Here is a 230,686-nt window from a genome sequence, read left to right as displayed (position 1 = left end):
AAGCTGTGATGCGAGCCATCGCGTTTTATTGCCGCTCAACATCCAGAATCATTGAGCGCATTTTTTTATTTAAGCGAGTTAAGTAATATTTCGGAAGTGAAATTGGCTTTTCTACTGTTGTTGGTTGCACATGCTGCATTTGGCCAGGCTTCCGTTGTTGGGCAATGGAAGACGGTTGACGACAGTTCCGGAGAAGTGAAAGCGATTGTAGAGTTGTTTCAGTCCAAGGGTACCGTTAGCGGTAAGATCGTGCGAATATTCGACAAAGAACATCCCGATCCGACGTGCGAGGCCTGCGACGAAGACGACGACCGATACCGGAAAAAGATCGTAGGCATGGAGATAATCAGGGGCTTGGTGCCTGATGGTGAGGGATATGGAAGTGGCGAGATACTCGACCCCGAGAACGGACGGGTTTATCGGTGCAAAGTGTGGATTGAAGAGGGGAATCTGATTGTCCGCGGATACTGGGGGCCTTTCTATCGGACCCAGATATGGAGGAAGTCGTCGTAAATTACAACGGTTCTATCGCCAAATTCCGAAAATTAAAGGCATTTTAAAGGTTACTAAGGCATCAAAGGATGGTATACAGGTCCGGAGCGGTTAACGAAAAAGAGATATTTGAACGCATCTGCAAGGGTGACGAAAAGGCTCTTGAGTACTTATACCAGAAGTATTACCGGATGATGACCAAGCTGGTCGTCACCAATAGCGGAACTGAAGAAGAGGCCCGCGACATATACCAGGAAGCACTCATCGTGTTTTGGCAAAAGGCAACGTCTGGCAACCTGGTACTTACCTCCAAAATGAGCACCTATATCTACAGCATTTGTCAAAATCTGTGGAGAAAGGAACTAGACCGAAAGAAGAGGCTCTCTAATGAGGAAAAGGATGCAGCGGTATCGCTGGATACCGAATCCGAAGAGCGTGAACGGATTCTTGCACGTTGCATTGAGCAATTAGGTGAAACCTGCAAGAAGGTTTTGATGTATTATTACTTTGAAGAGATGTCGATGCAGGATATCGCAGAAAAACTGGGATTTGCCAACACAGACACTGCCAAGACCAAGAAGTATAAATGCAAAAAGAAACTGGACGAATTGGTGAAGGCTCAGTATTCTGAGCAGGACTTCTTAGATTAGAGACAGAGGATATTATTAGTTATGGCTTCAGAAAGAGAATTGGAATTGCTTGACGACTACCTGAGAAACAAGTTGAGTGCTCAGGATAAGTCAGCTTTTGAAGAGCTGTTGAAAAATGAACCTGGGCTGCAGAAGGAACTACGTGTGCAACAACAAGTTGTAAACAGTTTACGGAACGCCCGTGCAGCCGAGCTGAAGCGAATGCTGAACAACGTACCTATTACTGCCGCTCCGGCCGAGACTACAGGATCTTCAATGATCGCCAAGGTCGCTGCATGGATGGTGGTTGCAGGCTTAGTAGGCGGTGGTCTTTATGTCTACTTCCAGTCCGAGGATGAACCTGCGCAGAATATCAGCGCTGACTCGCCTGCGTTGAGTCCTGCTGCTGTTCCATCTGACAAGCCAGGTACGTCCGAAGACAATAAGATACAACCTCCTGTGTCGCAGTCAGATGTAACTAACGAATCTGAGGAAACTGCAAAACTCGAGGCAGAAAAAGGAGCTAATGGTCAGTCGGCAAAGGCCACAGATTCCGTTGCTCCTGCAGCACGGAATGTGTTTGAACCTACAGAAGAGTCGAGGCCAAACGCCAGCGAATCGTCTGCAGCCTCTGATTCGAACAAAGGCGTTGCCGGAGTTGTGTCCACCCCTTCGATTGCAATTGAGGCTGGCATAAACGGCAATAATGGAAAATACAACTTCCACTACCAGTTCAAGGACAACAAGCTGTATCTGTATGGCGTGTTCGAGAAAAACCTTTATGAACTGATGGAATTCTTCAGCAACAATAAGAGAACCTTGTTCCTTTACTACAAGGACAAATACTATCTCCTCGATGAAGACGATAGCAAGATCAAGCGCCTGTCGCCAATTTCTGATCCTGCCCTCGTGAAGAAACTGAAGGACTACAGATCCTCCCGATAGAAAGGGTCCAAACCGGAGATCGACATATCTTCCATGAAAAGAACGCAAGAGGCTGTCCCAAGGGCAGCCTCTTAATTTTTTTCTCCTAAATTTGCCGGAATATGGAACATTCAAGGGGGCCCAAGAAACTCGGCGGATATCCCGCGGTAGCGGTGGTGATCAGCATCACGCTGTCGCTTGTCGTTATGGGTGTGTTAGGCGTCCTTCTGCTTTACTCAGGAGCGCTTGAACAACGAATCCGAAAGGACGTTCGCATACAGGTTTATCTGAAATCCAACCTGACGGAAACGCAGCGACTCCAAATTGAAAACAAACTACTGTCACAGGATTACGTCAGTAAGGATCCCGGCTCAGTAACCTTTGTGTCCAAAGAAGATGCTGCGAAGAAGCTTATTCAGGAGACTGGCGAAGACTTTGAAAAGCTTCTTGGTGACAATCCATTGAAAGAGGCTTACCTGGTAACAATTAGCCCCGACTTCCACACAGTCGCGAAGATTGGCAAGATCAAGGAAGAGATCCAGGCCATGAATGGGGTATTCCAGGTGTATTACGTGGAAGATGTGATTGAAGACATCAACACCAACGTTACAACGATAAGCATCATTCTGCTGGCGATGATTTTTATCCTTCTTATCACGGTTGTGTTGCTCATTAACAGCACCCTCAGGCTGGCAATGTTTTCACAACGTGCACTTATCAGAAGCATGCAACTGGTAGGTGCCAAGAACTGGTTCATACTTCGACCGTTCCTGGCACGTGCTTGCGGATATGGTGTCCTCGCGGGACTAGCAGCCGGAGGATTGTTATACGGTCTATCACAATACGCGCAGCGGGAATTTCACGATCTTTCATTACTTCATAACCAGGAACATTTCCTTAGGCTTCTCGCGGCTTTATTGATCATAGGAACGGTAGTGGCTGTGATCAGCACGCTCTTTTCCGTTCGCCGTTACCTGCGTATGTCTCTGGAACAACTCTACTGAACCACATGGAAAGCAAACTCCCTTTTGGAAAGAAGAATTATCAGCTTATGATCATCGGTATTCTTACGCTGGTCGTTGGATTTATCATCATGTCCCTTGAATCAAACCAACATGGCTTTGGATTTCTGGGATTAACCCTTGGTCCCATTGTTGTGATGGCGGGCTTCGTGATTGAGATCTTTGCAATTCTTCACAAGCCTACCCGCTAGCACTCAGCATGACCATCATTCAAGCTATTATTCTGGCCATCATTGAAGGCTTAACGGAGTTCCTACCGGTTTCCTCCACAGGACACATGATCATCGGCTCTTCTGCAATGGGGATCGCCTCCGATCCCTTCACGAAACTCTTTACTGTGGCCATTCAGTTTGGAGCGATTCTATCTGTAATAGTTTTGTACTGGAGGCGCTTCATTCCTGAAGGATCCATCGCTGATACTTTTAAGTTTTATTTGAAGCTTCTTGTTGCCTTTGCTCCCGCTGCTATAATTGGTCTGCTGTTCAATGACTATATCGATGCTTTACTGGAGCGGGTAGATGTGGTAGGTTACATGCTAATTGCAGGTGGCATTATTTTCCTATTCATAGATGCCTGGTTTAAGAAGAACGAGTCCTCGGGATCACAGGAGATAACATACATGCACGGACTGAAAATCGGATTGTTCCAGGTAGTATCACTCATTCCAGGAGTATCAAGATCGGCAGCTACAATTATAGGTGGTCTTGCTCAGGGGCTGAACAAACGAACGGCTGCTGAATTCTCTTTTTTCCTCGCTGTACCCACCATGTTTGCAGCAACAGGCTACAAGCTTTTGAAATTCTATCTCAATGAAGGCACTGTAAGTTCCAACGAAGCAATGCTGCTCGGTGTAGGAAATGTCGTAGCCTTCATTGTTGCCTGGCTGGCAATCAGGTCATTTATCACTTTCCTCACGCGTCATGGATTTCGGGTATTTGGCATTTACCGGATTGTTGTCGGTGCCATAATACTCATTTTGTACTATCTGGGCGCAGGCCTGACCATCGTGTGATGGCCGGGACCGATGCCCCGGAAGGCAGAATACTGCTGATCAACAAACCGCTGACATGGACATCGTTCGACGTTGTCAATAAAATCCGTTTCAGGCTCAAGACCAAGAAGGTTGGGCACGCTGGAACGCTGGATCCGTTGGCTACAGGTCTGCTCATTGTATGCGTCGGTAAAATGACGAAGCGTATTGAAGAGTTCATGGGTCTTGAAAAAGAGTATACAGGTAGCTTTACTCTTGGACAGGTTACTGCCTCATACGATCTGGAAACCCCGGTTGAAGAGAGCAAAGACATTTCCCAACTCAACGAAGGCGATATACGCGAAGCAACGAAACCGTTTATTGGACGCATTCAGCAGCTCCCCCCTGCCCATTCGGCCATAAAGGTTGGCGGTAAACGCGCTTACGAATTTGCCAGGAAAGGGAAACCGGTTGAGCTAACGCCACGTGAAGTGGAGATCAGTACATTCGAGATCACGGATATTCAACCGCCCAAAGTGTTCTTTCGCATTGTGTGTTCGAAAGGCACGTACATTCGGAGCATAGCACGGGACTATGGCGAATCGCTTGGCGTCGGTGCGCATCTAAGCTCCCTATGCCGGACAAGGATAGGGCCCTATACCCTTGAACGGGCGGTCGATATAAACGATATTGCCGTTGACCCACGCGACACGGCGAGTTAACTTTGCCACAGAGTATCGTTCATGAAGATCTATCACAGCATTGAAGATTTTGTGCGTTTGGATTGTGCAGTCGTAACGAGCGGCACCTTCGATGGCGTACATGTTGGGCATCAGAAGATCCTTCAGCGTCTCCACGAGATCGCTATGAAGACTAATGGTGAGACGGTTGTTATTACCTTTTGGCCTCACCCCAGACTAGTGCTGAATCCACTGGATACGCATCTCAAATTGCTCAGCACTTTTGAAGAGAAGGCAGAGCGTCTGCGGACATACGGAGTACAACACCTGCTTCGCATACCTTTTACAAAGGAATTTTCACAACTGTCATCCGGAGATTTCATTCGAAATGTCCTCGTCGATACTATCGGTACCTCGAAGCTGGTCATAGGTTATGACCACCATTTTGGAAAGAATCGGGAGGGCAGTTTTGATCAGCTTAAGGAGAATGGCCCTCAATATGGTTTTGAGGTGGAAGAGATTCCCCGGCAGGATGTGGATCACGTCGGTGTTTCGTCAACGAAAATACGGGAGGCGCTGGAAGCCGGCGACGTACAAATAGCCACACAGTTGCTCGGCAGGCCGTATAGCCTGACCGGGCGGGTTGTAATGGGTGATCGTATAGGCCGTACGTTGGGATATCCTACAGCGAATCTGGAGATAGACAGTGCGAACAAATTAATACCGGCTGATGGCATCTATGCCGTTAGCGTATTGCATCTTCACAGGACGTTCAAAGGCATGCTTTACATTGGCAATCGCCCAACCATCAATGGCCTGAAGAGAAATATTGAAGTCCATTTGTTTGACTTTGACGGCGATCTGTATGGTGAAACGCTCACGGTATTCCTGCATCAGAAGACGCGGGGCGACATACATTTTGGTTCTTTAGAAGAACTCAGACATCAGCTTGACCTTGACAAGGCGGAAACACTTGCGGCCCTTGAATCCATCCAGCAATGGAAATGAGTTCTTCCAAACTATGGACCCCGGCACAAGAAGTAGTTGAAGGCGCAAATATCACCGCCTTTTGTACATGGTTAGGTAAGCACTCTGGTCGCACGTTTTCCTCCTATCATGAGCTTTGGCAATGGTCGATTGATCACTCTGAAGTATTCTGGAGCCTGCTGATGAAGTTTTTTAACGTGACTTACGACGGAGTTGCTGAACCCGTCACCAACGGCATGGCTATGCCTGACACGCGCTGGTTTGAAGGTGTTTCACTAAGCTATGCTGAACACATATTCCGAAACGAGACTTCAGATACGGCCGCTATCATTGCCACCGACGAGTCAGGTGAGTCCAGGGAAATAAGCTGGCAACAATTGCGCAAGGATGTCGCTTCTTTTCAGGAGCATCTGCGAAGGAGTGGCGTTACTACCGGCGATCGCATTGTGGCATTCCTGCCTAATATACCCGAAGCCACAATTTCGTTCCTGGCAGCAAACGGCCTGGGTTGCGTTTGGTCGAGTTGCTCTCCTGACTTTGGTGTCGCCGCCGTCGTGGAACGCTTCGGGCAAATCAAACCCAAAATCCTGATCGCCTGTACTGAGTATAACTATGGCGGCAAAACATTCAACACAACTGATGTAGTAGAGGAATTGTGTGCATCATTGCCCTCGGTTGAACAGGTTATACTTGTGAGTGCCGGGGACAATCACACACCGCCAGGTCAGAGCCCGATCACAAAACACCTATGGCCGGAAACAGTTGGAATCGATGGAGCTGTGCTGGAATGCAGACGAGTTTCATTTAATCATCCCATCTGGGTCCTTTATTCATCGGGGACTACTGGAAAACCAAAGGCTATCGTGCATGGAACGGGTGGCATTCTTCTGGAACACCTGAAGTATGGAGCTTTTCACAATGACTTCAAACGCGGAGAACGCTGCTTCTGGTTTACCACCACGGGCTGGATGATGTGGAACTATATTCATGGTAGCCTGCTTTCAGGGTGTACATTGGTCCTGTATGATGGAAGCCCCGGTCACCCGGATCTCTCCGCGCTCTGGCAACTTGCTGACCGGGAACGCATCGCTCATTTTGGCGTCAGCGCAGCCTTCATCATGTCGTGCCTTCGCAGGCATGCCGAGCCCAATCGCCAGTTTAATTTTGCATCGTTGCGTTCAATCGGATCTACAGGAAGTACGTTGCCCGCGGAGGGATTTAATTGGATATACGACCACGTTAAGAAGGGAGTATGGCTCTCATCCATGAGCGGGGGGACAGATGTCTGCAGCGCATTTGTGGGTGGCAATCCAACGCTTCCTGTATATGCGGGCGAAATCCAGTGCCGGGCCCTTGGATGCAGCCTGTTTGCTTACGATGACAACGGTAAGGCTGTAAATGAAAGTGTTGGCGAAATGGTCATTACCAGACCTATGCCCTCAATGCCCATTTTCTTTTGGAATGACCCGGACGGGAAGCGCTATCATGAGAGTTACTTCGAGACATTTCCAGGTGTGTGGCGCCATGGCGATTGGATCCGCATTACAGAACACGATGGAATCGTTATATATGGGAGGTCTGACGCAACCCTAAATCGTGGTGGGGTCCGTATTGGAACGAGTGAAATTTACAGTGCCGTTGATTTGATTCCGGAAGTCCGAGATAGTTTGATTGTGTGTATCGAAAAGGAAGGCGGTCAATTCTGGATGCCGCTGTTCGTTGTTATGCAGCCTGGTATGGAACTGACGGATCAGATCAAGAAACGTATTAACCAATCTTTGAAAGAAAACTTTAGCCCGCGCCACGTCCCCGATGAGATCGTTGAAGTTCCGGATATTCCATTTACTATTAGTGGCAAGAAGACTGAAACGCCGGTGAAAAAGATATTGATGGGTGCAAATCCTTCAAAGGCTCTCAACCGCGATGTTCTGAGGAATCCACAGTCCCTGGACTTCTTCATCGCACTGGCAGCCGGAATGTAATTTATCATGCTCCCATCGCACATCCCGAAAAAAAATCGCCATTAAAACGGCGGGTTGGCCCCAGTCACTATAACTTCGCGGCTTATGAAGACATCGACTATCAATTTTACAGTAGAACTGGATCAAAACAACGTTCCCGAGAAAATCGTATGGGATGCTACCGAAAAACCCGCCGAGGGACAATCGGAAACCAAGGCGATCAGCATTTCCCTCTGGGACCATATCCAGAAGAATACGCTGCGCATTGATCTGTGGGCCAAGGATATGCCCGTTGAGGAGATGAAGCGCTTCTATATCGACTGCGTGGGTGGTCTCGCCCAAAGTGTCCTCACAGCGACAGGAGACGAATACATGTCGCAGGAGATGAACAATCTCTGTCAGAAGCTAGTGGATCATCTGCGCAAGGCCTGATCTGGCCTTTGTTAATACCTTTTGGCCAGGTATAAAGTGCCTTTTCGTATCAGCTCAAACGATTGTTTTTCGTTTATTTTTTTGTATTTTGATCAATACCGGTGCACCTATTATCACCGGTGCGAGCAACTACTAACTAAATAATCTATGAGCAATTTTTACAGATTGAGCCTCCTCCTATGGACGTGGGCTTTATCGACGCTGGCAATTGCGCAAACCACTGTCTCCGGAAAAGTCACTGACGCCAGTTCGGGCGAATCGCTGGCTGGCGTGAATATCATTGTTAAAGGTACAGTACTGGGTACCATATCAGACACTGAAGGTCAGTTCAACCTAAAGGCTAAGGATTCTCCTCCCCTCACCCTGGTTTTCTCCTATATCGGCTATGCCACCCAGGAGATATCGGTCACCGATGCTAATACCACATCACTGGACGTTAAACTGGCAGAGCAAACCGTCCTGGGCCAGGAGGTAGTCATTTCTGCTTCGCGCGTGGAAGAGGGTATCTTGAAATCACCTGTTACCATTGAGCAGGTGGATCTGCTGGCTATCCGACAATCGTCAAGTCCGGATTTCTACGACGCCCTGCAAAACATCAAAGGAGTTTCAAGCAACTCCGGAAGTCTCAATATGACATCGGTCAATACACGAGGTTTCGCAACGATCGCCAACGTACGTTTCGTACAGTGGGTGGATGGCATGGATACACAGGCGCCATTGCTAAACTTTCCAACGGGGAGTATCATGGGCCTCGGCGAACTCGATGCAGAGAGTATGGAACTTATCCCTGGAGCAGCGTCGGCATTATACGGACCGAATGCATTCAACGGAATTCTGATCATGCAAAGCAAAAGCCCCTTCGATTATCAGGGATTGAGCGGGCAGGTCAAAGTGGGGCTGACGACATCCGATGCCGGCGGGTCGCATCCGTTTGGCCAGTATGCCATCCGTTATGCCAAGGCGTTTAATAACAAGTTCGCCTTCAAAGTCAACTTCTCATACATGAAAGCAACGGATTGGCTAGGTAACGACTATCGAACAGAGCGCAACCATCCTGAGTCAACCGAAGATCTCAGTGCCAATCAGGATTTCGATGGTCTGAACCTTTACGGTGATGAATTGCGTATCGCCACACCATTGCCAAGTGTGGGAGTTGTTACGCGAACCGGTTTCAGGGAAGAAGACTTACTGGATAACCGCGATGCCAAAACTATTAAAGGTGACGTCGCCCTTCACTACCGGATAACCGATAAAATTGAAGTACTGTATAATTACCGATACGGCGGCGGCAGTTCAATTTACCAGGGTACTGAAAAGTATGTTCTACGCGATTTCAGCCAGCAGTTTCATAAAGTTGAGTTCAAAGGGGACAACTTCTTTCTACGCGGTTACATTTCGGGAACAGACGCAGGTGATTCGTACAACCTGACGGCTCTCGGGATTTACGCCAATGAAGCGTTTACTCCCTCTACAACGTGGGTACCTGACTACATTAAAGCAATGCAGGGATACAAAGAAGATGCTTCGTATACAGGGGACGTCATTGCAGGAAATCCTGCATCTGCGCGCGCGTATGCTGATCGGGACATTCCTCTGGCAGGTACAAAGCAGTTCACGGATACAGTTAACGCTGTGCGCCGTCGGTTCTTCCAAAGAACTCCACCAGGCGCTTCATTCTTTGATAACTCAAAGTTGAAGCATGTAGAATTTAATTACAATTTCATGCACCTGATCACGTGGATGGATCTCCAGGTTGGTGGCAACTATCGTCAGTATGATCTATTCTCAGATGGCACGATCTTCAACGAAGATCCTGACAATGGCACCGATTTTCATCGAATCAGGATCAATGAATTTGGCGTGTACACTCAAGCATCCAAGACTATCGCTGAAGCGTTAAAACTTACTGCATCCATCCGATACGACAAGAATGAAAACTTCAACGGCCAGGTAACGCCACGCGTTTCGGCTGTTTATACTTTCAACGACAATCACAACATACGGGCCTCGTTTCAAACGGGGTTCAGAAACCCTGACACACAAGCTCAATTCATTTACTTCCCCTCTTCAAGTGGAACGTTATTAGGCAGCACGAAAGCCAATGCTGAGCGCTACGGCATTCACAACGGCGGGGCCTATACGCAGGATTCTTACAACAATTACCTTGGTTCCGGCGGGCGGTTGGTTGGTTCGGAGGGCACTCCCACCGGAGGTAATCCTTCATTGCTGCAAATCTCGAATTTTGACTATGTACAACCTGAAAAACTTTGGGCCGTGGAAGCAGGCTACAAAGGCGTGGTGGCGACCAAACTGCTGGTGGACCTGAATGCATACTATACAAATTACCGTGACTTTATTGGTGGCACCATCGTGGCGAGCAAAAAGGAGGCAACTCACCAGGGCAAAACACTTCCAGCAGGGACGTTGTTCTCTCCTTATACCAATTCAACAGAGGATGTAAAATCATACGGTGTCGGCCTGGGCATAACCTATAACCTGCCACGTAATTTTGTTTTAAACGGCAGCTGGAACTATGCAGACTTTGAAGCAAACGAAGGCCCTGAGTTCCGTGCAAATTTCAACACGCCAAAGAACAAATTTTCAGTCGGTGTCGGCAACCGGAAGCTGGTGAAGAATCTGGGCTTTAATGTTAACTATCGCTGGCAGGACCACTTTGAATGGCAGTCGTCGTACGGGATATGGCAGGTACCTGAATATGGTGTAGTCGACGCCCAGGTCAGCTACAAGATTGCGCCGATCAAGACGATCCTTAAAGTGGGAGGCACCAATATTGGCGGGGGTGATTATCGCACTAACCTCGGAGCGCCCTTCGTTGGTCAACTATACTACATATCGCTTACATTCGATGAATTCCTAAACTGATCACTGCCATGAAAAAACATACACTGTTATTCATCCTCCCGTTCATGGCATTTGCATGTAGCCAGGACGTTATAGAACTTGACGAACCGGTGGCCCCGGACGACGACAACTGCATATCGGTTGTTCAAGGGTCGGCCGACTTTAGCAAATTCATCGCCATCGGCAGTTCCTATACTGCCGGCTTTCAGGCCGGGGCTTTATTCAATGATGGACAGAACAATTCTCTTCCGGCAATTCTGAACAAACAATTTGAATGTGCCGGAGCTCCCAATCAGTTCAACCAACCCAGTATCAACACCGCGAATGGGTTTAATATTTTTGTGACTCCCAATCCTGTCGGCAATGTTGTGCTGGGAAGAATGTTGCTGCAAGGAGCAACACCGCGTCCCACGCCGCAGGTGTCTGGTCCCGAGGCTATTCCCAATCCCGCAGTTAATCCTTCATTCATCTATACTGGAAGTAAAACGGCGCTCAACAATTTTGGTATTCAGGCAATCGTGTTGGGGCACGCCCTCATTCCTGAAACCGGCAACTGGGCGGGTGCAGGTACCGATCCGCGCTTCAGTCCTTTTTACGGACGCCTGGCTTACCCTGGCACCGGAACTTCTACACTACTTACTGATGCGATAGCGGCCCATGGGTCATTCTTTCTCTTCTGGCTGGGTATGGACGATTTCCTGTTAAACGCGGCATTTGGAGGAGATCCAACGAAGGCACCCCTAACTACAGCAGGCGCCTTCGACGTGCAGTACAAGATGGCCGTTAATGGCCTTCTTGCTTCCAATGCAAACCTGAAAGGAGTTGTTGTGAACTATCCGAACATCTTTAAGATGCCACACTTTACATTGGTTGCCTGGAACGCTGTACCTCTTGACGCCGCGACTGCGACAGCTCTTACCAGTTCGCTGGCCAACAATTACAACGCATTTCTGGACGGAGTTGCTGCTAAGGGGCTTATTACAAGTGAAGAGGCAACCAAACGCAAGATTTCCTATGCGTCAGGTCAGAATGCTGTTCTCATCACTGATGAAACACTTACGGATTTGTCTCCCTACATGGCCGGTCCCGCCGCAGCCTTACTTCCTTATGCCCGGGCCCGCCAGACAACAAGTTCAGATATTCTGCCTTTTACTGCGGGCTCAGTAATAGGAACTGCAATTGGTGGCGATGCAACAAAAGTGTACGGCGTTTCTGTTCCGCTGCCTGATCAATACGCGCTCATTCCAACGGAGATAATGGCCATTGAATCGGCAAGAACTGCCTTTAACGCAACCGTCAAAGCAGTAGCTGATGCCAATTCAACAAGAGTTGCTTACGCAGATGTAGACCAGGCACTTGAAGCATTAATAGCGGCCAAACTCATGGTGTTTAACAATGTATCCATTACTCCTAACATTAATCCACCCACCGGAATTTATTCTGAAGACGGCATTCATCCCAATAGTCGCGGGTACGCTTTCCTGTCGACTGCTATCATCTCTGCTATCAACACGCGATTCGGCTCAACTCTTAAATTGACAGACCTCAGCAAATATCAGGCAACCGGATTGCCGATACCATAACGGAACAAGTTGTCACCCGGCCGCAGATTCATGAAAGTATCTGTGGTCGGGGCAATAATTTACGTGGATTTGGTTAAGGTTTCTTAACAGGGTACCCAGCGTCTACCCATCCATCATAGCCATCTTTTAGTTCATGCACGTGCTTAAAGCCTGAGCTCTTCATCAGGTCGATGGTTTTGCTGCTTCTTCCTCCGCCTTTGCAATAGACGAAATACGTTTTGTTCTTATCCAGCTCTGCGAGTTTGGTGGAGAAGTCGGCCGCCCGGAAGTTCAGTGGTTTTGCCCCTGGTATCATTCCTAGATTTACTTCTTCGGGAGTACGAACGTCGAGAATGATTGCGTTCGGTTCGCTTTTGGACCGATCACGAAATTCCTTTGCCTCGAGGGTGACGGGGCCATCAGGATTTGTTGGTTGCTGCGCACAGGCAACGCCCGCAATAATCATCGTAACCAACGTCAAAAGTTTTAAATGTGATTTCATACTCTATAATTCAACTGTATGTAAACGACTCATATCAAATCTAGATATAACCTGCCGCTTTATAGGCCAGCATCCCCACCCATTCCTTGAAAAGTTTTTGCCAGATAGAGAATGCATCCAGCTGAGGAATGAGCAGACTATTCGGATAGAAGCTACGCGGATTCGAATAAAAATCTGTCGAGAAGGGTTCTATATCCAGTCCGGCCTTGCGATAGCATGCCAGCGAGCGGCGCATATGGAATGCTGACGTTACCAGCAGACATTGACTGGACGAAAAATGCATCGAATCCAGCATTGGCTTTACCGCCACTGCCGATTCATATGTGTTCCTGGTTTCATTCTCGAGCATAATCACACTGTCAGGAACACCCATCAAAATCATGGACTTCTTAAACTTGTCTGCTTCCGGTTCTTCTCCCCCAACCAGCCGACCGGTGCCACCGCTAATCAATATGTTCTCAACCTTTCCCAACTTATAAAGTTGCACGGTATGAATCACACGATCGGCCCCGCGCGCAAAGTATACACGGTCTTCGGGATAGCGGTCAGGAAGGGTACTCCCCGTTAGAACTATTGCCAGTTTATGAGATCTCAACTGATCGTATGGAATGGTTTTGATCTCCCACGCGCTCATGGCCTCATTTGCCAGAAAATGATTTGAAAACAACAGCAGTAATACGAGTGCCACCCAGAGGAGCCGCTGTTTCAATACTGGTTTCCGAATGAACGCGGACATGACAACACATACAATGACCCACGTAAAGGGCATCGCCAGAAAGTCGACTGTCTTGGAGAGAACGAAAAACATTTACCTTTTATTCAAAGGGTTAGAAATTCTTCCAGTGGCTTCAATAACCCGGCGCAGCGCATCGAAATACAATGTAAGTGCGAGGAAAAATGACATAGACCATATCACGGCGGTGTTGAAGAAGAAGGTATCAATATTTCTACTAAGAAAGTGCTTTGCCGGCATATAGAACTGAGCATTGAAGTCAACGGCATGATCAGGTTCCGGCTCTTTATAAACAGGATAAATCTTTTGCACAAGTCTGCCTTCACTCTCAACAATGCGATGCGTCTCTGAAGTGTTCTTCACCAGATCTGTTATTGCATCATTGTGATAACTTTCCTTGAACAAATTGAAGCTTGCCTGCTGTTCAGGTGTTGCTGTTCTTTCAGAAATGATCCGTTCTTTTTCTTCGTCGGCACGATTGTATCTAATGATGTACATTTTCTTTAGCTTCTCCAGAAAAGCATTCACCGCATCGAATGTAGCAGAGTCAAATTCATTGATTGAAAGCCGTTCGACTGCCGGCAGAGTTTGGCCAGTATAATCCAGCTGAGCTTGCGTTTCCTTCTTGATGAGAGCCAGATCAGACTCTACCCTGCTACGCACATCAGGCATCTTCGACTTATAGTTGTTCAGGCAATATTGAAGTCGTGTTTCAAGTTCAGGTATGTAGTAAACTTTTCTGTAATCAGCATTCGCCATTACTTTATCGTAAAGGTAAAATTGCTTCTCATACAAATTGTCCTTGAATTGTGCTACCATGGCGGCCTCAAAGGCCCAGCGTGATGCCATCAGGTCGCCTACTACCGGGACAGTAGCGGTGTTTCCTATCGCTGGATTCAGTTTATCAAACTTCACGACAACACCGCTTAGGATCAGCTGAGGAATCAAGAGAAGAGGTATGAGAATATAAATAGTAACTGCTGAATCGAACCCTGAAGAGATATTTAGTCCGAGCATGTTGGCAAAGCACGCTGTGCTGAATAGAATAAACCAGTGCTCGAAGAACATTCCCTTGATTTCGAGGACATAGTTTCCAACGAGTACAAAAGTGAGCGTCTGGATTGCAGACAGGATAAATAGTATTGAAATCTTTGAAACGATGTAACTGCTTCTGCTAAGGTGCAGAAACGCCTCGCGCTTTAGGATTTTACGATCGCGTATAATCTCTTCAGCGCTAACCGTGAGTCCCATGAATAAGGCCACAATAACACTCATAAAGAGATAGGCAGGAAGGTTCAGATTCTTGCTGAATACGTAGCCCGAAAGGATCGTATCGTCGGCGTTATAGTACCGCACGATGAATGCCAGAATGAATGCGAGCAGAGGAGCCTCCAGCAGGTTGATGACCATATACTGCCGGTTATGAAGCTTTGCCTGAATGTCGCGCATCGAGAACAAATGCGCCTGCTTAAACCTCGTCGGAATACTTAATGTTGAATGCGGAACGTCGTTCGCCGGTTGATTGTTAAATGGCCGGAAATTTTTCCGAAACAATTTATTCCACTGCTCGGAAGATATCTTTCGTTCGCTGGTGAAATTACCATACTCGTTTATGACCTTCGTCTCAATGATGTTAAAAATCTGCTCTGGATTTACATTTCCGCATTCATGACATTCGCCCTCGTCACTGTTCAGTAAATTAATGCTGCGCTTAAAGTACACTATCGAATCGACGGGATTGCCGTAATAAATCTGGTACCCTCCATAATCGAGGATGAGTAACTTGTCGAACATCTTAAAGATGTCAGACGAGGGCTGGTGTATCACGGCAAAAACCAGTTTCCCTTTCAGGGCGAGTTCCTTAAGTAAGTCTATAATATTTTCGGAATCGCGGGACGACAAGCCGCTGGTAGGCTCATCGCAGAACAAAACAGCCGGCTCACGAAGAAGTTCCAGACCAATATTAAGTCGTTTACGCTGACCACCGCTGATTGTCTTCTTTAGTGGGGATCCGACCTTTAAGTCTTTGATCTCTACTAAACCCAGGTCTTCGAGAACTTTTTCTACCAGGAAGTCTACCTCGTGTTCATTCTTCTTGCTGAAACAGAGTTTGGCTGCGTAGTAGAGATTTTGATAAACAGTGAGGTCTTCAATGAGCAAATCGTCCTGCGGGACGAAGCCTATTACACCTTCAACTTTTGCAGGTTCTTTATGAATGTCAATCCCGTTGATAAGCACCTGGCCTTCTGAAGGCCGCTCAGATCCGTTCAGGACATGTAGTAGTGTTGACTTACCTGCGCCGGAACCTCCCATGAGTGCAATAAGCTTGCCCGCCTCCTCATTCAGAGACACCTCACGAAGTCCAAGCTTTCCATTCCTAAAACGAAAGCTTAGGTTTTTGCCTTCGAAAGAGAGACGGGGAAAGCGACCGAAGTTTTTAAACTTTGCCAGTACGTCGCCATAATAAACAGGCTCATCTTTCTCCCACCTTAACAAGCTGCCTACGGCGAAGACGGCGATTTTCCCGGACTTTACAGGCACGCCATTCAAATATATGTCGGAACTACCGACGTATTTCAGAAAGAAGAACTCAGCCTGCTTAACGTATAAGACGGCAATAAGGCCATCCAGCCCGGTACGCTTAATGTGAGGTGAGTGCCTGCCTGCTTCCGGACCAGAGTCATCAATGATCAGGATCTTTTCATTATTAAGATCATCAACGGTGTGGCCGAGTGTAAACGCCATGATCGCTTCAATCTCATCCACGTTGATCTTGAATGCCGAACCGATAGTGAGAACGAGCTCGCGTTCCCGATCGGAGATTGATCCATCAGCCTGAACGATGTTGACTAATTCTACAATGATGACGACTTTCTGCTTTTGCGTCAAATCAGCATTAATAGTATCACACAACTCTTCCAGTCGTTTCTTGTGGGCGTGCAGCTCATGCGTTGGCGGTCCCTCTTTGTCAGCGGCGTATTCGTCAAATACTCTTAAATAGGTATCAACCGACTTCTCGCTCAGGTGTTCGTCCAGAAATCTGCGAATCTGATCGCGTTCCTGATGAGTAACTTCGCCTTCACCGGCAACAACTGCAAACAACCGAAGAATGGCTTTGAGAAGAGGTTCGCTCATGACGTGAGAAGAGTCTGAAGATTAAAGATAAAACAAAATCACATTTCAAAAAGAAAGGGACCGGTTGGTACCAGTCCCTTCTTGTATCTATATCATTTACAAACTTGCAATCAGTCGGTAATGTTCTTGCGAACACGCTCAACAATGTTTGTTATTTCGACCAGGTTCTTATCGGACAGGACGAGGTTTGCTTTGTTGTTCTTGATTTGCTCTTCGATGTTGAGGGCAGCGTACTGGGCTTCCAGCGCTTTCATGTCGGCCACCAGGCCAGGAACTACTTCCGCCTGTTCAGGAATGGATGCAAGCATTTTGTTTACTTCGCCGACAGACTTTCTCTGATCGAGAACAATGCGAATCAGCGGAGTGAGAATAGTGTTCTTTGCATCATCAGGCAAAAGGTCTTTTGGATATGATTTCACCACTCCCGTTGCAATATAAAGGCCTTCAACGAAGCTGCCGGTAATTACCAGTGCTGACAGTTTGTTTCTGTTGTCGTCGTTGAGGAAAGACTGAGTCTTTTTGATAGTTCTGTCGAGAAGGTGTGTTAATGAGTCCTTGTTCGAGATGTTTGCCTCAAATTGTTTGAGGACCTCCACGTCGAATGATCCAATAACGCCGAGTCCATCTGCCAGAGTCTTAGCGGATTGCAGGTAGTCAATGGCTTCCTGTGTTTTGTCGTAGGAGCTCAAATATCCGATGTCTGCCGAATATACGCCGAGATTAAGGGCCGCTTTATCAGTACGGGAAGAGTACTGATCTGCTTTGGAGCGAGGATTAATAAGACTTTCATTAAATTCGGCACCGGTTGTCTGCAACAGGTAGGGAATTTCAGAAGGAGGAGGAATGATGTAGGCCAATTCCTCAATATGACTTCCCAGGCTATCGGCCTGCTCGAACTCGGCGGAGTTCTTGTCCTTGTCTGAAGAAGACGACCCGCAGGACGCCAATCCAAACGCGCCGAGGACGCTCAAAGAAAAATACGTAAGGTGCCGGAATTTCATGTTATGGTTAGGTTTATAGAGTTCCAATTTTAATACATTTTTTATAGCTTTAAAACCGGCCCTTGTAATTTTAGGCGATTTTTTGCCCGGACAAGTTACTTTTTGGTTGGATTTTCAAGTACACCACTCAAAGAAAAGTTATGCAGCGACTTGTGGAAAAAACACTGTTGATTGACGACAGTGATATTGATCTTTTCATCCAACGGAGGTTCCTTGAGGTCTACAATTTTTCAGTCGACCTATACCTGTATAAGTCTGCAGAGGAGGCACTGAAATGGCTTGAAACACTTGCGTCTGAGGAGGTTCCGGATATCATCTTCCTGGATCTGAATATGCCTGAGTATGATGGATTCACCTTCCTGCGTCAGTTTAAGGAACTTCCGGCCCATGTGCAGTCAAAAGCCAGGATCGTTGTGCTCACCAGTTCAAACAGCTCAAAAGATCGTGAGCAGGCTTTCACGTTTAGTAATGTCATTCAGTTCATTACCAAACCCCTTAAACAAACCGATATCGACGATCTCAAAAAGATAATCTGAAGTTAACAGAGCAAGAGCTCGTCCGTACCTCAAAGCTTGCACATTTCATTTGCCAGGCGACATTTTATTTTCCAAACTTCAATTGGTAGCCAGAAACGCCAATTTGGTTCCGCGGCCGTGCCATAATTGTCGCTTCACGATTGTCAATTGTTAATTGTCACCCTATTTTTACGCCCTTATTCGCAAATATGGCAGACTATAGTAAGGAAGAGATCAAGCGTATTGAAGGAAAATGGCGGACTATCTGGGACCAGCGAGGCGATTACAGAGTGAGCAATGACTCGCCTAAGCCGAAGTATTATGTTCTCGATATGTTCCCCTACCCTTCCGGTGCCGGCCTTCACGTCGGCCACCCTCTTGGATATATAGCCTCAGACATAGTATCGCGTTACAAGCGATTGAAGGGTTTTAATGTGCTGCATCCGATGGGATTCGATGCATTCGGATTGCCAGCAGAGCAATACGCCATTCAAACCGGACAACATCCCCGCGTTACAACAGAAAAGAATATCAGTACTTATAGGAGTCAGCTAAGCAATCTTGGCTTCTCTTATGACTGGAGCCGTAAAGTTGACACCTCAGATCCCAGCTATTACAAGTGGACTCAATGGATCTTTATGCAACTGTTCAACAGTTGGTATAATCGCGCAGGAGTCTCTGATCTGAATCATGGAAAGGCAGAACCAATCGCGACACTGATTGCTCATTTCGAGAAGCATGGAAACCAGGGAATTCAGGCATATTGTGATGAACCGGCAGTTGTCTTTAGTGCGAAAGAATGGCAGAGCTTTACCGCTGTTCAGCGCGAAGACATTCTCCAGCGGTACCGAATCGCCTACCTGGCAGAAACGATGGTTAACTGGTGTGCTGCATTGGGTACGGTATTGTCTAATGATGAAGTAAAAGATGGAGTAAGTGAACGCGGAGGTTATCCCGTTGAACGTCTGAAAATGCTTCAATGGAATATGAGGATCAGCGCTTATGCAGAAAGATTGCTCAGCGGCCTTGATACCATCGACTGGCCCGAGCCCGTTCGCGAGATGCAAAAGAACTGGATCGGCAAAAGTGTCGGATGTGAGCTCGACTTCCCGTTGCTTACCGAAAACGCAAGTGACGACCAATTGGCCGTCCGGGTATTCACGACTCGTATTGACACTATCTACGGCGTTACTTTCATGGTTATTGCTCCCGAGCACGAGCTCGTAGAAAAGATCACGACTAAAGACCAGCGGGCTGCTGTTACCTCATACGTTGAAATTGCTAAAAACAGAAGCGAACGTGAACGAATGAGTGAAGTGAAACGCATCTCGGGTGTGTTCACTGGGGCGTATGTGAAGAATCCATTCAACGGTGAGAAAGTACCCGTTTGGGTGGCCGACTATGTTTTGGCCGGATATGGGACTGGTGCCGTCATGGCAGTTCCTTGCAGCGACACACGCGACTATGCTTTTGCCAAACACTTTGACCTTCCTGTCATTCCTGTGTTAGAGGGTCCGCATGCTGATATCACGAAAGAGAACTTTGAGCCGAAGTCGGGCAAGATGATCAATTCCGATTTCCTGAATGGACTTCTCTGGAACGACGCCATTGAGAAGGCGGCAGAACGAGTTGAGACTATGAAAATTGGCGTTCGGCGCGTTAACTATCGGATGCGCGACGCGATTTTCGGAAGGCAACGTTATTGGGGAGAACCGTTTCCCGTCTACTTCAAGGATGGCATTCCTACATTAGTAAACGAAAGCGATCTGCCTGTCACACTTCCTGAGATTGACGCTTACAAACCAACAGAGACAGGCGAACCTCCATTGGGTCGTGCAAAGGATTGGAACTACAATGGGTATACTTACGAACTTACGACGATGCCAGGTTGGGCCGGCTCCAGCTGGTACTGGTTCCGCTACATGGACCCGCAAAACGATAAGGAGTTCTGTGGCAAGAGTGCTCAGAAATACTGGCGCGATGTTGACCTTTACATCGGCGGATCAGAGCATGCAACGGGACATCTACTGTATTCCCGGTTCTGGTGTAAGGCTCTTAAAGATCTTGGATACGTCGATGCTGAAGAACCGTTCTTAAAGCTCATCAACCAGGGCCACATTCAGGGAGTTAGCAAGCTTGCATACCGTATTAATGGTACCAATACGTTCGTCTCCTACAACCTGAGAAAGGAATATGAGGTTACTCCTATTCACGTAGATATTTCCATTGTGAATGGTGATGTTCTTGATATCGAACGCTTCAAGGCATGGCGCGATGACCTGCGTGACAGTGAGTTCAAGCTGGAAGCGGGTCAGTATATCTGTGGATCAGAAGTCGAAAAAATGTCGAAGCGCTATTACAACGTTGTTAATCCAGACGACATTGTTAGCAGTTATGGCGCTGACACACTCCGCATGTACGAAATGTTCCTCGGTCCGCTGGAGATATCCAAACCATGGAACACGCACGGAATAGACGGCGTATATAAATTCCTTCGCCGCTTCTGGAATCTCTTCCATGATGCTCAGGGGGTGTTTCGCGTATCGGAAGAGATGGCCACTCAGCAGGAACTGAAGGTATTGCATAAGACCCTGAAAAAAGTGGCCCACGATATCGAACAATTCTCATTCAATACTTCCGTGAGCGAGTTCATGATTTGTTCTAATGAACTGAATAGTATGAAGTGCAACAAGCGGGTGATACTTGAGCCACTTGTAATTGCTCTCGCTCCTTTTGCTCCTCACCTGGGCGAGGAATTGTGGCAGTTGCTGGGGCATACCACTCCCCTCCTCGATGCAACGTTCCCTATATACGATGAGTCGTACCTTAAGGAGAATGCGTTCGAGTATCCTATATCGATCAACGGCAAGGTCAGAGCCAAGATGAATTTTGCCCTTGATATGCCCCGGGAGGATATTGAGAAGGTTGTACTCGCTTCAGAAGCCGTTCAGAAATGGACCGAGGGAAAAGCTCCAAAGAAGATTATTGTCGTTCCGGGCCGTATTGTTAACGTAGTTATTTAGATGAACTGACAGTACTTTCTTGTCCTTAAGCCTGAGGATAACATAACTCAGGGTGACGGAGTTTGATTTGAAGGCGGTGCATTCGTTAACATTTAGTACCTTGTACCCTCCAAAGAGAGCCGCATGCCGTATTCCAGGATCGTTGGCCTTGGCCATTACGTACCCGAAAGGATCGTAACCAATCAATATCTTTCTACAGTCATGGATACCAACGATGACTGGATAGTTGAGCGGACAGGAATACGCGAGCGCCGTTGGATCGACCCTGCGACTGATACTGTTGCAAACATGGCTGCAAAGGCATCGCGCATGGCACTTGAACGTGCCGGCCTCCAGCCGTCTGATATTGACTTCATAATATTTGCGACCATTACTCCGGACTACTTCTTTCCCGGGTCGGGCGTACTGTTGCAACGTGAGCTGGGGCTTGATGGACGAATAGCGGCGCTGGACATCAGAAATGCTTGTTCCGGATTCATTTATGCACTGTCCGTAGCGGATCAATTTATCAAAACGGGCATGTACAAAAACATTCTGGTTGTCGGTGGTGAAATTCAATCCACTGCGCTTGATGTGACGACCAGAGGAAGGAACACTGCAGTGATATTTGGTGACGGTGCCGGAGCGGCAATCGTTCAGGCATCGGGCCGTCAGGGAGTTCTTTCAACGCATCTGCATTCAGATGGCAACTTTGCCGAAGAGTTATATATACGAGATCCCGGAAGCAGTCGTTCAGCCGCAGAACGACAGCCGGATCAGATCCTGGATACCAGCACTTACAAAGTTGTAATGAATGGTAATCAGGTGTTCAAGCATGCTGTTGTTCGTTTTACGGAGGTAATAACGGAAGCACTGCAGGCCAACTCGCTATCAAAAGAAGATATCAACCTGCTTGTCCCGCACCAGGCCAATCTCCGGATTAGTCAGTACATCCAGGAAAAACTCTCACTTTCGAACGATCAGGTATATAATAATATCATGCGTTACGGCAACACCACAGCTGCTTCCATTCCCATTGCTTTAAGCGAAGCCTGGGCCGAAGGCAGGATCAGAGAAAACGATCTGGTATGTCTTGCAGCGTTTGGCAGCGGGTTTACGTGGGCGTCTGCATTAATCCGATGGTGATTAGAACGCATCACCAGATATTTGCCGGCTGATTTGAAAGCGAAACCAGAGCATAATGAAAACCAGCGCCTACAATCCAAGCCCCCTGGAGGTTGACTTTGCAACTGCCTTGACTGAGCTGCAAAAGGAGATTGAAAAGCATCTGAAAGATAATCGCATTGTGCACGTTGAAAGCCACGTGAAGCGCGATAATCCTATGGTGAAGTTCAGTCTCATAGATAAAGATGGTGATCCACACGAAGTGGTTCTACGAATCATACAAATACCCGACAAGTTTTAATTATCGAACACCAGCTTCAGTTGTCAATTGGGAGTAACCGATTTGATGACTAATCCACAAGCGGGCATAGCGCAATCGTTTTTTTAGTTACCTTTCATGATCTCTCTAGCACAAAACATCCATGTCGATACTTATCATATTCATCAGTATCGCGTTGCTGATCCTTCTCATTAGTAAGTTTAAGATCAACGCGTTCCTTGCATTCCTCATTGTCTCCGTTTTTGCAGGCCTCCTGCTCGGAATTGATGTATCAAAGATCTCGGGTTCAGTCCAGAAGGGACTCGGAGATATGCTCGGTTCCCTCGTGGTTGTTGTTGCCTGTGGCGCCATGCTTGGCAAACTCACGGCAGACAGTGGAGCTGCGCAGCAAATAGCCACCGGGTTAATGCGGATGTTTGGCGAACGAAATATGCAATGGGCCATGATGATAACAGGCTTCGTCATCGGCATACCACTATTTTACAATGTAGGGTTTGTGCTCGTAATACCACTTATCTTTTCTGTGGCTTACAGATTCGGACTTCCTCCCGTGTATACAGGGGTGCCGTTGCTTGCCTCGCTTTCTGTAACACACGGATTCCTTCCGCCACACCCCGCACCGACCGCACTGGTGGCTCAATTTCATGCGGATCTCGGGACGACTCTCATCTACGGAATCATAATTGCCATACCAACAGTGATTCTCGCAGGACCGCTTTTCGCCTCGACGTTAAAAAACCTAAAGTCAACATCAGCTGGTATTATTACTGTAAAGATGATCGACGAAAACAAATTGCCTGGCCTGGGCATAAGTATTCTCTCCGCGATGCTGCCGGTTATTTTGATTACAATGACCACTGTGTTCGACAATCTTGTTTCGGATGCAGGAGCAGTAAGACCTCTCATCGTGTTCTGCGCAGATCCTGCAATTGCAATGGTTCTCTCCCTGGCAGTTGCAACTTACACTCTCGGACTCAGAATGGGTACCTCGATGAAAGCGGTTATGGATATCTACGGAGAAGCAATCAAAGATGTCGCGGGACTACTTCTGATCATGGGAGGTGCGGGTATGCTCAAGCAGGTTTTGACAGACAGCGGTGTAAGTACAGAAATTGGAAACATGCTTAACAATCTTGACATCCATCCGTTGTTGCTTGCCTGGTTCATAGCGTGTGTCATCCGGGTTTGTGTCGGCTCAGCAACAGTTGCTGGTCTCACCGCTGCAGGCATAGTGGCACCACTATTAAGCCGGCCAGATGTAAATCCTAACCTGATGGTATTGTCAGTGGGTGCCGGTAGTCTTATGTTTTCTCATGTGAACGATGGCGGCTTCTGGCTCTTCAAAGAATACTTCAACCTGAGTATCCGCCAAACTATTCGTTCCTGGTCGCTGATGGAATCGATCGTGTCAGTGGCAGGTATTATCGGTGTGATGGTGTTGTCATATATTATCTGAGCATCGGCTTCATTTTGTATATTGCCATCCTTCAACAAACAGGACAATTATGTCACTTACGCCAGACGAACGCTTTGCATCACTGAATTTAACATTGCCACCGGCTCCTACTCCATTGGGTGTGTACAAGCCATTCCTCATCGTTGGCAACTTTGCCTACGTCTCGGGACACGGTACTGTGAAGGAAGATAAAAGTCTGATCATTGGGAGAATTGGAAAGGACCTTGATATCGAAGAAGGAAAGCTTGCTGCGCGCCAGGTAGGACTTGCGATCCTTGCAACCCTCAAACAAAATCTGGGAAGTCTGAATAAAATCAAACGCGTTATCAAAGTTCTTGGCATGGTGAACTGCGTTCCTGAATTTGAACGTCATCCTTACGTGATCAACGGATGCAGTGAATTGTTTGCATCGGTATGGGGACAGGACAACGGTGTGGGTGTGCGCAGCGCAGTGGGAATGGGATCATTGCCTGATAATATTCCCGTTGAAATCGAGGTCATGTTCGAACTCGCTTAGCAAATGGCATATTGACTGCCTGTCATGAAAGATTTAAACTGGTATCAGATTAAAAACATCGAGGCCGTAGATTCGCCGGCATTGGCAATTTATCCGGACCGCGTAAGAAGCAACATCAATGAACTGCTCAGCAGCATTGACGATGTAAGTCGGTTACGCCCTCATATCAAGACGCACAAGTCGACAGAAGTTTGCAGAATGATGCTTGAAGCAGGCATACGCAAATTCAAGTGTGCCACCATTGCTGAGGCTGAGGTTCTGGCCAATGAGGGTGCTCCTGACGTGTTGCTGGCTTATCAGCCAGTCGGTCCTAAAGGTCAACGCCTTTTGCAGTTGATACAAAAGTTTCCCCATACACAGTTCGCCTGCCTTATCGATAACCTTAAAACGGCAACAGCACTAGCTGCACTTTTCGAATCAGCCAAAGCGACCCTGAATGTGTTTGTTGACTTGAATGTCGGAATGAACAGAACAGGTGTTTCGCCAACTGAAGCATTCGGGTTGATTAAAGCTGTCTCCGACTTAAAAGGCATTAATATCATTGGCCTGCATGCTTATGATGGTCATATCCGTGACACTAATATGGCTGTACGCACAGCCAAATGTGATGAAGCTTTTGCACCAGTACTATTATTGCAACGCGAAGCGTCCACATACAGTCAACGTGAACTAATTCTCGTAGCAGGTGGTACTCCGACATTCTCCGTGCACAGAATCCGGAAAGACAGAGAATGCAGCCCGGGTACTTTTACTTACTGGGACAAAGGTTACTCGGACATACTACAGGAACAGAAGTATCAGTTTGCAGCCCTCGTGATCACCAGAGTGGTATCTCTTCCAAAACCTGGTGTTATCTGTGTAGATCTGGGACACAAAGCTATTGCTTCAGAAAATCCGATTGACAAACGGGTTTCGTTCCTGAACGCTGGCAGTCTTACTCCCGTAGGTCATAGTGAAGAGCACATGGTGTTTCAGGTGAACGACAATCACAAGTACCGTGTGGGCGATGTTCTTTATGGTGTACCGTTTCACATATGCCCAACGGTAGCGCTATATCAAAACCCTGCTGTAGTGAACGGCGGTGTTGTCAGTGAATACTGGAATACCCAATCCAGAAGCAGGGCGATTACGATCTAATCAAGCATCATCTATGTTAACAATAGACGCGCATCTCGACCTCAGTATGAACGCCATGGAATGGAATCGCGACCTCACGCGACCTGTTGGCGAAATTCGTGAACGCGAGAAGGGCATGAAAGATAAGCCGGACCGCGGCAATAACGTGGTATGCTTTCCTGAACTTCGAAAAGGCGACATCGGCATAGTGGTCGCCACTCAAATTGCAAGGTACGTGGCGCCGGATAATCCGCTGCCAGGGTGGCATTCACCGCAGCAGGCATGGGCGCAGACGCAGGGACAGCTGGCCTGGTATAAGCAGATGGAGACCGATGGTGAATTGACTCCGATAACTGACCTGGCATCGCTAAATAAACAGGTCCAGCAGTGGACCTCGACCAAGGACCACACCGGAAGTCCTATTGGTTATATTCTTAGTCTTGAAGGTGCTGATTCTATGGTGACCGTTGGACACCTGGAGAAGGCGTACCGTTATGGATTGCGCGCCATCGGACCTGCACATTACGGTCCTGGCCGTTACGCGCAGGGAACAAATGCCACCGGCGGACTTGGCCCTGACGGGCGAGCATTATTGAAAGAGATCGAGCGGCTCAATATGATTTTGGATGCCACCCACCTCTGCGACGACAGCTTCTGGGAGGCCATGAAACACTACAATGGGCATGTTTGGGCAAGCCATCACAACTGCAGGGCATTAGTTGACCACAACCGTCAATTCAGCGACGATCAGCTTAAAGAGCTTATCTCACGGGGTGCAGTCATAGGCGGCGTTATGGACGCCTGGATGCTCGTACCTGGTTGGGAACGCGGCAAATCTACGCCAGCAAGCACCAATTGTACACTGGAAGTACTTATCGATCATATGGACCACATATGTCAGCTTGCCGGCAACGCGGACCATATCGGAATCGGTTCTGACCTGGATGGCGCATTCGGAAAAGAACAAAGTCCATTGGAAATTGAAACCATAGCCGACCTCGGTCGCATCCCTTCTCTATTAAAAAAGCGCGGCTACTCCGATGCTGACGTTGAGAAGGTGATGCATGGCAACTGGCTGCGCTTCCTTCGAAAGGCCTGGGCCTAGTGCCACTTCAAAACAGAATTTCAGCCAGTCACGTTTAATTTAGTGTGCGTCATCGTCGGCGAGTGACCTGAAAATCCCGTAAGCTGCCTCGGGATTAACCGGTCGAAATGCGTACTTTTCAGGAAGTTAACACACGTGACGAAGGCATCATACTGAAGAAATTGCGCTGAACATGAAGAAGAAGATCATAGGCCTGGGATTGGTTGCGGGGTCAGTTGTTGCCCTTTCTTTCAGCTCGCCAGCTGAACGCTATTTCGAGATCGCTAAGAACCTCGACATCTTTGCCACCCTTTTCAAAGAAGTTAATGCTTTGTATGTCGATGAGGTGAATCCGAACAAGTTAGTTCGTACCGGCATCGATGCCATGCTCACATCACTCGATCCTTATACCAACTATATCCCTGAAGATGAAGTAGAAGACTTCAGAACCACCAACACTGGTCAGTACGGCGGCATCGGCGCCATTACACGAGAGATCGGCAAGCGCACGGTCGTGACGATGATCATGGAAGGCTATGGCGCTCAAAAAGGCGGACTTAAGATCGGTGACGAGGTGATCAAGATCGACGATGTTGAGCTTTCCAAGTTGTCGCGGGAGGAATCCGGTCAACTGATGAAGGGTCAGGTAGGAACACCTGTTAGCCTTACCGTTAAGCGCATCGGTGTGGATAAACCGATCAGACTGGAATTCAGACGAGAAAAGATAAAACTCAATAACGTGCCCTATTCGGGTATGGTCAACAACGACATTGCTTACATTCAGCTTTCCGACTTTACTCCTGATGCTGCGAAAGAAGTTAAGAGCGCGCTGGTCGCCTTAAAAGAGCAGGGTGCAAAGGGTGTAATATTAGACCTCAGAGGCAATCCGGGCGGCTTGTTGATCGAGGCCGTTAACATTACCAACTTATTTCTTCCCAAAGGGCAACTCGTCGTAAGCACCAAAGGCAAGATCCCCGAAAACAATCTCAGCTATGAAACATTGAACGCACCCGTCGACACAGAACTTCCGGTTGCCGTGTTGATCAACAGAGGGAGCGCGTCTGCATCAGAGATTGTAGCAGGAACACTTCAGGATTATGACCGCGGTATCATTGTCGGTGAGAAATCATATGGAAAGGGACTGGTACAGGTTAGCCGACCCCTCTCCTACAACTCACAGCTCAAGGTTACTACAGCTAAATATTATACACCAACAGGTCGTTGCATTCAGGTCCTCGACTACTCTCATCGCCGCGACGATGGAAGCGTAGGTTCAATTCCTGACTCGCTTAAACGCGAATTCAAGACTACTCACGGGCGAACCGTTCAGGACGGTGGCGGCATAGAACCCGACGTTAAGTCGGAAGCGCGCGAGGCACATCTGCTTACACAGGTGTTGTTTGAAAAGGGTTTTCTTTTTGATTACGCCAATCAATACGCCCACACTCATTCCCAGCCTGCCGATGCACGCTCCTTTACGCTGACCAACGAAGAGTATCAACAATTCGTGAACTGGATGCGTGATAAGAATTATAACTACAAGTCGTATCTGGAACTTGAACTGCAACAGTTTACTGAAGAAGCTAAAAAAGAGAAGTATTACGACGATCTGAAAAATCAACTTGGTCAGATCCAGACGCGCATTGCAGAAAACAAGAAGAATGAGCTGGCCCTGTATAAGGAGGAGATCAAGATGTTATTGGAAGAAGAGATCGTGTCGCATTATTCTCTTGAAAAAGGAAGTGTTGAGGCCGGCTTTAAGTACGACAACGAGGTCAAAACAGCCTCCGCGCTTCTCCACGACGTTACGCAATACAAAAAGATACTTAACCTGCAATAATTATGGCTCTGGGGATTGCCCGGACGCTGAAAATCGTATTCCTGTTGATCGTCCTGGCAATTGCCATTTCGTTTCACTCCTGCATGTCTTTTCGCATGAGCCCACGCGAAGTTGACAACTATTTCAAAGTAGAAAATGTTGAGGCGAAACAAGACGAGTACACATCAGATCATCACCAAATACATTATGTAAGCGCCGGCGATACAACAGGGCCACTGGTGCTTTTCATACATGGGTCTCCTGGCTCATTGAGCGCATTCATCAGGTATCTGGCGGACACCAGCCTTCTTTCGAAGGGACTGCTTATCACAACAGACAGACCCGGGTTTGGCTATTCAAATTTCGGTCACGGCGTCGCGTCTCTCGAGGAGCAAGCAGCAATACTTAAGCCGCTACTAATTAAACATAAACACAACAGGCCGGTGGTTCTCATTGGACATTCACTGGGAGGACCATTAATAGCCCGTATGGCGATGGACTATCCTGATCTAATCGATGGCCTGATTATAGTTGCAGGATCGATAGACCCCGAACTAGAACCAAATGAAGTGTGGTTCCGGGCGCCATTGGCAACACCATTCTTAAGCTGGCTGCTTCCCAGGTCGCTTCGGGCATCGAACGAGGAAATCTATCATCTCAAACCGGAGCTTGAAAAGATGCTACCACTCTGGAGCACCATTCATTGTCCCGTAATTGTGATACAGGGAAAGAAGGATTCGCTTGTTCCCGCAGAGAACGCCGAGTTTGCAAGGAAGCATCTCGTAAATGCACCGGTTGAATTCGTGTTTAAGGACGATATGGATCATTTCGTTCCCTGGAGCAATCCGGAACTTATACATGATGCGATAGTTCGTATGCTAACCCATACCCTACCCGCAGGACACACTGCAAACCTTATAAAGAACTAAGCTCTTCGTATGCCGACAGCCGTAAAATCATTTTGCATATAACTCCTTACCTGCAGCTTCGTATTTATCGCCACTTTTCCAAACTGGTGCCTTATCTGCATTGGCCAGCGCTTGCACACTGAAAAGCATCGCCCTGTAAAATCTGGCGAGATATTGCATATCGAGCGTCTGTACTTCATCAGCAGGCTGGTGATAGTATTTCATAAGCTCCTGATCGAAAGCCTTTACTCCGGGCGACACGTTGACAGACGGCACTCCCTTACGCGCAAAATTCACGTTATCGGAACGATCAAACAAACCTTGTTCAGGAGCTGGATCTCCTTTTAATTCAAGGCCTGCCGACGTACATGCCTTGCGCAATAACACATCTGCAGTCGTTCTGTTGAAGTCGATAATGGTAGCAATTGATTTGTCATTATAACCGGCGCCATCACAATTCAAATCAAATACCGTCTGCTTCAATGGAATCACCGGATGCTCTGCATACCAATAGCTACCCAAAAGCCCCACCTCTTCCGCGGTGAGAGCGACAAGAAGTATTGATCTTTTTACCGGATTCAGAGTGAAATATCTGGCAGTTTCCAACAACAGGGTAGTTCCTATTGCATTGTCACGTGCCCCGTTAAAAATTGAGTCCTGACCAGCATGCTTGTCTACGCCGACGTGGTCGTAGTGAGCAGAAACTGCTATATATTCATTGCGCAAAACAGGATCTGAACCGGGAATCACGCCAATCACGTTCTTGCCGTTTATGGCGGCAGGCAACTCTCTGTTAACGGTCAAAGTTCCAGTTCCTTCTATTGCCTGTTGCAGTAGTCGAACCGGTTCCGATTCTAAATTCTGCATAAGCAGGTGGGGAATCTCCTCCTCTTTCTCCAAAATGATTCGCTTCCCGCCAAAACGACTCTGCAGACCGGCCCAGGGCACACCCTGACTTGGCATTATTTCAATCACTGCTACTCCTCCACGCTCGGCAATTGCTTTGCGCTTAACCGGTGCTAAAGCAAACAGTCCTTCTGCCAACCCTGTTGATCTCTGACCGCCGAACAGACAAACAACAATCTTTCCTTTAACATCGATCTTGTCGAGCTCTTGTGCCGTGCCGTAGCCAGCGTATACAACAGGTTTGGAAAGCATGGTTGAGTGGCCCTCAAGCACAATACCTGTTAATTTTCCGCCTGTTCCATTTACACTGAGATCAAACTCTATCTTCGACGGAGGCGAAAGTCGTTTCAAAGATACAGGATGAAAATACGTGCTACCTCCTGCCGGCTGAACTCCGGCAGCCATGAACTGGGTCATTATATAATTTGCAGCAATATCAAGTTCAGGACTGCCAGTATCCCTGCCTCGCATTTCATCAGCTGCCAGGAACGTGATGTGCGACGCAATATCACGTTCGGTTACAAAGTCCGTAATAGTTTTTGATGATTTCTTCTGAGCAATAACTGGCAGCGTGAAGCATGCAGCGACAATTAGAATCAGGTAGCGCATTTTGAAAATTGAATGTAATCAAGGTACGTTCTGCCACAAATAAAAACAAAGGCGAACCAACGGTCCGCCTTTATTAACTTTTCTGTTTATGTGCGGCTTAGCGCAGGAACAATAGTTCTCTGTACTTCACCAACGGCCAGTCTTCGTTGTTAACCAGAAGCTCCAGTTTGTCAACCGAATCGCGAATGGTTTCGAAGTACTTCTCTTTGATATCGTCAGAGTATCCGACTGCACGCTTGTGAGTATCGGTGATCTTGTTAAGACGCTTGCGTTCTTCGATCATAGCCCGAACGTTAGTCTTGATATTATCGATGTGACCAGAGATTTCTTTGATCGTTTGAATCACCGTGCTGTTATCGATACCCAGGCCTTTCAAACCATTGGCATTGTTGATAAGCTTGGTCTGATAGTCAATCGCCGTAGGCACGATATGATTCATAGCAAGGTCGCCTATCACACGCGCTTCAATTTGTACGCGTTTGATGTATGATTCCAACCTGATCTCTACACGCGCTTCAGTTTCTTTGTGGTTCATTACCTCATGCTTTTCAAAAAGCTTGAGGGCTTTAGGCGCGAGATATGCATCAAGAGCGCGGACCATGTTTTTCTCATTGCCCAATTTGCGCTTTGCAGCTTCATTAACCCATTCTTCTGAATAGCCGTCACCTTCGAACCGAACATCCTTCGATTCCTTGATATAGCGGCGCAACACAGTAACGATCGCCATCCGCTTTTCTTCACCTTTGTCAATTTCCTTTGAAACTGCTTCAAAGAAATCTGTCAATTGCTCAGCAACGATTGTGTTGAGAGCTGTCATCGCTGTACCACAGTTGTCTGAACCACCAACAGCACGGAATTCAAATTTATTTCCTGTAAATGCGAAAGGAGAAGTACGGTTACGATCTGTTGCATCCACGATGATCTCAGGTATCTGATCAATACCGAGCTTCATGTACATGTTGTCACCTTTCTCAATCTTCACGTTACCACCCTTCTTCTCGAGCTCGTCCAGAACAGCTGACATTTGTGAGCCGATGAAAACTGACATGATCGCCGGAGGTGCTTCGTTCGCGCCAAGGCGGAAGTCGTTACCTGGCGTGGCGATGCTCGCACGGAGAAGGTCAGCATATTCATGCACAGCCTTAATGGTAGTGATGAAGAACGTGAGGAACATCAGGTTGTCACGAGCGCTGCTTGTCGGAGCATAAAGGTTTACGCCCGTATCGGTGATCAGTGACCAGTTGTTGTGCTTGCCTGAACCGTTAAGGCCTGAGAATGGCTTCTCATGAAAGAGAATTCTGAGGTTGTGGCGATCGGCAACGCGAGCCATAACGTCCATCATGAGCTGGTTGTGATCGTTTGCCACGTTCACCTCTTCGAACAATGGAGCTACTTCAAACTGGCTCGGTGCAACCTCGTTGTGACGAGTGCGTACCGGTATGCCCAACTTCCATGCTTCGATTTCGAAATCTTTCATGAAGTCGTAAACGCGGGGAGGAATTGATCCGAAATAGTGATCTTCCATCTGCTGTCCACGCGCAGGCGCATGACCGAATACAGTACGTCCCGCCATGACAAGATCCGGGCGAGCATCGAAAAGTGCTTTATCAACAACAAAGTATTCCTGTTCTGCACCCAGTGAAGCCACAACATGCTGAATGTCCTTATCGAATAACTGGCAAACTTTAGTTGCTGCCAGATCAACAGCTTTCAATGCCTTAAGCAGAGGTGCTTTTACGTCGAGTGTTTCACCAGTGTAAGAAACAAATATGGTAGGAATGCAAAGCGTCTTACCATAGAGGAACATTGGCGATGTAGGGTCCCATGCAGTATAACCGCGAGCTTCAAAAGTGCTGCGGATACCACCACTGGGAAATGAAGATGCGTCTGGTTCCTGCTGAACAAGCTCGCTTCCTTTGAATTTTTCAATTCCGGAAATGGCGTCAAAGAATGAGTCGTGTTTTTCAGCCGTACCGCCGGTCATTGGCTGAAACCAGTGTGTAAAATGCGATGCGCCCTTGGACATAGCCCAGGACTTTGCTGCTGCTGCAACGGCATCGGCGGTGGTTTCATCTATCTTCTCGTGATTCTTAATAGAAGCACTGACTTTTTTGAAGACAGCTGGAGAAAGCGTTGCCCGCATCTGTTCAACGCCGAATACGTTTTCCCCATAAAATTTGGAAACATTGGGGCTTGGCAATTCAACATGAACACGCTGCCGCTCGCTTAACTTTTTGAGAGCATCAAATCTTAAATGCGCCATAAGGTGGTTGTAATTTGAGGTATTTAGTCTCCAAAACTATCGGAAATTTCGAAACCCCATCGGTATTAGAGCGACAAATTCAAATTTTTATAAGTTTAAACCTCTTTCTACCCAAAAACCAACCTTGCACACGGTTCCGACTGAAAGATTATCGATGTCATCCAATAAAAAAGGGCCGCACCCGATCAGGATACGACCCATTTTCTATGCACTTTGATAACTAGCTGGATTTCTTAACAGATCCGCCGCTACTTGAGTTGGTGATCGATTTGGATGGATTGCCACGATATCTGATGCTGCCACCACTGCTTGCATTGGCATTCAGGGCTTCCTTGACATTTACTTTAACGGATCCCGCACTTGAGGCCTCCACGGTAACATTTTCGACCTCGAGATCATAGGCATCAATTTCGCCGGCACTGCTGGCGTCGGCCTTAAGGGAACGGGCCTTTCCTTTAATTTCAATTTCGCCTGCACTGGAAGCGCTGATTTCCATCTCGCCGGCGTCCACCTCAACCTCAATGGTACCGGCACTCGATGATCCGATTTCCAATGAGGAGGTTTTGATGACACCTTGAGAATATATGTTCCCCGCCGAGCTGGCGGATAATCTATCAAGCTCCGTGTAGGTAACAAAAACCTTGACCTCCACGCGGCCGTGGTAGTTGCCGTCTCGCATGTGAACTTTAAGATAGCTTCCCGAGACCTCGGTGATCACGTTTTGTATAGACGTCCCGTAAACTTCAACTTTTGCGCTTTCCTTATCACCCTTTATCAAATAGACATCGACACCTTCGGCCACCTTCACACCTGTGAAATGACCTACGCTTCGTGTCTGAGATTCCTGGGCGACAAGCGGAACTGAAACCAGGAGAGCGATAACTATTGAAAGAATTTTACTCATTGTTGTACCTACTTTTGTGCTTTAAAGACCAGGCGCCTTAATAAGGGTTGCATGGATTTTGTCGCCGTTCAAAATTTTTGTCGATGTACCAAAACATCGTATTTTACGAGAAATTTCAAAGTTCGATTCGCAAAATTTGCATTCAATCAAAAGTGGAATATGATATTTGACAAGAAAGCGGAACTTAACGTGCTCATCAACCTTGCAGCCAGTGATAGCAATGTCGCAGCCAGGGAATCCAAACTTATCCACACCATAGGCACAGCGAGCGGCCTTTCCAAAGAGGAAATCGATGGACTTTTAAAAAGCCCCAAGCCAATTGGCGACATTGGAACACTCACGCCTGACGAAAAGTTTGAACACCTTTATAACCTTATTCAACTTATGAAGATGGATGGTCAGGTTTTTCGCAGTGAGATTGTTTTTTGTGAACATATCGCTGACAAGCTTGGCTTCAAGAAGGCTGTTGTTGCAGAGGTGTCTCAGCACGTGTACAGCGATCCCACCATCACTGCCGACAGAGATATGGTGAAGGAAAAGGCAATGAAATTCCTGAAATCAAAGTAATAGCTTTACCTCCTATACTTGATAAGACAGAGGCTGCCCAACCGGCAGCCTCCTTTTTTTTTGTCGCCATTAAATACTTAACCAAAGTTCACTATTACTGCTGATCACCACTATAGGCAATCTTTCCGTCCACTACCACTACCGATACCGTTGTGCTCAGGATCTTGTCCTCAGGTATGGTCATCAGGTCCTGTGAGAATATGGTAAGGTCCGCCCTCTTGCCTACCTGAAGTGATCCCTTTAGTCTTTCCTCAAACGCACCAAAGGCGGCATCCAGGGTATAGGATTTCAGCGCCTGTTCTCTTGTCATTTTCTCATTTGGCTCGTAGCCGCCGTCTGGCTGCCCCTGGAGGGTCTTCCTTGTCACAGAAGCATAGAAGCAAGGTATTGGATTCACTGGCTCGACAGGGGCGTCGGTGCCATTAACTATTCGCGCGCCGGACTTGAGCAAAGTCTGCCACATATAGGCCCCTTCAACGATCCTTTTCTCCCCGAGACGGTCAATGGCCCAGGGTCGATCCGATGACATATGTATTGCCTGCATGGCGGGTATAACACCCAGGCTGGCAAATCTTGGCAAATCGGCTGGATCAATATGCTGAGCATGTTCAATTCTGAAGCGATGAGTTGCCAGAGGTACTTTAGCTTCTTTAAGAGCGAGTTCATATCGATCGAGCACCTCGCGGTTTGCACGGTCCCCTATGGCGTGCGAGCAAACCTGGAAACCATATTTAAGCGCCTCCCGTGAAGTCTTCAATACCGTATCCATGGGCAGAGTTGCCATTCCATACCATTCGGCTCTGTCGCTATATGGCTGAAGTAACCACGCACCCCGCGAGCCCAGCGCACCATCACAATGCAGCTTCACGGAGCGTACCGTTAGCCATCCCGTTGTGTCAATCTCGGGTCCCTTTTTAAACCACTCGTAAACCAGGTCACGATCACCGCCTGTGATCATCACATAAAGGCCGAGAGCCAGCTTACCGTCAGTCTTAAACTTGTGGTAAAGATCAATCGCTTCGCGTGATGCACCTGCATCATGAAAACTGGTGATTCCATTCCGAAGACAAGCCCGCATAGCAAGGCGGAGCGCCTCTTCATCTCTTTCCGCGGTATTTTCGGGAATGTGATCTGCTATCAGAGACTGGGCCCTTTCATTGAAGAGGCCTGTTGGGTTTCCCCTTTCGTCACGAATAACCTCCCCTCCCTCAGCGGCTTCCTGTCTAAGTTTCTCGCGCGAAAGCTGATTGACACCTGCCATTTCCATCGCCTTGGCGTTAGCAAATCCTGCGTGCCCACTGGCGTGGCGCAGGAATACAGGATTGTTTGGCGACACTGCACTTAAAGCATCATGAACGGGAAAGCCTTTGATTTGTCGTTCCGGCTTCACTGTCCATTTATCCTGATGCCATCCTCTGCCTGTTATCCATTCCCCTGGCTTTGCCTTTTCGGCAGCGTCCTTTACCATCGATACAATTTCGTCGAAGCTTTTCGCCTTCATCAGGTCGAGCTCAAGTTCATTGTATCCAATGCCCATAAGGTGCCCGTGGCCCTCAATGAAACCGGGCGTTGCTGTGCGACCGTTGAGTTCCAGGATCTGCGTCTCTTCAGTGATAAAAGGCTGAACATCGGCGGTAGTACCGACAGCGACTATGGTTCCTTTTCTGATTGCAATAGCTTCGGCCGTGGGTTTTTCAGGGTCAACCGTATAGATGGTTCCTCCCCGAATGACCAGATCGGCAGGAAGCTCCTTCTTGCCGCAGGAGAACACAGCAATGACGACGACCAGGAGTATAATTCTGTTCATAGCTTAAGTTTATCACTTAATGTTAAACAGAATTTTCCGAGCAATAGCGCTACACTAAAAATTTTGGATCAGCGGGAAGCGTAGTCTGATCTGACTGCGTTGATGTAAGCACGTCCCTGATCTGCTTCGGCCTTGTTAACGCGCTCGGAGTAAATCACCTTGTCGTCGGCCATGTCGAATATTCCAGCACCATAAGGTTTTACAACGCCAAAACCGTTGTCAAACACAAACATTGCAAGCTGTTCAGCCGCTGGAGATGAGATGTCTCTGCTGAAGGCGAAATCTTTTGAGTACTGACCCATTTGCGCAAGCAGAGTGTTGCAAATGTCAGTTTGGTTTCCAAGCGTGTGGATAACAGTATCGCGTGTTGCAAGTGCTCCTCCCAACCAGAGCATTGGAATTTTGAACTGTGCTGGAGTGAGGCCATCCTCATTGACCGAGGACGCACTGCCCTGATCAGAGGTTATGATGATCAGGGTGTTTTCCCACCACAGCGTCTTCTTTGCCTGCTGAACAAACTTTCCTAATTCCTGGTCAGTATAGTGTACGGCGCTGAGCATTCCGGATTGTTCGCTGTTTTTGAACGAATCGGGTACGGGAGTATCCTGAGGCGAACGAGTGCTATTCGTCATCATCACTCTAAAGAAGGGCTGACGGTCATGGAAAATCTCGTCTGAAAACTTATCAAAGACAAACTCGTCCGGCACGCCCCATTTCCCTGACCTCCGCTCTGCGACAAAATTGTTTGCATGTGTTACGCTGTCAAAGCCTGCTGCGAACAGATACGCACGAAGGTTATTATAATTCGGCCAGCCACCGTGTGTAAAGCCTGTGGTATAACCTTGTGATTTGAATACTTTATTGAGGTATGGTAAACCCTGGGCACGCCTTGTGTCCGACATGGTGGACATCCGGGACTGAGATGGGTATCCGTTTAATATTGCAGCGAGTCCTTTGTCAGTCTGGTTACTGTTCGAATAGAACTGATCAAAAAGCACTCCTTCAGAGGCAAGTTCATTGAAATTTGGAGTCGCATCCTTGCGTCCGCCTAAGACGCCGACCAGGTCCGCAGGCAAGCGGTCCAAGAGTATGATAACAATATTGGGTCTCTTATGATTGATCAGCTTTGCCGTGCTGTCCGGCTGCGCAAAGATTGTCTCTGTCAATACATTCCGGTGGTCTGCCGCCGTTGGAGCAGCTTCCTGTTTCCGCCACCAAAGTGAATTGGCAAAATTCCAGCTCACATTTATGCCTGCATGATTGGCGAAGGCGTTAACTGAATGAGAATATCCGAAACTTGGATTCATAGTTACAACCCCAAGGCTACCGCGCATTGGCACAATAAGCAATACTGTCAGTGTCAGGATCACGGGCATCGTGGCTAATGACGTAGCCCTAAGAGAATAGAACCGCGGCCAAAAGAATCGATAACTGGTAAATAATGCTCCTCCAACGAGCAGCAAAAAGATCGCGATCAAAACAATCACTTCCTGAGGTGATCGGTTAATCAGCTGCATATCGATCTCGGTCAGCGCACGCACATCCAACCTATACTGCCAAATGGGATAAACAGCGAGATCATAAACAGTGACCAGTGATGCGCCAACGAGCGCCACCAGATGAAAGATGATCCACACCGGCCATAATTGAATACCAGTGTTGAAATACAATAGCGCCAGCAGCATTCCGGTGAAGGCAGTGAGATACGCCGCTGCCGAAAAGTCCATCGCCATACCATGATTAAACACAGACAGGATCTCTGAGAAGCTCAATGCGGAACGCGCTTCTACAAAATAGAAAAGGAAAATACCCCTTGCTACGACAAAAAAAATCGTCCAGAACAGGAACACAAAAAATAAGAGGGCTGAACGCTGCTTCATACTACTCTAGGCATCACAGCTCGAAAATTATCAAATGGGCGCGTGGAATTCGGACGAAACGTGGCACAAACATTACACTAGTCGATTTGATACCAATTTACCTGTCTGAGTGACGTTTTCAGTGGACCAACACCAGGCTCCAGACGGTATCTTTGCGTCTCGCTATGATTCAGAGAGTAGCTTTGCGTTAACTAATTCAATCAATCAGGCATATGAAAAAACTCGGCATTATATTTTGCCTCCTGGTTTCCGGCTGGAGTTGTCTCGCACAGGACTTTGGCTTGTCGTTCTCATACTTCATTCCAAAGAACGGCTATTTCTCGACGCCCGTGAGTCCCTTCTCGATCAGAGGGCTCGGCTTCGACATCACAAGGTTCCTTGCACTGGAGACCGGCGCATCCTTGTATCGTATGTCCGGACTAAACATGAAGGACCTTCCGTTCGAATCGAAAGAGGCATTGGTGGGACCCAACTTTACCATTTTTGTTCCAGTGGAACTGGTTATCCAGATGAAAGCGGATCAGTTGGAATTTGATATTAAAGGTGGAGTGTTCGGGTTCTACGGATTCAGTCAGAAGATCAATTATGGAAACTTCGACAGGGCATTAAGATCATATGAAAGCTGGGCGGTGGTTAACAGCGATCTTTCGTTTAAGAATAAACCGGGTTGGGGTTATCATGGCGGAGCTGAACTGACGGTTTACGTCACCGACCAGTTCGGCATTTCGCTCGAGGGAAATTATCTTGTTGGTAGTTCCGCATTTCCTTTAAAGGGAAATTACATCGGAGGAAACGACGCGCTGGAAACGAAGAACATTGATTACGCCGATGCAAAAATTGACTTCACAGGACTCGAAGTTTCAATAGGTGTTATCATGACCACAGGTAACGGAAGGCCTAAACGCCGTCGTTAGAACCCTGCTGCTGACGAGTCAAACGCAGGTTAAAGACTGAGACAACCCGACCCTACTCTTGCCTGTGATAACTCGCCGGGAGCACAGTTCGTTCTGTTACGTTTTTGTTGTGCTTCCTATATAACAGTCGCGAATCCTCGATGAAAGTCTTGTACGCCGTAGCTGACGCAGCATCTTTAATGAACGAGGGTCCGGAAAGGTCCGCGGGAATGACAGGAATTACATAGTAGTCCTTTTGCGAGTCAACAGTTCTATAAACCCATTGCAGATAATACTCCGCGTTTTGAATGCGGGTTGAAGAGCTATCGTCAGTGTGCTGTATCTTCTCCAGTTCAATATACGCCATTGCACCACCATCCGTATAGCGCTTCCGTTGGCCTGACACGAAATTACCAAGTGAGTAGGCAACAAACTGATTCTTGTCTTTGCGCCACTCCATTGGCTGGATTACGTGAGGGTGTGCGCCTATCACCATAGTAACTCCATTTCGGAAACAGAACTCGGTTAGATCAAGCTGACGCTTTTCGGGCAGTGATTGATACTCGGTTCCCCAGTGCGTAAATACAATAATGGCATCGGGCTTGAGAGCCTTTGCAATCTCGATGTCACGACGCATGACGGCAGTATCAAGGTGATTCACCACGCTGCCCTTCGGCACTGCTATGCCATTGGTTCCGTAAGTGTAGTTCAAGAGTGCCAGGTAGAAACCGTTTTTCCGGATCATCAAGGGAGTTTGGTTTACGCGGGAAATAGAATCGACGAATGTACCAGTGTGCGGCATTCCCAGGCTGTCGAGTCTCATAATTGTGCGCTCCAGGCCCTTTTTTCCACGGTCCACACAATGATTATTTGCAGTAACCAATGCATCAAATCCACTGGTCTTCAGCTGGACTGCCAGCGCATCCGGAGAACTAAACTGCGGATAGCCCTGAAATGGAGGACCAGCGAGTGTAACTTCAAGGTTCGCTATTGCCAGGTCGGGCGCTTCGATTACAGGAGTTACGAACTTAAAGCACGAGCTGTAATTATATTGATTGGATTTGGCTTCATATGCCGATGCTATTTGCGAGTCGTGCCCCATCACATCGCCGCCAAACAAAATTGAAATGCGTGTCGTATCCTGAGCGTGGGAAGAAAGGAAGCCAAGCGCAAGTGTGGCGACCTGTAATTGTCGAAGAAGACGCGGTGACATTATTTTTATTAAACTGTGGGTCAGGTGACGTTTAGCTTCCAATTGCAATGACTTTTTCATCTGCGATAACATAAACCTTATCTTCCTTGACGGGCTTGATGCGAGCCAACCCCGTGAAGGCACCGAAAGCCGGAAGAAGACCTGCCTGCTGTCCGAAATAAAAACAGGGCAACGTGATAGATTGCCTCCCGGCACCCCTCATCGTTACTCCCGGGTGTAAATGACCTGCCAGGCTATACTGCATCTGCTGCTTTTGTATCTGGCTTTCCAATGTTTCAGGCTCCAGCGGATGATGTGTTAGCAAAAAAGGTGCAATACATAGTTGGTCATGGACCACGATGCCTTTACGACGATACTGCTGGTCGCTCATGATGTCGTGGTTTCCCATGACAAGTTCGAAAGAAGTTGAACGGAAGTGCTTAATCAATTCGCCGAACGTTTCCCACTCAGGGTTATAATGACTGTGAAACAAGTCGCCCAGGCAGATAAAACGTTCAGGCCGGGTAGCATTCACCAGATCGAGGATCAATTCCATGTTCCGGTCATTTGCCCGGGTAGGCACTGGAATGCCTGCGCGGCGGAAATGATTCACCTTTCCCAGGTGCAGGTCGGCCACAAAGAGTATCTTTTTGGAAGGCCAGAACACGGCCTTCTGGGGAAATAGTTGCAACCGCTCGCCCGCAATGATTGTCTCCATCACGCGGCAAACTAACTAAATGCAGAACTACCTGACAACACTTTTATAATAGATTGACAATCAGGATAATGTATTTGAATTTCAGCTCCTTACAAAAAAAATGTTAACAATTCGATAACATTGTGCAATAGAAATCAGGCTAGATTGCGGGCCGAATTTATGTCTTTATGTTCGATCTGGACTTCGGCCATTCGGCCCTCCTTGTAATATGTCTCCTCGCTGCCTGTGGTTTTGAGTTTGTAAATGGATTCCATGACACGGCTAACGCTGTGGCTACTGTAATCTATACCAACTCTCTTAAACCCTGGGTGGCAGTAGTGTGGTCTGGCTTCTGGAACTTTCTGGGAGTACTCTTCGGCGGCGTTGCCGTAGCCGTTGGAATTATCAACCTGTTGCCAGTGGAAACGTTGGTGGATCAAAACACCGCCCATAGTCTATCTATGGTAATTTCACTGCTTATAACAGCCATATTCTGGAATCTGTTGACCTGGTATCTGGGGATACCATGCTCCAGTTCACATACTCTTATTGGGTCCATTCTGGGCGTCGGCCTGGCTTATTCTCTCCTTCCAAATGTGACAGGCGAAGCCGTTAACTGGTCGAAGGCTCAGGACATCGGCATGTCACTCCTGGTTTCTCCGCTTTTCGGATTCTCGATGACCATCATTTTAATGTATCTGATCCGATCCCTGACCAAAAAGACGGAATACGGAGATAGTCTTTTCAAAGAACCCAAGAAAGATAAAGAGCCTCCTTTCTGGATACGGGCAACCCTTGTAGTTACCTGTACACTGGTAAGCTTCTTTCATGGATCCAACGATGGACAGAAGGGCGTTGGATTGATTATGCTCATTCTTATTGGAATTGTACCTGCATACTTTGCTTTGAACGAGAACTACCTGCCAACGGCAATGCCGGACTCACTGGCAAGAATCGAACGGGTGATCAATTCGATGGATTCAACAGTGTTATCGCAACCGGATCGTGAGCGCTTCGGTGAAGCACGTGCGATAAATATGCGCCTGCAGAAGCAATTCTCCACGCTGGCCAGCGTAACCGACATCCCAAAGGAAGACCGTTTTCTTGTCAGGAAAGATATCATGATCCTCGACCGAAATCTGAAGAGTATAGCGGGCAAGCAGGAGATAAAGATCAGCGATGCCGAGCGTTCCGTCCTGAAAGACGGGCTGGGAAGAATCAGAGAGATTACAGACTACTCGCCACGCTGGGTGATCATACTGATCTCTGTATCGCTCGGTCTGGGTACGATGATTGGATGGAAACGAATTGTAAAAACGGTTGGCGAAAAGATTGGAAAAGAACACCTGACGTATGCGCAGGGCGCCAGCGCTGAGATCGTTGCAGCGAGCACAATAGGATTGTCATCACACTTTGGTTTACCGGTGAGTACAACTCACGTCCTTAGTTCAGGCATCGCGGGAAGTATGGTGGCAAACCGTGGAGTGAAAAATCTTCAGCCAGAGACGGTAAGAAATATCCTTATCGCCTGGTTCCTTACTCTTCCTGTAGTGATGATCATGGCCGGAACGCTCTTCCTTCTGTTCAGATCTATCTTTTGATTTTAGTTCGGCAGACAGTTAACAGCAAAGCTTGTCAGTGGCTGGCAGGGAAACCGTGGAACAACACCCCGGTATCTGAACCCGGTACTAACGGCTGATTTCACGATTAGTGAGTGCGCGCTCTAACGCGTCAATTGGGGTTGGCTGGCGCAGGTCCGAATCTTGAGGACAATGCGAATAAATCGCTCAATACTTTCTGGTGTAGATTGTCACGTCTTTCAGCATCTGTTTTGAAAATGCGAATGAAAGAGCCTTGTCAGTGAACGACTTTGCAGGTTCAACAACAAAAAACGACGCAGCTGCGGGTACCTTGAGTCCCCATGAACCCGATGAAGTCATGTCTCCGGGCGTGATAAGAACAATGTGGCCGATGTTAGATGAATTATTGTACACGGCCACAACGGCCTTACGCGAATTAGCAAGCTCTGCGGCGCGATCGAGAACCTGCTGATCGTATGACTGACCGATCGATGACCAGCTGTTAGAAGTTTTGAGGTAGTCGGCAATTTCACCGGTCGTCATATAACGACCCTCTTTCTTGCTATAGAAGTCATCAACCTTGTAAACAACCTTGAGGGATTCGCCAACGTATCTGCTACACGTGGTCTTATCTCCTGTCGTAGTGCATTGAAGAAATTTATCCAGGTTTGACTTTAGCTCCTGCTTCCAGTTGGGATTAACGCTCTGCCCATACGCAGACATCGTAGCCAGCGTCATCACAACAACGTATATCGATCTCATCATTCTTAACTTTAAGCGACGCAAATTATACAGTTTGCGGTGCGTCCTATGAGCGATAGTGCAGCCGATCGTAGGCGTGTAAGTTTCCCCGTAGTTTTCGATGCGAAAAATGGGCCTGTCTCAAGCGGTCATGTCAAAACAACGACGATAAGAAGGTTTTCAGCGCAAATGAGGCAAGTGTTTCCCGCTCGGGAATTGTGTTACTTCACTAAAAAGTCAGGATTCAGCAGGTTTTCTTTATTGTATAGCAATTCAGTGTTCCCATCACTGCTATAGACCTTCATTCCAACCTCGTTAACAATTATGTGAGCGGCAGCTGTATCCCACTCCATTGTCGGGCCAAATCGCGGATATACATCTGCTTTTCCCTCGGCAAGGAGCATGAACTTCAGGCTGCTACCTGCTGAAACGAGCTCGGCCTTGTTGAGCTTATTAATAAAATCTTCAGTGGCAGAACTCATGTGCGACCTGGACGCGACGACCTTCAGGCCGGCCGTTGTCAAGTCAACCGGTGGCCGTTTAGATAGCGGTACGCTTTTACCATCACGCCTAAGCGTCGCTCCGGCACCAGCCGACGCCAGATACACATCGCCTGTAACCGGAACTGCAACAACACCCAATACTGGTCGTCCCTTATGTATCAGAGCAATGTTAACAGTAAACTCATCATTGCGCTTGATAAACTCTTTTGTCCCGTCGAGTGGGTCTACCATCCAAAAATACTCCCATGCTTTTCGTTCGCTGAAAGGTATGTCCCTGCCCTCCTCTGAAAGCACGGGATATCCAGAAGTATTCAGTTCTGCAATAATTGCTTCATGCGCCAATTTGTCCGCTCGTGTAAGTGGCGATTGGTCGCCTTTCAATTCTACCTGGAAATTGTCATCGTAGTAGACAGTGAGAATTTCACGACAAGCCTTTTCAGCTGCCCGCACGGCTATTTCAACAAGTAATGATGCATTCATAACGCTTTTAGCAATTCGTGGCGATGCTGTTCCCGGAAGTTAAGTAATGTTGTTCGAATCAAACGATCATCCCCGCTGCCACAGTTTCATTTGTCGCCTCATCAACCAATATAATGCTTCCGGTAATACGATTCTTTCGATAGCTGTCTATACTCAACGGTTGGGCTGTCCGTATCCGAACCCGTGCAATTTCATTCATCGTCAACCGATCCACCTGCTCGACACGTTGCAGTGTATTAATATCAAGTTTGTATTGGATTTCCTTCAAGACGCCACGTACTTCCTTTGTTGTGTGCCGTACGTGGAACTTCGAGCCGAGTTGCGTCTCACGCTGATTCATCCAGCAAAGCATAACGTCAATGTCCTGAACAGGCTGGGGATGGTTGTTAGGCTTCGAAATAACATCGCCCCGACTAATGTCGATTTCATCTTCCAGGGTAATCGTAACTGACATGGGTGCGAACGCCTCATCAATCACCTCATTCCCCAGTGTTATTGACTTAATGCGCGATGTAAATCCGGATGGCTGTATCAGAACATCGTCACCTTTACGAAATATTCCTCCAGCAACCCGACCCGCATACCCACGGAAATCATGATATTCCTTCGACTGTGGTCTGATCACATATTGCACGGGGAACCTGCTGTCAATGTGATTATGATCGCTTTCAATGTGAACACTTTCAAGCATGTGCAGAAGTGTCGCGCCCTGATACCAGCTCATTGCCTCCGAACGGTTTACTACGTTATCGCCGGCAAGAGCGCTTATAGGTACGAATTGAATATCTGACACCTCAAGCTTGGAAGAAAATGCCTTGTAAGCTTCAACAATTTGCTCGAACACTTCCTCCTTATAATCGACAAGATCCATCTTGTTCACACATACAATCACGTGTGGAATTTTTAACAAAGATGCTATATAAGAATGCCGATAGGTTTGCTCAACCAGGCCCTTACGCGCATCGATCAGAATCAGTGCGAGGTTAGCGGTAGAAGCTCCTGTAACCATATTCCGTGTGTACTGAATATGACCAGGAGTATCAGCTATGATAAATTTTCGCTTTGGCGTTGCAAAGTAGCGGTACGCCACATCGATAGTGATTCCCTGCTCCCGTTCGGACTTCAGGCCGTCCGTAAGCATCGACAGATCGACATAGTCGTAGCCTTTTTTTGCACTTGATGCTTCAACCGCCTCAAGCTGATCTTCAAATATTGATTTGCTATCGAACAGCAGTCGGCCAATCAATGTACTCTTTCCATCATCAACACTTCCTGCCGTCGTAAATCTCAATAACTGGTTCATAAATGCTCCTGTTAAAAGTAACCGCTCTTTTTCCTGTCTTCCATCGCAGTCTCCGAGCGCTTGTCGTCAGCTCTTGTGCCTCTTTCCGTTTTGCGCGATGCTGCAACCTCTTCAATGATCTTCTCAATTGTATCTGCTTCCGACTCGACTGCACCTGTGATCGGCATGTCGCCGCAGGTACGAAAACGCACGGTCATCATCTTCGGCGTTTCGTTTTCCTTCAGCTTAAGCCATGGAGATGTCGACAGAATTGCTCCATCGCGAACAATAACTTCACGCTTGTGCGAATAGTAAAGTTTCGGAATTGGAATACGCTCAGCATGTATGTATTGCCATACGTCCATTTCTGTCCAGTTGGAGATCGGAAACACTCTGAAGTGCTCACCAATATGCTTGCGTCCGTTGAAAAGGTTCCAAAGCTCTGGTCTCTGGTTTTTTGGATCCCATTGTCCAAATTCATCGCGATGCGAGAAGAAGCGTTCTTTAGCACGTGCTTTCTCCTCATCGCGTCTTGCCCCGCCCATAGCCGCATCAAACTTGTGTTGCTCGATAGTATCCAGAAGAGTTACAGTCTGGAGTGCGTTTCGGCTGGCATTAAAGCCTGTCTCCTCCCGAACTCTTCCCATGTCAATGCTTTCCTGCACCGAACCCACGATGAGTTTTACATCAAGTTCATTCACAAGCCAGTCACGGTATTCCATAGTCTCAGGGAAGTTATGACCGGTATCGATATGCACCAACGGGAAGGGTATGCGTGCGGGCGCAAATGCCTTGCGTGACAAATAGGCCAGTACAATTGAATCTTTGCCCCCTGAAAACAACAACGCAGGGCGCTCAAATTGAGCAACCACTTCGCGAATAACAAAGATCGCCTCCGCTTCAAGCTCTCTTAAATGACTGAGATAGTACTGACTCATAGTTTCTTTCTTTATAACTCCTGACCTTCTGCGCTGTATTCTAACTGATTTTTATATGGTTGATCAGATCTTAATGTGATCTCCATTCATTTGTCATTTCCGTATGTGAGTCGCGGCACAATAAAATCCAAAAGGCTCTTTACGGATTCATCTACCGAACTCTTTCCTGTCTCGATCACCAGATCCGGTTGTTTTGGTTTTTCATAGGGCGAATCTATTCCTGTAAAATTCTTCACCTCTCCTGCCCTGGCCTTCTTATAAAGACCCTTCACATCCCGCTGTTCGCACAACTCCAGAGGAGCATCTACGAATACCTCTATGTAGTGATCTCCTCCTATGATCTGGCGCACCTGATCACGGTCCGATTGAAATGGTGAAATGAATGCTGACAGAACGATTACTCCTGCATCGATCATCAGTTTGGCAACTTCGCCAATGCGTCGGATATTTTCGATGCGTCCCTCGTCGGTAAACGTAAGGTCCTTGTTAAGCCCAGAACGGATGTTGTCACCATCCAAAAGATAAGTTTTAAAACCGCGCTCATGAAGCTGAGCCTCGAGCTGCACAGCCAAAGTCGACTTACCTGACCCTGAGAGACCGGTAAACCATATAAGCATGGCATGCTGGTTCTGCAAGGCCTCGCGTGAAGCTCTGCTTACTTTTGTTTTTATGGGATAAATGTGTTCCACTTCAAATGATCTTATAGAACCATGATATAAAACCTATGCAAACTACAATATAAATGAGCGTCAGCAGGGAGCCTACACGTATAAAATCACGAAAGGTATAACCACCTGGCCCATATACCATCAGGTTCGTCTGATAGCCAATTGGAGTCATGAAATCCCCGGATGCTGCAAATGCAATTGCCGCAAAAAAAGGAGTATACGACAAATTCATTTGCTCCGCCATTGACATGGCAATCGGAAAAACGATCGACACGGTAGCGGTATTCGTTATCAGTGCTGTGAGGAAAGTGGTTGCGACGAATAATGCCGTTAGGACACCAATAGGCCCCATCGCTTTTCCTGTGTAAATCAATCCCCTTGCTAATAGATCTGCTGTACCTGATTTCTCAAGAGCGACGCCTATTGCCAGGGAACAGACAAGCACCAGCAGAAGACTAAGATCAAGTTCACGCCGAATTTCATTTACATTCAACACACTTGTTAACACCAGCACCACCAGTATCCCGAGACACACAGAAAAGAGCGGAAGAACCTCAGTGATCCCCAGAACCAAAGCGACAAAACAGGCCACTCCCAGCAGGCTTTGCCAACGCGACTTGGGAGGTGTCAACTTTTGAGGTTTGGTGACAAAGAACAAATCCCTTTCGTGATCGGCGTTGTGTTGATTTTCTTTTGATAGTAATAATAGAAAGTCACCCCCCGCCAAAATCATTTCCCCCACCTTACCCGGCAGCTGTTTACCGTTTCGATGGATAGCGATGATGGACGCGTTATAAGTTTTACGGAAATCAGAATCTTTAATACGTATGCCAATCAGATTTGAATTGGCAGGTATAACTGCTTCAACAAAATGAAAGTGTCCCTCCACTTCCAAATTGTCCTGACTGGGGATGCGCAGTCCATTGTCGGCCTGAATCAGATTATAAATGGAATCGGTGCGACCAGAGAAGAAAAGCAGGTCGCCTGCCTCGAGAACTTCTTCCGGAGAGACTGGGGAAATAATTCTCTCGTCACGGATGATCTCGACGAGAAATACGTCTTCAAGTTTACGAAGGCCGGCATCTTTTATCGACTTCCCGATGAGTCTTGAGCTCTGGAAGACCTCGATCTCGACAATGTACTCCTTCAGGTTCTCCTTCAGTGCCTCCAGCGTATTCGGATTGGATGGCAGGATGTGATAGGCATAAAAGTAAATGTACACCCATCCTACTATCGTGACAATCACGCCCAGGTACAGAAAGTCCTCGAGTCCAAGTAATGGCAGATGATATGAATCGATTAATCCGTTCAGGACGAGGTTTGTTGAAGTGCCGATTACCGTAATCATGCCGGCCAAAACGGTAGCAAACGATAAGGGGATTAGAAATTTTGATGCCGGATTTCCGGTCTTCTGGGCCCAGTCGCGGACGTAGGGAATCATGAAAGCGACAATAGGCGTGTTATTGAGGAACGGAGAAATTGCGGTCACCGTCGCCATCATACGCACCAGGAAAGCTTTTGGCTTAAGGTTGCGATTAAAAATTCGCGCGAACATGGCAGATCCATAGATCAGCCTGATACCGGCCGTAACCAAGACAAGCAGGAAGATAATTATGATCTGCTGGTTAGAAAGCCCCTTCAACAGGTCAACTGGGGTTATTACACCCGGGAGCAAAAGCGCAACGGTGCAGATAAAGAAAGTAAACGCCGGATTAAACGTCTCTTTATAAAGCGCAAAGATGAGGAAACTAACGACTGCTAGTGTGTAAACCTGTACTAAACTTATTCCCACTAACCCTGTAGAATTTGGGCAAAAATAATGATATCTGCCAAATTCGCCAGAGGTCAGTTACAGCAACTTTTCCATGAATCCCCTGGCAGCCAGAACCAGGTCGGCCGCCTCGCGCATAACGCCCTTCCCGCCTTTGTAACGAGAGACCAGGTCGGCTTCCTCTTTAATGTATGGTAATGTGTCATCAGGGCACACACTCAGGCCACATTTCCTGAAGATGCTAAGATCATTGATATCGTCACCGAGGTACAGAATCTCTTTCATCTTGATTCCATAATGCTTGGCCAGCTTTTCCACGACTGAAAGCTTGTCCAATATGCCCTGGTGACAGAAATCGATACCAAGTTCTGCGCAACGTTTGGAAACGGCAGCCGACTCCCTACCCGATATTATTCCGGTGATAATCCCGAACCTTTTAAGGTGAGAAATGATCAAGCCATCGCGAACATGAAAATTTTTCAGCTCACGACCGGCTTCGTCATAAATGATCTGACCGTCGGTCAGAACCCCATCTACATCCATAAAGATTGCCTTTATGGAGCCGGCCTTTTTTATCTGGTCTTTTGAATAATTCTCAAGAATGGATTTCACGATCAATACATTTAAGTTCAGGAAGACAAAATTCCGAAGACAGTTTCTGTGAATTGTAGCAAGATAAACCAATAACACTTAATAGCAGAACATCAGATGGCGCAGCAGCTAATAGATTCGCGCCGCTTCATTAGATTTACAGTTATAGATTCATCTGAACTGGTTATGCGGATTGCCAAACTGCTTGCCTCACTCTTCCTTACGATCATCTTAGTTTTTATTCTGGATAACAGATGGGTTATTATGGGAAATCCGGTGCCACCCTTAGGACGGTTTCTAAGTCCCTTCCAGGGGTTCTGGTACAATCTGGAGTCGGATGATGATGCAACAGGCCCCACTCTTGTCTCATTTAACGCAGTCAAGGATAGCATTACGGTCGTGTACGATACGCTGGGTGTGCCGCACATCTTTGCCTCAAATGACATGGACCTCTACTTTGCCCAGGGCTATGTTACAGCGCGTGACAGACTATGGCAAATGGAATTCCTTACTCATGCGGCCTCGGGAAGAGTATCAGAGATAACCGGCGCAGGTCCAAACGGATCAATACTGGATTACGATCGGGGACAGCGAAGACTGGGCATTGTATATGGTGCAAAGCGGGGCCTTGAAGCCATGAAACAAAATCAGGATGAGATGATTATGGTCGAAAAATATACTGAAGGCGTAAATGCATATATCTCATCCCTCTCGTATGAGTCACTGCCTTTCGAATTCAAGCTCCTTAATTATCGTCCCGAACACTGGACCAGTTTAAAATGTGCGCTTCTTATCAAAAGCATGGCCCAATCGCTCTGCATGGGTGACAAGGACATGGAAATGACAAACTTCCTAAAATTGTACGGCATTGATACCCTGAATATGCTCTATCCTGATCGGGAGAACGTCAGCGATCCGATAGTCGATCGGAAAGGTCAATGGAAAGCAAGCGTTACCATTACTGATAGTATAGCCCAGGCGTTACCAGCAGAATTGATCAGCCTCAATCGTCTTCCCAATGCGGACCCCGGTATTGGCTCTAATAACTGGGCTCTTTCCGGAGCAAAAACTGCCAGCGGTGCGCCGTTGCTTTGTGGCGATCCTCATCTGAACCTGAACATGCCCGCGATATGGTACGCCATCCAGCTGCATGCACCCGGTATCAATGTGATCGGCGCCTCACTTCCCGGTGCTCCTGGCGTTGTAATAGGCAGCAATGACAGCGTCGCCTGGAGCGTAACGAATTCACAGCGGGATTTGGTAGACTGGTACTCTATAAAATTTGAAAACGACAAACGAGATCGTTACATGGTTGATGGCAAGTGGGTTGCTTCCGTCAAATCTGTCGAACACTTGGCCGTTCGCGATCAGCAACCTGTGATTGACACAATTGTATTTACTGAATGGGGACCTGTAACATATGACGAAACATATCATGCTGACGACAACCGAAGTCAGTATGCATTCCGTTGGATTGCTCATGAGCCATCGCATGAACTGGGCGGACTATACAAGTTAAACCGGGCAAAAAATATCACTCAGCTTGATGAGGCCCTTCAAACTTACTCCAACCCTGCTATGAATTTTGCAATTGCTACAACACATGGTGACATTGGCATGCGCGTCGCTGGTCGGTTCCCGGTCAGAAGGACCAATGAAGGTCGATTTGTTCTGGACGGCACCATTAGTTCATCAGGATGGCAGCGCTTCATTCCAGGTACTGATCAGATCAATTCCACTAATCCTGCCCGTGGTTTTGAAAGTTCGGCTAACCAGTATCCTGTTGACGAAACCTATCCATACTACATTACGGCGACCAGTTTCGAAGCCTACAGGAACCGTCGTATCAATCAACAACTGGCTGAAATTACAAAGGCAACGCCTGGTGACATGATGGCTCTGCAGATGGATCATTTCAGCATTATGGCTGATGAAAATCTTCCTTGGATGTTATCTCAGCTTGACCCTGGCTCCCTTTCTCCGGAATACGCGCGTATAGCAAAGACGTTGGCCGGCTGGAACCGGATGAATGCACCTGGCGAGACTACTCCGATATATTTTGCTCTGTGGATCAATAACATCTTATCTCTGACCTGGGATGAAATTTCAACGGCTGATGTTTTACTTGAGCGACCAACAACGTTCACTACTCTGCACTTACTTCGAACTCAACCGGAACTGGCATTTTTTGATGTACTGAAAACTCCGGCAAGGGAGCATGGTCAGGACATCATCCGACAGGCGTTCATGCTGGCGATAGATGCTGTCAGCGCATGGACAAAGGATCATCCGGGCGTTGAGGTCTCCTGGAGCAATTTCAAGGACACACATGTTAACCACCTGTTGCGAATTGGTCCGCTCAGTGAATCCGTAGCCGGCGGAGGTAGTGCCGATGCCATAAACGCGTTGTCGCGAAGTCATGGCCCTTCATGGAGAATGGTCGTGAGCATGGAACAGTCAGGCGTGCGAATGTGGGCCACGTATCCAGGGGGTCAGTCGGGCAATCCAGGAAGCACCTACTATAACAATCTGATTCATTCGTGGGAACTCGGACATCACCGCGAACTTCAGTTGATGAAGTCTCCTCAAGATGGACGAAAGAGCAGCAGATATAATCTTATTATCAACGAGGAATGACCACCCTTTATATGCCACAACCATTTCAGTGCGCAGCAATGCTTCCACAGTTACACGTGTATCCCCTAACAACATGAGATTCATTGCACAGTTCATCGCCATCGTTATACCATCTCATTTGCTCGGTCTGTTTATGCCTTGGTACGGCTGTGCGGTTGTTGCCTTTCTCGCCGGCTACTTTTTAACATCACGTCAAAACTTTCTCGCCGGTTTCATGGCCATAGCTGTCTTGTGGACATTTAATGCACTGCTTGCTGACCTTTCCTCTTCATCAACGCTCACGTTGCGGGTTGCTCAATTGTTTGGCGCCAGCAGTACTGTTGTTGTTTACTTATGTACTGCAATAGTGGGCGGTCTTGTCGGTGGGTTCGCTGCTATGTCCGGTGCAATGCTCAAGGATAATTAATCGCGCTCCTGGTAAGCGCCCTGCAAATAATAATCTCTTTATTGCCCCTTTCGAATTCTTATCGTTCGTTAAGTTCGTGATTCACGATGAGGCGAAGGCCTTCAAGCGTTAGTCGTGGATCAACAACATCAAAGGAAGATTTCAACGATGGTATGGCATAGCATAGGCCGCCAGTTGCAACTGCGTTTGCATCTGGGTCAAGCTCTAACCTGAACTTTTTCAACATGTGCATTACCATTCCTTCGTACCCGATCAAAACACCGGACTGTATCGCGTGCGTCGTACCTTTGCCAAGAACCGACGACGGCATTTCAAGGGGAACATCAAATAGCTTTGCTGTATGCTGAGACAGTGATTTTATGGCTGTACGCAGGCCCGGTGCAATTGAAACACCAACAATCTCTCCCCTATTGCTCACACCAGTGAATGTCAATGCAGTTCCAAAATCAGCGACCACACAACTTCTCTTAAACATGGTGTACGCGCCCATAGCGTTGCATACGAGGTCGCTTCCAATCTCGTAGGGCTTCAATATGACCAATGGGAGCTTCTTATAAATATCGGGCCCCAGTACGATAGGCTTCAGATTTAAAAGCCCGGAACTGGCCTCCTCCAATCGCTGTGTCAATTCGGGAACAACGCTGCTGATTCCCACCACCTTTATTTCTTCTTTTCTTATGCCGGATTCCAGGAACTGGTTGGCAAGGCGCATGCTGAAATACATCGCAGGCAACTCTGTGATCGTCGGAATCCGCCATACGTGACGCCACTCGGCTTCTGCGTATAGGCCAATAGTAATATCTGAATTGCCGACATCCAGCGCAAGCATCATGATGATCCGGGATTAATGGGAAGACTTTTTGGAAAGATATCCTGAAAATGCAAAGGCGATGTCTATTTCGCAAACATTAATTAAGAATCAGTATTTCTACCAGGACCAAAAGTCAACAGCATCGTCCGAACGAAGTTAAGATCCTTCAATCAGGCTTTTGCGTCGGCGCTACTGTTTCCAAAATTTTCCCGAGCCCAGAATTCTCGAATCTCCGTTCACCTGGTAATAATAAAAACCCGCCGGAGTTTGAGCTGTGTCCCACCTGAAGTTATGCTGTCCGGGAGAAACCGATCCAAGATCCCTTTGAGTCACACTTTTGCCCAGTGCATCATAAACTTTAACGGACACTGCTGCATGCTGATCAAGGTTATATTGTATGTCAACGAATTCTTTGAACGGATTTGGAAACGCACTGACAACATCATTCGTTGTCTCCGGGACTGCCGTTATCAACCCGGGCAGGTTGCTATCCATCCACGCCAATCGCTGTTCGATCCAGCTTCTCAGATAAGTAACTTCCTCGGCAAATGATTTGCCTACATAGAGGTTTGGCCAAACGTACTTTCCCAGCACTTTCCATGCAGTGAAATTTCTCGCCTGAGCTTCATTGAGAAGCACGTTCATAGAATCTACCTTAGACAAAATCCGGTTGTTGCTGAACTTGTCCGCTCTCAACTCCGCCCAACGCGCGGCCACCCTTGAGCCAAAACTTTCGTCCCGGAAAAGTCTCTTCCACCAGAATGGAACAAGCCAGTTGTCCGTGGGGCAAACGCTGTTAAAATCAAGAGCCCAACCCTCAGCATCTCCGCCGCTGCAGTAGTCAGCATTTCCAAATGCCAGGTTGAAATCCCAGATTGGACCCATATGAAGTTTCCCGCCGTCCGAATCACGCTTCTTATACATAAACGCGCTGAGTCTGTATCCGTCAACGTTACGCGTCAGCTCCTGTATTATCAGATAGTCTATAAAAGAATCTATATCCGCATATTGAGTATATCCACTGATCGGATCGCTGAAATTTTCTGCTGACAATGCGGCCTCGAATGAATTAACATAAGAATGTATGTATGCTGATTGCTGTGGAACAATGTCTGACGCATCTGGATATTCGTATTGAAAGTAAATCGTTTGCTGGTTAGCAAGCGGGGGCTTATATTCCGACGTCCAACCTTCGCCGGTTCCTCCGGTGGTTTTATCTATTTTAATAATGTAACCGCCGGTGAGATTGTTGCCCGTTACCTCATCCGGATCGAGTTTGTTGATATCCAATCTGTTCTTATCGCGCTTAATCTTTTCGATCAGCACATACACGCCCTGGTAAACATCATTTACGACCACTTCGCAGTACCGCGTCCGTGGCGTATAGCCAGTTAGTTGCCTTCCGAGATTATAAGCCAATGCATCACGCATGAGGCTCTTGTCGTTGTAGGGAGCAAAAAGCACCCAGTCTTCCTCTTCCGGCAAACCCAACAGGGAAGCAGACAGACCTTTTCCTGTGTCGTCACGCAGTTCTATACCATACTGTTTCTTTGGAAACATCTGTGAAGATGACCCGCGAATCTCGATACCGATCTTACCACTAAAATCATTAAATGGGTCTGTAACAGAGTTTCTTTCGGTGCCATTGTCGATGATACCCATGCTGGCTCCGATCTTGGGGTCATCAACAATCGTCCCTCCATTAGTGTTGATTACAACGACAGGCAGGTTAGATGAAGTAAAGGATACCTTCTGGTCTTGCGCGGACACACTGAAGGCCGTTGCACACAGTAAAAGAAAAATGAAACGCATAACAGAAGCTTAACCAGTGAATATCGTGCAAACGATTCAAATTAAAAAACACCGGTTGGCCTATGCGAGCGTCACGAGAAGGTCATGGACTTTTTGCATTCCGACGCTGGCCTTCTCTTCGAATTTATGAATGGGTGATACACTTCTCAGGTCTGGAATCCTTGGATCAACTATGATGCGGGGACTATCATAAGGAACATAATCGATCAATCCCGCCGCCGGGTAAACAGCCATGCTGGTGCCTACAACCAGGAAAATGTCGGCTTCCCGGGCCTGTCGGGCAGCGACTTCCATTAAAGGAACCATTTCACCAAACCATACAATATTGGGACGGAGTTGAAATCCCTGTTCACAAAGATCTCCCATCTTTAGCTCCCATCCTTCGATTGGATATACTAGTCGCTCATCGCGCGTGCTTCTGGATTCGAAAAGACTGCCGTGCAGATGAATGACATTGGATGACCCCGCACGTTCGTGAAGATTGTCGACGTTCTGAGTAACGATAACAACCTCGAACATTTTTTCAAGCTCATGCAGGATTTCATGCCCCCGATTCGGGCGAACTTCAAGTGCGCGCTTACGACGTTGATTGTAAAAGTCGAGTACCAGTGCCGGATTCTTATGCCACCCCTCGGGTGTGGCAACTTCCATTACATCGTATCCCTCCCACAAGCCATCCGCATCTCTGAAAGTGGGGATACCACTTTCAGCGCTGATACCGGCCCCGGAAAGAACGACGAGTTTTTTCATGTTTTAATATCACGTCGTACGTAACGACGATCAACTCTTCTTTTTTGTCGCCACTTTAGTCGCAGCTTTCTTTGCAACCTTCTTGGCTGCAGTCTTAGTCGCTTTCTTCGCAACCTTAGCTGGCTTTGCTGCTGCTTTCTTAGCTGCTGTCTTTTTTGCCGTTTTCGCCGGTGCTTCCGCGGCAACTGCCTGGCTATCCGATGCGGCAGCTTTTCTACGCCCGAAGCGCCCTACCTTTTCAGGAGTGTTTGCTGCAAGTTCGACGCACTCCTCCAGAGTAAGCGAAGCAGGCTCTTTCCCCTTTGGTATCTTCACATTCTTCTTGCCGGCCTTTATGTAGGGACCGAAGCGACCATTCAGAACCTGAATATCTGCATTCTCCGGAAATGCTTTTATGAGCTTGTTCGCGTCTGCTATACGTTTGTTTTGAATCAACTCAATGGCCTTCTCCAACGGAATTTCGTATGGATCCTGATCCTTTGGTATCGAAACAAATTTCTTGTCATGCAATACGTAAGGACCGAACCTGCCAATGTTAACCACTACCGGTTTTTCCTCGAAAGCACCCAGATCGCGCGGCATTTTGAAAAGTTCCATCGCGTCCTCAAGGCTGATGCTCTCAATAAACTGACCGGGCCTCAGGCTGGCAAACTTTGGCTTCTCTCCTCCGTTGTCATCGGGGTTTTCTCCGATTTGAACATAGGCACCGAAGCGACCAAGTTTGGCGTATACATTCTTACCCGTCTTTGCGTCAACACCAAGTTCGCGGCTTTTACCAACCGATGAACGTTCAACCTTTTCTGTCTTTGAAACTTTCTTGTGGAAGGGACCATAGAAATTATGGATCATCTTCTTCCAGTTAAGCTTCCCTTCAGCAATCTCATCAAACTCCTGTTCAATCTCCGATGTGAATGAATAGTCAGTAACGTCAGGAAAGTGTTCCAGGAGAAAGTCATTAACAATCATCGCTGTATTGGTCGGGAACAGTTTGTTCTTTTCAGCACCTGTTATTTCCGTTTCCTCGACGCGATCGATATTCCCATTTTTCAGAGTAAGAACTACATATTTACGCTCAACGCCTTCGCGAATTTCTTTCACGACATAGTCGCGCTTCTGAATTGTAGTGATCGTTGGCGCATAAGTTGACGGCCGGCCAATACCCAGTTCTTCCAGCTTCTTTACAAGGCTCGCCTCGGTATATCTTGGTGGATGACGTGAGAAAATCTGTTTCGCGAGCATTTGCTCCAGTTGCAACGCCTGGCCTATGCTCAAAGGCGGCAGCACCTTGCTATCGTTCTCCTCTTCATCATCGTCGTCGGATTCCATGTACACTTTGAGGAATCCGTCAAACTTGATCACTTCTCCGGTTGCAACTAATGTGCGATCAGAGGTCGAGATGCTGACGGTCGCTGTTGTCTTTTCCAATTCGGCATCAGCCATCTGTGAAGCTATTGCACGCTTCCAGATCAGGTCGTAGAGTCTGATTGCATTTCGATCCATACCGGGATCAGTCACAGAAAAATCCGTCGGCCTAATTGCTTCGTGAGCCTCCTGTGCTGATGACGACTTTGTTTTAAACTGTCGTGGCTGAACATATGCTTTGCCGTAAGCTCCTTCTATTTGTCTCATTGCATCGCCACGTGCTTCGTCTGAAAGATTGACAGAGTCGGTACGCATATAGCTGATCTTACCGGCTTCGTAAAGCTTTTGGGCCACCATCATTGTCTGGATCACAGAGAATCCAAGTTTTCTGGCTGCCTCCTGTTGCAATGTTGATGTTGTGAACGGAGGCGCAGGCGTACGCTTCGATGGTTTTGTCTGGAGATCTGTTATTGAAAACTTTGCGTTCCTGCAAGATTCAAGGAACGACATTGCCTCCTCTTCTGTTTCGAATCGCTGAGACAATTCGGCAGAAAACAATCGACCGGTTCCTCCATCAAACGATGCAGTTATGCGGAATGCCGACTTTGCCTTGAATTCGCCTATCTCACGCTCGCGCTCAACAACCAGGCGAACAGCTACTGACTGCACGCGACCGGCCGACAATCCAGTTTTAATTTTCTTCCAAAGTATTGGAGACAACTCATATCCAACCAACCGATCAAGCACGCGACGTGCTTGTTGAGCGTTGACAAGGTCGATATCTATACCTCGTGGATTCTGAAGCGCATTGAGGATTGCTTTCTTTGTGATCTCCGTAAATACAATGCGGCGTGTTTTGGCATCATTAAGATCAAGCGCTTCCTTTAAATGCCATGAAATCGCTTCTCCCTCGCGGTCCTCATCGGACGCCAGGTAAACCATCTCCGCATCCTCAGAAAGTTTTTTAAGTTTTGTTATGATTTCCTTTTTCTCAGGACTGATTTCGTACGTTGGTTCGAAATCATTTTCAATGTCGATCGCCCCACTTCCCTTCGGAAGATCGCGTATATGACCCATACTGGAAGTCACCTTAAAATCCTTCCCAAGGTATCCTTCAATCGTTTTCGCTTTGGCCGGTGACTCAACTATTACGAGGTTTTTTGACATGCTGCTCTTATTCGTTCAAGGGGTTCAAATATCACCAAATTTTTAAAAACTCAAATTTGACTGCGGTCCGAAGGACGTTAAAGTGCTACCGAGCACGTCGGTTGTTCGCCGATTTACTTGTCTGCATGACCACGCAAACATATTTTCGCGCAGTGAATCTGATTTTCTTTGCGGGCGCGTATAATTGACCTGTTTAAGCATCAAAAAGATAGAATTACTCACAAATTCCCTCATATGCCACGATATCTGTACCTGCTTCGGCATGCAGAAAGCGCCGAAAAACATTTCGGTCAACAAGACAAAGAAAGAGAATTAACACAACGCGGTGTTCGCGAAGCAACACTTATCGGTGCTCATTTATATAAGGAAAACATTTCTTTCGGTGCCATTTTCTCCAGTTCTGCTGAACGTGCGCGCACAACAGCTGGCATTGTGGCTGATGCAATGAAATTCGACCCAGATAACATCGTAATAGAAGATGCCCTCTACGATGCGTCAACAAGAACATTCTTTGACTACATCACTCAGATTGACAATGACTTTCAGCATGTGTTGTGTGTCGGACACAATCCTGTAATTACTTATCTGGCCGAATCGCTGACAAAAGAGGTAATTGGAGACATCCCCCCTGGCGGTATCGTAATTATTAAGTTTGCCCTGGATCAGTGGAAAATGATCCAACCCGGCGGCGGTGAGCTGGAAGGTTATGTCCGTCCGGAAATGTTAATGGCCTGAAGGTGCTAACGACAGATTAGAAAACTACAGAAACACAGACGTTAAAAACATTTGTTAATCCTATTTTTCTATACTCTCCGATTTTTCCTCAAGCTTCAGTGGATAGTCAAACAATCCATACTCTTTAATGGCTTCTTCGACTTTGTGAGGAACAAACTTCTCCCAACCAGGCTCTCCTTTCTTGATCATGGCAAGCACATTGTCTGAGATGATATGCAGGTTGCGCACGTTGGCTCCATGAATCTCCTCAAGCTTATTGTTGTCCATTAGAAAGCGAAACAGGTGCTTCAGGTTGTTTGGCAGCTGTTCTTCAAAATCCTTAAGCGTAAAGATCTCGTCAGAGTCCTTCTTAAGCGCTGGATATATATACAGCTTTGTATTAGAACCGAAGAGTGAAGCAAAACACTCGAGGATGCCACCACGGATGTTCTCATACGTTTTTTCTTCGAACACTTTCTGTAACGCGTATACCCCCATCGTTATACCTATCTTTTTCCCTTTCGTGATCTTTGAAAGGTACTCGACCAGGCGATAGTATTCGAAATAGTTTGAGATCAAAACGTTCTGTCCAAGGCTGCAAAGGATATCAGCACGGTGCAGGAAATCGCGTTCATCAATCCTTCCATCGGGGCTGAGATCATTTAAGGTAAGTTCAGAAACCAACACGATCTTGCTCCTGTCAACATCAGACTCGTGCTTGAAATGCCGTCGCGAAGCAAGCAGCATGTCGACATTGACGTGGGTCGGCGGACGAAATCTGCCGCGGAGTACGAGTACGTTCTTTTTGTACAACTCGTCGGAAGGCTGCATCACGTTACCATCAGGTCCAAACATTGCAGCCTTGGTAAGCCCATTCTTGACGAGCTTGAGAGCCATAACGCGATTATCGACGTGCTTAAAGTCCGGCCCTGTTATCCTGAACATGTCGATCTCAACGCGACGCTGTGTAAGCCCATCGATCAAAGACATCAGCATTTCTTCAGGATCGGAAAGAAACATACATGAATACAGCATGTTCACTCCAACAATTCCAAGCGCATACTGTTGTTGCAGCGGGTCCGTATCCAGCATTTTAACGTGAACAATGCAGTCATTGGGTTCGGATTGCGGCCTTAATTGAAAGCGCAAACCAATCCACCCATGGCCCTGATTGGTCCGTTCGTAGTTGAGTACTTCAACGGTATCGGCGAACGCAAAGAAGCGCGTGGTCTCAATCCGATGAGGAAGACGTTCGGCCAACAGAACATACTCATGGTCAAGCATGCGTATAAGCCGCTCCTCACAAACATATCTATCCCCTACGCCATAAATCGCGTCGCTGAACTTCATGTCGTATGCCGACATTGTTTTAGCTACCGTACCACTTGCACCGCCAACTTTAAAAAAATTGGCGGCAACTTCCTGCCCAGCACCGATCTCGGCAAAAGAACCATAGATTGCTTTGCTTAGGTTGATTCTCAGTGCTTTTTCCTGGGTGGTAAGCTTTCTGAATTCTTCCATAGAAACTGAATGTGCCCTAATTTACTTTTAATCGTCAATCGTTGAAAGCAAACAATACTGATTTCTGGTAACGATTCATACATGGGTTATAACGGCCCATATATTGCCAGGAGCGAAAGAGGCTTTTCAATCGTTAGCAAGCATCAAATTGCTTGTTTTCAGTGACCAATTTATGCGAGGGGGGTTGGTCAAATTATGACGCTCTGAAATACGCAAAACCGCGTGTGCCCTCCTTAACTAAGATTAAGCAAATTCGCGGCCAATGGTATAACGAGAAATCTATGCTAAAAATTTCAGACGAGCTTCTTCTTTAATTTCCTCCCATTCATCAGGCGGAGGTGGTGTGCCGCGATCAAACTCTTCCAGCAACCAGGTGACGAGTTCCTTTTTCATTCCAAATTGTTCAACCGCTTCTTCACAGAAGGCAACCTCGTGGTCATCGATTACGTCATCCGCGTACACCATCAGAATGAGGTCGTAAAGAAGGTTCATTTTATCATTATGATTATCAGGAACCCTCAAGTCGAATTTTTCATCCTTTTCGATCAGCTCGCGCACCTGACGATCTTTCAATCCGTATCGCTTTCCAATCTTGTAAAGTAGTGCTTCCTCTTTTGGGTGCATGGATCCATCAACCTTGGCCAGTGCCAATAGGTTTTTGATGTGTGCCTTTTTGTAAGACAGGTATTGATGTTCAAAGAAACCGATCATGGGAATTGCTTTGTTATCACAAACTTAGACACTTACGTGCAAAACATGCACACAGTCGATGATCATTTCTTCATTTCTTCCTCACGAAGTGGCCGTCGGAGTATCTTACCGACGTTTGACTTCGGCAACTCTTTCCTGAATTCAAGATGCCTTGGCACTTTGTACTTTGTGAGGTTCTCGCGGCAGAAGTTCATTACATCAGATTCTGTCAGACTTTGATCTCGCTTCACGACAAAGACTTTGATGGCCTCGCCGGACTTTTCATCCGGAACACCAATAGCAGCCACTTCAAGGACCTTGGGATGAGATGAAACTACGTTCTCGATCTCGTTAGGAAACACGTTAAATCCAGAGACCTTTATCATGTCCTTGATCCGATCGATAATCTTGAAGAATCCGTCGGCATCCATAAATCCAATGTCGCCGGTACGAAACCATCCTCCCTCGAAGAACACATTCTTGTTATCGCTTCGCCAATATCCCGACATCACCTGAGGCCCCCGCACGCAGATCTCGCCGTTTTCACCCTGAGCGAGCTGATTTCCCTTCTCATCGAATATTCCAAGCTCAGTTGCCGGAAGAGGCAACCCAATCGTACCGATCTTGTGTTTTCCATTGAGGGGATTACAACAGATAGCCGGCGAAGTTTCGCTCAAACCGTAACCTTCGACCAAAGCCTTTCCAGTTACCTGTTCCCATCTTTTTGCCACAGCATCCTGAACTGCCATCCCTCCACCAACTGCTCCCTGGAGCGGCGCGAAATCCACTTCTTTAAAATGAGGATTGTTCATTAATCCGTTGAACAGTGTATTCACCGCCGTTATGATTGTCACTTTGTGACTCTTGAGTTCCTTCACCAATCCTGGTATGTCGCGCGCGTTCGTAATCAGAAGATTGCGCACACCTGTAGTAAACATGAGCATACCGTTTACGGTAAGGGCGAAGATGTGGTATAACGGAAGCGCCGTCAGGACAATGTTATCATTTGATGCTGTCAAATATGGCTTAAACCACTGCACAACGATAGCGTTATGCGCAACAAGATTTCCATGCGAAAGCTGGGCTCCTTTTGCAATTCCGGTTGTACCTCCTGTATATTGAAGAATAGCAATGTCAGTGAGATCGAGAGCAACAGGTTTGAATGTTGAATTCGCGCCTTTGCGCATTGCATCCTTAAAGCGTACGGCATTGGGAAGATCATAAGCGGGAACCATCTTCTTTATGCGTTTCACCACAAAATTTACCATTGCCCCTTTCAGCGTGCCCAGCATATCGCCAAGCTCTGTGACAATCACATGTTTAATCGAGGCCAGGTAAGGCACCTTCTCCAAATTGTGAGCAAAATTGGCAACTATAACCAGCGCTGAAATCTCAGCATCGCGGAATTGGTGATCCATTTCCCTCGCTGTATAGAGGGGATTTGTATTCACTACGGTAAGTCCCGCCCGAAGTGCACCGATAAATACTACTGGAAACTGAAGCAGGTTGGGCATTTGAATGGCGATACGCTCACCCTTTTTCAGGCCAAGGTCGTTCTGGAGATACGCCGCAAAGTCATTTGCTAACTTATCAAGCTCCTTGTACGACAATGTCACTCCCATATTCTCGAAGGCTGCACGTTCACTAAATTTCTCGCAGCTCTTATTAATCAGGTCCACCAGTGAAGTGTATTCATACAACTTCGGTTCCTTCTCTACACCTTCAGGATATTGCTTATACCAGGGAAAATCTTTCATGTCTGACATGCTGTTGGGATGTCTCTAAAGCAGCATTTTCAAAGCAAACGATTGTTGGCCAGCAAACCAAGAAAAAGATGACTAGTCCCGAGTAATTAGTCCTGAGTCATGAGTATGGGTCAGGGGGCACGTTCGTCCTGAGACGAAATTGTTTGTTCCTGTGATCGCTCACAACGAAAGCACTCAGGACTAAGGAGTTAATACTCAGGACTAAAAATAAAATACCCCGTCACGCGAGCACATGACGGGGAGCTCTGAATAACTCATTAACCTAAACTGAGCTAGCTGTAGGGGAAGGATTCGAACCTCCACGGAGCGGTTAGGCTGAGCCCGATCCAGGTCAACAGTGGTGATTTGTTGCCCTGGATCGGGAACTGGCTTTATCCCGTTTTCTCCACCCTCGAGACCGGAGGGCTTGTCTGCCTGTCCCGCCGAGGCGGGAACTATTTCAACACCCTACAATGAAGTAGTATTTAGTAGTTAGTATTTAGTCCTGAGTTGGTCGAGAGTATCATGAGTACTTAAAGACTCTAGACAACTCAGGACTAAGGACTCAATACTAAGGACTAGCTGTAGAGGGAGGGTTCGAACCTCCACGGAGCGGTTAGTGTTTGACCGAAGTCAACATTTATCCCGTTCTCTCCACCCCCGAGACCGGAGGGCTTGTCTGCCAAGTTTCAACACCCTACAATTTTTGTTTTTTGTCTCCAGCGGCGCGTCTCGCCTGCCTTCGTTGTGATTTCTTTAACAAAGTAACGCACAAACCCCGTATCAGAGCAATAAATGATTCGAATATTTGTATATTTTTCAAAAATGTTTCATAATTTTGAATATTGCTCAAAACGAAAAAACTGTCATGGCCGAAAATTATAAAGTTGATAATGTGGACCTCAAGATCCTGGAGATCCTGATGCAGGATGCCAAGAAGCCTTATACCGAGGTCGCCAAGAAAGCTTTCGTCTCTGGAGGTACCGTCCACGTCAGAATGAACAAACTTGAGGAGGCCGGCATCGTTGAAAAGACTACCCTCAAAGTAAACTATGCTAAACTGGGCTACGATATCACGGCCTTCATAGGAATATTCCTTCAGAAAAGCGCGCTTTACGATCAGGTAATGGCCAAGCTTAAAGCGATCCCTGAGATAACCAATATCCACTACACCACGGGAAACTACAGTATGTTCACAAAGATCCACTGTAAAGACACCAATCACCTGAAGCAGGTGCTTCATGATAAGATTCAGCAGGTAGAAGGTATCGAAAGGACCGAAACAATGATATCCTTAGAGGAGAGCCTGGACCGAAGTCTTAACCTCACCTAACGATTTCGGGCCCCACAGTCGTTCCTTATAAAGACATTATGAAGACTTCATATAGACGTAATACGGATCTTTCTGGCTTATCCGGTTAATATCCAACTATAGTCCAGTTAGTCTCCCTCTATTCCGCCATCCCCAAGGGCCTTGCTGTCCTGGGCCAATTTTTCCGGCGACCTGAACCGAAATCTAGATTACCTATTCGTCATCGTGTGAACCCGCTCGTCGGCGGGTTAATGCTGTTGATCGGAGGGTATCTCGTTTCCGCAACGACTCTTTTATTCCCTTAGTGAACTCAAAACTGCCTTTTTTGTTATACTTTTGTAGGTTGTTTGGAAACAGTCTAAATAGACAAGGATGAGCAAAGACAATCAGGTTCTTGAAGAGTTGACCTCAAAGGAATATGAGCACGGCTGGACTATAAATATAGAGACCGATGCCGCGCCAAAAGGTCTCAATGAGGACATCATTCGGTTCATTTCACAGAAGAAAAATGAGCCCGAGTGGCTGTTGGAATGGAGGCTTAAAGCCTACCGGCAGTGGACAAAGATGACGGAGCCCACGTGGGCCAATATCAGCTATCCTAAGATCAACTATCAGGACCTAATTTATTATGCTGCGCCCAAGCAAAAAGTGAAGCCTACTTCGCTTCAGGACGTAGATCCCGAATTAATCAAAACCTTTGAAAAGCTCGGGATATCTCTGACTGAACAAAAGCGACTCACTGGCGTTGCCGTTGATGCAGTCATTGACAGCGTTTCGGTTGCTACTACTTATAAAGAAACCCTGGCTCAGCTTGGTATCATTTTCTGCTCCTTTAGCGAAGCAGTGCAGGAACATCCCGAGCTTGTTAAGAAATACATGGGATCTGTTGTCCCTGTTGCTGACAACTACTTCTCTGCGCTTAATTCAGCGGTATTCACTGACGGATCTTTTTGCTACATCCCCAAGGGCGTTCGTTGCCCGATGGAATTGTCGACATACTTCCGAATAAACGCCGCCAACACCGGCCAGTTTGAGCGCACGCTTATCGTTGCTGACGAAGGATCTTATGTGAGTTATCTTGAGGGATGTACAGCACCAATGCGCGATGAAAATCAGCTGCACGCTGCGGTCGTTGAGATCTATGCCATGAAAGATGCTCAGGTGAAATATTCTACTGTGCAGAACTGGTACCCTGGAGACAAACAAGGAAAGGGTGGCATTTACAACTTTGTAACCAAGCGTGGACTTTGTTTCGGTGAGCGTTCAAAGATTTCCTGGACCCAGGTTGAAACAGGCTCGGCCATCACATGGAAATATCCTTCGTGCATATTGAAAGGTGATGAGTCAATGGGCGAATTTTATTCTGTAGCAGTCACCAATAACTATCAGCAGGCCGACACGGGATCCAAGATGATTCACATCGGTAAGAATACAAAGTCACGCATTGTGTCAAAGGGTATCTCTGCAGGTCACTCGCAGAACAGCTACCGCGGACAGGTACATATCATGAAACGCGCAGAAGGTGCTCGTAACTTTTCTCAGTGCGATTCTCTGCTCATGGGTGACAAGTGTGGCGCGCACACATTCCCGTATATCGACGTTGAAAACAAATCTGCACGTATCGAACACGAAGCAACAACATCGAAGATCGGCGAAGACCAGATCTTCTATTGCTTGCAACGCGGTATTGACGAGGAGTCAGCTGTTGCATTGATCGTGAACGGATATGCTAAGGAAGTATTGAACCAGCTTCCTATGGAATTTGCAGTGGAGGCACAAAAGCTGCTTGCTCTAACACTCGAAGGCAGTGTTGGATAAGCGCGGTCTAATTTGAAACATCAGCTATGTTAAGTATAAAGAATTTGCAGGCCAGCATTGGCGACAAACAGATCCTGAACGGAATTAATCTGGAAGTGAAGGCGGGAGAAGTTCACGCGATCATGGGACCCAACGGATCGGGGAAAAGCACCCTGGCATCTGTCCTGGCGGGACGTGAAGATTATGAAGTTACAGGTGGTGACGTAGAATTCAGGGGGAAAAATCTTCTTGATATGGCTCCGGAAGAACGCGCTCGCGAAGGTGTGTTCCTGGCGTTTCAATATCCTGTGGAGATTCCGGGAGTCAGCACTATCAACTTTATGAAGACTGCGCTGAATCAGGTACTCGAAGCCCGTGGTCAGCAGACCCTGGATGCAGTATCATTCCTGAAGCTGATGAAAGAAAAGATGAAGCTCGTGGATATCGATCAGTCGTTGCTGAATCGCTCTCTTAATGAAGGATTTTCAGGAGGTGAGAAGAAGCGCAATGAGATCTTCCAGATGGCGATGCTTGAACCCAGACTGGCAATCCTCGATGAAACAGATTCAGGTCTGGATATCGATGCATTGAAGATCGTGGCAAACGGCGTAAACAAGCTCCGCTCCTCTTCCAATGCTACAATCGTCGTAACTCACTATCAGAGATTACTCGACTATATCGTGCCTGATTTCGTGCACGTGTTGTATAAAGGTAAAATTGTTAAGTCTGGTACTAAAGAGCTCGCTCTCGAACTTGAGGCAAAGGGCTACGACTGGATCAAAGACGAAGTGGCCGTTTAAGGCATGACGGGACAACAACAAACGAAAAACGTGAGCGACAAGAGTGTCATTGATCTGATCGACCAGCAGGTAGGTTTACATCCGCGCATAACAGCTTTGCGCGAGAAGGGCCGCGAGGCTTTTCTTAAGAATGGTCTCCCTCATAATAAGGAAGAAGAATTCAAGCATACGCCGATCACGCGTCTGCTGCAGAAGAATCTTTCCTTAGAGCCTAAGGCTAACAAACTGGCTCCTCTATCAGCTGAAGAATTTCGCATTGAAGGTCTGGATGCCTATAAGGTTGTCTTCGTAAATGGAATTTACGATCCAACGTTGTCGTCACTTCCTGCAAGTAGCGATGTCGTTGTAAAGACACTTGCAGACGCTGTTGATGATGGCGATGCTCTGGCACTCGAACACCTGGGCAAATACGCCGATCCTCAAACCGATGGCTTTGTTGCCTGGAATACAGCGGCATGGACAAATGGTGTTTTCATACATGCGAAGAGGAATGCCATTGTCGACAAGCCTGTGTATCTGGTGTACTGGCATAATGCTGAAAAAGAAGAGGTCGTAAGTGTTGTGAGGAACCTCCTAGTTGTCGAGACCAATGCACAGCTTGAAGTGTTTGAACGATATGGTTCGAGCGGAAAAGCAGGTCATTTCTCCAACCACGTTACTGAGGCGGTCGTACTCGCTAATGGTGGGCTTGATTTGTACACGCTTCAAAATGACAACGGCCAGCGCTATCAATATGCTTTCACCCGTATTCACCAGGAGCCATCAAGCCGCGTGAATACCTACACTTTCACTTTCGACGGAAAGCTTGTCAGGAACACGCTGCAACTTGCCCTCGACGGACAGGGTATTGAATCGCATATGTTTGGATTATATCTGCTTTCCGGAGATACAATCGCCGATAACCATACCGTTGTAGATCATCGCCAGCCGAATTCCTTTAGTAATGAGATTTACAAAGGCATCCTGGACGACAATAGCAAAGGAGTTTTCAACGGAAAGATTTACGTGCGGCCACAAGCCCAGAAGACGAACGCTTTTCAGGCCAATCGCAACATTTTAATGTCGGATAGCGCCACCGTTAACACTAAGCCTCAGCTTGAAATCTGGGCCGACGATGTTAAGTGTTCGCATGGATGTACCACCGGCCAGCTTGACGAGGAAGCCATCTTCTATCTGCAGGCAAGGGGTATAGACAAGGAAACTGCGCGGGCAATGATGCTATTCGCATTTGCTTTGGAAATATTGGACAATATCAAACACGCAGGGCTTCGCCACTACATTGAAGCCATCATTCGTGAAAGACTACACCAGTAGAAAATCATGATACCAAACGCCACACAAAAAGCAATAAGCGTTGACGAAGTAAGGCAGGAATTTCCTGTACTGCACCAAAAGGTGAACGGACGCGATCTGGTATACTTTGACAATGCGGCGACTACGCAGAAGCCGGCAAGTGTAATTAAGGCGTTAGCAGAATATTACGAGGGCTACAATGCCAACATTCATCGCGGCATTCATACCCTGGCCGAAAAGGCAACTCGCGCCTATGAAGATACACGCGAAGCAGCACAACAGTTTATCAACGCGAAGCATGTTGAAGAGATCATCTTCACTCGTGGCGTGACCGAAGGAATTAACCTGGTGGCCTCCTCGTATGGAAGGGCTTTTGTTAAGGCCGGCGATGAAATCATTGTCTCCGAACTGGAACATCATTCAAACATTGTCCCATGGCAATTCGTATGCGAAGAAAAGGGAGCACATCTTCGTGTAATTCCTGTTTCTGACGAAGGGGTTCTTGATATTGAAGCTTACAAAAAGCTTTTGACTCCACGAACAAAAATTGTTTCTGTAAACCACGCATCGAATAGCCTTGGTACCATTAATCCTGTAAAGGAGATCATCAGGCTCGCACACGAAGCCGGGGCTGTCGTGTTGATCGATGGCGCCCAGGCATCAGCCCATCTTGAAATCGATGTTCAGGACCTTGATTGCGATTTCTACGTCGTCTCTTCTCACAAGATGTATGGACCGACCGGCACCGGATTTCTCTACGGCAAGAAGCAATTGCTTGAGGCCATGCCCCCTTATCAGGGCGGTGGAGAAATGATTAAGGAAGTGACGTTTGCAAAAACGACTTATAATGAGTTGCCTTATAAGTTCGAGGCTGGTACTCCCAACATTGGCGATGTAGTGGCATTGCGTAGTGCCATGGAGTTCATCAATAGGCTTGGTAAAGAAAATATGGCAGCGCACGAGCACGAACTTCTCGAATATGCTACGGCACGCATATCCGCGGTGAAAGGCGTGCGCCTGGTGGGCACTGCCCCACGGAAGGTAAGCGTGGTTTCATTCGTGATCGATAAAATACACCCTTTTGATATTGGTCAAATGCTCGACACCCGCGGCATAGCCGTGCGCACTGGTCATCACTGCACGCAACCGCTGATGGACCGCCTGGGTATTGAAGGAACTGTTCGGGCCTCTTTTGCTGTTTACAACACGAAAAAGGAAATCGACTCGCTCGTCGAAGGACTTGAACGGGTTGTCGGTTTTATGAAATAAGGCATGAGTATTAGCGCCATACAAGACGAAATCATTGAAGAGTTTGCTCTGCTGGATGGCGATATGGAAATGACCGTATTCTACATCATGGAGCTCGGCCAAAAGTTGCCAGCTTTTGCTGAAACAGACCGTACCGAAGAAAACGTGGTAAAGGGCTGTCAATCGAAAGTTTGGCTAACCGCAAAGCTGGAAGGCGATAAGATCATGTTCTCTGCCGACAGCAATACGGCTATCACCAAAGGACTGGTGAGTCTCCTTGTCCGCATTTTCAATGGGCGTACACCCGACGAGATTCTGGCCGCAGAATTGTACTTCATGAAGAAGATCGGCATGGAACGTTTCATCGGAACCCAGCGCAGTAACGGCTTTGCTTCCATGATCAAGCAAATGAAACTTTATGCTCTCGCGTTAAAGACTAAACTGGAGGTTAACTTATGAACGACGGCCTGGCTCATAATGAACTGGTCTCCGGACCACAAACCGAGAATGTGACGTCTGCAAACAGCGCAGATGCAACTGCTCCTGACCTCAAGGACAAAGTACTGGCGGCTATCAAGACGGTCTATGACCCCGAAATACCGGTCGACATTTACGAACTGGGTTTGATCTACGAGATCAACATTTATCCGGTTAATAATGTTTATATCCAGATGACATTAACATCCCCCTCCTGCCCCTCTGCAGAAGTGATTCCCGGGGAAGTCCAGCAAAAAATTAAGGCAATCGAAGGCGTAAACGATGTAAAAGTAGACGTCACTTTTGATCCTCCCTATAGCCAGGATATGATGTCGGAAGAGGCAAAACTGGAACTAGGATTCATGTAATTTGTTATTAATAAGCAGACATAACCTGTAACATATGTATCCCGAACAACTCGTAGCCCCAATGCGCACAGATTTGACCAGCGCGGGCTTCAAAGAACTGAAGACGGCAGAGGAAGTTGAAAACTACCTGTCCGCCCAGAAAGGCACTGCCTTGCTGGTGATTAACTCGGTTTGCGGTTGCGCCGCTGGCGCTGCCAGACCAGGCGTAAAATGGGCATTGCAAAATTCACCTAAACGACCTGAGTCGCTGGCAACCGTTTTTGCCGGTGTGGATAAAGAAGCTGTTGCAAGAGCCAGAGAGTTCACGTTGCCCTATCCCCCATCTTCTCCCGCTATTGCTTTGTTTAAAGATGGTGAACTGGTACACTTCGTAGAACGCCATCATATTGAAGGACGAAACGCTCAAATGATCGGTTCTCACCTTGTTGAGGTATTTGACGAATACTGCTAAAAAGTAGTTCACATCGTCATAGAAATGCCGTAGCGTCGAATGCTATGGCATTTTCTTTTTTGCACCTTTCGCTGTGCCGGTTGTTTGTACTGATCCGTCAAATCGTTGCAGGTCGCACCCCGCGCTCCAGAATCAATCTGGTTTCTTCCAGATCAAGCTCGTATTCAATTCGGCGCATGGTTTCATCACTCACTTTCGCCTGCGCACGAAGCTCCAGAATTAAACTGCGTTCCTTGTCCAGCAACTCTTGCTGGATGCGATGAAACTCATCAATCTTCTCATCGTCGAGAGCATTCCGTGTGCCGTCTTTTCTCATCCGCTGTATCCTGATTTCGTATTTTGTCTTGATACGATTCAGTACATCTTCACTCAAAGCAAGCGAATAGTTCTCTTCGATAAATTCGATTATGGACGTTGCCAAGCGCAATCGTGCTTCTTCTTCGTGCCTGTGTTCTCCATCGTCAGGACGTATCTTTAACCATTTGATAAATGGACGAAGTGTAAGGCCCTGCAGTACGAGGGTCGCGAAGATCACACAGATGGTCAGAAAGATGATAAGGTTTCGATTGGGAAACGGCGTTGTGCCGTCAAGCGTCAGTGGCAAAGCGAGTGCCGCAGCAAGCGATACTACTCCTCTCATTCCTGACCAGGCTACAATCGACACCATCCGAATAGATGGCCTTGGCTCCGTAGTACGAATCCTCTTTGAAAGTCGCGGAAGAAAGGTGCCCGGATAAACCCAAATGATTCGTCCGAGGATCACTGCCGCACTTACAATAGCGCCGTACTGTATGAGAGTGCCAACGGATTTGTCCTCGATGGCTTCAACGATCTCCGGCAATTGAAGGCCTATCAATATGAAGATGATTCCGTTCAGCATGAAAATGATAGTATTCCAGGTACCGTTTGCCTGTAACCTGGTTTGCTGACTGAAAACAGTAGAGGAATTCCAACTCATATACAATCCGGCAACGACTACTGCAAGCACGCCACTTATTTCAAGAGCCTCGGCGACCAGGTAAGTAACGAAAGGAGCCAGGAAAGTAAGCGTGGTGTCTGTCGTCGGATTATCGGGGGTAATTTTATGTATCCACTTAAATACAAAACCCGTCACGAATCCCAGTGCTATTCCTCCAACCGCGACCATGACGAACTCGAGGCCCGCATGCCAGATGTGAAATCCTCCCGAAACTACGGCAGCCACTGCATATCGATATGCTATAAGACCTGTAGCATCATTCACCAGGCTCTCTCCTTCCAGAATGGTGATCACGCGCTTTGGCAACCCAAGTCCCTTCGTCGCTGCCGTAGCAGCTACAGCATCCGGTGGAGAAATGATGGCACCGAGTACAAACGCCTCTGCCCAGCCCAGTTCAGGAATAAGCATCTGGGCAACCCAGGCGACGGCGCACGTCGTAAATATCACACAGCCAATTGCCAGTAACGTAATGGGCCTCTTGGCCGCTTTGAAATCAGCCCATGAAGTACTCCACGCCGCAGCGTACAAGATGGGAGGAAGAAATATCAGAAAGACTATTTCCGGATCCAGCGCGATCTTCGGCAGATCAGGTATCAATCCGAAACCAATTCCTGTTAAAACAAGCAGAATCGGATATGGAACTCTGATCCGATCAGTGACTTCGGCCAGCGCGGTCACCAACGCCAGCAATACGATGACAGTAGCAATATGCTGTAAACCCACGCCTCAAAATGAAAACTTTTGTGATCAGAAACTAAACCTGGAGACAAATTCCTCCAGCTCTTCGCGAAGAGAATCACTTTGTCGCACGCCGAGCACCTCGTTGATCTGCTCGTTCCGCTTCACATTGAGTTGGTGAAGTTTAAGGTGTTGATTGATAAAGATGAATTCGAGAGCGGGAATCAGTTGCTTAAGCTCATCGACGATATCAAAAACGCGGATAGTTTTGTCAACGAGGTTATAAGTCCCCCCCTTCACATCGGCCGTAAGAAGTGTATTTAATGCACGCGACAACTGATCAACGTGAATAAACGTTCGCGACTGTTTTCCGTCGCCCTGCACAGTGACCATCTTATTAAAGTTCGCCTCGAAGACAAACTTGTTGATCACCGAATCAAAACGCATGCTCTTGCTATAGCCGTACACATTCCCGCAGCGAAGAATGTATGTATCTATTTTGCCCAGCAAACGACGAACGTGTTCTTCACCACGCATCTTTGAAATCGCATAGAATGTCTGAGGTGCAACCGGGCTGCTTTCGTCAACTTCCTGGTCTGACGAACCATAAACGCCAGTGCTGCTTGTATACACAAAACGGCGAACATTACTTTCCTCGACAGCATAGACCAACTCAGCTGTTCCCCAATGATTAACCTGTTCAAAGGCATGCGAATCCGAACTATCGAAAGGCGTTGTTACTTTAGCACCGAGGTGATAAACGATATCAATGTCCTTTAATACTTTTCTCAGTGATCTGGAGTCGAGCAATTCACCCTTTACAAACTGAATCTTCTTATGGTAGTGAAGTTTAAGACCGAGGAACAGATTATAATTTTGTCGGCTGAGATTATCATAGATGATAACCTTTTCAACAATACTGTTTGAGGTAAGCAAGTTTATCAGCTCCGTACCAATGTAGCCGGCGCCGCCTGTAACGAGGACGTTCATTTACTGATTTAGATTTACTTGTTGATGAGGTCGGTATGCAATCCGCACTCTACTTTGTTCATACCGAACCAACGCGCTTCACGCTCCTGCATATCAGGGTCAAGCCGGCGGGTACAAGGCTCACATCCAATGCTTACATATCCACTGGATTCAAGGGGATGACGTGGCAGATCATATTCCTTTTGGTATTGCCAGATCATTTTTGAGTTCCAGTCGAGCATAGGGTGAAAGCGAACACATCCATACTTTGCAGGTTGTTCTTCTTTCATTGCCGCTCTTGTTGCGCTCTGATCGGCACGAACTCCATTGATCCAGATGTCATGTGACAGCAACATGGCATCAACCGGTCGTGTTTTGTTCAGATAGCAGCAGTGATCGGGATCGGAAGTGAATAGTAACTTTCCCATTGGGTCGCGCTGCATGAACTTGGGAACATCAGACTTCAGGTCAATGATGTTCAACCCGAATTCATCGGCGACCTGATCTTTGAACTTAACCGTCTCCGGAAAATGGTAGCCCGTATTTATAAAATACACCGGAATGGTGTTGTCAATTCTACTTAAGATATGAAGCAGCACAAGGCTGTGCGATTGAAAAGAACTAGTCGTAAATAGGGTTTTTCCCTGAGATTTGTATTGTTCAATTCGATGTTGGATTTCTTCAAAACGCATGCGCCTAGGGGTAAATGGAGTATGGTGGAAGGCATTCTCCCGGGGCTTCTTCTTAATGTATAGCCTCGGACTAAGTACCTATTATTCAATTACTTGTACTGCTTCTAGTTAATTCCTTTACGGTCACAGCACCCTAATGGGCATAAATATCGTAATCTTTAGTCTATTAAACTAGTAGTGATTAAAACAGATACCTTGTCAAGATGGTTTCATGCAGTCAGAAAAAAACCTGGGTTAATCTGAAATAGTTGGGGCCGTTCAGAATCTAATGGGAACAATTGGGGACAGCAACCCAGATTCTAATTCAAACTGAACCTTTTCGCTATATTCCTGTTTATTTTAACTCATGAGGATCAAAGTATCGAGAAGGGAGCACTTTAATTCTGCACACAGGCTACATAATCCCGAGTGGTCGGATGAGGTTAATGAACGGGTTTTTGGCAAGTGTAATAATCCCAATTATCACGGACACAACTATGAACTGATCGTAAGTCTCACCGGAGAGGTGGATCAGTCTACAGGATATCTGTATGATCTTAAAGAATTGAGTGACGTTATTAAGAAGTACGTGTTGATCAGGTTTGATCACAAGAACCTGAATCTTGACACAGAGTATTTCAGAGATTTGAATCCAACGGCGGAGAACATTGCGTTAGTGATCTGGCGCATCCTGCGCCAGCAGATTGACGAGAAGTTCGAACTGAAAATAACCTTGTATGAGACCGAAAGAAATTTCGTTGAATATCCGGCCCATTGAGTCATCGGAAGACGACCTGGCTGATGACCACATGTTCACTTCCATGGAGACTCCACTCCGTGAAGATGCTTTTGCTTTAGACGACGACACCAAGATCGAAAAGATCGAAAAGCATTTCAGGGAGATCATGAACATCCTTGGCCTCGACCTAACAGACGATAGTCTTAATGGAACACCACGCAGAGTGGCGAAGATGTATGTTAAAGAGGTCTTCTCGGGATTGAATCCCAAGAACCGTCCACATGCAAGGCTGTTTGAAAACAAGTACAACTACGACCAGATGCTTGTCGAGAAGGACATCACGTTCTATTCTCACTGCGAGCACCATTTCGTTCCTATATATGGAAAGGCCCATGTGGCATACTTCTCGAATGGCAAAGTGATTGGCCTGTCCAAGATCAACCGCATTGTTCAGTATTTTGCCAAGCGACCGCAGGTTCAGGAGCGCCTCACGGTCCAGATTGGTAAAGAAATGGAAAGAGTGCTTCACACTAAGGACGTCGGTGTCGTACTTGATGCCAACCATATGTGCGTTGCTTCCCGCGGTGTTGGTGACACAAACAGCAAAACTGGCACTGCGTACTTCGCCGGAAAATTCCTGGACGAGAATATCAAGAGGGAGTTCCTCAACTATATTAATAGTAAATAAGGCGGTTCAAACGGTTGTGTGAATTTCATTGACCGTTCATCACACAATTTTGGGGAAAACTGGCTATTTTCGGTGAGTACCTAACCTAAGAGCCAGTCTACTATGTCGTTCGAGAAGCACGCCGCAGAGGCGCGCAATGATCAACAGCGCGCACTCGTAAACATCCTGCACACCTATTATTTTATCATCAATCTGATGAATGACGCCTTCAAGAAATATGACATCACGCGTCAACAGTACAACGTACTCATTATTTTGAAGGACCAGCACCCAAAAGCCGCCTCTGTAAATCTTATTAAGGCACGAATGCTCGATAAGATGTCGGATGTTTCGCGCATTGTCGAAAGGCTGAGGATAAAAGGTCTGGTTGTTCGTCAGAGTGCCTTAAAAGACAAGCGCGCCGTTGATGTAACTATTACGCCAAAGGGCATTGACTTCCTCACGGAAATTGACCCCGAAATATCGCGATTGAGCGACCCCGTAAGTAATCTGACCGCCGAAGAGACGGCGTCGTTAAACTGTATGCTGGACAAAATCAGAACGCGATCCAGAGCTCGTAGCTATGCAGAGCTGGCCGGCGAGCCCAAGTCTCATCCTGCTTTCTAGAGCAATCCATAGTGCAGAAGAAAAAATTACTATTTTAGCGCTGCTAAAATATTCTGAACCATGGTATTTGATTATGACATGCTTGAGGCCTTCTATAAGCAGTTGCCCTCGCGCATTGCTAAGGCCCGTAAAGTTGCAAACAAACCGCTGACATTATCTGAAAAGATCCTTTACGCTCATTTGCACAATGAGCAGCATGTCGGGGTTTTTAACCGGGGCAAGTCGTACGTAAACTTCTCACCCGACCGGGTTGCTATGCAGGATGCCACTGCTCAAATGGCTCTACTGCAATTCATGTCTGCAGGTATTCCGAAGGTTCGTGTGCCTTCTACAGTACACTGCGATCACCTGATCCTGGCAAAGGACGGTGCTCAAAAAGATCTTTCTGATTCCATCACAGCAAGCGGTGAGGTATTCAACTTTCTGGAGTCAGTGTCCAACAAATTTGGTATTGGCTTCTGGAGACCAGGTGCTGGTATCATTCACCAGGTAGTGCTTGAGAACTATGCGTTCCCCGGTGGTATGATGATCGGAACCGACTCTCATACTGTAAACGCCGGCGGCCTGGGCATGCTGGCAATTGGTGTGGGCGGTGCTGACGCCGTTGACGTAATGGCTGGTATGCCTTGGGAATTGAAGTGGCCTAAACTGATCGGTATTAAACTTACCGGTAAGCTCAGCGGATGGTCTTCTTCAAAAGACGTAATTCTTAAGGTTGCGGGTATCCTTACCGTTAAGGGCGGCACCGGGGCAATCGTTGAATATTTCGGACCTGGAGCGCGGACTTTGTCTTGCACAGGTAAAGGCACTATATGTAACATGGGTGCCGAGATCGGCGCGACTACTTCCACATTTGGATACGACGAAAAGATGGCCGAGTACCTTCGCGGTACAGGAAGAAAGTCTATCGCCGATATGGCCGACAAAGTCAAAGAACACTTAACCGGCGACGCGGAAGTTTATGAATCGCCTGAGAAGTACTTTGATGAAGTGTATGAGATTGACTTGTCAACGCTCGAGCCACACGTCAACGGACCTTTCACTCCAGACCGCGCAATACCTATCTCCGAGTTCGCCAGCGAAGTAAAAAAGAACAACTGGCCTCAACGTCTGGAAGTAGGACTTATCGGTTCATGTACTAACTCTTCATATGAAGACATTACCCGTTCTGCATCACTTGCCAAGCAGGCTGTAGACAAGAAACTCCAGGCGAAGGCAGAGTTTACAATTACGCCTGGTTCGGAACAGGTGCGCTATACAGTAGAACGCGACGGGTATCTCGACGTGTTTGAGAAAATGGGCGGCGTTGTATTGGCAAATGCATGCGGTCCCTGCATCGGACAATGGTCTCGTCACACAAACGACCCGAACCGCGCTAACTCGATCATCACATCTTTCAATAGAAACTTTGCCAAGAGAAATGATGGCAATCCGAATACTCACGCGTTCGTAGCGTCGCCTGAGATTACAACAGCGTTTGCCATTGCCGGTGATCTTACGTTCAACCCGTTGACAGACACGTTGACCAATAGCGATGGCGTTGCCGTTAAGCTTGATGAACCCACTGGTTTCGAATTCCCTCCACGTGGCTTCGAAGTTAAGGATGCCGGATACCTTGCCCCTGCAAAGGATGGCAGCAATGTGGTCGTTAAGATTGCTGATAACTCAAATCGCCTTCAGGCCCTGAGTCCATTTACAGCCTGGGATGGCAAGAACCTCATCGGCATGAAACTGCTCATCAAAGCAAAAGGAAAGTGTACTACGGACCACATTTCTATGGCAGGTCCTTGGTTGCGCTTCCGCGGTCACCTCGACAACATCGCGAACAACACATTGACCGGCGCATTGAATTACTTCAACGAAAAGACAGATAGCGTTAAGAACCAGCTCACCGGAGAATACGGTCCTGTTCCCGCTACTCAACGAGCATACAAAGCTGCGGGCGTTCCCACAATTGTCGTTGGCGACCAGAACTATGGCGAGGGTTCTTCCCGCGAGCATGCGGCCATGCAGCCACGACACTTGGGCATTCGTGTCATCCTTGTGAAGTCTTTCGCACGTATTCACGAAACCAACCTGAAGAAGCAGGGCATGCTTGCCATTACCTTCTCAAATGAGGCAGACTACGATAAGATCAAAGAAGATGATTCTATCGATATCACCGACCTCACAAGCTTTGCTCCTGACAAACAGTTGACACTAGTGTTACGTCACAGTGATGGTTCGCAGGACACCATTAAGGTAAATCATACCTACAATGCGGGCCAGATCGAATGGTTTAAGGCAGGATCGGCGTTGAACCTCATGGCGAAGCAGATAGCAGGAGCTAAGGCTGCGCCGGCGAAAACTGTCGCAAAGAAGAGCGCTAAGCCAGCCGGCAAAGTTGCTCCTAAGGCGGCAGCGAAGAAGGCTCCCAAGAAGACAGCGGCGAAAAAGGCCGCTCCTAAGAAGGCGGCTAAGGCTGTAGCTAAGAAAGCGGCAAAGGCGGCGCCTAAAAAGGCTCCGAAGAAGGTCGTTAAGAAGGCAGCCAAAGTAGTGAAGAAGGTAGCGAAGAAGATCGCGCGCCCCGTAAAGAAGGCGGCTAAAAAGGTAGCGCCAAAGAAAGCGGCTAAGAAGAAGAAATAAGATCTACATCAATTCAAAAATAAAGGTCGGCCCGTAAGAGCCGACCTTTTTATTTTGAGCCGGTGAAAGTTCCTGTTCGCTTATCGACCAAGTAACAGCCTGTTATTAGTTCAATTCACGAAGCATCAGGCCGTGGTTTCTTTCTCTTTCAGATAACGATCCAGAACAAAGGTTCCAAATGGAACCAGTGAGGCAACGAATGCCCCGGCGAGAAAGAGGAACGACCAACGATAACGCAGTTGAAGGATCAACAGCATCACAACATAGGCGATGAACAAAATACCATGTATCCAACCTACTACTTTCACAGCCTCCGGAATATTCATGAAATATTTCAACGGCATGGCTATTAGTAACAGGACAAGGAGCGAACATCCTTCGGCCAGGCTTACTTTTCTGAATGTATGCAGCATGTCCAAAATTAATCACTGTACCGGAACTGGCACCTGAATCTTTGAAGCCTTTTTTCCAAGTTTTACCAGGCCTTCCGACTTCTCTTTCTTCCTTCGGCCGTACCAAATATAGAATCCGGAAATTGGCAATGAGGCAACCAGGAGGCTGGCGCAAAAGGCAAGAATTTTTCCGGGAAGCCCAATTACAGCCCCTGTATGAATATCATAGTTCATGCGGATGAGTTTATCCGCCGCATTGTTGTCCGAAAGTTTTCCATAGATATGGTCCACTGATAGCTCTGCAAGAGTATTCTGATCAAAGTATCTGTAATCTGTTTGCCAGTAAGTCTCATCGTCGGGATTGATGGCTACCTCAATGGCAGATGCGGCTGTTTCCGGAATATGTACTTCGAGAATTTTTGCCGTTGGATTTTCAGCTCTCATTCTTGTATACAGAACATCCATAGCCAGTTGTTCCTGGTTATACAATTTGGTAGTATCAGACAGAGGCTCCGTGAACAATAGAGATCTCTCCCCACCTGCTACCTTGTGAAGTCCGTTCGCGAACCATTGAAATCCCCATACCAATCCTGTCAACGCCAAAACCAATGCTATTGCCGAGCTGTAGAATCCAAGTACATTATGAAGGTCATAGTTTCTGCGACGCCAACGGGCGCTCCATTTTATCGTGAAGCGCTGACGGGAAGCGGCTTTATTCTTAGGCCACCAGAGGACAATACCTGATATCAGCATTACCACGAACACTAATGTTGCCGTCGCCACCACTGGTTGACCAATCGTGGGAGGAAGCCACAGGTAGAAGTGCCCGTCCAATATAAATCTGAAGAATGTAGCGTTCTCATCGCTCACCTTAAGCACGTCGCCCGTATACGGGTTGAGATAAACGATGTAATAGTATTCGGGGTCCAAATTGTAGTAGATCACTTGGGCCGCCCGGCCTGGCTTTGCGTAAAGGATCGCATGCATGTGCTTGCCAGGCAGCGTCTCCTCCCCTATGCGCTTCAGGACAGACGGCTGCAGCACAGGACGGTTCTGTGCTTCAACAAATCGATAGTCCTGGATAACATCTGAAATCTCGGCCTGAAAGGCATAAATACAACCCGTGATAGCAATAATGAAGACAATCAATCCGGAAGTTAGTCCAAGCCACAAATGGGCTTTCCCTATCCAGTATTTCACTTTATTCGTCTTTTCTTTCTTCACCACGACGTCTATTTAGACCGATTTTAAATTATAAAAATAATGTCAGATTTCGACTACCCAAATCCCCTGATAAAGTCATTTCATATACCCTTCATAGGGTAGGCCTGGGCGTCTTGCCCAGATAATTGATGGAGGTTACAGTGACCTTATAGCGACGTTACAGTGACCTTATAGTGACATGCCAGGCATGAGGGACCGTTCGTTGTACGCTCTTGTCCCACTGGTGGTACTCTTGCATTATTCCAGGTTTGGGCTGGCTGTAAGCTTGCCAGGCTAGACTTCTGATGGCTGGACGGCCCTATTGAGGCTGCACGATCCCGCGAGCCTCAATCACAAGTCTCGCCTGACAAAACATTTGCTCAACATCATCCAGCTCTTCGTCGTGAAAGGCAATGAACATGTTGCTCAGTGGGCTTTTGTATACCCGTGTACGACCATGCGGAAGAGGAAGAAACGTTTCGCGGTGATGACGGTAACTAATCAACCACTCACAAAAGCGCACCAGCTCATCCTGGCTGAATGCCAGCAACAGATTCTTGTATACGAAGTTGTACTCAAGGCAGCAATCGCATACACCTATGTAGCCGTTGGCGCATTCCGCCAGGATGCTAAGTGGAGAGTCTTGTTTTTGATGCATCGGCATTACTCGGTTGCTTGCAGATTGGTTGTTCCATCCGCCTGATACAGATAGCGGAAGGTGTAGTAACGGGAAGCGGGACGCGAAGCGAGATCAGCAAATTCCGCTGTACCAGTTGAAGGATTGCCGAGGTAATAACTGATGACCTCCACCTTCACATATTTGCTCTCCGCCGTTTTCAGAATGAGTACTTTGCCAGCGTTTGGAAGAATAGCGTGATTAGGAACACTTGCCGTTCCCGTATAAGTGTACCAGCCGCCACTTCCGACTATTGCCTTGGTTGTATTGCTGTCCTGGTTATAGCCTGCGGCAGGTGCCTCCACAATCTCATCAAAGATTCCGTCAACGATCTGGCCAGACGCAACTCCCGGACCGCTTACGCCACCATTGAGAATAATGGTCGTACCTCTGAATCCAATATCCCATTTAGCAGATGCACTATCTGCGTTAGCAACTACAGCGCCACTATTAAAGCTATAAAGTGTGAACTTACTGGTGCTCGTTGCATCGAGATCCTTTACCTCCGATGCGGTGAGCGGCTCGACTTTTGGCTGGGCATCATCTTCGTCGCATGATACAGACAAAAGTGTCAGTGAAACCAGCAAAACCGCGTTCATTCTCATTATCCTTTTCATTTTATTCGTTTGTTATGTTAGGTGAATTATTAATTGTTGCTCATAGTTGATCTCCCTGCGAACGTCAGTCCTATACTTGCCCAAATCAATCGCCCGGGAAGTGAGGATATGTAAGACTTGTTGGTGTAGTCAAACAGGTTATCGCATCCAGCCTGCAGCTTTAGCCATCGGGTAAAAGTTTTACCCGCGGAGATGTTAATGGTGGCATATCCGTCGACGTATTCGCTATCTGCATCCAGGATATTATTATTGTTCGTGTCAGCAATACCATAACGTCCGCGATAAATGATCCTTGCTGTCGCACTCCATCCGGTTTTCTCGTGCTCGTAAAACAGTTTTGCATTGGCCATATGCTTTGATCGATTCAGCAGACCTCCATATTCATCCTCGCTCACGCGACGAGTCATATTTGTACCGGGGTCGCGCGCATAGACAGTACCTTCCTTTAGCTGATCCAGTACTGTTTTGTCTTTGGCATCGAGGTACTGATATCCACCTGATATCGTTATGCCACCTGCGATTGAATAAGCGACGTCGGCCTCCACCCCCTGAGTAAACACCTCGGAGATATTGTAATAACTGTATACCTGTTGACCGTTGTTTTTCAATGCAACAGCCTTCGTGTCTATGAGATCAGAGACATCATTTCGGAAGAAGTTCAGGTTTGCTGTTAGCCTTTCGAGAGGCTTTAGCCTGAAACCAAAATTGTAAGCCCGCGATGATTCTGCTTTGATGTCACCAAAGGTTGAAGGATCCGCAAGAATCGACTGGATCTGATTCTGCTCCTGAAGCAGTTTTACACCGTCTTCAACCATTTTGGAACCAAGCACCGTGTATCCGACGGTGGAGTTGGTGAAGTTGAGGTAGAGTTGCCGGAAATCCGGAGCTTTAAATCCAACGCCATATGAGGCACGAACGGCAAGCCACTTCGCAGCATCGTACTGAAGCGATAACTTAGGACTTAACTGTGAACCGTAAGCCGAATGATCATCAAATCGCAGACCTGCCAGAACATTGAGACGTTTGAGCGGCTGCCACTCATATTGAGTGTATACATAATTCGTCTGATACTTCATTCTATCATCGTACCGTGTTGCCTCAACACTCTCCCAGATCCGGCCAACGCCCAGGCTAAGCACGTTTCTCTCATTGAAGAAGTACTCGGCCTGTATTTCCGGCCGATAGAATGCTTGATCGAAATAAGTGTCGTCGTACAATGCGCCGTCTTGCTGGTAAGTAAGCCGGGAATTGGTTCCGTACTTTGAACCATAGAATCGAAACGTAGTCTTCAGCCGGTCGGTAAACTTGTGCGTAACAACCGGATTTATGTTCCAGTCTGTTACATCCCCTGTACCATCGACCACCAATGGAACTGTAGTCGTGCCGATGTTACTGGCATTCTCCTGTGTTTCATAGAAGTAGCGCCCCGAAATAGTCAGCTGAGTTCGGTCCGATAATTTATAAGAGAGCCGTGATTGAAACGTGCTGTTGGCAAATGGACTTACCGTTTGTCCCACAGTCTCCGGGTCGAAGTCATAACCACCCGTGCGATAGTGATTACCAAATACGTATAGGCCGAACTTCGACTTTGTGAGGTTTAAGCTTGCTCCCAGGTCAAACGTTTCATTCGTGCCATAACGCGTTGTAATATTTCCACTCGTGCCCGACGGGCGATCGGTGATGATATTGATTACTCCTGCAAGAGCCTCAGAGCCGTAAAGGCTCGAGCTGGGTCCTTTCATTACTTCGATTTGCTTAATGTTTCCAACAGCAATGCGGGTGAGATCCAGCGTTCCGGAGGTTCTGCCTATCAGAGGCTCGCCATCGACGATGATAAGTGTATATTCAGGACTGAACCCCTGCAGCTGTACACCGGTGCCATGATCACTGACGATAGCCATGCCCGTTTGCTCAACAAGTACATCGTTAAGACGCAACGATCCCATATTTCGGATCTGAGAGGCCGGTATCACAGTTACAGGAACCGGTAGTTCCGACAGAGCTCTTTCACTGCGTGTAGCCGTCACGATAACAGCATCAAGGTTCTTCGTGGCAATTGAATCCTGGCCCGTAGCATTCTGAATAACCACCAGGCTCGTGGCCAGGATTATCAACCACCCAAATCGCAATTGTATCATATACTTGCTGGCACCAGCGTGTTCACAAGCGTAGTCCATTCTTCGCGCTCCGGTATCCCCGGCTTCCGAAGGCCGAAGAACTGAACGACCATCTCCTGTCTATTGTCAAAGAGTTCGACCGAAGTAACTATGCCATCCGTTGTGGGCTTTGTCACTAACCAGGCCGTAGCGATATCATTCTGTTTGAGGTGCATGTTGAAATCCGGATCAAGAATATTCAACCAGCGCTCAGGACCTGTGTGCCCACGTTCAAGCACCCTAACAGTACGGACTTTGCCCTGATGGATCTGAATGTTGCCGCGGTTCCCTGCGAAAATCATGATAGGAAGTTTTGCTGCTGCTGCCTTTTCAAGTACATGCAGAGGCGCGAGCTGTGCGTCAAGCGGTGTTGTGAATTTTCCCTTCGCTATCTCCATGGCATCGTAGCGCCGGACTTTATGCCTGCGCAACATTCCAAAGTACTCGTGCGTATCCTTCAATGAAGCCCAGTCAGAAAGCAGAGCTTCATCATTTGGCTGATCGTTAAACTCTTCGGCACTGTATAATGTAGTTTTCAGATTTTCACTCTGATCCGAAGCACGGAAGTCAGAGATAATGCGGTTAAACGCTTCCTCGTTGCTGCCCTCCTGCAAGTAGATCTTTGTGATTGCATCTCCGGCTTTGTCGAACACCTGGATGCTCTTGAGAATCCGGTCAGACTTCGTCTCTGTAACCGCAAAGGCAAACGTCCATGCGGCGAAGAACACACGCGTTTCGATAGGTCCTATAACGGTAGCCATCGCGTGAGCTCCGTTTTCAATGATATCGATAGACTGGAAGCTACCTTTATGCTCGAGTATACAAGCATCATTCCTCGTTAGCGACATTACCCTGCCCAACTCTTTGAATCGCTGAAGCAAAGTTGGCCACGGACCATGAAGACGGATAACATCTTCACCTGTCTTCGTTGCCAGGAGTGCGGCCTCGCTTACGCCCATCACTTTTGCGGCATCGCGTATGCGAACACCGGGCCGCTCCTGCTGGAGGGATTCCCACCTTGCGCTGAGGTTTATTGATTTTGTTTCTGCTATCTCCATATGACTATTGATTTATTACGTTGTTGTTGAATTGAATGCATGGTTGAAACGACGGTGCGTCCGCGAGTGGATTGTGCGATGGCACCATGAAAGGGTGTGAGCGGCCGGCGAGGTGATACAAATTCACAGGACATCCGAAGGTTGTCTCGATATTCGATTGTGTAAACACTATCGGTGGTGCTCCCGCGCATACACACCTTCCGCATTTAAGAAAGACCATTTCATCCGCGAACTGAACAGCCTGGTTGAGGTCGTGAATTATTGCCAACACACCAATGTTCCTCGTACAAGCCAATCTGGCCAGTGAAAAAATGATATCCTGCTGAGCGATGTCTAGGCTAGAGGTTGGCTCATCCAGCAGAAGGTAGCGCGGGTATAGAGTCTGCTCCCAAACCTGGGCCAATACACGGGCCAATTGTACTCGCTGTTTCTCACCCCCTGACAACGTATGGTATATGCGCGACCTGAACGCGCTGGTGCCCGTGAGTTCCATAACTTCGCCGACGACAGCAGAGTTCTCGTTCTTCGTTGCGGCATGCGCCTGCCTGCCCAACAGGACAACCTGCTCCGCAGTGAAGGCAAAATGTACCTGGGTGTGCTGCGGCAATACTGCGCGCACAAGAGACATGGCCTTTGGGCTCATTGATGCCGCTTCATTGGCGTTGATCTGTATGCTGCCTTCTGTGGAGCTTATTTCGCCAGCCAACACTTTAATAAGCGTACTTTTTCCAGCGCCGTTTGGTCCTACGACGGCAGTAAATCTTCCCGGCAAAACCTGTACTGACACATCCTGAAGGATCTGCTTTCCCCGTATCATGACCGATATGTTACCTGCGCGCAGCATCAGAATTCTCCTCTGTTTTTTGCACGTAAAAGCAGTACTATGAAAAAGGGAGAGCCAATTAAAGCTGTCACCACTCCGATGGGGAGTTCTGCCGGAGAAACTATAGTCCGCGCTACGACATCGCTTATCACCAGCAGCCACGCCCCTCCCAGCATTGATGCAGGAAGCACCAGTCGGTTATCGGCATAAAAAAGAGTTCGTATTAGATGGGGTATTACCAGTCCCACAAAGCCAATTATTCCTGCGAGTGATACGCTGACACCGACTGCCAGCGCACTGAGAAAAACAATGTGCCTCTTGGTCCTCTCCACGTCGACTCCGGAATGGAATGCTTCCGCTTCGCCAAGCACCAATGCATTGAGAGAACAGCCATAACGGAGAAGAAGAACCGATGCGATCAACAGCAACGGTCCGGCTATTGAAAGTTTCTCAACTGTCGCGCCACCAAGATCACCCAATGTCCAGAACATGAATGTTCGCAATTGATTCTCGTCCGCGTAGAAGATTGCTAATCCAATTACTGCGCCTGCCAGCGCATTTACCGCCACTCCCATCAATACAAGAATGGCAATGTTTGTTTGCTCCAGTTGCTTACTCATACGCAGTACGGCCATAGTGGCCGTAAGCCCTGCGCCAAAAGCTACCAGGGGTAGAAGCAAGTCATGGAATAATCCTGGCTGCATCAAACCCCAACTGGCACCAAACACAACGACCAGTACAATGCCTGTGGCTGCTCCTCCGGAAACCCCTATAATACTTGGCTCCACCAGCGGATTCCTAAACAGGCCCTGGAGTGCTGCTCCACTTATTCCGAGTGCCCCGCCAATCACCAACGTCATCACTATACGCGGGATGCGTATCGAGTTCATAACGATCGCAAAGGTCTGGTCTACTTCGCTCGAGTGGAAGAGTCCCAGCTTTTGCAACAATAGAAGAACGACATCGCCTATTGGAATCTGTACTGCTCCAACTGAGAGAGAAAATAGCGTGGTACCCAACAACACGGCTGATAGTCCCGCTAACACAATACGGGTGTGTCTGTCGGAAATTGATATTGCCCCGACCATCACTAGTTCGTTTTCAATTCAGGATGCAGCAATACGACGAGTTCCTTCACGGTCTCGCCGAAGCGCGGACCGAAGTTTGTGAGACGCAATGCATCAATGGCAATTACCTGGCGCTTTTTGCCGGCTGTAGTTTGCGCAACACCGGGTATCTTCAACACACCATCAAGTCCTCCGATACTTTCATAACCGCTGGACAGCAGAAGTAAATAGTCTGGATTTGATGCGATAAGCGCTTCGGTGTTCAACGGCTTGTAGCCCTGCTCGCCTCCAAACGCATTGGTCGCGCCGATGTACTGGGTAATATCCCCGAATGTATCTTTGCCTGCCGTACTAACAGTTGACGTTCCCCTATTATAAACGCACAATACTTTAGGCGTCGACGAAGTCTTCTTCAACAGGTTGGCTGACTCAGCCAGTTGTGATTCGTTCGTTGTAATGAGTTTCTCTCCTTCTTCTCCCTTGTGCAACGCAGTGGCTATTTGCCTGATAAACTTCTTCGTGTCCTCCCAGTTCTGCTTTCTGTCTACGATAACGAGTTTGATTTGCGTCGCGCGAAGCTGTGAAAGCACAGCGTCATCCACGTATTCTTTCTCAGCGATCACCATTGTTGGCTTCAGGCTAATAATACCTTCTGCGCTAATTCCCGTGCGGTATCCAATGGAAGGAAGTTTCTGAATGCTAGAGGGATACAGACTTGTCCTGTCTGAAGCTATTATCTGATCACAATTGCCGAGAGCGCACACAGTCTCAGTAAGTGCACTGCCTGCAGTTATAATTCGCTCCTGCGCCAGACATTTGGTTACAGTTGTTATATGAACACACGTGAATACAAGAAGGATCCGGAGTAGCATCTCTGTTTAGATTAATTCTAAACAAAAGTATAACGGTACTCCTACATGCGTCAATCGCCTGCACACGTCATTTTACTCTCACTCACTATGGTGAACATCATATCACCATAGAGAGGTAAGTGGCTATACCTCTAACAGGGTATGTGATACCTGTAGATGACTACCCGAATTCGGTTAGCATTGCCAACAGAAGTGAAAGAATTACTTACTGAAGCGAAGATTCAATGAAGAGACGACTCAATGGAAGAATGATGCTCACCACCATCCTCTACTTTGATAGATGCACGCTGGTTGCCGTCTGAGATCGTGGTTGCTTCAACTCCAGCGAATTTAAAAATGATTAATGATGATGTCGTTACAAACCGTCAGGGAGTCTTGATCAACGGAATTACTTTGCCTTTATCAATCCGAAATCGAGCGCGTAGATTACAAACTCGGTGGGCGACTTAATGCTGAGTTTTCGAATGATACTCTTTCGGTGCGTATGAACAGTATGTGGGCTGAGATGCAGCTCATCTGCAACATCCTGAGTTGAATAACCCGACGCGAGCAATGTGAGTATTTCAGTTTCGCGTGCGGTAAGTGAAGAAGTTGGCGCGTCAGGTGGCGAAGCGGAGAAGTGCTTTTCCATGATGATGTCCAGAATCTTGGCGCAATAGAACTTCTCCCCTTTTGCAACAGCATTTATAGCTTGCGTAATCTCTTCGCGGCTACAGTACTTCGTAACATATCCCAGAACCCCAAGCTGTAACACCTGCAGTATCGCCGCCTTGTTGCTGTCGGAAGATATAACCAGTATGTTGGTGTCCGGTGAATAGCTTTTTACTTCAGAAAGATCATCACGACTGATATATCCGTCGAGGTTGTAGTCAACGATCAGCACGTCGGGCGGATTTTCCTTTATTAAGCTTCGAAGCTGATTTGCATTGGCAACAAAGCCAAGTACTTTAACGTCGCCGAGATCCTCCAGAAAGCGCGCCAGACCCGCGGCTGTGAGCGGTTGCTTGTCGGCTATAAGGACTGTTGTGGGGGCTACCTCGAAACTCATTCTTCCCTGCTGGTTGATGATTTGGCCACCGACACAATATCCTGCCTCCTGTCAGAATTTACCACCTTCGTAGGGTAAAGTCTGAGCAACGCTACTCCATTCTCACTTAAAATACTGATTATCAGTCTACTTTCGCGGTCCTTAGCCATACTAGAAAGCACAATGATATCAGTTATTTAGACTTATTCCAAATAATATTCCATCACTTACCGGCTGACTACGGGTCTGCAGAGTGTCAGGGCTGGGCCTGGCTACGCTGTAAGTGGCGGAGGCGGCTACTATTGACCTGGACCATTTAATTCGCGTACAAGCTGCCGGAATTCGTTTAGGATCATCGCCGTGGCTCCCCAGACCATGGCGCCGTCGAGGATGAAATGGGGCGCCATCATTCTATACTGACCCGCTGCTACAATTTCGCTTTCGAGAACAGCATTGTCGGCGGTAAGGTTATCGAGTTCGCCCGATAGCATAGCCGCCACCTCGTAGCTGTCAGGCCTGAAGCCTGGGACATGATCAATGGTGGCAACTATGGGAGTTATGATAAAGTTACTCGGGATGACAAAGAAGCTGCTGAGCTGACCGACCACTTTAGGAAGCGATCTGTCAATACCGATTTCCTCCTCTGCTTCCCGCAACGCAGTTTCAACCGGGCTCTCTCCGAGTTCGGTCTTCCCACCGGGCAGACTCACCTGCCCGCTGTGTGCTCCGATATATTCCTGCCTTCTGATCAGCGGAAAACGGATACTTCCTTTGTCTTCGTATAGCAGGATCAAAACCGCGCCCGGCCGAGGCGGCAGCTTATGGGTAAAATTGGGTATTGACTTGTCAACGGCACGGGCCCGCATCAAATCATGCGCAACTGCCCCTGGTAACGGAGTCGCTAGACGCATACTGAGAAATGATTCAAGTGCAGATAATGTCATAGCTGGCGACACCTTTGACTTTTCTCTGCCTCGCTTACGTCACCCCGTTTAACGGCCTCCTCCAGATGTGAACACGCTTCTTTTCGATTGCCTGCTGCGAAGTAAGCATCGGCCAGGTACTGATCGACACGCTCTACAAATGAGTCCACGGACCTGGACTTTTCAAGGAGGCGAATTGCCTCTCCGGTATTTCCCTTCATCAGGTAATAGAGTCCTTTGTTTCTATAAGCCCATGCATTTTCCGGATCATTCATGATACTGTTGTCTATGTCTGTGCGGGCCTCTTCCAACCGGTTTGTGAGCAATGCCAGATACCCTCTGTTATTTATGAAATAAGGATCCTCCGGCCTGATGGCCAGTGCCCTGTCGATCATTGCGGAAGCAGAATCGTATTGCTTTCTCTCGATGAAAATCATGGCCAGGGTATTGTAGATGTTGGGCTCCCGGTTATCAAGATGCAATGCCCGTGAGAGCATGATCCGTGCGCTGTCGTAGTCCTTCTGATAGTAGTAGATCGTCCCGAGATTGACCATGATCTCAGCGTTGTCAGGTTCGCGCTGCTGCGCGCTTCTGAAGGCGGCACGCGCGTTCTCAAAATCACGAAGGCGAGCCAGGTTCAATCCCCGCATAAAATACGCTACCGCCGTATCCGGCTTAGCAATGATTATTTTGTCTATGTCAGCGAGTGCCTTGTAATATGCTTTCAGTTCGTATGCCGTGTTTGCCCTGTTGAAATAGGCTGCCAGGTAATCTCCTTTGCATTGAATGGCCTGATCGTACTGTTCCATTGCCATGCCGTAATCCTTCTTTGAAAAGTAGAGCGTGCCAAGGTTGTTCCATGCGTCTGCAAAACACGAATCGATCTTAAGAGCTTCTTTCAGATAGTATTCAGCTTTCTCCAACTGCCGGTCTCTCAGCATAGCGTTGCTCTGAGCCAGGAACCGTTGCATCCGGGTCTCCTTACTGTCGCCGCATCCGGCCACGTAAATTCCGGATACACATATTATCAATGGAAAGGCGAGGCGAAAATCAGGGAAGTACTTCATAGACTAATGCGAAGTAACTGCAGCTTATTCAATTCGTCAACTATTGTTGAGCATGGGCGGGGCGAACAGTTGTTTGCCCGCAGAAGTGAGCCGTTAAATCGATTTCATCGAAAACCTTTGTTATAGTGAAAGAGTTCAACCGGCGTCGCGGCTAATCTATGTCCTGCATGTTTATTCAATTTTCCGGGCCAATATTTTGAGATAAGGGAACAATTTGATTTCTTAGCAGCCGCAAATACGAAATGAAAGTAATCAGCAACACTTTTAGCCACCACCATCACCATGGAAACACCGTGAGTGGCAAGGCTATGTTCTGATATAAAAGAATATTCATAAAAAAGGCTTGCCACATGTGGCAGGCCTTTTTTGTTTAACTACAAAACTATGTTACGAATTGCCATTCAAAAATCAGGTCGTCTGCAGGAAGGATCGCTGGAGCTGCTCAAGGAAAGCGGACTCTCCTTTAGTAATGGGAAGGACCAGCTCAAAACTCAGGCGAGAAACTTTCCGGTCGAGATTCTCTTCTTAAGGGATGATGACATTCCACAGTACGTTGAGGATCGCGTTGCCGACGTAGGCATCGTGGGTGAGAACATTTATGTTGAGAAGCAAAAGAACAATGAGATTGTAAAGCGTCTCGACTTCGCGAAGTGCAGACTTTCGATCGCTATACCGCGGGCAGAAACGTATGGTGGCATTAAGTCGCTCGACGGCAAGAACATTGCCACCACTTATCCGAATATTGTAAAAGGCTTCCTGAAGAGGCATGGCATTTCGGCTGGCATCCATGAGATCAGTGGCTCTGTTGAGATTGCGCCGGGCATTGGTCTTGCCGACGCCATTTGCGATATCGTAAGTACGGGAAGCACTCTGCTTAGCAATGGGCTGAAGGAAGTGGAAGTCGTGATGCAATCGGAAGCTGTGATCATTGCAACGCCAGGCCTGGACGGCGAAAAGGCAGACATCCTCGACAAGCTTCTCTTTCGAATAGAGGCAGTGAAGAAGGCAAAGAACAACAAGTACATCCTCATGAACTGTCCTAACGATTCAATCAAGCTTATTACCGACGTAATACCCGGCATGAAGAGCCCAACCATTATTCCTTTGGCAAGGCAAGGATGGAGTTCCCTTCATTCTGTCGTAGACGAAAATGACTTTTGGGAGAAGATCGACCTGTTGCGCTCCTTCGGAGCAGAGGGCATTCTGGTAATTCCTATTGAAAAAATGATCGTGTAGTCGAAAGATGATTGTGTAATCGAACAGACGACCGTGTAACAACACTTAGCATCAAAAACCATGAAGATATTTCTCAATCCCGACAAGAACATCTGGCCAGAGATTTCAGTGCGCCCTCAGCTCGCGCTTGACTTTCTGGAGAGCTCCGTCCGGAATGTAATGAACCGGGTTAAAGCCTCAGGTGATAAGGCCCTTCGCGAACTAACCCTTCAATACGACAAGGCCGATGTTTCAACACTTCGAGTGTCGCAGAATGAGTTCGATGCCGCAGAGCGCGCGCTCCCTCAATCGCTGAAGGATGCCATCACGACAGCCGCTGCTAATATCTCAAAGTTTCATGCGGCACAGACGCGAGAACCAATGTCGACGGAAACAACCAGTGGTGTTTTGTGCTGGAGAAAGGCCGTACCCATAGACACTGTTGGCATATATATTCCAGGAGGTTCAGCTCCCCTGTTTTCAACTGTATTGATGCTGGGTATACCGGCATCACTCGCGGGCTGCCGGGAAGTAATACTCTGCTCTCCGCCGGATGCCAGTGGAAATATCAATGCAGCTATTCTGTTTGCCGCTAGCCTTGTAGGGGTTAAACAGGTCTTCAAGGTTGGCGGTGCGCAGGCGATCGCAGCAATGACGTTTGGGACAGAGTCTGTGCCACGCGTTTATAAGATTTTCGGTCCGGGCAATCAATATGTAACCAAGGCAAAGCAGCTGGCCATGGAAGAAGGAGTAGCTATAGACATGCCTGCCGGTCCGTCAGAAGTGCTGGTTTGGGCAGACTCAACAGCTGATCCAAATTTCGTCGCTGCCGATCTTTTATCTCAGGCCGAACACGGCGAGGACAGCCAGGTGATACTTGTTACGAACGAAGAAGGATTGGTAGCTACGGTCCAGGCGTCGATCGAACGTCAGTTAAAGGCGTTGCCGCGGAAAGCAATAGCAGAAAAGGCTCTTGCGTCCAGCCGTGTAGTTGTGCTGACCGATCAGCAACGTGCCATCGACTTTATAAACGAATACGCGCCCGAGCACCTTATCATTAACACTGATGATGCAGACGACGTTGTTGATAAGATCAGAAACGCAGGCTCTGTGTTCTTAGGCAATTACTCGCCAGAGGCAATAGGTGATTATGCTTCCGGCACTAATCATACGCTGCCAACAAATGGATACGCTAAATCGTACGCCGGCGTATCCCTGGAGAGCTTTTGCAAATTCATCACTTATCAGCGCCTTACCAAAGATGGTCTGAAGAAGCTTGGCCCGGTAGTTGAAACTATGGCGGAAGCTGAACAGCTCATCGGTCACAAGATGGCTGTCCGCGTTCGCCTCGACGCGCTTCAAAATTCATGATCAATATGTCCAATCAGATCTACATACGCCCGCAGGAATATATGCCATCCAATGCTACTTTCGATCTTAATGCGCTTGTAAGAGACAATGTCCGGCGAATGAAACCGTACTCTTCTGCACGGGACGAATTCAGCGGAGAAGCGGAAGTGTTCCTTGACGCCAACGAGAACCCGTACCCCTCTCCTTTTAATCGCTATCCTGATCCTTTGCAGTCAGAAGTAAAGCGATTGTTATCTCCGCTTAAGGGTGTGACACCGGAACAAACCTTCCTGGGCAATGGAAGCGATGAGGCCATTGACCTTTTGATCCGCGCTTTCTGCGAACCCAATCGCGACAGTATCATTATTACCGAGCCGACCTACGGCATGTATTCGGTGTGTGCCAACGTGAACGCTGTACGCACAATATCCCTGACGCTCGACCAGAACTTTGATCTCGACCTGTCGCTATTCCCGGCTTTGAACGATCCTTCGCTGAAGCTTATCTTTCTCTGCAGTCCAAATAATCCATCGGCCAATCTGTTGAACCGTGAACGCATTATACAGCTGCTGGAGCAATTTCAGGGTCTTGTAGTGGTAGATGAGGCTTACATCGACTTCACAACGGCACCGAGCTTCACGACGGAACTGTCGAAGTATCCTAACCTGGTGATCCTGCAAACCTTCTCCAAGGCGTGGGGCCTTGCCGGGCTTCGTCTCGGAATGTGCTTTGCGTCGAAAGAAATAATCGCCGTCCTGAACAAGATCAAATATCCCTACAATGTAAACATCAAAACACAGGAACTTGCAGTTGAAGCGCTATCTAACAAAGATCAAAAAGATCGTTGGGTAAAGGAGATCCTCCAGGAAAGAACCCGCCTGATCGAAGCTTTGCAAGGCCTGACGATTACACAGAAAGTATATCCATCGGATGCAAACTTTGTGTTGGTGAAAGTCACAGACGCTCCCGGCATTTACAAGCGGCTGATGAATATCGGCATCATTGTGCGCGATCGTTCCAACGTGAGGCTATGCGACAACTGCCTTCGCATAACCGTAGGCACTCAGCGCGAGAACGACAAGCTTATAGACGCTTTAAAACAAATCGTATCCTGATTCTAAAGGAGTTCGCGCCACGATTATAAAACAAATCAATATGACTCCAAGCAATTTGAGCCATGACTCTTAAGAACCCGGAACAACCACACCGGCACGTCTGGTGCCGAATCAAAATCAAAGAATCACCAAATCAACAAGTCAACAAATGACCCGTGTATTATTCATCGACCGGGACGGCACCCTGATCAACGAACCGCCGGACGAACAGATCGACAGTCTTGAAAAACTTGAATACTATCCAGGCGTGTTCTACTGGCTTCGCCGCATTGCACTGGAAACTTCATATGAACTGGTGATCGTAACCAATCAGGATGGACTGGGAACGGATCGTTTTCCGGAAGATACCTTCTGGCCTGCTCACAACAAGATGATGCGGGCATTTGAACTCGAAGGAATCCGATTCTCAGAGGTATGCATTGACCGATCGTTTCCTTCCGAAAAGCTTCCTACGCGAAAGCCGGGAACGGGCATGCTTACAAAATATTTCTCCTCCGGGTATGATCTGGCAAACTCCTACGTGATCGGCGATCGTACAACTGATGTTGAGCTCGCCAGAAACCTAGGTGCCAAAGGCATACTGCTTAACGACGATAGCTTTGCTGCAAAGCTTGATCAGTCCGGACTTACGTCAAGCTGCGCACTCATCACCAGAAGCTGGTCAGATATCCACGCCCTTGTAACGGCTACACGACGCAAGGCAAACGTTAAGAGAACAACGAAGGAGACAGATATCGATATCTCAATAAATCTCGATGGGCAGGGCGTTGCCTCCATTTCGACAGGACTTGGATTCTTTGATCACATGCTGGATCAATTGGCCCGACATGGCGGAATCGACATTGAGATTCGTGTAAAAGGTGACCTGCATATCGACGAACATCACACCATTGAAGATACCGCACTAGCACTAGGCGAAGCATTTTCCAAAGCACTTGGTGACAAGCGTGGCATCGAACGGTACGGCTACTGTCTTCCCATGGATGACTGCCTTGCTCAAGTGGCCCTTGACTTTGGCGGCAGGCCCTGGCTTGTTTGGGAAGCTGAGTTTAAGCGCGAAAAGATCGGCGAGATGCCCACAGAAATGTTCTATCACTTCTTCAAATCGTTCTCAGACACGGCGAAGTGCAATCTTAATGTGAAAGCAGATGGTGTAAATGAGCATCACAAGATTGAGGCGATATTTAAAGCGTTTGCCAAATCAATCAAAATGGCTGTACGGAAGGAAGGGAATCAATTACCCTCAACCAAAGGAATTCTGTAGCAGGAAACAAGGTTAATGACGACATGAAGATTGCAGTTATAAAATACAACGCGGGCAACATCCAGTCTCTGTCATTCGCACTGGAACGAATGGGTGTGGATTTTGAGATTACAGATAAGACGGAATCCATTACTGCCGCCGACAAGGTAATCTTTCCTGGCGTAGGCGAAGCAAGTACCACTATGGCTTACCTTCGTGAACACAAGATGGACCAGGTGATCAAAGACCTCAGACAACCTGTGCTTGGGATTTGTCTCGGAATGCAACTGATGTGTGCAAACTCGGAAGAAAACGAAGCGCAATGCCTGGGAATATTCGACGAGACGGTTCGGCGTTTTGTACCGCAGGGCGACATGAAAGTGCCGCACATGGGATGGAACACGATGACGCTCACCAATGGATGGCTGAGCAGGCAGCTGGACCAGGCCTACGCATACTTCGTGCACAGCTTTTATGTTCCGGTTAATCCTTATACTTCGGCGGTGACAGATTATATACAACCATTCAGCGCGGCCATGCATAAGAACAACTTTTATGCTGTCCAGTTTCATCCGGAGAAATCCGCTGAAGCAGGACAAATCGTATTGCAAAACTTTCTAGATGTATGAGAATCATTCCGGCAATTGACATTATTGATGGCAAGTGCGTCAGATTAACGCAAGGCGACTACGCCCAAAAGAAGATTTATAATGAGAATCCGCTCGAGGTTGCGCGATCATTCGAGGCCGCAGGATTAACACATCTGCACCTTGTAGATCTTGACGGTGCAAAGCGGGGTCAGGTAGTCAACTGGCAGGTCATCGAGTCCATTACAACTAATACCTCATTAAACGTGGATTTCGGAGGAGGTATAAAAACCTTCGAGGAAATAGATCGCCTGATCAATCTGGGTGTTAAGCAAGTGAACCTGGGCAGCATTGCTGTCAAGCAACCTGATAAGATAACGGAATGGCTGGAGCATTTCGGAGGCGAAAAGATCATCCTGAGTGCCGATGTGAAAAATGAAATGATATCCATTAATGGATGGCAACAGGATTCGTCTATCAACATAGTTACTTTCCTCCGTGACTACATCCAACGCGGTATCGAACATGTTACCTGTACCGATATCTCTACCGATGGCATGCTGAGCGGTCCCAACGTTGAGTTGTATAAAAAACTACTTCTGAGCTTTCCTCAGTTGCATGTGATCGCGAGTGGCGGGGTAAGTGTGATCGAAGATCTGCATGAACTGCGGGCCATTGGAGTGGATGGCGCGATCGTAGGCAAGGCAATCTATGAGGGAAAGATCAGTTTGGAACAATTGGCAAAAATGTAAGATGCTTACAAAACGCATAATACCCTGTCTCGATATCAAGGATGGACGGACGGTGAAGGGGGTAAATTTTGTTAACATCCGCGACGCGGGAGATCCCGTTGAATTGGGTGCCTCATATGCAGAACAGGGTGCCGATGAACTTGTGTTCCTGGACATCTCAGCTACGAACGAGGAACGCAAAACGTTTGCAACACTCGTCAAAGACATAGCGCGACACATTAACATTCCTTTCACTGTTGGTGGTGGCATAGGGAGTGTTCAGGACGTTGCGCCGCTGCTCGACGCCGGAGCGGATAAGGTCAGCATCAATTCGGCAGCCGTGCGCCGTCCGGAACTTATTGATGAGCTTTCCAGGGCCTTTGGCGCACAATGTATAGTCGTCGCTATTGATGCGCGCAAAATTGATAACGCGTGGACGGTTCATACTCACGGTGGCCGAAAGCCAACTGAAAAAAAACTTTTCACCTGGGCAAAGGAAGCCCAGGAGCGTGGTGCAGGTGAGATATTGTTTACCAGTATGGATCACGATGGAACGAAGAACGGATTTGCAATCGATGCTCTCAGTAAACTGAATCAATTGCTTACCATTCCCGTTATTGCTTCAGGTGGCGCTGGAAATCTTGGACATTTCGTAGACGCATTTGTACTCGGCAAAGCCGACGCAGCCCTTGCTGCCAGTATTTTTCACTTCGGCGAAGTACCGATCCCGAAGTTGAAATCATTCTTGAAAGAAAAACACATTCCTATACGATAGCACCATGCTCAATTCATCAGCGATTAATTTCTCAAAACTAAACGGGCTCGTACCGTGCGTCGTGCAGGATGCGCGAACTCATGTCGTGCTCATGTTGGGTTTCATGAACGAAGAGGCCTACAAGAAGACCGTTGCCGACAAGAAAGTTACTTTTTACAGTCGTAGTAAAAAACGCCTGTGGACTAAAGGTGAGTCGTCGGGCAATTATCTCACCCTTGTTGATGTATTGCTTGACTGCGATCAGGATACATTGCTTGTCAAGGCCATACCGGCCGGGCCTGTCTGCCATACCGGTGCGGCTACCTGTTTTGGTGAAGACAATGCAACGTGGAACCTGGAAACACTCGAGGGTATCATCCAGGACCGCAAGGGAAACCCACAGAAGGGTTCCTACACAAACACCCTGCTTAACGCCGGCATTAATAAAGTCGCTCAAAAGGTAGGCGAAGAGGCTGTCGAGCTCGTTATCGAGGCGAAAGACAATAACAACGACCTGTTTATGGGCGAAGCAGCTGACCTGCTGTATCATTATGTTGTACTGCTCGCAGCAAAGAATGTGAAACTGAAAGACGTGTTTGGCGTATTGCAAAAGCGGCACCAGAAAAAGTCGTAACAACCGACCCGGCATTGGTCGCTAGCTAATGCGGCCTCCCGGTTTCAAGTGATGATGACCGGCCATGAGGTGGTATTTGCGGTGCTTTATTTGCAATATTGTGATACATTTGTGTGGTTAGGTACGATTGTGAATAGAATGACGCATGCAATTTCTGCACAAGCTAGTTAACACTGGAGTTAATTACCCCTCGACTTCTTCCGCTCAGCGGGGCCTGCAGCTGGCCAATGCCATCGCGACCATTTTCTTCCTGTTAAGTCTGATCGTTGCCTTCATGTACTACATCTGGTACGGCTGGTATCCCCTAACCTGGTTAATCCCTCTCACCGGATTCAGTGCTTTCGTTATTATCCTTTTTAACAATCAGGGATGGATTTACGTCAGCCGTGTTTGGCTAAGCATCGGACCTGCTATTCTGGTGACATCGCTTTCCATTTATTCGAAGCGACTGTATTATGACCAGCAGGCAGAGCTTGATTACTTCACCTTCAGAATGGTCATCCTGGCTTCATGCGTTATCCCATGGGTTGTATTCTCGTTGCATGAACGAATTGCCCTGATTTCATCATCTCTGCTGGGGTTGATGATTCTTATGCTGCATGATCCTTTGCACTTTTTATTCGATGTTCCGTATCAGCAGGACAAGCTCAGAGTATTCAACTATTATTTCACTAACGTAGTTGTCTTCATTGCTTTCGGAATTATTACGGCAAGTCTTGGCTTCCTTCGCTATATATCAGACAAGCACGAAGACAGGAACGTTGAACTGATCGAAGATCTGGCTCTCGCTAACCGGATCCTCATGGAGCGTAATTCAGAGATAGAAGCACAGAGTGTAGAGATTCAGGCGCAGAGTGACCTTGTACATGAAAGCCAGAGTCAACTGATTGAAGCGAACCGACTCATTGACGAGCAGCGAAAACAATTGTTTAGCCGTAATCAGTCGCTGGAATCGGAGCTTATAGAGAAGAATGCAAAGCTTACCGATACGAACTCGGAGCTGATCAAGCACAATAATGAGCTGCGACAATTCTCGTACACTGTATCTCACAATCTTCGCGGGCCTGTGGCCAGCTTACTGGGACTTATCAACCTCATCGATACCCGACGCGTGCATGATGCGGACAAGGATATATTCTCGCATCTTATGACTGCCACCAGACAGTTGGATCAGATCATCAAAGACCTTAGCAAGATCATTGATATCCGTCATGATATATTTCGGATCCGACAGCGAATTGATCTGGGGGGCGAGGTACATGATATAGCTCAGGTGCTGAGAAAAGACATTGAAGAGCAGCATGTTGAAATCATTACAAACCTACAGGGCTGCACGCATATCTATTCGGTAAAGCCGATGGTCAGCAGTATATTATACAACCTGATCAGCAATGCCATCCGATACCGATCGAATGAGCGGAACCCGGTGATTCAAATAACGTCGCATGAAAACGACGACTATTACTTCCTGGAGATCGAGGACAACGGACTGGGTATTGATCTCCATCACAACAAGGACCACCTGTTCCGGCTGTACAAGCGATTCCATTTTCATACCGAAGGCAAAGGACTTGGATTGTACCTGGTTAAGCTGCAATGTGAATCATTAAGCGGCGTGATCGATGTGGAGAGCGAAGTGAATCGGTTCACCAGATTCAAAATAAAATTCAGAAAGCCTGCCAACATTGAGCGTCAGATTCTGTACCAGGAGGCGCACGCGGAGATCTTCTATGATGCCAAGATTAATGTAACTGGCGTTGTGTGGCTGCGACCTGTTAGCAGTGAAGAGTATCGGAGTGTATTCAGAAAGTGCCTTGAATTCGTACGCACTTACAATACACCTAACTATCTGTCTGATATGACCAGGCAGGGAAACATCGATCATGACGATCAGCGGTGGATGATGGAAAGCATTATGCCACATGCAATCAAAAATGGCTTGAAGCGTATAGCAACCGTGTTGGGAGATACCAAACAACCGCTGGTACGCGAATACAATTTGCTCCTTAACGAGGAGATCCACGCTATGGGTGCGGAATACCAGTTCTTCGCCACTGGCCATGATGCCTACGAATGGCTCCGGCAGGAAAACGAGAGAGCTGCGATCGTATCCCTTCTCTGATGATTGAGACGCTTAGCAAATTTGACGAACGCGCTTTTCTCGCCATAAACGATATGCACACATCGTGGCTTGATCCTGTCATGATGTGGTGTTCGGGAAATGTGATCTGGTTGCCGCTTTATGCATTCCTTTTGTACCAATTGTTTAAGCTTCCGAAGGCCCGTGCCTTCGTAGCGGTGATTTGTATTGCGATCGGCATTACTTTTTCGGATCAGCTGACCAGTACTTTAATAAAGCCAATAGTTGAACGCCCACGGCCGACATGGAACAGCGAACTCAGTGCGCAAGTGCATACTGTTGATGGATACCGTGGTGGCCACTATGGCTTTCCTTCAAGCCACGCGGCCAATACATTCTGTGTTTCGGTTTTGCTTTCTCTGGTAATCGCAAGGCCATGGACACGGTGGCTGTTCGTCTGGGCAGCATTGGTCAGTTACTCGCGCATCTATCTGGGCGTACATTATCCGGGTGATATCATCACAGGCGCCGCTCTCGGTAGTATGTGCGGTGCAATAACCTTTCTCCTGTATAAGGCAGGCTGCAACGGCATAGAAAAAATGAAGGCAGAGAAAGCCAGCTGATTGTGCATGCGTGACTACTTCCTCTGCCTCCTGAAACCAATGCTCTTACAAGTCAATGGTTTTATGCCGGACGTGTATGCTGCTTAGCCCAGAATTTTCCCGAGCACGCTGCCTATTCCTCCCTGCCCTGCGACGTCGCCAAGATTCATTCCGCTATTGCCGGTGAATCCGCGCAGCATGTCCTGCAAATCGAAGTCACTGTCGTTAGGATCGTTGGTCTTGTTGACGAACTGATTCATTACCTGAGGAATTAATCCCGCAGCAATGGTCTGAGCCGTCTGAGGCGAAACGCCAAACTTAGCAGCAAAGTCGCCGGCAACTTTTGAAATCATCTGAGTGACCATCGGATTGCTGGCCAATGAACTGACGCTGGCTCCATTAAACAAAGATGTTACCTGCTGAACATTGCCCTGAGCAGCGCCACTTTGAAGTCCGCTGAATATTTGCTGCGCCACGCTTTGAATTGCAGCGTTGTTAAACTGATTGGGGACCGCATTGTTGTTAACAATCGCATCACCTGCATTCTGCTGTACAAGTTTCACTAATTGGTCGATCATAAACAGAGGGTTTTATGGTTAACAATTCACTGAAAATGAACAAGCGGCAAGAGGCCCCTGCCGCTGCATTCGATGAACGAATGTAGCACATCAGGGCGACTTTCGATTATCCGCGATCCAATAATCGCTTCACGTATTTCCCGATGATGTCGAACTCGAGATTGACCGTATCGCCGGCCTTCAGTGTGCCAAAAGTCGTGTGCTCGTGAGTGTAGGGTATAATCGCCACGGTGAATTCACCTTCTCCAGAATTGAAGCAGGTAAGACTTACGCCATTAATAGCTATAGATCCTTTTTCAACTGTGACATTGCCCAGGCGGGGATCATACGTGATAACGAAGATCCAGCTCCCGTCGGCGTCCGTTACCGATTTTACGACACCTGTCTGATCGACATGGCCCTGTACGATATGACCATCGAACCGGCCATTGTTCAGCATGCAACGTTCCAGGTTAACATCGTCGCCTACTGACAGTGACCCCAGATTGGACTTCTGTAATGTCTCGTCGATAGCCTCAACTTTGTGAAGCGTGCCTTTGACGTCAATTACTGTAAGACACACGCCATTGTGGGATACGCTTTGATCCACGCGCAGCTCCCCTCCCAGTTTACTATCTATGTGGAAGATTGTATTGGCCGCCTTGTCAATCCGGACGACCTTTCCCATGGTTTCGATGATGCCAGTGAACATAAGTTTATGTGTGTAGCGCAATATTAGCGAATAGCTGTGAACCTGCTGCTTTATTTGATGCGTTCAGTTTATCAATAGCGTCGTATGGTTAAGGTGGCCAACGTTAGCTGTGTTCATATACAGGGTTTCAGCGACTGGATTTTACTCGGCAGTGAAATCGAGCGGGACTGCTCGTCTCAATGGATCATCTGGAAATGAAATGCAGCTGATTTTATCCGTAAAATAAGGTCGCTGAAACCCTGTATATGAACACAGCTAACGTTGGACAGCACCCATAAAAAACTCGCATTCGGAATTCGCCAGTACAAGCGTTTGCGCATTCGGCATCGTTCGAGCGTTATCGTTTCGCACCGAATCTTTGAGACCACGTAGCCGCTTCGTTGCACTCGCGACGGAAAAAGCGCAAGCGCTGGAGTGAACGAACCTCACGGGCGCTTAGTTGCCTCTTGACACACGCTTCTGTTCGCGAATCATTTTTTTTTGTATGTTACCTCATAACCTAAACCACAATGAGAAATATTCTAATTATGCTGGCCACAGTGCTGGCTTGCCATGCTGTATCCGGGCAAGCGACACTTTCTCCGGAAAAGATTGCCAGTTTAAAAGAGGAGGTGCTGCGCGAAGTAGACAAGCAGGCGCCACTCGCACAGCAAATCAATGACATGCTTTTCAGCTTCGCAGAACTTGGCTTCCAGGAGTTTGAGACACAGACCTACCTGACTCAACTGCTTGAGAAGAATGGATTCAAAATTCAAAAAGGCATAGCGAACATACCGACAGCGTGGACGGCAAGTTGGGGAAATGGCAAGCCGGTAATTGCTCTTGGCTCAGACGTAGATTGTATTCCAAAGGCATCACAAAAGCCCGGAGTTGCCTATTGGGATCCGATAGTAGAGGGTGCACCCGGCCATGGTGAGGGACACAATTCGGGCCAGGCGCTCAACATCGTGACCGCGCTCGTTGTGAAAAAGATCCTTGAGCGGGAAAAGTTAAGCGGAACACTTATGCTTTGGCCCGGTATTGCAGAAGAGCAGTTAGGCACCAAGGCTTATTATATACGCGAGGGCTTTTTCAAGAATGTGGACGCCTGCATCTTTACTCACGTGGGAAGCAACTTCTTCGTTTCCTACGGCGACGCCGGCAGCACCGGACTTGTTTCAGTTAAATTCGACTTTGATGGACAGGCCGCCCACGCAGGCGGAGCTCCCTGGCGCGGGCGTAGCGCGCTGGATGCCGTAGAACTGATGAACGTTGGCTGGAACTATAAACGTGAACACCTTCCGCTCACACAACGGTCGCACTATGTGATACCCGATGGTGGTGATCAGCCCAACGTCGTTCCTTCCAAAGCATCAGTCTGGTACTATTTCCGCGAAAGAACTTATACGGATATTAAGAAGCTTTTCGACACAGGACTTAAAATGGCCGAAGGCGCGTCACTAATGACGGATACAAAATTCAGCTATCAGATCCTGGGTTCAGCCTGGCCCGGACACTTCAACAAGCCTATGGCCACGGCGATGTATCAAAACATAAAAAAAGTTGGATTGCCAAAATGGTCCGACGATGATCAGCTACTCGCCAAAGCAGCACAAATCGAACTGAAGGCGACAAAAGTAGAAGGTCTTCCGGTCAAGCTCGATACCATTGGCGTTCCCGACGACGCCAAACCCGAATTAAAAGGATTAATAGGGCAATCCCTGATTCCTCTTCGCGGTGGAAGTGATGACATAGCCGATATTTCATGGAATGTCCCAACAATTGTGTTGTACTACCCATCCAACATTCCCGGTTTGCCTGGGCATCATTGGTCGAATGCGATCTCCATGGCGACACCCATTGCGCATAAGGGTATCGTTGCCGGTGCAAAGGTGGAAGGGCTTACGCTGATCGATCTGTTCACGTCGCCTGATTTAGTAAGCCAGTCGCAGGCCTATTTCAAAGACATACAGACCAAAGACATCCAATACACGCCTCTTATGAGGCCTGAAGACAAGCCAGCAGTATTTCTTAACAAAGGAATAATGGCGCAATTCAAGCCCCAGCTGCAGAAGACATACTACAATCCAGCAAAGTATAAGAGCTATCTTGAGCAACTAGGCATAACATATCCAACGGTAAGGCAGGACCAACGCGATGCTATTAACAAATTAAAGGAATCAAAATAAAGCAGCGTCACGGCCTTTCGCTGATCAACATTTTGGCGATTCGATGAGGGGGTGCCAACGTTAGCTTCGTTTGAAGACAGGGTTTGAGCGACTGGATTTTACTCGGCGGTGGGATCGAGAGGGACTGCTCGTATATGCGAATTATCAATTTAAATTTAGAACCTGATTCTATCCGTAAAATAAGGTCGCCCAAACCCTGTCTTCAAACGCAGCTAACGTTGGACTCTTAATTCGTTATCGCCATGTGATGAACAGCAACAGCGAAAAAGTGTGATGCTACTTCCTTTTGCGTAACAATGCTGTTAATGGATCGTGCGTGCGTTGGTGCTTCTTACACGTCTTAAGACCACGTAGCCGCTTCGTTGCACTCGCGCGGTCGCAAGAGACTGCTCGTATGCGCGAATTATCAATTTAGATTAAGAACCTGAATCTATCCGTAAAATAAGGTCGCCCAAACCCTGTCTACGAACGCAGCTAACGTTGGACTCTTAATTCGTTATCGCCATGTGATGAACAGCAACAGCGAAAAAGTGTGATGCTACTTCCTTTTGCGTAACAATGCTGTTAATGGATCGTGCGTGCGTTGGTGCTTCTTACACGTCTTAAGACCACGTAGCCGCTTCGTTGCACTCGCGAGGGATAGCGCTGGCCTGGTTTAGCAGCACATGCGGTCATAAGCCTGTTGGGCGACCTGCAACAGAAATCGGCTTAGTGGGATGTGGTTCTGTGCTGATTAACCGCAAATTGTAACACTCTAAATGTAGAATGTAACAGTTGTTTGAGAAGGTGCAGCAGGGGAATGATGGGCTTATATCCTTATAGGTGAGAGCTTACGCGCGACACCCTTAGAATTATACAACACAAGCTCCTTAACCATCGCAGGCATCCTGAACATTCGCGATGTCTGCGACATAAATCCCGATCCATAATAAAATTCAATGCGCTGCTTTCTGCCATCAGCGAAAGTGATGTCGCCATACAGCTCATCCGCTTTTAACGTAATCACTTCGTCGTTAGGAAGGCGTGTAGATTCGAATACTTTAAGGCTGTCCTTATTTTGAGATGCAAGCCACAGCTCTCCCCCATTAGAAGTAAACAGGTTTACGAGTGCCTTCGCGTCTCCTGGTGTATAGAAGCCACTCGAGGACGAGGGAACAGCTTTGAATCCATTCTTCCCGTCACCGAGGAGAACGAGGCCAGTAAAGGCATCGTAGCGTCCGGCGAATACTTCATTTCCATAATCATTACCTACGAGTACGAGATCCAGGTTGCCGTCGTTGTTCACGTCCGTAACCTGCATTCCATTCACAGGCGCGACCTGAACTGCAGTTGGCAATTCCTTCAAACGAAACCTGCCGCTGCCAAGGTTTTCAATCAGGCTTGTGCTCATATTGTTTGCCTCAAGTGTGAGGGCGCCCTTTAAGTCATCGGGTGAGAGCAACTGATCGATAGTCGCCAGGCTGTAGTGCTCGTACCGACTGTACTTGTTTCTGAACTTGGGGCTCTGTGAATTCAGTTCATCCCAGAAGTGAATTGGATAGAGATTGCGGACGTCACCAGACATCGATGCCCTCTGGAAGCATGCGAGAACCGGATCAACGCTTCCATTGCCATCAAAATCCTTGGCAAAGATCCTGAGCGGCTGATCATGTCGTACCTGGTAGTTGTTGTTGTTTCCGAGATTGCCAGCGATGTAGTCAATATCTCCGTCGTTATCAAAGTCGCCTCCTGCAAGACTGTTCCACCACCCTGATTCATTTTCAATACCACTGTTTTGTAAACGCCTGAGAGTTCCTTCGCTGTTCTCAAAGAACTGAACGGCCATAAACTCGCCAACAACAACGAGGTCGGGTTTGTTATCATTATTAAAGTCCGTCCAGAGCGCATCGGTAACCATACCGATCCTTTCAAGGCCGGTTGTCAATTCTGCAATAACGTTCGTGAATGAGCCTTTGTCATTTCGCAGCAACATGCTCTTCGGAGGCATTGGATATTGGCCTGGTACCACGCGGCCGCCAACGAATAAATCGAGATCGCCGTCGCCGTCGAAGTCAGCAGCGCGCACGCACGAACCGCTTGAAGCCTCCTTAGGCAGAGCGGCAGCATCGGGTGTGAATGATCCTTTCCCGTTATTCCGATAGAATCTATCCTGGTAGGCTGCCGAGTCGGAGGCTTCCATACTTCCACTCACTACGTAAAGATCCAAATCCCCATCGTTGTCTGCATCGAACAACAGAGTGCCCATGTCCTCCTGCTCCTTGCCTTCAGTATTGATCGCATTAGGCTTCAGAACAAATGATCCGTCGCGTTGCTGAAGATACAACGACGTTTGATGTGATGACGATCCACCAATGACCACATCGTCAAGACCGTCATTGTTTGCATCGCCAACCGAAAGCGAGGGACCGGACTGACTGAACTTATGAGGAATAGTGCGTTGGATGTTGTAATCAATTTTATCTTCCTCGCTGTGAATGAAGGATGGTTTGAATAGCTGCTTCACGGGCTGAAATGAAGCTACGCTTGTGTTACCTGGAATTGCATGGGAAGGTGGAAGTTTTTTGTATGTGATTGTGTTTGTCTGATCTGGCTTTGCATCCGTTACCACCTGATGGCTGCCGTCAGGCCAATCCACAACAACGGAATCAAGCGCCGTTGTTGTTCCCAATCCAAACTGGACAAACGGTTCTACAGATGAGAGGAAGCCGCGGTAGACAGTATATTCAGAATACTGCCGCTTACCCTGCTGCTGATATAAGGTGACCTTAGCTCCAACGGCCTGGGTATTGGTCGGTGTTCCCTGCAGCTTGATGCGAACGTAGTGTGCTTTTACAGTGTCATTCTTATCAGGCGGGAGCAGTGTATTCTCGTAAACAAATGCTTTGTCGTTGATGTTATTAACCACATAGTCGAGATCGCCGTCGTTGTCAAGGTCCGCGAAAACGGCCCCGTTTGAAAATGACGGCGTGCCCAATCCCCACTTTGTTGTAACATCCGAGAACGTGAGGTCGCCGTTGTTTCGAAATGCGTAGCTCGGAATTTTGATCACAGGGATTGAGTCGATCAAGGTACGGTTGCTGGCAACATTTCCGACATCAGCGCGATAGTTGGCAAAGTCCTTGTCGGTTATGTCTTTTGGAAATCCGTTGGTGATCAGAATGTCTTTGTTACCATCATTGTCGAAGTCGGCAGCAAGTGGCGACCAACTCCACTCCGTCTGATAAATACCGGAGAGTTGCCCTATCTCACTAAAGCGAATGCCTTTGTCAGCGCCGTTGTTGATCTGAAGCATGTTCCGTACGTACTGATATTCATAGCCGAACTTTTCGTTGTTGATGTAGGTGAGGTAACTCTTGTTGCCAATAGTTGTCTTCTTCCTGGCGTTCGTTTCGGGAAGCATATCGAGTGTGATAATGTCCGGCAAACCATCGTTGTTGAGGTCTGCCGCGTCGTTACCCATCGAAAACATACTGGAGTGTCCAATCAATTCACGGGTCTGATTGGTGAAAGTGCCATTCCGGTTGTTTATGTATAAGATATCATTCGACAGGTAGTCGTTCGAGACATAGACATCCGGATATCCATCAAGGTTTACGTCGCTGATGGCAAGACCGAGACCGAATCCTTCATGAACGATGCCAGCCTCGATTGTGACATCTGTGAATGAACCGTTGCCATCGTTACGATATAGCTTGTCGTTGTTTTGCGCCGAACCATCAACAATCTTCTCGCGGTAATTTGTTGGTACGTTGGTGAGCCGTTGATTGACGAGAATGTAAAGATCAAGATCGTCGTCGTGGTCGTAATCAAAGAAGGCGGCCATTACGCTGTGACCATTGTAGTCGATCTTGTATTTGGCAGCCTCTTCTTTAAAAGTTGGAACTCCGGAATCGTCGGCACCCTGATTTACGAAAAGCATGTTTCTTCGTAATGACGGGTCGTTGTTGGTGGTGGCGCAAACGTACATGTCCATCCAACCATCGTTGTTGATATCGACTACAGCAACGCCTTCGTTCCATCGCTTTGGCACGTTGACATTTGCCTTATCGGTTACATCATCGAACCGGAAGTTTCCTTTATTCAGATAGAGCCGGTTGGGCACCTGGTTGCCCGTGAAGAACAGGTCTTGCAGGCCGTCGTTATTGAAGTCGGCCACGCCCACACCCCCACCGTTGTAGATGTAATCGTAGGTAAGGATATTAAAGCTGTCGGACTCATCGACAGTATTGGAGAAGTCGATGCCAGTATCGTCTGCGTCATGCAGAACGAAAAGCGTATCGGGTGCTTTTTTTCCGCAGCCTATTGAGAACAATAGCAGCAAGCCAAAACAGCGGGATACAAGCATATGAGTCGAGTGTTTCATTGGGGAATATACGGTGCTATAACGAGTCAAGATGGCAAGATTTCTTTGGAAAAGAATGAGATTGCCAGAGGGTGGATTGAAAATATCCAGGGACCGAAATGAGGCAATGCATTTTACTTCATAAGGATTACTGCGGAGATAACGCTGGTTAGCGTGGTGATTTTCAGGCACGAATACGTATTTTTGGCACGATATTTGATTTTGAACATGTTCTTTTTTGTTAGCGTTGGGTCAATCTCAAAATGATATGTAACCCAGAAATTCAATTTTCAACCCAGATTCCAACAATTTACTGGGGCTTCCCTCATTTCCAGCTCAAATTCGCATAAATCATCCATCACTCGCTAGAGAACGGCCAGAGAACGGCTAGAGGACGGCTACAAAATTTTGCCTGCTTCTATAGGACCATTATTGAGTAACAGCAGGAACTCCTCAAGGGCGCGGCCCGCCTGTCGATTTTAGGACCATGAGAAAAAAATAAGGCCAACTTTCGTTGGCCTTATTCAATATCAGAACTAATGTTCTACGATTTAGTAGCCGGGGTTCTGTGTCAATACACCAGGCTTCAAATCGATTTGACCCTGAGGGAGTGGCAACCACTTGTCTTTGTCATCGAAAGTAGAACCTGTGAATGCGCCAGATGGCACCAGAGGAGTTTCGTATGACAGGTAAGCGTTGATAACCTTTGCTCCATAGTCTGAAGCTGCACCACCATACACGCCGCTCCAGCGCATCAGGTCGTAGAAGCGGTGACCTTCGCCAGACAACTCGAGTTTACGTTCGAAACGAACCTTCTCACGTGTTGCATCGTCTTTCGCCCATGCGTCAGTGTACAAAGCGATTTCATAATTAGCAGCAGTAGCAGTTCCGCTCATGACAAAACCATCAGGATTTGAAGCACGAAGGCGGATCATGTTCACATAATCTCTGGCCTTTGCAGGGCTTCCTACTTCAATTTCAGCTTCTGCAGCCATCAAAAGGATGTCAGCAAAACGGATAATTGTGTAGTTAACCGCAGTGTAACCAGGAGTCCATGAGCTGTTGTCCTGGAGGCTACCCTTGTCAGACTTGTAGTACACATACTTCTTGGTCTGGTAAGGGCCAGCATTCGGCTGGTTACGGATCCAGGCCTTACCTGGGAAATCTTGCCAGTCGAGATAAGGAATACCGCGGCGGCCGATTGTGTAGTCGATACGAGGGTCAAACTTCAGATCCTGGAAAGCAGCATTAGTCGACTCTACCCAAACCAGCTTCCAGCTGGCAGATGATGCAGGGTCAGCTCCTTTGTTATCAGAGTTTGCTTTGTAAACACGTTCCTGCCAAGGTTTACCAGGATCGTTACGGGTCACATAGCCGTCCTTCTTGTAGTCAACAGTTGCATCCCATGCTTTCGTGCTTTCAATACCCATATCGGTAAGGATCGCATTTGCTGCCGTGTTATACGCAGGGGCATAAGTACCAGCTCCATCATCGAGCAAAGGCAGACCGCCTTCGGTTCTGTATGAGTTACCCATTTCCTGTGTTGGCTGGAAGAATGAGCAGCAGTTACCAGGACCATCAGCACCTGTGTTATAAGGCCAGTTCAGGTCGAATTCAGGGTTGGCGTTGTTCACGCTACCAGTATTTGCAGCTGCCTGATAAGCCCAAACTGATTCTGAGTGGTTATCATTCGAAGCCTTAAATACCGAAGAGAATACGGGTACAAGAGCATACTTCTTACCGTTAGAAGTCTGACCGCTGGCAATGATCACATCAAACAGTGCTTTTGCGTCAGCGTATTTCTGCTGATACATGTACACTTTAGCAAGATATGATGCAGCAGCCCATTTGTTCACTCTACCAACCTCAGCCTGTGTTTCAGGCAGGTTGTCATAAGCGAATTTCAGGTCAGCTTCAATCTGTGGCCACAGATCAGTTGTATTTTGAACGTCGCCGGCGCCAGTAGCCAGGTCGATGTTTTCATCGACATAAGGCGTCTTATTGAAGCCGCGTGCAAGCTCAAAATAGCCATGTGCGCGAAGGAATCGTGCCTGAGCTGAGTATGAAGTAATCTGGGCTGGAGTAATATCTGCTCCAGGCGCCAGCAAGAATCGGAGAATCGCATTCGTGCGGGCCACCAGTTCATAGTTGGCATTATACTTATCATTGATAACGCCCTGCGTGCTAAGGTACTCGAAGCGCTGGATCGGGTTGATATCCGAGAAATCTCCAGGGTCTGTACCTTTGTTGTTTTCACCACCCCTGATGCTACCCCATACCCAGTTTGAAGGGCTACCCATACGGTTATCGCGACCGTTAACCTGGGAATAAGCGGCAATCAAGGCACGGTCCATACCCAACGAAGTGTTCAGCAGATTTTGATCCAGTGAACCGGTCGGAGGAACGTCAAGGAAACTGTCGGAGCAGGCATACATCGCTGATGCCATCACCATCGTGCTCCATATAAACTTGTTTCTAAATATCTTTTTCATAGTCTCTTTCGCAATTATCCAGATTAAAACCCAAGGTTAATACCACCGGTGAAGCTGCTGTTCAAAGGTGCGTTACCAAGATCGATACCGTACTGAGTATCTACGTTACCACCTACAGATGGATCCAATCCGCTATAGCCGGTAATAGTCGCCACGTTGTTTGCAGAAACGAACAGACGCAGCTTGGTCATCTTCCACTTGTTCAGCAAAGCTGAAGGAAGGTTGTAACCAAGTGTGATGTTCTGAAGGCGCAGGTAAGAGCCATCTTCAACGTAGAAAGAGCTCGACTGAGTGTTTGTGCTGAAGTTTGAAGCACTTTCAAAGATCGGAATAGATGCTCCGGTATTTTCAGGCGTCCATGAATCCTTCACGCGTTCTGCGATGCCAGCACCCTGGAACGAAGGATAGAAATCTGTAAACCACTTCGATTGGTTGAAGATCTTGTTACCCAATGAAGTATACAGATATGCGTAGAAATCAAAGTTTCCGTAGCGAATGGTGAAGTTGAAACCACCAGTGAACTTAGGAACAGGGCTTCCAATGAAGGTTCTGTCGTCCGAGTTGATTTTTCCATCGCCGTTGATATCCTTGTACTTGAAGCGACCTGCCGCTGCACCAGCCTGGTACTCGGAAGTAGCGTCTCCATCGATGGCGTTGTAAGATTTAACTTCTTCGTTGCTTTCCCACAGGCCTTCAACCTTGTATCCAAAGAAAGAAGAAATTGAGTGACCGAGACCGTTGCGGATCGGGTTGATACCGCGGTAGCCAGGGTTGATGGTTCCGATATATGTCTGTCCAGTTGGCAGACCTGTCAGCTCGTTCTGAAGGAAGCTACCGTTTACGTTAACTTCATAGCTCAACTTAGTGTTGATGTTGCCCTTGGTAGTGATACCGAGGTCGATACCCTGGTTGCGCATTTCAGCAACGTTTACTGAAGGAGCTGCTGCACGGTAACCCACTACAGCTGTGATCGGTACCTGGAGGAGCAGATCGCGTGTATCTTTTCTCCAGAGATCGAAAGTTACGTCCAGTTTGCCATCAAAGAACAAGGCGTCGAAACCTAAGTTAGAAGTAACCGCAGTTTCCCACTTAGCATCGGCGTTACCGATACGTGTTCTGTAGTAACCAACAGTTGCACTGCTGTTCGAACCTTTAACATCGTAAGAAGAAGCACCCATGTCACCACCATAGAGTGTATACTGGTTGTTCGGGTTAACAGGGTTAGAGTTACCCATTGTACCGTAACCACCGCGGATTTTCAAATCCGTGATCCAGCGGACGTTCTGCATGAAAGGTTCAGCAGAAATTCTCCATGCTGCAGACGCTGCAGGGAACACACCGTAACGGTTGTTTTCACCGAAGCGTGAAGATCCGTCACGACGGAGTACACCACCAATGATATACTTTTCCTTGAAGGTATATTTTACCTGACCGAAGAGTGAAGAGAAGTTCACACCAAGACTTTGTGAGCTGTTCGGAGGCGTAGCTGTCACCTGCGTCATGTTCACGAAGTTAGGATCCCATGAGAATGGGTTGTTACCCTGTTGTGAGTAATCCCAGCCCTTGCCGGTATTGAGGGCTTCCTGACCCAACAACACTTCTACGTTGTGATCACCAAACGCTTTCTTGTAAGTTGCTGTGTTAGTGAAAGTCCAGCTGAAGCGATAACCTTGTGCCTGGTTGAATCCGAATGCAGAGTTATTTTCGGAGTTTTCATATTGCCAGCGGGTAAAACCTTTGCTGAAGCCATCGACGTAGTTACCACCGATGCTTGTGCGCAGTGTCAATCCTGGAATCACATCCAATTCCAAATAAACGTTTCCGAAACCGAAAGCGTTGAATTGTTTGTTGTTGTCCAGACCATCGCGGTTAGCCACAGGGTTGCGTGGGTTGTTGAAGCCCTTTGCCGCCGTACCTGCATAGCCACCAAATACATCATAAACAGGAATGATGCTAGGCATACGGAACGCTGCCAGGTAGTCGTTTTCGTCGTCAGAGATACCGGCACCACCGTCTTCACCCTGAAGACCTATGATAGAACGGTAAGTAAACTGCATGTTTTCTCCGATGCGGAGGTTAGGAAGAATGTCGAACTCAGAGTTTGCGCGGAATGCATAGCGCTCGAACTTCTGGTTGATCATGGTACCATCCTGGTTCTGTGCAGACAGACCAATATAGAAACGAGAAGCTTCACCGCCACCGTTGATACCGATAGTAGAACGGCTGAGTGGAGCAGTTGAAGTCAGTTCATCATACCAGTCAGTACCTTGCTTGTTGGCAGCAATTACCTGGTACGCAGCACCTTTTCTTGGGTCAACATTGTACTTAAGCCTTTCAGCTTCAAGATCAACTGTACCAGTTACTCCGGAAGATCCACCTACCATGAGGTAGTCAGGAATTACGGGTGAAAGTCCGCCTCCGAATTGAGGGTGTGCGAACTTGCTAAGAGCCTTTGCATAATCGACAGGACGACCGTCAGCCGCAGCGTTGGCGTCTTCTGTGTTATACTGTGCCTTCCAGGTCCAGTCAGCGAAATCCGTAGGATTCATCATCGATGTTCCTTTGCCAGGAGTGGTGAAACCGAACATACCGTCGTATGTCACTTGAAGCTTCTGACCCTTCTTGCCTTTCTTTGTAGTGTACACAACCACGCCAGATGCAGCACGCGCACCGTAGATGGAAGCAGCGGCAGCGTCCTTCAACACCGTTGTAGTTTCGATGTCATCAGGGTTAATGAAACCTACGTCCTGAGTAGGTACACCATCCACAATGTAAAGAGGGTTGTTAGAACCGGCAGGACCGATAGAGCCAAATCCGCGGATACGGATCTGAGCAGTCGAACCAGGCTGACCGTTTTGGATAACTGTCACACCTGGAACGCGACCTTGCAGAAGTTGCTCTACGTTACCAGTTGGAGTTACCGTGAGGTCCTTTGTCTTTACGATGGAAACGGCACCTGCGATCTCGCGTCGCTTGTCGATACCATAACCTGTAACGACGACTTCATCGAGTGAAGTCAGGTCCACTTCAAGAGCTACATCGATCTTGGTACGGTCGCCCGCCGCGATCTCAGTAGTTTTGTATCCCACGAATGTAATTACAAGCGTGGCGTTTGAAGGCGCGCTAAGAGAATACTTGCCTTCCACATCTGTCACCGTTCCGTTGGTAGTTCCTTTCACCAGAACGTTTACTCCGGGCATTCCTGCCCCCGTCTCATCGCTTACGGTTCCGGTCACCGTCCTGTCCTGGGCGACCGCCACCGAAGCTAGCATTAGCAAGACTGCTAATGTCAAACTCAAGCTTCCGTAGAGTTTTTTCATAAATCATCGTTTGGGTTTAAATATTGGTTATGAAGTTTCTGCGAGCCCGTCAACATGATTCTGCAGTCAAATTGGGGAGCGCATTATTCGAAGGTAGAAAAAAGTTGCATCGCAATCGAAATAGTTATTCTTTTATTTTCACAAACGATTACGCAATCGATTACGTTAACGTTTCCTAATCACCGTTCGCCACATTTTCTAAGCCTCCGCAACCGATGTCGCAACAACTGTTTCCGCGTCAAATACCTCAAAAGGCTCGTTTTCTTAAGCAACCATCCCCTCTCCATATTCCGTTATTAGTCGTATTTTCGGCCCATTTTCCACCCCATAATGAACTACTTCGATACTTACCCGCTCCATATTACCAACTCACTCACTGGGCAAAAGGAACGCTTCACGCCTGTTAACCCCGGCCACGTCGGTATCTATGTATGCGGTCCAACTGTATACAGTGATGTTCACCTTGGCAATGTGCGCACGTTCATGATGTTTGATGTGGCCACCCGTTACCTGCGTTTCCTCGGATATAAAGTCCGTTACGTCAGGAACATCACAGATGTGGGGCACCTGGAGAACGACGCTGATGAAGGCGAAGACAAAATCGCCAAGAAGGCACGCATCGAGCAGCTTGAACCAATGGAGGTAGTGAAGCATTACACGGAAGGATTTCACGAAGTGATGAGGCAGTTCAATATCCTGCCTCCCAGCATTGAGCCTTCGGCAACCGGTCACATCGTAGAACAGATCGAGATAGTTAAGAAACTGCTGGAAAAAGGGCTCGCATACGAGGTGAATGGATCGGTGTACTTCGACGTAACGAAGTATGATACGCTTCATCACTACGGCATACTTAGCGGACGCGTAATCGAAGAACTTTTGGAAAGCGGACGCAAGCTCGACAGCCAGGATGAAAAGAGAAACAGGATCGACTTTGCCGTTTGGAAGAAAGCATCTCCTTATCACATTATGCGCTGGCCCTCACCGTGGGGTGATGGATTTCCCGGATGGCATATCGAGTGCACCGTGATGAGCACCAAATACCTCGGAGAAACATTCGACATCCATGGCGGAGGCCTCGATCTGAAGTTCCCCCATCACGAATGCGAGATCGCTCAGGCAGTTGGCGCGAATGGAAAATCGCCCGTCAATTACTGGATGCATTCGAATATGCTCACGGTGAACGGACAGAAGATGAGTAAGTCGTTAGGTAACTCCTTCCTCCCGCGCGAGCTTTTTGCAGGAACACACAAGCTTCTCGACAAAGGTTATGGCCCCATGACCGTGCGCTTTTTCATGCTTCAGTCGCATTATTCCAGTACACTCGATTTTTCAAATGATGCACTTCAGGCTGCCGAGAAAGGATTTAAGCGTTTGGCGTCAGCACTGGCCAACGTTAAGAAGCTGGCGCATAGCGGTAACGTTACTCCAGACGCGAAGCTGTCCGAGACTCTGAACGGCCAGGTCGATGCATTATTCAATGAGATGAGTGACGACTTCAACACGGCAAAAACGCTAGCGGTGTTATTCGATATGGCGTCGCGCATCAATGACTTTAAGTCGGGCAATACTCCCCTGTCCAGTGTATCTTCTGAAGACTTTGAACGATTCCGGAAGGCCTATGTTGCATTCATGGAAGATGTACTCGGACTCAAGGAGGAGGAAACGCAGAACGATGCTCTGCTGGAGGGTGTTATTAATGTTCTCATTGAACTCAGGAAGAAGGCGCGCCAGGACAAGAACTTTGCTTTGTCGGATAAGATCCGCGATGAACTAAAAGCACGCGGAGTACAGTTAATGGATGGTAAGAATGGTGAAATGACTTACAGCATCGATTAACTCTTCGGATCGGAATAATGACGAATCTGGTACCAGACGCGTTGGCAAAAGTCCGATGAAGTCCGAAGGACTCCGATGAAAGTCCGATGGTAGTCCGATGAAACTCCGATGGGACCCGAATAAAAGTCCGATGGAAGACCGATGACAGTCCGATCCAAGGCCGATGAAGCATTATTTCGGGCGGGGCTTTTTGCGTGTCGCAACAATTAAAGATTCACCGCTTGTAAGATATCGGGGAGGTAAAAAATCCGCTGATGTAATTGACGGATTTTGACACCTTATTGTTGAATTTAGAGCACCAGAGTCAGAGACCGTGCAGCTTATTAAAAAGATCTTTATACTACCCATCCGTATTTACCAGTGGACATTGTCGCCACTGTTGGGCGCCTCCTGCAGACACACTCCCAGTTGTTCACACTATACGATCCAGGCTATTGAAGAATGGGGCGTTGTTAAGGGAATCTGGCTTGGCATGAAACGCATTGCCCGCTGTCATCCCTGGGGTACACATGGCTATGATCCAGTCCCTCGCCGTGATGGTGCACGCAAGTAGACCTGCGTTAAAACCGCTAACATAAATTTCGGTTTCTTCTCAATCGATTTCGGGCTGGATATCGCATAAAATCCTATTTTACAGCCTTGTTACCGATACTATGGCAGACTTCCAAATTAAGAAAACCCCCAAATCTTATGACGTTTGTATTGTAGGTTCAGGAGCAGGCGGTGGAATGGCGGCATATGTGCTGGCTAAGGCTGGTGTGAAAGTCGTTCTACTTGAAGCTGGTCCGCTCTACGATCCCGCTAAGAACGTTACACAGTTAAAATGGCCGTGGGAATCACTTCGCCGCGGCGCTTCATCCCCCTATCGGAATTTCGGAGACTTTGATGCCGCCTACGGCGGATGGGAGATTGAGGGAGAGCCTTATACCCGTAAAGACAATACCGAGTTCGACTGGTTCCGCTCCCGCATGGTGGGTGGACGTACCAATCACTGGGGTAGAATATCATTGCGCTTCGGCCCCAAAGACTTCAAACGAAAAAGCATAGATGGCCTTGGTGAAAACTGGCCAATCAGCTATGATGATGTTGCTCCATTCTACGACAAGGTTGATAAGCTTGTCGGTGTGTTTGGATCGAAGGAGAATCTTCCCAATGATCCCGATAGTATTTTTCTTCCACCACCAAAGCCAAGATTGCATGAGATGTTCATCCAAAAGGCCGGTGGAGAACTGAACATACCCGTAATTCCAGCCAGGCTTTCGATCCTCACGCAAAAGATCAACGACCAGCGCGGGCAGTGTTTCTACTGTCGTCAGTGTAATCGGGGATGTACAGTTCATGCCGACTTTTCATCATCATCGGTCCTCGTGAAACCTGCAATTGAAACGGGCAATGTAGATATCATCCCTGAAGCGATGGTGCGTGAAGTGCTCGTAGATGCTGATGGTAAGGCAACGGGCGTTTCGTTTGTGAATCGCCTTGACTTCCAGGAATACACAGTCAATGCAAAGGTGGTGATGCTTGGAGCGAGCTCCTGTGAATCTGCCCGCATATTGCTGAACTCGAAGTCAACGAGGTATCCCAACGGTGTGGCTAATGGTTCGAACGTCGTGGGCAAGTACCTGCACGATTCAACCGGTGCCTCTATGGGTGGTATCCTCCCCCATCTCGTTGGAAGAAAAAGATACAACGAAGACGGAGTTGGTGGCATGCACGTGTATACACCATGGTGGCTTGACAACAAGAAGCTGGACTTCCCCCGCGGATATCACATCGAATATGGTGGAGGTATGAACATGCCCGGATACGGATTTGGATTCGGCATGCAAAATACAAACGGAAAATACGCCGGTAGTGATGGCAAGACTAAAGAAGCTGGTGGATATGGTGCTTCCCTGAAAGACGATTATCGCTACTTCTACGGGGCAACTGTTGGAATGTCGGGACGAGGTGAAGCCGTTGCCCGCGAAGACAACTATTGCGAGATCGATCCTAACACAGTCGACAAGTTTGGAATTCCCGTACTGCGCTTTCATTACAAGTGGAGCGACTTCGAGATCAAGCAGGCCAAGCACATGAAAGATACCTTCCGCGAGCTCATACACAAGATGGGCGGTGTGGTGACTTCCGGCGACAAGGACGGTCCTCACAATAACTATGGACTTGCAGCTCCCGGCCGCATCATTCACGAAGTAGGCACAACGCGTATGGGTGATAATCCAAAGACGTCGGCATTGAATGGTTACAGCCAGTCACACGAATGCAAGAACCTGTTTGTGGTGGATGGTGGTCCGTTCGTTTCTCAGGCTGACAAAAACCCGACGTGGACGATCCTGGCCCTGTCGATGCGCACGTCGGAATACATTCTGGAGGAGCTGAAGAAGCAGAACCTGTAGACAAGAAATTAAGAATTAAGAATTAAGAGTTAAGAATTAGTTATCGGCGCTTCGCGCCGGTATTAAGTAAGTCGATTTAACAGATTTATAAATCAAACAAATAAACATGGCGTCCCGTCGTAATTTTATGAAGCAGGCCGGAGTGGCAGCTGCGGCTTTCACTATCGTACCACGATTCGTCCTGGGTGGCACTGGTTATCGTGCACCGAGCGACAAACTTTACGTCGCAGGTATTGGTGCTGGAGGAAAAGGGCAAAGCGACATTGCTAATTTTGCCAAGAGTGGGAAAGCAGAAATTGCGTACTTATGCGATGTCGATGATCGCCGCGCTGCTGAGTCTGTGAAGAACTTTCCGAAGGCCAAGTATTTCAAAGACTACCGGCAGATGCTCGAGAAAGAGCAGAAGCATATCGATGCTGTATCTGTTTCAACCCCTGACCACGCGCACGCTATCCAAGCACTGGCAGCGATGCAACTCGGTAAGCACGTATATGTGCAGAAGCCTCTCACTCACGACATCTATGAAGCACGCGTGCTCACGGAAGCAGCAAAGAAATACAAGGTCGTAACACAAATGGGCAACCAGGGATCATCTGGCGACGGCGTTCGTCAGTTGATGGAGTGGTACAAAGCCGGACTTATCGGCGATGTGAGTGAAGTTTATGTTTGGACCAATCGTCCGGTATGGCCCCAGGGTATTCCATGGTCGGAGAACAAGGCAAGTGTGCCGAAGGAACTCGACTGGGACCTGTGGCTCAACACTGCGCCGTATAAGGACTATGTTGAGAAGCTCGTTCCATTTAACTGGCGCGGCTGGTGGGATTATGGTACCGGTGCATTGGGAGATATGGGATGTCACCTCGTAGAACCTCCTTTCCGCGTACTTGGCCTTGGATCGCCACTGGATGTAACAGCAAGTGTGGGTAGCGTATACGTTGACGAGTTCAAGCGGGGATATTTCCCTGACAGCTGCCCTCCTTCTTCGTATTCAATCCTTACGTTTCCTGGTTCGCAGGGCAAACCCAATGTGAAGATGCACTGGATGGACGGCGGCATTCAGCCTCCGCGTCCTGAGGAGCTCGGCCCTAATGAGGTTATGGGAGATGGTGGTAACGGGGTAATCTTCATCGGCTCGAAAGGAAAGATGATGTGCGGAACGTATGGTATCAATCCAAGCCTGTTGCCGACATCACGCAACAAAGAAGTGAGTGTTCCTCAAAGCATCAAGCGCGTACCTGGTGGTGCCGACGGTCACTACGCACAGTGGGTCGAGGCATGTCTCGCCGGCTACGGCAAAATGGAAGTAAGCTCTCCGTTTGAGATAGCCGGTCCGTTGACTGAAGCGTTGCTCATGGGTAACCTTGCCATTCGCAGCTATGATATCCGCCATCCGAAGAAGGACAAGCCAGATCAATTTGACTATCCTGGAAGAAACATCAAGCTTGTTTGGGACAGCAAGAACATGAAGGTGACGAACTTTGATGAGGCGAATCAGTTTGTGAAGCGTGAGTATCGTTCGGGGTGGAAGCTTGCGTAGCCGATAATTGACAATTGATAATTGATAATTGATAATTTTGGAGGCCCCTTTCGGGGCCTTTTTTACTAGTTTTTAAGCAGGTACGCTGTGGTGTAGAGTAAAAAAAAGCTCTGCTCTTCAGCGTACTCTTCGTGTATAGGGATTTTGTATTTTTATAGTGTATAGTATTCTCAAACCCATATCAGCTGATCAGCAACTACTAACCAGATCATGACAAACAAAAAGAAGGAATCATCCATTTCGCGACGCAAATTCATCGGCCAGGCAGGAATGGCAGCGGCCGCATTTACGATTGTGCCTCGCTTCGTACTTGGAGGAAAGGGTCATGTGGCGCCTAGCGATACCGTTTACATTGCCGGCATTGGTGCAGGCGGAAAGGGAACGAGCGATCTCACCGGATTTGCCAAGAGTCCGAACGCACGGATTGCCTTCCTCTGTGATGTAGACGACCGCCAGATAGTGGAATCAAAAAAGAATTTCCCGTCGGCAAAGATCTACAAGGATTTCCGGATCATGCTTGACAAAGAGGCAAAGGGAATTGATGCTGTATCGGTTTCGACACCGGATCATACACACGCAGTAGCAGCAGTGGCTGCCATGCAGCGCAAGAAGCACGTGTATGTTCAGAAGCCTCTCACGTACACCATTCATGAGGCACGTACGCTAACCGAAGCGGCAAAGAAATATCAGGTCGTTACGCAGATGGGTAATCAATATGCATCTGCTGACCATGTTCGCCGCGCGAAAGAAATGGTTGATGCCGGACTCATTGGTGACGTGACGGCAGTAAAGACCTGGACAAACCGCCCCGTGTGGCCACAGGGCATACCGACTCCAAAAGGAAAGTTTGAAATCCCAAAGGAACTCGATTGGGACCTTTGGCTCGGCCCTGCTCCTTATATCGATTATAACCCGGCTTATCTTCCTTTCAACTGGCGCGGCTGGTGGCCATTTGGAACCGGCGCGTTAGGCGACATGGCATGCCATATTATGGATGCACCTTTCCGCATCCTGCCCATCGACTATCCAACGGAAGTTGAATGCAGTACTTCTACTGCGTGGTCCGGTTTCTTTCAGGAGGCTGACTACGCCGACAGTTGCCCTGCGAGTTCGATCATTCATTTGAAGTTCCCCCGTAAGGATGGCAAAGGAGATATCCAGTTCACCTGGATGGACGGTGGTCTCCTGCCTCAGCGTCCTGCTGAGCTGTTGCCGGATGAAAATCTCGGCGATACCGACGGCGGTTATATTCTCGAGGGAACCAAAGGCAAGCTGATGGGCAATTACAACCTCGCTCCTGTTCTGTTGCCAACGAAACGTATGAAAGATTCATTACCCTCTCCAACAATACCGCGTATCGCAGGAGCAGAAGCAGGTCACTATACCCAATGGGTTGAAGCTTGCATTAAGGGTTATGGCAAAATGCAACTCAGTTCTCCGTTCGAATATGCCGGACCGATGACGGAAGCCATACTGATGGGAAATCTCGCTCTGCGCGCCTATGCCATGAAAGATGATAAAGGCAAACACATCGGCCGCAAGAAGCTTCTCTGGGATGCAAAGAATATGAAGATCACGAATTTCGACGCTGCGAATCAGTTCGTAAAACGGGAGTACCGGGCGGGCTGGTCACTATAATGTATTCACGCGCGATCCAACTCAACAATGCCGTGCTCTCGTACGACGTGCAGGGGTTTGGATCGCGCGCATTGCTTTTGTTTCATGGCGCCGGACAGGACCGCACTGTATTCAGCAAACTTCCGGCAGAGATCACCACAACTTATCGCGTGTATGCTTTTGACTTGTTCTTCCACGGTGAAAGCCAGTGGAACGACGGGGCAATTTCTAAGACTGACTGGCAACAACTCGTTATCAAGTTTTGCGAAACAGAACAGGTTGACAAGATGGCCGTGCTAGGCTACAGTATCGGGGCCCGATTTGCTCTGTCAATCGTCGAGTCGTTTTCAAAACAAGTTTCAGAGTGTTTTCTGGTTGCTCCGGATGGCCTGGTCGGTAATCCCTGGTTCAAAATTGCCACGGGTACGTCTTTTGGACGGGGCGTGTTCACCCGGCTCATGAAGAGTCCCCGGGGTTTACATGGATTGCTGCAAGTGGGAAGGCGACTAGGTGCTATGGATCCCGTGACCATCCGCTTTATTGAACACCAGCTTGATAATGAAAAGAAGCGACTTCGCATTCTTCAAACCTGGACCTCGTTCCGAAAGCTCCGGTTTGACCTCAAGCAACTGGGAAGGATAATGGATACTTCCGACATCAGGCTAAACGTCTTCCTGGCCACCCAGGATCGAGTCATCCCAGAAGCGGCTGTCAGATCCTTCCTCAAGCGTTTGAAATCAGCGCATTTGGAGATTATCGATTCAAACCATCGCAGGGTCCTGAATGAGGCACTTCTGCGCATCGCGCAGCGGTAGCTTCCATCATCGGAACAAGTTTGATTTTATTGGTCAGAATTTGAAATCAAGCCTCCACGAGCGCAAAAATCGAGTATTTTTGTGGCCTCAAATCCGACACTTCAATCATGATCATATTCTTCCGTTCAAAGGCCAACACCATTTACGCCGTTGATGTAGAACAGCAGCTTGAGACCCAGGACATTCAGAAACTCACCTGGCTCTTTCACACCGCGGAATTGCTTACTGAAAAGCGTATTGAGGGACACTTCGTTGGGCCTCGCAAAGAAATGATCACACCCTGGAGTACGAATGCTGTGGAGATTACTCAGACTATGGGTATCGCCGGAATACGCCGTATTGAGGAGTTTGAAATTGTTCCGCGTCCCGATGTAAAATACGATCGGATGCTCCAGGTGTATTACACAGTTCTTGATCAGGATGTTTTCACAATCCAGCATACACCAGAGCCTATCGTCGAGGTTGATGATATCGGTGCTTACAGCCGTCAGCATGGTCTTGCCCTCAGTGCAGAAGAAATATCGTATCTGAACGATGTTGCCAGCAAGCGCGGACGCAAGTTAACCGACAGTGAGGTGTTCGGTTTTTCTCAGGTGAATTCAGAGCATTGCCGCCACAAAATCTTCAACGGAACTTTTGTGATTGATGGTAAAGAGCAGGAGCTTACATTATTTCAACTGATCAAGAAGACATCGAAAGAGAATCCGAATTTTCTCGTGTCTGCGTATAAGGACAACGTTGCATTCATCAAGGGTCCGCGGATCGAGCAGTTTGCACCTGCGAGACAGGACATAGCGGACTATTTCCGCGTTCAGGATATCGATTCAGTGATCTCGGTTAAAGCAGAAACGCATAACTTTCCGACGACTGTAGAGCCCTTCAACGGAGCAGCTACCGGTTCCGGCGGGGAGATCCGCGATCGCCTCGCAGGTGGTAAGGGTTCGCTTCCGCTTGCAGGAACAGCTGTGTACATTACTTCCTATCCAAGACTTGACAATGGCCGTCCCTGGGAGAAGAACCTGCCTGCGAGAAAGTGGTTATATCAATCACCGGAGGAAATTCTTATAAAGGCGTCTGATGGCGCCTCTGACTTTGGCAACAAGTTTGGTCAGCCGCTCATTGGCGGCTCGGTCCTTACGTTCGAGCATTTTGAAGCTGATAAGAAATTCGGATTCGATAAGGTGATCATGCTTGCCGGAGGCATTGGATACGGAAAAGAGAAGGACAGCAAGAAAGAACATTTGGCGCCTGGCGATAAGATTGTACTGCTGGGCGGAGATAACTACCGCATTGGAATGGGTGGTGGTGCTGTGTCTTCGGTTGCTACCGGAGAGTATGGTAATGCTATCGAGCTCAACGCCATTCAGCGTTCAAACCCCGAGATGCAGAAGCGTGTGATGAACGCCATACGGGCAATGGCAGAGTCGGATACGAATCCCATTGTATCCATCCATGACCACGGAGCGGGTGGACATCTCAACTGCTTATCGGAGCTGCTGGAGGAAACAGGCGGAGCGATCGAGATAGGAAAGTTGCCGGTTGGTGACCCTACTCTTTCGGCAAAGGAAATTATCAGCAACGAATCGCAGGAGCGCATGGGCCTTGCCATAGGTGATGCTGCGCTTGATACTTTGAAGAAGGTGTCGGAACGGGAACGTGCTCCGATGTATGTAGTCGGACAAGCGACCGGGGATCACAAACTGGTGTTTGCTCAGAATGGAAGCAAAAAGAGTCCCGTTGATCTGAACATGGAGGATCTCTTTGGTTCGTCGCCGAAGACTGTCATCACAGACAATAGCGTGACCGTTGCGTTCAAAGAAGGTGCATACGACGAGTCGAAGATAAACGAATACCTGGAGCAGGTTCTTCAACTGGAATCTGTTGCCTGCAAAGACTGGCTGACGAATAAGGTTGACCGTTCTGTTACGGGAAAGGTTGCAGCACAGCAGACGTGCGGGCCACTTCAGTTGCCGCTCAGCAACGTGGCTGTTATGGCACTCGATTTTGTAAGCAACAAGGGCATAGCAACGGCCATCGGCCATGCACCTGTGCCTGCGCTTATCGACCCCGTTGCAGGCAGCAAGCTGGCGATTGCAGAGTCGCTGACCAACCTCCTCTGGACGCCACTTACACACGGACTGAAAGGTGTTTCGCTGAGCGCCAACTGGATGTGGCCGTCAAAAAACAAGGGAGAAGACGCGAGACTTTATCAGGCGGTGCAGGCTGTGAGTGAATTTGCCATCGCGCTTGGGATCAACATTCCAACAGGAAAGGACTCGTTGTCGATGACTCAAAAATATCCAGACAATGAAGTCGTTTATTCGCCCGGAACAGTAATCATATCAGCAGTGGCTGAGGCCGGCGACATTACAAAGACAGTATATCCTGTGCTGGCACCCGTTGCCAACACTTCACTCCTATACATAGACTTTTCTCAGGACTCACTAAAGCTTGGTGGAAGTGCACTTTCACAGGTAGTGAATCGCATCGGTGGCGAAGTACCTTCAGCCCTCGACGCTGGACATTTCGCGAGAGCATTTGCCGCTGTGCAGCAACTTATATCGGCCAGTCAGATATCAGCGGGGCACGACGTTTCCGCCGGTGGATTGATAACAGCATTGCTTGAGCTCTGTTTTGCAGAGCCATCGGTCGGTCTTTCCCTGAATCTCGACGCCCTTGGAAATGATCTCGTAAAGGTTTTGTTCAGCGAGAACCCGGCCGTACTGATACAGGTGAAGGACGAAAAGGCCGCCGTGAAAGCCCTTAAGGCAGCAGACGTTCCGTTCCTGGTTTTGGGTAAGGTTACCACTCAACGCTCAATCGCGCTGAGTCACTCCGGCAGGCAGCTTAACTTTGATATAGATAAACTTAGAGATGTCTGGTACAAGACTTCTTTCCTTCTGGATTCCAGGCAGCGATCACTCGTTCATGCTGAAAAGCGCTACGCGAATTATAAGCACCAGGCCCTTGAATATGCCTTCCCCGCGAAGTTTGATGGCAAGTTCGGCACGTTTGGAATAGATCCACATCGCCGTAAGCCATCGGGTGTTAAGGCAGCCATAGTACGGGAAAAAGGCGTGAATGGAGATCGTGAAATGGCCTATGCGCTCTACCTGGCAGGATTTGACGTGAAGGATGTTCACATGACAGATCTCGTTGCCGGCCGTGAGGATTTCAGCGACGTGAATATGATCGTGTTCGTGGGAGGCTTTTCAAATTCGGATGTATTAGGGTCGGCCAAGGGTTGGGCCGGAGCATTCCTTTACAATCCACGCGCGAAGGAAGCCCTGGACAATTTTTATAAAAGGCCGGACACTTTGAGCCTCGGTGTCTGTAACGGATGCCAGCTGATGATGGAGCTCGGCCTGCTATATCCGAAATGGACAAATCATCCTCATATGCACCATAATGGTTCGAGGAAATTTGAATCAACGTTCCTTAATGTGACCATTCCTCAGAACAACTCTGTGATGCTTCAGTCTATGGCCGGAGCCCGTCTCGGTGTTTGGGTGGCGCACGGCGAGGGCAGATTTTCCCTGCCTGAAGACAGAACGCAGTTTCAAATCGCGGCCCTTTATTCGCAGTCGGAATATCCGGGCAATCCGAATGAGTCGGACTTTGCCGTTGCTGCACTGGCGTCGCATGATGGTCGTCACCTGGCGATTATGCCTCACCTCGAGAGATCACTCTACCCATGGAACTGGGGATATTATCCACGTGAGCGAAAGGCGGATTCCATTTCTCCATGGATCGAACCGTTCGTCAACGCGAGAGCGTGGGTTGTGAACCATTCATGAGGTTTTGAAACAAAAGGTTGTCATGACAGTTTGTTCCGACGATTGAATAGTTCTATATTCATCTCGGTAAATGTTGATGGCATGAAACGATTGTTCCCTATCCTCCTCCTCGCTGTACTTTTTGCATCCTGTCTTGGATACAAAGAATTACCTGTGGAATATGATTACAGTTACAAGGGTAACTTCAAAAAATATCGTACGTACGATATCATGCGGCCTGCAGGACCTGCAGACTCGACCATGACGAACGAAGTGATCGAGAAATCGATCATCGCTCGGATGAAGTTCCTTGGTTATCGCCAAAATCCGAACAAGCCACATCTGATTATTGGTTTCAAGATGTTTTCTGACAGCCTTAAGTTCAATGGCTACTCGCAGCCGGACATTGAAGAATGGGTGAAGACACAAAACGAGAACGTGACCTACGATCAGCAAAAGTTTAATCTGAATACGGGTACACTTCTTATTCAGTTCTATGATCGTCGTCAAAACCGTTCGATCTGGCAGGGATATGCCACGACGCAGTACGGTTCTATCGACTTCAATAACACGCGGCACTTGCGTAATGCAGTTATTTCGATCCTGGATAAGTACAGGTTCTGGGCTGAGGGCTTTATGGAAGGCGCGACAGCAACGGCTGCTGAGAAAGATATGTAGACAAGCGACCTGCTGCAGCTTAAGCAGGCACATAGAAATTACGGGCGGTCTCGGCGAGGTCGCCCGTTTTATTTTGGGCCAGTTTTAGTTCTCGGTAGAATGCTATTACCTGGATCGAAAATCTAGGTGACTATAGCTGGGTTAATTCCGAGGCGGCGCGGAGCGCCGCAGGGGAGACTGCGGCTTTGCTTTCCCACACTTTAAGTTCGGATGATGGGTGCTGTAGTTGACGTGCAGGGCCGCCGCGAATAAAATGCAGGGTCGGGAGGAAAGGGAGTTTTAGAGTTTTCGGGAGGTGCGTTGATTTGAAAGTTCGGAACGCTTGCTAGGGTTTTATTTTGATGACTTGGTGACTATAGCTGGGTTAATTCCGAGGCAGCGCGGAGCGCCGCAGGCATGGGAGACTGCGGCTTTGCTTTCCCCACACTTTAAGTTCGGATGATGTGTGCTGTCAAATGTGCAAGGCAGCCGTGGGTATGCTAAAGAAGTACATCGTGCAGGGCCGCCGCGCGAATAAAATGCAGGGTCGGGAGGTTTGGGAGTTTTAGAGTTTTCGGGAGGTGCGTTGATTTGAAAGTTCTTGAACGCTTGCTAGGGTTTTATTTTGATGACTTGGTGACTATAGCTGGGTTAATTCCGAGGCAGAGGAGACTGCGGCTTTGCTTTCCCACACTTTAAGTTCGGATGATGTCGCTGTCAAATGTGCAAGGCAGCCGTGGGTATGCTAAAGAAGTACATGGTGCAGGGCCGCCGCGCGAATAAAATGCAGGGTCGGGAGGTTTGGGAGTTTTAGAGTTTTCGGGAGGTGCGTTGATTTGAAAGTTCGGAACGCTTGCTATGGTTTTATTTTGATGACTTGGTGACTATAGCTGGGTTAATTCCGAGGCAGCGCGGAGCGCCGCAGGCATGGGAGACTGCGGCTTTGCTTTCCCCACACTTTAAGTTCGGATGATGTGTGCTGTCAAATGTGCAAGGCAGCCGTGGGTATGCTAAAGAAGTACATCGTGCAGGGCCGCCGCGCGAATAAAATGCAGGGTCGGGAGGTTTGGGAGTTTTAGAGTTTTCGGGAGGTGCGTTGATTTGAAAGTTCGGAACGCTTGCTATGGTTTTATTTTGATGACTTGGTGACTATAGCTGGGTTAATTCCGAGGCAGGGGAGACTGCGGCTTTGCTTTCCCACACTTTAAGTTCGGTTGATGTCGCCATAGTCAATGTGCAGGGCCACCGTTGGTATGCTGAAGTGGTGCATCGTGTCAGGGCCGCCGCGAATGAAATGCGGCATTTGTACTACCGTTCCGACCCTGAAAGACCTGGCCGCGAAGGTTGGTAAAAACGCGATTAGGGTTCACTTCAGCGGGCGCAAACGTGTTCGGTGATTATTCTTCATTTTGCCATAAAACAGGTCTGGAGATTCAGATTTTTCGAGAATAGTTCTACATTTGCAAGCCCAAAATGGTTGCCCCCACCGCAAGTGGGAATTTTGTCCGATGGTGTAACTGGCAACACGCCTGATTTTGATTCAGGAAAGTCCAGGTTCGAGCCCTGGTCGGACAACTAAAATAAGAATCCCGCAATGCGGGATTCTTTCGTTAGTTACGGAATGCTGCGTTAGCGTTTGTAATGCGAACAGGAGGATAACCTTAAGAACATGTCTGTTAAGATTTTCAGTGGACGGGCAACTGCTTACCTCGCAGAAAAGATCGCCAACGCTTATGGCGAGCCTTTAGGGGAAGTGAACTACCAGCAGTTCAGTGACGGTGAAATGTCGCCATTCATTGCTGAGTCTGTGCGTGGTCACGAGGTATTCCTCATTCAATCGACGTTTGCTCCTGCCGACAACCTGATGGAGTTACTCCTGATGGTGGATGCGGCAAAACGCGCGAGCGCCTCCAGCATCAACGTTGTTATCCCCTACTTTGGATACGCGCGCCAGGACAGGAAGGACAAGCCCCGGGTTGCTATCGCGGCGAAGCTGATCGCGAATCTGATTTCTGCCGCCGGTGCGACGCGTATCATGGCATGTGATCTTCACGCTGATCAGATCCAGGGATTCTTCGACATTCCCGTTGACCACCTTGACGGTTCATACATCTTCGTTCCGTATCTGAAGTCACTTAGCCTGCCTGATATCATGTTTGCTTCGCCCGATGTTGGTGGAATCAAGCGCGCACGTCAGTTTGCAAAGTACTTCGATGCAGAGCTCGCAGTCTGCGATAAGTTCCGTAAAGAAGCGAACAAGATAGAGTCGATGCGTCTTATCGGTGAAGTGGAAGGCAAAGATGTGGTGCTGGTTGATGACCTTATCGATACAGCGGGTACGATTTGCAAAGCTGCTTCGCTGTTGAAGGAGAAAGGCGCCAAGTCTGTACGGGCAGTGTGTACGCATGCTGTGCTTTCAGGCAAGGCGTATGAGAACATTGAGAACTCAGCCCTAGAAGAAGTAGCTGTAAGCGACACGATTCCTTTGAAGCAACAGGCATCAAAGATTAAGGTGCTTACCGTTTCTACTTTGTACGCAAAGGCGATCCGGAAGATTCACGATAATGAATCGATCAGTTCGCTGTTCATTAAGTTGTAATCATTTAATAAATCAATAAACAATTATGAAAACTATTGAGATTATAGGGTATCGAAGAGCAAATCTCGGTAAGACTGGTTCACAGACCCTTCGCGACGATGGAAATGTTCCATGCGTACTTTACGGAGGTGACAATCAGATTCACTTCTATTCACCAATGATCCTTTTCCGCGAGATCGTTTACACGAACGAAGCACACTTCGTTCACCTGAACATCGAAGGCGAAGAGTTCCAGGCAATCCTGCAGGAGGTTCAATTCCATCCTGTTAGCGAAGTCATCCTCCATGCTGACTTCCTCCGTATCTCTGAAGACCGCAAGATCAAGATGAACATTCCTGCGCGACTGGTTGGCCAGGCTCCTGGTGTGTCTAAAGGCGGAACACTTGTACAGAAGCGCTCATCATTGAAAGTATTGGGCTTCCCTAAGGATATGCCTGATCACATCGATGTAGACGTTGCTGAACTCGACTTCCACCACGCCATCAAAGTTTCTGACATCAAATATCAGGGCCTTGAATTTATGGATCCGAAACAGGCATCTGTTGCCGTAGTTGAAGTTCCCCGCGCTGCCAAGCTTGCTGCAGAAGAAGCTGCTGCTGCAACTCCTGCTGAAGGTGCTGCTCCAGCTGCCGGTGATGCAAAGAAGGCTGAGCCTGCTAAGAAAGAAGAAGGTAAGAAGTAAGTATTACCTGATATCAATAACAGGAGGCTGTCCAAAAGGGCAGCCTCTTTTGTTTAATTATATTGCAAGTTGAAAAATCATAGAGATGAAATACCTGATTGCCGGGCTGGGAAACATTGGTCCAGAGTATGAACTGACGCGACACAACGCTGGATTCCTGGTGCTCGATCAGCTTGCAGATATGCACAAGACGGACTTCACAACTGAGCGCCTCGCATCGTACACTGAAATCAGGCACAAGGGAAGATCCATTCATCTTATCAAGCCCACCACGTACATGAACCTGAGTGGTAAAGCAATAGCCTACTGGTTGCAGGAGTTGAAGATCAGCAAAGAGAACCTGCTCGTTGTAGTAGATGAAATTGCACTACCATTCGGAAGTTTGCGTATGCGAGGCAAGGGCAGCTCTGCAGGTCACAATGGACTTAAGAACATCGAAGAGTTACTCAACGGACAGGACTATGCGCGTCTCCGCGTCGGCGTGGGTGACAACTACGCTAAAGGCCGCCAGGTGGATTACGTGCTCAGCAACTTCAGCCAGGAGGAGTTTAAACAGTTGCCTGAAATAATCGGGAGAGCGAATGAGATGATCCTCTCCTACTGTACGGCGGGGCTGGGTCCGACGATGAGCAAATACAACAGCTAATTAAGAATTAAGAGTTAAGAATTAGCCACCGGCTGAACGCCGCCGGGTTCACGACCAAAGGTCGTGGCCGTGCCTGCCCGTTAGGGCGGTGGCTAATTCTTAACTCTTAATTCTTAATTGCAATTGCGTCACCCTGCCCCGGATCTGATTTAAAGTTCAAGCCAAGAAGTGAGGCAATTGTCTGCGCTACCTGTTTTTGATAGATCTGTCCTGATTTAACTTCGCCAACGGCCTGGCTATCCGGGCCAATGATGGCCAGCCAGATCTGGTCTGCGCCTGCCACCTTTATACCGTGATGTTTCCAATCCTCGGTAGTTGGGCCGCGTCCGTGATCAACAGTTACGATCAAAGTTGTTGTTCCCTTGTATGCAGGATCACTTTGTACGAAGTTCCAAAGCTCTGCGAGACTGGCATCTGTAGCATGCGCAGAATTCAAATAAGCACCGTATTCGCCGCCGTGTGCAAAATCGTCCGTCTCATCAAATGCAAAGTACATGACGCGCGGTTTGTTACGCTTCATATATTCCATCCCATAATTAAATGTAAAGGCATCCAGCCTCACGTCACCCAGCGGATTGGGCACTGAGCCCATCAGTTTGTTCAGCAACTTCTCTGTATCGTTCGGTGACTTAGTCGCCGTTACCAGGCCGGCGCTAACCAGGATGTTGTTACGCTTGTCGTTTATTATGTAAGGGAACACATCCCACGAGGTAAATGCAGCTACCTTACCCGAAAAGCCAGGCTTGCTATGAATAAACTCCAGCACGTTCTGATTCGGATTGTAGAATTTGTCATTGGAGTTAACGCGCGCATCGTCTGCCCTGCCCGTTAGAATTTCATTGTAGCCGGGATACGAGAACCATTGATTGTTGGTGACGTTGGCAAGACTGCCTGCATTACGATTACCATAAAGCTGGCCTTGCTTTGCTACCGTTGTCCATAGGAATGGAAACAGTGCCTCTCTCCTCGCCTGCAAGTCGTCGCGCCAATATTTCTCTTTCAGTTTTCCGTCCTTCAGGTGCTGCTGCTGTTTCATGTATGTCGAGTCGGCGCCGCCAAAGACTTCCTGCCAGCGCATGCCATCCAGAGTAACAAGAATGACATTTTGAGTTTTGGTCTTTTGCGCGAATGATGGAGTTGCGAAAAGGCAGATGGCAAGAATCAGTATTCTGTGCATAGTTTTCTATTTTTTTGTTTTACCGACGGTCGGTTATCGCTATATCCAACAGATAAAGAAAAGGGGCCGCAGCAACCACTCTGCAGCCCGCAACTCCATGGCTATTGGTTCAGCCAAAGTTCGCTATCCAGGTCATCGACAGTCGATCCAAACTGACGCGTAAGAGCATCGTTGTAATTCGTTGTGTTATTCGTTGCCTCAGAAAGTGGATACAACCAACGGCGCGGAATGTGACCTCCATTGCCTGTTCCAGGTCCTTCATCAAATACCGGGAACCCGGTGCGACGATAGTTGAAATACGCTTCCTGACCGGAGTTCTGGAAGAACGCCAGATACTTCTGTGTGATGATTTGTTTCAGACCATCGTTATTATTACCGGCATACTTTACAGATGGCTGCGCCATGTAGTTGGTTACAGAAATTGTCGCAGTAGCCAGAACTTCGTCAGCGTCGGGCTCTGTGATTTCGACTGTTGTTCCGTCCTCCAGTCCAAAGAACCTCATGGATGAAACGATGCCCTTGTTATACCATTCTTCAGCACTGCCTGTGGCCCATCCGCGGTTCAAGCCTTCTGCGATATTAAAGCACAGTTCGGGATATCCCAACTGAATGGTTGGCTCGGGACCGGTGAAGGTCGTGTAGTAACGCTTCTGGTTCGCAAAAGAGTACTCGCCATTACCGGCCTTGAAAGTCATGTCATCGAGGCTTTCACCAGATGGAGCACCGATATAAGCGGCGAAGTCTTTGGGATCGATACCACCGGCAATTTTCTTTTCAGCAGGATTGGCGAAAAGATATACACGTGGATCTTTAAGGTCGGTCAGACCCTTGATCAGTGTCTCAGCCATATTGTACCTGCCCTTGTCGAAACCGCGGCTTCCGGGATTTGTATTGTACAGGTTAGACGTACCGTTGAAGCGATACTCCATGTTGTCTTCGAGGCCCGCCATCAAAGGATACTTTGACGGGTTTGCAAGCGTTTCAGCAAATTTCTGAGCAACGCCAAGTGATGAGTCGCTGTTTTTCTTGCTAAGGCTGATAAGCACGCGAATCTTAAGTGTGTTGACTGCCTTTTGCCATTTCTTAAGGTCGTTGTTGAAATAGATATCCCCTGCAAGTGAATTATCGCTGGCCGCGATGAGAGACGCAAGTTCGTTGTTAGCTTCATCGAGCCAATTCAGTACCTGCACGTATACGTCCTTTTGAGAATCATACGCGGGTGCAGGATTCTCGAGACCCTGCAACGCTTCGGACAAAGGCACATCCCCAACGCGTTGTGACATACGTACGAAGAAAACAGCGCGAAGATATTTTCCGATCGCTGAATAAGAATTGACTTCAGGAGCACCCACACGTAATGCTTCATCCTCCATCTTCTGAACGTTTTTCAACGTCATGTAGCTGAGTGTTGCTGAAGCCCAATATTCATTCGTACCATAGTAGTTATAGTTGCAGCACCAGTATTGGTTCTGACGTTGAGCGTCTGTCCATGAGTCTTCGAACAGATCGTTCAAGGCGCCGTTGAGCAACAGAGATGCAGGAACCTCAGTCGGACGGTTTGGATTTTTTTCCAACTCTTCGAAATCCTTGCAGGCGGCAAGCACCGTCAGCACGAGGATTAATGTCAAAGATTTCTTTATAAGATTCATAATTGAATTTCGTTCAGGTGTTAGAAAGTAAAGTTGATGTTGATACCATAGCGGCGCATGGATGGCGTCTGCAATCCGGAACCAGGCGTGAGATAGTTACCGTATTGTTCGATATCAATGTCCTTCTTCTCGGCGAAATACAACAGATTTCTTCCCACCAGGGATACACTGGCACGCTTCATGAAAGTGCGTTCGAGAGTCTTGGAAGGGAAATTGTATGTTACAGACACTTCACGAAGCTTGGCGAAGGTTCTGCTGATGATGTTTTGCTCGTTTGTATTGTAGTTGCGGCTGATCCAGTCCTGAAGGAATGTCGGTGTTGTGTTTGGCGCAAACGTAAGCTCATTCATGTTGGTGATGTGACCTTCGTTATCAACTTTCGGAGTACCGCTTGTTACCTGTACACCAGGGCCGACAAAAGATTTCACACCGATATAGTCCTGATATCTTGCATCGCCCATTTCACCCTGAACGGTTTCGATATGACGACCACCGCGGAATGTTTGCTGTTGAATGTAATCTGAAATCACACCTCCAACGCGTCCGTCAAACAGGAAGCTAAGCGATATGTTCTTGTAGCTAAGACGATTGTTGATACCCCACGTCCAGTCTGGGTTAGTATAGCCCAGGAATGTTCTGGAGTTGCCATTGAGCGATGTGAGTGGAATTGGTCTGCCATCGGCCGTATTGACTACCACGCCGTCGGGAGTGCGCACTAATCCGGTTCCCCAGTATTGATCGATGCGTTCGCCCACCTGCCTGAAGTTATCATAGTTGACGATGTTGCTTTCAGGGTAAACCTCCTTGATGTATTCACGATAGGTAGACCAGTTGACAGTAACGTCCCAGCTAAATGCCTGAGGGTTTGAGAACGGTGTGCCCTTAAGAATAATTTCCCAACCACGCCGCTGCGTCTTGATTCCGTTTACCAGCGCTTTGGTATATCCTGATGCTTCGGAAATAGGCAGTTCATAGATACCTGGTCCGTCAAGACTTTCAAAATAGGTAACGTCAGCTCCGAGGCGTCCATCAAGTACTTTCAAATCAACGCCGGTTTCCCATGCAGAACTGAAGCTTGGTTCAAGATTCAGGTTCGTGATCTTGTCGGTGTATGAAGCCGCCGGCGTGAAATTATAACGAAGTGATGTGCTGTATACTGGTGAGTTTTGATAGTTCGGACCATCGTAAGGCGAGTTGTAAGTGCTGCCGTATCCCAGAGGATTGTCGGTCATGCTCACTGATGGAATTGGACCGATTTCTTTCTGCGTAAGTGGCTCTGCGCTTCCGACTTTAGCCCATGATCCGCGAACTGTGAGGTAAGAGAACACCGCAGGTAATTTAAATGCTTCCGTCAGTACAACACTTGCTGAAGCGGAGGGATAGAAATAAGTGTTCTTATTTTGAGGAAGTGCAGAATGTTTGTCGACACGACCTGTTACCGAGAAGTTGAGGAAGTCGCGATAAGACATATCCACATAACCATAACCACTCAGTACCTGCATCGGCGCATAGAAGTTGTATGACTTCACAGGATTCAGTGAGTTGGCCAGGTTATACCAGCCGGGAACGTTCAGGTAATCTGTTGTAGCATAGCTCGACCGGTAGCTGAATGTTCTGAGGTTTCCACCCAGTGATGCATTGAGGTGAAACGTCGGCGTAACATCCTTAGCGTAGCTGAGCATGAAGTCTGTGTTGTTCTCCATCAGCTTACGCTTGTCTTCACGATAGTCGCCCTTTGCCTGCTCGCGATCATAGGATGTGGCTGAGTAAGGAAACTTCTCCGTTCTGAGGACTTCATAAGAGTTGATCTGGGTTCTGCCCATTAATGTCAGGCCTGGCATGATCTCGTAGTTGAGCTTCATGTAACCGTATACATCGTTCTTGTAGTGACTGCGCAGCCATTCTTCCGCCATGAACCATGGGTTGTTGTAGCGGGTGTAGTCGGCATAGATCTGCTGAATACCCTCCTTACCCTTCTGCCAGTAGTTGCGCATGTCATCCACATCCCAGTCGGCGCCACCCCAGATGATCATGTTATAGATCAAACTGTTCGGGCCGTAGTTTACGTCGGGAATATTATCAGTGTATTGATAGTTATAGTTGATGTTGGATTCAAATCTCAGCTTCTTCGTCAGGTCGACGCCAGCGCTGATATTAAAGTTGTTGGAGCTCAGCTGAGTGTTGGGAACAATACCCTGCTGATATGAGTAGGTTGTTGAAAAACGCAGATCATAGTTTTCACCGGATGCTGCAACACCAATGCTGTTCACTGTCGTAACACCAGGACGAAGGAATCGCTGCAGGTTGTCTGTACCGCGAGCTGTCCATGGTGTAGGCTTCACGTTGCCTGTGAATGTTGCCCCGCCGGGGAAGTTCGTTGTGTACTCTGTATTAGGAGTGTACTCGCCATCATACTGAGGAATGAGTTGTCCTTCAAACTTAGGTCCCCAGATATCGTAGTCTGAATCATACAATCCACCACCCTTACCATCGGCAAATGCATAGCGTCCGTGGTCACCAGGCCCGTACTCATTTTGAACTTTAGGCACGGCAATGAATCCGTTGTCGACCAGTGTAGATGAATTGAAATCAAATGATATGCCGCGACCAGTTGCCGTACCCTTTTTAGTCGTGATCTGTATCGCGCCAAACTGACCGCGTGATCCATAAAGGGCAGATGCTGTCGGTCCTTTCAGCACGGTAATGGATTCGATATCGTCAGGGCTGATGTTCCAGGTATCAGATTGAATAGGCACTCCGTCAACGACGAACAATGGATCTTTCACACCGCGGAGAAACAGCGTTGGCTTGCCTAGCAGTTCGGGGCTACCGGCTACTGTAAGACCAGCCACTTTACCGGCAAGATTGTTCACCGGGTTTGGATCACGCACCTTTACGAGGTCAGAACCTTTCACGTCCTGTACAGCGTATCCTAGTTTGGATTTATCTCTTTCAATACCCAATGCCGTAACGACAACTTCCGAAAGCTGAGCGGCATCGGTTTTCAGAATAATGTCGGCACTGCTCTTTCCTGCCAGTAAAAGTTCCTGAGCCTGATAACCGACGAATGAAAATACGAGTGTTGAGTTGGGATCTGCAACGGAGAGGTTATACTTTCCGTCGGCATCAGTGATCGTGCCCGAGTTGGTGCCTTTAACAAGCACGTTTACACCGGGTAGCGGTGTGCCATCTTCGCCAGATGTAACCACGCCGGTCACATTACTTTGAGCCAACGCCATGTACGACACCATGACGAGGATGAGAGGTGCTATCGCCCGCTGAAAAATGATCAGCCTTCGATAACACGTGAGTAAAAGTGTTCTCATAGATTGTTTAGAGTTAGGGAATAGTTGGGTTGGTGGATGCTGTTTTGTAAGGGGCTTACAGGAACAGCTATCCGGGCACGAAGGTTGTGATTCGGATTGACGATGGGTTTAGTATGACATTACGCAACTATTAAGTTTGAAATGGAGTATGAAACTCTAATGAACAAACTCTGCCTGGACAGCGATTGCGATAACTTCACGATTCACGCGTGATTAGCAGTCGGTTAACAGGAACTTAATGAGAATTAAGAATTAAGAGTTAAGAATTTAAGAATTGGCTGTCGCTGGAATGAGAATACCATCAAGGGGTACGAGGTTGATGAAAACCTGGTTAAGTGCCACATCAATGTTTCAGCAAAAATCAAAAGTACTGGCAACGGGCAATTATCTGGCAACAAGCAAGTACCTGCAGCGGGGCAGCTAGTTCTTGTATTGCAGCCCGAAGCCCATGGGATACTCAACAGAGATGGCTACAGGAAGTTTTCCTGTGGGTTTCAACTGTCCTTTCAATAAGGACACGAGTGAATTAAAGTATACTGTTTGATTTCCGTAGAAGCCTCCTTCGCCATAGCCGACTAAAAATGCGGGCGCATGTGGTAACTTGTTAATCAGGTATGGATTGCCGAACGACATCACCACGACTTTTCCGGGAACAGCAGAAGACATTCCATCGAGCATTGATGAAAGTTCGCGCGACAGTGGCGCCGGATCAACGTGACGCTCGCGCTGCACAAATAAAGAGATAATCACCAGCTCGGCCTCCGACGCGGTCTTCAGAATTTCTCCATAGATCTTTTTATCCTGGCCCGGCACAATGCTGAACTGCCGGATTCCCTCGAATGACTTACTCAGCGTTTGCTTCAATTCCTCCACGTTCGGCTGATCAGCAATCTTCTGCACTGTTATGTGAACCGTCTTTGCGGGATTGATTGCCTTTAATGGTAGCACATTATTGTTTCTCAGCATGGTGACAGAACGATCGGCGACTTCCTGTACCAGTTTAAGGTTTTCAGGTGTACCGACAATACCTGCAAGCTTATCAACTTCGACGATTTTCTTTTCGCCAAGGCCCATAGCGTATTTTTTCACGAGCAGTTTGATCACAGAGGAGTCGATCTGTGCGAGTGGAATCCGACCGTTCTTAACAGCGTCTGTAATGGCCTTCAAAGCAGTAAGCGGATCTTTGGGTTTGAGTACGATGTCGTGACCTGCTTCGATGGCCATAACGGCTACTTCGTCCTTTCCGAAGCGTGACACGACGTGTTCATACCACAGGTCGTCGGTGGTGATGATCCCTTTAAACTTCAGCTTGTCGCGAATGATGCCTTTAACAAGTTTAGGTTCTACGCTGGCAGGTTGCATGTTACCCGAAACAGAAGGCACGGCAATGTGCTCCGTCATGATAAAGTCAACGCCAGCTGCAACGGCATGGCTAAATGCGTTGAACTCCTGTTTCCCGAGTTGGGTAATGTCCTTATTTAATGTAGTAAATGATGGATAGGCAGGTCCTCCCTTCATGTCGCCTCTTCCGGGAAAATGCTTTGCTGTAACCAGCATGCCCTGTTTGTGATAGGCCGACACATAAGTTTTGATCATGGTATTCATCAGGGAGAGATCACCTCCAAAAGAACGTCCGCTCTCCTGAGGGTTATCGGCTGATAAGGTGACATCAACCACAGGTGTGTACGAAAGGTGTATGCCTATCGCCCTACCTTCCTTTGCCATGACCTGGGCAGCTTTACTCATCAGGTCGTCACTGTGCGTGGCTGCAAATGCCATGTTAGGAGGAAATTCTGTCGCTCCCTTGAATTGCTGACCCGCACCTCCTTCAAAATCCGTAGAGATGAGGATCGGAATAGCAGCGGCTTCCTGAAGTTTATTGATAACCATTGCTGCATTTCGGGCAGTGCCTCCATAGATAACGAATCCGCCTATACCATGATCCTTCGCCAGGCTCAGCCAGTTTTTCATACGCGGATCATCCGCAGCGGCATCGCCGGAGATCTCCACACAAAGCAACTGGGCAACTTTACGCTCCAACGAAAGTCCCGCCAACGTCTTCTTTGCCTTTGCCCGAGGGCTTTCCACCGCGGGCTGCTGCGCGTAAACATTCAGATAAATGAGTGCCGACGCCAAAAGGAGTATCCGTTTCTTCATAGCGTCGGGAAGATAATTAGCCCTTCCGGCAACGGCAAGGCGAACGCGTCAGGGCTCCGACGAAATCACAATCCGGCAAGGTGTTCTTCGGCGAGACCGAAACTAAGGGTCATGCCGGCCCCGCTAAGGCATGTAACGACAGTGACATTCTCGTCAGGATGCAGCACGAGTTCGGTTGCGCCTGGTAACTTTGGATATACACCATTCCAACGTTCCGTGATGGTCAGTTTGCCAAGTTCTGCGAAAGTGGAAAGATAGTCCAGTATGGCGTCTGTCACAGGCTCGAGATCGAACGGTTCAACGGTAAGACTATAATGATGCGAATCACCAATGATCAGTTCGCCGGCGGCATTCTGTCCCAGCAGCACATGGATTCCATGACGCTTGTACGTCTCAGACAGCGCATCATATCGCTTGTCGAGGGCAGGAAGAGACTTACACCTTGAAAACGCGGCATAGTGCCGCAGCGTTAGTCCGGCGCACAACGTGGGCCCTATGCTAACAGGTCGCTCAGGAACGGCCTTCAACATTTGCAGTTTGCACTTCGTTACCTGGTGCTGGTCGAAATGCGTCGGGTAAAGTGTCTCGAAATCCGCGCCGCTGCAAACGTATACCCGTTGTGCAGTCCAGGTCTCGCGGGCGGTTTTAACATTTGGCAACGTGATTTCAGTTACCACATGTCCAAAGCGAAGAATCAACCCGTATCGTTCTACGAGATAATGTGGTATAGTTCTTATCGCCTCGCGGGCGTAAACTGTCGATTCAGTTTCGCTCAGCAGTCCTCCTAAAAGGCCATCTTCTTTAACGACCGGAGATACGGACGCGACCTTTGAGGCTGGCAGCAAAGTGCATTCGTACGCCTCTTCCTTATAGAGTCTCATAAACTCCTCGAGCACGCTCAACTCGTCATCATGATATGCAAGGTGCAGCGAGCGATTATTGTTAATCCAAAAACCCGCCGCATCTGCAATCTCCTGCCAGTGTTTCCGGCTGCGCATCGCGCGGTCGAACATAACTCCCGGCTCCTGACCTATCGGCCATACCAGTCCGAAGTTCCGAACTGATGCTCCCACCGCGAATTGTTCTCTTTCAAATAATACTACACGATATCCTTTTCGCAAAGCCATGTAGGCATGAGCAAGTCCAACGATACCTCCGCCAACAATGGCTATGTCAACTGAACGATCCATATCAAATTAGCATTTAAAAACCCCTTATAAACAGCTCTGCTTGCTTAACCACTGCACAAGATCCAATAGAAAATGCACACCCTTTTTCAAGTTTTGGTTAACATATCATTAAGGTTGCGAATTACCCTTTTTCTTCCAACCTTAAGCAACCAACTTTCCGCTTTTTATGTGGACGAATTTTCATATGCATAATCACTACTGCGACGGCAAGGGTACATTACCCGAGTATGTCGCGGCTGCACGAGAGCTTGGAATGCCCGCGATGGGATTCTCGTCGCACGCGCCGGTTCCGTTCGAATGTGTCTGGTGCATGAAAGCTGGTCGTCTTGCTGAATATCTCAGCGAGGTCGATGCCTTAAAGGTATCAACGAAGGACATTGAACTGTACAAAGGGCTTGAGATTGATTTCATTCCCGGGGTGATTTCTCCCCGCGACTTCGAGCAACGCCTCGACTATACGATTGGATCCATACACTTCGTTGACGTTTTTCCCGATGGACGTCCCTGGGAGATTGACGGCCTGCATACCTTATTTTTAGATGGGCTGGCCACCATCTTCAACAATGACATACATGCTGTCATCAGACGATACTATGAACTCACGCGGCAGATGGTGCAAATGTCGGCTCCCGATGTTATCGGCCATCTCGACAAGATCAAGATCCAGAACATCGACAATAAGTTCTATTCGGAGAACGATGCGTGGTATGCAGACGAGATCGACCGTACCATCGACGTTATCGCAGCGAGCGGTTCGATCGTCGAGGTAAATACCAGGGGTCTTTATCAAAAGAAGTCGACAACTCCGTATCCGAGTCCGTGGATACTTGAGCGTTTGCACGCCAGGCGTGTACCCATAACGTTAAGCTCTGATGCCCATCACATGTCGGATATTACAAATCGTTTTAATGAAGTGGCAAAGCTCCTGCTGGATATCGGATTCAAACAGCTGAACGTACTGCTCAAAGGCAAATGGCAACCAGTTTCCTTCAACGCTCATGGCATCAGTGCATAAGTCGCCCGTAACGACGTGGCTCGAAAAAACGAACGGGTTCTGGTTTGCTCTGTTCACCACGATAATGGCATTTTCGTTGTACACGAGCGTGTATGCGTTTCGAAAAACTTTCGCTGTCGCGACATTCGACGGAATTGAATATCTGGGAATAAGTTATAAAGTCTGGCTCGTCACCTTTCAGGTAATTGGTTATGCTGCAGCGAAATTTGTGGGGATCAAAGTAATATCCGAGCTTAAAGCTACATCCCGCGCGACCGGCATTTTAATCACTGTAACCGTGGCGGGCCTTTCCTGGCTCCTGTTCGGACTCATCCCTGCTCCTTACAATATCATCTTTTTATTTACTAACGGCTTTCCCCTCGGATTGGTCTGGGGAATGGTGTTCGGATATCTTGAGGGACGACGCTTCACCGAAGTACTCGGAGCAGGATTGTCGGTGAGCTTTATCTTCTCTGCCGGCCTTGCCAAATCTGTTGGAGGATTCATTATGCGTGACTGGGGTGTCTCAGAAATGTGGATGCCCTTTACTACAGCATGCGTATTCACTTTACCCCTTCTGTTTTTTCTATATCTTCTTGACAAGGTACCGCCCCCTACTGCATTGGATGAGAGCCTGCGCACAAAGCGACAACCAATGAATGGTGAAGAACGAAAAAAATTCGTCACCACCTTCCTGCCCGGGATATTCTTCTTCACGCTTTCCTATATTCTTCTCACGGTGTTCCGCGACTTCCGCGATAACTTTTCAGCAGAAGTCTGGAAAACGTTGGGGTACGGCAACTCTCCTGAGATATTTACAACTACTGAAATTCCCGTCTCGATTATCGTGCTCGCAGTTATGGGCAGCCTGATGATCATCAAGAATAATCAGCGCGCGTTTATGATCAATCACCTGATCATCATTCTCGGCATGGTGCTGACTGGCGTCAGCACATTTCTATTTCAGCAGCAAATGATTTCCGCTCCGATGTGGATGATCGCCATTGGGCTGGGACTGTATCTGGGTTATGTGCCTTTCAACAGCATCTTCTTTGACCGCCTTCTGGCCGCATTCAACTACGTTGGCACCGTCGGCTTTCTGATCTACCTGGCTGATTCGTTCGGTTATTTGGGAAGTGTCGGAGTCCTCTTTTTTAAAGAATTCGGATATGCTGATCTTTCGTGGGTTGACTTTTTCATCTCTGCAGGCTACCTGATATCCATCGCAGGCACGGGACTGATGGCTGGGTCAATGATCTATTTTCATGTCCGGCACGGTCAGCTCATCAGGACAGAAAAGTCGTCAGTAGGGAAAAGTATGGTGCGGCAGATAGAAATTAAGAATTAAGAATTAAGAGTTAAGAATTAGCCGCCGCCCTAACGGGCAGGCGTGTCCACGACCTTTGGTCGTGGACACGGCGGCGTTCAGCCGGTGGCTAATTCTTAACTCTTAATTCTTAATTTCTCGCAACCTTCTCGCCAGTCCTCACCAGCTGGTTATAGTAGCCAACTATCCTGATCAGGTTCGCTTCGTCTGCATGCTGAAGTCCGTTGGCTTTGGCGTAGGCAGTTAGATGCTGTTTTGACGTTTCGTCGAGAGCTGGATAAACGTCACGGTAGAACTTCCACAGAGGAGTGATGGCACCGCTGGCATCAACGAAGTAATCAAAGTCGCCTGCATCGGCTGAATCTGAAGTTGAACGCGTACGGCGCAAAACATTGAGACCTCCCTGCAGAACAATTTCATATAATTGAATCGCTTTGCTGTTATGCCGAACAGCATGAGAGACAAATCGCCGATTGACGTTGTCCTGCTTGTCGTAATAAAACACGGATTGCACTTTATGAGCGGGCAGCACGTCGGCTCCGTGATTGATGTCGCCCTTCGGCAGAATTGAAACGTTGGTTGCGCGCCTGAGAAGTACAACATCTCTGCCCGCCATCATGCTCACTTGTCCGACGACAACTTCACCTGATGCAAGAACGACCGATCCCTCGTGCCATTTCAAATCTTGCGCAGGAAGCAAGTGAGTGGCAAAAAGCAAAATCAGAGTTAGTGTTTTCAATTCATGTCACTTTATGGTAACACGAATTTAACACTTAGTTAATATCCCAGTAAAGTAAAAGCTATGTTAAATATTACACGAACTAGATCTCGAGTATATCGAGCAATTGTGGAAGTTGTTCTATGAGATGAGTTGGTTTGGCTTCACTTAATACTTCACGCGAGAACGCGCCGGTTGTGACGCCCACAACCATGCCACATCCTGCTGCCTGACCTTCATGCACGTCGGAAATGGTATCTCCAACTTTCACAACCTGACTCGCATCGTTAACATTGGTGAGCTCCATCGCGCGGAATATGAGATCGGGATAAGGTCGTCCTCTTTCTACTTCATCGCTGGTGACGCTTCCGTCGATAAGCGCCTCACTCTTCCATCCAAGACGTTCCAGAAGCGGATCCGTGATTTGCCGGTCGAAACCAGTGTCGACGACAACCTTCATGTTGTGCGCCTTTAGTTTTCTGAACGTGTCCGACACTCCCTCCTTCTCTCCTACCGACGGATCCGTCTTGTAGAACAGAATCATCTCTTCGACAAAACGTTTGTGAATCTCGTTGATCCAGGCAGCAGTAACCGGACGCGAGCCCTCATAGCGACGTTCGAGCAAGTCGCGGATGGCGATAGGCTTCGGCAGGCCCATTACGTCATTGCAGTCCTCCAGCGATACGGTGACGCCATGCTTCGCCAAAGCTTTCTGCAGGACCTTGTGCACATTCCGGTCGTCTTTTACAGTTGTACCGGCCAGATCGAAAACCACGAGTTTCACGTTCATAAATCACTTTTTGCCCAAATTGGACGATCGGATCGTAAATCGCAATGGCGCACTGTGAAACTTTGTTTACGGACTCCGCAACATTCTTCACGCAGAAGTAATGTAATGCTGCGTACATTGGCAATTATTCGACGGCCATCTCTCCGGGAGGTTGTCACTCTGGTCAACCCTTGTTAAGAAACCTCATGGACAAACGTTCAACCCATATCGAATCAGTCATCAATGAAGTGTTCAGTCTTTACGACCGGTTCGGAGATGCCGACTACATCGGCGAGCCCGTGTCTCAACTCGAACACATGTCACAGTCGGCGCAGCTTGCCATCACACGTGGCAGCGACGACGAGATTGTACTTGCTGCATTCTTCCACGATATCGGACACATCTGCGTTATGCAGAAGGCTGAGAACAGCATGGGCGGCTATGGTGTGAAGAGCCATGAGAAAATCGGTGCCGATTACATTCGTGAGAAGGGCTTTCCTGAGCGCGTGGCACGCCTGATTGAAAGTCACGTGCAGGCCAAGCGTTATCTCACATTCAAGTACCCGGAGTACTATGAAGCCCTGAGCGAGGCAAGTCGCAAGACACTGGAGTTTCAGGGTGGCAAGATGACGGCTGAAGAAGCGAATCAATTTGAGAACGCTGATATTTTTGAAGAGAGCATTCTCATGCGCAGATGGGACGAGGAAGCGAAAGAGACGGAGGTGCCCATTATTGATATCGATGATCTGAAGGAAAGGGCAAGGCGAGTCTTGAATGCAAATTGATAATTGATAATTGACAATTGATAATTTTGGAGCCCCCTTGGCGGGGGCTTTTTTATTTGGGTCTGTGAATGAAATTGATGGGATGCAGTATCTTCCTACGGGTGTGTTTTCCCTGGCCAACAAATTTATTGGGAAGGGCATATCGATCGGCAGGGTTGTTCCAAATGCGTAACGTAATTGTTCTCCCTTACTGAGATATTAACTCACAAAACAAAAGCCCCCGCCAAGGGGGCTCCAAAATTATCAATTGTCAATTATCAATTATCAATTTTCCCCCTATCTAAACTCAAAGTATTCCCTCGCATTTTGATAACAGATGCGCTCAATAATCTTCGGGATATTATCGCTGTCCGGAAGCTCGCCGTTTTCGACGTCGGTGCCAAAGAGGTTGCAAAGGATACGCCTGAAGTATTCGTGACGCGGAAAAGAAAGGAAGCTTCTTGAGTCGGTCACCATGCCGACGAAACGCGAAATGAGGCCCATATTAGAAAGTGCGTTCATCTGTTTTTCCATTCCATCCTTCTGGTCGAGGAACCACCAGCCGGAACCGAACTGCATTTTACCAGGAACAGAACCATCATTGAAGTTACCCGTCATAGTGGCAAACAATTCGTTGTCGGCGGGATTGAGATTATAAATTATTGTTCTCGCCAACTGGTTCGTGCTATCCAGGTTATCAAAGAACTTCGCCATGAACAACCCCTGCGGATATTCGCCTATGGAATCGAAGCCTGTATCTGGTCCAAGCTCGCGCATCATCCGTGAGCTGTTATTCCTTTGGGCACCGAGGTGGAATTGCTGTACCCATCCACGGCTGTGATACATCTTGCAAAGATTAGTAAGCACTGCGCTTTTGAACATGATCGTCTCAACGGCGTCAAGAGAATCGCCGGCCAGCAATCTTATGAATAATGCCGGCGCATTCTTTTCTCCATCCGGATGAAAGAACAATGATTCCAGGCCGTGGTCTGACGCGCGGCAACCTAATGATTCAAAGAAGTCTATCCTCTTTCTAAGTGCCGACAACAGATCATCGAAGTTGTTGATGGTTACACCGGCAGCGGCAGACAGTTTCTGAAGATACTCCCGATAGACGATTGGATCGTGGGCAGCAAACGATTTGTCGGGGCGAAACGTTGGGAACATTTTGAAACCTGCATTTTGCGCAGCAAATGTTTTATGGTATTCCAGTGTATCTGTTGGATCGTCGGTAGTGCATAGCACCTCAACCTTCTGCATCTTCAGTAACGACCGCACTGAATGACTGTCCTGATTGAGCTGATTGGAACAGTGTTCATATATTCTTTGCGCGGAACTTTTGTCGAGCAGTTCATTAACACCGAAATAGTTCCTTAGCTCAAGGTGCGTCCAGTGATACAATGGATTTCGCATTGTGAACGGAACGGTCTCAGCCCACTTCATGAACTTTTCCTCCGGCGTTGCATCTCCCGTACAATAGCGTTCAGGTACACCATTGGAGCGCATGGCTCTCCATTTGTAATGGTCGCCCTCGAGCCAGGCCTCGGTAATATTTTTGAATTTTCGATCCTCCGCAATATCCTTTGGTGAAAGGTGATTGTGATAATCGATGATGGGCATGCGAGCCGCATGTTCATGGTAGAATCGAACTGCCTGATTAGAGCGCAGCAGGAAGTTGTCACCGATGAAGAAGGCCTTTTCCGTTTTCATAACTTTTTCCCGGGTGTAATTTATCTGGAAAGCATTGTTCTTATACCAAGTTCAAGCCCCCGAAGTTCCGCTAATCCGCGAAGTCTTCCTATAGCCGAATAACCTGGGTTGGTTTTCTTATTCAGATCATCCAGCATCACGTGTCCGTGATCAGGACGAAAAGGTATTAGCTTATTTCTCTTTTGCTGCAGCACTACCAATGCTTTCATGACTTTGTACATGTCTGAATCTCCTTCAAGGTGGTTGGCCTCATAAAAGCTTCCGTCCGGCTCGCGGGTCGTGTTACGCAGGTGGACAAAGTGAATGCGATCGCCGAGACGTTCTACCATTCCGGGAAGGTCATTATCCGGACGGACCCCGTATGAACCTGTGCAAAAGCAAATTCCATTAGCCGGTACGTTGCACGCGGCCAGCAGCTGCCTGGCGTCGCTCTCAGTGCTTACAACCCTGGGCAAACCAAACAATGGAAACGGAGGATCGTCGGGGTGAATAGACAAATTCACACCTACTTCCTGAGCAACAGGCGCGATCTCCGAAATGAATTCACAAAGATGTCGCCTGAGAGCGGCATCATCAACCTCATTATAAGCGTCGAGTGCCTGCTGAAATAACTTCAGATCATAGCCCTCTTCTGAGCCCGGCAAACCAGCGAGAATGTTGCTTTGAAGTTGCTTCTTTCCGTCATCGGTCATTGCTTTAAAGCGCGCCTCAGCCTTTGCAACACTCTCTACGGTGTAGCTGGATGCTGCTCCTGGTCTCTTCAAAATAAATACGTCGAATGCCGCAAGGTCGATGGCATCGAACCGCAATGCCAGTGAAGAATCAGGCATTACACTCCGCAGGTTGGTGCGCGTCCAATCGAGTACCGGCATGAAGTTATAGCAGACTGTCCGGATGTTACAGGCAGCCAGATTGCGAATGCTCAGCTTGTAATTGTCGATATACTTTTTGTATCCGGAGGCATGACATTTTATCGACCAGTGTACGGGAATACTTTCAACTACAGACCAAACCAGCCCTGCATATTCGATCACTGATTTTCTGGCCAGTATATCGTGTATAGACCATACCTCTCCGTTTGGGACCTGATGCAGCGAAGTTACGATGCCTGTGGCGCCGGCTTGTCGGATATCGCGAAGACTTACAGGATCGCCCGGACCAAACCATCTCCAGGTTTGTTCAAGCCCTCTCAAGTTTGTCGTTCCCGATTGTTGCATTCCTAGTATGTTAGCTCCTGGTATGTTGAAAACTTTCTATAAGATTCTGATGACAATTCCAGCCTGATGCTAAAACGACGTTCCAGATCTCACTTATCAGACTCCGAAGAATGCGCTGAAGCCACCATCCACCGGAATCGTAACACCGGTTACAAACGTTGAAGCATCAGCACAAAGCCAGACAAGAGTTCCAATAAGTTCATCGGCTACACCGAATCGTGCGAACGGTGTTTGTCTGATGGCCTGCTCTCCACGAGCCGTATACGAGCCATCGGTGTTAGTTAGCAATGCACGGTTTTGTTCGGTGATAAAGAAGCCGGGGGCAATGGCATTGACGCGAATACCCTCACCGTATTTTCTTGCCATCTCGACAGCAAGCCACTTGGTAAAATTATCGACTGCAGCCTTTGCCGCTGAATAACCCACGACACGAGTGATGGGTTTGATAGAAGCCATGGAAGCAATATTGATGATTACACCCTTACCACGACTTGCCATGTCCTGTGTCAATATTTTGGTTGGCAACACAGTGCCTTTAAGGTTCAGATCAACGACACGATCGAATTCGTCGATGTTAAGATCGAAGAACTTCTGGTCCGGAGTGATGATCGCTCCGGGCATGTTCCCACCCGCTGCGTTGATCAGTATGTCGATTTTACCAAAGGCGTCCAGAATTTCCTTGCGCGCTTTTGTAAGCTGTTCTGCATCCAGAACATCGGCGGAAACAAAACGTGCTTTCCCTCCTATTGCTTCAATACTCTTGACGACTGTCTCACCCGCGGCCTGCTTCCGGCCTATTACAACGATGTTTGCTCCGACGCGGGCGAGCCCGAGTGCCATGGCACTTCCAAGAACGCCCGTACCTCCGGTTATTACGGCCGTTCGTCCGCTCAAGTCAAAAAGATTTGTCATACCGATTTATACTGGTTGATAAGTTGACGCAATAATTTGAAATGTGCCAGCCGTCGATGGTTCGCTGATGAGCTATTCCAGCGATTTGATCTTGATACTCCTGAATGCGACTTCGTCGCCGTGATCCTGAAGAAGGATGTGTCCCTTCTTTGCCATGCCGAAGTTCTCCCACTTTGCATACTTGCTTCGTGCAACGAGGGCACTATACGTCGGCGATCCGCGCTGATATTCTACAACCTTGTATCCATTGAGCCAGTGCTCCACGCGATTGTCAGGATAGACGATTATCCGGCCTGAGTTCCATTCTCCAATGGCATGCTGTCCCCGCTTGATCTTCAAGGAGGGTATAAGATCATAAAGTGAACCCAGTGTCCTGTTTCCCACAACGCCCATCTTTGCATCCGGATGTTTCTCATCATCCAGTACCTGATATTCAAGACCTATAGCCGAACCCTTATTTTCCTCCGATTCCGTCACAAAGTATTTGAGGCCACTGTTTGCACCTTCTGTGAGCCTAAACTCAAACTGCAGATCGAAAGCACCATATTCGGCCTCGGTAACAATGTCGCCTCCGTTTTCTGATTCGGCGCCCTGAGATTTTTGAACGACCAGTGTGCCATCCTTAATGTTCCATCCCTTCGAGGGGAACTGGTCTTTATAAGCACCCCGCCAGCCCCTGGTGGTCTGTCCATCCCACAACAAGCTCCAGTTGTTCTTTTTCTCCTGGTCCGACAAAGAGTTTGGCTGCAGATTTACCACGAAGATATCATCCGGTGGAGATGCCTTGATTCCCTCTGTCAGGATCCGGATATTTCTCCAGCGAATGGTCTGGCCAGCAGCTTCCGGTTTGTCGATCGCATGCACCTGAAGGGCGATAAATCCCTTGGGGGTGAGGCCATCTACAAGATTGGCTGTGGGGATTCCATTGATCCAAACGCGCATAACAGGTCCGATGCATTCTATTCGCGCTTTGTTCCAGTCGCCTTGTTTGTATGCTGTCTTGGCACCCGCGTTGTATTCAAGCGTATATAACCAGTCGCGACGAGCTTCGTCGTAGATTCCACCGGTCCACGCACGGGCGCTGGGATCTATTTCCATCTGATATCCATGCACCCGTCCGTCGCGATAATCCGATTTGCTTTCACTTCGGAACTGGATACCCGAATTCATGGCAGCATCCAGTTTAAATTCGAGCTCCAGAATGAAGTCGCCATAGTCCTTATCGGTAACCATAAACGAATTCGGCTCTTTGAATACGGTGGTGCCAACAATTTCACCCTTTACCACTTCGTATTTGGCCTTACCATTGAGTTGGTGCCATCCGGAAAGGTCCTTGCCATTGAAAAGGTTCACCCATTTTTGCGCAAAGGCTGAAGGATGAGAGATCAAAGAAATGAAAAGGAAAAAGGCAACGGCGCGCATGAGTGTTTGTTTTTTGTTGGTCAATTTATGTTGTTGACCGAATAACACAAAATGGTATTATTGCGGAAGTTCAATTAACGTGTTTTTCAGAGCGTGAACAGACAAACAATGGCGGATCGCAATCAACTGATACAGGAACTTAAGTCATATTCCGGCTTCGATCACGCTGAGCAACAGTTTGTTGATCGCTTTGTAAGTTTGCTCAGGCACCGCGACGCGTTTCAGAGGACACACCTTCCCGGCCATATCACTGGCTCGGCCTGGATAAGCAACGAGGCGGGAACTGAGGTCCTGCTCACCCATCATGCAAAGCTTGACAAGTGGCTTCAGCCCGGGGGCCATGCCGATGGAGATGAGAATGTGATCCGTGTGGCCTCCAGGGAGGCGGAAGAAGAGACGGGACTTGCGGAAATTGTCCTGGCAGTTGATCGCATTTTCGATCTCGACATCCACGTCATTCCTCAGCGCGGGGATATGCCTGAGCACTATCACTATGACATCCGGTACCTCTTTCGTGCGAGCAAGCAGCTCCCGTTAATTGTGACAGCAGAGTCACATGCCCTCAGCTGGGTAAAGCTGGAAGACCTTGAGCGCGTCACCAATGGAAATACATCGATGATGCGCATGGCGCAAAAGATGGTGAGGCTACTTTGAGGTGATTAGTATCATACCGAAGGCAACGGCAATGGTCCAGAATCGATAGCCTGGTGTAACGGCCGGGATAATCACCCAATGCAATTGCATGACCACGCACAGTAATACGAGCACGATTGCTACGGCACGGATGATAGAGCGCACCTTGTTATTCATAGGCTATTTTTCAAAACAGCGCACAATCTAGCGATTTTCTTAGCGGATGAAAATGGCGATATCACCAATTGCCTATACCTTCGCGCCGTGGCTGAAACAGGCAACGATATAAAAAAAGCTGCCTCACTGCTTAGGGCGGGTGAGTTGGTAGCCATTCCAACTGAAACGGTTTATGGACTGGCGGCGAATGCTCTCAATAGCGACGCCGTTGCTAAGATATTTGAGGCCAAGAACCGGCCGCATTTCGATCCGCTTATCATCCACGTACCGTCGTTTGATGCCGTGTCTCTCTATGCATCGGAGGTTCCAAATGAGGCAAAGCAACTTGCTGAAAAATTCTGGCCCGGCCCTCTTACGCTGGTGCTACCGAAGAGAGACATTGTGCCGGATCTCACCAGTGCAGGCCTTGACACCATAGGTATTCGTTGTCCTGATCATGCGCTCACACGCAGCCTGCTGCAGACTTTGGATTTCCCTCTGGCAGCTCCGAGCGCGAATCCCTTTGGTTATGTTAGTCCAACGACTGCCCAGCATGTAGACCAGCAGTTGGGAGATCGCATCGCTTATATATTGGATGGCGGCTCGTGCGAGATAGGAATTGAATCCACCATTGTTGGTTTCGAGGAAAGCCATCCAGTGATCTATCGTTTTGGAGGTTTGCCGCTGGAGTCAATTATTGATGTGGTTGGCCCCCTGAAGACCCGGGCACATTCGACCTCCAATCCAAGAGCACCGGGGCAACTCAAGAGTCACTACGCTCCAGGTAAACGTGTGATTCTTGGTGACATCTCAATATTGCTAAAGGAAGTAAGCAACAAGGTTGCTGTTATTAGTTTTAAGACTGACTATAAGATTCCAAATCAGATAGTGTTGTCGCCGAAAGGTTCACTTCACGAGGCGGCGCGGAATCTGTTTTCTGCGCTACGCAAAGTCGACGAACTTCCGGTTGATATAGTGTTTGCCGAGCTCGTTCCCAACGAGGGCATTGGTCGCGCCATAAACGATCGTCTTACACGAGCCGCCTCTGCTCATTAGAACGAAGTTGATCCACTCCGGACGTGAATATCCGAGACATCGTACCAACTGCAGATGCAAACGTAATATCAGGACTGCCAATGCTACGCACGTAATACTTGTTGTGGGAGTCCATTTAACTGCGTAATTGCCGGCCTGAAATAAAGCATATATGTTTACGCACTCCTCTCTGAAAAATTGGCTAAGTGGCCGAATCATCCGCACATTAGTAATACTCGCTGCCCTCGTGTACTATTCAGCGAGCACACACGCACAGGACCTGTTACAAAAGCAGTTAAAGGAAAGCGCACAACTTGCGCATATCATGAAAGAGGACTCCACTCTTGGTGGTATGAGTCGCTGGCTAAACAAACCCGTAACAAAAACGCGCGAACTTCCGCTGGCTTCCGACTTCAATTCCCTAAAGCTCACTGGTCCGGGAAAGCTTTCTGTCGACATGAAGCGCACTCATTCGGGCAGGGGCAGTGTGGTAATTGAAACGCCTACATCTCTGGGGACGAAGAATCCAACGAACCGGAGCTATGCGAGCGCTGAAGTGATCAGGCCGGTTAAAGGCGAAAATCTAAATGAGTACAATCGGTTCTCAGTATGGGTATATGCAGATGCTCCTGGATTTTACAACGTATTTGTGGGTTGTACTTTATACAATCAGGGCAAACATATCATGCCTGTGCCCGGCAGATTTGAGGGGCAACATTTCGTGACCGTATATCCTAACCGTTGGCAGCAAATCATTTGGGAGATGCCTGATCTGTATCGCGACTCCGTCACCGGTTTCTCCGTGAACATCATGCTTACAGGTTCACCCAAGGGGGCATCTCAGCGAATGAAACTTTATGTAGACGATATGCGCATAGAGACTGTAGAGGCAGAGAATACGCGTGGCTTTAATCTGCGGAAGGATGCCATCGCATACAGTCACAGCGGTTATCGGACAGAAGCCAGCAAGCAGGCGCTCGTTCAGAACGTAAAGTCCAATGACTTCGAACTGTTCAACGCATCGACAAAAAAATCTGTATTCAAGGGTAAAGGAACAACGCTTGATAACGGCTTTGTTCAAGTCGACTTCAGCAATCTCAAGACACCAGGTTATTATACATTAAGCATCGATGGCAGAAAGACAAAACCCTTTGCTGTTGGTAATGATGCATTTCTTGCCACTGCCTGGCACACACTGAACTTCTTCTATTCTGAGCGATGCGGATACGACCAGCCCGGTATACATCAGGAGTGTCACAAAGATGTTACCCTTGTACATCCTGACGGACGACGAGTAAACATCAGTGGAGGTTGGCACGATGCCGCCGACCTAACGCAAGGGCTGGGCAACACTGCGCGTGGCGGACTTGCCATGCTCGAATTGGCGGATGTGGTTGCCAGTTCCCAACCCCAGTTTCGCGATCGCCTTCTGGCAGAAGCACGATGGGGACTTAACTGGGTTTTGGAAACCAGATTTGGCGATGGTTATCGCACCGGAGGATTGATCATTGGCATCTGGTCAGACAACATCACAGGTACCAAAGACGACATGGAAGGTAAGGCGACCAACAGGCCATCCGATAACTTCTTTTCAGCGGCGTACTGCGCTGCGGGTGCACCCCATTTTGCCAAGACTGACCCGGTATTTTCGTATTGGTGCAGGAACGCCGCTATCGAGGATTTCAGATTTGCCAGTGAAATGCTAGGCACTACAGTAACCGAGAGAAATGAAGCTGAGTCATACGCTCTTGCTACAGTTTCTGCTATGCATCTTTACCGGCTTACGCGCGACAAACAATACCTCGACTATGCGGCAGGGTATGCACGCGTCGTAATGGATTGTCAGCAAACAGAAAAGAGAACTGACTGGTCTATTCCCTTGCGCGGGTTCTTTTACGAATCGCGCAGTCATAAGAGAATACTCGAATACTTCCATCAAAGCAATGAGCATCTTCTCATCCAGGGATTAACGATGTTACTGAGAGAAGCTCCTGGTCATGCCGATGCATCCAAATGGAAAAACTCATGCGAGGCATATGCTGATTACCTCACTGCACTAAGTTCAGAGATTAAACCTTACGGCATTATTCCGGCTGCCGTATATGAACTGAACAACGCGGAGTTCGCCGGCATCTATCATGAAGGCGACCGCGTTGGAATGCCTTCAATGGAAGAATACAATGCTCAGGTGAAAAACGGTATAAAGCTCGCTGATAAATTTTATCTGCGCCGTTTCCCTGTTGCCTATCAATTCAGAGGATTTCACGCGATTCATCTCTCTAAAGCGAAAGCAGCATTTCTCCTGGCTGATGAGCTAAAGCGACCACAGCTAAGACAACTGGCGACACGCCAATTAGAGTACATTGTTGGCTTCAATCCATTTGCTATGAGCACCATTTATGGTGATGGCTATGATTATCCACCCTTGTACGGAGCCTATGCCGGAGATGTTGTTGGTGCGGTACCCGTTGGCATCGAGACCTATGAGAACGATGATGAGCCATACATGCCCATGCAGGTGAACGCCACATACAAGGAGATATGGACGCATACCACAGCTGCTGTGATGAGTGTGGTTGCCTCTCTCATGAATGAGTAATAGCGTTTACCGGACTGCAGTAGGATCAAACATTTGTTGAACTTATTATATCTTTGAAAGTAGTGCGATAAATAAGTATCACAAGCGCTTAATCAGATAACCCGGAAGATATGCCAAAGAAACTACTCATTTTAACTGGCGGTGGCGATTGCCCCGGCCTCAATGCTGTAATAAGAGGCGTTGCCAAGCGTGCGCGCGTCGAAAAGGATTGGGTGGTATACGGAAGCGTGGAAGCATTCAATGGTGTACTTAAGGAGCCGCAGAACATCGTGGAAATTACCAACAGCGTAGCCGCAGGCATACACGTGAGAGGTGGCACCATACTCAAGACTACCAACAAAGACAATCCTATCAAGTTTCCTGTTCGCCAGGAAGATGGAACAACACGTTTTGAAGACCGTTCGGACGAACTCGTAAGAAGATTGAAGGAGCTGGAGTTCGACGCCGTGATCAATATTGGTGGCGATGGTTCTCAAAGGATATCAAAAGTATTGTACGAGAAAGGAGTAAACATCATAGGAGTACCCAAAACGATTGACAATGATTTATGCGCGACGGATATGACGTTTGGTTTTCAAACCGCCGTGCAGATTGCAACGGACAGTTTCGACAAACTCGTTACCACTGCTGAGAGTCATCATCGCGTAATGATCATGGAGGTTATGGGCCGCGATGCCGGGTGGATTGCACTTCATACCGCTATAGCAGGGGGAGCAGAGATCTGTCTTATTCCCGAAATACCTTATGACATCAACATCGTGACGAAGCGTATAGCAGAACGTTATAATCAGGGTAAAGGATTTGCAAACATTGTTATTGCCGAAGGCGCACATGCGTTAGCCTCAAGCCTTACGTCTGCTGCCGGCGACAAAGGTTCGGAACATGTGAGACTGGGTGGTGTCGCTTACGAATTATCGAGACAACTGAAAGCTGCGGGGTGCCCTGCCGATATTCGTGAAACGGTTCTCGGGCACGTACAACGGGGAGGAAGCCCTATCGCTTTTGACCGCGTACTCGCCACTTTGTTCGGGGTAAAAGCGTTCGAGATGGCTGCTAAAAATGAATTTGGCCGAATGGTCGCATTCAAAAATAATGAAGTAACATCAGTAACGCTGGATGAAGCTACTCAGGAGTACAACGGCGTAAATAAGGACTCGTATCTCGTGAAGGCTGCGAAGGGATTAAACATCTGCTTCGGCGACTGATGCACCGCGAAAAAACAGCTTTCGCCAGGGGAATCGTCGCTTAGTTTCCTAACTTTCACCGATCAAATAACGAAACCCAAACAATGAAGACAATTGACGACATCAAGTTCAGCGGCAAACGCGCCCTCATCAGGGTCGACTTTAACGTGCCTCTGGACAAAAGCTTTAAAGTGACGGACGACAATCGTATCCGCGCAACGATACCGACACTGAAGAAGATTCTGGCCGACGGCGGAAGCTGCGTGCTGATGTCGCATCTTGGCCGTCCCAAAGAAGGACCAGAAGAAAAATATTCCCTTAAGCATACGATTGGCAAAACGGAAGAACTCCTTGGTGTGAAAGTGAAGTTTGCCAGTGATTGCATTGGGGAAGAAAGCTATAAACTGAGTGCTGCTTTGAAACCGGGCGAAGTTCTCCTCCTTGAGAATCTTCGTTTTTACAAGCAGGAAGAGAAAGGTGACGTTGGTTTTGCTGAAAAGCTTTCCAAGCATGGCGATGTCTATGTTAACGACGCCTTCGGAACAGCTCACCGCGCGCATGCGTCTACCACCATCGTTGCACAGTTCTTCAAAGAAAAATGTGCCGGATATGTAATGGCAGCCGAACTGAAGAATGCCGACAATGTGATGAAGCGCGCTGCAAAGCCTTTCACGGCTATCATGGGCGGAGCCAAGATCAGTGATAAGATCCTCATCATCGAGAACCTACTCGACAAAGTCGACAACCTCATCATTGGTGGTGGCATGGCCTATACTTTTTTCAAAGCACTTGGAGGTAACGTTGGTAAGTCACTCGTTGAAGAAGACAAACTGGACCTGGCGAAAGAATTGATTCAGAAAGCCAAGGCGAAGGGTGTGGAGTTTCTCCTTCCTCTTGACTCTGTAATAGCAGACAAGTTTGCTGCAGACGCAAATTCGGAAGTAGCTAACAACCATGCCATCAAAGACGGGTGGATGGGACTTGATATTGGTCCGCAGGCGATAGCGGTGTTCAGCAAAACTGTAGAGTCATCAAAGACCATTCTGTGGAATGGACCTATGGGTGTATTCGAAATGGACAAGTTTGCTGCAGGCACGCGCGCCATAGCCCAGGCGGTAGTGAAGGCGACCGAGAACGGCGGCTTCTCACTTATCGGCGGTGGTGACTCTGCTGCGGCTGTGGCCCAGTTGGGATTCAGCGACAAGGTTAGTTATGTATCAACAGGCGGCGGTGCGCTGCTTGAATACTTTGAAGGGAAAGAACTACCCGGGGTAAAGGCGCTGGAGTAGGCATCAAATTGCGTATAAGTTTTGAAGAGGCTGCTGAGATGGCAGCCTCTTTTTTTATGCTGTAACGGTTAGGCATAAGGCGTCAAGCGCAGGAGGTTAACCGCAAAATGTAAAACTCTGAATGGAAAATGTAAAAGTTTAGGGCGGAGATCAGCTCTCGTCTGAGTTCTCGGGGCAGGCACCGTCCTTGTAGTCATCAATTCCATGGCAGGAAGCATCACAGGCGTTGCCATAGGTCTTCATGTTGCAACCACAAACTGGTTTATACTCCATTGTGCACATGCAATCCTCCACTTCATGTTCCGTGCATGCCTCCTCCTCCGAGTCTTTGCTACAGGTTGCAGCCATCAGGCTAAGACAGGACATCAACACGATGGTTCGAAAGTATCCGGTAATCATCTTCATAGGGGTAAGTTAATACCTTTTAACCTTAAGCTCAATAAACGCGTTTAACCTCAGATCTGGTACACGCTGTTTTACAAACGTTACCGTAAATTTACTTCACGGTTACGACCGTTTTATCTTTTCATCCTTCGACAAAGCAACTATATTAAAGTGTTTACTAACCTAAACCTCTACTCTTGGACTCTATAACGAGGCGAAGCTTTCTTCAAAAGTCAGCAATCGCTTATCCGGCGATGCTCTCATTGGGTATGATTCCTGCGGCGCCGGCCCATGCCTTCGAACTCACGCGAGCAGCTAAGTCTAAACATGTCGTCATTATCGGAGCCGGTCTTTCCGGTCTTGCTTCTGCATATGAACTAGCGAAGCTTGGATACACTTACACATTGCTGGAAGCACGTGACCGGGTGGGCGGACGATGCTGGAGTGTTCGTAAAAACTCAACCAATACCGAACTTAAGAATCCCCAACAAACGGCGACGTTTGATGATGGCCTCTACTTCAACGCAGGTCCTTCACGTATCCCCCATCACCACGAGCTCACCCTGCACTATTGTCGTGAACTCAATGTTCCGCTCGAGGTGTACAACAATATTAACGAGAGCACCTATTTCTACGCGGAAGGAAATGGTCCGCTTTCCAATCGAAAGATCCGGGCCCGTGAAATTCACAACGATGTGCGTGGATATACCACTGAATTGCTGGCGAAGGCCATTGATCAGAGTAAGCTGGATACGGGGATGAGCAAGGAGGACACCGAAAAGGTTGTGGAGTTCCTTCGTGCTGAAGGAGGACTGGACATTGACAAGCTATATAAGGTATCTGCCCGTCGCGGATATGTTGAAGCACCTGGTGCTGGCGACCGTCCCGGCAAAGTAGGCGATGCTCATTCCTTTCAGGACATCATCCATTCCGCTTTACTGGACCCCGACTTTTACCACGTCCCTGAATACACCTACGAGTTGCAGATGACCATGTTGCAAGCGAAAGGTGGTATGGACAACATTGCAAAGGCCATTGATCAAAAGCTCACGACAAAGCCCATCTTTGGTGCGGAAGTTTCTTCAATAAAGAATACCGCAACAGGTGTAGAAGTAGTCTACAAAACAAAGGCCGGAACCAAATCGGTTACGGGTGACTACTGCATTTGTACGACTCCGCTGCCCGTATTGAGCAACATCGATCATAATTTTTCGTCTAACGTCAGTAGGGCTATAGACTTTGCAACATACATCGCAACGGGAAAGATAGGTCTCCAGTTCAAGCGGCGGTTTTGGGAAGAGGATGAAAACATTTACGGCGGCATAACGCATACCAACAATGAGATTACGCAGATCTTTTATCCCTCGAACGACTATTTGTCCCGCAAGGGCGTGCTGATCGGTTACTACAATTTTAACGATAAGGCTATGCGTACCGGTGCACTGAGTATAAAAGACCGTGAGAAGCTTGCACTCGAAAAAGGTGCATTGATTCATTCGCAGTATGCCAAAGAGTTTGAAAGTTCCTTTTCCGTAAGCTGGCATCTTACGCCTTACAGTCTGGGAGGATGGGCCGTATACACGAGTGAGACGCGCAACAGTGTATACAAGGCATTCGACAAGCCTGACGAAAATGTTTATTTCGCCGGGGAGCATACCACCTACCTGAACGCCTGGATGGCAGGCGCATTTGAATCTGCGCGTAAAGCTGTAACTTCGGTGCACGCCCGCGCAACAGGTGCAAACCTGGAGTACCCGACTCAAAAAAAATAATCAACCCTATCACTTAATATGAACCACCACATGAACAGACGCCATTGGATCAGAACCAGCGCAATGCTGGCCGGCGGAGCATCGCTTATTCCTGGCGTATTTAATCGCGCGACTGCCGGGATCAGTGCAAGCCCTTCTTTTTCCTCGACTATCCGCGAGGAAGTACTTCTTCGCGAGTTCCCGAATCCAAAGACAAGATTGTTTGCGAACGAGAATCCTTTTGGCCCGTCAGAAAAGGCAAAAAAGGCAATCGTCGAAGCACTTGGAAAGTCCTACCAGTATCCATTTACTGCACTGTTCGAACTGCAGGGAAAGATAGCAACACATGAAGGTGTAAAACCTGAACAGGTGATGCTCGGAGCAGGTTCTTCTCCCCTTTTACATGGAACGGCGCTCTACTTCGCAAAGCAGGGTGGTAATATTATCACCGGTGATCCGACGTACGAAGATCTTCCTGAAAAAGCGACTGCGCTAAAGACCATTGACTGGGTGAAGGTACCGCTAACCAGTGAGCACAAGCTTGACCTCGATGAAATGGAAAAGCGCATCAACGATAAGACTGTGATGGTGTATGTATGCAATCCCAACAATCCGACAGGAACGCAGGTCGACACCGCAAAGCTCAAGGCTTTTTGTGAACGTGTTTCCAAAAAGGTCCTTGTGTTCATAGATGAAGCCTATATCGACTATACCGCGGATCCCAAAGGCATGACTTTGGTTGATTGCGTTAAGAAGGGTCAGAATGTTGTCGTGGCAAGAACATTTTCAAAGTTATATGGATTTGCCGGCCTTCGCGTAGGTTATGTTATAGGCCAGGAATCTTTTATGAAGTCAATTGAGCCTTTCACAGCCGGGTTCGCATGTATTTCCGCAACATCCGGTGCGGCTGCGCTCGCTGCCTACCAGGAGACTGACTTCCTGGCGGATGCGCTTAAGAAGACCCTTGCATCAAAGGAATATTTGTACAGCGTTCTCAAGAAGGAAGGCTACAGCTACATACCCTCCACCACTAACTTCGTAATGTTCCCGGTAAACATGGATGCCGAGAGATTTACAGAAGAGATGATGAAGCGCAGTGTAGGTGTGCGTCCGTGGAAATTTGCCGGCAAAGAATGGTGTCGCGTAAGCATAGGCACCATGGAAGAAATGGAAAGCTTTGCGCAGGCCTTTAAACAAATCTCCTAGGCACGAGCATGCTTTATTGGAGTGCATTGATTTGCAGTGTGTCATCATTCATTCATTAACCTTAAACAATGATTAGCTCTTTGAGAAAATACTTTGCGTTGCCATTAGTCGCCCTTTTCTTTTCGATTGCAGTCTGCGCACAGGATGTACCCAATCCACGCCCACTGAAAATGGAAGAGTATGAAAAGGCAAAAACGTTCACGATTAAGAACCTTGACGAGGACACTTACGCAAAGTTTGAGAACACGTATATCCTCGATCGATATGAATTGCGAAAGCCCTACTTCATCACCGGTGACGATGGGCTGAAGAAACGCATTGACCTCTACAACTTCATTGCAAAAGATGGAATGCAGCAACTTGGCATTCTCATCTTCTATACAAATGAAAAGAACACGCTCTACAAAGCGCTGCTTCCAAACTTTACCGCCGATGCCAAGGTGTGGGAGAAGTACTTTGAGGACATCCATGCGATTGACAAAATTGAAAAGAACTTTGTCCTCAAGCTGAGTTATGTTCTTTCGAAGGAGATGGGATACCAGGTTTACAAGAGTCTCAACCAGGGTAAGGACCTGGCGAAAGAATCAGCGACGTACGGTAATGACATCTGCTTCCCCGGCGATCAGGAAGTCACGCTCAGTGATGGCAGTACGAAGCTTTTGTCGATGTTGAATTCAGGTGACAAGATTATGACTGCGGATCCCTCGAACAATCACATTTTCACGGTTACTGTTGACAAGGTTATCGAACACGAAGCAAAGAACTATGCATTAACAAAACTCACGCTAATTCGTGCCACTGAAATTTCCGCAGCATACGGCGTGAACGTTCGATTGTCAGCACGCACATTAAAGGCGACGCCCAATCATCCAATGAGAACAGATGCTGGTGACAAGGCGATGGGTCTCATTAACACAGATGAACAGGTACTTTGTTTTGATCAGCAAAGTGGCCGGTATGAATACTTCACCGTTGTAGATAAGATTGAAGTGGTAGAGGGAGTACAAAAAGTCTACAGTGTAGAAGGAAAAGAATCGAGTCCTGTCATGATGAACGGAGTGATGGTGCTGCAGAAATAGAGTAAGCACGAATCATCATCAGATAAAGTTTACGGACCGGGTCACGACTGTTGACCCGGTTTTTGTTTTATAGCGAGAACAGTTACACCACCAGTGCGAATTCTATACGGTAGCATTGACAAATGTCAGTGTTTAAAAAATGCTGATCAGTCCCGAATCGATTGCAATTCGCTCATCTTTCCAAAATCTTACATACGGTAGACGCATCAGGCAAATAGCGAGTTCCGGCCGCTGCATTACAAAATATGGTGAATGCACAAACGATTTCTGCTTCGTTTTGCGATTAGTCTACCGCTATCTTCGCAAGCTACTTTCCAAAGGCTGGTTGGTAAGATAATATAGTGTTCTGCCTCTACACACTTATTATAGTATAGCGCATTGAGGGCATTGTAGCCTCATGTTGGGTCCATTCAGCGCAACAAATCAGTCGGACCCGTTTACTTACTGCCACCCGTCGAGAATATCGCCTTAGCACTTTAAACGGTTCTCACTTTGCCAGGCTACCAGTCTATCTTAGATCTGTTGGAGCCCCGTGCAGACTATGAAAAAGAAACTCAATCTCAATCTCAAGCAACAGATCACCCTCATGATCACCCTGGCACTGATCGTGCCGCCAGCCCTTGTAGGTTTTGTATCAATTTATCGCATTCAGACGAAGGCGAGAGCTGATATCGAACAATTTCGTACAGACGAGCTAAATAAACTGAAGCTCTATCTGAAACACATCACAGACATCGCTTATGGTATTGTGGAAGTAAGTCATCAAACGGTAAGGGACTCAGCGTCGCTGACCACTGATGCCATGAAAGTAACCCTTGACGAACTATCCAGAGTGAGGTTCGACAAAGGCGAAGGTTACTTCTGGGTAACAGACAACAAACTTCCCTACCCCACCATGCTGATGCACGCCGAAAAGCCGGAGCTCAACGGTTCCGTACTGGATGATGCGAAGTATAATGTAGAACGGCACAACAGCAGAAATATTTATCAGGTGCGGGTAGAGCTGGCCAATGCAAACGGCGAAGCCTATGTAGAATATGTGATGCGCAAACCCGGCACGCAGGAAGTATTTAATAAGATATCGTATTCGAGATTATACAAGCCACTTGGCTGGGTTATATCCACCGGTTTTTATACGGATCAGATCGAGGCTGCTATCCTTGCAAAAGAGGATGCATTGAAGGCGCACGTCACGAGCATTATAATATTTTTCATTACGCTGGCCCTTCTCGTTCTCACCGCAGGCCTGATTGCCGCATTCTATTTCAGCAAGCAGCTGTCGGATGCACTTGTTAACATCAAAGACAAGCTTAAGCAACTTGCGCTTGGACAGCAGGTGGAACAGATGCAAACGAAAAGGACAGATGAAGTTGGTGACATGGCCACCTCTTTAAATCAACTTGTTGATGGATTAAAAACTTATACTTCGTTTGCGCGCGAGATCGGAAAGGGAGACCTGGACCAGAAGTTCGAGCCCCTAAGCAAGGATGATGTTCTTGGTACCGAGTTGATCGTCATGAGAGACAGTCTGAGAAAGGCTGAACGCGAGAAAAGCCTTCGTGACTGGGCAAATGAAGGACTTGCCAAGATGGGCGATGTTCTTAGAAGAAATAACAACGACACAAAAGTCCTTACTGACGAAGTACTAAAGGAGCTTGTCAAATATCTTAAAGTGAACCAGGGTGCATTGTTCATCGTCTCTGATGGCAACGCGCAGGAACTCGAACTTTTCGCAGCATACGCCTACAACAAGAGGAAATATATCAAACGAAAGATCAGCTTTGGTGAAGGGCTCGCAGGCCAGTGCGTGATGGAACGTCAAACTATCCACCTCCGCGAAGTTCCTGAAGACTACGTGCAGATCACCTCTGGTCTCGGTCATTCATTGCCACGCACGATAATCCTTGTGCCTCTGCTCACAGACCAGGCCGTGTTTGGGGTTCTCGAACTTGCATCTTTCAAGACGTTTGATACTCACGAGATAGCATTCATTGAAAAGGTCGCTGAAAGCATTGCCAGCACTATTGCTACCGTGCAGACCAATGAACACACAAAGACATTGCTTCAGCAAAGTCAGCAGATGCAGGAAGAGATGAAGTCGCAGGAAGAAGAGATGCGTCAGAACATGGAAGAACTGTCGGCGACTCAGGAGCAGATGGCGCGACAGATGACGGAGTCAAGAGAACTTCATGAGGAGATATCGGTTCGCGAGCGTGTCTTTGGGCTAACAACAATCTTGTCTGAAGCCGATCCTTTCGGGACCATAAAACTCGTAAATGACAAGTTATGTGAAGTATCCAAGTATAGCCGTGAAGAGCTGCTTGGAAAACCTCACAGCATCTTCCGTCATCCGGATATGCCGAAAGAACTTTTTAAGTTCTTCTGGGACACTATCAAGGCAGGTCGTGTCTTCAAAGGCATCATAAAGAACAGGGCAAAAGACGGCACACACTACTGGGTTGACGCAACCATTATGCCGGTACAGGATGCAAACGGTAACATCACTAAATACATTGGTGCCCGTTACCATATTACCAACGAAGGCATGGCGATCGATCTATACAATCGACAGGCCGCGAAAATGAACTGGCCACTGCTCAATTCCAGGGACGTCCCTTCCGGTCACATGAACGGACATAAGGTCAATATCAACGGGCACGAACCTCAAACTGCTTAGGGTATGACCGCAAGAATCAAAATCATTGTGTTCGGCTGTCTGCTGCTTGCGTTAAATGCACATGCTCAGGAAAGCTATTGGATGAAACCCGACAGCTTATTCAAGTTCGTTCAGCCTACTGCGCAATTGCAGCTATGGGGAACGTACTCTATGGGAGAGAAAACGAGAAAGGTTACCAGTGGTCCGCTTGAACCTGTGGAGGACCGCCTTGGATTTCTTATTCGTCGTGCGCGTTTTGGATTTAAGGGAAAGCCGTATAAAAAGCTTAGTTATACCCTCACGGTACAATACGACAATCTGGGTAAAGACAAGTTCAGCGCTGTGCGTGGCAGTACAAATACCGGCACGTTAGGCATACTGGATGCGTTCGTGAGCTGGCAGCTTACGCAAAACGAATTGCTTTATGCCACTACTGGTTATTTCCAGCCACAGATAAGCCGCGAGTGTATTACCGGCGACTTGCTTGTGAATTCACTGGACAAGTCTCCATCACAGACTTACATCCGACAGCACATCGATGGAAAGAGTTATGGACGCGCAGTGGGTTTGAACCTCGGCGGTATGAAGCGCAGCGGAACAGTAACGCTTGGATACAACGTCGGTATTTTCAACAACACCAGTACTGCAACTGACGCGGGCCCTGAAACTTCCGGGTACTACTGGAGTCCACTAACTGCGGAGCGTCTGACCGTTACTTTTGGTGATCCCGAATCGAAGACGTATGCCATTAACTATGACGCCAACAATTACTACAGCAAGCGCAGGGGCGTAACATTCGGTGGCTATGCGACTCAGCAGGGCCACACCGACATCTTCAAATCAAATACCGCCATTGGCTTTGATGTGTTATTGAATTATAATGGATTGAATCTCGATGGTGAGTGGAGCATCCTGGAGCGTCATACAGAATCGGGCAACTTTAATTCCCAGACCGGTCACATTCGTGCAGGCTATAACATTGTTGTTGGCAAAAAGTATTTCCTTGAGCCTATGTTCATGGTCATGGCATTTCACGGTGATGACGGCGCACAGTTTTCAGGAAACGATCATCAGTATGATGCGGGCGTGAACTGGTACCTCAACAAGAAATCGTGCAAGCTCAGCGCGCACTATTGCTGGCAGGAAGGCGAAGGCAACAATGGTTATACCGATGGAGTGACTTTTCAGAAAGGAAACTTCGCGGCACTGGCGCTCGTACTGCTGATGTAGTCCGGTTGTCTCACTTGTGAGCACAAACTTCGAATACTAACTCTCATTGCAATTGGTCAAGCACAGCAATGAGAGTTTATTCATTTATAACATCAGCTCATCACCTGGTACAGGGTCAGGGCCGCCGCTTTATTTTTCAGTTTGATCTGCCCCAGCGATTGACAGTCAAAGGAGTTTTTGATTTTATTATAGGCCTCTTCAGTAATAACGATCTGCCCTTCTCCCGCAACAGACTGCAATCGTTGGGCGGTGTTGACCATATCGCCAACAACAGTATAATCAAGCCGGCGCAGGGAGATGGCGCCAATGTTTCCACTGATGGCCTCGCCGCTGTTAATGCCAATTGCTACTTTCGGCGAGAATGATAATTGTGACGGCAACGTATCGATCTTGTTCCTTATGTTCAAACTTGCATCGATAGCACGATCGAGGTGATAGTCGCCTTTGAATACGGCCATGACGCAATCACCCATGAACTTGTCGACGATGCCCTGCTGAGCAATGATCTCTTTAACCATAACGTCGAAGTAGCCATTCAGCATTCGGACTACGGTGTCTGCAGGTTCACGCTCACTGATTGCTGTAAAACCGCATATGTCGATGAAGACAACCGTGGCGTCGACAGTTTCGTTTGCTGAAACTGAAGCCTCGTACTCGCGGCTGCCCATGAAATGCAGCACGTTCTGATCAACATACATCTTCAGGATGTTATTTTCCCTGATCGCCTGTAATGTTGATTTGATCTGGTTAACATGCCTGATCGTCTTTTCCATGGTCACTTCCAGATCCTCGAAGTTCACTGGCTTGGTGACAAAATCGAAAGCACCGCGATTCATTGCCGTGCGAATGTTTTCCATATCGCCGTATGCAGATACAATTACCGTCTTGCTGAGAGGTGAAAGTTCATTCAGCTTCGACAGCAACGTAAGGCCATCCATCTCCGGCATATTGATGTCGCTGAGCACAAGCGAAATGTCGGGATGCTCCGCCATTTTCTTTAATGCATCAACACCGTTGGTGGCGAATACGAATTCATAATGTGATTCACGAATCTGCCGCCTGAACTTCTGCCTGATGAGTGACTCGAGGTCTGTCTCGTCATCGGCCACCAAAATCTTCGTCATTAACTGTTAAGGTTTAGCTTTTCCTTTAAAAGGGTAAAATCAACGGGCTTAGTGAGAAAATCATCGGCACCCAGTGACTTAGCCATGTTAAAATTTTCGGCGTCGCCATAGGCGGTAATCATCATCACAACAGGAGGCGGTTTCATATAAGTCCTCTTTACCTCGACGAGCAATTGCAATCCGCTCATGCCAGGCATATTAATGTCGGATAGTATTAACAATGCCTCGTGATTCCAGCGCTGCAGCAATTCAAGAGCGTCCTCACCTGAGAAGGCAAAGGCGAACTCCACGCGTTTATCCCGGATTTCCTTTCTGAAGCGTTGCTCAAACAAAACCTTGACGTCCTGCTCGTCGTCAACCACGAGTATTTTCATTTATAATAGCATTTGGTAATACAATGATGAATGTAGTCCCCTGCCCCACTTTTGTCTCAACTTTTAGTTCTCCTCCATGCCCTTTTGTAACGATCTCGTAACTCATGCTCAAACCAAGGCCCGTGCCTTTGCCAGATGGCTTCGTTGTAAAGAATGGTTGAAAAATCTTGTCCAGTACCGACTGTGGTATACCCGTCCCGTTGTCGTTCACGCGTATCTCGACGTTGTCGGATACCTTGTGCGTGCTTACCGTCACTGTTGGCTCATACTTAACTCCGTTGACAAGCCGGCCATTCAACTCCGATCTCTTCTCTGCAACGACATAGAATGCGTTGGTAATGAGGTTGAGGATAACCCGCCCCAAATCCTGCGATACAACATTTATTTTACCCACAGCAGGATCAAATTCAGTCTTCATGCTTGCGTTGAAAGACTTGTCTTTTGCCCTTAAGCCGTGATAAGCAAGACGCAGGTATTCATCGGCAATAGCATTAATATCCGTTGGCTCTTTTGTTCCTGAACTGGTTCTTGAATGTTGCAGCATTCCCTTCACGATAGCATCCGCCCGTCTGCCGTGGTAACTAATTTTAGATTCGTTGTCTGCGATGTTTTGCGCCAGCTCTTTCACATGATCTAAGTTGCCCGACGCGATTTCTTCGTTCATCTCCTCGAGCAGTTCTCTGTTAATCTCCGCAAAATTGTTTACGAAGTTCAAAGGATTCTGAATCTCATGAGCGATTCCAGCCGTGAGTGCGCCCAGGCTAGCCATCTTTTCGGATTGAACAAGTTGTGCCTGCGTCTCCTTCAGGTGAGTATATGCTTTTTCAATCTCACGTGCCTGCTTGAGTTCTTTCTGTCTGCTTCGTTCCCGTTCTCGTGCCTTGATGCTGCTTCGTATTCCCTTATCACCGGCATAAACAACGCCGATAAACGCCAGACAGTAGCTCACATATGCCCACCAGGTCTGCCACCAGGGCGGATGGATAGTGATATGAATAGACTTTCCTTCTTCATTCCAAATACCATAAGCATTGGAAGCGCGAACCATAAAGTCGTACTCTCCTGGATCGAGGTTTGTATACGAGGCAAAGTTCCGGTTGTCGTATACCCAGTCTTTGTCGTAGCCTTTGAGCATATGGGCGTACTGATTCTTCTTTGGATTAGCGAAGTGTAATGCAGCAAATTCAAAACTCAGGTTGTCCTTGTTGTAGGGGACTTCGATGCTCTTTGCATTTTCCAGACCACCGGTCAATTGAACTTCGTCGTCGGGTGCAAGCACCGATTTGTTGGACACCAACAAATTGGAGAACACTACGATGGGCGGAGTCTTGTTCGCTGCTATACTGGTAAACGTCGTGAGTCCATGTTCGCCACCGAAATAGAATCTGCCGTCCGAACTCTTGGCACCGGTCAGTGTCGTAAACAAATCGCCACCCAGGCCATCAGTAGAATTGTAATTTATGAAGGTAACTTTTCCAAGCTTTTCATTGGGTACCATTTGGGAGATGCCATTCTCAGTCGCTATCCATAGTTCGTCATTGTCACCTTCCAGTATGCTGGTTACAATGTTTGTTGGAAGGCCATCATGCTCACCATAATTAATGAATTTACGGGTCTGCCCGTCGAATTTGCTAAGACCGTTGACACTAGCCAGCCAAATATTGCCGCGCTTGTCCGAGAGAATGTCATTAACCTGATTGCTGATCAATGAATTGACATCATCAGGTTTATAAGTAAAGGTTTCAACTGTTCTTGCCACCTGGTCAATGCGACTGACGCCACTTCCAATAGCACTTACCCAGACATACTTATCCGTTATTTCGACATCCTGAATGTTGCTACCTGCAATCAGCATCTCATTTGTTATTGACGCCTGCGACTTATCAATTTCCGTGAGAATACTTTCATCTCCTATCTTCAGGAGCGCAATACCGTACAGGCTGATTTGATCAGGAGCCTGTTCGTTCCAATTGCCGTAGGCATGGCTGTCGTCAGTCTTGTAACGCAGCAGGTATGAACCTGCTTCAAGCTTAACTGGCGCGACCACTACTCTGTTCTTGATACCACCGCCGGCATGATGTGTACTCTCAAATTCGGGGAAGGACCATATGGTGTCGTTCTTGAGATTTTCAATCCAACCGAAATCCGCAGGGCTTACGTAGTCGGCTTCACCCGTTACAACGAGGACATAGGTGCCCGAATCCTGAATTTCAACTTTCAGCGTTTTGTCTTCAATGTTCTGTGCCTTGTCAATCTTTCCAATCAGTCCATCGCCCGACATAAGATTGTCAAGTGATGTTAACAATGAAAGAGGATAGTGCTTGGCATCTCTGGCCACGATCCTTTGAAAATTTCCGGTAGCAGGATCCAAGACGCAAAGGCCACTGTTGGTCCCCACCCAGAGTTGTTTGTCCTTACCCTCGCGTATTACCCGAATCACATTACCCGAGATACTAGTTTCAGACTTAGCATCGTAGCCGTATCTGGCTACTTCATGATAATCCTTATCCAGCTTAATAAGGCCATCTCCAAACGACCCTACCCACACACTGCCATCGCGCGCTTCAGTAAGCCCTCTAGCCGAACCGCCGAAACGGTCATTAACAAATTTTATGGGCACCTTCTGGAAGGCCGCCCTGGAAGGGTCATAAACATTTAGTCCGATTCCCCGAATGCCGACGTAGATTACGCCTGGTTTCACCGTCGAAGCAGCCGCGCCGAAGATGCTATTGCCGGTGATGCTTGACGGATTGGTTTCTTCATGGACAAAGACTGAGAATGGTTTATTTACCGGATCATACTTGATGGCACCATTCTCCAATGAACCAAACCAAAAGATGCCGCTCTTATCAACTGTAAGACTAGTCATGGTGATATTCCATGCCCGGCCGGGCACCCTTGTCCTTCCGGCAATTGCTATTTCCTCGTAGGCATCCGAGCCGGCGGGAAATTTCAACATGCCTCGCCAGTTATTCATTACCCAAACATTGCCTGAAGGATCGCGGACAATATCATTGAAGTGGTTATTGTTGTCCGCCATGGACTCTGTATAGATCTTGATGGTCTTGAGCTCCCCTGCTTCCGGAAAATATTTGTAGACTCCATTCCTGCTTGCAATCCAGACTATATCATGCTCATCAATGTAGAGGGCTGTGATGTAATTTTTTTCGATGTTAAACGCTGCGGGAGCAGGACTTTCATTTAGTACCACCTGCTTAAATCCTTTGGCACCGGCCGGCATGTGCATGAGTCCAAAGGCGCTCGACGACGACCAGATTCCTCCTTTCGAATCTTCAGCGATGGCGAGTGTCGTACCTGAGTGTGGTGCGCGCGGATCAAGCTGCGGAACATCATAAAAAGCAGGCTTCCAGTCATCAGCCGCCGGGTCAAATTGGGCTAGTTCAATATCCCGCGTCCCCGCCCAGAGCCTCCCTTGGGAATCACGCAGGGTTTTGAAAACCAACTCGTCAATGCCGGCAGTCAGATTAAATCGTGGTGAAAATTCATAGTTTTTAAATAACCCTGTCCTGCGGTCGAGAACAGAAACACCTGCGCCATTCGAAACCCATAGGTTGTTGTCCTTATCTTCAGAAACATGCCATGCCACATTGCTGGCAATTGAAGTCGGCTCGTTGAGGATGCGCTTGTAAGTTTGGAATCCATAGCCATCGTACTTCTGCAACCCATTATTGGTGCAAAACCAGAGGAATCCATAGCTATCCTGAAATACACTGTGCACGATCGCTGAACTTAGTCCATCCGGAACGGAGAGATAGGACACTTCGATCGGATGCTGAGCCGAAGTCTGAGCACAGGTACGACCACCTGTAAAGACAAGCAAAATAATGATCGCGCAGACCGGCAAATGCGGCAACTGCCTGTGGGCTCGGGATCTGCACATAAGTTTAGGGGGCCTGGAATTTGCCACCTAAGAAGCATATTTCTCTGATCAGAACCTATAGCTCAATCATGATAAAGTAAAATGACGATGATGATCCAAGCGTCTTACGGATGCAATGAGCAGTTCACATAGGCAAGCCTAATTTTGCTGGCTACCGCACAAATTAGGGAATGGAGTTGAGGAATATAGGGAATGGTCCCGATTTATGACTGTGATGGCCTCTTCACCTTTGTATCGTGCAACGCAGCAACCAGACGACGCTCACCAGGCGCGCCGGTGGCAGCGAACACAACTCAATAACAAATTCAAAAAATAAAGAAAATGAAAACGATCAGTATGATTGCCGTCATCGCGATGATGACCACCCTCTCCTTAACGCGCTCAGCAGCGCAAACAACAGGTACAAAAACAATAGCCATGAAACGCTACATGGTTGAACGCTCCTTTCCCAATGGTTTAATGGTGCCCATCAACGAAGAAGGAAGCAAGCTTTGCCTTACTGTGGTGTCGAAGAACCTGGAAGACAACGTAACGTGGGTTCACTCCTACGTAACACCCGACAAAAAGAAAAGTTACTGCATCTACGATGCACCATCGCCTGAAGCTATTCGAAAGTCGGCAGAAAAGACAGGGCTGCCAGTGGGCGCGATTGTAGAGGTAATGGTGCTTGATCCGTACTTCTATAAGTAGCATAGTGAAATCAGAGTGAGGAACAGTGTGAGAGTGAAATTCATCGCTCTCACACTGTTCCTTACTCTTATTCGCTCTCACACTTCACTCTCACTCTGTTATTGCGTTGAATCCTTTCATTTACAAGTCAACTACTCGGATAGCCCAATTGACTGCTCAAGCTGGGCATAATGCCGAGTAATCTTTTCATCCTGTTTGTCTTTTCCGACGACCCCAATTCGCCGCAGCCAGCAAAACAATACAGAAAAACAAGACCCTATTTGATGGCAACCCGCCCTGTTTTAACTTGCCAGGAAATTCGCACTTCAACTTGCCTGACGCTGTAGAAAGACAGTTGGTGTGATAAAACCGTTGATATCTATTTAAACGTTGATATACAAACATCTACTATTTGCATTGTTGGTTACAGGACTCACAATGCCTACTGCCTCGGCGCAAGGGCGCAAAATCCTTGGAAGGATACTCGATAAGGAAGAACAAAAGCCCGTTAGAAGTGCCACCGTTATACTTGATGGAACTGCTTCCAGTACTGTTACCAATTACCTTGGCTACTTTGAATTGAGTGTAGATTCTTCTGCGACAGCTATGACAATTTCGCATCCGGAATTCAATACAGTGCGTATTGCCATCCCCCTGGAAGACAAGTTCAAATTGACATTAGAACGAAAACAAAAGGATTCCATTTCAATACCTGAGCTGGTTCCATTTTACAATCATGTCAGAACCGAGCTTAAATACCCGGCAGAAGCGCGACGAATGAAAATCGAAGGCATAGTCCAGGTTTCATTTGAAGTTAACACTATGGGTAACACCTCAAATGTGAAACTGATGAGAGACATCGGCTTTGAATGTGGTCGTGAAGTAGTTCGCACTATTACCTCCCTGCCTCCGTCATTTGGCAGAATGATATCAGAAGAGACTTCTTTTACCAAATTCATCCTTCGCATTCATTTCGGTTTAGGAAGAGACTACCATGAACCTGCAAGTGATCCAATAGAACAGGCAGAAGGTGTTTTTATCCTTAATCCCGTGTTTCTTACAGCGATGGGTATCGACCGTCCGAATGCTGATACTTCGACTAGTCAGTTTAACATAATCATCGGCGATGATTATTACAACAGTCTCACCACAGCCCTTAAACATCCGAAGAATGCAAAGAGATTGTCGCTTGTTGATCAGGGATACACAAAATTTCCGGACGAAATCCTCCAATTGTCAAACCTTGAACTACTTGACCTCGAGAAAAACAAAATTTCCGTGCTGCCGGAAAACATCAATTTTCTTTCGAAGCTTCAGGGACTATTTCTTTTCGACAACCAGCTCAAGACTTTGCCGATGAATATTACGGGGCTGACAAAACTTAGAACATTAAGCGTTGCATCCAACAAACTCAGCGTAGTACCTGACGCCATATTCTCGCTGGAGAAACTTGAAGAACTTGATCTCAGCAACAATCAAATCCAGACTTTGCCTGCGGCAATACAATCGCTAAGCAACTTGCGGACGCTAGCGCTTAACGACAATTCTATTAAGACATTGCCCGCTGAAATATTCCAATTAAAGAAACTGCAGAGGCTTTACATTAAAGGTAATCCCATAAGTGCTGAAGAACTTGCGCGCATAAAGTCAGCCATGAGAAAGGTCGAAGTGACCTTTTAAAATCAGAGTGAGGAACAGTGTGAGAGCGATGAATTTCGCTCTCACACTTCACTCTCACTCTGACACATCTACTGGTTCTGCATTGGAGCCGATGTCGCCGGCAGCGACTACTGTCGCGCCAAGTTTAACTCTCACATTGGCATCGTAAGCGTCCAGGCCATCGAAGAAAGTCTCGTCTTTGATCGTGAAGTATTTGTACGTAGTAAACCCTCCGGATTCCCCGTTGACTTTGTCCAATGCCTTGCTTACCGTGCTCGAACCATCGATAAGAGCGCCGATGTATATTTCGGAAGCGTACTCGGTATCAGGATCAGTGTTGTACAATCCCATTTGTACCAGCGTAACAGTTGAGCTGTACTTGTAAAACACGATTCGGCCGTGAATGTTTTCACCTCCCGGATCGGCAGCGCCAAGTGTGTAGGCTTTATAGGTTGTTACTGTACCGCCTCCTGGCATAACACTGGTCGCCGGCTGGTAGTCTTCCTGTTCACACGAGGTCAATAAGCCTGCGATTGCCAGCGCTGTCACGATGATTAAACCCTTAATCAATAAATTGTATTTCATAATTCCTTTTTGATTAGAAGTTGAACATGATACGACCATAATAATACGCGCCGTTAGATCCTTGCTGATTGTTCGAATACAGATAGAAGCCCTGATTTTCTACACGCATGATGTCCGGGTAGTTGTCGAAGATATTGCTGCCACCTATGGAAAGCTTAATGTTCTTTGACAGATTATAGTTAAAACTCAGGTCAAATACCCATTGAGGGGTATACTTCTGGTCGTAGTAGTTGCCTTCGGAATCAGTCGAAGTAGAAAGTTCTGTCACAGAGCCAAAATATGTGCCGCGCAACATCGCAGAGAACTTACTCTTTTGATAGGTAAGTGATCCGATGAATTTCTGACGAGGCGTACCTGTCTCGAACTGACCAACCACATCGCGGCTGAGATACTTTCCTATCAACTCTTCCTCAGTAAGATTCTCGACGTTCAAATCAAGTGGCTTACGGTTAGTGATTTCATTCTGCGCGAAGATTGCGGCAAGATTAAACGTTAGGCCGGAGTTGGCTGTGAGGCTAAGGGCATAGCTACCGACCAGCTCAATACCGCGCGTGCGTACGTCCGCACCGTTGACAAAGAATTGTGCTTCTCCCTGTCCTATTACTTCGTCGTAGTGATTGCCGACTTCACCGGCATTGAAATAGCCTGTGCGGAATATGCGATCGTCGACATCTATCTGATAGGCATCTGCTGTGATTTCGAACGCTGGTAATGGCTGGAAGGTGAGGCCAAGTGAATAGGTGCGGGATTCTTCCTGCTTCAATTCCTTGATTCCCAGGACACGTGCGGCTGTGCTGTTAGTGGGATATGTTGTTACATCCAACGGTTGGGGTATACCATTCTCGTCAGGAACAAACGCTGTTGCCGTATGCGTATAGTTAAGTTCCTGCAGTGAAGGCGCCCGAAACCCGGTAGCAGCGGAACCTCTTAACGATAACTTGTCTGTAATACTGTATCGCGCCGACACTTTTCCGATTTGCACCGCGCCGAAGTCCGAATAGTTCTCAAAGCGAACTGCACCGGTGACGAGCAGATCCTCGGTTATGTCAAGTTCAGCATCGAGGTATGCGCCCATTGTTGTCCGGAATTCGTCACGCTCGTTTTTGGGACCAAAGCCTGCGAAGCACTGGCAATTCGCCGATAGTGACTTTACAGTTATCTCCTGACCTGAGTTCACACTGATCGGATCTCCATTCTCGTCCACCATCGGAGCGCTGCTTGCATCCTGCAATGGCTTGCCATCGGGGCCAACCAGAAAGCCATCTTCAATCACAGTAAGTACACCCGCGTCACCATAAGTGTAGGCTTCTTCCTGCCCTTTTTCGATGATATAGTTCTCAATCCTCATCTCGGCACCAAAAGCAATGTTCAGCCCGTGCAAAACATCAGGGAATGACCTTGAGAAGTCAAGGTTCGTGCTGTTTTGTGAAAACTGGTGAGTACCCAGAAACATATTCACGGGTGAAAGCGCACCCATGGACGCATTGATTGTATTTTCCATCCCAATGCGCATCCGGTTTTTTCCGAATGTGTTGCTGAAGTCTACATTGAACTCTCCGACCTTGCTGCGAACACCAATGGTGGTTGATATGTCGGCTGTGTTCGACGTCATCTGGGGCCTGAATCCGTTGGGATACAGCAGATAGTTAAACCTGTCGGTTTGAGCCGGACGCCGAAAGTAACAGGAGAATCCTTCCAGAAATTTGTATGATGCACCTCCGAACGCATAAATGGTTGTATTTTCATTCAGATCATACCCCGCATTGTAAAACATACTCCCAAGCGTAATAGCGGGCATACCTGCATACACTGCAAAGTCTTCGCGCTTCAAGCCGCGAGCATCCATGATCCCCTCCTGTGTACTCAACGTTGTTGCAAGAGCAGCATCACCGTCGGCCTGGGCAGCAACAAGCTCGGGATTGGTAATTACGGGATTACCGTATTTGTCGGTTCGCTGATTAAGCAGGTAAGTGTCGTCATAAAATCCCCAGTCGTTGATAAACGGACGAAGCGTGTTTCTTTTTTGAGTAACCTGTCCTGATACATTGAAATAGCCTTTGCTGCCGATTTCAAAACCATAGTTGGCATCAAGCTGATAATTGAATCCATCCGGATCTCCGTCGGGAGTGATCTTTTCCGGTTGATTGTTCTTCTCCATGGATTCCGTTACAGCCTTATTGTTGCCAGAATTCAGATAACCTCCACCGGTAAGGCTACCTGTCAGTTTACCAGTGCTCTTTTTCAGAATGATGTTGACCACTCCGGCAACGGCATCGGAACCGTACTGCGCCGCAGCGCCATCTCTGAGGATCTCAACCTTTTCTATGGCTGATGCGGGAATAGTCATCATGTCGACAGACGTCGAAGGACTTCCAACTGCAGTGCCAGTGATGAGCAGCGCAGATGTATGACGACGCTTACCGTTGATCAGTACCAGGATTTGATTGGGGGCCATGTTTCTCAGCTGCACAGGATCGACGTGAGAATCCAGATCTCCGCCCTGGGATCGTACGGCATTAAAGCTTGGCGCTACGACGGCAAGCATTTGCGCCAGGTCCATTTGGGGCATGTCACCCATAATGTCGGCAATTGAGATCACATCCACCGGCACAGTCGATTCTAAAACGGTACGCCCAACGTTACGGGTACCTGTCACAACGAGTTCTCCCAGTTCGCTGTATGACTCCACCATCTTCACGTCCAGCGAAGTTGAATTCCCAACTTCAACCTCCTGGGTCTGAAGTCCAATGAAACTAAATACAAGAATATCTGCAGGAGAAGCCTCCAAGGAATAGATGCCCTTTTCATTTGTAACAGTGCCTCTCGCCGTGTTTCCCTTTACAAAAACATTTAAACCGGCGATGCCCTGCCCATCGCTTTGCGTGGTGACTTTGCCGGTGATTGTTTTAAGCTGTGCAGTCACGCTGATGGCACCAAACAAACATATTACTATCAGGAAGGAAGTTCTTTTTCGTAAAAACAATTTCATTTCAATGATTGTTAGATTTAGACAATACACTACCGTTCCGCCTTTTTTCAGAGGCGGTCGCGGCAGTAAAGACAATACAGATCTGCACCACCTCATTCGGTGAGGTGTGAGACCTTACAATCCGGCAAAGGCCGGAACTGCGCACGTTTACATCTGGTTACGCCCAGACTTGTGGGCCGACTGAATTAAGATGAACTGTAGTGTTGTGACATCGTGGGTAAGGTTTAGGTTATGAGTCTAAGCGTTTGGTCGGAAGGGAGGAGAGCACAGACACGTAACTCATCCGGTGCGGGAAGAAACCGGGGAAATTTCCCGGCCAGAGCTCGGTGTCTAAAGCAATTATATTCACCAGTTCCAGGGACAACGGTCCCGATAGGCGCAGCACAGCTCAAGCGACCGCCTATTCGAACTTAACAGAATAAACTATCTTTTCAAAAGACGATTCCGGTGTTTTATTCGTTGAATTAGCCGCTATGCCGGAACAAAATTCTGTTATAACTCATATTCATTCGTTTGAATATGTGAGGCAATCGTATGTAGGTTACAACAGAGAATTAAGAGCAGTCTGATAAAACAAAATCATTATTTTATCAGAACATCCCCTTTAAAATCTCAAATGTCAAGGTATTGAAGTGCCGCCAGCAAAACTGAGTGCAACTGACTGATGCGGCGTAAGCACGAGATCAGAACGAACCCGCTATATGTAGCGTGACGCTCCTGAAAAATTCAACGACGATAAATGAATATGCAAGTTCCGAATGGCAGACTATGCAAGCGCGCCTTTGATCTGCTCTGCTATGGACTTTAGTTCCTCCTGGCCCGGTTTGAGCTTTGGCCGGGTAAAATTGAGATCGTCCGCGCTATCCATAGGAATTAAATGAACATGAGCATGAGGAACCTCCAAACCTATTACGGACACTCCTATGCGTTCACATGGCACAACCTTTTCAATTCCCAGGGCAACCTTTTTTGCAAAAAGGTGTAACGCCGTGAGTGATGCATCGTCAAGGTCAAAGATATAGTCGACCTCCTTCTTAGGGACTACCAGAGTATGCCCCAACACGAGAGGATTAATATCCAGGAAGGCGATGCAATGCTCATCTTCAGCGACGATGTGCGCTGGTATCTCGCGACGTATGATCTTTGTGAATATCGATGCCATGAATGTTATTGACTAGGCTGATATCTCCATTACTTCGAATTCAATCTCACCTGCAGGCGTTGTGATCTTCGCTACATCACCAATCTTCTTACCGAGCAACCCTTTGCCTATGGGCGACATGGTTGAGATCTTCCCCGCCTTTAAATCGGCTTCTTCTTCGGATACCAGTGTATAGGTAACTTTCGCGTTGTTCTTCTTGTTCTTGATGGTCACACGCGACAGGATCGATACCTTCGAAGTATCAATATTGGTTTCATCGAGCAGGCGGGCATTGGAAACCAGGTCTTCAAGCTGAGCGATCTTTGCCTCAAGATGACCCTGTGCGTCTTTAGCAGCGTCGTATTCCGCGTTCTCACTAAGGTCACCTTTGTCGCGCGCCTCTGCGATCTGATGCGCAATATCAGTGCGTCCTTTCGTCTTGAGTTGGCTCAATTCAGTCTTAAGTTTCTCCAGGCCGTCTTTCGTATAATAAGAAATCTTCTTGCTCATGATCACCAATAAATTTATGTCTGGTTATTGCGCAGCTCAAGGAACAAACCATTCGGCGGCGACAAAAAAAGAAACAACGGTCTCATCGCTGAGACCGTTGCCGTGAACAAAGGTAATACTTAATTGCTTTTATGCAAAAATGACGTTTGCACTGCCAAGGCACCGGTGCGACGACACAAGTCGCTACATACCCACTAATTCAGGAAGGCTGGTCTTAAGTTGCGATAGAATTTCTTCGTCGAATCGGGCTAGATAGAGCGTCTTTACTTTGGAGAGCTGTTCTACCGTAAGTCCTTTTGCTCCTCTGAGATCGGCCTTGTAGAGGCTAACGTTCTCGAAGTCGGCGCCCATCAAATAGCAGTTTCGGAGATTTGCTTCCATGAGAAACGCATTGTTAAAAGTGGCTTTGATCAGAAAAGCATTCTCGAAGTTTGCTTTAATAAGAAATGCGTCGCGGAAGTTTGCGCCACTGGCGTATGCACCTTTCAGGTTTGCCTGGTTCAGATTCGAATTTTCAAAATTCGTCTGATTGAGTCGCGCATTCTCCATGACAACCTCGATCAGCGACGACTGTGAAATATTTGCAGAGTTGATATTGGATCCTGCCAGATTCACATAGTTGAGGTTCGTACGCGGCAGGTGACAGTTTACAAGATTGATCTCGTGAATCTTGTGGCGGTTGAGACGTTTAATATTACCGACTGTACGAAACGCGGCTTCTTCGGATTCCCACAAACGAAAGTCATCAATTTCATCTTTATAGGTCCTGATGCGTCTTCGGATTTCACCATTGTGATTCAGCCAGAATATCAGGATACCGATGATGGCAATGTCGAAGATCATGCCGTGCGCTTCTGCAAGGATCTGAGGAATGAATGAGTCGAACTCATTCAAATAGTAAGGAAGGCTCAGGCCAACTACGAGAAATGTGATAACAATGAGGACGAGGGTGGACGTAAGCAAAGGCTTTTCAATGATTCCATTGAAAACCTCCTTTAGCTTCTTCATTCGCTGTTGCACGTAGGGCATATTAGCAGGCTGCAGTCCACTAAGCTCAGGACTGCGAAAGCACTTTTATCTTGTTAACCAAAGCTACGTTTATTTTCACATGTGATTCAAACGTCCAGCCTGCAATGTGGGGGGTGAATATTACATCGGATCGTTTACGTAAAAATTCAAAACTGGAAGCCTGTTCGGCGGTAAGCCGATCCAATTTCTCATTTTGAAGCACATCAAGAACTGCACCGCGAAGCAGCCCGAGCTGTAGAGCTTCCGCCACAACACGCATTTCAACAATCTCACCGCGAGCCGTATTCGCCAGAATTATCGGCCTGCGGAACCGCTTCAGATAATCTATCGTGATCAGCCCCCTGGTTTCGGGGGTAAGAGGAATATGCAGACTCAAAATATCTGCATTTTCCCAAATCTGGTCCATTGTTGATTCTTTACAGAATGTGTCCGAATAGGTGGTTTTGTATTTGTCGTATGCGATAATGTTACATCCGAATCCCGACAATCTTTGAGCAAAGGCCCTGCCCATATTGCCGTATCCAATAATTCCGACGGTCTTCGACATGATTTCTTCACCACGATTTGCCTCACGCTCCCACTGCATCTGTCTGACCTGTGCATCAGCCCGAGGGATATTTCGCATAAGACTCAGCAACGCCCCCACCGTATACTCACCTACTGCATCTCGGTTTCCTTCCGACGCATGCAATACGGCAATGTTATGCTGATGCAAATATTCAAGATCAAGATTATCAAGACCCGCTCCTGCCCGTCCGATAAAACGAACAGTGGGTGACGGCCCCAGAAGCTCGCCGTCAATAAACGTCTTACTTCTTACGATAAGTCCGTCGTAGTTCGACGCAATCTCCTTAATACGTGCTCTGCTAATGTCCGGCTGATAATCAACCGTCCATCCTATTTCCTTTAACATGGAAAAAAGGCTCTCATGCATTGGATCTATTACCAGGCAAACTCGTGAACTCATTAGAGCATGAAGTGAACAGTGATGAAATATACCGTAAGTCCCAGAAGGTCATTTGTTGTCGTGATGAACGGCCCTGCCGCAAGTGCCGGATTGAATCCGGACTTACTCAGGATAAGTGGCGTAACGGTACCTATAAACGACGCGAATAAAATAACGCTGAACAGCGCTATCGATACAACCAGAGAGAGTTCGTATTCTCCAAAGAGAACGACATTTGCAGCGAACACCAGTCCCGATAACACGATGCCATTCAACAACGCCACAAAGAAAACTTTCAGAAGGCGCTTCCAAAGTCCCTCATCAACGAAGTCAGGATTGGCAAGACTTTGAACGATCAGTGAAGAAGACTGAATCCCTACGTTGCCGCCAGTTGCCTGAATCAATGGAGTGAAGAAAGCAATTGCTGTGATCCGCGCCAGCTCTGCTTCGAATAAGCCCATGAATTTGGCATTCATAAGCCCGCCGAAAATGCCGATCAGTAACCACGGCAGGCGGGCGCGACTGTTACGCCATACACTATCATCTTCCTCAACCTGTTCGCTGATACCGGCCATCGCCTGACGCTCAGCTTCGGCCTGCTCAGTGATTACGTCGACGATATCATCGATAGTGATACGACCGACGAGTTTCCCCTGAACGTTCACAACAGGAATAGATTCAAGATCGTATTTCTTCATCAACTCAGCGACGTCGGTGTCTGATAAATACGTCTCGACGGCAACGCCGCCTTTCTCAGTAATATCTCCAACAATGGTCTTGGCATCTTTGAGGATCAGATCCTGCAGCGCAACTCTTCCGAGCAGAACATCATTTTCGTCGACAACATATATCGCATAAAACCGATCAACACTTTCCGCCTGCTTCCTTATTTCTTCTATGCATTCAACAACCGTCCAATAGTAACGCGCCTTGATAAGCTCTTTTGCCATCAAGCCACCCGCTACATTCTCTTCATAGCGCAGTAGTTCTGTTGCCTGGATCCTGAGTTCTGTGTCGAGGCCGGAAAGTACCTGCTCGCGTTCCTTAATTGGAAGTTCATTAAGAATATCCGCGGTATCATCTGACGCCAGCTGATTAAGTAGCACGATGACCTCAGATGGAGGATATGCTTTTAGAAAACGCTTACGCGTGTCGGGGTCGAGATCACGAACAACTTCCGCCTGTACATCGACGGCAAGCAGATCCAATACATACTTTGCTTCCTCGGGATTGAACTCATAAAGCAAGCCCGTTATATCGGCAGGCTTAACATCTTCGAGTGTCTTCCTGATGAAATCACTTTGCCGCTGATCCAATGCTTCCTGGAAGCGATCACGGAATTCTTTCGTCAACTCAAATTCAACCAGCGGCTCCTCCACGACGTTGTTCGATTATCAAAGTGAGTGATACAAATTCACCGACAGACAACTGCTCAGCGCGCTTATCCATGATTTCAAGGCCTGAGATTTCGGCTGGCAAATTTAGATTTTTTAGTGCGTTGCGCAAGGTCTTACGTCGCGTATTGAACGCTTGCTTCACCACCCTGAAGAACAAAACCTCATCGCATGGAAGACGCTCCACATCATTGCGTTCAAGTCGTATCACAGCCGACATCACCTTTGGTGGCGGAGTGAATACACCCGGAGGAACTTTGAACAGATAAGTTATTTTAAAGAAGGCCTGCAACAGCACCGAGAGGATGCCATAGGTTTTAGAACCGTGTGAAGCAGCAAGACGATCGGCGACTTCTTTCTGCAGCATGCATACTACCTGATCAACTCTATCCCGATTCTCCAGTACTTTGAAGAATATCTGCGACGATATGTTGTAGGGAAAGTTGCCGATAACAGCAAAATGACCTTGAAAAACAGAGGGCCATTCTGCCTCGAGTACATCACCTTCTATAATACGTCCCTCCAGCAAGGGGAAATGTTGCTTCAAATAGGCAATTGATTCACGATCAATCTCGGCCACTTTAAGATCGATCTCATCGCGACCGGTGAGGTAACGGGTGAGGACACCCATACCCGGGCCGATTTCCAGTAGCGGCATTGGTTTGTTTTCAATCACAAGACCGTCTACAATGCGACGTGCGATCTGCTGGTCGTGCAGGAAGTGTTGTCCTAAAGATTTCTTGGGTCTGACCTTGTTCATATATTACTACTCACGACACATAGGGCACAATCTACAAGGAACAGATAGATATTTTCGCTAAATCGCCAAGATATTGAACACAGATCATGACGCAAGCAATAAAGCCGCGCATTGGAATTACACTTGGTGATGTAAATGGCATTGGACCTGAGGTCGTCATCAAGGCACTGGCCGACAATCGTGTACTCAACATGATAACTCCGGTGGTGTATGGATCCACTAAGGCAATTTCATTCTACAAGAAGCAACTCAACATTGAAGATCTTCATTATAGTCAGGTAAGGACAAAGGGACAGCTTTCACCTAAGACAATTAATGTTGTCAATTGCTGGGAGGAGTCGCTTGAAATTGTTCCGGGTAAAGCATCGACTCAATCCGGGAAGGCGGCACTCATCGCACTTAAACAGGCATGTGAAGAACTTAAGGAAGGAAGCATTGATGCTCTGGTAACGGCACCTATCGACAAGAATACCATTCATAGCGAGGAGTTTCCATTTGCCGGACACACCGAATTTTTAACGCAGACTTTTGGCGCAACGGATAGCCTGATGTTCATGGTAAGTGAGGCACTTAAGATCGGGCTGGTAACGGAGCACATACCTATAAAGGATGTGGCCTCTGCCGTGACCAGGGAGAAGATCGAAGCCAAGCTGGCCATCATGGAGCGATCACTCAGGAAAGACTTTGCCATTGGTAAACCGAGGATTGCTGTGCTTGGATTAAACCCTCACGCCGGAGATAATGGTCTTATTGGTGAAGAAGACGAAACGGTGATTAAACCGGCCATCGCTGAGAGTCGCAACAAGGGTCGGCTCACCTATGGCCCCTTCCCTGCCGACGGGTTCTTTGCTTCGGGCAATTATACCAAGTACGACGCAATTCTGGCGATGTATCACGATCAGGGGCTGCTGCCCTTTAAGACCATAGCGTTTGAAGAGGGTATAAATTTCACGGCCGGGCTGTCTGTCGTTCGTACATCCCCCGACCACGGGACGGCTTATTCGCTTGCCGGTAAGAACCAGGCCAGCGAGCTATCGATGCGCGCTGCAATATTCAGTGCAGCCGATATCTTCAAAAGCCGAAACGAACCTTTGACAGAGAAATGAGGTAATTCATAGCAGTTTCATCCCTTGTGCCGATCGGCATGTGGGGATTGTGTTTTTAGTCCTGATATTTAAGTTAGTTGACATGGATATCGTTACGAAGAAACAACTGAACATCCTCATCCAGCTTGCAGAAGCGGACAAGCATTTCGCCAAGATTGAGCGCGACATGATTTTCCGTATTGCAAAGGAGCGCAAGTTCCCTGAGGAGGACGTAAACGAGCTTATACGAAACCCTCAGCCCATTGATTCTCTGGGTGCGCTGTCGCTGGACCAGAAGTTTGAGTACCTCTGGTCGGCCATAGAAATGGTTTTTGCTGACCAGAACGTATTTGAGAGCGAAGTGATCTTTTGTAAGAACATAGCCATCAAATTAGGCTTCAAAAAGGGCATAATTGACTACTTTATCGAGCACTACGGGAACAAAACCACCCACGAGTTCAAGGAAGCGGCCCTGGCGGAATACATCTGATTCGCAACTAAAGGCACGTCCTCACTCCTTTTTCCTCTCCTTATTGAGTTTTCTGATTAATTCTCCTAAATTTGCCGACTAATTTTTAATGCCCGGTCAGGGTTTAAAGGGTTGGGGGCTTACCGTATCAACATTGTCGGCCTGAGCAACAAGGTCCACCAGTTTCACTATGAAATTGGCAAGGGATTGTTCGAGGAATTTGGTACGGACATAGTTTCGGACGGCTCGTTTACGGTTGATGTCAGCCTGGACAAGCACGAAACCTTCCTGGAGGCGGATTTCACGATCAGGGGCACAGCCCGGCTGATTTGTGACCGTAGCCTGGAACCCTTTGACTTTCCGATAAATACGCGCCGAAAGGTCGTATTTAAGTATGGAGACCAGGACGAAGAAATTACGGACGAGATCATGATCATTCAGCGCGATACGGCGTGGATAGAGCTTGGCCAGTACCTTTACGAGTTTATCGCTCTGGCGATACCCCTGAAGAAGCTTCATCCGCGGTTTCAGGAGTCGGTCGAGGACGATGACAGTGAAGGAAGAATTGTCTACACCTCGGGAGGTGAAGACGACGGCGGAAATGATGAGTCCGGGAACAACGATGAAGGCGGAGACGACGATATCGACCCGCGCTGGAGTGCTTTAAAGAAGTTAAAATAAAATAGTTTTTAGATATGCCAAATCCCAAACGTAAAACCTCGAAAACGCGTAGAGACAAGAGAAGAACGCATTATAAGGCTACTGCCAAGCAGTTGACTGTATGTCCTACCACAGGAGAGAACCATCTCCCTCACCGGGCTTTCTGGCATGAAGGCAAGCTTTACTATAATGGTAAAGTTGTCATGGAAAAAGAAGTGCTGGCATAAGGGGATGACGGCAGTTTTTTCCGCCGGATTAGTATCGACAGCGACCTTTGCCGAAAGTATAGTAACGAATCAATTGCTATGCGCAGTTCGGCTTAACTGTGATGGAACGCCCATTAAAAACACGGCGCGTCTTCCATTGCTTATGTTGTAATAAAATTTACGTCATTGTGCTCGGTTGTGAGACCGGGCATTTTCTTTTTAAAGACTTAACTGTGGGGAACACAGAACAGCATTCAACACCATCATGGCTATGACCAAAATCAGAGCAGCAATAACCGGAGTGGGCGGTTATGTACCCGACTACATTCTCACAAACAAGGAACTTGAAACCATGGTTGAAACGACGGACGAGTGGATCACCACCCGTACCGGCATCAAAGAGCGACGCATCCTTAAAGGCGAAAAGCAAGGTGTATCTGTGATGGGCGTTGCAGCTGTTAAAGAACTAATCGCGAAGACTGGAATTGATCCAAAAGAAATCGACCTCCTTTTGTTCGCCACAGTAACTGCCGACATGACCTTCCCGGCTACAGCCAATATTGTGGCAACGGAAGTAGGTGCAGTGAACGCGTTCAGTTATGACATTGGAGCGGCATGTTCCGGATTCATCTTTGCGCTTTCAACAGGAGCAAGTTATATCCGTTCAGGAATGTATAAGAAGGTTGTGGTCGTAGGAGGCGACAAGATGTCGGCGATTATGGACTACAAGGATCGTACAACGTGTATCATATTTGGAGACGGAGCTGGTGCTGTGCTCCTCGAACCAACAACAGAAGATGTTGGCGTAATGGATGAAATTTTAAGAAGCGACGGTGCAGGCGAGCAATACCTTCATATGAAGGCGGGTGGCAGCCGTATTCCAGCATCTCATGCCACAGTTGATGGACGACAGCATTACGTTTATCAGGAAGGTTCTGCAGTGTTCAAGTTTGCTGTGACCAATATGGCCGACATCTCAGGACAACTGGCAGAGCGTAATAAGCTTAACGCTTCCAACATCGACTGGCTGGTACCTCACCAGGCCAACAAGAGAATTATCGACGCAACTGCTTCGCGCATTGGCATCACCGAAGATAAGGTGATGATGAACATTGAGCGTTATGGAAACACCACTGCAGGTACTATCCCACTATTGCTTTGGGATTATGAGAAGAGACTGAAGAAGGGCGACAACCTTCTCATGGCCGCTTTCGGCGGAGGCTTCACCTGGGGTGCCGTGTACGTGAAGTGGGCTTACAACAGCTGATGCTGCTGAACCCTATTCTTGCATTTAATCAATTCATTTGTAACTTAAAGACTAAATCTTTCTATGGCGACCGTTTCGGATTTGAGTAAAGGTAACTTCATACGCTATAATAATGAAGTGATGCAGGTTGAAGAACTGCAACACAGAACCCCCGGGAACCTTCGTGCTTTCTATCAAATCAAAATGCGCAATGTGCGCAATGGTAAGGTCGCGGAAAACCGCTTCCGTCCGGGTGACGAAATAGAAATCCTTCGTGTTGAAACCAAAGAGTATCAATATCTCTACGCTGACGGCGAAGCACTTGTTTGCATGGACAATGTGACGTTCGATCAGGTATACATCGACAAGTCACTTCTTGGCGAAGCCGTTAATTATATAAAAGAAGGAGTAACATTGTTGATTGCTTTCGAAAACGGCGAGCGTGCAATCACAGCAGAGCCGCCTACCCATGTCGTTATGGAGATCCAATATACAGAGCCGGGTCTTCAGGGCGACACAGCTACCCGTACCCTGAAAGCAGCAACACTGGAAAACGGCACAGAAGTGCGCGTTCCGTTATTCGTTAACACCGGCGACAAGATCAAGATCAACGCCTCTACCGGTGAGTATGTTGAACGCGTAAAAGAATAAGCCATGAGCAAGACAAAGGGTCCTAAAAAAGAAGCTACTCCGGTACGAGTCCTTTCAAAGTCAGAATCGCCGAATCAACCTGCCATGAAAACATCTGAAATACGTGACCTTATTGATTTTATCTCGAAGTCAGGACTTAATGAGGTAAACATCGAAACCAAAGAATTGAAGCTTAGCATCAAGCGCGAGCCGGATCAGAAGGTGTTCAAATCGACTCCGATCATGACTCAGGCTGCAATGCCGATGGCAGCTCCAACGGTATCGTTACCCGCAGCGACTGCTCCTGCTTCAAAAGAAGCGGCAGCACCGGCAGCTTCAGGAAAGAAGACGGTTGACATCAAGTCGCCTATGATTGGAACATTCTACCGCTCTGGCAATCCGGATACTCCTCCGTTTGTTTCTGTTGGCGACAAGGTTTCCAAAGGCCAGGCCGTATGCATTATCGAAGCCATGAAGCTGTTCAACGAAATAGAATCTGAAGTTTCAGGAACAATCGTAAAAGTGATGGTGGAGAATGCTTCACCTGTCGAATACGATCAGGTATTGTTCGTTGTTGAGCCTGACTAAGCGGGCTTGATCGACCTTATTATCTGTTTCATTTAAACTGATTCTTGTGTTTAAGAAAATACTTATTGCCAATCGCGGAGAGATAGCCCTCAGGGTTATCCGTACATGCCGCGAAATGGGAATCAAAACTGTGGCAGTATACTCTACTGCCGACCGTGAGAGTCTTCACGTTCGCTTCGCTGACGAAGCGGTTTGCATTGGCGATGCGCCCAGCAAAGACTCGTATCTCAACATACCGCGCATCATTTCTGCTGCTGAGATTACAAACGCAGATGCGATACATCCTGGGTACGGCTTCTTGTCAGAGCGCTCAGAGTTTTCTGCTATTTGTCACGAGTATGGCATCAAGTTTATTGGTCCCACGCCGGCGATGATCGAGGCAATGGGCGACAAGTCCACAGCCAAAGACACCATGAAAAAAGCTGGTGTTCCAACCATTCCTGGTTCCGACGGCTTGCTTGACAGCATTGAACAAGGCATAACACTCGCGAAGGATATCGGTTACCCGGTTATCGTGAAGGCTACTGCCGGCGGCGGTGGAAAAGGAATGCGCATCATCAACAACGAGTCTGAATTCAAGAAGGCATGGGATGATGCAAAGCGCGAGGCGGGAGCCGCGTTTGGAAACGACGGTCTTTACCTCGAGAAATTTGTTGAAGAACCACGCCACATCGAAATACAAATCGTAGGTGATCAGTACGGAAAAGTTTGTCACCTTTCTGAACGTGATTGTTCGATTCAGCGCAGACACCAGAAGCTTGTGGAAGAAACTCCTTCACCTGTTGTGAGCCAGGAACTGCGCGAACGTATGGGTGAAGCGGCGGTGAAAGGTGCAAAGGCGATCAACTATGAAGGGGCCGGCACCATTGAGTTCCTCGTCGATAAGCACGGCAAGTTTTACTTTATGGAGATGAACACCCGTATTCAGGTGGAACATCCTATTACGGAAGAGGTAACTGACTACGATCTCATTAAAGAACAGATCAAGGTCGCTGCCGGCGTTCCGATCTCCGGGACAAATTATTTCCCGAAGATGTTTGCCATGGAATGCCGTATCAATGCTGAAGATCCTGCGAATGGATTCCGGCCATCACCTGGTAAGATCACGAACATTCACATGCCAGGCGGGCACGGTGTCCGGATCGACAGCCACGTTTATGCCGGATATACGATCCCTTCAAATTATGATTCAATGATCGCGAAGCTGATCTGTACAGGTCAGTCACGCGAAGAGGTGATCACCCGTATGAAGCGGGCGCTTCAGGAATTTGTTATCGAGGGCATCAAGACTACGATACCGTTCCACATTGCACTGATGGACAACCCTACTTTCCGCTCCGGAAAATTCACGACGAAGTTCCTGGAGACATCGTTTGATTTCGACGAGCTTTCCAAATAGCGTTTAGACAAGCATACCATTCATATAAAGAATCTGAAAGGATACCTCAAAAGGGTATCCTTTTTTGATTCTTTAACTAATTTTCATGGCCTAAAACTGTTCAACTAAACAGGCCAAAACCTTGAAAAGAAGAGAATTCGTTCAACTCGCCGGGTTGGGCTTCGGTTCTGCGTTTTTAACGCTCCCCTCCCATGCACGCGTGATTCCGGCGGAAGCGTTACTGGCTCCTTCATTGGATGTGTTACAGAAGAAACGTCTTGCCGATGTTGCTCTTAATACGGCAAAGTCGTTAGGCGCGACATATACTGACGTTCGCATAGGCCGGTACCTCAATCAATTCCTCACCACGCGCGAAAACAAAGTTCAGAACATAGTTAATTCCGAATCATTTGGCGTGGGCATCCGCGTGATCGTAAACAACACGTGGGGCTTTGCATCGACCAATACGGTGACCGAGGATGGCATAAAGAAGGCCACACAGAAAGCTGCAGCCATCGCTAAGGCGAATTCAAAGTTTCAAAAGGAGCCCGTTAAACTCGCGCCTCAGAAAGGGTACGGTGAAGTAACCTGGAAGACGCCACTGGAGAAGAATGCGTTTGAAGTTCCTGTATCTGAAAAGGCGGACCTGTTATTGAAGGCCAACGCTGCGGCTATGCAAAATGGGGCGAACTTTGTAAACTCGAACCTATTCCAGGTAAACGAACAAAAGTACTTTGCTTCCAGTGAGGGTTCGTATATCGATCAGGACATTCATCGCATATGGCCGACGTTTACTGTGACGGCGGTGGATAAAGCAGCGGGCACATTTAAGACGCGCCAGGCGCTTAGCGCTCCCATGGGCAAGGGATATGAATACATGATTCCGAAGAAGGAAGATAAACTGGCCGGGCCTGCGGGTCTGGTGTTCTATCGGAATAGCTACGACATGGTTGAAGATTCAGTTCTTGCCGCGAAGCAGGCGAAGGAAATGCTCACAGCAAAATCGGTAGAACCCGGAAAGTATGACATGGTGCTTGAACCCAACCATCTCGGTCTTACCATTCATGAATCAGTAGGCCATCCGTTAGAGCTCGATCGCGTTCTGGGTTATGAAGCCAATTACGCCGGGACAAGTTTTGCCACCTTAGACAAAATGAAGAGCGGCACGTTCAATTATGGCAGCAAGCTGGTGAACATCTTTGCCGACAAGACCCAGGTAGGTTCACTCGGTGCCGTTGGTTACGACGACGAAGGTGTGCAGTGTAAACGATGGGACCTCATCAAGGATGGAATTCTGGTTAACTATGAGGCTATACGCGATCAGGTTCATATTTTAGGGCAAAATGAATCGCACGGCTGCTGCTATGCTCAGAGCTGGAACGATGTACAGTTCCAGAGAATGCCGAACGTGTCCCTGGCACCAGGTAAAACTCCCTACTCCGTTGAGCAAATGATTAAAGACGTCGAGAAAGGAATCTTCATTGCGGGCCGCGGGTCATATTCAATCGACCAGCAGCGATACAATTTTCAGTTTGGAGGGACAGTCTTCTACGAGATCAAGAACGGCGCTATTGCAGGAATGCTGAACGACGTTGCTTACCAATCAAACACGCAGGAGTTCTGGAACAGCTGTTCAGCATTGTGTGATGAAAGCGACTATCGCCTCTTTGGATCCTTCTTTGACGGCAAGGGCCAGCCATCGCAGGTTAGCGCAGTATCGCATGGATCGGCAACCACGCGATTTAATGGCATTAACGTAATCAACACGGGACGTACCATTTAATGCCTGGTTCGGTTCCCTCGATATTGATCCGGCTTTTGTTGCAATACGAGCTGCGCAAAGGCTGAATGCAGATTAACAACGACTCATTAACCTAAACCTCATAACCTTAAATGAAACGTAGAGACTTTTTACAACTGGCCGGGGCTGGTGCGGGGGCAATGCTGCTCCCGTTCGACTCACTTGCCAAAACCGTCCCCGAGGAGGCGTTGCTTTCGCCGTGGCTTGACGTAGCGGCCAAAAAGCGCCTTGCCGACGCCGGCCTGAATGCTGCACGTAGCGCATCAGCAAGCTATGCCGATGTACGCATAGGGCGGTATCTCAATCAATTTGTCGTAACCCGGGAGAACAAAGTTCAGAATGTACGAAGCACGGAGTCGTATGGTGTCGGTGTTCGCGTGATCGCCAACGGCACGTGGGGTTTTGCGTCGACAAACGATGTGACTCCGGACGGCATCAAGAAGGCTGCCGAGAGAGCAGTTGCCATTGCAAAGGCCAACTCTAAATTTCAGAAGGAACCACTGAAGCTTGCTCCCGCTACCGGATATGGGGAAGTTTCCTGGAAGACGCCGATACGTAAGAATGGATTCGAGGTTCCTATTAAAGATAAGGCAGATCTGCTTTTGTCAGCCAACGCGAAGGCTATGGAAAAGGGCGCGAGCTTTGTAAACAGCATCATGTTCTTAGTGAATGAACAAAAGTATTTCGCGTCAACAGATGGATCTTATATCGACCAGGACATACACCGCACCTGGCCAAACTTCCAGGTGACCATGGTTGACAAGGCCGCCGGTTCCTTCAAGGTGCGTTCAGCGTTTAGCGCACCCGTTGGAATGGGATACGAATACCTCGACGGTCTTCCGGAAGACAAGATCAAAGGTCCAGGAGGCATAACGCTTTATAAGAATACCTACGATATCGTTGAAGATGCAACATTTGCTGCCGAGCAGGCCAAGGAAATGATTGCTGGAAAGTCGGTTGAACCAGGCAAATATGATCTCGTGCTTGAACCTTCCCATATGTGGCTTACTATTCACGAATCGGTGGGACATCCTACGGAGCTCGATCGTGTTTTGGGTTATGAAGCCAACTACGCAGGCACAAGTTTCGTCACTCTTGATAAAGTGAAATCAGGTACGTTCAAGTACGGCAGCAATGCCGTGAACTTCGTTGCCGACAAGCTACAGCCAGGCTCTCTCGGTGCCGTTGGCTATGACGACGAAGGCATCAAGTGCAAGGAATGGGACCTGGTAAAGGATGGCGTCCTCGTCAACCTCCAGGGTATACGCGACCAGGTAAACATGCTCGGGCAGAAAGATTCCCACGGTTGCTGCTATTCTCAAAGCTGGCGTGACGTGCAGTTCCAACGCATGCCTAATGTTTCTCTCAGGCCTGGCAAGCAGCAAATGACTCCGGAGCAAATGATCAGTGGAGTTGAGAAGGGAATTTATATCGTGAAGGATGGATCGTTTTCAATTGATCAGCAACGCTATAACTTCCAGTTCGGCGGTGTGCTTTTCTATGAGATAAAGAACGGAAAGATAACCGGTATGCTCAAGGACGTGGCGTATCAGTCCAATACGCAGGAATTCTGGAATTCATGTGTACAGGTCTGCGATGAACGGGATTACAGGCTCAATGGTGCTTTCAATGATGGCAAAGGACAACCTTCACAGTCCAACGCTGTATCTCACGGTTCGGCTACTGCCAGATTTAACGGCGTAAACGTGATCAACACCGGAAGAACGATTTAACCCACTATCAACATTTAAAATTTCCTAACAATGGCAATATTTTCATCTGAGGAATCAAAGAAGATCCTGTCGAAAGTGCTGAGTTACTCGAAGGCCGATGCCTGCGAAGTAAATCTCAATGGCACTAACGGAGGCAATATACGCTACGCAAGAAACAGCGTTTCTACAGCGGGCGAAAACAGCGATGTTACACTCGTGGTACAATCGAACTTTGGTAACAAATCCGGCGTAGCCACAGTCAATGAGTTTGATGATGCATCACTCGAGAAGGCCGTTCGCCGCGCTGAAGAGCTCGCGAAACTTGCCCCTGAGAATCCGGAATTCGTAGGTCCGCTGTCTCAACAGGCATATGGTGAGTCGAAAACCTTCGTAGACGCTACGGCGAAGATAACGCCGGAGTACCGCGCGCAGGCTGCGGCCGACAGTATCAATCCCGCCGCCGCTAAAGATGTGACTGCTGCAGGTTATCTCGAAGACTCCCACTCTTTTGCTGCCATGGCAAATACAAAAGGTCTCTTCGCATATAATCAGGCGACAAACGTTGACTTCACTGTTACAATGAGATCCAGCGACGGAACCGGTTCCGGCTGGGTGACACGAAGCTTCAACGATGTGCGCAAGCTCAATACCGCCGAAGCTTCGGCCATTGCAATTGATAAGGCACTACAGTCGCGCAACGCAAAGGCTATTGAACCTGGCAAGTACACTGTCATACTTGAACCTGCAGCTTCTGCCGAACTCCTCCGAAACATGCTTTTCGCCATGAACGCAAGAACAGCCGACGAGGGCCGGAGCTTTATGTCGAAGAAGGGCGGCGGCACCAAGCTCGGTGAAAAGGTCCTTGACGAAAGAGTAACCATCTATACCGATCCATTTAACGGCGACGCTCCTGCTGCGCCCTGGACTGCCGATGGCCAAGCCCGCAAGAAGATGGACATATTCAGAAATGGTGTCGTATCCAATCTGTTCTACGATCGCTATTGGGCATCTCAGAAGAATGTCGCTCCCGTACCGTTCCCTGGCAACGCGATCATGGAAGGAGGAACAGCAACACAGGAAGACCTCATCAAGGACACTAAGAAAGGTATACTCGTTACACGCTTCTGGTATATCAGAGCAGTAGATCCTCAAACTCAATTATACACCGGCCTCACACGCGATGCCACGTTCTATATCGAGAACGGCAAGATCAAGCATCCGGTGAAGAACTTCCGTTTCAACGAAAGCCCAGTCATCATGCTTAACAATCTGGAAACGCTTGGCAAGGTGACGCGCGTCGATGTAGGTGGCGGCGGGCCCAACGGTAGCGCCAGCTTCCTGTTACCCGTGATGAGGATAAGGGACTTTACGTTTACGAGCTTGTCGGATGCCGTTTGATTATTTGGTGATGGTTGACCTAGTGATTTTCAATTGATAATTTACAATTGATAATTGATAATTATGGAGCCCCGCTTGTCGCGGGGCTTTTTTTATGATGTGAGTGTCGTCGGGTGATGGTGACTTATAGCGGCCAGTGCAACTTAGACCTATACGTAATATGTTGTCGTGAGAATTTAATTGACAATTGATAATTATGGAGCCCCGCTTATGGTGGGCTTTTTTTGTTGGAGCGGACGAAGGTGATGAGGAATGAGAAGAAGTTCACAACGGGACATATATACGTCACTTTTTTTCAGGTGTGATAACGGGTTGATTCTTGAAAACAGCAATAAGAGAGTCTGGGAAAGTGTGGGAAAGACTGGGCGAAGAGTGGGAAAGACCGGTAAGCGTCTGGGAATAGAGTGGAGAACGATGGGGAAAGACTGGTGAGGGGCGGAGTAAGTGCGGACAGAGTGCGGTATGAGAGCGTTAAAGAGCGAAGAGAATACGGTCGCAGTGCGGAAGGGGTGCGGATGATGAGCGTAGGTCATGCGATCGAAGGGCGGAAAGAGTGCGTCGAGAGAGCGGAGGAAGAGCGGTTGACCTGGGGAGACGTCTTATGGCTGGTGCCTCTCTGGTGCCTCTCTGGTGAGTGGAAGACTATCAGCAACGGCAGCGCTATACGTAACAAGATATACCTATCAGATTTTTTTGCCAGAGTACAGGGTTCTCAGGTGTCCAACTGAGGGAACGCCATTTTCATTTGCCGTCTGCGCGTCGATTATGCTGTTACGAAGTAAGAGAATTGAATTTAATTTAAAATGATTGACGAGTTTTTGTAGCAAACGCGATGGAACGGAAAGGAACGGAAAAACGATCTTTTTGGGCGTTGCACCTTTGTCTCAAGCAGCAGCTGATGTATAGATCAAACGGCGCCGAATCGACAACAGTGTTGCTGCGACACTTAAACAAAAACAGTTAGTTATTTATGTCAAAAATCAAGAACAATCCAATTCTCCAAAAAGTTACCGGGATGCTCGGTGAGACCATTGTGTTCCGGCGAGGTCCAACGGGTCCAGTGATGGCCAACGCGCCGAAGAAGCCTGAGTCGCTTCACGCGAACCAGGTTGCAGCGCGTGACCGGTTCCTCGATGCCGTCCAGTACGCGAAGCGTCAGACGGCCAAAGATGAAGTGAAGGCCATGTATGCGACAGGAATATCCAGGCGGTTACCGTCGGCCTACCAGGTGGCAGTAACGGACTATTTGTCGGTCCCAAAGATCAAACAGATAGATGCCGACGCGTATCAGGGTGGTCCAGGTCAAGTGATTAATGTTCATGCGAGTGATGACTTCAAGGTCGACTCAGTGGCGGTGGTGATCAAGAGCGCCGCCGGTGAGGAAATCGAGCGTGGGCAAGCGATGCTTACCGAAGACAAACGTGATGTGTGGCTCTATACGACAACGTCGGCGACGCCGTTGCTGGCTGGGACCACTGTGACGGTCTCTGTCAGGGACATTCCTGGAAATCTGGCCATCCGAACGCTGACCCTGTAATTGAGCAGGTTTAAGCAAGCAGCCTTAGCCCCGACCGGTCGGGGCGGGCTGCCCTTAAAGCAAAGTCAAACCAATGAAATATGAAAGATATCATAACTGACCTTTTAACTGGCAAACTGTTCGGCAAGGTCAAAGAACTAGTAGATGAAGTAGTCACGACGAAAGAGGAACGCGAGGCACTGTATATCAGGTTGCGTGAGCTGGAGATGCACCACGAACAGACGATGACGGCATCTCAGGTAAGCGACTCGGTATCGGCGCGGCAACGCGAGGTCGATGCGCTAAAGTCCGGTGCGTTGAACCTGACGCAAAACGTACTGGCGTATATGGCTATCGTTGCCTTCTTCACGATGACTGGTTATATCCTTGCGCATGGCATCGGCACACTTGAGGCAGACGAGAGTTTTATTATCGGAAATCTTACGGGCATGGCCGCAGCGATAGCAAAGGATATTTATGGTTACTACTTCGGCAGCAGCCGCGGTGATCACTTTCTCTTCAGGCAGCCTAAAGTAAAGGTTGCCCAATAGTCCAAATCCATTAAAAAAAACACAACATGTTAAAACGATTTCAAACTGAACCAGGCCACCTATCGCACAAAGCAATACCAGGCCGCCGTGCACCCGTAAAAACAGCGGGGAATAAAAAAACAAAACTTTTCGCGAAGTCCACACACCAGGCAGACATCATGGACGCGATGCAATATGCGAGAATCCAGATGGAAGATCCTGAAGCGCGGACGTTGTATGAATCTCATGCCATGGTCAAAGGAAGGACTGGTCGGTCACTCGCCTTGTTCGATTATCTCATTGCTCCAACCATCAAGAAAATTGATGCTACCAAATATACCGGTGTTGTTGGCGAGACGATTCGAATACGCGCAGTCGATGACTTTATGGTTGTCACTGTTGGGGTATTAATCTGCAACACACTCGGTGAGGTAATCGAGCGCGGGGCAGCCGTTCCGCAGATCGTCCAGGACCAGTGGGTATACAGGATCAAAGAATGGAATGACTGTCTCGCGGGCTGCACGGTGGTGGTGTCTGCCCATGATGTAGCGGGGAATGTTACTTCTCAAACACTGGAGCTTTAGAAATTAAGAATTAAGAATTAAGAATTATGAATTGGGGTTGTGCGGACCGGCCGAATGATCATGAAATAAGTGATGTGCAGAGATGTCAATGCTATTCGATGTTCAATTAGTTGACGTTCAATCTTAAGTCGTAATCATAGCTTAATTAAACACTGCTAAAAGAAGTAACAATGGAAAAGGGAAAAACGACTGATGCCAGCAGGCAGCCGGTACGCTACAACAGGAACCGCACGAAGAGAGCTGTTGATATACGGGAACTACGGGCGATGTTCAGAGACTTTGCAGACAATGAAGAATGGGATGAAGTGATCAAGACGATTCAACCCATGCTCATGTCGAGGCCGCGCGATCACTGGCTTCTCACGCAGGGTGCTTTAGCGTATTACCAGAAAAAAGACTACAGTGGTGCGCTTGTGTATGCGGCGGAGGCACTGACGATAGAGTTTGCTTGTCCACTGGCGCAGTTCATCTTTGCCAACGCGCTTGCCGGGCTGGGTGAAACGAAGGACGCCCTGGAATTTCTGGAGCCGCTAATAGGAAAGGGTGTGCGTCACATTACTCACAGCCGATGCGGGGAAGGCAGCGACTGTAATATCAATACATCAAGAGCAATTATTTTAATCACTGAAGCCCGACGCGTTGTAAGCCTGGCGATGCCAGAGATGGGAAATCTTTTGAGATGGCCGGCGCATTAAGAAGAAAAACCGGAAGAGAACAACACAACGGGTGTCTATACGCACGTACGGAAGGTGTGAATAACGGATGCTACGCAAAGAGATTGAAGGCAAGGTTCCAGTGCATTGATGCATTGGCGGCACATTTGAAGAAGCAAGTTTAGCCATACTTGTTTTGCTGGTTGAGGCCAGGTCAGTGTTTTCAGGGCACTGACCTGGTTAGTCAAGTCGATTTAACAGAGAAAATTTAAGATGAACGAAAAAGATGAAACGCAAATCACGTTACAAGAAAAGGAAACGACATGCGTGGGATGAGAAGACCCGCGAGGAAGTTACCGCGGACATGATCAGGATGTTCGAGAAGGCCGCAGAGGCTTTTCTATACGAAAACGACGAACCCAATATTCCCGGTCTGTTGGAATGTTTGACGCCACATTTTCTGGAAGAAAAGGAAAAACACTGGACCCAAATCCAACTCGCAAGAATACTTCATCAGGAAGGCGACTTCGATACGTCGTTTAACCTCATCAATCAGGCCATGAGGGTTTCGCATACGTGTCCGGAAGCGCGATGGCAATTGGGTTGCATTCTTGGTGCCCGCTATGGTCAGCTGGCAGAAGCCATTCAAGTTTGGACGGATTTGCTTTGTACCCCGATCAGAAAGCTCGCCTATCAAAGTTGTTCCATTTGCAACCCGAACAGTATTCAATTTGCCCGAAGAATCGTGCGTGACTGTAAATTCGGACTCAGTGTAGCTTACAGTACTGCGGGATATCCGGTGCTCGCCAGACATTATAAGGTGGCGTATATGAGAGACGGTGAGCGAGGGATAGGGAGTAGTTGCTTTGCGGAGGATCTGGATTAGAATTAAGAATTAAGAATTAAGAATTAAGAATTGGGGAGTGCTCTCGAACGTTCGGAGGAAGGCCAACGTTAGCGGGGAAGGGAAACTTAGATTGAGGCGACTGGATTTTACTCGACTGTGAGGCAGATCGGGACTGCTCTCTTCCAGGACTCATCAGTTAAAAGAATCTTTCTGGGGCTATCCGTAAAATAAGGTCGCTCAATCTAAGTTTCCCTTCCCCGCTAACGTTGGAGTCAGTGCAGATTGTTATTGATGCAATCACCGTTTAAAGTCTGTAATTTTTTCCTCCTGAATTTTGAACCACGTAGCCGCTTCGTTGCACTCGCGATGGAGTCAGCGCGGGCGCTGCAATTGTGAGCAAGGAAGGTCCGACGGTAGATGCAAGGTGGATAGCATTGGGCTACCAGATGGCCTTTCGCAAACACTTCAGGGACGCGAATTTTTTTAACAGAACGTTGTCATTTCTTAGACACAAACGCCCTGGCGGATGTCCACCTAAAAAACAAGAGTAAGCGTTTTGGGGAAAGAGGATAATTGGCGATTTTCGGATAAGGACGTTGGACTTTTTTTCAAGCGTTGTATCGTGCGTCTACGACTTCGCAATAAGTGGGTACGTGACATTATCGCGATGGGTTGAGGTCAAGGGTATACTTGCCGGAACATTCCATTTTACAGCAGAAAGTGATGAATGCACAGGGACCGTTGTTGTTACTGAAGGACGATTCGATATCGGCAAATTATTTACTAGTCACATGATGTTAATTTGTCCGAGGATCGTGAGCTAGGTTATCGGTTCATTTTGCTTCAAAGGTAGGTTGACGGTAAATATTGCACCGGTATCCATTTGCCCCTGGGCTTCGATTGAGCCGTGATGTCGTTCGACAATTTTGCGGGCGAGTGACAGTCCCAATCCTGTTCCGTCGTAAGTTGTTTTCGGATTGAGTCGGGTAAAAGCTTTGAAGATGTTTTCATTTTGTTCGGCCCCGAAACCTATGCCATTATCAGCAACCACGATGGAAGCATATTCTGCATCACCCGAGCCAGTTATACTGGAGGTAATTTTAATTTCAGGCTTTCCGGAGAGAGAAGAAAACTTAAGTGAATTGTTGATCAAATTATAGAACAGCTGGTAGATTAGTACCCTGCTTCCTTCAATTTTTGGAAGCTCATAACAGTTGATGGATGCATTTTTTTCCTGGATCAGAATCTCGAGATCATTGCAAATATCTGACATCACATCATGCAGATCCATCAATTCAACCTCCTTACCCGTTGCGTTCATGGTAGAGTACGTAAGTACGCCGTCTACCATAGTAGACATTCGACTAGCCGATTCAAGAATCTTCCCGAGAAATGATTTTTCGCGCCCTTCGCCGAGTGCCTCCAGTTCCTTTTGCAACAGAAGACCATAAGTTCTGATCTTCCGGACAGGTTCCTTTAGATCGTGACTTGCAACGTGAGCAAATTGCTGGAGGTCTTCATTCGAACGTTTTAATTCCAGTGTTCTCAGACCGACCCTGTTTTCAAGTTCTTCGAGAAAAGCTTTTTTCTCAGTGATATCGCTGGCTGCACCATACCATTCTACCAAATTACCTTCATGATCGCGTACAGGTATAGCGCGAGAGGACACCCAACCAACGGAACCATCTGCTTTAAACACACGATGTTCCAAGTGAAATTCATGGTTCGATTCCAGAGCTTTATTAATGGCATTCCTCACCCTATCCATATCTTCAGGCAGGATATATTTTTCTAACCAATTGGTGATTGTTTCACCAGTGTTCTGCAAAGAGTTACGACCATCCAGATGATACATCTCATTCCAGTCGGGGCTCATTTTGTAGATGATGTCGTTAGTGGCAATTGAAAGTGCGCGCATCCGTTCTTCACTTTGCCGAAGCGCCTCGGCGGAGTTCACGCGTTCGATGAGATCTGCAGCTTGTCGTGCCAAAATATCAAAAAGACGAAGATGACGTTCTGGCGGATTATGTACATGATCCCAATGAGTGGAGATCATTCCTAAAAGTTTTCCGGTGCGCGAGTACAGGGGAGTGCTTTGTGCGGCATAGACGTTGCCGTCCAGAAAGATTTGCAACGTCGGTGCATTCTTCATGAATTCACAGGAAGCATAATCCGGGATGATAACGCGTTTACCCGTTCTAAGAACTTCACCACATGAACTGAAAGAGTGGCTGTACACCCATTCCCAATATTTCTGCGCATCCTCAGTAAATCCATGCGAAGCAAGTAAGCGAAGTCTTCCAACAGGATCGACACGGTCGGGATATAACATCTGGATTGTTCCAAATTGAGAGCGCATGATTGCTACAGCAGCCTCCACAATTTTTTTATACAGGCCTGCGATGCCGTCTTCCTGAATCAATTCAATGCTTAGCCGTTGAAGTAAGGCTGCATCTGCAAGCTCGATTTCGAGTTGCTCCTTTGTGCGATAAGATTCGAGTATTTCTACATCCTCAGCCATTCGTTCAAATTCCCTCATAGTCTCCGCGTTTTACTGAAGAAATATAACACAACAAAATCAGAATATATGCGTCCGGTTTGACCTTCCAAAAATGCGCCTGACCAGGCGCCTTCTAACTAGCCAGATCGCACATTGGGGAATCGTGAAAGAGTGGCCTTCAACTGGCCCTGTGGAGCAATTGCCACAACTTTCAAGATCTCACAAAGTTCATCAAAACTTTCGGGCTTAGTCAGGAAGAGAGCTGCTCCCGACTCATATGCGCGGTTGACATCGCCCTGATGGTTCGACGTAGAATATATTACGACTGGTATTTCGCTATACCTGGGGTCCTTCTTTAAGGTCGCCAAAACCTGCCAGCCATTCAATATTGGCATATTGATATCGAGAAAGATAACGTCTGGTGTGAATCTTTGATCCGAGGACAACAAGTCAAACAATTTCATTCCACCCTGAACGACCCGACAGTCCACATCAGGACTGATTTCTCTCGCCGCCTCTGCAAAAAGGATTCCGTCGTCCGCATCATCGTCCACTAGCAGGAATTTTGTTTTCATGTCTAAACAGGGCGTTTGCTGGTAAATATAGCAAACGTGGCCCGACGTGGATCAGATCGTAGCTTAAAAGCGCAAGCGAATGAGACTGGTGTACAGGAGCGTTTTTGCACTTGAAGCCTATTCGCGATATTGTCGGCAAACAGCCTCGTTTAGATGAGTTCCGGCCATTTCGTAAAGTATAAGTTTTCATTGGAGAAGGCGCTTCTTGCGCAGCAGCAACTTCAGTTCCTGGAAGGGAAGAGATACCTTGACCATTCAGGACAGGTAAAGACCGTGAAGAGAGTAATTATTACTCCCTACGACCGCGAACTCATGCTGAGGTTTATCAAGCAATCGGGGCTTTTCTCCGATCACAGAGAAATGCTGCACCGCTATCAAGTGGAGTTTTACGCCATTTTGATATTCATTGAGGCACCGAATCTCTATATTGACAATATCACGATTGAGGAATTCGAAAATCAATTTGGCATACATCCGCAGGTTATAGAGATGATTGTAGGGCTTGCCGAATGATACCAGATATTGTCATTATAGGAGCATTCCCTCAGTATGCTCCAAGACCGACCGTACTGCTATAGCTAATGAATCTAAACTGGAACGTTCAAGGTTTTTCGCGCTCGTCCAGACGAATTGAACGGTAGGCACCGACGACTACTCCATTTCGAATAGAAAGACTGAACGGAAGGGAGGTTTCTTTGTAGTGATGGAACAACGTTGAGTCTTTACCAGTTTGTTTCATCAGCTGGAGGTCGAAAAAACAGTTCCATCGGTTGATCAGCTGTTCTCTTTCAATTGTTTGTAACCATGTTTTTTTGTCGTTGTCAAAGGATACGCCGATGAGGATGATCCAGTTTTTCTCAAATACTGAAAGCTTAGAAAGCAGCTTTTTATATTCTTCGATGCTTTCTCTATTATCCGATGACCAGCATGCGATGATCAAGCCATTACTGTTTACTTCGTCGCTCAAAACATCACGAGGTTGTAACACATCGAAGAGTCTACAATAGAAGGGCTGGTTTAAGAGCCTGAATTTCGAATTGAGCAGAATAGCGTGTTCGTTGTTACTTGCTGATTCATTTAAGTTTTGTGAATAAACAAAGGTATTTGTTTCCAGTGCAAGGGTTGCTGCCAACATCAATGCTCTTGTTATTACTAATGATATCATAACTCCGGGATTTTACTGCTTAGAGTTTTGGTTAAGAACCCTTACAAAGCTAGTGGAAATCCGTTTTTTACTGTCGACCTATTTTTTCGTAGTTACATGCACTATTTTTTTAGTCACTAACAGGTCAATCAGTTGCGAAGTCTATTCGGTTTGGGTGAGCCACGCCAACCTTTTTTAATTGCATTCTGTTAAGATCTTGCGCCAAATCTGTATCTTCTGATGGATAATGTTGGTTCAGAAATTTTATCAAACTTTAAGTGAAACCTTCTTTTAGGGCGATTTTCAAATTGGTTATAGTTGGATTGGTGTGGGGAATATGGATTTCTGAAGTTCTCGCAGTGGCGGTGATACCCTTTATGCCCATCGATGTTTCTATAGACACTTATGCGTTCAAGATTCCATCAGTTGTGGTTAAGGCCGGCTGGGGAATTTTTGCGGTTTTTCTCATACAATACTGGATTGTGGAGTTCATCAAGTATCTGAAAAAGAAGAAAGAATAACAGTCATAAGAATTGGGCGAGGTTGGGCATAGCACCAATTCTTTATCTGCAAAGGACCGGGGAATTTTGAAGGGATCGAGCAGCCCATCCGGGGCAAGTAAGACCTGCCCCGGGCTGTTCCAAACAATATGACACGCAAAAAATGATGACCTGCTATATCATCGCGATGGAACAAATTATTCAGGCTACAGGTGGCAGTCAATGCCGGAATTACGGGTGTCGTGAGTGGTCGCCAAACGTCAATAGGTACCGCCAGAGTGCTCGGGCGGACAGGTTCAACTGGCAGTCAGGAGCAGTGCGGTGTTGCATAATACTTTCCAAGCCGGGATCATGTTACTGGCCATTGTCGCTCACTTTAAAAAATATGCGAAATGTGGTTCCCACAGACAATTTGCTGTCAACCTCTATTTTTCCTGACAAAGCTTCGACCTGAGTTCGTACCAAATACAGGCCAAGCCCCTTCCCTTCCACGTGATGGTGGAAGCGCTTATACAGCTGAAACAGGGAGTCCTTATACCGCGATGTATCAATACCCAGGCCGTTGTCTTTGATGCTCAGAACATGAAAGCCATTCCGGATTTCCGATTTTAAGTTGATTCGGGGAGGCCTATCCGGATGCCTGTATTTTATACTGTTACTGACGAGATTAAATAATATGCTGTCGATGTAAGCGCTCAGTGAAAACAATGCGGGAACTTCTAAAAAATTAGTGGTGATTTGAGCACCGGTCGAATGTATTTCTGCCTGTAACAGCTGTGTTGCTTTCTCAAAGCTTCCAGCGAGTGAAACGTCTGTATAGGTCTCTGTGTTCAGCTTTTGAATGCTGAGGATCTTAGATACGTCCGCAAGTACATTGTCGAAATCTTCAGTTGATTTGATCATCATCTGAATGATCCGGTCTTTTTCTGTTTGATCTTTTGCAGTTTTCAATATGACGGCGAGACCGACGAGTCGGGCAATGGGACCGCGCATATTGTGAGATATGATATAGGCAAATTGTTCGAGGCGGGTGTTCTGTTGGAGGAGTTCGTCGTTTGTTTCTCTCAGGTGTCTGGTTTGTTTATTTATTTCGCGGACGAGGGCTTCATTCCGGTCGTTTATAAATTCGTTCTGCCGGGCGATGGTACTGTTAGCTATTTCAAGTTTTACGTTGTTGTCGGCCAGCACGTTTCTCTGGCGTTCGATCTCTTCGCGCTGAAGAACCAGTTGTTCATTGTGAGCGGCAATCTCTTCGTTTTGAGCGCTGATCTCTTCGTTCTGAGCAAGTATCTCTGTTGTGCGGTGATGGACTTGTCGTTCAAGCTCCTCGTTTTGATGACTGAGAAGATCGACGGAACGTTTCTCAGCAATGCGAAGTGCCTCAGACACCTTAAGCATCTTTTTAGAATAGATAACGAGGTGAAAGAGTGCGGGAACAGTTAGTAAGAACATTGCTACCTGAAGCCAGTATATGCTGGCACGCGCATCCTGATAGCGGTTAACAGCAGCGGCAGCAACGTTATTTTCGAATCGCATCACCTGATCTGAGAAAATCACATAAGCGAAATAAGCATTTAGTCCGAGGTCTTTGGTGAGGATCGCATTGAACTCGTTATGTTTTCCATCATGAACCAGAGCGGTCATATGCCTTATTGTGTTCAGATACGTGCTGGTAGAGTCTTTCAACACAGTAAATGCATTCATGTCAAATCCCTGCTGCGACAGCACCGCTTCCAGATTGCCGAGAACAGAATCCATTTTTATAAATCCATCTGTTGTGACTTTCAACTGCACTGGTGAATTAATAAGCGCATAGCCCCGAAGTCCCATATCCATCTGGTGGATAGTACGAATAATATCAAGAGTGTTTACTTTTATTTTTTCAGCCTCTGCCTGAAGATTTTTATTGTATTCGATGATCTCGCTGTTATGACGTGTGAGCAAAACATTAATAAGCAGCATAGCAGACAACACTGCCACTACTGCGTACATAAAGGAAATTTTTGTTGCGTTGTTAAACTGCCGGCGGACCGGTTCCGAATGATCGGACGATATGACGTTCTCCGTATTTTGAATCATAACTGACTTGCTTGTTTTACTCTATGGCTTCCGGCACGCAATGCAGATGGCGTTCCTTTCGAAACGCCATCTTGCTTATGTCTAAATACTGAACTGACTGCAGGCTTTATGGGTTTTTCAATACGAGTTCCAGTGTTACCCTTCGGTTCTGGGCACGTCCAGCGGAGGTCTTATTGGTCGCGACTGGTTGCTCTTCCCCATATCCGGTGGCTTCTATGCGGGATGCCTCCACGCCCTTTCGTGTCAGATAAGCTTTGACGGCGTCAACGCGTGCCTGCGAAAGCTGGAGGTTCGTAGCGTTGCTTCCATTTGAATCCGTATGACCACCCATCTTGAGATTATAATCGGTGTATTCGCCCAGGATACCAACCACTTCGTCAAGCATAGGGTAAGATGATGTCTTCAAAGCTGCTTTACCTGTTTCAAATTGAATTCCACGGGTAGCAAAATTCAGACGTTTCTTCACCTCTTCTTTGATCACAGGGCATCCCTGGTTTGCCGGATCCCCTTTGGACGTTGGACATCTATCCTGTAGATCGGGAACTCCATCACCATCGGAATCGACGGGGCATCCTGTTGCATCTACTTTGATTCCTTTAGGTGTGTCTGCACACTTATCTTCACTATCCTGCACGCCGTCGCCATCGGAATCGGGACATCCATCAAACTGATCGAGCCCCGGCTGATTAGGACATTTGTCTCTGGCATCTTCCACACCGTCGTTATCTGTGTCGGGGCAGCCTGCAAACCTTTCGACACCTTTGACGTCGGGACATTTGTCGTCCTGGTCTGCAACGTTATCGTCGTCCTTATCAGGACAGCCTTTAAGATTTTGTTTACCTGCCAAGGATGGACATGCATCTTCATAGTCTGCCACGCCATCTTTGTCACTGTCCACCGGACAGCCTTTACTATCGACCTTTGCAGTCGAAGGAGTATCGGGACATTTATCTTTCTTGTCGGGTACGCCATCATTATCGCTGTCTTTTGGTTTGCGAAGTTTGAATACGAGTCCGAGGTTGTGTTGAAGGTAGAAGTCATAATATCCATTATCCACGCCATCCCATGCGTCATCCATAGGCATATTTAGGGTGCTTCCCACTTCCAGGCCTACCCGATCGTTAAACTGGAACAAGATTCCGGCACCTGCGGCAAGATTACCTGCAAATTCACCATCTGCGATCTTGCCTTCACGAGGTCCGTTATATTCATCGGTGTTGATCAATTGTACCCCGCCACCGGCGACGAGAAAGGGTGCAAACCAGGCATCCTCCTTAAGAATGTATCCATTGTTGAATTTGTACCGAATCTTGACGTTCAGGCCGTAGAAGTCTCCATCGAACCCTACCTGATGATCGTCTGACTGATACCGAAGCTGATTGAATGAGAATTTCTCGACGAGATTGAAAGAGGGATTTAGATATTGCTGGAGTGAAATTGCCGCTCCGACCTTGTTGGTATTGAACTGATAAAAGCGGTGTTCGTTTCCATTCAGGTCTCCATCATATTCTGAAAAGGTTGCAAAGGCACCCAGTGACATGCCCTGGCCGAAGGCAGTGTTCACGGCAAGGAAGCTGACGAGCACCAGGGCTACGCGCAGGCTATTGGTAGGTTGAAGTTTTTGCATAAGATTCTTTTTAATGTGAAAGTTTCGATGACTGACCGTTAACGTTATTTCAATTCTGCGCCTTCAATTTTGTCACCAAACACTTAAGGGACTTTTTGATGATTCGCGTGAGAATTGTTCTTAGTTATAAATAGAAACTATGTGGGTGGGCGCATACGGAGTGAGTATTTTTCTTCACACGCATACGTGATCTTGTGGACGATAAACAAGCTAGGTAGAGAGAGGTATAGATGTCAATCCACACTCTCTCGGGATTTTACTGCCCACCGGCCGAAATAATTCTTGTTGCGCGTAGAGAAATGGCGATATTCTGATGGTCTATTCTTTGCTACTGCGTTTGCGTGCTGATGAAAGGAGGCGGAGGATGAAAAATGAAAATAAACACCACACCAAAGGTAGCAGTCCAAACATGGCCGTCAATACCTGGATCAACAAATAGAAGTGATGTTGTGGTTATCCTGAAACCTTCCATTATTATTTCGCTATTAAACGTGAAGCATCAATAACCGAATGCAAAACCCGGGAGCTACAAATATGCATTCTCCAGTATCAACAATTAGTGGTGACCACCTGATTAAGTTCTTTGCACAGGCACCCGCAGCCATTGCGGTGCTGCAATGTCCAGACCTGAGATTTGTGATGGCCAATGAGCGGTATCAAAAAGCCAGCGGACGATCTGACGCCCAACTTCTTGGCCACACGCTAAGGGAAGTTTTTCCGGAAGTGGCCGACCAGGGTTTCTATGAGATGTTTGACACCGTTGTCGCCAGCGGTGAGGCATTCGCTGCCAGTGGACACCCTGCCGCATTTTTCAGAGAGGATGATAAAATGCGACTTGGGTACTACGATTTTGTTGCCCAACCCATAAAGAACGAATCAGGCAAAGTGGAGTTCGTCGCCATATATGCTACAGATGTAACCGACCGTATTGAAGTACGAAGGAAAATTGAGGAAGGTAACGAATTTCTTCAGCTGGCAATGGACGTAGCAGACCTGGGCAGCTATGATTTTCATCCGCAAACTGATACATTGAAATGGTCTGAGAAGACGAAGGAGTTATTTGGCCTGAGCGGGATGACGCAAGTTAACTTTGACCTATTTATAAACGGCATTCATCCCGAAGACCGCGATCGTGCGGCGTCCGTTTTACAGAAAGCATTGAATGGAGAAACCGGTGGATTGTATCAGGACGAGTACCGGGCCCTGGGTTCAGAAGATAAAAAGATCCGCTGGATCAGCTCCCGTGGGAAAGTGACTTTCGATTCATATGGAAATGCGACTCGTCTCATTGGTATTTCTCAGGATATAACGAGGCGTAAGATATTTGAATTCATCCAACAAGGTCAAAAGCTTGCCCTGGAACTTGCCGTAAACGGCAAGCCGTTGGAAGAGGTGCTGAAGTGCATTGTTACAACGGCCGAGCTGCAGTCGACGCAAAAACTTTTCGCTTCGATCATGATTGCGGACGATGATGAAATGCGCCTGCTTCATGGCGCGGCCCCTTCCCTGCCCGACGCATACAACGACTCTATTCATGGCACGCCGATCGGACCTGCCGTTGGGAGCTGCGGCACTGCTGCCTATCATAGGGCGATGGTGATCGTTGAAGACATTGAAACTGATCCATTATGGATGGATTTCCGGTACCTTGCCAGGAGCTTTGGATTGCGATCATGTACATCGATACCGATCCTTTCATCGAAGGGAAATCTACTTGGCACGTTCGCCGTTTACTACGAAACAGTGAGAAAACCTTCGAACGAAGATATCGAAGTAATTTCACTGCTATCTACTACGGCCGGCATTATCATTGAATGGTATCAGGACATATTGATTGCGAGACAACGGCAGGTTGCGCTCAGAGAAAGTGAAAATCAATTCCGGGATCTGATCGAACAAGCTACTGTTGCCACGGCGGTTTTTGAGAACCGCGACATGATACTTACGGTGGCAAACGAAGCTATGCTTAATCTATGGGCACGGCCAAGAAGTATTATCGGCCAGCGCTTGCTGGACTTTATGCCTGAACTGATCGGGCAACCGTTTCCAGCGCTCTTAGCTAATGTATTGAAAACAGGAAGAACTCATAAGGAAGAAAATGCAGCAGTTACTATAAATCGTCATGGTAATCTTCAAACCATATACCTGGATTATAGTTATAAAGCGCTAAGAACTGCAAAGGGTGAACCCTATGGAATTCTTGTGTCGGCAGTTGATGTTACCGAACGATTTGTGACTCAGCGGAAAATAGAACGAAGCGAGCAACGCTTCCGTGATCTGATAAGGGAAGCGAGCGTTGGCATTGTCGTCCTGACCGGCGAAGAAATGCGTGTTGAAATTGTCAATGAAGCGTATGCCCGGATAATCGGATCGACAACAGAGAATTTACTTGGCCGACCCATATTTGAGGTTATACCGGAGACGGCGTCCCAATATCAACCCTTACTAGAGAATGTAAGAACAACTCAGGTACCCATAATCCTATATGATACGCCGTACACAATCACTACAAATCGCGAGAAGATAGAAGGCTTTCTCCACGTCGTGTACCAGCCCTACCGGGATATTAACGGTAAGGTTTTGGGTGTAATGGCTATCGTTCAGGATGTGACAGAAGCTGTGCATTCGCGTAAGGCGGTAGAAGAAAGTGAAGAGCGTTTCCGTACTCTAGCCACGAACATCCCTCACATTGTGTGGACTGCTAACCCTGACGGCACGGTCGATTATTTAAGTAAACAATGGCAAGAACTTACTGGTCAATCGCCGGAAGAAGGGATGACAGCACCCAGTAAAGTCATCCATCCCGAAGACCTTAAAGTCGTTAATCACTGGTGGCATGAGGCACAAAGGACTGGCGATGCGCTACGACTGGATTACCGTCTCAAGAATCTGCAAACAGGTGAGTATCGCTGGTTCACCGTACTTGTCCAATCTCTCAAAGACAAGGACGGACATATTTTCAAATGGATTGGAACAGCGCTCGACATTCATGACCAGAAGCTGTCGGCGGAACGCCTGGAAGCTCAAGTTGCTGAAAGGACCAAAGAACTCACTCAGTCCAACGAAGATTTACAACAGTTTGCACACGTAGCCTCACATGACCTGAAAGAGCCAGTGCGGAAAATAAAAACGTTTGGGAACCGGCTATCGCTTGAGATGAAAGACCAGCTTGATGAACGCGGGAGGACGTATGTCAAAAAGATTCTTCATGCATCTGATAGAATGTTGACAATGATTGAGGGTGTGCTCACCTATTCGACACTAAATGCCGCGATGCAGGAACCCACAAAAGTTAGCCTGTCCGACATTGTTGAAGATATCATCAAGGATTTAGAGGTTAGCATCGGCGAAACAGGGGCGAAAGTAGCCTACTCCAACTTACCCACAATCGAGGGTGCGGAAGTACTCTTATACCAATTGTTCTATAATCTTATCAATAATTCTCTCAAATTCCGACGTACTGATGTTGCTCCTGTAATTAAAATCAACGGACACAGGGTTGACAAGAGCGATCTATTTAGCATTACTGTGCAGGACAATGGAATTGGTTTCGATCAACGCTATGCCGACCGGATTTTTAACACGTTCACGCGTCTGAATACCAAAGACGAATTCGAAGGGACGGGGCTTGGTCTTGCGTTGTGCAAGAAGATTGTTGAACGACATGGAGGAAAGATTGAAGCGAAGAGCGTAAAAGGAGATGGAGCGACATTCACGATAGTGTTGCCAGAAAGGCAACACAAAACCGAAATTTAAAGCAATCATCTTTGTCCAGCGTTTGGGAGGATGGAGGGACATGAGTTGAGCGACTGGATTTTACTCGACTGTGATATCGACAGTGACTGCTCGCATGTATGACGTTTCTGAGACAAGGTGCACCTGATTCTATGCGTAAAATAAGGTCGCTCAACTCATGTCCCTCCATCCTACCAAACGCTGGCGGATTTTCAGCTGTACGGTTTTGAGCGTTGCTTTGGCTTTCACATTGTAGTAAACCACGTAGCCGCGTCGTTGCACTCGCGCATGATGGGCAGCGCAAGCGCTGGCTGTAGCACGCTACATGGCGATGAGGACGTTGACTGTGGGGTGACATCAGTTGAGCGACTGGATTTTACTCGACTGTGATATCGACAGTGACTGCTCGCATGTATGACGTTTCTGAGACAAGGTGCACCTGATTCTATGCGTAAAATAAGGTCGCTCAACTCATGTCCCTCCATCCTACCAAACGCTGGCGGATTTTCAGCTGTACGGTTTTGAGCGTTGCTTTGGCTTTCACATTGTAGTAAACCACGTAGCCGCGTCGTTGCACTCGCGCATGATGGGCAGCGCAAGCGCTGGCTGTAGCACGCTACTTGGCGATGAGGACGTTGGCTGTGGGTGTGACATCAGTTGAGCGACTGGATTTTACTCGGCTGTGTTACCTAGGGCGACTGCTCGTATTTATATTTTGTCTGTAAAATAGATGCACCTGATTCTATGCGTAAAATAAGGTCGCTCAACTGACGTCACACCCACAGTCAACGTTGGACGATCATATCGGAATTCGTTACATGTATGCGAACAGCGCGGACGATGGCTCATTCGCAAGGTTAGGATAAGAAGTTACGTGTGGCGCGAAAGTTGATCGATCTTTGCCAGACTTAAGAATCAAATCAAACTCATTATGAACTTTACAAATAAATTGATTATAGCGATGGCGGCCGCTGCAGCTGCCGGAGCCATTGTTGGCGTACTGCTCGCACCTGAAAAGGGTAGCGAAACACAGAAAAGAATAATTACAAAAGGCCGGGATTGGCTTTCTTCACTAAGCGATCTGCTGACTCAGGGAAAAGATATTCTAAACGCCACTACAGACGCCACAAAGGCGCCATAACAGAAAGACCCGGTGTCGTCATAAAGTAGTGTGGATTTAAACCACGTAGGAAGTTTGAAAATTGATACATGACCCCGCGCGTGTGGACGATAGCTGGGCAACGGCACAGCGAGTTGAAATGGGCAAATGCTTTCAAAAGGAAACATAGCCCTGACAGGGGCAATATTTATAACTGCCGTTTCGAATATTGGGGGATCTTCAAAACAAGGGCCGGTAAAGACCGGCCCTTTTCAACATACAATCAACCCACACTAACCGTCATTTCTTTTCGTGTTCACCTGCCGCTTCTATGTTGATAGCAGTCTCGGCAACCTCAGTGAGAGTTTCGTCTGCATTTTTTTCTTCGTCAAGAGTTGTTTGCAAAAGCTCCCCTATTTCAGTAAGGCCTAGTGTCGCAGCGAATGAGGCAAGCGTGCCGTATGAAGCAATTTCGTAGTGCTCAACTTTCTGAGCCGCCGAAATTATGGCAGCATCCCGCATTACACCTTCGTCAGAGTCTTCCATCAACTCCTCCGCCTCCTTAATCAATCCGGCCATTGCCTCACACTTCTTTGCTTCAGCTTCCTTATTTAAGAGTGAAAACACTTTCTCTACTCTCTTCACCTGCTCCTCGGTTTCCGTCAGGTGGTTTTCAAGGGCTTCGATGAGTTCGTCCGATGAGGCATTTTCGATCATCTTAGGAATTGCTTTAGTAAGGGCTTTCTCAGCCCAGTAAATATCCTTCAATTCATCTTCGAAGAGTCTTCCAAGTTTTGAACTCAGGTCCGCATTCCCGGCAGAGGTATTTTTGTTTGAACTTTTCATAATTGTCAGTTTTTACTTTCGCCATTTCAATATGCGGGCCATTCTATCAGACACATAACTGTCTATGATTGTTAGTAAGATTTCTGAGAAGGAGTGTTGCTTTAATTGAAATTATTCATGCGGTGGGGAATTTGTTGCTCAACAAATTCTCGTCAGTAATGCCCCTGTTGCTAAACGGTTGGATTTCATTGACGACGACAATTTAGGACATTGGTGTTATCAGCTTGGACGGAGCAGCTCAGCAAGCATTGCCCTTCATTTCAATTGAACATTCACAAAGTTATAATCCGAACCGCGTCCGATCGAGAGGCTCACTCTAATTATTACGCATAAGCTTTGAGAATTGTTCCTAGTGAGTCTGTATGATTGTTTACGTGGAGAGGAATTCACACGATGTTGTAATCGTGCCAAAATGTGTTCCTTCCGGTTTGATTTAAGATCATCGATGTAGTGGCGCAGTATTTGTCTTTATATAAAAAAAAACATATACATATGAAAAAGGAAAGCGAAAAGAAGCGCGGTCCCAAAGATCGGGACTACGTTAACAAGTCTCAGGAACATGAGGTCAAATACGAACCCAAGAGAAAGACGCCGGCTAAAAAGTTTGGACATTCTTAGCAATGGTTTATTTATGATGTCAGTTGTGACAAATCACCTTACTAAGAGGAAGGTCAATATGTTCGGCCTTTCTGTTGCGATGTAATTTTTAACACGACCATGAAAAGATTTACCACGTCTGAAGAGATTGCTCAAGTGATCTTCAATGATCCTAACCCGGAGTTAAACGACCTTCTCCGCTGCATCCTTATATCCCGTCCATATTCAGCCAAGCAAATCTTTGTCGCCATAGCTTCAAATATCAACGCTGATTTTGAATCATCGCTGATGGATGAACTGATTGTTTCAAAACGTCGTGAGCAATTCATGGTGGAGCGTGTGAAGGACGAATTGTTAGCGTATGCGGCCATCTCCGGCCAGCTGGGTAAGGGCAGTAAGGTTAGCAGCCGGTAACGTCTAGATCGACCGCGATTGCGGGATTAATTGGGCTTTAGAGCTTACGATTTTACGCATCGGCGAATAAATCGTCACTTGTCTTGATAAACAGGTTAACAAATTGGAGATTGGTTAACCGTTTTAAAAGATACCCGGCGCCCAATGATGGCGTCAGCTCCGCAACTGTTCAAACCCAGTGAACTGCCAGGAGAAAATTGACGCCGGCTCATTGCCGGCGTTTGTTTTAGTCTTCGGCCGAAAAGTGTGCCTGGCCTAAAAGCTTAGAAAATAGATTCAGTAATTTTCTCCGCATCACCACCTAGTCTTCAACTTCACCGATCATGTTTTGAAACCTCCGCCGGGTTCAATTTGTCCCTACCGGACTGGTTGTTCAAAGACTTTTCCATAAAGAAAATAGCGCAAATGAGAGCTACTCGATTCTCAACCTGTGTGCGCCGCTACGCTGTACCTGACGCAACTCGTGCGCTAGCTGACTGGTTGGGATATTACAAAACAGTTTCATGATGCTCTTCAGTTCGTCGAAACTTGCCGGTTTCCCGAAAAACAAAGAGCACCATTTTGCAAGGCCTTTTGCCCCTCAAACCGCACGGAGGATGTGCTATAGTTAACGGGAGTCGTCCACTAAAAGAAAACTTCTTAACATGTTCTTCCTGGCTCCATTTAGGGATTGGGGCAAAAGGTATCATGCTCCAAGTCAAAAGCCAAGGAAAGGTAACATTACCTGAAATTCTGCTTAGAATATGAATGTTCATAAACCATGGTTGGTGTGTGCCAATTGTGATTTTAAATCACAAAGGAAAAGGTAGTGCCGACACCCATCTTTGAATCAACCAGGATTTCGCAGTGCAGAATTTGTGCGAGTGCTTTTACGATCGAAAGTCCAAGGCCGGAAGATGGCTCACCGGCCGTTGGGCGTGCGCTTAGACGTTGAAAGGCGCCGAATAGTTTTCCCATCTCTTCGCGCGTGATTCCTGGTCCCTGGTCCTGGACTTCGAAGCGAACGTTTCCGGCTTCGTTTTCAAAAGCGCGTATTGCTACCGTTGTACCAGCGGAGGAAAATTTTAATGCATTTGACAATAGATTATCGAGGATTTGGCTCACCAAGATTCCGTCTGTAACAATTGGGATTTGGGTGCACACTTCGACTTTCAGTCCTATGTCCTTTTTCCGGGCGGTGATCTTATGGAAGTCGACGACAGAATTGATCAATTCTTTGACATTAACTTCCGTTAGCGTGACTTCGACTTCCATACGCTCAAGCATGTTCAGGTCTAATAGTTTCCCCACCAGGTTTTGCATCCGCTTGACCGACACGCCTATTAGTTCCAGGTAAGCGCTTTGTTCATCAGTCAGCCCACCCGACAGACGGATCAAACCCAATATGCCGGTGATTGAATGCATAGGATTTTTCAAATCGTGAGTAGCCATGCCGAGGAAGTTGTCTTTCTGCTCATTCAGATGATGAAGCCGCTTGTTTGCCTTGTTGAGGTTCTGTTCCAGTAATTTTCTATCACTGATGTTAAACAAAGTAGACCGGTTTTTGAGATACTCTCCGTTTTCATCAAAATAGGCTATGGTGTTCAAAAGCACTGGCAGCGTTGAACCGTCTTTCCTCACCAACTCGAATTCCAGTCCTTCCAATCGTCCCAGTTTTTTAAGTTCTTCAATGGCTTCAGTTCGTGCTTTCAATGATTCAGCAGTGAGAACGTCAGCGACTTTTTTTTTACCGATGACTTCATCTTCCGTATATCCCAGCCATTCCAACTCCGTTTTGTTGATTTTAATAATGTTGCCATCTCGATCGACGGTGTGATAGCCGCACGGGGCGTACTCGTACAAGAACTGGACTTCCTGAAGCGATTCAGTAAGGATTGAATTGGTACGTTCAACATGCTGATTCAAGACAACAATTTCTTCAATGCTATCACTCAACGACTTATTCCGGCTCTCCAATTCACGAGTTCTTTTCGCGACTTTGTCTTCGAGTTCACTGTTCGCGGTGGTCAGATCTACCAGTAGTCGGTTATTTGTTCGTTGTTGGTTATATACCACACTTATTGCGCCCAGGCAGATACCTGCAATAGCAGACAGGCAAGACCATCTGATCAGATCGTTAAGAATATACGTATCCCGCAAAGACTTCTTTCGCGCGGCCAGGAGTGCCTTCTCGTTTTTTATCAATTGCCAGATGAGCATGTCGGTGCTATACAACATCTCGTTCCGGCCGGGGACATTCAGTTTTGCAATATTAATAGCAGGGTTATTTGAAATTCCTGTTATTTCCGTTTGCCAACGGGTAACCTGTGCGTTGATCAAAGGAGTGATCTTGTTTTTCAGGATCTTAGATTGAGGAATATTGTCTTCTATAAGCCCGGAAAGCAGCGTATGTGTCGAGTCTATAAGCTTCAATGTGTGCCGGTAGATAGGAAGAGGTTTTGTAGATGATGGCTCCAAAAGGGCCTCACGCTCAAGCGCGTCTGCGGCGCTGAGCTTGGCCAACAGAAATTGGGACGTTTGAATAACGTCGTAGGTGTGTTCGATCCACAGCTCCATATTCCGACTGCGGCCATTTCGAATATGGGTTACAGACAACGTTACGATGGCCAACAAGAATGCGGCGGTCAGGAGCCAGATCGCTAACCTGGAGAAAATCAGAAATCGCACGATGCTTAGCTTCTTGTGATAAACTACGCAATTGACGGCAAACTTCAAAGGCTGATATTAAATGGATAACGGGGTGTCTATTCCCCTAAGCAGAACAGTCATTGCTGCATCGCAGCTAGCCAAGACGTTAAGATCGACGATATTAGGACGCATTCTGCCCATTTGTTATTTTACCCAAGTAATTGTAACAGGCCCGAGCCGAGAGATCAAGGAGCTGTAGAAGACATCGGCTCACCAGCTTTCAGGCACCATCTGGCCGAGTTAGAAGGCCATTGGAGAACTGCAGAATATGAGAGTGTAAAAAACGACCCCGATCACAATCGTGCCAACTGTTTTTCGCTTTAAAGTCAAGGCAATATTTTTCAAACACTGAGAATTAATCTCGTAAAAGAACCATTAATTTAGCGACAAAGTCCGCTGCGCAGCAGCCACTCCTTGTGCCCCTTCAAAACGTTTTTAACCATTATTGTGGCAATAGTATGAGGCGAAATACCTTGATGATCATCGACGATGACAGTGATGACGTGGAGTTGTTCATTGAAGCGCTCCTTGAGCTGGACAATACTGTGGTCTGGTGGAAAGAGCTAAATTCCAGTAGAGCTCTGGCACGCTTGCTAAGCAATGATGTACAGAATCCCGAAGTAATTTTTCTGGACATCAATATGCCGATTCTATCCGGATGGGATGTGCTTGGCGTTCTAAAGGATAATCCTGTCACGAAGCACATTCCGATCATCATGTGTTCAACTTCGTCACATGAGGCTGATATGGCTAAAGCCCGCCGAATGGGCGCTGCCTGCTTTCTCGTTAAACCAAACGACTACCAGGTGCTAACATACTTCCTCAAGAAAATCCTTCAATCACTTAAAGAAGGTACGATACACAATTGTGATGATTTTCTTCCCTGGAAGATCTCACTCAAAAATGCGTAAATCAGAATCTAATGTCATCTCTTTGGGTCACTGTTTAAAGTGATTAGAACTGGCAGCGTTTTTGCGCGAGAAAGATGAGTATCATTCCCTATGCATATCGTAATTATCGATGATGACAGCGACGAAATTGAATTTATGAGAGTTGCTGTGGAGGCGTGCTATCCCGATGCTACGTGTACAACGTTCAATGATTGTCACCCGGCAATTGCTGCACTTAAGCAAACCGACCTCTGCCCCGATTATATTTTTGTCGATGTAAACATGAGAAAAATCGATGGCGAAGAATGCCTTAACATTATTCGCGGATACGAACATCTTTGCAACTCGAAAGTGATTATGATGTCGTCATCGATGCGGCTGTATGAAAAAAAGGCGAAGAACTTTATTGCGAATGGAGCGTTCGCTATAGCTGAGAAACCTGATGACCTGGATGAATACGGCAGAATGTTCAGTAGTGTTATTGGGAAGTAACCGATATTGATTACATCGCTTCACTATTTTTGCATTGCATAACGGTTTGAGGCTACCAACAACCTTTTACCTATAGCCCCCGCTTACGAACTGATCAGTTGACAATTGCCTCACTCCGACGCCGATATGGTACGTTTGTCGTACCTTAAGGAATACACCTGCTATGATTTTATAATTTTATGACTTCTAATTTGGCAGTGCCTCCCGAGCGCATCGGTGGCGCCCTGATTCTACTTATCTGGGCAAGTTGCACAAATGAGATGCTATTCACGCAACGCCAGGACAGACGGTTTTGGCCTTGCGTTTTCAGTAATCGCACTTCCTGATATTACCGATGACCTGCCGCCTGCGTTTCATTTCCCTACATACTTCGATTCACCATTAATACTATTAATACTATTCAGGTTTAATTCTTCCACCAGAACAAGAGATCTCATGGCTGGAATCGTCGTGATTGGGATTGATGACGTTGCTCCCCATCCCTCCTAACGGGGTATATTGATCCTCTTTTCGCCTCTCGGTGTAATTATTCAGGTGTCATTAACGACCATTCGGGGGATTTCTGAAATCATAAAACTTTCAGATATTGTAGCTAACTAATAGTTTCTCACTTAACCTAAACTAAATTGAAACGACGAGATTTTATGCACCTGGCTGGCATGGGCACAACTGCTGCAATGCTGGCTGGCATCCCGGGCATGGGACGCCCCATCAATCCGGAACGAGCACTGGACACTGTGGATGTCGCCCTCAAAAAAAGAATGGCTGATGTAGCGCTTAATGCCGCACGCGGCAAAGGCGCCCAATATGCAGATGTTCGTATCGGCCGCTATCTCAATCAGTTCATCATCACACGCGAAGACAAAGTTCAAAACATCGTCAACACCGAGTCATACGGCCTCGGCGTTCGCGTAGTAGCTGATGGCAGCTGGGGATTTGCCGCGACCGACAAGATGGACAACGACAGCATCGCCAAAGCGGCTGCCCAGGCCGTTGCCATTGCGAAAGAGAATGCCAAAATCCTAACTGAGAAAGTAGAGCTTGCCCCTCAGAAAGGATATGGGGAAGTAAGCTGGAAGGCCCCAATAGAGAAGAACTCGTTTGAGGTTCCCATCAAGGAAAAAGTCGATCTGTTGCTTGGTGTCAATGATGCAGCCATGAAAGGAGGCGCCAACTTCATCAACTCTTTCATGTTCCTGGTGAATGAACAAAAGTACTTCGCATCTACCGATGGCTCTTATATCGACCAGGACATTCACAGAATCTGGCCAACATTCTTCATCACGAAGATTGATTCTGCAACGGGCAAATTCGAAACACGAAATGCATTGAGCTCACCTATGGGTATGGGCTATGAATACATGAATGCCCGTCCCCAGGATAAGATCAAAGGAGTAACGACATTGTACAAAGGTCGTTATGACATGCTCGAAGATGCAAAGCTTGGTGCAGCACAGGCAACTGAGAAGATCACAGCTAAGTCTGTTGAGCCAGGCAAGTATGATCTGGTCCTTGATCCTTCTCACCTCTGGCTAACGATTCACGAATCAACCGGTCACCCCACAGAACTGGATCGCGTGCTCGGCTACGAGGCCAACTTTGCCGGCACAAGCTTCCTCACCCTTGACAAATGGGAGTCGAAGAAGTTTAACTACGGCAGTAAGCTGGTGAACATTGTGGCAGATAAGACCCAGGTGGGTTCGCTTGGAGCGGTAGGGTATGACGATGAGGGCGTGCAGTGCGGACAATGGGACGTGATCAAAGATGGCATCCTGGTTAACTATCAGGCTATACGCGATCAGGCACATATCCTCAAATTACCTGCTTCACAAGGTTGCTGTTATGCCGATAACTGGAGCAGCGTTCAGTTTCAGCGCATGGCAAACATTTCACTCCAGGCAGGAAAAGAAAAGAAGTCCATAGATGACATTATTAAGAATGTAAAGAAAGGAATCTATATCATCGGCGACGGGTCATTTTCAATTGATCAGCAACGGTACAATTTTCAGTTTGGCGGGCAGCTGTATTATGAAATCAAAGATGGTAAGATTGCAGGCATGCTGAAGGACGTTGCCTATCAGGCCAACACCCAGGAGTTCTGGAATTCGTGCTCAGAAATTGCTGACCAGAGTGACTACCGTCTCGGCGGTTCATTCTTCGACGGCAAAGGCCAGCCGCCACAAAGCAGTGCGGTATCACACGGGTCGGCAACGGCTCGTTTCAATGGAGTCAATGTTATCAACACAGCACGCAAAATAGGATAAGAAGCCATGCCGATATTATCAGAAAAAGAGTGTAAAGATCTGCTCACGAAAGTACTGGGTTATTCAAAGGCAGACGAATGTGAAGTGAACCTTAACGGCACCGACTCGGGTAACATTCGTTATGCACGTAACTCCGTTTCAACAAGCGGAAGCATCAGTTCAACGAGCCTTGTGGTCCAGTCTGCATTTGGAAAGAAGGTAGGGGTTGCCACCATCAACGAATACGACGATGCATCATTAGAGAAAGTGGTGCGTCGTGCAGAAGAGCTGGCCCGTCTCGCGCCCGAGAATCCTGAATACATGCCCTGCCTGGGTCAGCAGCAATATCTTCCTTCGCGCACGTTTGTTCCTGAAACAGCAGCTACAACGCCCGCGGCACGCGCAGCGGCGGTTGCTCAAAGTCTGCAGGTAGCAAAAGAATCGAAGACTGTTGCTGCCGGATACCTTGAAGACATCACCGGCTTTGCGGCCATGATGAACACAAAAGGTTTGTTCGCATATAATACATCGACAAACGTCAACTTCTCTGTAACCGCACGCACGGAAGACGGAACCGGCTCAGGTTATGCCATTCGCGGGTATAACGACGTTCGGAAGCTCGATACCAAACTCGCTACCACAGTAGCGACACAAAAAGGATCGAAGTCATCTAACGCCCGGGCTATTGAACCGGGTAAATACACAGTCATCCTCGAGCCCGCGGCAGCGGCGGTATTGCTGGAGAATATTCTCTTCGGACTTGACGCGCGTCAGGCGGATGAAGGAAGAAGTTTCCTCAGCCAGCCTGGAGGCAAAACACGCCTTGGCGAAAAGCTTGTCGACGAGCGTGTAAACATCTATTCCGATCCTCAGAATGCCGATCTTCCAACAAGTCCATGGAATGGCGACGGCCGTGCACAGGAGAAAGTCTCCTGGATTGAAAAGGGCGTCGTGAAGAACCTAACGTGGTCTCGTTTCTGGGCCGATCAAAAGAAAGCCAAGGCGATTCCGTCTCCCGACTCATTTATCATGGAAGGCGGAACGAAATCGTTGGAGGAACTCATCAAGGGAACAAAGAAAGGTATCCTGGTAACCAAGCTTTGGTATATCCGTCCCGTTGATCCTCAGACGTTATTGTTAACGGGTCTCACCCGTGATGGAACGTTCTATATCGAGAATGGAGAAGTTAAGTATCCAGTAAAGAACTTCCGTTTTAACGAAAGTCCGGTGATCATGCTGAACAATCTCGAAGAGCTTGGCAAAGCAGAGCGCACGGTTAGTACCGAGACGAACAATAACTACATGATCCCTGCAATGAAGATCCGCGACTTTACCTTCACAAGCTTATCCGACGCGGTCTGATTATTTGGTGATTTTTTGATATTGTGATTTGGAGATATGGATTCACCGGCAAGCCGGTGAAGTAAGTCAGCCCGACGTTGTCGGGCTGAAACCCTATCACCAAATCCCAATATCAATATATCACCAACTGTATAATTTCGGTGTTCGATATCCTTCGATATCATATCTTGCGATAAGCATGTTGCGCGATCAGGGAAAATTTTTCTTTACCCGCATACAGTACGAATCCGGTGACTGGGATGTCGATCAGAGAATGCCTGCAAACGTTCTCAATTCACTAATCGAATACACCACACTGCCCGTTGATACCCAGGAGAACATCGTTCCACTCAGCAGTGAGGAAATCTTTCGCAGTCCCTTTTGTTACCTCAGCGGTCACAAACTCGTAGAGTTTACATCGCAGGAGCGTGAAAACTTCGAACGTTATGTTCGCAACGGCGGCTTTGTATTTGTCGACGATTGCAATCATGATATCGATGGCCTGTTCTCCAAATCCTTCGAAGCACAGATGGAGCGCATCTTCGGTCCAACGGCATTGAAGAAGATTCCAAACACGCATCCGATCTATTCTTCATTCTTTAAGTTCGATGGTCCTCCAACAACGTCCCAGGAACTCAATGGGTGGGGCGACGATATTGTTCACGATTATCTTAAAGCAATTGAATTTCACGGACGGATCGGTGTACTCTTTAGCAACAAGGACTACGGCTGCGAGTGGGACTATGATTTCCGCAATAAAAGATTTTATAAGATTGATAATACACGATTCAGCGTCAACATCGTCATGTACGCGCTGACGAGATAAGAAAACAGTCAAACATTATGTCAGCACTTCAAAAGACGGAAGAGGCAGTAGGTGAGATCATTTCAAAGCTCAACGCTTTGAAGAATGAAATTCGAAAGAAGATTGTCGGTCAGGAGGAAACAATAGATCAGCTCCTGATCACCTTCCTTGCCGGAGGGCACGCGTTGCTCGAGGGTGTACCCGGCCTTGCCAAGACGCTCATGATCCGCACTCTCTCCGATGCCATCGATCTTAAATTCAGGAGAATTCAATTCACGCCCGACCTCATGCCATCCGACATCATTGGTACTGAAGTGCTGGAAGAGGATCACGCTACTGGCAAACGATTCTTCAAATTCAATAAGGGACCGGTATTTTCGAATATCATTCTTGCTGATGAGATCAACCGAACTTCTCCCAAGACGCAGGCGGCACTGCTTGAAGCTATGCAGGAGTTTGAGGTGACGTATGCCGGCACAACGTATCCGCTGGAGCGTCCATTCTTCATCCTGGCAACGCAGAATCCCATTGAACAGGCAGGAACGTTTCCACTCCCTGAAGCGCAACTCGACAGGTTCCTTCTTTATATCAGGATTCACTACCCTACCGCCCAGGAAGAAAGAGCCATTCTCGAAAGCACAACGGGCAAATCGAAGCAGGTGATCAACAAAGTAATCGAAGGAAAAGATATACTTACCGCGCAGCAACTTGTTCGCGAGGTCCACATCAGTGGTGAGTTGATTGATGTTGTTAGCCGCATCGTGAGGGCTACACGTCCAGGCGGCAGCGAGGTGTCATATGTAAATGAATGGGGACGCTGGGGAGCAGGACCCCGTGCGGGTCAGGCGATGATCCTGACGGCTAAGGCGAGGGCACTGCTGCGGGGGAACTTCGCGGTTACACTCGACGATCTTCATCATGTAGCGTATCCCGTATTGCGCCACAGGATCCTGATGGGATTCAAGGCAGAGGCTGAAGGAATAACACCCGATATGGTCACGGCTAAGTTACTGGAGCAGATTACGCCGGATAAGAGCGGGACAATAAAATAATTGATAATTGATAATTGATAATTGACAATTGTGGAGTCCGCTTCGCGGACGTTTTTTGATTCTGATAACCAATGAAAACGCAGCTCAGTGATTTACTTAAACCGGAAGTGCTTCATACGGTTACCGGCCTTGAGCTGTTGGCGCGCATCGTTGTCGAAGGATTTATGAGCGGAAGTAATCGCAGCCAGTCGATAGGCTCCGGACAGGAGTTCAGTCAGTACAGAAGTTATGAACCCGGTGATGACCTTCGCCAGCTCGACTGGAAGATGTACGCGCGCTCTGAGAGATACTACATCAAGCAGGCGGAGATTGAAACCAACATCACGGTTAAGTTCATGCTGGATGGGAGTCGCTCGATGGCATACAGCGAGAACAACATCAGCAAGCTTCAATATGCAAAGGTGATTGCTGCCGCTCTGGCTTACCTTGCACGCAAACAAAGTGATACCTTTGGATTATACATGGTGAACGACCAGGGAGTCACCACCATTCAACCAAGATTTGAGCAGCAACAGTTCATGAGATTTCTGCATGCACTAGTTGAAATGGAAAGTGCCGGAACATGGAACCAAGCCGGTGATCTAGAAAGTCTTTTCGATCATCATGGTAAGGAGCTTATCATATTCTTCTCGGATCTGTATGACGACGATGATGATCTTCAAAAGTTTGTATCGCGTTTGAAGACACCGCGCAACGAGGTGATCGTATTTCACCTTATGGGCGGAAAGGAACTTGCTTTGTCGTACAACGGGGCCTACACGTTTGAAGACCTGGAAAACAACCAATCGGTGAAGGTCGATACCGTACAACAGCAAAAGGATTATGCTGCCCGCGTCCAGCATTGGATCCGCGACACGCGCATGTGGATGCTGGAGAAACAGATCCATTACTATCTGGTCGAAATGGATGCATCTTTTGAGCAGGTGTTGCGCGACTTTCTTAAGGTTAGAAAAACACTGGCACGCTGATGGGACTGCTCAACCCGATATGGCTGTGGGGACTGACGGGATTGATGATTCCTGTGGCCATCCATTTGCTGAGCAGAAAAGACATGCGGATTATTCACATCGGCAGTCTGCGCCACCTTGTACACAGTACTACCCGTCAGGCTATACGCATTCACCTCAATGCATATGGCCTGCTGGCATTGCGCTGCCTCATCGTTGCGTTCCTGGCATTGCTTCTGGCAGGATTGCTCTTACCTGGTTCTGATAATGCAAGACGATGGCTGGTAGTTGAAGGCGGACTTGAGCAAACGTCTCAATGGAAGAACTTTGTCGACAGCCTTGAAGCTGATGGATTTGAACTCCGAAGACTTCAGCCGGGTTTTCCGCGCCTGAATGATAGTGAAGCCAAAACTTTTGTTCCCGACTACTGGATGCTGGCAGGGCAATTGTCACGCGTTCAGCTCGACCGTTGTATTGTGATCAGTCGCGACAGAGCATCTGGCTTTGCAGGGATGCGGGCATCGGCTGACAGCACTGTTACCTGGCTTACCTCGTCACCGGACAGTTCTGTGTTCGTGCTTTCACTAAACCGTTCTTTGCCCGATACTATCATAGCACGCGTGGGCAGGAGCGATGAGATGCGTACAGTCTATGAGTCAGTTAAAGTTCCGGTCTCTCAGGAAAATTCTCTCATGCAGAAGTACACGCAGGTACCAGCAGCCGGAGTATCGGCGCAACCGGCCGGAGGCACGCAGCAAAACGCCAGTGCTTCAAATAATACCATTAGCTCGTTGCCGCACACTGTGCAGGAGCTATCAGCCATCCGCGTTGCTATATCCGGCACGAACGTCGCGCTTGAGGAACGTCGTATCGTTGAAGCGGCAATAGAAGCTATCAGCAACGACGTCATCGTGCCTCTGCAATTTGTGTTTGTTGAGCCCAACGGACCTCTGGATGGTGACTGGCTGATATGGCTGTCAGCAGATGAACCTCCGACAAACAACATTGCCAGTATTATTCGGAAGGCTCCTGAATCACCTGAAGCGAATTCTATTAAAAGTTTCCGGCCTTTGTTGTATGCAAGTGATGAGGCCCCTCTTTTGAGTGCCCATCAATCAAAGGTCAGCAACACCTGGTGGATCACGAAGCCATTGACATTATCTACGGCTGTCCGGGAACAGTTCACACTTCAGCTTGCAACCGTGCTGCTACATGAAGCCAATAGCGGCTTAGGTTGGGCTGCAAGTGCGTATGATCAACGTGTGATGTCCGACGAAAACAGATTTTCGATGGGAGATCAGTTGCCTGACGACTCAAAGAACAGTCATGAGAAAACCTCGGACACTACTCAACGTGAGGGCGGTGGTATCCTTGCTGTGATCGTTGCCTTGTTGTTTGCTTGTGAAAGATATATTGCTAATCGTCAGCAGCTATGAACAGGGACGAGATACGATATGAGCTGAAGCGATTGCTACTTAAATATAAGTCCATTCGACTCATAGAAGCATTGATGCTTGCCATGGGAGCTGGTCTTACAATCTTTGCCTTTACCAGCCTCCTCTCCCGCCCTGCACCGGCCCTCGTTGCCGGAGTTGCTGGAGGGATTGTTGTGATTGCCATAAGAATGTTTCAATTGCGGATATTTCAGATCGATGAACATAGTATCATACGCTATATAAACCGTCAGCTGCCACAGCTCCAGGAAAGTGGTGACCTGCTTCTCCGTAGCCCGGACGATCTGACAACTCTTGAACAACTTCAGCAGGAACGAACAGCAAAGAAATTTACGGAGTCGGTCGATAGCATCTCATTGCCGCATCGTTTAATGCCTTCGCTGTCAGCACTGGCCGCCGGGCTGCTCATTGCTGCATCAGTTACATCCATAGTGGGTCAGACCAATTCCCGCACTGAGAAGATTCAACAACAGGTGAATAAATTGCCAGAGGCAGATCAACAACTCCCGGCGTCAATAAAACAGTTTGAACTTCTCATATCACCCCCTGGATATACGCAATTACCCGAACAGAGATTGAAGTCATTTTCAATCAGTGCACCCGAAAGCAGCATTGTTTCGTGGAGCATTGGCTTCACCTCCCCCATAAAGAGCGCAGGTCTCATCTTTGATGGCAAAGACACCCTTGAACTAAAGACCGCAGGGGAAACGTATGTTTCCAACCGCAAGCTTGAATCAACAGGGTTCTATCAATTGATGTGGACTACGACATCAGGCGAGCGAAAGCATTCCGATTATTACCCGATACAGCTTAAGAAGGATGCTCCACCCACTCTTAAGATTGATAACCTGGACCAGTTCATTCAGCTTGATGCAGCGCCTAAGCTATCCGTTGATATGAAAGCATCATTATCAGATGACTACGGTCTTTCCAATGCCTATATCGTTGCTACTGTAAGCAAAGGTAGCGGTGAGGGCATCAAGTTCAGGGAAGAGCGGCTTCAGTTCGACTCACCGTCTAGGATCGACAGCAAGCGAATAAATGCCACCCGTCACATCGATCTTATCAAATTGGGCCTCGATCCCGGTGATGAACTCTACTATTACATCGAAGCGTTCGACAACAAGGAACCCAAGCCCAATCGCGCACGCACCGAGACATACTTTATTGCTGTGAAAGACACATCGGAGATGACCACATCCGTTGACCCCGGCCTCGGCGTCGACCTGATGCCTGAATACTTCCGCAGTCAGCGACAGATCATCATAGACACCGAGAAGTTGCTAAAGGAAAAGAAACAGATTACCCGTGAGAAGTTCAATGCAAAGAGCAACGAGCTCGCGCACGATGAAAAAGTACTGAGACTTCGTTACGGAGAATTTTTGGGTGAAGAGTTTGAAACCAGTATAGGTCCTTCTGCAGGTAATGAGCCAGTTTCGGATGATGACATTGTGAAGCAATATGGACATCAGCACGACACTGACGAGGAGCATGCCGCACGCGTTGAAACTCCTGCGAAGCAGAACGCGGCGCATGGTCATGACCACGGCGCACAAGAAAAAGACGAGGATCCTTCAAAGGCCTACATGCACGCTCACGACAGCGAGGAAGAGGCGACCTTCTTCACACAGGGTATTCGCGCCAAGTTGAAGGCCGCTGTTACGATCATGTGGGATGCAGAATTGCATCTTCGTCTGTACACTCCTGAAAAGTCATTGCCATACCAATATCAGGCGCTGAAGCTGCTGAAGGAGATAAGCCAGGATTCAAGAATATACGTACACAGGACGGGCTTTGACCCGCCACCACTGAAGGAGGAAAAGCGCTTAACCGGTGATCTTACTGAAGCTAAGGGAAGCCAGGCCTCTACCCAGTCCGTTGCGGCTGAAGAGTTTCCGTCCATTCGGCGGGCGTTGGTATGGCTCGAATCAAACGAGGCCTTACAAAAACTAACGCCTTTGTCGAAAGACCTTCTGTTGCAGTCGGGAGCTGAATTGTCGGCCGCGGCGATGCAGCAGCCCGGCCGTTACCTTGATGCATTGTCACTTCTACGCGCGTGGACTGATAACGAATTGTCCGCTGATGATAGAATGAGCGCTATCGATACCATCCGCGCAGCATTTAATCAGGTACTACCTGCGAAAGCGCTCCATCCCGTGCGGGGTAAGCGTTCAACCCACCGGCTAGACGAAAAGTTTCTTGAGAAATACGACGCTTCGCCTAAAGACCCGAGCCGATGACGTTTTATCCCGTTTTACCTCTTTGGCTCGTCGCCGTTCTTCTCACTGCACTGCTGATCTATTCCATGATCATAGAGTGGCGCAGGCCTCTCCGATTCCTGGCACTTAGATTGGCGAGCTGTGTCCTTGCGGTTCTCTCACTCGCTTTCATTGTGCTCAGGCCATCGACTAATGACACGACTTCAGGCGAGGCAGTGTTACTTACGAATGGATTCAGCGAGCGCATTGCCGACAGTCTGCGAATGACCTTCCCACACGCGACATTCTACCGCCTTGGAGAAAAAGGGATTAAGAATTCGGTTAGGCTATCGTCTTACAGGGATCTGTTCAATAGTGCTGCTGTTAACAATCGCAAGACAAATTATCACGTGGCAAATGACCATGGCAGTTCAAACGTGTCTTCATCGTGCAGCATCAATCTGCCAGGCGATATCATAGCGATTGCCGGAGAAGGACTTCCCTCCTATGCACTTGATTCTATTCACGGAGGCTTTCATTACTTCCCTTCCGCAGAGATTGACGGAATTATCAGCGTCGAATTGCCACAGAAATTAACTACCCATGAGGTAGCCACCATCTCCGGAAAGTATCGAGTCAGCAATACAGCAAACATGCTTTACTTTTCGGGCCCTGCGGGAAAGATAGATTCACTCAGACTGGTTTCTCCAGGTGGCAGGTTTTCGTTTGCGTTCACTCCCCGATCAGCGGGTCGCGTGATCTATTCACTTTCGATTAAAGACAGCTTGCAAAGCGTTACAAATGACGTCGTGCCCCTGGTGGTCGGGACGTTTGTTCCGTTGAACATCCTGCTGTTGCAGGATTTCCCAACGTTCGAGATGCAACATCTCAAGAGCTTCCTTTCGGATCGCGGGCATAAAATTGCGATGCGTGCTCAGCTATCGCGAAACATTGTAAGAACAGAGTTTGCCAATAGGCAATCCGTATCACTGAACAGGCTAACGGTACCCTTACTGGACGAATTCGATCTTTTGATTGTTGATCCATCTACACTCTCCAAACTGTCGCCTCCGGAGCATGAAGCAGTTGAGACAGCAATGAACAGCGGCCTCGGAATGTTAGCAGTGTATAACGGAGAGCCGTCGAAGGCGCTACCCAAAGAATTGTTGCCCGTTACATTTGCCGGAGTTGCATCAGATACTACCAGCGTCGTCCTGCATGGCAAACAGTATACTCTGCCGGCCACGCGCTTCAGGCCGGCTAACATGCAGCAGCCGATGCAATCAATTGAAGCCGTAACCTTTTCAGGAAACGCATCGAGGGTATTGTCCGGGTATACTCCAATTCGGAAAGGAATGGCGGGATTTCAATTGCTTCGCGAAACCTACAGCATACTGATGGCAGGCGACTCTTTAGCCTATGGGCAACTATGGTCACCGCTACTGGAAGCCATAGCGCGTCCTGTTGACTCACCAGGATCGATTCAGCTCATGAATGCATTTCCGGCATCTGCAAATGATCCATTACAATTCAATGTAATGGCCGGCACAACGCCTGCCCTATTTGCCGATAGTACGCAAATATCAGTAGCAGAAGATATGCTTATCGACGACGTCTGGCACGCCACTGTCTGGCAAGACCGAAAGGGCTGGCATGAAGTACGTACGAAGGAGGATACGCTGTCATACTACGTCTTTAACGACGGCGATTGGAAGGCGCTTCGTATCAGCGAGCAGAAATATGCAACCTCCAGAGCAAGTATGCGTCCGTCTCTTGCCCGTAATCAAAGCGCAGGGACGCGGCCAGTTTCATTAATTCCATTTTTTATCGTGTTCCTCCTGGCTGCTGGATTCTTGTGGCTGGCGCCAAAACTGTAATCGCATCTCTCGCGGAAGATCAACATACAACCATCGTCTCAAGATTGGGTGTAAATGCTCTGATGATCGTGCGCTTGCCGGGCATTATAGTTTGCTCAGGAGGGCGTAGTCAGTCAAATACTGTGTTTAAACTTTTATTTAAAGAATAGATATCCCGGTGATATCCCGGTGATGTCCCTGATATAAGCCCATGATAAACCGCTGCTATGAGCACCGGAATATCTTCATAATATGATTCGTTAGTATAGGTCATAAAATACTGTTATATTAATCAGGAGTTACCTACTAAACACCTTTAACAAATGCCGTTATGGCGCAACTGATATCAGGGTTTCAATTCACAGGTTCATTGGGACAGCTTTCAGCCTACAGAATGAAAGGCTCGGACAAGATTGTGGTACGCACGAAAGGCGGGCCATCAAAATCTTTGATAGCGAAGGGCAAGCAATTTGACATCACGCGACGTAACAACAGTGAGTTCGGTCGACGCGCAAAAGCCAGTGCCATTGTCCTCAATGCCATGCAGCCGTTGAGACCTCTCGCCGATTACAAAATCTCGGGTGCTGTAAACGCCATACTGAAACAAATCCAGGCGACAGATACAACCTCTACTTTTGGGCAGCGTGATATTTACCTGTCGCGGAGACCCGGACTGCTTGAAGGGTTTTCATTTAACAGGGAAAATACGTTCGATAAGGCTTTGTCGGCACCAGTAAGTGTCGAAGTTGATCATATTGCCAATAGTGTATCCGTTGTAATCCCCGAGATTGTTCATGGCACAAACCTTCGTACCTCAAACCGTTATCCGTATTGCTGCTTTGTTGTCACAGCTGCCTGCGTTCCAGACCTGATATGGCACGATGCAGGCTATCATGTAAATGTTAAGGTGAACACGAGCGAAACAGATTGGCGTTCCGTCACTGCAGATGCGGGGGAACAACGGAGACTGTCAAGTGAACTGTGTCAAGGTTTGAAAATTCACCAACTTGACACAAATATGGAAGAGAAAAAGGAAGAAC

The 230,686-nt window shown here is 47.7% G+C and carries 187 protein-coding genes, 1 tRNA gene and 1 pseudogene (1 of these 189 cut by a window edge); 113 read left to right on the top strand and 76 right to left on the bottom strand.

From position 1 onward, the window contains the following. The 13 genes from WBG78_RS25845 to WBG78_RS25785 form a co-directional block, all read left to right on the top strand. Positions 1–9: the 3' end of a hypothetical protein gene (locus WBG78_RS25845; protein WP_337329411.1), read on the top strand. 375 nt of this gene lie to the left of the window's left edge; 9 of the gene's 384 nt are visible here — the last part of the coding sequence; its start codon lies beyond the left edge, outside the window; it ends in the stop codon at positions 7–9. A gap of 87 nt (positions 10–96) precedes the next feature. After that, the gene (locus WBG78_RS25840) at positions 97–513 is read left to right on the top strand and encodes a DUF2147 domain-containing protein (RefSeq protein ID WP_337329410.1); all 417 of its coding nucleotides are present in this window, start codon (positions 97–99) and stop codon (positions 511–513) included. Positions 514–581: 68 nt separating this feature from the next. Further along, positions 582–1,142 carry an RNA polymerase sigma factor gene (locus tag WBG78_RS25835; RefSeq protein WP_337329409.1) on the top strand — a complete coding sequence of 187 codons (561 nt, stop codon included), beginning with the start codon at positions 582–584 and terminating at the stop codon, positions 1,140–1,142. Positions 1,143–1,163: 21 nt separating this feature from the next. Continuing rightward, positions 1,164–2,066, top strand: coding sequence for an anti-sigma factor family protein (locus WBG78_RS25830; protein ID WP_337329408.1), 903 nt, complete (start codon positions 1,164–1,166; stop codon positions 2,064–2,066). 101 nt (positions 2,067–2,167) lie between these two features. Next, positions 2,168–3,049 carry a cell division protein FtsX gene (locus WBG78_RS25825; RefSeq protein WP_337329407.1) on the top strand — a complete coding sequence of 294 codons (882 nt, stop codon included), beginning with the start codon at positions 2,168–2,170 and terminating at the stop codon, positions 3,047–3,049. 5 nt (positions 3,050–3,054) lie between these two features. Further along, positions 3,055–3,258 carry a DUF3098 domain-containing protein gene (locus tag WBG78_RS25820; protein WP_337329406.1) on the top strand — a complete coding sequence of 68 codons (204 nt, stop codon included), beginning with the start codon at positions 3,055–3,057 and terminating at the stop codon, positions 3,256–3,258. A gap of 8 nt (positions 3,259–3,266) precedes the next feature. Beyond that, positions 3,267–4,079: an undecaprenyl-diphosphate phosphatase gene (locus tag WBG78_RS25815; protein ID WP_337329405.1), complete on the top strand. Its 813-nt coding sequence runs from the start codon at positions 3,267–3,269 to the stop codon at positions 4,077–4,079. Further along, on the top strand, positions 4,079–4,759 hold the full coding sequence (gene truB / locus WBG78_RS25810) for a tRNA pseudouridine(55) synthase TruB (RefSeq protein WP_337329404.1): 681 nt from the start codon (positions 4,079–4,081) through the stop codon (positions 4,757–4,759). Before WBG78_RS25815 ends, truB begins: the two co-directional genes overlap by 1 nt. A gap of 21 nt (positions 4,760–4,780) precedes the next feature. Continuing rightward, complete coding sequence (locus WBG78_RS25805) at positions 4,781–5,725, top strand: bifunctional riboflavin kinase/FAD synthetase (protein ID WP_337329403.1); 945 nt, start codon at positions 4,781–4,783, stop codon at positions 5,723–5,725. Then, complete coding sequence (locus WBG78_RS25800; protein WP_337329402.1) at positions 5,722–7,686, top strand: acetoacetate--CoA ligase; 1,965 nt, start codon at positions 5,722–5,724, stop codon at positions 7,684–7,686. Before WBG78_RS25805 ends, WBG78_RS25800 begins: the two co-directional genes overlap by 4 nt. An 84-nt stretch (positions 7,687–7,770) precedes the next feature. After that, complete coding sequence (gene gldC, locus WBG78_RS25795; RefSeq protein WP_337329401.1) at positions 7,771–8,097, top strand: gliding motility protein GldC; 327 nt, start codon at positions 7,771–7,773, stop codon at positions 8,095–8,097. A gap of 147 nt (positions 8,098–8,244) precedes the next feature. Further along, on the top strand, positions 8,245–10,980 hold the full coding sequence (locus tag WBG78_RS25790; protein WP_337329400.1) for a TonB-dependent receptor: 2,736 nt from the start codon (positions 8,245–8,247) through the stop codon (positions 10,978–10,980). Positions 10,981–10,988: 8 nt separating this feature from the next. Further along, the gene (locus WBG78_RS25785; protein ID WP_337329399.1) at positions 10,989–12,542 is read left to right on the top strand and encodes a hypothetical protein; all 1,554 of its coding nucleotides are present in this window, start codon (positions 10,989–10,991) and stop codon (positions 12,540–12,542) included. Between the two features lie 73 nt (positions 12,543–12,615). On the opposite strand, the pseudogene WBG78_RS25780 reads toward WBG78_RS25785, so the two are convergent. The 4 genes and pseudogenes from WBG78_RS25780 to WBG78_RS25765 form a co-directional block, all read right to left on the bottom strand. Further along, positions 12,616–12,909: pseudogene (locus tag WBG78_RS25780) on the bottom strand (rhodanese-like domain-containing protein); the annotation flags it as partial. A 154-nt stretch (positions 12,910–13,063) separates the two neighbouring features. Beyond that, complete coding sequence (locus WBG78_RS25775; RefSeq protein ID WP_337329397.1) at positions 13,064–13,831, bottom strand: YdcF family protein; 768 nt, start codon at positions 13,829–13,831, stop codon at positions 13,064–13,066. After that, complete coding sequence (locus WBG78_RS25770; RefSeq protein WP_337329396.1) at positions 13,832–16,891, bottom strand: ATP-binding cassette domain-containing protein; 3,060 nt, start codon at positions 16,889–16,891, stop codon at positions 13,832–13,834. It abuts the gene before it with no gap. Positions 16,892–17,001: 110 nt separating this feature from the next. Beyond that, positions 17,002–17,892, bottom strand: a complete 891-nt coding sequence (locus WBG78_RS25765) for a hypothetical protein (RefSeq protein WP_337329395.1) — start codon at positions 17,890–17,892, stop codon at positions 17,002–17,004. A 140-nt stretch (positions 17,893–18,032) separates the two neighbouring features. On the opposite strand from WBG78_RS25765, the gene WBG78_RS25760 reads away from it, so the two are divergent. From WBG78_RS25760 to WBG78_RS25715, 10 genes are all read left to right on the top strand, one after another. Continuing rightward, on the top strand, positions 18,033–18,428 hold the full coding sequence (locus WBG78_RS25760) for a response regulator (RefSeq protein ID WP_337329394.1): 396 nt from the start codon (positions 18,033–18,035) through the stop codon (positions 18,426–18,428). 188 nt (positions 18,429–18,616) lie between these two features. Further along, entirely contained in the window at positions 18,617–21,430 is a 2,814-nt protein-coding gene (gene leuS, locus WBG78_RS25755; protein ID WP_337329393.1) for a leucine--tRNA ligase, read from the top strand. A gap of 123 nt (positions 21,431–21,553) precedes the next feature. Further along, positions 21,554–22,555 carry a beta-ketoacyl-ACP synthase III gene (locus WBG78_RS25750; protein WP_337329392.1) on the top strand — a complete coding sequence of 334 codons (1,002 nt, stop codon included), beginning with the start codon at positions 21,554–21,556 and terminating at the stop codon, positions 22,553–22,555. Positions 22,556–22,610: 55 nt separating this feature from the next. Beyond that, positions 22,611–22,835 carry a hypothetical protein gene (locus WBG78_RS25745; protein WP_337329391.1) on the top strand — a complete coding sequence of 75 codons (225 nt, stop codon included), beginning with the start codon at positions 22,611–22,613 and terminating at the stop codon, positions 22,833–22,835. Between the two features lie 121 nt (positions 22,836–22,956). Next, on the top strand, positions 22,957–24,270 hold the full coding sequence (locus WBG78_RS25740; protein ID WP_337329390.1) for a gluconate:H+ symporter: 1,314 nt from the start codon (positions 22,957–22,959) through the stop codon (positions 24,268–24,270). Between the two features lie 49 nt (positions 24,271–24,319). Beyond that, the gene (locus tag WBG78_RS25735) at positions 24,320–24,787 is read left to right on the top strand and encodes a RidA family protein (protein WP_337329389.1); all 468 of its coding nucleotides are present in this window, start codon (positions 24,320–24,322) and stop codon (positions 24,785–24,787) included. 24 nt (positions 24,788–24,811) lie between these two features. Next, complete coding sequence (locus WBG78_RS25730; protein WP_337329388.1) at positions 24,812–25,924, top strand: D-TA family PLP-dependent enzyme; 1,113 nt, start codon at positions 24,812–24,814, stop codon at positions 25,922–25,924. Positions 25,925–25,937: 13 nt separating this feature from the next. Beyond that, positions 25,938–27,008 (top strand): dipeptidase, encoded by a 1,071-nt coding sequence (locus tag WBG78_RS25725; RefSeq protein ID WP_337329387.1) that lies wholly within the window; start codon positions 25,938–25,940, stop codon positions 27,006–27,008. 172 nt (positions 27,009–27,180) lie between these two features. Continuing rightward, on the top strand, positions 27,181–28,827 hold the full coding sequence (locus tag WBG78_RS25720) for a S41 family peptidase (protein WP_337329386.1): 1,647 nt from the start codon (positions 27,181–27,183) through the stop codon (positions 28,825–28,827). A gap of 2 nt (positions 28,828–28,829) precedes the next feature. After that, on the top strand, positions 28,830–29,735 hold the full coding sequence (locus tag WBG78_RS25715; protein ID WP_337329385.1) for an alpha/beta fold hydrolase: 906 nt from the start codon (positions 28,830–28,832) through the stop codon (positions 29,733–29,735). Between the two features lie 27 nt (positions 29,736–29,762). On the opposite strand, the gene WBG78_RS25710 is transcribed toward WBG78_RS25715, so the two are convergent. The 3 genes from WBG78_RS25710 to WBG78_RS25700 all read right to left on the bottom strand — a co-directional run bounded on the left by WBG78_RS25710 (position 29,763) and on the right by WBG78_RS25700 (position 34,396). Next, on the bottom strand, positions 29,763–31,229 hold the full coding sequence (locus WBG78_RS25710) for a M28 family peptidase (protein ID WP_337329384.1): 1,467 nt from the start codon (positions 31,227–31,229) through the stop codon (positions 29,763–29,765). A 97-nt stretch (positions 31,230–31,326) separates the two neighbouring features. After that, positions 31,327–33,492, bottom strand: coding sequence for a glutamine synthetase III family protein (locus WBG78_RS25705; protein WP_337329383.1), 2,166 nt, complete (start codon positions 33,490–33,492; stop codon positions 31,327–31,329). A 220-nt stretch (positions 33,493–33,712) separates the two neighbouring features. Beyond that, complete coding sequence (locus WBG78_RS25700; protein WP_337329382.1) at positions 33,713–34,396, bottom strand: head GIN domain-containing protein; 684 nt, start codon at positions 34,394–34,396, stop codon at positions 33,713–33,715. 159 nt (positions 34,397–34,555) lie between these two features. Between WBG78_RS25700 and WBG78_RS25695 the strand changes: the two genes are divergently transcribed. Then, on the top strand, positions 34,556–34,963 hold the full coding sequence (locus WBG78_RS25695) for a TerB family tellurite resistance protein (RefSeq protein ID WP_337329381.1): 408 nt from the start codon (positions 34,556–34,558) through the stop codon (positions 34,961–34,963). A gap of 94 nt (positions 34,964–35,057) precedes the next feature. On the opposite strand, the gene WBG78_RS25690 is transcribed toward WBG78_RS25695, so the two are convergent. Then, positions 35,058–36,770 carry an amidohydrolase gene (locus WBG78_RS25690; RefSeq protein WP_337329380.1) on the bottom strand — a complete coding sequence of 571 codons (1,713 nt, stop codon included), beginning with the start codon at positions 36,768–36,770 and terminating at the stop codon, positions 35,058–35,060. Positions 36,771–36,838: 68 nt separating this feature from the next. Next, positions 36,839–38,650 carry an LTA synthase family protein gene (locus WBG78_RS25685; protein WP_337329379.1) on the bottom strand — a complete coding sequence of 604 codons (1,812 nt, stop codon included), beginning with the start codon at positions 38,648–38,650 and terminating at the stop codon, positions 36,839–36,841. 212 nt (positions 38,651–38,862) lie between these two features. Here WBG78_RS25685 and WBG78_RS25680 point away from each other — a divergent pair, with 212 nt between their 5' ends. Then, positions 38,863–39,564, top strand: coding sequence for a hypothetical protein (locus WBG78_RS25680; protein WP_337329378.1), 702 nt, complete (start codon positions 38,863–38,865; stop codon positions 39,562–39,564). 52 nt (positions 39,565–39,616) lie between these two features. On the opposite strand, the gene WBG78_RS25675 is transcribed toward WBG78_RS25680, so the two are convergent. Together WBG78_RS25675 and pdeM are read right to left on the bottom strand one after the other, a co-directional pair. Continuing rightward, positions 39,617–40,756: a CapA family protein gene (locus tag WBG78_RS25675; protein ID WP_337329377.1), complete on the bottom strand. Its 1,140-nt coding sequence runs from the start codon at positions 40,754–40,756 to the stop codon at positions 39,617–39,619. 31 nt (positions 40,757–40,787) lie between these two features. Beyond that, positions 40,788–41,453, bottom strand: coding sequence for a ligase-associated DNA damage response endonuclease PdeM (gene pdeM, locus WBG78_RS25670; RefSeq protein WP_337329376.1), 666 nt, complete (start codon positions 41,451–41,453; stop codon positions 40,788–40,790). A 167-nt stretch (positions 41,454–41,620) separates the two neighbouring features. Between pdeM and WBG78_RS25665 the strand changes: the two genes are divergently transcribed. Beyond that, positions 41,621–43,033, top strand: coding sequence for an inorganic phosphate transporter (locus WBG78_RS25665; RefSeq protein WP_337329375.1), 1,413 nt, complete (start codon positions 41,621–41,623; stop codon positions 43,031–43,033). 186 nt (positions 43,034–43,219) lie between these two features. Here the strand turns inward: WBG78_RS25665 and WBG78_RS25660 are convergent, their stop codons facing one another. The 7 genes from WBG78_RS25660 to WBG78_RS25630 form a co-directional block, all read right to left on the bottom strand. Continuing rightward, positions 43,220–43,777 (bottom strand): hypothetical protein, encoded by a 558-nt coding sequence (locus WBG78_RS25660; RefSeq protein ID WP_337329374.1) that lies wholly within the window; start codon positions 43,775–43,777, stop codon positions 43,220–43,222. Between the two features lie 197 nt (positions 43,778–43,974). Beyond that, the gene (gene cysQ / locus WBG78_RS25655; protein ID WP_337329373.1) at positions 43,975–44,736 is read right to left on the bottom strand and encodes a 3'(2'),5'-bisphosphate nucleotidase CysQ; all 762 of its coding nucleotides are present in this window, start codon (positions 44,734–44,736) and stop codon (positions 43,975–43,977) included. A gap of 58 nt (positions 44,737–44,794) precedes the next feature. After that, positions 44,795–46,039 (bottom strand): sulfate adenylyltransferase subunit 1, encoded by a 1,245-nt coding sequence (locus WBG78_RS25650; protein WP_337329372.1) that lies wholly within the window; start codon positions 46,037–46,039, stop codon positions 44,795–44,797. An 11-nt stretch (positions 46,040–46,050) separates the two neighbouring features. Continuing rightward, complete coding sequence (cysD, locus tag WBG78_RS25645; protein ID WP_337329371.1) at positions 46,051–46,956, bottom strand: sulfate adenylyltransferase subunit CysD; 906 nt, start codon at positions 46,954–46,956, stop codon at positions 46,051–46,053. 86 nt (positions 46,957–47,042) lie between these two features. Then, positions 47,043–47,645, bottom strand: a complete 603-nt coding sequence (gene cysC, locus WBG78_RS25640; protein WP_337329370.1) for an adenylyl-sulfate kinase — start codon at positions 47,643–47,645, stop codon at positions 47,043–47,045. Between the two features lies 1 nt (position 47,646). Next, positions 47,647–49,416: an SLC13 family permease gene (locus WBG78_RS25635; protein WP_337329369.1), complete on the bottom strand. Its 1,770-nt coding sequence runs from the start codon at positions 49,414–49,416 to the stop codon at positions 47,647–47,649. Positions 49,417–49,473: 57 nt separating this feature from the next. Further along, complete coding sequence (locus tag WBG78_RS25630) at positions 49,474–50,007, bottom strand: KdsC family phosphatase (RefSeq protein WP_337329368.1); 534 nt, start codon at positions 50,005–50,007, stop codon at positions 49,474–49,476. Between the two features lie 165 nt (positions 50,008–50,172). On the opposite strand from WBG78_RS25630, the gene WBG78_RS25625 reads away from it, so the two are divergent. Further along, positions 50,173–52,623: a penicillin acylase family protein gene (locus WBG78_RS25625; protein WP_337329367.1), complete on the top strand. Its 2,451-nt coding sequence runs from the start codon at positions 50,173–50,175 to the stop codon at positions 52,621–52,623. A 73-nt stretch (positions 52,624–52,696) separates the two neighbouring features. Continuing rightward, positions 52,697–53,029 (top strand): hypothetical protein, encoded by a 333-nt coding sequence (locus tag WBG78_RS25620; RefSeq protein WP_337329366.1) that lies wholly within the window; start codon positions 52,697–52,699, stop codon positions 53,027–53,029. A gap of 58 nt (positions 53,030–53,087) precedes the next feature. On the opposite strand, the gene WBG78_RS25615 is transcribed toward WBG78_RS25620, so the two are convergent. The 4 genes from WBG78_RS25615 to topA form a co-directional block, all read right to left on the bottom strand. After that, complete coding sequence (locus WBG78_RS25615; protein ID WP_337329365.1) at positions 53,088–53,861, bottom strand: type III pantothenate kinase; 774 nt, start codon at positions 53,859–53,861, stop codon at positions 53,088–53,090. Positions 53,862–54,029: 168 nt separating this feature from the next. Next, complete coding sequence (locus WBG78_RS25610; RefSeq protein WP_337329364.1) at positions 54,030–55,652, bottom strand: CotH kinase family protein; 1,623 nt, start codon at positions 55,650–55,652, stop codon at positions 54,030–54,032. Between the two features lie 60 nt (positions 55,653–55,712). Further along, positions 55,713–56,402 carry an SIR2 family NAD-dependent protein deacylase gene (locus WBG78_RS25605; protein WP_337329363.1) on the bottom strand — a complete coding sequence of 230 codons (690 nt, stop codon included), beginning with the start codon at positions 56,400–56,402 and terminating at the stop codon, positions 55,713–55,715. Between the two features lie 30 nt (positions 56,403–56,432). Beyond that, positions 56,433–58,931, bottom strand: a complete 2,499-nt coding sequence (gene topA / locus WBG78_RS25600; protein ID WP_337329362.1) for a type I DNA topoisomerase — start codon at positions 58,929–58,931, stop codon at positions 56,433–56,435. 234 nt (positions 58,932–59,165) lie between these two features. Between topA and WBG78_RS25595 the strand changes: the two genes are divergently transcribed. Next, positions 59,166–59,666 (top strand): SixA phosphatase family protein, encoded by a 501-nt coding sequence (locus WBG78_RS25595; protein WP_337329361.1) that lies wholly within the window; start codon positions 59,166–59,168, stop codon positions 59,664–59,666. Between the two features lie 60 nt (positions 59,667–59,726). On the opposite strand, the gene WBG78_RS25590 is transcribed toward WBG78_RS25595, so the two are convergent. The 3 genes from WBG78_RS25590 to WBG78_RS25580 form a co-directional block, all read right to left on the bottom strand. Further along, a complete protein-coding gene (locus tag WBG78_RS25590; protein WP_337329360.1) occupies positions 59,727–61,166 on the bottom strand; it encodes a TonB-dependent receptor in 1,440 nt (479 codons plus the stop codon). 279 nt (positions 61,167–61,445) lie between these two features. Next, positions 61,446–61,877: a TerB family tellurite resistance protein gene (locus tag WBG78_RS25585; protein ID WP_337329359.1), complete on the bottom strand. Its 432-nt coding sequence runs from the start codon at positions 61,875–61,877 to the stop codon at positions 61,446–61,448. Between the two features lie 62 nt (positions 61,878–61,939). Then, positions 61,940–63,613: an AMP-binding protein gene (locus tag WBG78_RS25580; protein WP_337329358.1), complete on the bottom strand. Its 1,674-nt coding sequence runs from the start codon at positions 63,611–63,613 to the stop codon at positions 61,940–61,942. A gap of 856 nt (positions 63,614–64,469) precedes the next feature. Here WBG78_RS25580 and WBG78_RS25575 point away from each other — a divergent pair. The 8 genes from WBG78_RS25575 to WBG78_RS25540 all read left to right on the top strand — a co-directional run bounded on the left by WBG78_RS25575 (position 64,470) and on the right by WBG78_RS25540 (position 71,347). Next, a complete protein-coding gene (locus WBG78_RS25575; RefSeq protein WP_073131526.1) occupies positions 64,470–64,934 on the top strand; it encodes an Lrp/AsnC ligand binding domain-containing protein in 465 nt (154 codons plus the stop codon). 351 nt (positions 64,935–65,285) lie between these two features. Then, positions 65,286–66,731 carry a Fe-S cluster assembly protein SufB gene (gene sufB / locus WBG78_RS25570; protein ID WP_337329357.1) on the top strand — a complete coding sequence of 482 codons (1,446 nt, stop codon included), beginning with the start codon at positions 65,286–65,288 and terminating at the stop codon, positions 66,729–66,731. Positions 66,732–66,757: 26 nt separating this feature from the next. Then, positions 66,758–67,510: a Fe-S cluster assembly ATPase SufC gene (gene sufC / locus WBG78_RS25565; protein WP_337329356.1), complete on the top strand. Its 753-nt coding sequence runs from the start codon at positions 66,758–66,760 to the stop codon at positions 67,508–67,510. Between the two features lie 30 nt (positions 67,511–67,540). Further along, a complete protein-coding gene (gene sufD, locus WBG78_RS25560; protein ID WP_337329355.1) occupies positions 67,541–68,824 on the top strand; it encodes a Fe-S cluster assembly protein SufD in 1,284 nt (427 codons plus the stop codon). Between the two features lie 6 nt (positions 68,825–68,830). Then, positions 68,831–70,072: a cysteine desulfurase gene (locus tag WBG78_RS25555; RefSeq protein WP_337329354.1), complete on the top strand. Its 1,242-nt coding sequence runs from the start codon at positions 68,831–68,833 to the stop codon at positions 70,070–70,072. Between the two features lie 3 nt (positions 70,073–70,075). Continuing rightward, positions 70,076–70,510, top strand: coding sequence for a SufE family protein (locus WBG78_RS25550; RefSeq protein WP_337329353.1), 435 nt, complete (start codon positions 70,076–70,078; stop codon positions 70,508–70,510). Next, entirely contained in the window at positions 70,507–70,896 is a 390-nt protein-coding gene (locus tag WBG78_RS25545) for an SUF system Fe-S cluster assembly protein (protein ID WP_337329352.1), read from the top strand. Before WBG78_RS25550 ends, WBG78_RS25545 begins: the two co-directional genes overlap by 4 nt. Before the next feature lie 34 nt (positions 70,897–70,930). After that, positions 70,931–71,347 (top strand): BrxA/BrxB family bacilliredoxin, encoded by a 417-nt coding sequence (locus WBG78_RS25540; protein ID WP_337329351.1) that lies wholly within the window; start codon positions 70,931–70,933, stop codon positions 71,345–71,347. A gap of 97 nt (positions 71,348–71,444) precedes the next feature. On the opposite strand, the gene WBG78_RS25535 is transcribed toward WBG78_RS25540, so the two are convergent. The 3 genes from WBG78_RS25535 to WBG78_RS25525 are packed head-to-tail and all read right to left on the bottom strand — an operon-like array spanning position 71,445 to position 74,665. Then, positions 71,445–73,049 (bottom strand): Na+/H+ antiporter, encoded by a 1,605-nt coding sequence (locus WBG78_RS25535; protein ID WP_337329350.1) that lies wholly within the window; start codon positions 73,047–73,049, stop codon positions 71,445–71,447. Between the two features lie 24 nt (positions 73,050–73,073). Further along, positions 73,074–73,994, bottom strand: coding sequence for an NAD-dependent epimerase/dehydratase family protein (locus WBG78_RS25530; RefSeq protein WP_337329349.1), 921 nt, complete (start codon positions 73,992–73,994; stop codon positions 73,074–73,076). A gap of 14 nt (positions 73,995–74,008) precedes the next feature. Next, entirely contained in the window at positions 74,009–74,665 is a 657-nt protein-coding gene (locus WBG78_RS25525; RefSeq protein ID WP_337329348.1) for a phosphoadenylyl-sulfate reductase, read from the bottom strand. A 346-nt stretch (positions 74,666–75,011) separates the two neighbouring features. On the opposite strand from WBG78_RS25525, the gene WBG78_RS25520 reads away from it, so the two are divergent. The 4 genes from WBG78_RS25520 to WBG78_RS25505 all read left to right on the top strand — a co-directional run bounded on the left by WBG78_RS25520 (position 75,012) and on the right by WBG78_RS25505 (position 79,302). After that, positions 75,012–75,422, top strand: coding sequence for a 6-pyruvoyl trahydropterin synthase family protein (locus WBG78_RS25520; RefSeq protein WP_337329347.1), 411 nt, complete (start codon positions 75,012–75,014; stop codon positions 75,420–75,422). Next, the gene (gene folE / locus WBG78_RS25515) at positions 75,382–76,071 is read left to right on the top strand and encodes a GTP cyclohydrolase I FolE (protein ID WP_337329346.1); all 690 of its coding nucleotides are present in this window, start codon (positions 75,382–75,384) and stop codon (positions 76,069–76,071) included. The genes WBG78_RS25520 and folE overlap by 41 nt, the downstream gene beginning before the upstream one ends. Positions 76,072–76,173: 102 nt before the next feature. After that, positions 76,174–76,677, top strand: coding sequence for a MarR family winged helix-turn-helix transcriptional regulator (locus WBG78_RS25510; RefSeq protein WP_337329345.1), 504 nt, complete (start codon positions 76,174–76,176; stop codon positions 76,675–76,677). 60 nt (positions 76,678–76,737) lie between these two features. Then, positions 76,738–79,302 carry an aconitate hydratase gene (locus WBG78_RS25505; RefSeq protein WP_337329344.1) on the top strand — a complete coding sequence of 855 codons (2,565 nt, stop codon included), beginning with the start codon at positions 76,738–76,740 and terminating at the stop codon, positions 79,300–79,302. A gap of 125 nt (positions 79,303–79,427) precedes the next feature. Here WBG78_RS25505 and WBG78_RS25500 read toward each other — a convergent pair whose 3' ends face one another. The 12 genes from WBG78_RS25500 to WBG78_RS25445 form a co-directional block, all read right to left on the bottom strand. Beyond that, positions 79,428–79,715, bottom strand: a complete 288-nt coding sequence (locus WBG78_RS25500; protein WP_337329343.1) for a DUF3817 domain-containing protein — start codon at positions 79,713–79,715, stop codon at positions 79,428–79,430. Positions 79,716–79,727: 12 nt separating this feature from the next. Then, positions 79,728–80,918, bottom strand: coding sequence for a PepSY-associated TM helix domain-containing protein (locus WBG78_RS25495; RefSeq protein WP_337329342.1), 1,191 nt, complete (start codon positions 80,916–80,918; stop codon positions 79,728–79,730). A gap of 298 nt (positions 80,919–81,216) precedes the next feature. Next, positions 81,217–81,555, bottom strand: coding sequence for a DUF6686 family protein (locus tag WBG78_RS25490; protein ID WP_337329341.1), 339 nt, complete (start codon positions 81,553–81,555; stop codon positions 81,217–81,219). Positions 81,556–81,560: 5 nt separating this feature from the next. Further along, the gene (locus tag WBG78_RS25485; protein WP_337329340.1) at positions 81,561–82,190 is read right to left on the bottom strand and encodes an HmuY family protein; all 630 of its coding nucleotides are present in this window, start codon (positions 82,188–82,190) and stop codon (positions 81,561–81,563) included. 29 nt (positions 82,191–82,219) lie between these two features. Continuing rightward, the gene (locus WBG78_RS25480) at positions 82,220–84,367 is read right to left on the bottom strand and encodes a TonB-dependent receptor plug domain-containing protein (protein ID WP_337329339.1); all 2,148 of its coding nucleotides are present in this window, start codon (positions 84,365–84,367) and stop codon (positions 82,220–82,222) included. Then, positions 84,325–85,404 carry a hemin-degrading factor gene (locus WBG78_RS25475; protein ID WP_337329338.1) on the bottom strand — a complete coding sequence of 360 codons (1,080 nt, stop codon included), beginning with the start codon at positions 85,402–85,404 and terminating at the stop codon, positions 84,325–84,327. The genes WBG78_RS25480 and WBG78_RS25475 overlap by 43 nt, the downstream gene beginning before the upstream one ends. Positions 85,405–85,408: 4 nt before the next feature. Further along, positions 85,409–86,248: a heme ABC transporter ATP-binding protein gene (locus WBG78_RS25470; protein WP_337329337.1), complete on the bottom strand. Its 840-nt coding sequence runs from the start codon at positions 86,246–86,248 to the stop codon at positions 85,409–85,411. Beyond that, complete coding sequence (locus tag WBG78_RS25465) at positions 86,248–87,315, bottom strand: FecCD family ABC transporter permease (RefSeq protein ID WP_337329336.1); 1,068 nt, start codon at positions 87,313–87,315, stop codon at positions 86,248–86,250. Before WBG78_RS25465 ends, WBG78_RS25470 begins: the two co-directional genes overlap by 1 nt. Before the next feature lie 2 nt (positions 87,316–87,317). Beyond that, on the bottom strand, positions 87,318–88,166 hold the full coding sequence (locus tag WBG78_RS25460; RefSeq protein ID WP_337329335.1) for a heme/hemin ABC transporter substrate-binding protein: 849 nt from the start codon (positions 88,164–88,166) through the stop codon (positions 87,318–87,320). A 388-nt stretch (positions 88,167–88,554) separates the two neighbouring features. Beyond that, positions 88,555–89,214, bottom strand: coding sequence for a response regulator transcription factor (locus WBG78_RS25455; protein ID WP_337329334.1), 660 nt, complete (start codon positions 89,212–89,214; stop codon positions 88,555–88,557). A gap of 278 nt (positions 89,215–89,492) precedes the next feature. Further along, entirely contained in the window at positions 89,493–90,137 is a 645-nt protein-coding gene (locus WBG78_RS25450) for an NUDIX hydrolase (RefSeq protein WP_337329333.1), read from the bottom strand. Further along, positions 90,134–91,183, bottom strand: coding sequence for a tetratricopeptide repeat protein (locus tag WBG78_RS25445; RefSeq protein WP_337329332.1), 1,050 nt, complete (start codon positions 91,181–91,183; stop codon positions 90,134–90,136). The genes WBG78_RS25450 and WBG78_RS25445 overlap by 4 nt, the downstream gene beginning before the upstream one ends. Before the next feature lie 384 nt (positions 91,184–91,567). Here WBG78_RS25445 and hisG point away from each other — a divergent pair, with 384 nt between their 5' ends. From hisG to WBG78_RS25395, 10 genes are all read left to right on the top strand, one after another. Then, positions 91,568–92,419 (top strand): ATP phosphoribosyltransferase, encoded by an 852-nt coding sequence (hisG, locus tag WBG78_RS25440; RefSeq protein ID WP_337329331.1) that lies wholly within the window; start codon positions 91,568–91,570, stop codon positions 92,417–92,419. 60 nt (positions 92,420–92,479) lie between these two features. Continuing rightward, complete coding sequence (gene hisD / locus WBG78_RS25435; protein WP_337329330.1) at positions 92,480–93,769, top strand: histidinol dehydrogenase; 1,290 nt, start codon at positions 92,480–92,482, stop codon at positions 93,767–93,769. A 5-nt stretch (positions 93,770–93,774) separates the two neighbouring features. Beyond that, on the top strand, positions 93,775–94,863 hold the full coding sequence (hisC, locus tag WBG78_RS25430) for a histidinol-phosphate transaminase (protein ID WP_337329329.1): 1,089 nt from the start codon (positions 93,775–93,777) through the stop codon (positions 94,861–94,863). A gap of 148 nt (positions 94,864–95,011) precedes the next feature. Then, complete coding sequence (gene hisB, locus WBG78_RS25425; protein WP_337329328.1) at positions 95,012–96,127, top strand: bifunctional histidinol-phosphatase/imidazoleglycerol-phosphate dehydratase HisB; 1,116 nt, start codon at positions 95,012–95,014, stop codon at positions 96,125–96,127. A gap of 23 nt (positions 96,128–96,150) precedes the next feature. Continuing rightward, positions 96,151–96,735: an imidazole glycerol phosphate synthase subunit HisH gene (hisH, locus tag WBG78_RS25420; RefSeq protein WP_337329327.1), complete on the top strand. Its 585-nt coding sequence runs from the start codon at positions 96,151–96,153 to the stop codon at positions 96,733–96,735. Further along, a complete protein-coding gene (gene hisA / locus WBG78_RS25415; RefSeq protein ID WP_337329326.1) occupies positions 96,732–97,445 on the top strand; it encodes a 1-(5-phosphoribosyl)-5-[(5-phosphoribosylamino)methylideneamino]imidazole-4-carboxamide isomerase in 714 nt (237 codons plus the stop codon). Before hisH ends, hisA begins: the two co-directional genes overlap by 4 nt. Position 97,446: 1 nt before the next feature. After that, entirely contained in the window at positions 97,447–98,199 is a 753-nt protein-coding gene (hisF, locus tag WBG78_RS25410) for an imidazole glycerol phosphate synthase subunit HisF (RefSeq protein WP_337329325.1), read from the top strand. A gap of 4 nt (positions 98,200–98,203) precedes the next feature. Then, on the top strand, positions 98,204–98,812 hold the full coding sequence (gene hisIE / locus WBG78_RS25405) for a bifunctional phosphoribosyl-AMP cyclohydrolase/phosphoribosyl-ATP diphosphatase HisIE (RefSeq protein ID WP_337329324.1): 609 nt from the start codon (positions 98,204–98,206) through the stop codon (positions 98,810–98,812). A 145-nt stretch (positions 98,813–98,957) separates the two neighbouring features. Beyond that, positions 98,958–100,934 carry a sensor histidine kinase gene (locus tag WBG78_RS25400; protein ID WP_337329323.1) on the top strand — a complete coding sequence of 659 codons (1,977 nt, stop codon included), beginning with the start codon at positions 98,958–98,960 and terminating at the stop codon, positions 100,932–100,934. Continuing rightward, positions 100,934–101,515 carry a phosphatase PAP2 family protein gene (locus WBG78_RS25395; protein ID WP_337329322.1) on the top strand — a complete coding sequence of 194 codons (582 nt, stop codon included), beginning with the start codon at positions 100,934–100,936 and terminating at the stop codon, positions 101,513–101,515. The genes WBG78_RS25400 and WBG78_RS25395 overlap by 1 nt, the downstream gene beginning before the upstream one ends. An 83-nt stretch (positions 101,516–101,598) precedes the next feature. On the opposite strand, the gene WBG78_RS25390 is transcribed toward WBG78_RS25395, so the two are convergent. After that, complete coding sequence (locus WBG78_RS25390) at positions 101,599–102,072, bottom strand: DUF937 domain-containing protein (protein WP_337329321.1); 474 nt, start codon at positions 102,070–102,072, stop codon at positions 101,599–101,601. 106 nt (positions 102,073–102,178) lie between these two features. Continuing rightward, positions 102,179–102,763: a riboflavin synthase gene (locus tag WBG78_RS25385; protein ID WP_337329320.1), complete on the bottom strand. Its 585-nt coding sequence runs from the start codon at positions 102,761–102,763 to the stop codon at positions 102,179–102,181. A gap of 509 nt (positions 102,764–103,272) precedes the next feature. Here WBG78_RS25385 and WBG78_RS25380 point away from each other — a divergent pair. Continuing rightward, a complete protein-coding gene (locus WBG78_RS25380) occupies positions 103,273–104,931 on the top strand; it encodes an amidohydrolase (RefSeq protein ID WP_443092803.1) in 1,659 nt (552 codons plus the stop codon). 808 nt (positions 104,932–105,739) lie between these two features. Here the strand turns inward: WBG78_RS25380 and WBG78_RS25375 are convergent. The 3 genes from WBG78_RS25375 to WBG78_RS25365 all read right to left on the bottom strand — a co-directional run bounded on the left by WBG78_RS25375 (position 105,740) and on the right by WBG78_RS25365 (position 115,085). Then, positions 105,740–109,276: a VCBS repeat-containing protein gene (locus WBG78_RS25375; RefSeq protein ID WP_337329319.1), complete on the bottom strand. Its 3,537-nt coding sequence runs from the start codon at positions 109,274–109,276 to the stop codon at positions 105,740–105,742. A 548-nt stretch (positions 109,277–109,824) separates the two neighbouring features. After that, on the bottom strand, positions 109,825–111,765 hold the full coding sequence (locus WBG78_RS25370; protein WP_337329318.1) for a RagB/SusD family nutrient uptake outer membrane protein: 1,941 nt from the start codon (positions 111,763–111,765) through the stop codon (positions 109,825–109,827). Between the two features lie 23 nt (positions 111,766–111,788). Beyond that, positions 111,789–115,085: a SusC/RagA family TonB-linked outer membrane protein gene (locus tag WBG78_RS25365; protein WP_337329317.1), complete on the bottom strand. Its 3,297-nt coding sequence runs from the start codon at positions 115,083–115,085 to the stop codon at positions 111,789–111,791. 330 nt (positions 115,086–115,415) lie between these two features. On the opposite strand from WBG78_RS25365, the gene cysS reads away from it, so the two are divergent. The 12 genes from cysS (at position 115,416) to pth (ending at position 131,646) form a co-directional block, all read left to right on the top strand. After that, positions 115,416–116,921 carry a cysteine--tRNA ligase gene (gene cysS / locus WBG78_RS25360; protein ID WP_337329316.1) on the top strand — a complete coding sequence of 502 codons (1,506 nt, stop codon included), beginning with the start codon at positions 115,416–115,418 and terminating at the stop codon, positions 116,919–116,921. Positions 116,922–117,234: 313 nt separating this feature from the next. Beyond that, complete coding sequence (gene yidD / locus WBG78_RS25355) at positions 117,235–117,474, top strand: membrane protein insertion efficiency factor YidD (RefSeq protein WP_337329315.1); 240 nt, start codon at positions 117,235–117,237, stop codon at positions 117,472–117,474. A gap of 100 nt (positions 117,475–117,574) precedes the next feature. Further along, positions 117,575–119,317, top strand: a complete 1,743-nt coding sequence (locus tag WBG78_RS25350) for a GMC family oxidoreductase (RefSeq protein ID WP_337329314.1) — start codon at positions 117,575–117,577, stop codon at positions 119,315–119,317. 106 nt (positions 119,318–119,423) lie between these two features. After that, complete coding sequence (locus tag WBG78_RS25345) at positions 119,424–120,854, top strand: Gfo/Idh/MocA family protein (RefSeq protein WP_337329313.1); 1,431 nt, start codon at positions 119,424–119,426, stop codon at positions 120,852–120,854. A gap of 210 nt (positions 120,855–121,064) precedes the next feature. After that, positions 121,065–122,492: a Gfo/Idh/MocA family protein gene (locus WBG78_RS25340; protein ID WP_337329312.1), complete on the top strand. Its 1,428-nt coding sequence runs from the start codon at positions 121,065–121,067 to the stop codon at positions 122,490–122,492. After that, on the top strand, positions 122,492–123,286 hold the full coding sequence (locus WBG78_RS25335) for an alpha/beta fold hydrolase (RefSeq protein ID WP_337329311.1): 795 nt from the start codon (positions 122,492–122,494) through the stop codon (positions 123,284–123,286). The genes WBG78_RS25340 and WBG78_RS25335 overlap by 1 nt, the downstream gene beginning before the upstream one ends. A gap of 107 nt (positions 123,287–123,393) precedes the next feature. Next, entirely contained in the window at positions 123,394–127,083 is a 3,690-nt protein-coding gene (gene purL, locus WBG78_RS25330) for a phosphoribosylformylglycinamidine synthase (RefSeq protein WP_337329310.1), read from the top strand. An 81-nt stretch (positions 127,084–127,164) separates the two neighbouring features. Further along, on the top strand, positions 127,165–127,740 hold the full coding sequence (locus WBG78_RS25325) for a DUF4136 domain-containing protein (protein ID WP_337329309.1): 576 nt from the start codon (positions 127,165–127,167) through the stop codon (positions 127,738–127,740). A gap of 1,481 nt (positions 127,741–129,221) precedes the next feature. Then, positions 129,222–129,294 (top strand) — tRNA-Gln (locus tag WBG78_RS25320). Between the two features lie 94 nt (positions 129,295–129,388). After that, complete coding sequence (locus WBG78_RS25315) at positions 129,389–130,318, top strand: ribose-phosphate pyrophosphokinase (RefSeq protein ID WP_337329308.1); 930 nt, start codon at positions 129,389–129,391, stop codon at positions 130,316–130,318. Between the two features lie 25 nt (positions 130,319–130,343). Continuing rightward, positions 130,344–131,000, top strand: a complete 657-nt coding sequence (locus WBG78_RS25310) for a 50S ribosomal protein L25/general stress protein Ctc (RefSeq protein WP_337329307.1) — start codon at positions 130,344–130,346, stop codon at positions 130,998–131,000. An 85-nt stretch (positions 131,001–131,085) separates the two neighbouring features. Then, the gene (gene pth, locus WBG78_RS25305; protein WP_337329306.1) at positions 131,086–131,646 is read left to right on the top strand and encodes an aminoacyl-tRNA hydrolase; all 561 of its coding nucleotides are present in this window, start codon (positions 131,086–131,088) and stop codon (positions 131,644–131,646) included. A 106-nt stretch (positions 131,647–131,752) separates the two neighbouring features. Here pth and WBG78_RS25300 read toward each other — a convergent pair whose 3' ends face one another. The 5 genes from WBG78_RS25300 to WBG78_RS25280 form a co-directional block, all read right to left on the bottom strand. Next, a complete protein-coding gene (locus WBG78_RS25300) occupies positions 131,753–132,823 on the bottom strand; it encodes an alkaline phosphatase family protein (protein ID WP_337329305.1) in 1,071 nt (356 codons plus the stop codon). A gap of 101 nt (positions 132,824–132,924) precedes the next feature. Next, positions 132,925–134,472 carry a SusD/RagB family nutrient-binding outer membrane lipoprotein gene (locus WBG78_RS25295; protein ID WP_337329304.1) on the bottom strand — a complete coding sequence of 516 codons (1,548 nt, stop codon included), beginning with the start codon at positions 134,470–134,472 and terminating at the stop codon, positions 132,925–132,927. A 20-nt stretch (positions 134,473–134,492) separates the two neighbouring features. Continuing rightward, positions 134,493–137,798 carry a SusC/RagA family TonB-linked outer membrane protein gene (locus tag WBG78_RS25290; protein WP_337329303.1) on the bottom strand — a complete coding sequence of 1,102 codons (3,306 nt, stop codon included), beginning with the start codon at positions 137,796–137,798 and terminating at the stop codon, positions 134,493–134,495. A gap of 420 nt (positions 137,799–138,218) precedes the next feature. Continuing rightward, positions 138,219–139,955, bottom strand: a complete 1,737-nt coding sequence (locus tag WBG78_RS25285; RefSeq protein ID WP_337329302.1) for a glycoside hydrolase family 3 protein — start codon at positions 139,953–139,955, stop codon at positions 138,219–138,221. A gap of 65 nt (positions 139,956–140,020) precedes the next feature. Beyond that, complete coding sequence (locus tag WBG78_RS25280; RefSeq protein WP_337329301.1) at positions 140,021–141,145, bottom strand: TIGR03364 family FAD-dependent oxidoreductase; 1,125 nt, start codon at positions 141,143–141,145, stop codon at positions 140,021–140,023. A 184-nt stretch (positions 141,146–141,329) separates the two neighbouring features. Here WBG78_RS25280 and WBG78_RS25275 point away from each other — a divergent pair, with 184 nt between their 5' ends. Both WBG78_RS25275 and WBG78_RS25270 read left to right on the top strand, forming a co-directional pair. Then, on the top strand, positions 141,330–142,160 hold the full coding sequence (locus WBG78_RS25275; protein ID WP_337329300.1) for a histidinol-phosphatase: 831 nt from the start codon (positions 141,330–141,332) through the stop codon (positions 142,158–142,160). After that, on the top strand, positions 142,144–143,487 hold the full coding sequence (locus WBG78_RS25270; RefSeq protein WP_337329299.1) for a DUF5690 family protein: 1,344 nt from the start codon (positions 142,144–142,146) through the stop codon (positions 143,485–143,487). Before WBG78_RS25275 ends, WBG78_RS25270 begins: the two co-directional genes overlap by 17 nt. A 109-nt stretch (positions 143,488–143,596) precedes the next feature. Here the strand turns inward: WBG78_RS25270 and WBG78_RS25265 are convergent, their stop codons facing one another. Next, the gene (locus WBG78_RS25265; RefSeq protein ID WP_337329298.1) at positions 143,597–144,205 is read right to left on the bottom strand and encodes a hypothetical protein; all 609 of its coding nucleotides are present in this window, start codon (positions 144,203–144,205) and stop codon (positions 143,597–143,599) included. 82 nt (positions 144,206–144,287) lie between these two features. Further along, the gene (locus WBG78_RS25260) at positions 144,288–144,974 is read right to left on the bottom strand and encodes an HAD hydrolase-like protein (RefSeq protein WP_337329297.1); all 687 of its coding nucleotides are present in this window, start codon (positions 144,972–144,974) and stop codon (positions 144,288–144,290) included. 185 nt (positions 144,975–145,159) lie between these two features. On the opposite strand from WBG78_RS25260, the gene WBG78_RS25255 reads away from it, so the two are divergent. Beyond that, positions 145,160–145,738: an HD domain-containing protein gene (locus tag WBG78_RS25255; RefSeq protein ID WP_337329296.1), complete on the top strand. Its 579-nt coding sequence runs from the start codon at positions 145,160–145,162 to the stop codon at positions 145,736–145,738. 276 nt (positions 145,739–146,014) lie between these two features. Here WBG78_RS25255 and uxaC read toward each other — a convergent pair whose 3' ends face one another. The 4 genes from uxaC to WBG78_RS25235 form a co-directional block, all read right to left on the bottom strand. Beyond that, positions 146,015–147,427, bottom strand: a complete 1,413-nt coding sequence (gene uxaC / locus WBG78_RS25250) for a glucuronate isomerase (RefSeq protein ID WP_337329295.1) — start codon at positions 147,425–147,427, stop codon at positions 146,015–146,017. 20 nt (positions 147,428–147,447) lie between these two features. After that, entirely contained in the window at positions 147,448–148,644 is a 1,197-nt protein-coding gene (gene uxuA, locus WBG78_RS25245; protein WP_337329294.1) for a mannonate dehydratase, read from the bottom strand. 96 nt (positions 148,645–148,740) lie between these two features. After that, the gene (locus tag WBG78_RS25240; protein WP_337329293.1) at positions 148,741–149,556 is read right to left on the bottom strand and encodes an SDR family oxidoreductase; all 816 of its coding nucleotides are present in this window, start codon (positions 149,554–149,556) and stop codon (positions 148,741–148,743) included. Positions 149,557–149,628: 72 nt separating this feature from the next. Then, a complete protein-coding gene (locus WBG78_RS25235) occupies positions 149,629–150,978 on the bottom strand; it encodes a 3-keto-disaccharide hydrolase (RefSeq protein WP_337329292.1) in 1,350 nt (449 codons plus the stop codon). A gap of 93 nt (positions 150,979–151,071) precedes the next feature. Between WBG78_RS25235 and WBG78_RS25230 the strand changes: the two genes are divergently transcribed. Further along, positions 151,072–151,632, top strand: a complete 561-nt coding sequence (locus WBG78_RS25230) for an NUDIX hydrolase (protein WP_337329291.1) — start codon at positions 151,072–151,074, stop codon at positions 151,630–151,632. Here WBG78_RS25230 and WBG78_RS25225 read toward each other — a convergent pair. Next, positions 151,624–151,788, bottom strand: coding sequence for a hypothetical protein (locus WBG78_RS25225; RefSeq protein WP_337329290.1), 165 nt, complete (start codon positions 151,786–151,788; stop codon positions 151,624–151,626). The two genes, WBG78_RS25230 and WBG78_RS25225, sit on opposite strands and share 9 nt — an antisense overlap. 87 nt (positions 151,789–151,875) lie before the next feature. On the opposite strand from WBG78_RS25225, the gene WBG78_RS25220 reads away from it, so the two are divergent. From WBG78_RS25220 to WBG78_RS25205, 4 genes are all read left to right on the top strand, one after another. Continuing rightward, positions 151,876–152,823 carry an L-threonylcarbamoyladenylate synthase gene (locus WBG78_RS25220; RefSeq protein WP_337329289.1) on the top strand — a complete coding sequence of 316 codons (948 nt, stop codon included), beginning with the start codon at positions 151,876–151,878 and terminating at the stop codon, positions 152,821–152,823. 151 nt (positions 152,824–152,974) lie between these two features. After that, positions 152,975–155,401, top strand: a complete 2,427-nt coding sequence (locus WBG78_RS25215) for a glycoside hydrolase family 9 protein (protein ID WP_337329288.1) — start codon at positions 152,975–152,977, stop codon at positions 155,399–155,401. Between the two features lie 110 nt (positions 155,402–155,511). Then, the gene (locus tag WBG78_RS25210) at positions 155,512–156,606 is read left to right on the top strand and encodes a 6-phosphofructokinase (protein WP_337329287.1); all 1,095 of its coding nucleotides are present in this window, start codon (positions 155,512–155,514) and stop codon (positions 156,604–156,606) included. Positions 156,607–156,689: 83 nt separating this feature from the next. Further along, a complete protein-coding gene (locus tag WBG78_RS25205) occupies positions 156,690–157,874 on the top strand; it encodes a phosphoglycerate kinase (protein WP_337329286.1) in 1,185 nt (394 codons plus the stop codon). A 150-nt stretch (positions 157,875–158,024) separates the two neighbouring features. Here WBG78_RS25205 and WBG78_RS25200 read toward each other — a convergent pair whose 3' ends face one another. Beyond that, positions 158,025–158,279: a hypothetical protein gene (locus WBG78_RS25200; RefSeq protein ID WP_337329285.1), complete on the bottom strand. Its 255-nt coding sequence runs from the start codon at positions 158,277–158,279 to the stop codon at positions 158,025–158,027. 176 nt (positions 158,280–158,455) lie between these two features. On the opposite strand from WBG78_RS25200, the gene WBG78_RS25195 reads away from it, so the two are divergent. The 5 genes from WBG78_RS25195 (at position 158,456) to WBG78_RS25175 (ending at position 166,180) form a co-directional block, all read left to right on the top strand. Continuing rightward, on the top strand, positions 158,456–160,030 hold the full coding sequence (locus WBG78_RS25195) for a flavin monoamine oxidase family protein (RefSeq protein WP_337329284.1): 1,575 nt from the start codon (positions 158,456–158,458) through the stop codon (positions 160,028–160,030). 30 nt (positions 160,031–160,060) lie between these two features. Continuing rightward, positions 160,061–161,215 carry a pyridoxal phosphate-dependent aminotransferase gene (locus WBG78_RS25190; RefSeq protein WP_337329283.1) on the top strand — a complete coding sequence of 385 codons (1,155 nt, stop codon included), beginning with the start codon at positions 160,061–160,063 and terminating at the stop codon, positions 161,213–161,215. A gap of 68 nt (positions 161,216–161,283) precedes the next feature. After that, positions 161,284–162,294 (top strand): Hint domain-containing protein, encoded by a 1,011-nt coding sequence (locus WBG78_RS25185; RefSeq protein WP_337329282.1) that lies wholly within the window; start codon positions 161,284–161,286, stop codon positions 162,292–162,294. Between the two features lie 541 nt (positions 162,295–162,835). Continuing rightward, on the top strand, positions 162,836–164,971 hold the full coding sequence (locus WBG78_RS25180; RefSeq protein WP_337329281.1) for a cache domain-containing protein: 2,136 nt from the start codon (positions 162,836–162,838) through the stop codon (positions 164,969–164,971). A gap of 3 nt (positions 164,972–164,974) precedes the next feature. After that, positions 164,975–166,180, top strand: a complete 1,206-nt coding sequence (locus WBG78_RS25175; RefSeq protein ID WP_337329280.1) for a porin — start codon at positions 164,975–164,977, stop codon at positions 166,178–166,180. A gap of 92 nt (positions 166,181–166,272) precedes the next feature. Here WBG78_RS25175 and WBG78_RS25170 read toward each other — a convergent pair whose 3' ends face one another. Genes WBG78_RS25170 through WBG78_RS25160 form a run of 3 tightly spaced genes read right to left on the bottom strand, consistent with a single transcriptional unit; the run spans position 166,273 to position 171,579 of the window. Continuing rightward, positions 166,273–167,304, bottom strand: coding sequence for an adenylate/guanylate cyclase domain-containing protein (locus tag WBG78_RS25170; RefSeq protein ID WP_337329279.1), 1,032 nt, complete (start codon positions 167,302–167,304; stop codon positions 166,273–166,275). Further along, entirely contained in the window at positions 167,304–167,678 is a 375-nt protein-coding gene (locus WBG78_RS25165; protein ID WP_337329278.1) for a response regulator, read from the bottom strand. The genes WBG78_RS25170 and WBG78_RS25165 overlap by 1 nt, the downstream gene beginning before the upstream one ends. Further along, positions 167,659–171,579 (bottom strand): sensor histidine kinase, encoded by a 3,921-nt coding sequence (locus WBG78_RS25160; protein WP_337329277.1) that lies wholly within the window; start codon positions 171,577–171,579, stop codon positions 167,659–167,661. Before WBG78_RS25160 ends, WBG78_RS25165 begins: the two co-directional genes overlap by 20 nt. A gap of 321 nt (positions 171,580–171,900) precedes the next feature. Between WBG78_RS25160 and WBG78_RS25155 the strand changes: the two genes are divergently transcribed. Both WBG78_RS25155 and WBG78_RS25150 read left to right on the top strand, forming a co-directional pair. After that, complete coding sequence (locus WBG78_RS25155; RefSeq protein WP_337329276.1) at positions 171,901–172,269, top strand: DUF4242 domain-containing protein; 369 nt, start codon at positions 171,901–171,903, stop codon at positions 172,267–172,269. Between the two features lie 417 nt (positions 172,270–172,686). Beyond that, entirely contained in the window at positions 172,687–173,928 is a 1,242-nt protein-coding gene (locus WBG78_RS25150; protein WP_337329275.1) for a leucine-rich repeat domain-containing protein, read from the top strand. A gap of 54 nt (positions 173,929–173,982) precedes the next feature. Here WBG78_RS25150 and WBG78_RS25145 read toward each other — a convergent pair whose 3' ends face one another. The 8 genes from WBG78_RS25145 to rsmA form a co-directional block, all read right to left on the bottom strand. After that, positions 173,983–174,492 carry a hypothetical protein gene (locus WBG78_RS25145; RefSeq protein ID WP_337329274.1) on the bottom strand — a complete coding sequence of 170 codons (510 nt, stop codon included), beginning with the start codon at positions 174,490–174,492 and terminating at the stop codon, positions 173,983–173,985. A 13-nt stretch (positions 174,493–174,505) separates the two neighbouring features. Continuing rightward, positions 174,506–177,481, bottom strand: a complete 2,976-nt coding sequence (locus tag WBG78_RS25140; RefSeq protein ID WP_337329273.1) for a TonB-dependent receptor — start codon at positions 177,479–177,481, stop codon at positions 174,506–174,508. 766 nt (positions 177,482–178,247) lie between these two features. Next, the gene (locus WBG78_RS25135; RefSeq protein ID WP_337329272.1) at positions 178,248–178,643 is read right to left on the bottom strand and encodes an HIT family protein; all 396 of its coding nucleotides are present in this window, start codon (positions 178,641–178,643) and stop codon (positions 178,248–178,250) included. 12 nt (positions 178,644–178,655) lie between these two features. Further along, the gene (greA, locus tag WBG78_RS25130) at positions 178,656–179,132 is read right to left on the bottom strand and encodes a transcription elongation factor GreA (protein WP_337329271.1); all 477 of its coding nucleotides are present in this window, start codon (positions 179,130–179,132) and stop codon (positions 178,656–178,658) included. A gap of 183 nt (positions 179,133–179,315) precedes the next feature. After that, complete coding sequence (locus WBG78_RS25125) at positions 179,316–180,140, bottom strand: pentapeptide repeat-containing protein (protein ID WP_337329270.1); 825 nt, start codon at positions 180,138–180,140, stop codon at positions 179,316–179,318. A 46-nt stretch (positions 180,141–180,186) separates the two neighbouring features. After that, positions 180,187–181,128, bottom strand: a complete 942-nt coding sequence (locus WBG78_RS25120) for an NAD(P)-dependent oxidoreductase (RefSeq protein WP_337329269.1) — start codon at positions 181,126–181,128, stop codon at positions 180,187–180,189. Beyond that, complete coding sequence (mgtE, locus tag WBG78_RS25115) at positions 181,128–182,486, bottom strand: magnesium transporter (RefSeq protein WP_337329268.1); 1,359 nt, start codon at positions 182,484–182,486, stop codon at positions 181,128–181,130. The genes WBG78_RS25120 and mgtE overlap by 1 nt, the downstream gene beginning before the upstream one ends. After that, complete coding sequence (gene rsmA, locus WBG78_RS25110; protein ID WP_337329267.1) at positions 182,467–183,261, bottom strand: 16S rRNA (adenine(1518)-N(6)/adenine(1519)-N(6))-dimethyltransferase RsmA; 795 nt, start codon at positions 183,259–183,261, stop codon at positions 182,467–182,469. The genes mgtE and rsmA overlap by 20 nt, the downstream gene beginning before the upstream one ends. 86 nt (positions 183,262–183,347) lie before the next feature. Here rsmA and pdxA point away from each other — a divergent pair, with 86 nt between their 5' ends. From pdxA to WBG78_RS25025, 17 genes are all read left to right on the top strand, one after another. After that, entirely contained in the window at positions 183,348–184,367 is a 1,020-nt protein-coding gene (gene pdxA / locus WBG78_RS25105; RefSeq protein ID WP_337329266.1) for a 4-hydroxythreonine-4-phosphate dehydrogenase PdxA, read from the top strand. 82 nt (positions 184,368–184,449) lie between these two features. Then, positions 184,450–184,836 (top strand): TerB family tellurite resistance protein, encoded by a 387-nt coding sequence (locus WBG78_RS25100; RefSeq protein ID WP_337329265.1) that lies wholly within the window; start codon positions 184,450–184,452, stop codon positions 184,834–184,836. A 186-nt stretch (positions 184,837–185,022) separates the two neighbouring features. Next, positions 185,023–185,496 (top strand): YceD family protein, encoded by a 474-nt coding sequence (locus WBG78_RS25095; protein WP_337329264.1) that lies wholly within the window; start codon positions 185,023–185,025, stop codon positions 185,494–185,496. A 14-nt stretch (positions 185,497–185,510) separates the two neighbouring features. Beyond that, positions 185,511–185,702, top strand: a complete 192-nt coding sequence (rpmF, locus tag WBG78_RS25090; protein ID WP_337329263.1) for a 50S ribosomal protein L32 — start codon at positions 185,511–185,513, stop codon at positions 185,700–185,702. 250 nt (positions 185,703–185,952) lie between these two features. Continuing rightward, positions 185,953–186,948 (top strand): beta-ketoacyl-ACP synthase III, encoded by a 996-nt coding sequence (locus WBG78_RS25085; RefSeq protein ID WP_337329262.1) that lies wholly within the window; start codon positions 185,953–185,955, stop codon positions 186,946–186,948. A gap of 63 nt (positions 186,949–187,011) precedes the next feature. Further along, positions 187,012–187,578: an elongation factor P gene (gene efp, locus WBG78_RS25080; protein WP_337329261.1), complete on the top strand. Its 567-nt coding sequence runs from the start codon at positions 187,012–187,014 to the stop codon at positions 187,576–187,578. Positions 187,579–187,662: 84 nt separating this feature from the next. Continuing rightward, a complete protein-coding gene (accB, locus tag WBG78_RS25075) occupies positions 187,663–188,145 on the top strand; it encodes an acetyl-CoA carboxylase biotin carboxyl carrier protein (protein WP_337329545.1) in 483 nt (160 codons plus the stop codon). Positions 188,146–188,191: 46 nt separating this feature from the next. Continuing rightward, positions 188,192–189,544, top strand: a complete 1,353-nt coding sequence (gene accC, locus WBG78_RS25070; RefSeq protein WP_337329260.1) for an acetyl-CoA carboxylase biotin carboxylase subunit — start codon at positions 188,192–188,194, stop codon at positions 189,542–189,544. A 121-nt stretch (positions 189,545–189,665) separates the two neighbouring features. After that, positions 189,666–191,306 (top strand): TldD/PmbA family protein, encoded by a 1,641-nt coding sequence (locus tag WBG78_RS25065; protein ID WP_337329259.1) that lies wholly within the window; start codon positions 189,666–189,668, stop codon positions 191,304–191,306. A 110-nt stretch (positions 191,307–191,416) separates the two neighbouring features. After that, on the top strand, positions 191,417–193,057 hold the full coding sequence (locus tag WBG78_RS25060; protein WP_337329258.1) for a TldD/PmbA family protein: 1,641 nt from the start codon (positions 191,417–191,419) through the stop codon (positions 193,055–193,057). A 30-nt stretch (positions 193,058–193,087) separates the two neighbouring features. Further along, a complete protein-coding gene (locus WBG78_RS25055) occupies positions 193,088–194,434 on the top strand; it encodes a TldD/PmbA family protein (protein WP_337329257.1) in 1,347 nt (448 codons plus the stop codon). Between the two features lie 404 nt (positions 194,435–194,838). Beyond that, entirely contained in the window at positions 194,839–195,162 is a 324-nt protein-coding gene (locus WBG78_RS25050; RefSeq protein ID WP_337329256.1) for a hypothetical protein, read from the top strand. Positions 195,163–195,404: 242 nt separating this feature from the next. Next, positions 195,405–195,971 (top strand): hypothetical protein, encoded by a 567-nt coding sequence (locus WBG78_RS25045; protein ID WP_337329255.1) that lies wholly within the window; start codon positions 195,405–195,407, stop codon positions 195,969–195,971. A gap of 80 nt (positions 195,972–196,051) precedes the next feature. Beyond that, entirely contained in the window at positions 196,052–196,501 is a 450-nt protein-coding gene (locus WBG78_RS25040; RefSeq protein ID WP_337329254.1) for a hypothetical protein, read from the top strand. A 26-nt stretch (positions 196,502–196,527) separates the two neighbouring features. Next, entirely contained in the window at positions 196,528–197,064 is a 537-nt protein-coding gene (locus WBG78_RS25035) for a hypothetical protein (RefSeq protein WP_337329253.1), read from the top strand. A 170-nt stretch (positions 197,065–197,234) separates the two neighbouring features. Further along, positions 197,235–197,759 carry a tetratricopeptide repeat protein gene (locus WBG78_RS25030; protein ID WP_337329252.1) on the top strand — a complete coding sequence of 175 codons (525 nt, stop codon included), beginning with the start codon at positions 197,235–197,237 and terminating at the stop codon, positions 197,757–197,759. Between the two features lie 244 nt (positions 197,760–198,003). Then, positions 198,004–198,603, top strand: coding sequence for a hypothetical protein (locus tag WBG78_RS25025; RefSeq protein ID WP_337329251.1), 600 nt, complete (start codon positions 198,004–198,006; stop codon positions 198,601–198,603). Positions 198,604–199,384: 781 nt separating this feature from the next. On the opposite strand, the gene WBG78_RS25020 is transcribed toward WBG78_RS25025, so the two are convergent. Both WBG78_RS25020 and WBG78_RS25015 read right to left on the bottom strand, forming a co-directional pair. Continuing rightward, complete coding sequence (locus WBG78_RS25020; protein ID WP_337329250.1) at positions 199,385–201,103, bottom strand: ATP-binding protein; 1,719 nt, start codon at positions 201,101–201,103, stop codon at positions 199,385–199,387. 98 nt (positions 201,104–201,201) lie between these two features. Then, positions 201,202–201,639 carry a response regulator gene (locus tag WBG78_RS25015; RefSeq protein ID WP_337329249.1) on the bottom strand — a complete coding sequence of 146 codons (438 nt, stop codon included), beginning with the start codon at positions 201,637–201,639 and terminating at the stop codon, positions 201,202–201,204. A gap of 153 nt (positions 201,640–201,792) precedes the next feature. Between WBG78_RS25015 and WBG78_RS25010 the strand changes: the two genes are divergently transcribed. Then, a complete protein-coding gene (locus WBG78_RS25010; RefSeq protein ID WP_337329248.1) occupies positions 201,793–202,152 on the top strand; it encodes a hypothetical protein in 360 nt (119 codons plus the stop codon). A gap of 88 nt (positions 202,153–202,240) precedes the next feature. On the opposite strand, the gene WBG78_RS25005 is transcribed toward WBG78_RS25010, so the two are convergent. After that, a complete protein-coding gene (locus WBG78_RS25005) occupies positions 202,241–202,804 on the bottom strand; it encodes a hypothetical protein (RefSeq protein WP_337329247.1) in 564 nt (187 codons plus the stop codon). 257 nt (positions 202,805–203,061) lie between these two features. Between WBG78_RS25005 and WBG78_RS25000 the strand changes: the two genes are divergently transcribed. Then, positions 203,062–203,304: a hypothetical protein gene (locus WBG78_RS25000; protein WP_337329246.1), complete on the top strand. Its 243-nt coding sequence runs from the start codon at positions 203,062–203,064 to the stop codon at positions 203,302–203,304. A 333-nt stretch (positions 203,305–203,637) separates the two neighbouring features. On the opposite strand, the gene WBG78_RS24995 is transcribed toward WBG78_RS25000, so the two are convergent. Next, positions 203,638–205,275, bottom strand: a complete 1,638-nt coding sequence (locus WBG78_RS24995) for a sensor histidine kinase (protein WP_337329245.1) — start codon at positions 205,273–205,275, stop codon at positions 203,638–203,640. 193 nt (positions 205,276–205,468) lie between these two features. After that, entirely contained in the window at positions 205,469–206,989 is a 1,521-nt protein-coding gene (locus tag WBG78_RS24990) for an OmpA family protein (protein ID WP_337329244.1), read from the bottom strand. A 534-nt stretch (positions 206,990–207,523) separates the two neighbouring features. Here WBG78_RS24990 and WBG78_RS24985 point away from each other — a divergent pair. Together WBG78_RS24985 and WBG78_RS24980 are read left to right on the top strand one after the other, a co-directional pair. Then, positions 207,524–210,745, top strand: coding sequence for a PAS domain S-box protein (locus WBG78_RS24985; protein ID WP_337329243.1), 3,222 nt, complete (start codon positions 207,524–207,526; stop codon positions 210,743–210,745). Between the two features lie 910 nt (positions 210,746–211,655). After that, positions 211,656–211,865: a YtxH domain-containing protein gene (locus WBG78_RS24980; protein WP_337329242.1), complete on the top strand. Its 210-nt coding sequence runs from the start codon at positions 211,656–211,658 to the stop codon at positions 211,863–211,865. 258 nt (positions 211,866–212,123) lie between these two features. Here WBG78_RS24980 and WBG78_RS24975 read toward each other — a convergent pair whose 3' ends face one another. Continuing rightward, positions 212,124–212,669, bottom strand: a complete 546-nt coding sequence (locus WBG78_RS24975; RefSeq protein WP_337329241.1) for a YciE/YciF ferroxidase family protein — start codon at positions 212,667–212,669, stop codon at positions 212,124–212,126. Between the two features lie 492 nt (positions 212,670–213,161). Here WBG78_RS24975 and WBG78_RS24970 point away from each other — a divergent pair, with 492 nt between their 5' ends. After that, positions 213,162–213,287, top strand: a complete 126-nt coding sequence (locus WBG78_RS24970; protein ID WP_337329240.1) for a hypothetical protein — start codon at positions 213,162–213,164, stop codon at positions 213,285–213,287. Between the two features lie 99 nt (positions 213,288–213,386). Beyond that, positions 213,387–213,680 carry a hypothetical protein gene (locus WBG78_RS24965; protein WP_337329239.1) on the top strand — a complete coding sequence of 98 codons (294 nt, stop codon included), beginning with the start codon at positions 213,387–213,389 and terminating at the stop codon, positions 213,678–213,680. Between the two features lie 786 nt (positions 213,681–214,466). Here WBG78_RS24965 and WBG78_RS24960 read toward each other — a convergent pair. Continuing rightward, positions 214,467–216,395, bottom strand: a complete 1,929-nt coding sequence (locus WBG78_RS24960; protein ID WP_337329238.1) for an ATP-binding protein — start codon at positions 216,393–216,395, stop codon at positions 214,467–214,469. Positions 216,396–216,826: 431 nt separating this feature from the next. On the opposite strand from WBG78_RS24960, the gene WBG78_RS24955 reads away from it, so the two are divergent. The 11 genes from WBG78_RS24955 to WBG78_RS24905 form a co-directional block, all read left to right on the top strand. Beyond that, positions 216,827–217,279 (top strand): response regulator, encoded by a 453-nt coding sequence (locus tag WBG78_RS24955; protein WP_337329237.1) that lies wholly within the window; start codon positions 216,827–216,829, stop codon positions 217,277–217,279. 90 nt (positions 217,280–217,369) lie between these two features. Beyond that, positions 217,370–217,750: a response regulator gene (locus WBG78_RS24950; protein ID WP_337329236.1), complete on the top strand. Its 381-nt coding sequence runs from the start codon at positions 217,370–217,372 to the stop codon at positions 217,748–217,750. Between the two features lie 626 nt (positions 217,751–218,376). After that, positions 218,377–220,014 (top strand): TldD/PmbA family protein, encoded by a 1,638-nt coding sequence (locus WBG78_RS24945; protein ID WP_337329235.1) that lies wholly within the window; start codon positions 218,377–218,379, stop codon positions 220,012–220,014. A 6-nt stretch (positions 220,015–220,020) separates the two neighbouring features. Continuing rightward, positions 220,021–221,355, top strand: coding sequence for a TldD/PmbA family protein (locus WBG78_RS24940; protein WP_337329234.1), 1,335 nt, complete (start codon positions 220,021–220,023; stop codon positions 221,353–221,355). Between the two features lie 178 nt (positions 221,356–221,533). Further along, positions 221,534–222,160 (top strand): DUF4159 domain-containing protein, encoded by a 627-nt coding sequence (locus WBG78_RS24935; protein WP_337329544.1) that lies wholly within the window; start codon positions 221,534–221,536, stop codon positions 222,158–222,160. Between the two features lie 17 nt (positions 222,161–222,177). Continuing rightward, positions 222,178–223,191, top strand: a complete 1,014-nt coding sequence (locus WBG78_RS24930; protein WP_337329233.1) for an AAA family ATPase — start codon at positions 222,178–222,180, stop codon at positions 223,189–223,191. 71 nt (positions 223,192–223,262) lie between these two features. After that, positions 223,263–224,159 carry a DUF58 domain-containing protein gene (locus tag WBG78_RS24925; protein WP_337329232.1) on the top strand — a complete coding sequence of 299 codons (897 nt, stop codon included), beginning with the start codon at positions 223,263–223,265 and terminating at the stop codon, positions 224,157–224,159. Further along, entirely contained in the window at positions 224,159–225,574 is a 1,416-nt protein-coding gene (locus tag WBG78_RS24920; protein ID WP_337329231.1) for a BatA domain-containing protein, read from the top strand. The genes WBG78_RS24925 and WBG78_RS24920 overlap by 1 nt, the downstream gene beginning before the upstream one ends. Further along, a complete protein-coding gene (locus WBG78_RS24915; RefSeq protein WP_337329230.1) occupies positions 225,571–227,832 on the top strand; it encodes a hypothetical protein in 2,262 nt (753 codons plus the stop codon). Before WBG78_RS24920 ends, WBG78_RS24915 begins: the two co-directional genes overlap by 4 nt. Next, complete coding sequence (locus tag WBG78_RS24910) at positions 227,829–229,667, top strand: hypothetical protein (RefSeq protein ID WP_337329229.1); 1,839 nt, start codon at positions 227,829–227,831, stop codon at positions 229,665–229,667. Before WBG78_RS24915 ends, WBG78_RS24910 begins: the two co-directional genes overlap by 4 nt. A 310-nt stretch (positions 229,668–229,977) precedes the next feature. Next, positions 229,978–230,686, top strand: a 709-nt coding sequence (locus WBG78_RS24905; RefSeq protein ID WP_337329228.1) for a hypothetical protein, incomplete at its 3' end; no start/stop codon positions are given.

Origin of the sequence: Chryseolinea sp. T2, assembly GCF_037203685.1 — a bacterium.
Taxonomy (GTDB): domain Bacteria; phylum Bacteroidota; class Bacteroidia; order Cytophagales; family Cyclobacteriaceae; genus Chryseolinea.
Note: the sequence above shows the minus strand (reverse complement) of the source record. Positions and strands in the feature narration are given on the sequence as shown.

What these genes read in the sequence shown, in the direction of transcription:
- WBG78_RS25800 (WP_337329402.1), top strand. Translation starts at nt 5,722, where the DNA reads ATGAGTTCTTCCAAACTATGGACCCCGGCACAAGAAGTAGTTGAAGGC.
- WBG78_RS25790 (WP_337329400.1), top strand. Translation starts at nt 8,245, where the DNA reads ATGAGCAATTTTTACAGATTGAGCCTCCTCCTATGGACGTGGGCTTTA.
- WBG78_RS25820 (WP_337329406.1), top strand. Translation starts at nt 3,055, where the DNA reads ATGGAAAGCAAACTCCCTTTTGGAAAGAAGAATTATCAGCTTATGATC.
- WBG78_RS25595 (WP_337329361.1), top strand. Translation starts at nt 59,166, where the DNA reads ATGCCACGATATCTGTACCTGCTTCGGCATGCAGAAAGCGCCGAAAAA.
- WBG78_RS24990 (WP_337329244.1), bottom strand. Translation starts at nt 206,989, where the DNA reads ATGCAAAAACTTCAACCTACCAATAGCCTGCGCGTAGCCCTGGTGCTC.
- WBG78_RS25285 (WP_337329302.1), bottom strand. Translation starts at nt 139,955, where the DNA reads ATGAAGAAACGGATACTCCTTTTGGCGTCGGCACTCATTTATCTGAAT.
- WBG78_RS25625 (WP_337329367.1), top strand. Translation starts at nt 50,173, where the DNA reads ATGCGGATTGCCAAACTGCTTGCCTCACTCTTCCTTACGATCATCTTA.
- cysQ (WP_337329373.1), bottom strand. Translation starts at nt 44,736, where the DNA reads ATGAATGCATCATTACTTGTTGAAATAGCCGTGCGGGCAGCTGAAAAG.
- uxaC (WP_337329295.1), bottom strand. Translation starts at nt 147,427, where the DNA reads ATGAAAACGGAAAAGGCCTTCTTCATCGGTGACAACTTCCTGCTGCGC.
- WBG78_RS25400 (WP_337329323.1), top strand. Translation starts at nt 98,958, where the DNA reads ATGCAATTTCTGCACAAGCTAGTTAACACTGGAGTTAATTACCCCTCG.
- WBG78_RS25235 (WP_337329292.1), bottom strand. Translation starts at nt 150,978, where the DNA reads ATGCGCGCCGTTGCCTTTTTCCTTTTCATTTCTTTGATCTCTCATCCT.
- rpmF (WP_337329263.1), top strand. Translation starts at nt 185,511, where the DNA reads ATGCCAAATCCCAAACGTAAAACCTCGAAAACGCGTAGAGACAAGAGA.
- WBG78_RS25290 (WP_337329303.1), bottom strand. Translation starts at nt 137,798, where the DNA reads ATGAGAACACTTTTACTCACGTGTTATCGAAGGCTGATCATTTTTCAG.
- WBG78_RS25365 (WP_337329317.1), bottom strand. Translation starts at nt 115,085, where the DNA reads ATGAAAAAACTCTACGGAAGCTTGAGTTTGACATTAGCAGTCTTGCTA.
- WBG78_RS25325 (WP_337329309.1), top strand. Translation starts at nt 127,165, where the DNA reads ATGAAACGATTGTTCCCTATCCTCCTCCTCGCTGTACTTTTTGCATCC.
- WBG78_RS24920 (WP_337329231.1), top strand. Translation starts at nt 224,159, where the DNA reads ATGGGACTGCTCAACCCGATATGGCTGTGGGGACTGACGGGATTGATG.
- WBG78_RS25300 (WP_337329305.1), bottom strand. Translation starts at nt 132,823, where the DNA reads ATGCACAGAATACTGATTCTTGCCATCTGCCTTTTCGCAACTCCATCA.
- WBG78_RS25060 (WP_337329258.1), top strand. Translation starts at nt 191,417, where the DNA reads ATGAAACGTAGAGACTTTTTACAACTGGCCGGGGCTGGTGCGGGGGCA.
- WBG78_RS25690 (WP_337329380.1), bottom strand. Translation starts at nt 36,770, where the DNA reads ATGAACAGAATTATACTCCTGGTCGTCGTCATTGCTGTGTTCTCCTGC.
- WBG78_RS25045 (WP_337329255.1), top strand. Translation starts at nt 195,405, where the DNA reads ATGTCAAAAATCAAGAACAATCCAATTCTCCAAAAAGTTACCGGGATG.
- WBG78_RS25205 (WP_337329286.1), top strand. Translation starts at nt 156,690, where the DNA reads ATGAAGACAATTGACGACATCAAGTTCAGCGGCAAACGCGCCCTCATC.
- WBG78_RS25395 (WP_337329322.1), top strand. Translation starts at nt 100,934, where the DNA reads ATGATTGAGACGCTTAGCAAATTTGACGAACGCGCTTTTCTCGCCATA.
- WBG78_RS25085 (WP_337329262.1), top strand. Translation starts at nt 185,953, where the DNA reads ATGACCAAAATCAGAGCAGCAATAACCGGAGTGGGCGGTTATGTACCC.
- WBG78_RS25255 (WP_337329296.1), top strand. Translation starts at nt 145,160, where the DNA reads ATGGACAAACGTTCAACCCATATCGAATCAGTCATCAATGAAGTGTTC.
- WBG78_RS25210 (WP_337329287.1), top strand. Translation starts at nt 155,512, where the DNA reads ATGCCAAAGAAACTACTCATTTTAACTGGCGGTGGCGATTGCCCCGGC.
- WBG78_RS25180 (WP_337329281.1), top strand. Translation starts at nt 162,836, where the DNA reads ATGAAAAAGAAACTCAATCTCAATCTCAAGCAACAGATCACCCTCATG.
- WBG78_RS25590 (WP_337329360.1), bottom strand. Translation starts at nt 61,166, where the DNA reads ATGGAAGAATTCAGAAAGCTTACCACCCAGGAAAAAGCACTGAGAATC.
- WBG78_RS25680 (WP_337329378.1), top strand. Translation starts at nt 38,863, where the DNA reads ATGAAAAAACTCGGCATTATATTTTGCCTCCTGGTTTCCGGCTGGAGT.
- WBG78_RS25385 (WP_337329320.1), bottom strand. Translation starts at nt 102,763, where the DNA reads ATGTTCACTGGCATCATCGAAACCATGGGAAAGGTCGTCCGGATTGAC.
- WBG78_RS25500 (WP_337329343.1), bottom strand. Translation starts at nt 79,715, where the DNA reads ATGCTGCATACATTCAGAAAAGTAAGCCTGGCCGAAGGATGTTCGCTC.
- WBG78_RS24925 (WP_337329232.1), top strand. Translation starts at nt 223,263, where the DNA reads ATGAAAACGCAGCTCAGTGATTTACTTAAACCGGAAGTGCTTCATACG.
- WBG78_RS25540 (WP_337329351.1), top strand. Translation starts at nt 70,931, where the DNA reads ATGTATCCCGAACAACTCGTAGCCCCAATGCGCACAGATTTGACCAGC.
- WBG78_RS25485 (WP_337329340.1), bottom strand. Translation starts at nt 82,190, where the DNA reads ATGAAAAGGATAATGAGAATGAACGCGGTTTTGCTGGTTTCACTGACA.
- WBG78_RS25155 (WP_337329276.1), top strand. Translation starts at nt 171,901, where the DNA reads ATGAAAACGATCAGTATGATTGCCGTCATCGCGATGATGACCACCCTC.
- pdeM (WP_337329376.1), bottom strand. Translation starts at nt 41,453, where the DNA reads ATGGAGACAATCATTGCGGGCGAGCGGTTGCAACTATTTCCCCAGAAG.
- WBG78_RS25685 (WP_337329379.1), bottom strand. Translation starts at nt 38,650, where the DNA reads ATGAAGCAGCGTTCAGCCCTCTTATTTTTTGTGTTCCTGTTCTGGACG.
- WBG78_RS25450 (WP_337329333.1), bottom strand. Translation starts at nt 90,137, where the DNA reads ATGACATTATCTGCACTTGAATCATTTCTCAGTATGCGTCTAGCGACT.
- WBG78_RS25190 (WP_337329283.1), top strand. Translation starts at nt 160,061, where the DNA reads ATGAACAGACGCCATTGGATCAGAACCAGCGCAATGCTGGCCGGCGGA.
- WBG78_RS25010 (WP_337329248.1), top strand. Translation starts at nt 201,793, where the DNA reads ATGAGTTCCGGCCATTTCGTAAAGTATAAGTTTTCATTGGAGAAGGCG.
- WBG78_RS25660 (WP_337329374.1), bottom strand. Translation starts at nt 43,777, where the DNA reads ATGATGAGATCGATATACGTTGTTGTGATGACGCTGGCTACGATGTCT.
- WBG78_RS24985 (WP_337329243.1), top strand. Translation starts at nt 207,524, where the DNA reads ATGCATTCTCCAGTATCAACAATTAGTGGTGACCACCTGATTAAGTTC.
- topA (WP_337329362.1), bottom strand. Translation starts at nt 58,931, where the DNA reads ATGTCAAAAAACCTCGTAATAGTTGAGTCACCGGCCAAAGCGAAAACG.
- WBG78_RS25480 (WP_337329339.1), bottom strand. Translation starts at nt 84,367, where the DNA reads ATGGACTACGCTTGTGAACACGCTGGTGCCAGCAAGTATATGATACAA.
- WBG78_RS25805 (WP_337329403.1), top strand. Translation starts at nt 4,781, where the DNA reads ATGAAGATCTATCACAGCATTGAAGATTTTGTGCGTTTGGATTGTGCA.
- WBG78_RS25140 (WP_337329273.1), bottom strand. Translation starts at nt 177,481, where the DNA reads ATGAAATTGTTTTTACGAAAAAGAACTTCCTTCCTGATAGTAATATGT.
- WBG78_RS24955 (WP_337329237.1), top strand. Translation starts at nt 216,827, where the DNA reads ATGAGGCGAAATACCTTGATGATCATCGACGATGACAGTGATGACGTG.
- WBG78_RS25510 (WP_337329345.1), top strand. Translation starts at nt 76,174, where the DNA reads ATGTCGTTCGAGAAGCACGCCGCAGAGGCGCGCAATGATCAACAGCGC.
- WBG78_RS25725 (WP_337329387.1), top strand. Translation starts at nt 25,938, where the DNA reads ATGTTAACAATAGACGCGCATCTCGACCTCAGTATGAACGCCATGGAA.
- WBG78_RS25100 (WP_337329265.1), top strand. Translation starts at nt 184,450, where the DNA reads ATGGATATCGTTACGAAGAAACAACTGAACATCCTCATCCAGCTTGCA.
- pth (WP_337329306.1), top strand. Translation starts at nt 131,086, where the DNA reads ATGAAATACCTGATTGCCGGGCTGGGAAACATTGGTCCAGAGTATGAA.
- WBG78_RS25720 (WP_337329386.1), top strand. Translation starts at nt 27,181, where the DNA reads ATGAAGAAGAAGATCATAGGCCTGGGATTGGTTGCGGGGTCAGTTGTT.
- WBG78_RS25225 (WP_337329290.1), bottom strand. Translation starts at nt 151,788, where the DNA reads ATGAATAACAAGGTGCGCTCTATCATCCGTGCCGTAGCAATCGTGCTC.
- WBG78_RS25575 (WP_073131526.1), top strand. Translation starts at nt 64,470, where the DNA reads ATGGCCGAAAATTATAAAGTTGATAATGTGGACCTCAAGATCCTGGAG.
- WBG78_RS24975 (WP_337329241.1), bottom strand. Translation starts at nt 212,669, where the DNA reads ATGAAAAGTTCAAACAAAAATACCTCTGCCGGGAATGCGGACCTGAGT.
- WBG78_RS25760 (WP_337329394.1), top strand. Translation starts at nt 18,033, where the DNA reads ATGCAGCGACTTGTGGAAAAAACACTGTTGATTGACGACAGTGATATT.
- WBG78_RS25490 (WP_337329341.1), bottom strand. Translation starts at nt 81,555, where the DNA reads ATGCATCAAAAACAAGACTCTCCACTTAGCATCCTGGCGGAATGCGCC.
- WBG78_RS24995 (WP_337329245.1), bottom strand. Translation starts at nt 205,275, where the DNA reads ATGTACGCAGTAGTGGCAGTGTTGTCTGCTATGCTGCTTATTAATGTT.
- WBG78_RS25695 (WP_337329381.1), top strand. Translation starts at nt 34,556, where the DNA reads ATGATATTTGACAAGAAAGCGGAACTTAACGTGCTCATCAACCTTGCA.
- WBG78_RS25030 (WP_337329252.1), top strand. Translation starts at nt 197,235, where the DNA reads ATGGAAAAGGGAAAAACGACTGATGCCAGCAGGCAGCCGGTACGCTAC.
- WBG78_RS25730 (WP_337329388.1), top strand. Translation starts at nt 24,812, where the DNA reads ATGAAAGATTTAAACTGGTATCAGATTAAAAACATCGAGGCCGTAGAT.
- WBG78_RS25505 (WP_337329344.1), top strand. Translation starts at nt 76,738, where the DNA reads ATGGTATTTGATTATGACATGCTTGAGGCCTTCTATAAGCAGTTGCCC.
- WBG78_RS25710 (WP_337329384.1), bottom strand. Translation starts at nt 31,229, where the DNA reads ATGCGCTACCTGATTCTAATTGTCGCTGCATGCTTCACGCTGCCAGTT.
- WBG78_RS24980 (WP_337329242.1), top strand. Translation starts at nt 211,656, where the DNA reads ATGAACTTTACAAATAAATTGATTATAGCGATGGCGGCCGCTGCAGCT.
- WBG78_RS25735 (WP_337329389.1), top strand. Translation starts at nt 24,320, where the DNA reads ATGTCACTTACGCCAGACGAACGCTTTGCATCACTGAATTTAACATTG.
- WBG78_RS25215 (WP_337329288.1), top strand. Translation starts at nt 152,975, where the DNA reads ATGTTTACGCACTCCTCTCTGAAAAATTGGCTAAGTGGCCGAATCATC.
- WBG78_RS25830 (WP_337329408.1), top strand. Translation starts at nt 1,164, where the DNA reads ATGGCTTCAGAAAGAGAATTGGAATTGCTTGACGACTACCTGAGAAAC.
- WBG78_RS25555 (WP_337329354.1), top strand. Translation starts at nt 68,831, where the DNA reads ATGATACCAAACGCCACACAAAAAGCAATAAGCGTTGACGAAGTAAGG.
- WBG78_RS25135 (WP_337329272.1), bottom strand. Translation starts at nt 178,643, where the DNA reads ATGGCATCGATATTCACAAAGATCATACGTCGCGAGATACCAGCGCAC.
- WBG78_RS25740 (WP_337329390.1), top strand. Translation starts at nt 22,957, where the DNA reads ATGTCGATACTTATCATATTCATCAGTATCGCGTTGCTGATCCTTCTC.
- sufB (WP_337329357.1), top strand. Translation starts at nt 65,286, where the DNA reads ATGAGCAAAGACAATCAGGTTCTTGAAGAGTTGACCTCAAAGGAATAT.
- WBG78_RS25610 (WP_337329364.1), bottom strand. Translation starts at nt 55,652, where the DNA reads ATGCGTTTCATTTTTCTTTTACTGTGTGCAACGGCCTTCAGTGTGTCC.
- WBG78_RS25295 (WP_337329304.1), bottom strand. Translation starts at nt 134,472, where the DNA reads ATGAATCTTATAAAGAAATCTTTGACATTAATCCTCGTGCTGACGGTG.
- WBG78_RS25520 (WP_337329347.1), top strand. Translation starts at nt 75,012, where the DNA reads ATGAGGATCAAAGTATCGAGAAGGGAGCACTTTAATTCTGCACACAGG.
- WBG78_RS25165 (WP_337329278.1), bottom strand. Translation starts at nt 167,678, where the DNA reads ATGAAAATACTCGTGGTTGACGACGAGCAGGACGTCAAGGTTTTGTTT.
- WBG78_RS25455 (WP_337329334.1), bottom strand. Translation starts at nt 89,214, where the DNA reads ATGAGTTTCGAGGTAGCCCCCACAACAGTCCTTATAGCCGACAAGCAA.
- leuS (WP_337329393.1), top strand. Translation starts at nt 18,617, where the DNA reads ATGGCAGACTATAGTAAGGAAGAGATCAAGCGTATTGAAGGAAAATGG.
- WBG78_RS25765 (WP_337329395.1), bottom strand. Translation starts at nt 17,892, where the DNA reads ATGAAATTCCGGCACCTTACGTATTTTTCTTTGAGCGTCCTCGGCGCG.
- WBG78_RS24950 (WP_337329236.1), top strand. Translation starts at nt 217,370, where the DNA reads ATGCATATCGTAATTATCGATGATGACAGCGACGAAATTGAATTTATG.
- WBG78_RS25150 (WP_337329275.1), top strand. Translation starts at nt 172,687, where the DNA reads ATGCCTACTGCCTCGGCGCAAGGGCGCAAAATCCTTGGAAGGATACTC.
- WBG78_RS25615 (WP_337329365.1), bottom strand. Translation starts at nt 53,861, where the DNA reads ATGATGCTTGCGCTGGATGTCGGCAATTCAGATATTACTATTGGCCTA.
- WBG78_RS25160 (WP_337329277.1), bottom strand. Translation starts at nt 171,579, where the DNA reads ATGTGCAGATCCCGAGCCCACAGGCAGTTGCCGCATTTGCCGGTCTGC.
- WBG78_RS25715 (WP_337329385.1), top strand. Translation starts at nt 28,830, where the DNA reads ATGGCTCTGGGGATTGCCCGGACGCTGAAAATCGTATTCCTGTTGATC.
- WBG78_RS24940 (WP_337329234.1), top strand. Translation starts at nt 220,021, where the DNA reads ATGCCGATATTATCAGAAAAAGAGTGTAAAGATCTGCTCACGAAAGTA.
- cysS (WP_337329316.1), top strand. Translation starts at nt 115,416, where the DNA reads ATGAACTACTTCGATACTTACCCGCTCCATATTACCAACTCACTCACT.
- WBG78_RS25390 (WP_337329321.1), bottom strand. Translation starts at nt 102,072, where the DNA reads ATGATCGACCAATTAGTGAAACTTGTACAGCAGAATGCAGGTGATGCG.
- sufC (WP_337329356.1), top strand. Translation starts at nt 66,758, where the DNA reads ATGTTAAGTATAAAGAATTTGCAGGCCAGCATTGGCGACAAACAGATC.
- hisF (WP_337329325.1), top strand. Translation starts at nt 97,447, where the DNA reads ATGCTTACAAAACGCATAATACCCTGTCTCGATATCAAGGATGGACGG.
- WBG78_RS24915 (WP_337329230.1), top strand. Translation starts at nt 225,571, where the DNA reads ATGAACAGGGACGAGATACGATATGAGCTGAAGCGATTGCTACTTAAA.
- hisD (WP_337329330.1), top strand. Translation starts at nt 92,480, where the DNA reads ATGAAGATATTTCTCAATCCCGACAAGAACATCTGGCCAGAGATTTCA.
- uxuA (WP_337329294.1), bottom strand. Translation starts at nt 148,644, where the DNA reads ATGCAACAATCGGGAACGACAAACTTGAGAGGGCTTGAACAAACCTGG.
- WBG78_RS25835 (WP_337329409.1), top strand. Translation starts at nt 582, where the DNA reads ATGGTATACAGGTCCGGAGCGGTTAACGAAAAAGAGATATTTGAACGC.
- WBG78_RS25380 (WP_443092803.1), top strand. Translation starts at nt 103,273, where the DNA reads ATGAGAAATATTCTAATTATGCTGGCCACAGTGCTGGCTTGCCATGCT.
- WBG78_RS25785 (WP_337329399.1), top strand. Translation starts at nt 10,989, where the DNA reads ATGAAAAAACATACACTGTTATTCATCCTCCCGTTCATGGCATTTGCA.
- WBG78_RS25120 (WP_337329269.1), bottom strand. Translation starts at nt 181,128, where the DNA reads ATGAGTTCACGAGTTTGCCTGGTAATAGATCCAATGCATGAGAGCCTT.
- greA (WP_337329271.1), bottom strand. Translation starts at nt 179,132, where the DNA reads ATGAGCAAGAAGATTTCTTATTATACGAAAGACGGCCTGGAGAAACTT.
- WBG78_RS25815 (WP_337329405.1), top strand. Translation starts at nt 3,267, where the DNA reads ATGACCATCATTCAAGCTATTATTCTGGCCATCATTGAAGGCTTAACG.
- WBG78_RS25350 (WP_337329314.1), top strand. Translation starts at nt 117,575, where the DNA reads ATGGCAGACTTCCAAATTAAGAAAACCCCCAAATCTTATGACGTTTGT.
- WBG78_RS25675 (WP_337329377.1), bottom strand. Translation starts at nt 40,756, where the DNA reads ATGTCACCGCGTCTTCTTCGACAATTACAGGTCGCCACACTTGCGCTT.
- WBG78_RS25035 (WP_337329253.1), top strand. Translation starts at nt 196,528, where the DNA reads ATGTTAAAACGATTTCAAACTGAACCAGGCCACCTATCGCACAAAGCA.
- WBG78_RS25040 (WP_337329254.1), top strand. Translation starts at nt 196,052, where the DNA reads ATGAAAGATATCATAACTGACCTTTTAACTGGCAAACTGTTCGGCAAG.
- WBG78_RS25705 (WP_337329383.1), bottom strand. Translation starts at nt 33,492, where the DNA reads ATGGCGCATTTAAGATTTGATGCTCTCAAAAAGTTAAGCGAGCGGCAG.
- WBG78_RS25460 (WP_337329335.1), bottom strand. Translation starts at nt 88,166, where the DNA reads ATGCTACTCCGGATCCTTCTTGTATTCACGTGTGTTCATATAACAACT.
- WBG78_RS25650 (WP_337329372.1), bottom strand. Translation starts at nt 46,039, where the DNA reads ATGAACCAGTTATTGAGATTTACGACGGCAGGAAGTGTTGATGATGGA.
- cysD (WP_337329371.1), bottom strand. Translation starts at nt 46,956, where the DNA reads ATGAGTCAGTACTATCTCAGTCATTTAAGAGAGCTTGAAGCGGAGGCG.
- WBG78_RS25665 (WP_337329375.1), top strand. Translation starts at nt 41,621, where the DNA reads ATGTTCGATCTGGACTTCGGCCATTCGGCCCTCCTTGTAATATGTCTC.
- rsmA (WP_337329267.1), bottom strand. Translation starts at nt 183,261, where the DNA reads ATGAACAAGGTCAGACCCAAGAAATCTTTAGGACAACACTTCCTGCAC.
- WBG78_RS25825 (WP_337329407.1), top strand. Translation starts at nt 2,168, where the DNA reads ATGGAACATTCAAGGGGGCCCAAGAAACTCGGCGGATATCCCGCGGTA.
- WBG78_RS25145 (WP_337329274.1), bottom strand. Translation starts at nt 174,492, where the DNA reads ATGAAATACAATTTATTGATTAAGGGTTTAATCATCGTGACAGCGCTG.
- WBG78_RS25260 (WP_337329297.1), bottom strand. Translation starts at nt 144,974, where the DNA reads ATGAACGTGAAACTCGTGGTTTTCGATCTGGCCGGTACAACTGTAAAA.
- WBG78_RS25240 (WP_337329293.1), bottom strand. Translation starts at nt 149,556, where the DNA reads ATGACAAATCTTTTTGACTTGAGCGGACGAACGGCCGTAATAACCGGA.
- purL (WP_337329310.1), top strand. Translation starts at nt 123,394, where the DNA reads ATGATCATATTCTTCCGTTCAAAGGCCAACACCATTTACGCCGTTGAT.
- WBG78_RS25775 (WP_337329397.1), bottom strand. Translation starts at nt 13,831, where the DNA reads ATGTTTTTCGTTCTCTCCAAGACAGTCGACTTTCTGGCGATGCCCTTT.
- WBG78_RS25700 (WP_337329382.1), bottom strand. Translation starts at nt 34,396, where the DNA reads ATGAGTAAAATTCTTTCAATAGTTATCGCTCTCCTGGTTTCAGTTCCG.
- gldC (WP_337329401.1), top strand. Translation starts at nt 7,771, where the DNA reads ATGAAGACATCGACTATCAATTTTACAGTAGAACTGGATCAAAACAAC.
- WBG78_RS25275 (WP_337329300.1), top strand. Translation starts at nt 141,330, where the DNA reads ATGCATAATCACTACTGCGACGGCAAGGGTACATTACCCGAGTATGTC.
- WBG78_RS25315 (WP_337329308.1), top strand. Translation starts at nt 129,389, where the DNA reads ATGTCTGTTAAGATTTTCAGTGGACGGGCAACTGCTTACCTCGCAGAA.
- WBG78_RS24910 (WP_337329229.1), top strand. Translation starts at nt 227,829, where the DNA reads ATGACGTTTTATCCCGTTTTACCTCTTTGGCTCGTCGCCGTTCTTCTC.
- WBG78_RS25015 (WP_337329249.1), bottom strand. Translation starts at nt 201,639, where the DNA reads ATGAAAACAAAATTCCTGCTAGTGGACGATGATGCGGACGACGGAATC.
- WBG78_RS24935 (WP_337329544.1), top strand. Translation starts at nt 221,534, where the DNA reads ATGTTGCGCGATCAGGGAAAATTTTTCTTTACCCGCATACAGTACGAA.
- accB (WP_337329545.1), top strand. Translation starts at nt 187,663, where the DNA reads ATGAAAACATCTGAAATACGTGACCTTATTGATTTTATCTCGAAGTCA.
- WBG78_RS25055 (WP_337329257.1), top strand. Translation starts at nt 193,088, where the DNA reads ATGGCAATATTTTCATCTGAGGAATCAAAGAAGATCCTGTCGAAAGTG.
- WBG78_RS25475 (WP_337329338.1), bottom strand. Translation starts at nt 85,404, where the DNA reads ATGGAGATAGCAGAAACAAAATCAATAAACCTCAGCGCAAGGTGGGAA.
- WBG78_RS25005 (WP_337329247.1), bottom strand. Translation starts at nt 202,804, where the DNA reads ATGATATCATTAGTAATAACAAGAGCATTGATGTTGGCAGCAACCCTT.
- WBG78_RS25585 (WP_337329359.1), bottom strand. Translation starts at nt 61,877, where the DNA reads ATGATCGGTTTCTTTGAACATCAATACCTGTCTTACAAAAAGGCACAC.
- WBG78_RS25345 (WP_337329313.1), top strand. Translation starts at nt 119,424, where the DNA reads ATGGCGTCCCGTCGTAATTTTATGAAGCAGGCCGGAGTGGCAGCTGCG.
- WBG78_RS25550 (WP_337329353.1), top strand. Translation starts at nt 70,076, where the DNA reads ATGAGTATTAGCGCCATACAAGACGAAATCATTGAAGAGTTTGCTCTG.
- WBG78_RS25470 (WP_337329337.1), bottom strand. Translation starts at nt 86,248, where the DNA reads ATGCTGCGCGCAGGTAACATATCGGTCATGATACGGGGAAAGCAGATC.
- truB (WP_337329404.1), top strand. Translation starts at nt 4,079, where the DNA reads ATGGCCGGGACCGATGCCCCGGAAGGCAGAATACTGCTGATCAACAAA.
- hisC (WP_337329329.1), top strand. Translation starts at nt 93,775, where the DNA reads ATGTCCAATCAGATCTACATACGCCCGCAGGAATATATGCCATCCAAT.
- WBG78_RS25025 (WP_337329251.1), top strand. Translation starts at nt 198,004, where the DNA reads ATGAAACGCAAATCACGTTACAAGAAAAGGAAACGACATGCGTGGGAT.
- WBG78_RS25545 (WP_337329352.1), top strand. Translation starts at nt 70,507, where the DNA reads ATGAACGACGGCCTGGCTCATAATGAACTGGTCTCCGGACCACAAACC.
- WBG78_RS24970 (WP_337329240.1), top strand. Translation starts at nt 213,162, where the DNA reads ATGAAAAAGGAAAGCGAAAAGAAGCGCGGTCCCAAAGATCGGGACTAC.
- hisA (WP_337329326.1), top strand. Translation starts at nt 96,732, where the DNA reads ATGAGAATCATTCCGGCAATTGACATTATTGATGGCAAGTGCGTCAGA.
- WBG78_RS25125 (WP_337329270.1), bottom strand. Translation starts at nt 180,140, where the DNA reads ATGAAGAAGCTAAAGGAGGTTTTCAATGGAATCATTGAAAAGCCTTTG.
- folE (WP_337329346.1), top strand. Translation starts at nt 75,382, where the DNA reads ATGAGACCGAAAGAAATTTCGTTGAATATCCGGCCCATTGAGTCATCG.
- pdxA (WP_337329266.1), top strand. Translation starts at nt 183,348, where the DNA reads ATGACGCAAGCAATAAAGCCGCGCATTGGAATTACACTTGGTGATGTA.
- WBG78_RS24965 (WP_337329239.1), top strand. Translation starts at nt 213,387, where the DNA reads ATGAAAAGATTTACCACGTCTGAAGAGATTGCTCAAGTGATCTTCAAT.
- WBG78_RS25750 (WP_337329392.1), top strand. Translation starts at nt 21,554, where the DNA reads ATGCCGTATTCCAGGATCGTTGGCCTTGGCCATTACGTACCCGAAAGG.
- WBG78_RS25185 (WP_337329282.1), top strand. Translation starts at nt 161,284, where the DNA reads ATGATTAGCTCTTTGAGAAAATACTTTGCGTTGCCATTAGTCGCCCTT.
- WBG78_RS25175 (WP_337329280.1), top strand. Translation starts at nt 164,975, where the DNA reads ATGACCGCAAGAATCAAAATCATTGTGTTCGGCTGTCTGCTGCTTGCG.
- WBG78_RS25445 (WP_337329332.1), bottom strand. Translation starts at nt 91,183, where the DNA reads ATGAAGTACTTCCCTGATTTTCGCCTCGCCTTTCCATTGATAATATGT.
- WBG78_RS25280 (WP_337329301.1), bottom strand. Translation starts at nt 141,145, where the DNA reads ATGGATCGTTCAGTTGACATAGCCATTGTTGGCGGAGGTATCGTTGGA.
- WBG78_RS25620 (WP_337329366.1), top strand. Translation starts at nt 52,697, where the DNA reads ATGAGATTCATTGCACAGTTCATCGCCATCGTTATACCATCTCATTTG.
- efp (WP_337329261.1), top strand. Translation starts at nt 187,012, where the DNA reads ATGGCGACCGTTTCGGATTTGAGTAAAGGTAACTTCATACGCTATAAT.
- WBG78_RS25310 (WP_337329307.1), top strand. Translation starts at nt 130,344, where the DNA reads ATGAAAACTATTGAGATTATAGGGTATCGAAGAGCAAATCTCGGTAAG.
- WBG78_RS25270 (WP_337329299.1), top strand. Translation starts at nt 142,144, where the DNA reads ATGGCATCAGTGCATAAGTCGCCCGTAACGACGTGGCTCGAAAAAACG.
- WBG78_RS25770 (WP_337329396.1), bottom strand. Translation starts at nt 16,891, where the DNA reads ATGAGCGAACCTCTTCTCAAAGCCATTCTTCGGTTGTTTGCAGTTGTT.
- hisB (WP_337329328.1), top strand. Translation starts at nt 95,012, where the DNA reads ATGACCCGTGTATTATTCATCGACCGGGACGGCACCCTGATCAACGAA.
- WBG78_RS25170 (WP_337329279.1), bottom strand. Translation starts at nt 167,304, where the DNA reads ATGACGAAGATTTTGGTGGCCGATGACGAGACAGACCTCGAGTCACTC.
- WBG78_RS25020 (WP_337329250.1), bottom strand. Translation starts at nt 201,103, where the DNA reads ATGAGGGAATTTGAACGAATGGCTGAGGATGTAGAAATACTCGAATCT.
- WBG78_RS24930 (WP_337329233.1), top strand. Translation starts at nt 222,178, where the DNA reads ATGTCAGCACTTCAAAAGACGGAAGAGGCAGTAGGTGAGATCATTTCA.
- WBG78_RS25335 (WP_337329311.1), top strand. Translation starts at nt 122,492, where the DNA reads ATGTATTCACGCGCGATCCAACTCAACAATGCCGTGCTCTCGTACGAC.
- hisH (WP_337329327.1), top strand. Translation starts at nt 96,151, where the DNA reads ATGAAGATTGCAGTTATAAAATACAACGCGGGCAACATCCAGTCTCTG.
- WBG78_RS25530 (WP_337329349.1), bottom strand. Translation starts at nt 73,994, where the DNA reads ATGAACGTCCTCGTTACAGGCGGCGCCGGCTACATTGGTACGGAGCTG.
- WBG78_RS25465 (WP_337329336.1), bottom strand. Translation starts at nt 87,315, where the DNA reads ATGGTCGGGGCAATATCAATTTCCGACAGACACACCCGTATTGTGTTA.
- WBG78_RS25605 (WP_337329363.1), bottom strand. Translation starts at nt 56,402, where the DNA reads ATGAAAAAACTCGTCGTTCTTTCCGGGGCCGGTATCAGCGCTGAAAGT.
- WBG78_RS25580 (WP_337329358.1), bottom strand. Translation starts at nt 63,613, where the DNA reads ATGAAAGATTTTCCCTGGTATAAGCAATATCCTGAAGGTGTAGAGAAG.
- hisG (WP_337329331.1), top strand. Translation starts at nt 91,568, where the DNA reads ATGTTACGAATTGCCATTCAAAAATCAGGTCGTCTGCAGGAAGGATCG.
- WBG78_RS25340 (WP_337329312.1), top strand. Translation starts at nt 121,065, where the DNA reads ATGACAAACAAAAAGAAGGAATCATCCATTTCGCGACGCAAATTCATC.
- WBG78_RS25375 (WP_337329319.1), bottom strand. Translation starts at nt 109,276, where the DNA reads ATGCTTGTATCCCGCTGTTTTGGCTTGCTGCTATTGTTCTCAATAGGC.
- WBG78_RS25200 (WP_337329285.1), bottom strand. Translation starts at nt 158,279, where the DNA reads ATGAAGATGATTACCGGATACTTTCGAACCATCGTGTTGATGTCCTGT.
- hisIE (WP_337329324.1), top strand. Translation starts at nt 98,204, where the DNA reads ATGCTCAATTCATCAGCGATTAATTTCTCAAAACTAAACGGGCTCGTA.
- WBG78_RS25370 (WP_337329318.1), bottom strand. Translation starts at nt 111,765, where the DNA reads ATGAAAAAGATATTTAGAAACAAGTTTATATGGAGCACGATGGTGATG.
- WBG78_RS25745 (WP_337329391.1), top strand. Translation starts at nt 22,611, where the DNA reads ATGAAAACCAGCGCCTACAATCCAAGCCCCCTGGAGGTTGACTTTGCA.
- WBG78_RS25525 (WP_337329348.1), bottom strand. Translation starts at nt 74,665, where the DNA reads ATGCGTTTTGAAGAAATCCAACATCGAATTGAACAATACAAATCTCAG.